The following is a 230686-nucleotide window of genomic DNA, read 5'->3' on the forward strand; positions in this document are numbered from 1 at the left end:
CTGTATTTGCCCAGGACACCGGCGCCGTGTACTTCACCATGGGGGTGCACAACACCGAAGGGTGTAATGAGCAGAACGGCAACTGCATCGCCACGCGTCTTCCCGGCGAGCCCTCCGATCCGTTCTTCCCGGCGTTCTGGATCAGCAACTGGACCATGTACCGGGTGATGCACAACTACGAAAAGAACCCGCCGCCCTACAGCAACCCACCTTCGACCCTGACGCCTGCGGACTACACCGTCTCTCGCGGAACCAGCTACTACGACACAACGTACATCCCGCCGGATGGCGACGGCTTCGGCGCGATGATGGAGCACTACGAGAAATACTGTTTGCCGATCTTCCCGATCAAGAACAACAACTACACCTGCTCGTTCGTGTCCCTGGGCAACAAGGCGTACTTCCTGACCTACCCGCAAGACCGCCCGAAAGACATGCCGGCCTGCTGCATGTTTTCCCCGATGAATCATCCGCCACGGCAGGACTTCATCGAACACCTTCCTTACAGCGCCGAGCGCAGTAAAAACCTCAACGGCAGCGTGCAGGCTTACGCCCTGGATCTCGATTCGCCGCAAGGTCCGATCCTGTTCGGCTATGCCTTCTACAAAAAAATGTCGGGACAACCGCCCTACCGGCCGCCGCAATCGTTCTTCTTTTCCGGCGATAGCAGCGTCGCCAACGCGCCGATCGTCAGCCAGAACTACACCGACTTTCACATCGCCAAACCGGACCCGGCAAAAACCTGGGCGCAGGTCGCCGCCATGTGCCCGTCGAACCCGCCGCCCTGCCAGTTGTTCGAGCCACCGGAATCGCAGAGCAATGGCCACAAAGCGCAGTGGAACAAACTCATGCAGCGTAAACCGTGATCAACGACGAAGGATCGCCATGAAAACCACATTCCGTTATTCCGTGATATTGCTGGGTCTGGCCAGCCTGCCGGTGCTGGCCAGGGAACAAGCCATGACATCGACGCAGGCCAGCCAGTTGAACTGCCAGCCGCCCAGTACTGCACCGGCCGCTACGGCTGGACAGGATCAATTCGATCAGTACAGCTGGCAGATGTTCATCGCCTTGAGCTGGCCGGCAAAGAACGGGCAGCGCGGCAATCCCGACTGCACCAAACAGCCCGGTGCGGCCGGCTACACCGTCTGGCAGACCTACAAGACCGTTGGTGAAATCTTTCTGCCGAACGCCCGCAATCCGGGGCCGTGGAATTCCCCGCAAATCGCAAAAAGCTTCAACATCATCAACATCGCCTCGTTGAAAAACAGCGCTCAGGTGAACGCCGTCGATCAGGCGGTCGGCGGCTGGTTGATCGATCAGGCCAAGAACCCGACCTACTACGACATCTCGGCCAACGAGACTTCGTACAACTACATCGTGGGCAACAACTTCTATAACGCCGACGTCGTCTCCAAAGCCAACAACATCCAATTTCCCTGGGGCGTCATCGAGATCAAATCGAGCTGGCGCATTCTCACGCCTCGTGACAACGCCCGCCGATACCTGACCATGATCGCGCGAGTGGCCAGGTTCAATGACCAAGGCGAGAAGATCGGGGTCAGCGAGGCGTTTCTGGGGCTGGTGGGTCTGCACATCATCACCAAGGCGAACGGTTATCCGCAGTGGATCTGGTCGACCTTCGAGCAAGTCGACAACGTACCGCCGAAGGTGCAGGTGAACGGTCAGTGGGTCGATCAGCCCGCGTCTGGCACGGCCTATTCTTACTTCAACGCCGCTGCGCCCGCCGCGACGCTCAACCAGTCGCCGTGCGACTGGCAGACTCAGGGCCCGCATCAGGTCTGCGTGCCCAAACCCGGCACCACGTTCCAGACCCCGAATCCGCTGAACCGGGTCACCCCGATCGCCGACATCACCAACCAGATCAACGCCAGTTACCAGGCCGACCCGGGGCTGCAAAAAAGCGTGTTGAAGTACTACCAGCTCATCACCACCCAACGCCCGCTGATGCCCGACAACCCCGGCAACCCGCTGGGTCAGCCGACGCCGGCACTCTCGGCCAACGTGACCATGGAAAGCTACATCCAGCCCAACAGCAGCTGCATGAACTGTCACTCCATGGCGACACCGGTCAAGAGTCCTTACAAGTCCGATTACTCCTATCTGTTCAAATTCGCCAATTCGCCACTCGGCAAAACCATCAAGGACGGGAAATAAATCATGAGCATCCTCAATGGCCCGCGACTGAATTTCTGGGGTGGTATCCGCACGGATGTCAGCCTGCCGAACAATTCACCCACCATTCCTTATAACGGCGATGACAACTGGCCGATCTTCGACCTGACCACCTCGACCCTCGCAGCGGGGGCCCAGTCTTACACCGACGATCAGTTGAACAACATGATCAATGCGCCCACGGGCGACTACTACACCGCCGGCGGCTGGAATCATTACGGGCAGCATGTCGTCGACATGCAAAACGCGCTGATCAGTTCCCAGGGCAGCCCCGGCAGCGTCAGTACCACCGGGGATATGGTGGGCCAGCCGGTCTATCTGCTGGGTTCTGTGGACCCGGTGACCGGACAAGGGCCGGTATCGGGCCCGATGATGGTGGATCTCGACCCCACCTCGACCACCACCACCCAGATATTTGTCGGTGGTCTGCAAATCGGTGGCAGTAACAACATCCAATTGCTGATTCGCGCCAATACGGTTTGCAGCAGTCTGGATCTCGGCATGCGGGTGCTGCAGCCACTGCCGAGTGAGATGGATTCACCCGGTTCTTGCCGTATCAGTGGCACCTTCCAGCTGACCTTTCCCCTGAGCAGTATTGTCAGCTGGAACCAAAACAGCAGCGGCTTGCGATCGATCATCCAGGCACCGGGTGCCACCGGTATCGTCCTGCGCTTCGTGATGTTCGAAATGTGCCCGACGATGACCACGCCCCAGTTGCAAGCCGATTATGCCGCCGGCAGAGACACCCCGAACCCGAGCATTGGCCGGGTCATCGGTACATTGGCTCCGGCGTTCGCCAATGAGCCGCTGAACTGTCAGGCGGGCCGTCAGATTGTCAATCAGGACACCGGCGGCACCGGCTACGCCGACCTGAGCAACGCGCAAATGCTGAGCGTCGACATGGTCAACATCATTCCGAAAGAGACGTTCAGAGTCGTCAGGGATGACATCACCAGCCCTATCGGACCTAACGGGAATTACGGCCCTGTCACTCTGGCAGCCGGCGATACCACCCTGACTACACTCGATCCGACCAGCAGTCCCCTGTTCGACTATTACGTGTATGGCGGCATTGTCGATGTGCCTCTCAATACAACTCAGCAGTCTGCGGTCAGATCCTCAGCGCTGGCCATCAACGCCCCCGGCACGGTCGCCGGGACTACGTTGCAGGCAACAGAGTCCGTCTATCGGATCTATGCCGATCAACGCAGTGTCTATACCGAGGACTACCCACAGGGCCTGTCGATTACGCTGCAGGTCCGGTATCTGGGTGCTGCGGTGACCAGGACAACTGAAATCGATCTCACCGCCGCGCCCTCGGGACCGTATTACACGCAACAGCGGTACTGCGACTTCCTTTATTTCCCCCCGGCGTTGACGGTGAGCCCCGGTCAATTGGCCGTCACTTTCTCCGTCAACGTAAAACCCGCAGCAGCTCCCTTCGCCGGTTTCGTCGCCCTGACCTACACCGTCAACGGTCAGGAAAGCGGCACGTATTTCACCAACTTCCGCAAATACGCCCAGACCGACTTCGGCATCCCCAGAGGCACCACCATCACCTGGCAACTGATGTATCCGAACGTCCTGCGCTTTCACTACCTGGCATTCCCGGCCATGTCTCGCTACATCCCGCTGAACCAGCCCGACGCGATCATGGGCGCGAAGAACCCGATCCTCGCCCGGACCTCGGATGCCTACAAAGGCACCACGCTGTTCATGCCGGTGGTGCGGTCGATGTCGCCCTGTCAGCGGGCACTGCTGCGAGCCTATCTCACGGGTGAACCGTGGCAACCGCCGCAGTAATCGCGTCCATCAGCCCATGGAGAGAAACCTATGACTGTTCATATTCCTGCGCGCCCCCGCGAGACCCTGCGCCCCAGCACGATCATTGCCGAGGGTCTGCTGAACCCACGCGGCGCCTGCGTGCAAGCCGATGGCAGCCTGCTGCTGATCGAAGCCGGTTCAGGCCTGCCGGACCAGACATTCAGCGGCCGCATCAGCCGACTGCGACCTGATCCACTCAAAATGGGCGCCTGGCTCGCCCGCGAAACACTGGCGCAAGGTTTCCGCGCCATGAACATGCAGGCCCGCATGCTGCGCGATGAAATCATGGGGCTGTCGGACATCGCCTGCGGTGACGGGCGCTGCCTGGTCAGCCAGACCGACTATGTCGAGGGCTCGAAACTGCTGGACCTGCAATACACCCCGCCCGAGCCGGTGTTTCACAGCCGGGGCAATCTGAATGCGCTGTGTTATCACCCGACTCGCCGCAGTTGGCTGGCCGTCAAACCCGATACCAATCAGTTGGTGGAGTTCAGCACCGGTGAGGATGAACAGGTGCTGGTTCAGTTGCCCGATCTGGACATGGGCCAGGAAGCCGTCCCCGTCACGCTGGTGCACGAACCGGCGACGGACGCCGTGCTGATCAGCCTGTTCTCCGGAGAGCTGCAAAGCGATCCGAGCCGCAAAGGCATCGACTTTGATGATCAGGCCGGCCAGGTGATCCGGGTCTGGCCCGACACCGGCCGGATCGAAGTGCTGATTCGCGGCCTGCAACTGCCTACCGGACTGGCACTGTGTCCGCAAGGAAACGTCTTGGTGCTGGAGCTTTGCAGTCGTCTTCAACAACCTTTGCCGCCTGACTGGAATGGCGAAACCCTGCATGGCGGCTTCACTCGATTCAGCGGGCGACTGTTGAGCTGCAACCTGCAAACGAGCGAAGTGACCGTGCTCGCCCGGGACCTGGATACCCCGTCCAACCTGTGCCTGGTGCAGGATGCGGTGCTGGTGAGCGAAGGCATGGGTTTGACGGGGCGCCCGCTGCCCACGCCGGATAACAAGGTGGTTGCGTTGAGCGGCAGGCTGCGTCGGGTGCAGCTCTGAAAACAGAAAAAAGGGCGCGGCCTCATTGAAGCCGCGCCCTCTGTTTACTGAGTCACCACTATCTTCCCGATCATCTGCGGATGCAGCACGCAGAAATACTCGAACTCGCCCGGCGTGTTGAACACCCAGGAAAAACTGTCATTGGTGTCCAGCGCCCCCGAGCGAAACACCTTGTGGGTCTCTGCCACCGTATGCGGGATCTGATCGTCATTCACCCACGTCACCTTGGTGCCCACGGCCACGGTCAGGTCCTTGGGGCCGAACATGAACTCCTTGATGTCGACCTTCACCTCCTGCGCCCACGCCGGCATCGACAGCATCAGGCACACCACCGCCAAAAATCGCGTTTTCATCTGGCTGCCCTCCCCTAGACCAGTGTCGAATCGATCAGCGCCAGCGGATGATCGCCTTGTGTCGCGCGCACATCGGTGATCCCCAGATAGTTGCGCAACTGATCGGCTGCCACGGTCATCGGCCCCGGAGACGGCGCCGCGCCCGGTGCCGGTTGTGGATACGCCGTGCCACGGGCGGTGTGGAAGGTGATGTTGCCTTCGACCTTCTGGATGACCTGATGGATGTGACCGTTCAACACCGTCACCGAGCCGTATTTGCGCAACATCGCAATCGCCTGATCGCCATCCTCGGTGCCCCAGCCCCATGGCTGATAGATCGTCCACAGCGGAATGTGGGTGAACACGACGACGGGCGTACTGGTCGAAACCGCGCGCAGATCATCAGCCAGCCAGGCCAGTTGATCGGCGCCGAGGGCGGCTTCATGGCCGGCCTGAAAGTTGAAGACATTGACCAGCGCGATGAAATGCACGCCATGGTCATCGAAGCTGTACCAGCCGTTGCCTTTGGTGCCCTTGCCGTAACGTTCCAGATAGAGCTTGCCGCCGCCCTCGTCGAGGGTGTCGTGTTCACCGGGGATGTAATGCACGGTAGACGGCAGGCCTTTGAGCACCTGCGCCGCCGTATCGAACTCCTCGGCCTTGGACAGGTGCGTGATGTCGCCGGTGTGCAGGATCAGCGACGGCCGTTTCGGCAGTGCAATGACCTTGTCGATCGCCACTTGCAGCGTTTTCACCGGCTCCGGATTGGCTTCCTTGTTGAAGCCGATGTGCGAATCGCTGATCTGCACGAAATGAAAGGTGCTGGCCAACGCCTTGGGGTCGGTGACGTTACCCGCCTCATCCATCGCAAACGCTCTGGGAATGCCGCCGCTCAATGCCCAGAGGACCCCGGCCCCGGCCCACGCCGAGCATTTGAGCAGCGTTCGCCGGTCAGGGTTGTGCAGCAGGCCGTCGGTGCGCAGTGGATGTTTTGCTTGATTGTCCATGGGGATGTCCTCGCTGGCGGACTACAGTGATGTAGCTGACACCAGGTAGAACCACGCGGGGCGAACGTTTATTCCACGCTGCAAAACAAATTCTTTTCAGGGAATAAAACACGACGCATCACGGTTATAGGGGTGTGACGGTGCGGAAACCACTATGAATCGATTTGAGGAACTGATTGCGCCGCACCTGGACGCGGCTTACAACCTCGCGCGCTGGATCACAGGCAACGACAGCGCTGCACGGGACGTCGTGCAGGAAAGCGCCCTGCGCGCCTTCAGGTTTTTGCAGCGTTTTGCCGATGGCAACGCCAAGGCCTGGTTCCTGACCATCGTGCGCAACGAAAGTTACACCTGGCTCAAAGCCTCGGCCGGACGCCACTGGGTCGCTATCGATGACGAAACGGGCGAGAGCGACGGCGCACTGAGCCACAGCCAGAGCCCGGAACTGCTGGCCATTCACACGGAAAACTCGGCGTTGCTCCAGCAGGCACTGAGCGCCTTGCCGCCAGCGTTTCGCGAGGTCATTGTGCTCAAGGAACTCGAAGACATGCCCTACAAGGACATCGCCTTGGTGGTCGATATTCCCATCGGCACCGTCATGTCGAGACTGGCCCGGGCGCGTGCCATGCTCAAGCTGGAACTACTGAAGTTGCACGATCATGAATGAACTCCACTGCACGGTTTGCCAGAAACAACTGCATGGCTACCTGGATCAGGAACTGGATCCGGCGATGGCTGCGGATGTCGCTGCGCACCTGGCCACGTGCGCCGACTGCGCGCGGCTGCATGATGAGGCCAAAAGGCTGAAGGCCAGTGTGAAGCGCCATGCGCCGTATTACTCCGCGCCGGCATCACTGGCGGCTAGTGTGTTTGCCGCAGTCGCTCCGGCATCGCCGAGCCCGTTCGAACGCTGGCGAAAATGGTTCGCCCCGGCATTTTCCGCAGCGGCCCTGGCCTTGGCGATGGTGCTTTATGTGGTAACACCGGGCAGCGAACAACCGTTGATGGACGAGGCCGTCTCCAGCCATGTGCGCTCGTTGATGGGCCAGCACCTGAACGATGTGGTGTCGTCCGACCGGCACACCGTAAAACCCTGGTTCACCGGCAAACTCGACTTCTCGCCGCCGGTCGTCGACTACTCGGCGCAAGGCTTTCCACTGCTCGGCGGACGGCTCGATTACCTGCAACACCAGACCACCGCTGCCCTGAGTTACGGCCGCGCCAAGCACATCATCAATGTGTTTATCCTGCCGACAACGGACGCCGACAAACCGTCGCAGAGCCAGACGATTCGCGGCTTCAACGTGATTTCCTGGCAGGCCGGTCACATGCGTTTCGTGCTGGTTTCCGATGTGGAGAAAGGTGAGTTGGAGGCGCTCGGTCAGTTGCTCAGGAACGGCGCTTGAAAGAATGTATCCCGTCCGTTAGCGGCACGATCGCTTCAATGTCTCACTCGGCAACTCATCGAACAGCACCCGATAACTGTTGGAAAACCGTCCAAGGTGCCAGAACGACCAGTTCATCGCCACTTCGGCCACCGTGGTGCCTGAAGCGGCGCCTCTGAGCAATTCCCGGCGCGCCCCGTTGAGCCGGCGCAGACGCAGCCATTGCGTCGGTGACATCCCCGTGTAGGCCTTGAAGGTCTGCTGCAATTGCCGCAGCGATACCCCGGCCACTTGGGACAATTCCAGCAGATTGAGGGTTTCCTCCGGCGAATCCGCCGCCCATTCCCCCACCCGTTTCATGGTCGTGCGCTCTTCCGCGCGGCGCTGCAGACCGCCGCTGTCGAGGCACACGCAAGCGTTGTCGAGGATGAACAGACAGTCCTCCAGCAACTGTTGGGTCAGTGCTTCTTTGCTTGGCTGATCAAGGGTTTGCGACAACTTCGTGAGGGTCGAGCTTAACCAGCGACTGAACAGCGCGTTCTGCGCGCCGTTGAGCGGCGCCATGAACAATCCTTCCAGCCGGGCCACGTCCAGGCCGTTGCGGCGCACGAACTCGGGGCCGAAAACCACGGCGATTTCCTGGTAGTTCTCCGGGGTGATCCAGATGTTGCGGCTCTCTTCGTTCAGCAGGTATAGCGCGTTGTCACTGCGATCGAAACAGAACGCCAGAGCCCCCGAGGGCGCACTGAAATTCTGCTCGACCCGGGTGTTCATCTGTTCTTCGTAGACCTCTACACCTTGCAAGTCCAGATAGCGGATTCGCCCGGCGAAATGCCCCGGCGACATCTGTTGGTAATGCTGGACCCAGCCCGGTGTGGCGCGAACCTGTTCGGCGACATCGGCGGTGTTGAAAGCTTGAACCTGTAGCGGATTACACGTTGTCATGGGAGACCTTGCGCACTCTTTTGGTGCGCTTTGGTGCTGCTTAAAGTGGATAGATGGAACGGCAAGGCCCGCCCAAGATAGTCGTCAACGCGCCACAGGGGAAGCCTGCGAAAGATGAAATCGCACTTCCCCCGCGTCAATAAAACCAACGACGAGGTCTTTATGAATGCCCCTTTCGATCAGCTGTTCACGTGGCTGAAAGATCACAAGATTACCGAAGTGGAATGCGTGGTCAGCGACCTGACCGGCATCGCCCGCGGCAAAATTGCACCGACCAACAAGTTCCTGCATGAGCGAGGCATGCGCCTGCCGGAAAGTGTGCTGCTGCAAACGGTAACCGGGGATTTTGTCGACGACGACATCTACTACGACCTGCTCGACCCGGCCGACATCGACATGGTCTGCAAACCGGTGAGCGACGCGGTGTACGTGGTGCCATGGGCCATCGAACCGACGGCCATCGTGATCCACGACACCTTCGACAAGTTCGGCAACCCGATCGAACTGTCGCCGCGCAACGTGCTGAAGAAAGTCTTGCAGCTGTACACCGACAAGGGCTGGAAGCCGATTGTCGCGCCGGAAATGGAGTTCTACCTGACCCAGCGTTGCGAAGACCCGGACTTGCCATTGAAGGCACCGCTGGGCCGTTCCGGTCGCGCTGAAAGCGGTCGTCAGTCGTTCTCGATCGATGCGGCCAACGAATTCGACCCGCTGTTCGAAGACGTCTACGACTGGTGTGAACTGCAAGGCCTGGATCTCGACACACTGATCCACGAAGACGGCCCGGCACAGATGGAAATCAACTTCCGTCACGGCGACGCACTGGACCTCGCCGACCAGATCACCGTGTTCAAGCGCACCCTGCGTGAAGCCGCGCTCAAGCACAACGTCACCGCGACGTTCATGGCCAAACCGATTGGCGATGAGCCTGGCAGCGCCATGCACCTGCACCAGAGCGTGGTGGAAATCGCCACCGGCAAGCCGATTTTTGCGAATGCCGACGGCACCATGAGCGATCTGTTCCGCCATCACATCGGCGGCCTGCAGAAATTCATCCCGAAAGTGCTGCCGATGTTTGCGCCCAACGTGAACTCGTTCCGTCGCTTCCTGCCGGATACCTCGGCACCGGTCAACGTCGAGTGGGGCGAAGAAAACCGCACTGTCGGCCTGCGGGTTCCGACCTCCGGCCCTGAAGCGATGCGCGTGGAAAACCGCCTGCCCGGCGCTGACGCCAACCCGTACCTGGCGATCGCCGCGAGCCTGCTGTGCGGTTACATCGGCATGGTCGAGGGCATCGAGCCAAGTGCCGCCGTCGAAGGCCGCGCCTATGAGCGCCGCAACCTGCGCCTGCCGATCACCATCGAAGAAGCCCTGACCCAGATGGAAGAGTGCGACACCGTCGCCGAGTATCTGGGCAGCAAGTTCGTGCGCGGCTACGTGGCGGTGAAACGTGCCGAGCATGAAAACTTCAAGCGCGTGATCAGCTCCTGGGAGCGTGAGTTCCTGTTGTTGAGCGTTTAAGCCTGCGACCTGATCGCTCCCGGACACTGTCCGGGAGCGATCCCTACCGACTTTACGAGCATAAAAAATCCAACTCGAAGAGGTGTCGATATGCGTCTGTTGAAATCCCTGATCCCCGCCGCTCTGGCCCTGGCGTGCAGCGCAGGTGCGCAAGCCCAACCCCAGGTCAGCGTCTACAACTGGACCGATTACATCGGCCCGACCACCCTCGCCGACTTCCAGGCCGGCAGTGGCATCAAGGTGATCTACGACGTCTTCGATTCCAACGAAACCCTCGAAGGCAAACTGCTCGCCGGTCGCACCGGTTACGACGTGGTGGTGCCGTCCAACCACTTCCTGGCCCGTCAGGTGAAGGCCGGGGCGTTCCTCAAGCTGGATCGTTCGCAACTGCCGAACTGGAAAAACCTCGATCCGAAACTGCTGGCCCTGCTCGAGAAAAACGATCCGGGCAACGAGCACTCGGTGCCGTACCTGTGGGGCACCAACGGCATCGGCTACAACGTCGACAAGGTCAAACAGGTGCTGGGTATCGACCACATCGATTCCTGGGCCGTACTGTTCGAACCGGAGAACCTGAAAAAACTCACCCAGTGCGGCGTGTCGATGATGGACTCGGCCGACGAAGTGTTCCCGGCGATCCTCAATTACATGGGCATGGACCCGCGCAGCGAAAACCCGGAAGACTTCAAGAAAGCCGAAGCCAAGCTGTTGAGCATCCGCCCGTACATCACTTACTTCCACTCCTCGAAGTACGTGTCGGACCTGGCCAACGGCGACATCTGCGTGGCCTTCGGTTACTCCGGCGACGTGTTCCAGGCCGCCAACCGCGCCAAGGAAGCAAACAACGGCGTGAACATCGCCTATGCGATTCCCAAGGAAGGCGCGAACCTGTGGTTCGACCTGCTGGCGATTCCCGCCGATGCCGGCAACACCAAGGAAGCCCACGCCTTCATCAATTACCTGCTCGATCCGCAAGTGATCGCCAAGGTCAGCGCCTCGGTCGGGTATGCCAACCCGAACCCGCCGGCCAAGCAATACATGGACGTGGCACTGGTCAGCAATCCTGAGGTTTATCCGCCTCAGGAGGTGCTCGACAAGCTCTACATTTCCACCACCCCGCCCCAGTCGATCATGCGTCTGATGACCCGTTCCTGGAGCAAAGTGAAGTCGAACAAATGAATCAGTACACCCAGGAACACGCCCGCTCCTACTACGCCGCATCGGCTCGGGCGAGCACACCCTATCCAACACTTGAAGCCGACCTGATCGCCGATGTCTGCGTGATCGGCGGCGGCTTCACTGGCGTCAACACCGCCATCGAGCTGGCCCAGCGCGGCCTCTCGGTGGTGCTGCTTGAAGGCCGGCGCATCGGTTGGGGCGCCAGCGGGCGCAACGGCGGCCAGTTGATCCGTGGCATCGGCCATGAAGTCGAGGGCTTCGCCCGCCATGTCGGCGCGGAAGGCGTGCGCTATCTGCAACAGGCCGGCGTCGACTCGGTGGAACTGGTGCGCCGACGCATCGGCGACAACGCCATCGAGTGCGATCTGCGCTGGGGCTTCTGCGAGCTGGCCAACACCACGGCGCAGTTCGAGGCGTTCAAGGCTGAACAGGAAAGCCTTGCGGTCTCGGGTTATGCCCATGAAACGCGTCTGGTCGGCCCCGAAGACATTCGACGGCAAGTGGTCAACGCCGGTGTCTACAAAGGTGGCCTGATCGACATGGGTTCGGGCCATCTGCACCCGCTCGATCTGGTCCAGGGCGAAGCGCGGCTGGCAGCTTCGCTCGGGGTGCGGATCTTCGAGCAAAGCCCGGTGCTGGAAATCAGCCACGGTGCGACGGTACAAGTGCGCTGCGCCTCGGGCACAGTGCGCGCCGGTAGCCTGGTGCTCGGTTGCAACGCCCACCTGGATGAACTCGAGCAACAACTCAGCGGTAAAGTCCTGCCCGCCGGCAGCTACATCATCGCCACCGAACCCTTGTCCAGGGAACGCGCCGCCGAACTGATCCCGCAGAATCTGGCGCTCTGCGACCAGAAGGTCGGCCTCGACTATTACCGGCTTTCGGCGGATCGGCGTCTGCTGTTTGGCGGTGCCTGCCATTACTCCGGGAAGGATCCGGCGGATATTGCCGCGTACATGCGACCGAAGATGCTCAAGGTGTTCCCGCAACTGGCGGATGTGCGCATCGACTATCAATGGGGCGGCAAGATCGGCATCACCGCCAACCGCTTCCCGCAGGTCGGGCGCCTCAAGCAGCACCCGAACGTGTTCTACGCACAGGGCTATTCCGGCCATGGCCTGAACGTCACGCACTGGTGCGCCAAATTGCTGGGCGAAGCGATTCACGCCGGCCACAGCCAGGGCATGGACGTGTTCAGCGGCGTGCCGCACATGACCTTCCCCGGCGGCCCGGCGCTGCGCTCGCCGTTGTTGGCATTGGGCATGTTCTGGTATCGCCTGCGGGAAATGCTCGGCTGAACCTCGCGGCTTGAAGCGACCTGCACATTTGCTCTATCGCAAAGCACTTCTATATTGATGAAGTGCTTTTGCGTTCCTGACGCTCAGTGCCCAACACACTCTGGAGGTCATGGATGGAGTCGTCAGCCGCCGATCAACCGCGAGCACCCGGCCAGGCACCGATCAAGACCCGGCGTTTCAGCATTTCGCTGGTGTGGATCGTGCCGATTGTCGCCGTGCTGGTGGGCATTTCGCTGGTGGTGCACAACCTGATGCAGGAAGGCCCGACGATCGTCGTCACCTTCAAGACCGGCAGCGGTCTGACCGCCAACAAGACCGAAGTCAAATACCGCAACGTGGTGGTCGGCCAGGTCTCGGATGTCGAACTGAGCGACGACCAGAAGAGCGTCAACGCCACGATCAAGCTGTCCAAACAGGCCGAAACTTTCACCCGCGAAGACTCGCAATTCTGGGTGGTACGCCCGCGTATCGGCGCGGGTGGCGTGTCGGGCATCGATACCCTGCTGTCTGGCGATTACATTGGTGCCGATATCGGCCAATCGAACGATCGCGCCAAGTACTTCAAAGGCCTGGAAAACCCGCCCCCGATCACCTATGGCGAACCGGGCAGGCGTTTCAACCTGCACGCTTCGGATCTGGGTTCGCTGGACATCGGCTCCCCGGTCTACTACCGCAAGATCCCGGTCGGCCAGGTGGTGGCCTATGCCCTGGACCCCGACGGCAAAGGGGTGAATATCGAAGTGTTCATTCACGCGCCGAACGATGCCTACGTCACGGAAAACACCCGGTTCTGGAACGCCAGCGGCATTGACGTCAATGTCGGTGCCAATGGTTTTGCGGTGAAAACCGAATCGTTGTCGACCTTGCTGGTCGGTGGCATTGCCTTCCGCGCACCCGATTACAGCCCCAACGATGTCGCCGCGGCGGATGAAAAGTCCTTCGATCTGTTCGAAGACCAGATGACCGCCCTCGCCCCGCCCAACGGCAAGCCGCAGTACCTGAGCCTGCGTTTCGATCAGGCGCTGCGCGGTCTCAAGGTCGATGCTCCGGTGGAATTCCTCGGTATGGAGATCGGCCGGGTGGTCAGCATCAACCTCGACTTCGACGAGAAAAAACGCAGCTTCCCGCTCAACGTCGGCATCGTGATCTACCCGCAACGTCTGGGACGGGCCCACGAAAAGATGCTCAAGGTGCTCAACCACAACCCGGACGACGAAGCCGCCGGCGTGCGTCTGATCGGCACCTTCATCGACAACGGCCTGCGCGCCCAGGCCCGCAGCGGCAACCTTCTCACGGGTCAGCTGTACATCGCTTTGGACTTCTTCCCCAAAGCCGAAAAAGTCGCGTTTGACCCCACCGCTCGCCCGATCAGCGTTCCGACCGTCCCCGGCAGCCTCGAACAGTTGCAGGAAAAACTCGAGGCCATGGTCGACAAACTCAACAAGCTGCCGGTGGAGCGCATCGCCGGCAATCTCGACAGCAATCTGGTGGAGCTGCGCAAAGGCCTGACCCAATTCAACGCCAAGACCCTGCCCGGTGTTCAGAGCACCCTGGCGGATGTGAGCAAGACCCTGCAATCGGCCAGCTCGACCTTGGCCGAAGACTCGCCGCAACGCGAGCAACTGACCCAGACCCTCGACGAACTCGGGCGCATGTCGCGCTCGTTGCGTGAACTGTCGGATTACCTGGGCCGTCATCCGGAATCGCTGATTCGCGGTCGCCCCGACAACGCCGCGCCGCTGGATCTCAAAGGACCGCCGCGCAATTGAGCACAGGAGCTGTCCCATGGCTTTACCGCTGAAGTTCACCGTGCTCGCTGCGTGCCTGCTGCTGGGTGCCTGTCGCAGCGACCCGATCAGCTTTCATACCCTGACCCCGGCACAACCGGCGGCCGGCAGATCGGGCTCGGACATCGCCATTGAAGGCATCAGCGTGCCGCCGCAGGTCGACCGGCCGCAGATCGTCATCCGCCAGGGCAACAGTGGCCTGGCGATTCTGGAAACCGAATGGTGGGGCGCCAGCCTGGCCGATGAACTGCGCAGTGCGCTGGTGGATCAACTGAGCAACGCCGGCGGGTCGCGCAAAGTCTCGGTGCGCATCGACGTGCAACGTTTCGATTCGCTTCCCGGGCAATACGCGCTGATCGACGCCAAATGGCGACTGCGCGCAACCGGTGAATCCGACAATGGGCTGCTCACCTGCCGTTCAGTCCTGCAAACGCCGTCCGGGCCGAGCATCAATGAACTGGTGATTGCACAACAGAACAACGTCAAGCGACTGGCTGCGCAGATCACTCAGGCGGCGGGCAATGGACGGGGCTGTCCGCCGGCGTCCTGAGCGGCAGGGCTCAACTTCACGCTGAAGCGGCAACCGTTGGACTCGCCCGTACTCAGGTTCACCTGCCATTGCTGCCGCTTGCAAATCCGCTGCACCAGCGACAACCCCAATCCAAGCCCCTCTCCCCGACCTTCGTCACCGCGCACGAAGGGCTGAAATACGGCCTGGCGCTGTTCTTCCGGAATGCCGATGCCACTGTCTTCCACGACAAAACCGTTTGCCGTCACGGTCAATCGGACAAAACCCCGATCGGTGTAATGCCAGGCATTGCGCAGCAGGTTACCCATCACCGATTGCAGAAACGTCAGGTTGAAACGTTCCATGCAGGGCTGATCCACATCGTAGTAAAACTCCAGCCCTTTTTCGCGAATCAGTCGGCCCCAGATCTCGCACTGAGCATCGGCAACTTCCTTGAGGGTGACGCAAATATCATTGCCGGCATCATCCTCGGCGCGAGCCAGCATCAGGAAGGTATCGACCAGTTGGCGCATCTCGTGGCTGGCCCGGGCGATACGATTGACCTGTGCGGTCGAACGGGGATCCAGCGACGGATTGGCGAGCAACAATTCGCAGGAGCCGCCCAGCACCATCAACGGCGTGCGCAGTTCATGGCTGACATCGCTGGTGAACAGTTTTTCGCGGCTCAGGGTTTCGCGCAAACGCCCCAGTGTCTGATCGAACGACAACGCCAGTTCCCCCACTTCATCCGCCGCATAGTCCGGGTGCAATGGGGGCGCCAGCACCAACAGCTGATCGCGGTGGCGAACCTGGCGAGCCAGACGAATGACCGGCGCCATCACCCGCCGCGCCAACAGCCGACCGAGCATGATCGCCAGCAGGATGCTCAGGAGAAAACCGACCGTGACCACGATGAACAGCAACCGCTCACGTTGTTCGAGGCTTTCCTGATCACGCAGCAGCACGTATTTGCGCCCGCCGACCACCTCGACCATCGCGAAAAAATCGTCGCCGTTGAACATGATTTCCTGGAATCCGGGTGACAGCGCGGCCAGTGACGGAATCAGTGCCATGGGCCCGGGCCCGCCTTCAAAGAAAAACAATTCACTCTTTTCCGGCTGATGACTCCACCGATTGATGTCATCCATCGCCAGCAAACGGTGCAGACCGCCACTCAGGGTGCTGGTGGCCAGTTTGTGTTCGACCACATGCACGGCGGCAACGATGCCCAGCGCAAACACCCCGGCGACCAGGGCGCTCATCAAAGCGAACACGATGACGATCCGTTTCGTCAGGCTTTGCTTGAGATCCATTCGGGTCGATGACTCCACTGCTGATTTCAGACTTCGCGGTCAAAAACAGGCGAGCGCCGCGACATTGACCGAACCTGCGCAGCTTCACCGCAAACATAAACATTTGTTAAGCCAGGCCGGTAAAAAAAGGGTATTTGAGTATGGTTATCAAACACCCGGTTAATTGCGCATTTTCAACTCTCGCAAATTTTTCACATGTTCTTCACTGCCCCCCAACGTGCACAAACGTAATGTTCAGCCAATATTCAAGTTCACAACTATAAAAGTTGGTTAAATCGCCGGCCAATCTCGCCTGCGACGTCAAGGGGCATGCCGTGGAGCGACAGATGCAATTAACAGCGACATATAAACAACGCCGGACGCTGCGACTTGGAAGACTGCTGACCATCATCGGTTCGTTGCTGGTCATTGCGCTGGTCAGCGGCTTCGTCTGGATGACCCGCTCGCCCATCGATCTGGGCCAGGCCGGCCATGCGGCCAAGGCTGATTTGACCAAGGCCTGGCAGGCCGGCGAAGTCGTTGCTCTGGTGCGTCATGCCGAACGTTGCGACCGTTCCGACAATCTTTGCCTGGGCCCGGCCGACGGCATCACCAAGGCCGGCAACGACTCTGCAGCGCTGGTGGGCAAAGGCTTCGTGGCACTGGGCATGCAACAGGCTCAGGTGTTCACCAGCCCGCTGACGCGTACCGTGCAAACAGCGCGTGCCATGTTCGGGCAGGATGCCACAGCCCAGATCTGGCTTGAGTCCTGTGGTTCTTCACTGCGCAACGACGTGGTGGCGCACAAGGTGGCGCAACGCAATCTGGTGCTGGTCACCCACAGCGGCTGCATCAGCGACTTTGAAAAACAGACCGGTTTCCCCCACGCAATCGCCGCCGATTACGGCAGCACCCTGTTCGTACGCATCGATGACAAGGGGCAACTTAAAGTGCTGGGCATCATGAATGCCGACGCTTGGTCCCAACTCAAAAATCATTAATGCTTTAGTTGGATCGGGTCGGCAAGGCTAAACTTTTTTTCAACTAACCAGCGCTGATTTCATTAATTTGTAATGAGACATGTATCTGCCCCCGATTTACTGGACAACTGTTTTTTTTAAGCTTGGCTTTATCGCGAGAACTTCGGCCTGGAGGTACGACAGTTCTCTGGATACAGGAAACGCCCGACACCTGCATTCATTCAACACGATGACACGCCCGCTCAGGAACGCGCCGGGCAGGTCATCGACACAAGAACTTCGTTCGGTACCAAGGCTCTGTCATGACGTCTGAAAACAACCCGCTGCGACACGCTGCCCGTCATTTTCCCCCAACTACGACTTTCGACCGCTTGGCCATCCCCGGCCTGATTCTGGCTTTCGTGGTGTTTTACCTGCTGCCGTTGATGACTCACGGCCTGTGGATCCCCGATGAAACCCGCTATGGCCAGATCAGCCAGGAAATGCTGCTCAGCGGCAACTGGGTGGCCCCGCACTTCATGGGCATCCGTTATTTCGAGAAGCCGATCGCCGGTTACTGGATGATTGCGATCGGTCAGGCGATCTTCGGTGACAACCTGTTCGGCGTGCGTATCGCTTCGGCGCTGAGTACCGGTGCCAGCGTCTGGCTGACTTACCTGATGGCCCGCCGGCTCTGGAACAACCCGCGCATCAGCGCCGCGAGCGCCCTGCTTTATATGAGTTTCGGGCTGATTGCCGGTCAGGCCGGTTATGCCAACCTCGATCCGCAGTTCACCTTGTGGGTCAACCTGAGCATGGTTGCCGTGTGGTTTGCCATCGACAGCCGCACGCCCCGCGCTCGCCTGGGTGGCTGGGCGCTGCTGGGTGTGGCGTGCGGCATGGGCCTGATGACCAAGGGCTTTCTGGCCTTGCTGCTGCCGGTACTGATCGCCCTGCCCTACATGATCTGGCAACGTCGCTTCGGCGAACTGGTGCGCTACGGACTGGTCGCCGTGGTGGTTTGCGTGCTGATCAGCCTGCCGTGGGTGTTGGCTGTTCATTACCGGGAACCTGACTTCTGGCGGTTCTTCTTCTGGCACGAACACATCCGTCGCTTTGCCGCCGGCGATGCCGCGCAACATGCTCGCCCGTGGTGGTTCTACCTGCCGTTGCTGTTTGCCTCCACCCTGCCGTGGGCCGTGCTGCTGCCTTCGACGCTCCTGCGCACCTGGCGTGAAAAGCGTGAGGCGAAAACCGCTTACCTGGCGCTGTGGTTCCTGCTGCCGCTGGCCTTTTTCAGCCTGAGCAGCGGCAAACTGCCGACCTACATCATGCCGTGCCTGCTTCCAATCGCACTCTTGATGGGGCAGACCGTGGTCAACTGGCTGGATCAGCACAGTGGCCGCGTCCTGCGCCTGAACGGCGTGATCAATACCGTCATCGCCAGCGCTGCGCTGGTGGCGCTGCTTTATCTGCAAGCGACCAAAGAAATCTACGAAAACACCGAGATGTTCAGCCTGTCGCTGGTGTACATCGTGCTGGTGGGCTGGATCATCGCCAACGCCTTGCAGGTGTTGCGACCACTGACGTTATGGGCGATGCCGGCGCTGGGCATCGGTCTGCTGGTGGCGCTGCTGCCTGCGGCCATGCCGGCACAGATCGTCAACAGCAAGATGCCTGACCAGTTCATTGCCGAGCATCAACAGGAACTGGGTGAAACCTCATCCTTGCTGAGCAACGACCTGGGCGCAGCCTCGGCGCTGTCGTGGCGTTTGAAGCGGCCGCAAGTGGATCTGTTCAACACGATAGGTGAACTCAAATACGGCCTCGAAGACCCGGCCATGGCGGCGCGTAAAGTCACCATGGAAAACGTCGGCCAATGGATGACCGATGCGCGGAAAAAAGGCGCGGTCGGTGTGGTCTTGCGCGTCAACAGTACCCAGGAAGAGCAGGAAGTCGAATTGCTGCCGGTGGACGGCAAGCACTACCGTCGCGGCAATCTGCAGATCTTCATCTTTGCGCAGAGCCAGCCATGACCTTGCGCAACAATGAACGGGGCGCCCTGCTGCTCCTGCTGGCCGCCAGCGCCCTGATGTTGCTGCTCGGCCTGGGCAGCCGCGAGCTCTGGGGCGCAGAAACCCGCTGGGCCAACATCGCGTTGCAGATGCTGCAAAGCGGCGATTACTTCGACCCGTACCTCAAGGGCGATCCCTACTACGACAAACCGTTGTTGTCGTATTGGCTGATCACCGCAACGGCCTGGCTGACCGGCGGCCTGGATCACTGGTCGTTGCGCCTGTCTTCGGTGGTGTCCGCGTGGTTGAGCGTCTGGCTGGTGTACCTGCTGGGCGAGCGCCTGTTTCGAAAAGGCACCGGCCTGATCGCCGGGTGGATGCTGGCGACCACGTTCTATTTCGTGTTCTGGGCGCGGGTCGCCACGGCCGACATCCTGACGGTGTGCGGTGTGCTGGCGGCAGTCTGGTGGTACTGGCGCGGGCCGGAAGACACCCGGTTTTCGCGCTACGTGGTGTTTTGCGGCTTGCTGGCCCTGACTTCGCTGTTCAAAGGCCTGATCGGCTTCATCCTGCCGGGGCTGGTGCTGTTGCCGCATCTATTGAATGAAGGCCGCTGGAAGCGCCATCTCAACCTGCGCCTGCTCGGGGCGCTGCTGGTGGCCGGGGCGTTCTATATGACGCCATTCCTGCTGTCCCATCTCTACGGCGCGCCGAACTACGGGGAAAGCGGCCTGGGATTGGTGCTGAGGGAAAACGTCGTGCGGTTCTTCCAGCCGTTCGACAACATCGGCCCGATCTACACCTATTTGTTGTACCTGCCGGTGTATACCCTGCCCTGGGCGCCGTGCTGGATCATCGCCCTGTGGGTTGCCGCGCGGAACTGGAAACACATCGAACCGGACACCCGCTGGCTGATTCAGGGCCTGGGGTTGTTGATGCTGTTCTTCACGGCCAGCGGCAGTCGGCGCAGTTACTACGTGCTGCCGCTGGTACCGTTCGCGCAACTGCTCGGGGCCTGGTGGATCACCCGGCGCATGGCTGCACGCAATGCCGAAAGCCCGTTCGGCGGGCGTGGCCTGAAAATCGGTTTCGGCGTGGCTACCGTCCTGCTGCTCGGTATTCTCGGCGTGCTTTACCCGTGGACCAACAGCGGCGGCGGCGCGATCCGTTTCGGCGAGACCGTGCGCCTGCAAGCCAGCCAAAAGGCGCCATTGAGTCAGTGGCACATGGTCATGGTCGAGGTGGACAACAAAGTGCCGATGTACCTGCAGACCGGCGGTGCACCGTTCTACTACGTGCCGGAAACCCGGGATTTCCCTCGCGATGGCGATGCCGCCGCGATGTTCGAGTGGCTGGAGCGCACCAGCGGCCGGCATTGGGATCCGCAACGGACCATCTTTGTCGCCCAGTACCGCACCGGCGATCCGGTGCCACTCGAGCAGCTCGGTCGCGACCATCAAGTCATCACCACCACCCCGACCCGCGGCGAACAAGTGTTCCACGGACGCGAAGATCAAAGCGTCGCCTACCTCCCCCAAGGCTCCTGAAAGACAACGCCGGGTTCGCCCGGCGTCCCCGCCAAGTGACTGCTAACCTGAATGGCAATGACATGTATTAACGGTTTGTTTGACGTTTTTTTCTCATTTGCCTCTCTACATTGCCAGCCAGCCAACATATGCAAATCATTCGCATTGAAATTTCCCCGCGAACGGTTGCCCATAACGTCTAAAAAACAGGAGCTGCCCCGTCATGAGTTCATCCATTCCGTCCTTTCTGAAGCACGCTGCTCTGGCGACGGCGCTGCTGGCTGCCGGCCAGGTGTTTGCCGCCGACTCGGTTGGTATCGTGGTCTACAACGCCCAGCATGAAACCCTGACCAAGGCGTGGGTCGCCGGCTTCACCGAAGAAACCGGGATCCCGGTCACGATCCGTAACGGCGACGACACGGAAATGGGCAACCAGATCGTGCAGGAAGGTGCGTCTTCTCCGGCAGACGTGTTCCTGACGGAAAACTCCCCAGCCATGGTGCTGGTGGACAACGCCAAGCTGTTCGCTCCGGTAGCACCGGCCACGCTTGAACAAGTGGGCGCGGCCTATCGTCCGGCGCACGGCCAGTGGGTCGGCATCGCCGCTCGCTCTACCGTGTTCGTCTATAACCCGGCGAAACTGGCGGAAAAAGACCTGCCAAAATCCCTGACGGACCTCGCCTCCCCTGCCTGGAAAGGCCGCTGGGCCGCCTCGCCTGCCGGCGCGGACTTCCAGGCCATCGTCGCCGCCGTGCTGGAACAGAAAGGCGAAGCCGCCACCCTTGAATGGCTCAAGGGCATGAAAGCCAACTTCACCGCCTACCGTGGCAACAGCTCCGTGCTCAAAGCGGTCAATGCCGGGCAGATCGACAGCGGTGTGATCTATCACTATTACTACTTCGTCGATCAGTCCAAGACCGGCGAAAACAGCAAGAACACCGCCCTGCACTACTTCAAGCATCAGGACCCGGGCGCGTTCGTGAGCATTTCCGGCGGTGGCGTGCTGGCGTCCAGCAAGCACAAGGACGAGGCTCAGAAATTCCTCCAGTACATCACCGGCAAGCAGGGCCAGGAAGTTCTGCGCACCGGCAACTCCTTTGAATACGCCGTGGGCAAGGACGCAGCATCCAACGCCAAACTGGTGCCGTTGAAGGATCTGGACGCGCCAAAAGTCGACGCATCGAAGCTCGACAGCAAGAAAGCCGTCGAACTGATGACCCAGGCAGGACTGCTGTAATTGATGCCTGAAACATTACCGGCGGGGATCGCTGCGGCGCCCCCCGCCAACCTTTCACGCAGGACCCGCGCCCTCAACGGTCGCGGGAGCCCTTGGGTGGTCGTGCTGGCGATCGGTGTGTCACTGCTGTCGTTACTGCCGATCGGTTTTGTCATCGGCGTGTCGTGGTACACCGGTTGGGCGACCATCGAAGCCTTGATCTTCCGCCCTCGAGTAGCCGAACTTCTGATCAACACCGTATTGCTGGTATTGATCACCCTGCCAATCTGCATTGTGCTGGGCACAACCCTCGCCTGGTTGACCGAACGCACCAATCTGCCGGGTCGGCGATTGTGGTCACTACTGGCGGTCGCGCCGCTGGCGGTGCCGGCGTTCGTGCACAGTTACGCGTGGGTCAGCCTGATTCCGTCGATCAATGGATTGCCGGCCGGCGTGCTGGTGTCGGTGATCGCCTATTTTCCGTTCCTTTATCTGCCGATCGCGGCGACATTACGTCGCCTCGACCCGGCGATTGAAGACGTTGCCGAATCCCTCGGCCTCAAGCCGTGGGCCGTGTTCTTCCGGGTGGTCTTGCCGCAATTGCGCCTGGCGATCTGTGGCGGCGCGCTGTTGGTGGGTCTGCACCTGCTGGCCGAGTACGGCCTGTACGCGATGATCCGCTTCGATACGTTCACCACCGCCATTTTCGATCAGTTCAAATCCACCTTTAACGGTCCGGCCGCCAATATGCTCGCCAGTGTCCTGGCGCTGTGCTGTCTGGCGATGCTGACCGTTGAATCCAGCGCCCGAGGCCAGGCCCGTTATGCCCGGGTCGGTTCCGGCAGCGCCCGCGAACAGCGGACCGTGCGCCTCAAACGTGGCACCGCCGCGCTGGGCCTGTGTCTGCAAGTCCTGACCTGCCTGCTGGCGCTCGGTGTCCCGATGCTGACGCTGGGCAAGTGGCTGATCGCGGGCGGCGCCGAGGTCTGGCAAGGCGAAGAGTTGTTGCCGGCGCTGCTTCAGACCCTGTCGTTCGGCGTGGCCGGGGCGTTGTTGACCAGCCTTGCCGCGATTCCGATTGCCTGGCTGTCGATCCGCGCGCCCGGCAAACTGCAGCGTCTGCTTGAAGGCTGTAACTACATCACCAGTTCTCTGCCGGGGATTGTCGTGGCACTGGCACTGGTCACCGTGACGATCCACTTCGCCCGGCCGATCTACCAGACCACCATCACCGTGCTGCTGGCGTACCTGCTGATGTTCCTGCCGCGAGCGCTGGTCAGCCTGCGTGCCGGTTTCGCCCAGGCGCCGGTGGAGCTGGAAAACATCGCGCAAAGCCTCGGTCGCTCGCCCTTGCGTGCCTTGTGGCTGATCACCCTGCGCCTGGCCGCGCCCGGTGCGGCAGCGGGTGCCGCGCTGGTGTTCCTGGCGATCACCAATGAATTGACCGCAACCCTGTTGCTCGCGCCCAATGGCACGCGCACCCTGGCCACCGGTTTCTGGGCCATGACCAGCGAAATCGACTACGCCGCCGCAGCGCCTTACGCGCTGCTGATGGTGGTGCTTTCGCTGCCGCTCACGGCCATCCTCTATCACCAATCCAGGCGCAGTGCCGGCCGATGAACGCTCTCGACATCATCAATCTCAGCAAATCCTTCGGCGCGCAAACGGCGCTGGACACCATCAACCTGTCCGTCCCGACGGGCAGCCGCACCGTGATCGTCGGCCCGTCAGGCTCCGGCAAGACCACGCTGCTGCGAATGATCGCCGGGTTCGAATTTCCCGATGCCGGCAGCCTGACGCTCAACGGCCAGACGCTGGTCGACAGCACCCACGCCGTGCCCGCCTACCAGCGGCAGATCGGCTATGTACCGCAGGATGGCGCGCTGTTTCCGCACATGACCGTGGCGGACAACATCGGTTTCGGGCTCAGCGAGACCGGCAGCGCCAGAACCGAGCGCATTCAGGCGCTGATGGACAGCGTGGCCCTGAACGCCAACATGGCCGCGCGCTGGCCTCATGAATTGTCCGGTGGTCAGCAGCAACGGGTGTCACTCGCCCGGGCACTGGCCCAGCAACCACGCCTGATGCTGTTGGATGAACCCTTTTCCGCCCTCGACACCGGCCTGCGCGGCGCCATGCGCAAAATGGTCGCCCGCCTGCTCGAAGAGGCCGGTGTGACCACGATTCTGGTCACCCACGACCAAAGCGAAGCGCTGTCGTTTGCCGACCAATTGGCCGTCATGCGTGACGGACGACTGGTGCAATCGGGGCATCCGATGGACCTCTACCGCTATCCGGACGACGAGCAGACCGCACGTTTTCTCGGCGAAGCGGTGGTCATGCCGGCGCGGATCGAGGCCGGCTGGGCTCATTGCGATCTGGGACGGATCGCGGTGAACAGCAACGGTTTCTCCGGCCCGGCGCAGATCATGCTGCGCCCGGAACAGCTTCAGCTGTCCGACCTTCCCGCCGACTCGGAGGGCTGCAATGCCGTCGTCACCGAACGCGACTTCGGCGGCAATACCTGCACCCTGACGGTCGAACTTTGCGCCACGACTAACGAAGAATCCGGCCGCTCGCTACTGGTTCGCAGCACGGGCATGCACGCGCCACCGGCCGGCAGCGCCGTGCAACTGTCGATACTTGGGGCCGCCCACGTCTTCGAAGCGTCCTGACGTTCAGCTACAGATCGAAACGATCCACGGCGCGGCGCCGCTCGTTGTCGTCGCGCACGTCGTAGTTGGCGGTCGTCTGGATATTGCTGTGGTGCGCCAGTTTCTGGGCAATCGACAAGTCGTGCTCCTCGATCACCCGGGTGATGAATGAACGGCGGAAATCGTGGGGCATGATCTTTACCCCGACCTGCGTGCCGCGCTGGCGGGCGATGTAATAGATCGCATGTTTGGTGATGCGCTCGCGGGTGATGTGGCTGCCACGGCGGATGCGGTTGAACAGAAACGCATCGTCGCTTTCACCTTCCTTGAGCTCGGAACGGCGAAATTCCAGCCAGGTATTGAGTTTGGCGAACGCCCAGGCCGGTGCGTACTTGATCAGTTGCTTGTTGCCCTTGGCGTTGACGCACAGACTGCGTTCAGTGAAATCCACCTGGTTCAAATCCAGGTCCACTGACTCGGATTTACGCATTCCGGTGCCGTACAACAGCGCAATCACGGCAGCGTCACGCAGCCCCTGCGGGCGCGGGTCGGCGGCGCAGACTTCCATCAGTTCGTGAATCAGCGTGCGCTTCAGATTGCGCCCCTGAGACAGTCGCGTGCCGGCGATGCCCTTGACCGAACGCATTTTCAAAAGATGATCCTGAGTGATCAGGCTCATGCGCCAGGCTTCGTTCATCACGCCGCGAATGGCATTTACATAAAGTGAAGAGGTGTTGGGGGCATAGTTGTCTGCACGCAATGCCGCGACTAACGCCACAACATCTTCGGGTTGTAAGGCGTGCCACGGAATGTCCTCGACATTCATGTCTTCAAAGCCGAGACGGTCGGCGGCGTCCTGCAAAACGTAACGCATGGTGAGTTGGCTGGAAGGTGCCAAACGCGCCAGATACAAGGACAAAGGGTTACTTCTGATGGATTCTGAAGGGGTAACGGATAAGCTGCTCAAACGAAAGGCCTTGAGTAAAAACAGTCCAGCACAACAACTAACAACTGCAATGAACTTGATGTAAAGAAGAGTCTTGTAGTAGGACTTTTCCGATAAAACCGCAGAAGTCTGAACAGCGGCTGTATGAATTCCAGATAAACGATTCACCGACCGGTTTTTCATATTCCTTTCACAAAATCGGGAATAACCTTAGGTGGATAGGTCCTCAGTCGGTACCGCCCAACCTGCCGGGCAACGCCTGAAAAGTCAACCAACCCCCGACGTCTTGCTGCTCCAGCAACTCGTTGATGCAAAACCCGTTTTTTGCGTCTACGCTGGGATTGGATCCGATGAACAGATGGATCTGTCCATTTTTATCGCAATGAGGTGTCCATGAGTCAGGCGTTTCTCCCCTTCTCCCGCCCGAGTATTGGCGATGAGGAAATTGCGGCCGTCGAACAGGTACTGCGTTCAGGCTGGATCACCACCGGGCCGAAAAACCAGGCACTTGAAGAACAGTTCGCGCAGTACGTGGGTTGCAAGCACGCCGTTGCACTGTCGTCTGCCACCGGCGGGATGCACATCACCCTGCTGGCCCTGGGCATTGGCCCTGGCGATGAAGTCATCACGCCTTCGCAGACCTGGGTCTCCACCGGCAACATGATTTCCCTGCTCGGTGCCACGCCGGTGTTCGTCGATGTCGACCGCGACACCCTGATGACCGACGCGGCCCGCATCGAAGCGGCCATCACGCCGCGCACCAAAGCCATCATTCCCGTGCATTACGCCGGCGCCGCGTTCGATCTCGATCCGCTGTATGCCCTGGCCGACAAGCACGGCATCGCAGTCATCGAAGACGCCGCCCACGCTGCCGGCACCCGCTACAAGGGCCGCCACGTCGGCTCCCACGGCACGGCGATCTTCTCGTTCCACGCGATCAAGAACATGACCTGCGCCGAAGGCGCGATGTTCGTCACCGACAATGAAGCCCTGGCCGCCCGTGTACGCATGCTCAAGTTCCACGGTCTGGGCGTCGATGCCTACGACCGCCTGACCGGTGGCCGCAAGCCGCAGGCCCAGGTCATGGAGCCCGGCTTCAAGTACAACCTGTCCGACATCAACGCCGCGATTGCCCTGGTGCAACTGCAGCGTCTGGACGCCATCAACGCCCGCCGTACTGAACTGGCCACCCAATACCTGCAAAAGCTCGAAGGTCTGCCGGTGCAACCGCTGGCCGTGCCGCAGTACGCCCAGCAGCACGCCTGGCACCTGTTCATCCTGCGCATCGACAGCGAGCGCTGCGGGATGGATCGCGAAGCCTTCATGAAAGGTTTGCAGGAGCAAGGCATCGGCACCGGTATCCATTTCATTGCCACCCACCTGCACACCTGGTACCGCCAGCGTGACCCTGATTTGTATCTGCCCAACACCGAATGGAACTCGGCGCGGCTGTGCTCGATTCCGCTGTTCCCCGACATGACCGACCAGGATCTGGATCGTGTTGTCGGTGCCATCGCCACCCTTATGGACAAACGCTCGTGAGACCTTACCCGATAAAATGCGTGTCGATCGTCATCCCGGTCTACAACGAAGAGGACAGTCTGCCTGAGCTGCTTCGGCGCACAGAGGCGGCCTGCGCCCAACTCAAACATGACTACGAAATCGTGCTGGTCGACGACGGCAGTCGCGATGAATCGGCCAACATGCTCGAGGAAGCCGCCGGGCGTGAAAACAGCCCGTTCGTAGCGGTCATCCTCAATCGCAACTACGGTCAGCACGCGGCGATCATGGCCGGTTTCGAACAGTGCAAGGGCGACGTGGTGATTACCCTTGACGCCGACCTGCAAAACCCGCCGGAAGAAATCCCGCGTCTGGTGGCCGAAGCCGAAAAAGGCTACGACGTGGTCGGCACCGTGCGCGGTAACCGTCAGGATTCAGCCCTGCGCCGCTATCCGTCGAAGCTGATCAACCTCGCCGTGCAACGCTCCACCGGCGTGGCCATGAGCGACTACGGCTGCATGCTGCGCGCCTATCGCCGCACCATCATCGACGCGATGCTCGCCTGCCGCGAACGCAGCACGTTCATTCCGATCCTGGCCAACAGTTTCGCCCGTCACACCACCGAAATCGTCGTGGCCCACGCCGAGCGCGAACACGGTGATTCGAAATACAGCCCGATGCGCCTGATCAACCTGATGTTCGATCTGGTGACCTGCATGACCACCACGCCGTTGCGTCTGTTGAGCATCGTCGGCTTCGCCATGGCCGGTCTGGGTGTGCTGTTCGCCGTTGCGCTGATCATCCTGCGCCTGGCGTTCGGCGCGGGCTGGGCCGGTGACGGCACTTTCGTACTGTTTGCGGTGCTGTTCGTGTTTACCGGTGGCCAGTTCATCGGTATGGGCCTGCTGGGTGAATACCTGGGGCGCATGTACAGCGACGTGCGAGCTCGCCCGCGTTTCTTCATTGAAAAGGTGTTGCGCAGTCAGCCGGCCTCCCCGGCACCTGCGGTCACCGTTGATGGTCTCTCTTCTACTTCCACTTCTTCCGATCAGGTTCTCTCATGAGTGCAAAAACCGTTGTCTTCGCTTACCACGATATTGGCTGCGCCGGCATTGAAGCCCTGTTGAACAGCGGCTACGACATTGCAGCAGTGTTCACTCACGCCGATGATCCGAAGGAAAACGCCTTCTACGCCTCGGTTGCGCAACTGTGCGCCAACAAGGGCATCCCGGTACACGCGCCGGAAGACGCCAACCACCCGCTGTGGATCGAGCGCATCGCCAAGCTCGACCCGGATTACATTTTCTCGTTCTACTACCGCAACCTGCTGAGCGAGCCGCTGCTGGCCCTCGCCAAAAAAGGTGCGTTCAACCTGCACGGCTCGCTGCTGCCACGCTACCGTGGTCGCGCACCGGCCAACTGGGTGCTGGTCAACGGCGAAACCGAAACCGGCGTTACCCTGCACCGCATGGTCAAACGCGCTGATGCCGGCGCCATCGTCGCCCAGCAACGCGTGGCCATCGAGCGCAGCGATACCGGTCTGAGCCTGCACGCCAAGCTGCGCACCGCTGCCAGCGACCTGCTGCGTGACACCTTGCCGAACATGCTGCAAGGCAAGATCACCGAAACCCCGCAAGACGAATCCAAGGCCACCGTGTTTGGTCGCCGTACCCCGGCTGACGGCAAGCTGGTCTGGGCAAAACCGGCCGAAGAGCTGTTCAACCTGGTTCGCGCCGTGACCCGTCCATACCCGGGCGCCTTCTGCGCCGTGGGCGAGCACAAGCTGATCGTCTGGAGCGCCGAAGTCGTCAAGGGCAACGACGGTCAGGCCCCTGGCCGCGTGATCAGCGTCGATCCGCTGCGCATTGCCTGCGGTGAAGACTCGCTGGTGATCAACGCCGGTCAGCGCAACGACAACGGCCTGTACCTGAGCGGCCCGCAACTGGCCAACGAGCTTGGTCTGGTAGACGGTTCGCTGCTGCGCGGCGCCGAGTCCGGTCGTGCACCACGCCGCACCCGCGTGCTGATCCTGGGCGTCAACGGCTTCATCGGCAACCACTTGTCCGAGCGCCTGCTGCGTGACGACCGCTACGAAGTCTATGGCCTGGACATCGGTTCCGACGCCATCTCCCGTCTGCGCGACCACCCGAACTTCCACTTCGTCGAAGGCGACATCAGCATTCACTCCGAGTGGATCGAGTACCACATCAAGAAGTGCGACGTGGTCCTGCCACTGGTGGCGATCGCCACGCCGATCGAATACACCCGCAACCCGCTGCGCGTGTTCGAACTGGACTTCGAAGAGAACCTGAAACTGGTTCGCTACTGCGTCAAGTACAACAAGCGCGTGATCTTCCCGTCGACCTCCGAAGTCTATGGCATGTGCCAGGACAAGAACTTCGACGAAGACAGCTCGAACCTGATCGTCGGCCCGATCAACAAGCAGCGCTGGATCTACTCGGTCTCCAAGCAACTGCTGGACCGCGTGATCTGGGCTTACGGCGCCAAAGGCCTGAACTTCACCCTGTTCCGTCCGTTCAACTGGATGGGCCCGCGCCTCGACCGTCTGGATTCGGCCCGTATCGGCAGCTCCCGCGCCATCACCCAGCTGATCCTGAACCTGGTGGAAGGCACGCCGATCCGCCTGTTCGACGGCGGCGAGCAAAAACGCTGCTTCACCGACATCGCTGACGGCGTTGAAGCGCTAGCCCGCATCATCGATAACGACAACGATGTCTGCAACGGTCAGATCATCAACATCGGCAACCCGGAAAACGAAGCCAGCATCCGTCAACTGGGCGAAGAACTGCTGCGTCAGTTCGAAGCTCACCCGCTGCGCTCCAACTTCCCTCCGTTTGCCGGTTTCCGCGACGTGGAAAGCAAGGCGTTCTACGGTGCCGGTTACCAGGACGTGGAACACCGCAAGCCAAGCATCGCCAACGCCAAGCGCCTGCTGAACTGGGAGCCGACCGTGGAAATGCGCGAGACCATCGGCAACACGCTCGACTTCTTCCTGCGTGAAGCCATGCTCGAAATCGCGGACAAGCGTTAATGCAGGCAGGTCTTCGTATCGATGTCGACACCTACCGAGGCACCCGTGAAGGGGTGCCCCGGCTGCTGGAAATCCTCGACGAAGCGCAGGTTAAGGCAACGTTTTTCTTCAGTGTCGGCCCGGACAACATGGGCCGACATCTGTGGCGCCTGATCCGCCCGCAATTCCTCTGGAAAATACTCCGTTCCAATGCCGCCGGCCTTTACGGCTGGGACATTCTGCTGGCCGGCACCGCCTGGCCCGGCAAGCCGATCGGTCGCGATCTCGGGCACCTGATGCGTCAGGCCCGGGACGCCGGTCATGAAGTCGGCCTGCACGCCTGGGATCACCATGGCTGGCAGGCCAATGCCGGCACCTGGAGCGACGCGCAACTGATCGAGCAGATCCGTCGCGGCGTCGACACCCTCAGCGACATCATCGGCGAGAAGATCCAGTGCTCGGCCGCCGCCGGCTGGCGTGCGGACGAACGCGTGATCGAAGCCAAGGAAACCTTCGGTTTTCGCTACAACAGCGACTGCCGCGGGCAACAGGTGTTTCGACCTCTGTTGGCCGATGGTTCGGTGGGTGCGCCGCAGATTCCGGTGGACATGCCAACCTTCGACGAAGTGGTCGGCCCGACCGTGGCGGCGAAGGACTTCAACACCTTCATCCTTGACCGGTTCCGCCCGGACAACCTCAACAACTACACCATTCATGCCGAAGTAGAAGGGATTCTGATGGCCGAAGAGTTTCGTCGATTGCTGGCCGATGCACGCCAGCGACACATCGAGTTCAAACCTTTGGGCGACCTGCTGCCCGAGTTTCTCAACACATTGCCTGTGGGCCGTGTGCAACGTGGCGCCCTCGAAGGCCGTGAAGGCTGGCTGGGAGTGCAAGGCGCATGAGCAAACGCTGGGCATTGCCGCTGCTGATCGGACTTTTTCTGCTGGCCTACCTGCTGCCGCTCGGCACGCATGGCTTGTGGATTCCCGATGAAACCCGTTACGCACAGATCAGCCAGGACATGCTGCTGAGCGGCAACTGGGTGTCCCCGCATTTCATGGGCCTGCGCTATTTCGAGAAACCGATTGCCGGTTACTGGATGATCGCGCTCGGCCAGGAACTGTTCGGGCAGAACCTGTTCGGTGTGCGTTTCGCCTCGGCCCTCAGCACCGGATTGAGTGTGCTGTTGTGCTTCCTGATCGCTCGCCGGTTGTGGAACGAGCCGCGCAAAAGCTTCATCTGCGCCCTCCTCTACATGAGCTTTACCGTCGTCGCCGGCCAGGCCGGTTATGCCAACCTCGATCCGCAGTTCACCTTCTGGGTCAACCTGAGCCTCGTGGCGCTGTGGTTTGCCGTCGACAGCCGCAGTACCGGGCAACGTCTGGCCAGTTGGGCGGTGTTGGGGCTGGCCTGTGGCATGGGGTTCATGACCAAGGGTTTTCTCGCTTGGCTGCTGCCGGTGCTGATCGCCCTGCCGTGGATGCTCTGGCAGAAGCGCTGGCGTGAACTGCTGATCTACGGTCCGGTGGCAATTGCCGTCGCGATCATCGTCAGCCTGCCATGGGTCCTCGCGGTTCATGCGCAGGAGCCGGACTACTGGCGGTTCTTCTTCTGGCACGAACACATCCGCCGCTTTGCCGGTGACGACGCTCAACACGATGCGCCGTGGTGGTTCTACCTGCCGTTGCTGGTCGCGTTCAGCCTGCCGTGGGTCGGCATGTTGCCGCCGGCCTTCAAGCAAGCCTGGCAGACCCGTGCTCAACCGGGCATTGCCTTCCTGCTGCTGTGGCTGGTGATGCCGCTGGCGTTTTTCAGCCTGGCCAACGGCAAGCTGCCGACCTACATCCTGCCGTGCCTGCTGCCGCTGGCTCTGTTGCTGGGCCATGCACTGGCCGACCGTCTGCGTCTGGAACAAGGTCGGGCACTGAGCGTCAATGGCCTGCTGAACCTGGTGCTGGGCGTCATCACGCTGATCGCACTGGTTTACCTGCAATTGAAAAAACCGGTGTACGACCACGAACTGCACAGCATGGTGTTGGTGTTCATTGCCCTGATCGGCTGGATCATCGCCAACCTGGCGCAGGCGTTTCTGCCGCTGCAATGCTGGGCGGCTCCGGCCCTCGGCAGCCTGCTGCTGATCGGTGTGCTGCCGGCCGCGTTGCCGAAGTCCGTGGTGGCCAACAAGACCCCGGACCAGTTCATCCTGCATCACCTCGACGAACTGTCCGGCACCACTCACCTGTTGAGTAACGATCTGGGGGCCGCCTCGGCACTGGCCTGGCGTCTGAAGCAACCCAAGGTGGCGTTGTACAACACCGTGGGCGAGCTGAAATATGGCCTGTCCTACCCTGAAGGCGCCGAACAACGGATCACCACCGATGAAGTCCAGCAGTGGGTGCGTGATGCCCGCCGCACCGGCTCGGTCGGCGTGGTCATGCGGGTCAAGGGCGACGACGAGCTCCACGAAGTCGACCTGCTGCCCAAGGACGGCACGCGTTATGAGCAGGGCAACCTGGTGATCATGGTCCTGCCCAAGGATCCGTCATGAGTTGGTTGCTGTTGCTGACCGCGTGTCTGCTGACGTGCCTGGGCCAGGTCGCGCAAAAGTATGCGGTGGAGAGCTGGCGCGGGGTCGACTCGTCCTGGGCCGACAAACTGCGTTCGCCGTGGCTGTGGCTGGCCCTGTTCGCACTGGGCTCGGGCCTGCTGGTCTGGCTGTTGGTGCTGCAACGCCTTGAAGTGGGCATCGCTTACCCGATGCTCAGCCTCAACTTTGTGCTGATTACGCTGATCGCGCGTTTCGTGTTTCGCGAACCGATCGATCGCCAGCACTGGATCGGTGTGGCACTGGTGATCGGCGGCGTGGCACTGCTGGGGCAACAGTCATGAACCAGGGACGCGGCATCGGCTTCGCCCTTGGCAGCGTGTTGCTGGTCAGCGGCGCCCAACTGGGCATGCGCTGGAGCATGACGCGCCTGCCGCAGCCTGAACAATGGTTGTCCGCGCTGACCACCGGCAACGTCGATCTGACGGCGCTGGCGGTGGTGTTCACGGCCATTCTCGCCTATGCGCTGTCGATGCTCTGCTGGCTCGCCGCCCTGCGCGACCTGCCGCTGGGCCGGGCCTATTCACTGCTGAGCATCAGCTACGCGCTGGTGTATCTGCTGGCGGCCAGTCTGCCGCTGTTCAACGAATCCTTCAGTTTTACCAAATCACTGGGCGTGGCACTGGTCATGCTCGGCGTCATCACTATCAACACTCGTCCGGCAAAAGCGCCCGATTTGAGGAGTGCTCCATGAAAATCACAGTATTTGGAAGCGGTTACGTCGGCCTGGTGCAAGCCGCGGTTCTGGCCGAGGTCGGCCATGATGTCGTGTGCATGGATATCGATCAGAAGAAGGTCGAACTGCTCAGCCAGGGTCACGTCAGCATTTTCGAACCGGGGCTGTCGAGCCTGGTGCGTGAAGGCCTGGACTCCAGCCGCCTGCACTTCACGTCCGATGAAAAGTTTGCCGTACAGCACGGTCGCGTAGCGTTCATTGCCGTCGGCACTCCGTCCAGCGAGGATGGCTCGGCCGATTTGAAATACGTCCTGTCGGTGGGCGATGCCGTCGCTCGTCATCGTGAGCAGCCGCTGATCCTGGTCGAGAAATCCACCGTACCGGTCGGCACCGGCGACACCTTGCGTGCGCATATTCAGGCCGCGCTGGACAAGGCCGGGCGTGCACTGCAGTTCGATATCGTCTCCAACCCGGAATTCCTCAAGGAAGGTTCGGCGGTCTCCGACTGCCGTCGTCCGGACCGCATCGTCATCGGCTGCGAAGGCGATGACGTGCGCGACGTGATGCGCGACCTGTACTCGCCGTTCAACCGCAACCATGACCGCATCATGTTCATGGACCTGCGCAGCGCCGAACTGACCAAATACGCCGCCAACTGCATGCTGGCGACCAAGATCAGCTTCATCAACCAGATCGCTGAACTGGCCGAACACCTGGGCGCGGACATCGAGTCGGTTCGCCAGGGCATCGGCGCCGACACGCGCATCGGTTACCACTTCATCTACCCGGGCTGCGGTTACGGTGGCTCGTGCTTCCCCAAAGACATGCGCGCGCTGATCCACAGTGCCGAACAGGCCCATTGCTCCAGCGACCTGCTGCAAGCGGTCGAAGCGATCAACGAGCGTCAGAAACACAAGCTGTTCGACCGCATCAATGCGTTCTACAAGGGTGATCTGCGCGGCAAGACCTTCGCCCTGTGGGGCCTGGCGTTCAAGCCGAACACCGACGACATGCGCGACGCGCCTAGCCGCGTGCTGCTCGATTCGCTGTTTGCCGCCGGCGCCAGCGTTCGCGCCTTCGACCCGGAAGCGATGCAGGAAACCCAGCATCTGTACCCGAACGAAGAAAAACTGATGCTGATGGGCACCCCGGAATCGGTACTGTCCGGTTCCGACGCGCTGATCATCTGCACCGAATGGCAGCAGTTCAAGGCCCCGGACTTCGACCTGATCCAGCAACGCCTCAAGGACCCGGTGATTTTCGACGGTCGTAACCTGTACGACGCCGATCGCCTGGCACGCAATGGCTTCAAGTACTTCCCGATCGGCCGTGGGGATTCGCGCAAATTGCCGATCCCGCTGCAACAATGGCCTAACACTGCGGACGTCGCTTGATCCCGTTGTCGCCTGCCATCCGCCAGCAGTCCCTGATCGCAGGGCTGCTGGCACTGTTGTTGTTTATCGCCGGGGTTTACGGACAGGCACCCATTGGCTTCGATTCACGTTTTGTACTGTTTGCCCAGGAGATGCTGAGACACGGGCCGACGGTATTCCCGACCACGTATGGCCAGCCGTACGCCGATTATTCGGCGGTTTCGACGCTGTTCATCTGGCTGTTGTCGCTGCCTTTCGGCGCAATCAATACGCTGACGGCGTGGCTGCCCAGCGCCATCGCCGGCGGGGTGATCGTGACGTTGATGTACCGCTTGCTGGCGGTGCATTCGCAACGCTGGGCGTTGATCAGCATTGCACTGCTGATGCTCACCAGCACCTTCGTTACGGAAGTCCGGGCGGTGTCGCAAGACCTGATGCTGGCTGCCGTGGCGCTGTCGGTGTTCTACCTGGGCTACGCTCACGACCATTTCGGCTCCGGCCGACGCTGGCCGTTGATCTTTGCCCTGTTGTTGCTGGGCTTCGGCATTCGCGGGCCGATCGGCCTTGTGGTGCCGACCGGCATGCTCTGCAGCTATTACCTGCTCAACCGCCAATGGGCACGGCTGTTCGTGTTCGGTGTACTGGCGTCGATCCTGCTCGCCGCCTGCGTCGGACTGTTGTTGTGGCTGGCCAAGCTCAGCGGTGGCGAGGCCTTTCTGCAAGACGTGATCCGCATGCAGTTCATGGGGCGCATGGATGGCAGTGAGGGCGTCAGCGGCTCGCTGTATTACTTCACCAGTTCGCTGGGCAACTACGCGCTGGCCTATCCACTGGCGCTGGTGGTCCTGGCGGCGGCATGGCTGAGCAAACCGCATCAGCGCGGGCCGGCGTTGCGGCTGGTGCAGTATTGCGCGGCGGCCGGGTTGATCGTGATGGTCGGCCTGTCGATTCCACAGGCGAAGAAGGCACGTTACCTGCTGCCGATGTTGCCGATGGCGGCGATCATCGCGGCGTACCCGTTTCAGGTGGCTCATGGTCGGGTGTTCGCGTGGTTGCGCGGGATCATTCAGGGGCTTTGGCTGCTGACGCCGGCGCTGCTGATGGTTGCGTTGCTGGTGGCGCAGCGCAGGTTTCCGGGCGTGCTGACCGGTGTCATGCCGGTGCTGATCGTGCTGGGCGTGCTGCAACTGCTGGCGTTGTCCCGACTGTGGAAATCGCGCTGGCGCGCTGAAGTGCTGGCCCTGAGCGCGGTGCTGGCGTTGTGGACGGTCTATGCGGCGGTGTTCGAGCCGGTAGAACGTGATCTCTACGACACCCGTGCCTTCAGTCGTGCTGCGTTCGCCCAGGTTCAACAGAACCCGGCGCCACTGGTGCTGCACGGCATGGGCAAGGACGCCAAGGCGATCAAGTTCATGGTCAACGTCGAACAGGACCTGCAACCGCAGTTCACCGAAACCGTTCAGCAACTGGAAGCGCTCAATGCCCCGGTCTGGCTGATCATGGACAGCAAGGACCTGCAATCGCTGCAAGGTACGCCGCTGGCCGGCCTGCAACCGGTATTGACCGGGCGTTTCGACAAGAACGATTACGTGCTGTTGTACCTGAAACCCTTGTAGACCTCGTTGAAGGCTGCGATCTTGCGGACTTTCCCAGGATCACAGCCTTCGGCAGTTAACGCATGACATTCACGCTTCGCCTCGCCCGGCCCGCCGACGCGGTCACCCTCCCCGCCATCGAACGCTCGGCCGCCGAGCTGTTCCGCCTCGACCCGACACTGGCCTGGCTCGCCGACAGCAATGTACCCGACGCCGCACAGCATTTGCAGGCCATCGAGCAGGGACATGTATGGGTCGCAGAAAATACTGTCGGACAACTTGCCGGTTTTTTAAGGGCCGTTGAAATCGACAACCAGTTGCACGTCGAAGAACTGTCCGTCAGCCAACACTTTCAGGGCCAAGGCATCGGTCGCAAGTTACTGTTGGGCGTGATTGAACACGCGCGACGGCAACAACTTGAGGCGATCACGTTGACCACTTTTCGCGACCTGCCGTGGAATGCGCCGTTCTATCAACGCATGGGTTTTGTGCCATTGAACGAAGTGGACGCCGGACCCCGTTTAATCGAGGTACTCAACGACGAAATCGCCCACGGCTTGCCCGGCGAGCGACGTTGCGCGATGCGATTGATGCTCGGCTGAATTACAGCGGCGCCTTCAGATCAACGCCCAACGCCTGAGCGAATGCCTTCACCAACGGACTGCGCACGGTGTTGTGACGCAGGATCAGATTGAACGGCGTGGCGATGTTGATTCGGTCCGGCAGCACCGCACGAAACTGCCCCGCCGCCACCAGCGTGGCCGCGTAATGCCGGGGCAGGAAGCCTACGAAGCGCCCGGTCTTGATCAGCAGCGCTACAGCTTCGACCTGGGTCGCCGAGGCAGAAAAACTGTCGTAGCGGGCAAAATTGAGTTTGTCGCGATGGATCGCGTAGCGGTGGTTGATGCACTCGTAATCCTGCAGCACTTCGCTGTTCATTTGTGCTTCAGGCATGTCGAACAACGGATGGCCGACAGCGCAGTAAACCTCCGAACGTTCTTCATATAACGGGTAATAATCAAACTCTTCGCGCTTTTGATAGACCGGCACTATTCCCGCCACTAATCGCCCTTCTACCACGCCTCTTTCCACCTCATCCAGCTGGGTGGCCTGAAGTTGAAACCTTACTTTCGGCGATTCTTCATTTATTCTTTTAAGTGCCATAACTAACGGTGAATTAAGGTCACTGATCGTATTGTCGATCACTCCCACCCCAAGATCGCCGATAAGTTCGTTCTGTGCCGAACTAAGCCGATCCCGAAAGTTGTCGACCGACGCGAACAGATCAATCGACGCCTGATACACCAGACGCCCTTCTTCGGTCAGGTGAAACCCCTCGCGACCCCGGGTACACAGGCGCATGCCGATGCGGATTTCCAGGTCGGAGATCTGCTTGCTGATGGCCGCAAGGCCCACGTTCAGCTCGTTTTGCGCGGCGCTGAAGCCTCCCGCCTCGACCACGGCCTTGAACACCTTGAGCAGTTTGAAGTCCAGTCCGCTGAGGGCCAGCGGTGCTCGGTGAGCCGTTTTCAGCGGCGGGTTTCCGGAATTGGAAAGTGGGGTTTCCATAATGCTGATTTACCTCTGGCGCAATGTTCAACAATCTGTGTCCAACAACAAAAACATCGCCGGCTAATAATAATGATCACAGAAAACAAGCCTTGGCAACCGCCAAAAAATCCCGAACATCAGTGCCAACTCACTGATCGCAAAACATTAAAAGCTGACACTTCGATCAGCTCTTGTCTCTTTGCAACTGCCCTCTTGAAAACTGCTTTGGCCTGACTCTGTTCTCTGAGTCTGTCTGCTCACTTTTCAGCGTGTTCGACAGGCCATGCACACCGATTTCAGTTCGCGTTACCGACGAGGAAAACAACAAATGTCTCAAACCACCGACCGTCTCTGGGGTGCCCGTTTCAAAAGCGGCCCGTCCGCAGCCCTGGCGGCCCTGTCCCGTTGCCCCGAGCGCTATTTCCGCCTGACGCCGTACGATCTGGCCGGCTCCAAGGCCCACGCCGGGGAACTGCAACGTGCCGGCCTGCTGGACGAGCAGGAAACCCGCACGATGATCGAAGCCCTGGACGGCATCGGTGCCGATTTTGCTGCCGGGCGCATTGCCCCGACGCTGGACGACGAAGACGTTCACACCTTCATCGAGCGCCTGCTGACCGAACGCCTCGGTGCACTGGGCGGCAAGCTGCGCGCCGGCCGTTCGCGCAACGACCAGACCGCCAACGACCTGCGCCTGTTCCTGCGGGATCACGTGCGCACCCTGGCTGTGGAAGTCCTGGCCCTGCAAACGGCGCTGGTGAATCAGGCCGAGCAGCACGTCGACAGCATCTGTCCGGGTTTCACCCACCTGCAGCAGGCGCAGCCAATCGTGTTTGCCCATCACTTGCTGGCCCACGCCCAATCGATGCTGCGTGACGTGCAGCGTCTGGTGGACTGGGACGCCCGCACTTCGCTGTCGCCCCTCGGTGCAGCAGCCATGGCCGGTTCCGCCATCGCTCGCCAGCCGCAGCAATCAGCGAAGGAAATGGGTTACGCCGGGGTCTGCGAAAACTCCATCGACGCCGTGGCCAGCCGCGATCACGTCGCCGAATTCCTGTTCATCGCCAGCATGCTCGGGATCAACATCTCGCGTCTGGCCGAAGAATTCTGCCTGTGGTCGTCGCGCCAGTTCCGCTGGGTCGATCTGGATGACGCCTATGCCACCGGCAGCTCGATCATGCCGCAGAAGAAGAACCCGGACATCGCCGAACTGGCGCGGGGCAAGGCAGGCCGTCTGATCGGCAACCTGACCGGCCTGCTGTCGACGCTCAAATCCTTGCCGCTGTCGTACAACCGCGACCTGAGCGAAGACAAGAACGGCGTGCTCGACAGCGTCGACACCCTGCTGCTGGTACTGCCGGCCATGGCCGGGATGGTTGCGACCATGACCGTCAACGTCGAGGAACTTCGACGTCAGGCGCCGCTGGGTTTCACCCTCGCCACCGAAGTCGCCGACTGGTTGGCGGTGCGCGGCGTGCCGTTCAAGGAAGCCCACGAAATCACCGGGGCGCTGGTTCAGGCCTGCGAGAAACACAGCCTCGAATTGTGGGAAGCCTCGCCGGCGCTGCTGGCCGAGATCGACCCGCGCCTGACGGCGGACGTGCGCGACAGCCTGACCCTGGAAGCCGCGATCGCTGCCCGCAGCGGTTGGGGCGGCACCGCGCCGCAGCAAGTGCGCGAGCAGATCGGCCGACTGAAAACCGCCCTCGCTGTGCAACAGCAGTGGACCGAAAACTACCAAGGCTTCCGCCTCTAAGCCGGATCCCCCTCCTACCGGGAGGGGGGTGATCTGAAAGTACAGTGTACGGAGAAACACCATGAGCCAGACTCAGGCAGAACGACTCCAGGCGGAGCGCAAACTGGCGGAAAACCAGTTCGACATCACCCAATACCAGCACGTGCCACGGCGCTATTACGGGCGGATCTTCTTCGCCACGCTGATTGTGATCGCGATCATCGGTCTGGTGCGGGCCTTCGCCGAAGGCAAGATCGAATGGTCGTACATCGGCCAGTTCCTGACTTCCGAAGCGATCATGTGGGGCCTGCTCAACACGATCATCATGGCCGTGCTGGCCATGGCGCTGGGCATCGTGTTCGGGGTGATCACCGCGATCATGCGCATGTCGGCCAACCCGATCCTGCGCTACGTGGCGCTGACCTACACCTGGCTGTTTCGCGGTACGCCGCTGATTCTGCAACTGCTGTTGTGGTTCAACCTGGCGCTGATTTTCCCCACCATCGGCATTCCCGGCCTGTTCGAGCTCGACACCGTGAGCCTGATGACGCCGTTCGTGGCCGCCCTGCTCGGCTTGAGCATCAACCAGGGCGCCTACACCGCCGAAGTGGTGCGTGCCGGCCTGCTGTCGGTGGACACCGGCCAGTACGAAGCGGCCAAGTCGATCGGCATGCCGCGCCTGCAAGCGCTGCGCCGGATCATCCTGCCGCAGGCCATGCGCATCATCATTCCGCCGGTCGGCAACGAGTTCATCGGCATGGTGAAAATGACCTCGCTGGCGAGCGTGATCCAGTACTCGGAACTGCTCTACAACGCCCAGAACATCTACTACGCCAACGCCCGGGTCATGGAGCTGCTGATCGTCGCCGGTATCTGGTACCTGGCCACCGTCACCGTCCTGTCCTTTGGTCAAAGCCGTCTGGAGCGTCGTTTCGCTCGCGGCGCCGGCAAGCGCTCGTAAGCCGCGCAGGAGAATCGAACATGAGAAGCATCGTCAAGGCTGTGGCCCTGAACAAATATTACGACCAGTACCACGCGCTCAAGGACATCAACATTGAGGTCGAGCAAGGCGAAGTGCTGTGCATCATCGGCCCGTCCGGCTCGGGCAAGAGCACCCTGCTGCGCTGCGTCAATCAGCTGGAAAAGATCGACAAGGGCGGCCTCTGGGTCGATGGCGAACTGGTGGGCTACCGCGTCGTCGGGCACAAGCTGCACGAACTCAACGAGTCGCAGATTGCCCGTCAGCGCCTGGCCACCGGCATGGTGTTTCAGCGCTTCAACCTGTTTCCGCACATGACTGTGCTGCAAAACATCATCGAAGGCCCGTGCCAGGTGCTCAAGCGTTCGCCCAAGGAGGCGCACGAAGAAGCCCTGGAGCTCTTGGCCCGGGTCGGCCTGGCCGACAAACGCGACAGCTACCCGATCGAGTTGTCGGGCGGTCAGCAGCAACGGGTGGCGATTGCCCGCGCCCTGGCCATGCGACCCAAGCTGATGCTGTTCGATGAACCCACTTCGGCACTCGACCCGGAACTGGTCGGTGAGGTGCTGTCGGTGATGCGCGATCTGGCGCAGACCGGCATGACCATGATCGTCGTCACCCATGAACTGGGCTTCGCCCGGGAGGTTTCCAACCGCATGGTGTTCATGGACGGCGGGCAGATCGTGGAGGCTGGAAGCCCCGAAGAAATACTAATAAGTCCGCAAAACCCGCGCACCCAAAGCTTCATTTCTGCCGTTCGAACCTGAGGCCCCTTTGGCCTTCACAACACTCATAAGAGAACGTCCATGAAGAACTTCGTTATCCCAGCAGTACTCGCAGGCCTGATGGCTTCCAGCGTCAGCTTCGCCGCCGAATTGCCGGCCGGCATCAAGGAAAAAGGCGAGATCGTCGTCGCGATCATGCCCAACTACCCGCCGATGGATTTCAAGGACCCGGCCACCAACAAGCTCACCGGTCTGGACTACGACCTGGGCAACGCCCTGGCCGAGCGCCTCGGGATCAAGATCAAGTGGCAGGAAACCGGCTTCGAGCAAATGATCAACGCCCTGACCACCGACCGCGTCGACATCGTGCTGTCGGGGATGACCGACACCGCCGAGCGTCAGGCCAGCGTGACCTTCGTCGACTACTTCACCAGCGGCCCGCAGTTCTACACCTTGCAGAAGAACACCGCGACCAACGAAATCACCGACCTGTGCGGCAAGAAAGTCGGCACCAGCCGCCGCACCACGTTCCCGGCGGAAATCGCCGCGTGGAGCAAGGAACACTGTGAAGCGGCAGGCAAACCGGCGATCAACGTGATCGGCACCGAAGGCTCGGCCGACGCCCGTGCCCAACTGCGTCAGAGCCGTATTGATGCGGCGATGCAGGGCAGCGAGACCCTGTCCTACCTCAAGACCCAGGAAAAGGACATGTACAAGACGGTCGGCCAGCCGATCTCCGTGCAGTTCACCGGGCTGGGTGTGAGCAAGAAGAAGCCTGAGCTGAGTGAGGCGGTGAAAGTGGCGTTGCAAAGCATGGTGGATGACGGCAGCTACAACGCGATTCTGAAGAAGTGGGATCTGGAGCTGGGTGCGATCAAGGACGTGACCATCAACGCCGGTAAGTAAACCGGTCAGCGCCGACCCGACCGGTCGGCGCCTTTTTCATGAACAGCTGGAGCGCCCTTGATGTCCTCCTTGCAACCCACCTGGCCCGACCAGCACAAAGCCTGCCTCGCCCTGGCCTTCGACCTCGACGGCCCGACCGGCGATGCGATGCTCAACGGCTCGATCTGGCACAAACCCGAATACTTCGGCTTCGGCGGCTACGGCCCCTACCGCGCCTTGCCGCGCCTGCTCGACCTGCTCGACACCTTCAAGATCCCGACCACCTTCTTCGTCCCCGCGTGGGTCGTGGAAAACTGGCCGAAACAGTGCCAGGCCATCGTCGAGCGCGGCCATGAAGTCGCCTACCACGGCTACAAGCACGAATCCTTCTACGCCCTGACGCTGGACCAGCAGCAGGCCGTGATGAACAAGTCCCGCGACGTCTTCTGGCAATACCTGCACATCCGCGCCGAGGGTTTTCGCACCCCGTCCGGCGACTGGCGCGCCGAGACCCCGGCGATGCTGGCCGACAACGGCGTCATCTATTCCAGCAGCATGCGCGGCGACGATCGCCCGTATCTGGTCAACGTCCCCGGCCACGACACCCCGCTGGTGGAGATCCCCGGCCGCTGGGAAATGGACGACTACGCCTCCCTCGCCTACACCCGCGCACCAAACTTCCCGTCCGGGCTCGACCGCACCGCCAGCTATGAGCTGACCCTCGACAACTGGCAACGCGAGTACGACGGCGCGATGGACGAGGGACTGTGCCTGACCACCCTGTTCCACCCGAAAATCACCGGCAAACCGGGGCGCATCCTGTTGCTGGAGAAACTCTTCGAACACATGCGCCAGCGTGATGACGTGTGGTTCGCCACCTGCCGCGACGTCGCGCGCTGGTGGCTGAAGGAGCATTACCATGGCTGACGCTAAAAAACTCTGGCCCGCTGGGAAACGCTGCGCGGTGGTGCTGACCGTCGATTACAACGACATCCACGGCATCCTCACCCAGGCCCCGGAAGTCGCCGGGCGCGACAAGACGCTATCGGTGTGGCGCTACGGCACGCAACGCGGCGTCGAGCGCCTGCTCGGTCTGTTCAGGGAACTCGGGGTGCGCAGTAGTTGGTTCGTGCCCGGCATCGTCGCCGAGAAAAATCCACAGCACATCGCCGCGATACAGGCTGACGGCCATGAAATCGCCTGCGCCGGTTACCGCCATCAGGATTACGACACGCTGGATCTGGCGGCGCAAAGCGCAGAAGTCGCCAAGGGTTGTGCAGCACTGGAAGCGTTGACTGGCGTGCGTCCGACCGGTTTCCGGATTCCTGCGGGTAACGGCGCGCCGGGCTTCATTGAGGCCTTGAAAGATCGCGGCATTCACTGGTCGTCATCTTGGCGTGGCGATGATTTGCCGTTCTTGCACCCGACTGCGCCCGAAGTGGTCGAGTTGCCGCTGCATTACGAACTGGAAGACGAACCCTATTTCGCCTTCAACCTGAGCCCGGCCGTGCCGCCGGCGCAATCGCGGATCGCCTCCTACAGCCATACCCTCGGCAACCTGCAAATGGACTTCGCCGGATTCCACCGCTTCGGCCTGTGCTACGTGCTGCGCCTGCACCCGGAAATCATCGCCACGCCGGGGCGTATCGGTGTGCTGCGGGAATTGCTGCAAGGCATTCAGCAGCACGACGACGTGTGGATCGCCACGGGCACCGAAGTCGCGCAATGGTGGGCGCAAACGGCGGCGCCGGTCGCGCAGGACCATCCGGCGTCGGTGTATGAGCGCCATTATCGGGACTACCTCGTATGACCCAACGCATGCAGCGGCTGGCGCAGTTTTGCGTCGAGACCCGGTTTGAAGATCTGCCCCCGGCATTGGTGGAACAGGCCCAGCGACACATTCTTGATACCTTCGGTGCCGCGCTGGCCGGGGCGGACAGTGCGGTCGCGCTTCAGGCTCGGCAGGTGTTCGGCGCCGAACCAGGCACCGCACTGGTCTGGGGTTCATCACTGCGTGTCGGCGCCGGGCATGCAGCATTGCTCAACGGCATCGCCGCCCATGCGCTGGAACTGGACGACACCGGCGGTTGCGATCATTCCGGCGCGGTGGTGCTGCCGGCGGTGATGGCGGCGCTGTCACTGGTGGATCGGCCGGTGGACGGTCGCGGGTTCATCACCGCCGTGGTGATCGGCTACGAAATCGGTCGGCGGGTGCTGGAAGCCTGCGGCAGTTATTCCGCGCACAACGGCGCCGGTTGGCACTCCACCGCCACCTGCGGCGTGTTCGGCGCGGCGGCGGCCTGTGCACGGATCTTTGCCCTGGATGCAGGGCAAACCGTGTCGGCGCTGGGCATCGCCGGCAGTTTCAGCGGCGGGTTGTGGGCGTTCATCCATGACGGTTCGCAAAGCAAGAAACTGCACAGTGGCCGTGCGGCCGAAGGTGGTCTGCTGGCGGCGCGTTTTGCTCGCGAAGGCGTCAGCGGGCCATCGGTGTTGTTCGATGATGTCTGGGGTGGATTTCTCAAGACCCTCGCGCCGGGTAGCGCGCAACCGGATGCACTGGATGCTGATTTGGGACAGGTCTGGAAACTCGCGCGCTGCTCGATCAAACCCTACGCCGCCTGCCGTGGCACCCACTCGGCGATCGATGCGCTCGGCTTGTTGCTGGAGCAATTGCAGGTCGACGCCGATCAGGTGGAAGACGTCCAGGTGAATCTGTGCAGTTTTCTGCTCGACATGTGCGGCGGTCGCGACACCCGCAGTCTGGCCGCTGCGCAGATGAGTCTGCCCTACGCCCTCGCCGCGCGACTGGTGCACGGGCACTGTCGGCTCGAGGCTTACGATGAACAGCCGCGCAACGATCCGCGCATTGCTCAATGGCTGACGCGCATTCGCCTTGAAGTGGATGAGCGTCTGTCGGAGGATGGCGAGCCGGTGGTTATTGTTCGAACCCGCGACGGGCGTCAGGCGAGCCTGTGTGTCGAGGTGCCGCTGGGCGCGCCGGGCAATCCGTTGAGCGAGCCGGCGCTGGAGGAGAAGTTTCTCAGTCTGGCGTTGCGCGTGAGTTCAGCAACCAAGGCTGAATGGCTGCTGGCGCAGTTGCGGCAACTGCAAACGCTGGATTCCGTGCGCGATCTCGAGCACCTGTTAACCGAATAAGGACATTTGATTTTCCGTGGCCACCTACTCGCTCGTTATCCGCCGCCTGATGATCGTTTCGCTGACGATTGTCGTCAGCCGCGCCATCACCAGCCCTTTGCTCACCTTGTTTTTGAGCAACAAGCTCGGCCTCAACCAACAGGACGTCGGGTTGCTGCTGGGCATCGCGGTGTTCATCGCCACCCTGCTTGCGCTGTACGGCGGCTACATCATCGACCGACTCGAGAAACGTCGGTTGCTGATTCTGGCGATGCTCTCCAGTGCAGTCGGCTTCGTGCTGCTGACCTTCGCCAAAGACCTGTACCTGACCACCGCGACCCTGGTCATCACCGAAACCGCCTCGGCGTTGTTCCTGATCGGTTCCAAGGCGATCCTCAGTGAAAACCTGCCCATGGGTCAGCGGGCCAAGGCGTTTTCCCTGCGCTACACCCTGACCAACATCGGCTACGCCACCGGCCCGATGCTCGGCGTGGTGATAGCCGGGGTGTACCCGATTGCGCCGTTTCTGATCGCCGCCGGCATCGCCTTCGGCAGCATCTTCCTGATGATCGGCATTCCCAAAGACGCCAGCCCGGTCGCCGCCATCGGCCAGCCGCAAAGCTTCCTGAAAACCCTGATTACCCTGAAAAACGACCGCACGCTGATCATGTTCACCTGCGGTTGCCTGCTCAGCACCGTGGTCCACGGGCGCTTCACCCTGTACCTGTCGCAATACCTGCTGGTGGTCGAAGACTCGCAGCGCGCCCTGCAAACCATGGCCGCCCTGCTCGCCTGCAACGCCATCGCGGTGATCCTGTTGCAGTACCAGATAGGCCGCTTTCTCAACCGGGAAAAACTGCGCTACTGGATTGCCGCCGGCACCAGTCTGTTCATTCTCGGCCTGATCGGTTTCAGCCTCGCCGACAGCCTGGTGAGCTGGTGCATCGCAATGTTCATCTTCACCCTCGGCGAGATGATCATTTATCCGTCGGAATTCCTGTTCGTCGACACCCTGGCCCCGGAAGAATTGCGCGGCAGTTATTACGGCGCGCAGAACCTCGCAGCATTGGGCGGTGCATTGAGTCCGGTGATCTGCGGTTTCCTGCTGATGCACACGCCGGCGCCGACCATGTTCTACGCGCTCAGCGCGCTGACCGCGATGGGCGGTTTCCTGTGCTTCATGAGCGGACGGCGAGTGGCTTTACTTCATAAATAATGCATTGAAGATGCATTTATATGAATTTGTCAGCATCGAGATTGCTTGGCACACTGTGCACGTTCCTCCCCCAATAGTTGGAACACTTCGAAGGACTTTCCGGATTGACGGACAAGTCCTTTTTTTTGCCTTCAGTTTCCCCAAGAGGATCGGTTCTTCATGCTCGCTCGCTGGTTGCCCGCCGCCATCAACACCCGTCCCACCGAATGGAGCCGCGCCGCCATCGGTATGGCGCTGGGCACGTTGTTCAGTGTGTGGGCGTGCAGTCAGGTGTTCGGCATCGAAGTCGCCTACCACCTGATCGGCCCGCTGGGCGCCTCGGCGGTGTTGCTGTTCGCCGTGTCCTCCGGCGCCCTCGCCCAGCCGTGGTCGATCATCGGCGGCTACCTGTGTGCGGGTGTCGTGGCATTGCTGGTGGCCCACGTCCTCGGCCGAACCTTGGGCAGCGCCTGCCTCGCGGCGGGTATGGCGCTGCTCCTGATGTGCTGGCTGCGCTGCCTGCACCCACCGGCCGGCGCGGTGGCATTGACGATGGTGCTGGCCGATCCGACGACCATTGCGATGGACTGGAAAGCCTTGGAACCGGTGATGCTCAGCGCCGCCAGCCTGCTGCTCAGCGCGCTGGCATTCAACAACCTGACCCGCATCCGCTACCCGAAACGCCCGGCCGAACCCGCGCCTGCCGTGGCGCCGATCGATACGCAGGCCATCACGGCTGAAGACCTGAAACTGGCGCTGGCGGACATGGAAGCGTTCATCGATGTCACGCCGGAGGATCTGGAGCGGTTGATTCATGCCAGTGAGTTGCATGCCAAGCGGCGGAGCATTGGTCAGGTGTTCACCTGAGCGCGACATATGGCGACAACGCCCCGCAAGCGATCAATCCGGCATCGACCGGATGATGTCCGTCAGATCCTCTTTGGTGATTTCATTGGCTTTGATAGCTGCGGCGATGTCTTTTTTCGAGAGAGGAAAACGTTGGAAAATGTCTTTCAACGCATCGGCATCGACGCTCGACAACCAACGGGGATCAATCAATGATCCCCCATACTCGGGTTTCATCGGCACAGGATCGCCGGCAATAATACCCTTGTGATTGAAAAAGACCATGTAACGACTAAAACCTTCGGGATAGCTTTTGTCGTAATAAAGCGTCGTGCTGACGGGCAGCACGTAATAGTGTTCATCATCGCCACGCCCCGCGATCAGCAAGGGTTCTTTGGTCCTGATCATCTCCATGCCATACACCCTGGAAAGCCCGCCACGCAGGACAAACGCCAACGCTGCGACATTGATAACCGTCAGCAGCAGTAGCAACACAACGATCAGTCTGCCTGTTGAATACCTTGTTATTGACATGGTGCGCCTCCATTGCGCGTTGAGCTCTGGTGAAAAAAAACGCCGTGTTTCTGTTGCAGATGCTGTTGAAGCGAAGGTCTGTTTGCAGGCTCGTCGCAACCGCCGCGCAGCCTAGCAGGCGCCGGCGCTCCAGCCACAATTTTTCATTTTGTGGTCAAGGCAAAAATGCAGACACCCCATGCACATATCCCCGTTGTACACGGCAAATTTGCACTGTTACGATCCGGTAACGCTCGCGCGCGAGCTTCTCGAATAAAGACAATAAAAGCAGGGAGTTAGTGATGACTGCTCAGGCTTCATCCCCGCGGACTTCGTCCATGGATGCCACGCCACACGAAGTGCTGGCCGAGGTTCGCAATCACATCGGTCATCTGACCCTCAATCGCCCCGCCGGCCTCAATGCCCTGACCCTCGATATGGTGCGCCAGCTCCAGCAACACCTGGACGCCTGGGCCGCTGATGCCGATATCCACGCGGTCGTGCTGCGCGGTGCCGGCGAGAAAGCCTTCTGTGCCGGTGGCGACATTCGTTCCCTGTACGACAGCCATAAAAGCGGTGACACGCTGCATGAAGATTTCTTCGTCGAGGAATACGCCCTCGACCTGACGATCCACCACTACCGCAAACCGGTGCTGGCGCTGATGGACGGCTTCGTCCTCGGTGGTGGCATGGGCCTGGTGCAAGGCGCCGATCTGCGGGTGGTCACCGAGAAGAGCCGACTGGCAATGCCGGAAGTGGCCATTGGGTATTTCCCGGATGTCGGCGGCAGTTATTTCCTGCCGCGCATTCCCGGCGAACTGGGCATTTACCTGGGCGTCAGCGGCGTGCAGATTCGCGCGGCAGATGCGCTGTATTGCGGCCTCGCCGACTGGTATCTGGACAGCAGCAAACTCGCCACCCTCGACGAGCAACTCGATCAGTTGCAATGGCACGACACGCCGTTGAAAGACCTGCAAAGCCTGTTGGCCCGCCACGCCGTGCAAACCCTGCCGGATGCGCCGCTTGAGCTCTTGCGCCCGGCCATCGACCACTTCTTCGCGTTGCCCGACGTGCCGAGCATCGTCGAGCAATTGCGCGCCGTGACCGTCGCCGACAGCCATGAATGGGCGACCACCACCGCCGACCTGCTGGAAACCCGCTCGCCGCTGGCCATGGGCGTGACCCTGGAAATGCTGCGTCGCGGCCGGCACCTGAGCCTGGAACACTGCTTCGCCCTCGAACTGCATCTGGATCGCCAGTGGTTCGAACGCGGCGACCTGATCGAAGGCGTGCGCGCCTTGCTGATCGACAAAGACAAATCACCACGCTGGAACCCGCCGACCCTTGCCGCGCTGCACGCCGAGCACATCGCGAGTTTCTTCCACGGTTTCGCTGAGAGCGGGAGCTGAGCCATGCACGATCTCGAATTGACTGAAGACCAGGTAATGATCCGCGACATGGCCCGGGACTTTGCCCGTGGCGAAATCGCCCCCCACGCCCAAGCCTGGGAAAAGGCCGGCTGGATCGATGACGGCCTGGTGGCGAAGATGGGCGAACTCGGCCTGCTGGGCATGGTGGTGCCGGAAGAATGGGGCGGCACCTATGTCGACTACGTGGCCTATGCGCTGGCGGTGGAAGAGATTTCCGCCGGTGACGGCGCTACCGGCGCGTTCATGAGCATTCACAACTCGGTGGGCTGCGGGCCGGTGCTCAACTACGGCAGCGAAGAACAGAAACAGACCTGGCTGGCGGATCTGGCCAGTGGCGCGGTGATCGGCTGTTTCTGCCTGACCGAGCCCCAGGCCGGCTCCGAAGCGCACAACCTGCGCACCCGCGCTGAACTGCGTGACGGGCAATGGGTGATCAACGGCGCCAAGCAATTTGTCAGCAACGGCAAGCGGGCGAAACTGGCGATCGTGTTTGCGGTGACCGATCCGGATCTGGGCAAGCGCGGTATCTCGGCGTTCCTCGTGCCGACCGACACACCGGGTTTCATCGTCGACCGCACCGAACACAAGATGGGCATCCGCGCTTCCGACACCTGCGCGGTGACGCTGAATAATTGCAGCATTCCCGAAGCGAATCTGTTGGGTGAACGCGGAAAAGGCCTGGCGATTGCCCTTTCCAACCTGGAAGGCGGACGCATCGGCATCGCGGCGCAAGCATTGGGCATCGCTCGTGCGGCGTTTGAAGCGGCGCTGGGTTACGCCCGTGATCGGGTGCAGTTCGGCAAGGCGATCATCGAGCACCAGAGCATCGCCAACCTGCTGGCGGACATGCAGATGCAGATCAACGCGGCACGCTTGATGATTCTGCATGCGGCGCGGCTGCGCACGGCGGGCAAACCGTGTCTGTCGGAGGCTTCGCAGGCCAAATTGTTTGCTTCGGAAATGGCTGAGAAGGTGTGCTCGTCAGCGATTCAGATTCATGGCGGGTATGGGTATCTGGAGGACTATCCGGTGGAGAAATACTACCGGGATGCGCGGATTACCCAGATTTATGAGGGGTCGAGCGAGATACAGCGGATGGTGATTGCTCGGGAGTTGAAGAACTACCAACTCTGATTGGGCGCCCCCACGCAATGCGTGGGGGCGAACTCCATTACTTGCCTTGGAACTCCGGCGACCGCTTGGCCACAAACGCCGCCATCCCTTCTTTCTGATCCTGCGTCGCAAACGCCGCATGGAACACCCGACGCTCGAAACGCACGCCTTCAGTCAGGTTCACTTCAAAGGCGCGGTTGACGCTTTCCTTGACCATCATCGCAATCGGCAACGACTTGCTGGCGATCACCGCCGCGACTTTCAGCGCTTCATCCAGCAGTTCATCACTCGGCACGATCCGCGCGACGATGCCGCAACGCTCGGCTTCAACCGCGTCGATCAAGCGTCCGCTCAGGCACATTTCCATGGCCTTGGCCTTGCCCACGGCGCGGGTCAGGCGCTGGGTGCCGCCCATGCCCGGCAGCACGCCAAGGTTGATTTCCGGCTGGCCGAATTTGGCGTTGTCGCCGGCCAGGATGAAGTCGCACATCAGCGCCAGTTCACAGCCGCCACCCAGGGCAAAACCGTTGACCGCTGCGATGATCGGCTTGCGCCGGTTGGCCACGCGGTCGCTGTCGCTGAACAGGTCGTCCATGTAGATCTGCGGGTAGGTCAGATCCGCCATTTCCTTGATGTCGGCGCCAGCGGCGAAGGCTTTTTTCGAACCGGTGATGACGATGCAGCCAATGTTCGCATCAGCTTCCAGGCCATCCAGGGCGCGGTTCACTTCGCTGACCAGTTGCGCGTTGAGGGCATTCAGCGCCTGCGGGCGGTTCAGGGTGATGACGCCGACGCGACCATGGGTTTCCAGCAAAATCGTTTCGTAACTCATGTGCAGATTCCTTCTCAAAGATTGCGCGAAATGACCATGCGCTGAATGTCGCTGGTGCCTTCGTAGATCTGGCAGACCCGCACGTCGCGGTAGATGCGCTCCAGCGGGAAGTCGTTGAGGTAACCGTAACCGCCCAGGGTTTGCAACGCCATGGAGCAGACCTTCTCGGCCATTTCCGAAGCGAACAGCTTGGCCATCGACGCTTCGACCAGCGCCGGTTGACCGCTGTCACGCAGGGCGGCGGCGTAATGCACCATCTGCCGCGCCACGGCGATCTGGGTCGCCATGTCCGCCAGACGGAACGCCACGGCCTGGTGCTCGATGATCGGCTTGCCGAAGGTGTCACGCTCGCGGGCGTAATCACGGGCCGCTTCGAACGCTGCACGGGCCATGCCCACCGATTGCGAAGCGATGCCGACGCGTCCGCCTTCGAGGTTGGCCAGGGCGATCTTGTAGCCCTCGCCCTCCTCGCCCAAACGGTTGGCCACTGGCACTTTCACGTCTTCGAACAGAATCTGACAGGTGTCTGAAGCGTGCTGGCCGAGTTTGTCTTCAATGCGGGCGACTTTGTAGCCCGGCGAGTCAGTCGGCACGATAAAGGCGCTGATCCCGCGTTTGCCAGCGCTCGGGTCGGTGACGGCAAACACGATCACGATCCCGGCGTTCTGCCCGGAGGTGATGAACTGTTTGCAGCCGTTGAGCACGTAGTGATCGCCTTCCAGTCGTGCACGGGTTTTCAGGCTACTGGCATCGGAACCGGCCTGCGGTTCGGTCAACGCGAAAGCACCGAGCATCGCGCCGCTGGCCAGCGGCTTGAGGAAGCGTTCGCGCTGGTCGTCGTTGCCGAACTTGAGGATCGGCACGCAGCCCACTGAGTTGTGCACGCTCATGATCGTCGAGCAGGCGCCGTCGCCAGCGGCGATTTCTTCCAGGGCCATGGCGTAGGCCAGGTAACCGGTGTCGCAACCGCCCCACTGCTCCGGCACCAGCATGCCGAAGAAGCCCAGTCCGGCCATTTCGCCGATGGCTTCTTTCGGGAAGCGGTGCTCGCGATCCCACTCGGCGGCGAACGGTTTCAGCCGTTCCTCGGCAAACTGCCGGGCCATGTCGCGGATTTGTTGTTGGTCGTCATTGGGAATCATGGCAAATCCTTAAATCGGTTCAGACGCACTCGACGGCCATCGCCGTGGCTTCGCCGCCGCCGATGCAGATCGCCGCGACGCCGCGTTTCAGGCCTTTCTGGCGCAGGGCCGAGAGCAAGGTCACCAGAATCCGCGCGCCGGACGCACCGATCGGATGACCGAGGGCGCAGGCACCGCCATGGATGTTGAGCTTGTCGTGGGGGATTTCCAGGTGGGTCATCGCCGCCATGCCGACCACGGCAAAGGCTTCGTTGACTTCGAACAGATCGACCTGATCCAGCGACCAGCCGGTTTTCTTCATCAGCTTCTTGATCGCGCCAATCGGTGCCACCGGGAACAGGCCCGGGGTGTCAGCGAATGCTGCGTGGCCGTGAATCACCGCCAGTGGTTTCAATCCTTGTTTCTGCGCTTGCGACTGGCGCATCAGCACCAGTGCCGCTGCGCCGTCGGAGATCGAACTGGAGTTGGCTGCGGTTACGGTGCCGCCTTCGCGGAACGCCGGTTTCAGCGAAGCGATCTTGTCCAGTTTGGCTTTTGGCGGTTGCTCGTCGTTGCTGATGACCACTTGTTCCTTGCCGACGGTCACGGTCAGCGGAACGATTTCGGCCTTGAAGCTGCCGTCCTTGATCGCCTGCTGGGCGCGGGTGGTCGAGGCGATGGCAAAGGCGTCCTGAGCCTCGCGGCTGAAGTCGTTGGTTTCGGCGCAATCCTCGGCGAAGGTGCCCATCAGGCGGCCCTTGTCGTAGGCGTCTTCAAGACCGTCGAGGAACATCGAATCCAGCACCCGGCCATGGCCCATGCGGTAACCGGCGCGGGCGCGATCCAGCAGGTACGGCGCGTTGGACATGCTTTCCATGCCGCCGGCGATCACCACATCGGCGCTGCCGGCCAGCAGCATGTCGTGGGCCAGGATGGTGGTTTCCATGCCTGAACCGCACATCTTGTTGACGGTGGTGCAGCGGGTGGATTTGTCCAGCCCGGCACCCAGTGCAGCCTGACGCGCAGGCGCCTGGCCGAGACCGGCTGGCAGTACGCAGCCGAACAACACTTCATCGACCGCATCGGCGGCGACACCGGCACGCTCAACCGCAGCCTTGATTGCAGCGGCGCCCAGTTGCGGCGCAGTCAGGCTTTTCAGTTCGCCTTGGAAGCCGCCCATCGGGGTACGAACGGCACTGACAATGACAATCGGATCGTTGGAGATAGTCATGAGAAATCCTCCTTATTTGGCGGCCATGCGCAAGGCACCGTCGAGACGGATCACCTCGCCGTTGAGCATGCTGTTTTCAATGATATGCCGCACCAGCGCGGCGTACTCGGCCGGTTTGCCCAGGCGTGGCGGGAACGGCACGCCAGCGGCCAGCGAGTCGCGCACTTCCGGGGTCATGCCGGCCATCATCGGGGTTTCGAAAATGCCCGGGGCGATGGTCATCACGCGGATGCCGAAGCGCGCCAGTTCACGGGCGGCAGGCAGGGTCAGGCTGGCGATGGCGCCTTTGGACGCGGAATACGCGGCCTGGCCAATCTGGCCGTCGAATGCAGCGACGGAGGCGGTGTTGATGATCACGCCGCGTTCGCCATCGGCGTTGGCTTCGCTTTCGGCAATCGCTGCCGCTGCGAGGCGCAGCATGTTGAAGCTACCGATCAGGTTGACGTTGATCACCTGCGCGAAGCTCGCCAGCGCATGCGGGCCGTTCTTGCCGAGGATCTTCTCGCCCCGGACGATACCGGCGCAGTTCACCAGACCATTCAGGCTACCGAAAGCTTTTACCGTAGCCTGTACGGCGGCTTCGGCGGCGGTTTCGTTGCTGATGTCGGCCACTACGCTTTGCGCACCGAGGCGTTGAGCCTGAGCGGCGACGGCTTCGGCGTTCATGTCCACCAGCATCACTTTGGCGCCGGCGGCAACCAACAGCTCAGCGGTGGCTGCACCCAGCCCGGACGCACCGCCGGTGACGATAAAAACCTTGTTCTCGATCTGCATGACTGTTTCCTTGGATTCAAGCTGAAACGTTGTGCGCCGCAGCCTCTTGAGCCTTGGCGATTTCCTGGTTGCGCAAGATAAAGCGCTGCAATTTGCCGCTCGGGGTTTTCGGCAACTCGCTGACAAATTCGATTTCACGGGGGTACGAATGCGCGGCCAGACGTTTGCGCACGTGCTGACGCAGTTCTTCAGCCAGCGCTGGTTCGGCGCGGTATTGCGGGTTGAGCACGACGAAGGCCTTCACCAATTCGGTGCGCTCCGGATCGGGTTTGCCGACCACCGCCGCTTCGACCACCGCCGGGTGCTCGATCAGTGCACTTTCCACGTCGAACGGGCCGACGCGATAGCCGGAAGTGGTGATCACGTCGTCACTGCGGCCGACGAAACTGATGCTGCCGTCCGGGTTCCACTCGACGGTGTCGCCGCTCAGGTAGTAATCGCCGACGAAGGCCTTGGTCGGTGCACCTTCGTAACCGGCGAACCAGCACATTGGCGATTGTGTGCGGTCAATGGCGAGAATGCCTGGCTGACCGACGCCGAGTTCGTTGTTCTGCTCGTCGAGCACCACGATGCGATGGCCCGGCGAAGCAAAACCGGCGGCGCCGAGGTGGATCGGGTGTTCGAGGCCATGGTGATTGCACAGCACCATGCCCAGTTCGGTCTGGCCGTAGTGGTCATGAATGACCACGCCGAGGTTGTCGGCGAACCAGCGGATCACTTCCGGGTTCAACGGTTCGCCGGCGCTGCTGACGATGCGCAGCTTGCCCTTGATCGATTTGGCGAACTCATCGCCACCGGCAATCAACAGGCGATAAGCCGTAGGCGACCCGGTGAGGTTGGTGATCCCGTACTTGTTGATGACCCGGCAGGTGCTTTCGAGGGTGAACGGGCCATCGTAGAAGGTGATTGGGTGGCCCATCGACAACGGGCCGGTTACGCCAAAATAAATGCCATAGGCCCAACCCGGATCAGCGACGTTCCAGAACGCATCTTCCGGTCGCAGATCCACGGCGTCGCGGGTGTAGCTCTGGAACGCGACGACAGCCTTGAGCGGCACCGACAGCGCTTTCGACGGGCCGGTGGTGCCCGAGGTGAACATCAGCAGGAACGGGTCTTCGCCGGTCAGCATCACCGGTTCGCAGACATTGGAATGGTTGGGCAGTTCGGCCCAGAAACTGAAATCGCCACGGACAATGCCCTGGCCTTTCGGGCCGCCGACGGTGACCAGCGTCGGGCAGTCGGCGACTTCACTGAGCTTCGGCCGGTTGACCGCATCGGTCACCACCACTTTTGCGCCGGAACTGTTCAGGCGATGTTCGAGGGCTTTCGGGCCGAACGCGGTGAACAGCGGTTGATACACCGCGCCGATGCGCCAGGTGGCGAACACGGTGATCAGCAATTCGATATTGCGCGGCAGCAGGCCGGCGACCTTGTCGCCTTTCTGCACGCCCTGGGCGAGAAGGAAATTGGCGAAGCGCGCGGCTTTGTCCTGCAGATCGCTGAAGGTGTAAGTCGCACTGGCGCCATCGCGGCCCTCCCAGAACAGCGCGATGCGCCCCGGCAAGGCGTGACGGTCACAACATTCGACGCAGGCGTTGAGCGCCTCGAGCGTGCCGCTGAGTGCGGCGTCCACGGTGTGCTGATAATCAAACTGCTGGGTGGCAGACAAGTAATCGCGCATTGCCAGAATCCCTCTGTGTTTTTATTAGGTTGGGGAACCGTAAACAACATAGGAATACTCGCGCCGCACGCCGGCGGCGGCAATGGTCAAAGCCCTCAAAGTGGATGACTGGTTTGGCCAAGGCTTGCGTCGAATCGAGGATCAGACCGCTTCGTTGAGGATCAGGCTGCGGTAATGCCCAGGATTGGTCCCCGACCACTTGCGAAACGCCTTGTAGAACGAGCTCGCGTCGGCAAACCCCAGGCGTGTGGCGATGTCGACAAAACTGATCGAAGGCTCCGCCAGCCAGATGATCGCCAGTTCCTTGCGTACGCTGTCCTTCAAACCCTGATAGGTCTGCCCTTCTTCGGCCAGACGCCGACGCAGGGTCGAGGCGGACATGCACAGCTGCTGGGCCAGGGCTTCGGTTTCCGGCCACTGTTCGGCGGGCAACTGACGCAGATCCTGCTTGATGCGGCTGGCGAGGCTTTCCGGGTCGCGGTACTTCACCAGAATGTTGGCCGGCGCATGGGCGAGGAAACGTTTCAACTCCTCGGCACTGCGCTTGATCGGCAGATCCAGCACCTCGGCGGCGAAGATCATCCGCGTGCGTGGCCGATCGAAGCGCAGATTCTCGGAGAACATCACCCGGTAGTCATCGCAGAAGTCCGGCGCCGGGCAGCGCAATTCAATGGCCAGGATCGGAATCCGCCGCCCCGCGAGCCAGCAGGCCACGCCGTGGACGATCATCCAATAGGTGAAATAGGTGAAGGCGCGGCGCGGTTCAGGATCGTCCTCCAGCAGGACGATCTCCGCCAGGCTTTGCTGGTGCACCAGTTGCGCCGGCATGCGCTCAAGCATCAGCGACAGGAAATTCAAACCGGCGCTCAAACCGGCAGCCAGATTCGGCTGGGCCATCGCGCTGCGGCAGAGGAATTCCAGGCTGCCGGACTTCAGCTTGCGCGGGTCCATGCCAAAGAACTCGTCATCGCCGCGCCGCGCCAGCAGTCGCCACAACCGTGCGTACTGGCTGGCCGGGACGCGGGCGTCATCGGTGGGCAGCAGCGCCGGATCGATGCCGACCTTGTTCAAGACTTCTTCCGTGGCCACGCCCGGGGCACAACTTTGCAGCAGTGCTTCGCGCACCAGTTGAATGGCGATGGTGTCTTTTTCCGACATGGATCGAGGCAAATCCTGTTGTTGTTCGGGTGGCAGGCATCTTAACGCAGCTGCTCTGGCACGGCTCGCTCCATCCGGGAATGTCCGTTGCGTATTTGAGAATGGTTGATCTTCAAGCTTGTTCAGCTACCGTTCAGGTAAATGTCAATGAGTGCCATGTGAGAATGACTTTCATTATGTTACAACTTGTAACCTCATTTCGTTACACAGTGGATGCCGAATGCTCGTTCCCTTTCTGATCATGCTGCGTGAAGGCATTGAAGCCGCGCTGATCGTTGGCATTATCGCCAGCTACCTGCAACAGACCGGCCGTGGCCAATGGATGCCGGCGGTGTGGATCGGCGTATTTCTCGCCGCTGCGCTGGCGCTGCTGGTGGGTGGTGGCCTGGAACTGGTCAGCGCCGAATTCCCGCAGAAACAGCAGGAACTGTTCGAAGGCGTGGTCGGCCTCATCGCCGTGGGCATTCTCAGCTCCATGGTGTTCTGGATGCGCAAGGTCGCGCGTTCGATCAAGCATTCGCTGCAAGCGTCCCTCGATCATGCGCTGACCGCTTCGAAACATCAGGTCATCGCGCTGATCGCCATGGTGTTTTTCGCCGTCGCCCGGGAAGGACTGGAAACCGTGTTCTTCCTGCTCGCCGTGTTCCAGCAGAGCGAAGGCCCGGGCGCGCCGATCGGTGCCCTGCTCGGCCTGATCCTGGCCATCGTCGTCGGTTACCTGATCTACAGCGGCAGCATGCGCCTGAATCTGTCGGCGTTCTTCCGCTGGACCGGGCTGTTCATCCTCGTGGTCGCCGCCGGGATCCTCTCCAACTCGGTGCAGGCACTGCATGAGGCCGGGGTGTGGAACCACCTGCAAACCGTGCTCTTCGATTTCAGCGCGACGTTGCCGATGGACGGCCCGCTGGGCTCGGTGCTGGCCGGCATGTTCGGTTATCAGGATGCCCCGACCGTCAGCACCCTCGGCGCCTACCTGATCTACCTGGTGGTGGCGCTGGTGATGTTCTTCTATCCGGCCTCCGCCCCTGCGCCCAAAGCCGCCGCTTCGAATTCCGCTTCCAGCCAATAAGGGCCTCCATGTCAAAGCCTAATATTCCTCAGGCCTCCCCTCCCCGCGCCTTGCGCTGGGCGGTGGCCGGTTCCGTGGTCGTGATGATCGCCGCCGGTGGCCTGTTCTACTACGCCTCGAAAATGGCTGCGGCCAAGCGTCAGCACAACCATGACGAAGTGGTGGTCAACATCCACCCCGGCAGTTGCGAGCCCAACGAGCTGAGCGTGCCGGCCGGTCGTGCCAGTTTCCGCATCGTCAACCGCTCCGATCGGGCAGTGGAATGGGAAATCCTCGACGGCGTGCTGGTGATCGAAGAGCGCGAAAACATCGCGCCGGGCCTGAGCCAGGTGATCAACGCCAACCTGCAACCCGGCGATTACGCCATCACCTGCGGCCTGCTGAGCAACCCGCGCGGCGTGCTGCATGTGACGCCGACCGCAGCCTCCGATGCCGCCGCCAAGGCCAAGCCGTCGATGGTCGCTTTCGTCGGGCCGCTGTCGGAGTTCCGCGTTTATCTGGCTACCCAGAGCAGCGCGCTGATCAGAGCCGTCACGGCGCTCAATCAAGCAATTACCAGCGGTGACCTGGCCCAGGCTCAAGCGGCGTACTTGCCGGCCCGCGCGGCGTATCAGCGTCTGGCCCCGGCTGCACAACGCCTGGCCGAGCTGGACAACAGCATCAACGCCCGCGCCGATTACTTCGAGAAACGCGAACAGGATCCGGCCTTCGTCGGCTTCCACCGCATCGAGTACGCGCTGTTCCAGCAACGCAGCCTCGACGGTCTGTCGCCGGTTGCCGAACGCCTGTTGGGCGACGTCACCACGCTGAAACAACAGTTGCTGGCCCAGTCGCTGCCACCGGAGCAACTGGTGGAAATCCTCGTGCGCAACCTCAACACCCTGGCCGACGTGCGCGCCGCCAGCGGTGAAGAGGAACGCTACAGCCACGGTGACCTCAACGGTTTTGCAGCGAATCTGGAGACCGCGCACAAAGTCGTCGAACTGTTGCGCCCGATGCTGAGCAAATCCGCCGTCGACCTGCTGCCGAAAATCGACAGCGCGCTGACTGATTTCGATACCACGCTGAACGGCTTCAAGGTCAAGGATGGCTACGCCAGTTACGACACCGTCAACGGTGAGCAACGCAAGCAGATCGCCGACAAGGCCAAGGCTCTGGCCGACGCCCTCGACGCCATTGATCCCGCCCTCGGCCTCTCCGGCCTGTAAGTAGAAGACGACTACCGATGAACGATTCCGAACACTTCAACCTGCAACGTCGCCGCGTACTGATGGGCATGGGCGCCGCCGGTGTCGCACTGGCCGGTACCGCCCTGAGCTGCCCGGCGATGGCCGCAGCGCCTGCGCAAGTCACCGAAGCGCCGAGCAGCGACAAGACCCAGGATCACCACGACTTTCATGGCGCGCACCAGACCGGCATCGTTACCCCGCGTCCGGCGTCCGGCATGCTGGTGTCGTTCGATGTGCTGGCCAGCGACCGCGAAGACCTCGAACGTCTGTTCCGCACCCTCAACGAGCGCATCGCGTTCCTGATGAAGGGCGGCCCGGTGGCGCAGATCGACCCGAAATTGCCGCCACCGGATTCCGGCATCCTCGGCCCGGTGGTCACACCGGACAACCTGACCATCACCGTGTCGGTGGGCGAATCGCTGTTCGACGAGCGTTTCGGCCTCGCCTCTGCCAAGCCCAAGCGCCTGATCCGCATGGTCGGCTTCCCCAACGACGCGCTGGAAGCCGATTGCTGCCACGGCGACCTGAGCCTGCAGTTCTGCTCCAACACCGCCGACACCAACATCCACGCCCTGCGCGACATCGTGAAGAACCTGCCGGACCTGCTGCTGGTGCGCTGGAAGCAAGAAGGCAGCGTACCGCCGCAAGCCCCGGCCAAACCCGGTGTGCCGGCGCAATCGGCGCGCAACTTCCTCGGTTTCCGTGACGGATCGGCGAACCCGGATTCCAACGACGGCAAAGCCATGGACCGCATCGTCTGGGTGCAACCGGGCAGCGACGAACCGGCCTGGGCCGTTCACGGCAGTTATCAGGCGGTGCGGATCATCCGCAACTTCGTCGAGCGCTGGGACCGCACGCCGTTGCAGGAGCAGGAAAGCATCATCGGCCGCGTGAAAACCACCGGCGCGCCGATGGGCGCCAGCCATGAGACCGAAGTCCCTGATTACAGCAAGGACCCGGAAGGCAAGCTGACCAAGCTCGACGCGCACATCCGCCTGGCCAACCCGCGCACCGCCGCGAGTCAGGCCAACCTGATCCTGCGCCGCCCCTTCAACTATTCCAACGGTGTGAACAAGAACGGCCAGCTCGATATGGGCCTGCTGTTCATCTGCTACCAGGCCGATCTGGAAAAAGGCTTCATCACCGTACAGACCCGCCTCAACGGCGAGCCGCTGGAGGAATACCTCAAGCCGGTCGGCGGCGGTTACTTCTTCACCCTGCCGGGTGTTACGGGCGACAAGGATTTCATCGGTCGCTCGCTGCTCAACGCTACCCAACCAAAAACAACTGCATAGCATTCAACAGGAGCCGCCCCCCATGAAAAAGACGCCCATCGCGTTATTGCTGACCCTCGGTCTACTCAACACCCCGCTGTCGGCGTTCGCGGCGACCGCGCCGCTGGATCTGGTCGGGCCGGTTTCGGACTACAAGATCTACGTCACCGAGCAACTGGACCAACTGGGCACCCACACCAAGCAATTCACCGATGCCGTGAAAAAGGGCGACCTGGCTACCGCGCAGAAGCTCTATGCACCGACCCGCGTCTACTACGAGTCGATCGAGCCGATTGCCGAGTTGTTCAGTGACCTCGATGCATCCATCGACTCCCGCGTCGACGACCACGAAAAAGGCGTGAAGGCTGAAGACTTCACCGGTTTCCACCGCCTCGAGTACTCGCTGTTCTCGGAGAAGAGCACCCAGGGTCTGAACGATCTGGCCGACAAACTGGATAAAGACGTCCAGGACCTGCAGACCCGCGTCGCCGGCCTGACCTTCCCGCCCGAGAAAGTCGTGGGCGGCGCTGCCGCCCTGCTGGAAGAAGTCGCTGCCACCAAGATCTCCGGTGAGGAAGACCGTTACAGCCACACCGACCTCTATGACTTCCAGGGCAACATCGACGGCGCGAAGAAAATCGTCGACCTGTTCCGTCCGCAGATCGAGAAACAGGACAAGGCCTTCGTGGCCAAAGTCGACAAGAACTTCGCCACCGTGGACAAGATCCTGGCCAAGTACAAGACCAAGGACGGCGGCTTCGAGACCTATGACAAAGTGAAGGAAAACGACCGCAAGGCGCTGGTGGGCCCGGTCAATACCCTGGCGGAAGACCTGTCGACGCTGCGTGGCAAGCTCGGTCTGAACTGAGTTCGGCGCATAAAAAAATCCCCCGGACGCGTCCTGCGTTCGGGGGATTTTCGTTTTCCGGTCTTACAGAATCCGGTACAGCAAACGCTCGACCCGTACCCGGCTCACGCGCTTGAGGAACTTGGCTACCCCGCTCGGGTAATCCGGCAAGGCTTCCAGATCCTGGAATCGTGCGATTCGCTGGGTGTGCTCAAAGATGTTTTCCAGCTCCAGACGCCGAGGCTCCAGCCACTCGCCTTTCGGGTCATCGATCAGCAGCGCGTTTTCCAGATCGAGACGGAACGCCCGCGGGTTGAGGTTGTTGCCGGTCAGCAGCGTGTAGCGCTGATCGATCCACATGCCCTTGAGGTGATAGCTGTTGTCGCCCTCACGCCACAGATGCAGGTTCAACTGACCGCTGTCGATGTTGCGCTGATGGCGCTTGGCGAAACGGCGCAGGCTGATCTCGTAGAGATACGGCAGCGCGGCGATCACCTTGAACGGCTCGGTCGGCGGAATATAGAAGTCGTTGGCCGTCTTGTCGCCGACCACGATGTCGATCTTCACGCCGCGAGCCAGCGCCCGGTTGATCTCGCGGATCACCCCCAGTGGCAGGTTGAAGTACGGCGTGCAGATGGTCAGTTGCTTCTGGGCGCTGGCGATCAGCTCCAGAATCACCCGGTTCAGCGGGTTGTTCTTGCCCACACCGAGCAACGGGCTGACGGACAGGCCGGTATGCGCCGTGCTGCCGGCGCTGGTGTCGTACGTCGCGTATTTGAGGCGGCTGCGCAGGTCGCCGATGTCGTTGCGCAGGCTGCGGGTGGTCGGCAGGTTTGGCAGGTCGAGGCGATGCACCGCTTTGGATTCGATCAGGCCGTGCTTGACCAGATGGTGCATCGAATCCGCCAGTTCCCGGCTCTGCAGCACGTGATAACGGTCGAAGCGGTACTTGTCGAACTTGTGCAGATAGACGTTGTTCAGGCTCGCACCGCTGTAGACCACGCAATCGTCGATCACGAAGCCTTTGAGGTGCAGCACGCCGAACAGCTCACGAGTCTGCACCGGCACGCCGTAGACCGGCACCACGCTCTGGTGGGTGCGAGTCATTTCCTGATACCAGGCCGAGTTACCTGGCTGCTTGCCGGCACCGATCAAGCCGCGCTGGGCGCGCAACCAGTCGACGACCACAACGATTTCAAGCTCGGGACGCTTGAGTTTGGCGGCGTGCAAGGCATCGAGGATTTCCTGACCGGCTTCGTCATTTTGCAGATAGAGCGCGACGAGGTAGATGCGCTGGGTCGCCTGGGCGATTTTCTCCAGCAGGCAACGACGGAACTCGGCGGCGCCGGACAGAATGGTCACGGCCTCGGCGGTCAGCGGAAAGCTGCGCAACTTGGGCAGCAGAGAGCGTTTGAAAAGCAACGGCATAGGGCTCGCAATGGGTCGAATCCGAAGAACCCGAGAGCTTACACCATCAACTCCTTCGGGTCTTCCCGCCTGATTGATCGTTCCCACGCTCTGCGTGGGAATGCAGCCCGGGACGCTCCGCGTCCCTTCCAGAGCTGGAACGCGGAGCGTCCCTTGAGGCATTCCCACGCAGAGCGTGGGAACGATAAATAAAAAACATTTGACCAAGGAGAACGATCGTTCTACTGTTCGCCACATGAACGAAATCACCAGCAACGACACGACCCGCGACATCATTCTGGATGTCACCGAAAAGTTGATCTACAAAAGTGGCATCGCCGCCACCGGGATGGATCTTCTGGTGAAAACCGCCGGTGTCTCCAGAAAGAGTATCTACCGCTACTTCGCCAACAAGGAGGAGCTGACCGTCGCCGCCCTGCAGCGCCGCGACGTGCGCTGGATGCACTGGTACAGAAGCGCCGTCGATCAGGCCGAAACCCCGGCCGATCGCCTGCTCAACCTGTTTACCGTGCTCAAGGGCTGGTTCGCCTCGGAAGGCTTCCGGGGCTGCGCCTTCATCAATACCAGTGGCGAAACCGGCGATCCGCAGGACCCGGTGCGCCAGGTCGCCAAAGACCACAAACAGAAGCTGCTCGACTACGTGTGCGAGCTGTGTACCGAACATGGTGCCGAGGACCCGCAACTGCTGGCCAAACAGTTGCTGATCCTGATTGACGGCGCCATTACCGTAGCGCTTGTGATGGGTGATCACAGTGCCGCCGATAATGCGCAATGCATGGCGCGAAAGTTATTGGACCTGTAAAGCCTCAATAAGCGACAAGTTGTTCAATCGTTAATTTGATCGGGAGACAAACATGTCTACTGCAGCCGAAGTGCGTCCGCCATTGCCACCCTTCAACCGTGAATCGGCCATTGAAAAAGTTCGTCTGGCCGAAGATGGCTGGAATTCCCGCGACCCGCACCGCGTATCGCTGGCTTATACCCTCGACACAAAATGGCGCAACCGCGCCGAATTCGCCAACAACCGCGAAGAAGCAAAAGGCTTCCTGACCCGCAAATGGGCCAAGGAACTGGATTACCGCCTGATCAAGGAGCTCTGGGCGTATTCCGACACCCGCATCGCCGTGCGCTACGCCTACGAATGGCACGACGACTCGGGCAACTGGTTCCGCTCCTACGGCAACGAAAACTGGGAGTTCGACGAGCACGGCCTGATGTTCCAGCGTTATGCCTGCATCAACGATATGCCGATCAAGGAAAGCGAGCGCAAGTTCCACTGGCCGCTGGGCCGGCGCCCGGATGATCATCCGGGGCTGTCCGACCTGGGTCTGTAATTAAGCCGTCGATCCTTCCTGCAGATTGTGCAGGAAGGGTCTTCAGGCCACTTCGGCGCTGTGCTTCAGCGTTGCTTTGGCTTCCAACTCCCGCACCAACGGCAACACTCGCTTGCCGAAATACTCCACCTCTTCCTGAAAGTGCAGGAACCCCGCCAATACCAGGTCCACTCCCACCGCTTTCAACGCCACGATCCGCTCGGCAATCTGCTGCGGCGTGCCGATCAGATTGGTCTTGAAGCCATCGTTGTACTGCACCAGATCTTCAAACGTCGATTTCGCCCAGTTGCCCTCGCCCTCCGGCGACGCCCTGCCCGCCTGTTTCGCCGCATCACCAAAGGCATTCACCGCTTCCGGATCCGCCTGATCGATGATCTGTGCCAACACCGCTTTGGCTTCTTCTTCGGTATCCCGGGCAATGACAAACGCGTTCACCCCGATTTTGACTGAATGATGGTTCGCTGCCGCTTTGGCGCGAATGTCATCGACCTGGGCCTTGATGCCTTCGACGCTGTTGCCGTTGGTGAAATACCAGTCCGACACCCGTGCCGCCATGTCCCGCGCCGCACGGGAGCTGCCGCCCTGAAAGATTTCCGGCCGGCCCAGCGGTTTCGGTTTGAGGCTGTAGTTGTCGAAACGATAGAAGTCGCCACGGAAGGTGAAGTTGTCCTGACTCCAGATCCCTCGCAATGAACGGATGAACTCTTCCGAGCGACGATAGCGCTCGTCGTGCTCCAGCCAGTGTTCGCCGATGGCCTGGAACTCGCCCTTGAACCAACCGCTGACGATGTTCACCGCGATCCGGCCGTTGGTGAGTTGATCGATGGTCGCCAACTGTTTGGCCGCCAGCGCCGGTTGCCACGGGCCGGGCAAAATGGCGGCGATGACTTTGAGCTTGCTGGTGGCGGCGAGCAGTGCATGACTGAACGCCACCGATTCATGCTGGAACTCGGCGCCGTAGCCGGCGGTGAAGCGGATTTGCGTCAGGGCATATTCGAAACCCGCCGCCTCGGCCAGTTGCGCCAGCTTGCGGTTGTAGTCGATGCCCCAGTCGGTACGTTGTTCGATCTTGCTGACCACCAGCCCACCGCTGACGTTCGGCACCCAGTAGGCAAATTTCACGGCTTGCTGACTCATTGGCGTGTCCTCGGGACAGTTGATGAAGGTGAGAGAGGTAGAGCAGCAAGCGTGCCAGCCTCGATAGCCCGGTTTTATTGAGGCTTCAGGTGATCGGAATGCATGACGGGAGGGTGATTTGTTGTGTGCGTGTTGGCTGGGCAACAGTTGAGCAGTCGGTGCCCGGGCCTTATGGGTCGCCGCAACACCCGGAAATGAGTAACATGACTGCCCTCCCCGCAGCCCAGCTCTGCAACCTGCCGAATAAGCCGATTCCATGCCTTTCGAACTCAGCGTTGACCTCACTACCTTGGCCGTTCTGGCCCTTGTCGCTTTCATTGCCGGATTCATCGACGCCATCGCCGGCGGTGGCGGCCTGTTGACCACACCTGCGTTGCTCACCGCCGGTCTGCCGCCACATCTGGTGCTGGGCACCAACAAGTTGAGTTCGACCTTCGGCTCGGCCACCGCCAGTTTCACCTTCTACCGGCGCAAGCTGTTTCACCCACGGCAGTGGATGCATGCCATCGTCGGCACGCTGGTCGGTGCGCTGACCGGCGCCATCGTCGCCCACTATCTGCCAGCCGAGTGGCTGAACAAGATGTTGCCGGTGATCGTCTTCGCCTGCGGCCTGTACCTGTTGTTTGGCGGTACGCCGAAAGCACCGCTGGACAGCGATGCACCGATCAAGAAAAAGTGGCAATCGACCCAGGGCTTCAGCCTCGGTTTCTACGACGGCGTGGCCGGCCCCGGCACTGGCGCCTTCTGGACCGTCAGCAGCCTGCTGCTGTACCCGATCGATCTGGTCAAGGCCAGCGGCGTGGCGCGCAGCATGAACTTCGTCAGCAACATTGCGGCGCTGTCGGTGTTCGTGTTTTCCGGGCAGGTGGACTGGATCATCGGCCTGAGCATGGGCCTGTCGGTGATGGTCGGCGCGTTCTTCGGGGCGCGCACCGCGATCAGCGGCGGCGCCAAGTTCATTCGTCCGGTGTTCATCACCGTGGTGCTGGGGTTGACCGTGCGTCTAGCCTGGCAACACTGGTTCAGCGTGGCCTAAGCGCCGCGCCACGTAGACGTCGATCAGGTAACGGGCAATCGATTTTGACGCCGGCAACGGCGGCAAATCGTGCACGTTGAACCACTGGGCGTCCTCGATCTCGTCTTCCTGACAGACAATTTCGCCGCCGGCGTATTCGGCATGGAAACCCAGCATCATCGAGTGCGGGAACGGCCAGCACTGGCTGCCCAGGTACTGGATGTTCTTCACTTCGATGCTGACTTCCTCTCGCACTTCGCGAATCAGGCAATCCTCGGCTGACTCCCCAGGCTCCGCAAACCCCGCCAGCGTGCTGTAGACCCCGGTGACGAAACGCGGCGAACGCGCCAGCAGCACTTCATCGCCACGAGTCACCAGCACGATCATGCTCGGCGAAATGCGCGGATAGCTGCGCAGGTCGCACGGCTGGCAATACATCGCCCGCTCCCGTGGCACTTGAGTCATGGCCTGACCGCAGTTGCCGCAGAAACGGTGTTCACGGGCCCACGTCCCGATCTGCGCCGCATAACCCAACACTTTGTAGATCGTGTGATCGCCGTCGAGCATGAACGCCCGCAAGCCTTTCCAGTTGCAGCCCGGCATCTCGCTGGCGCTGCGCAGTTCCAGCAGGTAGACCGGCTCGCCATCGAGATGGCCGATGCCATGCTCGGCAAGGATCGACAAGTCCTGACGCTTGAGCCATTCCCGGGGGAACAGCACGCCGTTGTCATCGAACAGAAAACCCTCGGGGCTGCGCGCGACGGCCCAGCCGCCCGGTTGATCGGTGTCCAGTACTGCGGTGGTCCAGCGAGATGTCATGGTTTCTCAATCCAGAAATTCGGGTTTCTGTTTGCTCATATGGGCGGCCATGGCCACGCGCAAGTCGGTGGATTGCAACATGGCGGCGTTCCAGGTGGCAACGTACTCCAGACCATCGTCGATACGATGGTCACGCATGTAGCTGATCATTTCCTTGGTGCCGGTGACCGCGATCGGCGACTTGCCGGCGATGTCCCGGGCAATGTCCAACACGCCTTCGATCAGGCTGTCCTTGTCGCTGTAAACGCGGTTGACCAGCCCGATGCTGCGCGCTTCGTCGGCGCCAAAGGTGCGACCGGTGTAAGCCAGCTCACGCAGCATGCCGTCACCGATGATCCGTGGCAACCGTTGCAAAGTGCCTACGTCAGCCGCCATACCGATATCGATTTCTTTAATAGAGAATTGCGCATCTTCGGCGGCGTAGCGCATGTCGCAGGCCGCGATCAGATCGATGGCACCGCCCAGGCAATAACCCTGAATCGCCGCGAGCACTGGTTTGCGGCAGTTGTCGACGGCATTGAACGAGGCTTGCAGGGTCAGTATCTTTTTGCGCAGCAGGCGCGCGTTGCGGCCGACGTCCTTGCCCAGCTCATTGGCCACGCCGGCCAGCATCATCAGGTCGATGCCCGAGGAAAAGTGTTTGCCGGCACCGCTGAGCACCACCACCCGCACTTCGTCGGTGTCGTCGATCCACTGGAACACCTCGACGATTTCGCTCCAGAACGCGGCGTTCATCGAGTTGATCTTTTCCGGACGGTTGATCTGCACATGGGCGATGTTGTCGGCCAGTTCGACGCTGAAGGCGGTGTATTGAGTCATGGCAGAAATCCTTTACCGGTCTGAAAATGAGGCCTGAACTATATCAAGGCCTCAGAACGACGGTTCGGCCAAATGCAGGACTCTAGCCGCCCTTCACCGCCACGAACGCGGCAGTCTCGTAAGGCACGGTCATCACATCCCTGCCCCGCAGCTCGGGATCGGACGCGACCAGCGCCCGCAGCTGCTCATCGATCCGTGCACGCTCGGCATCCGGCAGCGCCGCGATGAAACTGGTGGAACGCACCCGGTTGAAAATCACATCCTCCGGCGAGCCCGTATGACCATGGTGAAAATGCTGAGCCTGCAACGGCCCGAACGCCGGGTGCGGAAACACCTTGCGCCAGGCGCCGGTGTAGTAGCGCGGCGTGTCGCCTTCCTGAGCGTTGACGATGGCATCGAGCTTCGGTACCCAGCCGACCTTGGTGTCGCGCAGGTTCCAGATCAGCCCGAGCTTGCCGCCGGGCTTGAGCACCCGGGCGATTTCGTCCAGTGCCTCGGTGCTGGCGAACCAGTGAAAGGCCTGGGCGCAGACCACGGCGTCCACCGAGGCATCGGGCAATGGCAAATCGGTCGCCATGGCGCTGACGGCCAGCACGTCCGGCCAGTTGGCAGACAGTTTTTCCAGCATCTGCGCCACCGGCTCCACGGCAATCACCTGGGCACCGGTCGCCACCAGCCGTCCGGTGAACTTGCCGGTGCCGGCACCGAGGTCGATAACAGTCTTGTGGCCATCCAGGTCCAGTGTTGTCGTCAGCCATTCGGTGACCGCCGGCGGATAGTCCGGCCGGCCTTTGATGTACGTGTCGGCCGCGGTCTTGTAACCGGCGGCAGCCGAGTGGTGAACCTGATCTTTCATGGCGCGACTCCCAATGTGGAACGGCGGATCGACGACAGACGTCAGGAGCATAGCGCTCGGGTTTGCGCTTTCCTTGAATGGCACCTGACAAAGCAATGAATAAAACTTCACCTTGCGGTGTTCAACATCAGACATGACCCACTATGGAGCCTTGCCCATGACTTTCCGTTCCGTTATGTTCGCCGCCCCGTTGCTGATGGCCACGATGTTGTCCAGCCCTTTGGCCCTGGCCCACGGTGATGAAGACGAGCCAGTGCAGAAACCCAACTGCCCGAAAGGCCAGGTGCTCGACAGCAAGACGCAGAAATGCGTCAGACAGACCAGCAGCCTGGTGCCGGACGCCGACCGCACCGACTACGCCTATCGTCTGGCCAAGGACGGTCGCTATGAAGAAGCCCTCGCCTTGCTCGACACCCTGAAACAGCCGAACACCGCCAAGGCGCTCAACTATCGCGGTTATGCCACGCGCAAGCTGGGCCGAACCGACGAAGGCATCGGTTATTACCTGCAATCGGTCAAGCTTGATCCGCAGTACGCGCAAGTCCGCGAATACCTGGGCGAGGCCTATGTCATCAAGGGTCGCGTCGATCTGGCGCAGGAACAGTTGCAGCATATCCAGAAGATTTGCGGCACAACCTGCGAGGAATACCGGGACCTGGCCGAAGCCATCAACGATTCATCGAAAACCTGACACGACACGCGGAGGCGAACATTTTCAGCGATCAGGCATTCAGAGCCGAACTCGGACAACACCTGGCGCGCCTGTGGCGCTACGGCTTGCTGCTGTCGCGCAATCGGCACGTGGCCGAGGATCTGGTGCAAGCCACTTGCGTGCGGGCGCTTGAACGTTCAGGCCAGTACGTGGCCGGCACGCGCATGGATCGCTGGCTGCTGAGCATTCTGCATTCGATCTGGCTCAATGAAGTGCGCGCCCGCCGGGTGCGCCAGGGCCAGGGTGTGGTGGACGCCGACAGCCAACTGACGTTCGACGGCGAATACGCTGCGCAGACTCACGTGATGGCGGCGCAGGTGATCCGCCGCGTCGATGCGCTGCCGGAAACCCAGCGCGAAACGGTGTATCTCGCCTACGTCGAAGGCCTGTCCTATCGCGAAGTCGCCGAGATCCTGCAAGTGCCGATCGGCACGGTCATGAGTCGCCTCGCCACCGCACGCCTGAAACTGGCCGAATACCCGCCGCTGCAAGCGGTACCGAACACCCCCGCAGGAGACCGGCAATGAATACGCCTTCGGACGAGCAACTGGTGGCGTATCTGGACGATGAACTGGACCGCGAACAACGCAGCCAGCTCGACAGCCTCATCGCCGACGATCCGCTGCTTAATCTTCGGGTGCAGTGGCTGAGCCGCAGCAACCTGCCCTATCGCGACGCCTACGATGAACTGGCCCGACAGGCACCGCTTGATCGCCTGCAAGCGCGACTGGATGCCGCGCCCTCCCCGCAGCGGCCCGGTTTCAGCCGGCGCTGGTTTATCGGCGCGGCGGCAGCGGGCATGGTGCTCGCGGGTGTCGCGGCGGATCGTTTGTTCCTCGGCTGGCAAGCGCAACAATCGCACAACTGGCGCGAGCTGGTGGGCGATTATATGGCGCTGTACGTACCGCAAACCCTTGAGCATCTGGCCACCGACGAAGCCTCCGAGCTGGCGCAGTTGCGAACTGTCGATGCGCGGCTGGGCCTGAGTCTGTCGCCGGCGAAACTGAAACTGCCCGGTGCACAGTTCAAGCGTGCGCAACTACTCGAATACGACGGTGTGCCGATTGCACAGATGACCTGGCTCGACGCCACCCATGGCCCGCTGGCACTGTGCGTCACGCGCTCCAACAGCGGCAGCCAGCCGCTGGCCCATGAACGCCGGCACGGGATGAACGTGGTGTACTGGACCGAACGCGAACACGCGTGGATGCTGATCGGGCATAACCCGGCCACCGAGCTGGAAGGTCTGGCAAAAATGTTTAAAGAGCGGCTGAGCACATGAGCCAGCCAGTCACTATGCTTGGCGAGTGATTATCCAGGGAGGAACCCTTACATGGCGATTTCACCGCGTACTGCATTGCTGGTCATCGACGTCCAGAACGACTTCACTCCCGGCGGCCAACTGGCCGTGCCCGAGGGTGACCAGATCGTCCTGCTGATCAACCGTCTCGCCGAGCAGTTCAAGCAAGTGGTCATTGCTCAGGACTGGCACCCGGCGGGTCATGCTTCATTTGCGTCAAGCCATCCCGGCCGTCAGCCCTACGACGTGATCCAACTGCCGTACGGCGAACAGACCCTCTGGCCGGATCACTGCATTCAGGGCACACACGGTGCCGAGTTTCACTCGGGTCTCTACCTGCCCCACGCGCAACTGATCATCCGCAAGGGCTGCAACCCGGACATCGACAGTTATTCGGCGTTTCTGGAAGCGGACCGTGCCACCACTACAGGACTGGCGGGTTATCTCAAGGAACGCGGTGTCGACACGGTGTACATGGTCGGGCTGGCGCTGGATTTCTGCGTGATGTTCTCCGCGCTGGATGCGCGGGCGGCGGGGTTCAATACGTTTGTGGTGCTGGACGCCTGTCGGGCGATCGATATGAATGGATCACTGGCGTCGGCGATCGAGCGGATGCAAGTGGCCGGGGTCGGGTTGATTCAATCCACTGAATTGCTCTGATCACCGATCGCTCCCGCGCCATGCGCGGGAGCGATCGAATCAAACCGGGGTCGGCAACCAAAGCCTGAACCGCGCTCCGCCCAACGGCGAACCTTCCACGGTCAACGTCCCACCCTGCGCTTCCAGCGCCCGACGGCTGATCGCCAGTCCCAGGCCAAACCCGCCGGTCGCTCGGTCGCGGCTGCGATCCAGTCGATAGAACGGTTCGAAAATCCGCTCCCGCTCGTCTTCCGGGATACCGATGCCATCGTCATCCACCCAGATCTCACAGCCTTTCGGGCAGACCTGAACACCGATCTGAATACGTTTTTCGCAGTAACGCATGGCGTTGCGCAGCAGGTTCTGAATCGCGCGGGCGGTCAGGCGCGGGTCGAGGGAAAAGCGTTCCAGCTGGTTGTGCAGCAGCACATCGATGACGATTTCCGGGGACTCCAGCTCCTCGTCGACGCTGCCCAGAATACTGTCGATGAACTCGTCCAGCGCCACTTCGACCTGCTCCGGCAAACGCGCCGGATTCTGCAGGCGGCTGTAGGACAGCAACTCCAGCACCAACTCATCCAGTTCACGAATGTGCGCGACCAGTCCTTGCAAGCGTTCGCGACTGGTTTGCGGCAAATCATCGGACAGCGCCAGCGCCAGGCCGAAGTCCAGACGAGTCAGCGGCGTGCGCAGTTCATGGGACACCGCGTTGAGCAAATCACGCTGCTGGTTGAGCAGGTTTTCGATGTCGCCGGCCATGGTGTCGAACACCGTGGCCAGGCTACCGATGTTCGAACTCGAGCCGATTTGCGTACGCTCGCTCAAGTGGCCTTTACCGAAGCGTTCGGCAGTGCCCTTCAGGCGTTCGAGATCGCGCCAGTGCGGCCGCAGCCACAGCAACAGGCACGCCAGCAAACTCGCGCCGATCAGGACGTTGATGCTCCAGTACAGCAAGTTCACGTCCATCGGGTCCGGCGGCACCACCATTTGCACGGCCACCTGGTCGTTCAGCGGCGTCACCGCCAGCGTGCGCCAGCCCCAGTCGCCGATGCGCACCACGTTTTCGCCACGACGCAGGCGTTCTTGCTCAATCGGGGTGAAATCGGCGTTATCGATGCGGGCGAGGACGATGTGCAGCGGCTGGAAATCCTTGTCCATCGACGCCGCGACCGCCGGCCACTGATCCTGCGGCACCGCGCGAAACTGCTTGGTGATCAGCGATTGCAGGCCCCGGGAATAGTCGAGGTTGTAAGTGACGAACCGATCCCTGAACGCCATCACCACCAGATCCGGCACCAGATAGATCGCCGCGCTGTAGGAAACGATCGTCACCAGATAGAGGCGAAACAGGATTCTGAACATCGACTCAGCATTCCCACTCGGAACGACTGAACAGATAACCCTTGCCCCACACGGTCTTGATCTTGCGCGCTTCGCCCGCGTGGTCGTCGAACTTGCGTCGCAGTTTGGAAATCGCCACATCCACCGAGCGGTCGGTGCCGTTGAACTCTATGCCGCGCAGGCGTTGCAGGATCTGGTCGCGGCTCAGCACTTCACCGGCGTGACGGGCCAGCACCACCAGCAGGTTGTATTCGCCGCTGGACAGCTCGACCGGTTGTTCGCGCCAGGTCACAGTGCGCTCCGACAGGTCGATGCACAGGTTGCCCATCAGGATGCGGTCGTTGGCGGTCATCGGTTCGCCGAGGCTGCTGCGGCGCAGCAAGGTGCGTACCCGCGCCAGCAAAACCCTTGGCTCGCAGGGCTTGGTGACGTAATCGTCGGCGCCCATTTCCAGGCCCAGTACCTGATCGTGGCTGTCGTCGCGGGCGGTGAGCATCAGGATTGGAAGCGTTGCCGAGTCGGCGCGCAGCAATCGACAGACCTGCAAACCGTCGAGGCCCGGCAGCATCAGATCGAGAATCACCAGGTCCGGCGGATTGAGCCGCGCCCGTTCGCGCACATGGTCGCCACGACCGATCACGCTGACGGAGTAACCGTTGCGTTCCAGGTAGCTGGAAATCAGTTCGGCGAGGGCGGTGTCGTCTTCGACCAGGAGGATGTTGGGCATTGATGATCCAGAAAGTGCTGTGGCGACTGGCAGGGGCTCTTCGCGGGCTTGCCCGCGAAAGCTGCATATCTGTCGCAATAAATTTCAAGGCGTAAAGGATATACGCCCTCACTCGTCCCTGAGCAAAACCCTTACACAATTTCACACAGCACCTACAAAGCTTCACCGCTACCTTCGGTGCCTGGCCGTAGGATGCGCAGATCAATATTGGGGGTTGTACATGTCGAAGAATCTGCTGGCCGGGCTCGGTCTGATCGCATTGGCGCTGACGCTGAGTGCCTGTGGTAAATCCTCAAGCACTGAGGAACAGGCGCCACCGGCCACCGTGCGGGTCGAAACCCTTGAGGCACGCCCCCTGTCGATCAGCAGCGAACTGAGCGGGCGCATTGCCGCGCCGCGCATTGCCGAAGTCCGCGCCCGGGTGGCCGGTGTCGTGCTGCAACGCACCTACCGCGAAGGCAGCGACGTGAAAAAGGGCGACGTGCTGTTCCGCATCGATCCGGCGCCATTCAAGGCTGATCTGGACAGCGCCGAAGCCGCCCTGCGCAAAGCCGAGGCCAATGCGTTTCAGGCAAAACTGCAGGAGCAGCGTTACGCCCAGTTGATCGATGACAAGGCCATCAGCGCTCAGGACTACGACAACGCCCGCGCCAACGCCCGGCAGACTGCCGCCGACGTCGCCGCCAACAAGGCTGCCGTGGAACGAGCGAAGCTGAACCTCGGTTACGCCACCGTCACCGCGCCGATTTCCGGCCGCGTCGGCCGTGCGCTGGTGACCGAAGGCGCACTGGTCGGCCAGAACGAAACCACGCCCATGGCGCTGATCCAGCAACTGAATCCGATCCACGCCGACCTCACCCAGTCGACCCGTGAATTGAATGAGCTGCGCCGGGCCTTCCGTTCCGGCCAGTTGCAACAGGTCGGCCAGGATCAGGTCAAGGCCACGCTGATCCAGGACGACGGCAGCCTCTATCCGTTGCCGGGCAAGTTGCTGTTCAGCGATATCACGGTCGATCCGGGCACCGGTCAGATTATTTTGCGCAGCGAGTTTCCCAACCCGGATCTCGATCTGCTGCCCGGCAGCTACGTTCGCGTGCGTCTGGAGCAAGGCGTGATCCAGCATGGCCTGACCGTGCCACAACGCGCGGTACAGCGTGACAGCGCCGGTGTGGCGCAAGTGCTGACCGTCGACGATCAGATGCGCGTGGCCCAGCAGCCAGTGCAGCTCGGCGCGGTGCAGAACGACCGCTGGATCGTCACCGGCGGCCTCAAGCCTGGCGACCGCATTGTCATCGAAGGCCTGCAACACGCCCGTCCGGGTGAAGTGGTGCAGATCGACGACACCCCTCTTCCACTTGCCCAGACCTCTGGTCAGTAAGCAGGACGCTCTTCTATGCCGCAGTTCTTTATCGACCGCCCGGTGTTCGCCTGGGTCGTCGCGTTGTTCATCCTGTTGGCCGGTGCGCTGGCCATCCCGCAATTGCCGGTGGCGCAGTACCCCGACGTCGCGCCGCCGCAGATCGAAATCTATGCCGTGTACCCGGGTGCCTCGGCGCAGACCGTCGACGAGAGCGTGGTCAGCCTGATCGAGGAAGAGCTCAACGGCGCCGATCACCTGCTGTATTTCGAATCGCAAAGCAGCCTCGGCAGCGCCACGATCAAGGCCACTTTCCAGCCAGGCACCAACCCGGAACTGGCGCAGGTTGATGTGCAGAACCGCCTCAAGGTGGTCGAGTCGCGTCTGCCGCAAGCGGTCAACCAGCAAGGCTTGCAGGTGGAGAAAGTCTCCGCCGGTTTCCTGCTGCTGATCACCCTGACTTCCAGCGACGGCAAACTCGACGACGTGGCGCTCAGCGATTACCTGGCGCGCAACGTGATGAATGAGATCAAGCGCATCGACGGCGTCGGCAAGGCCCAGTTGTATGGCGCCGAACGGGCGATGCGGATCTGGGTTGATCCGCAGAAGCTGATCGGTTTCAACCTGACCCCGGCCGATGTCAACGCCGCCATCGTCGCGCAGAACGCTCAGGTGTCGGCGGGCAGCATTGGCGATCTGCCGAACCCGAGCACTCAGGAAATCACCGCGACGATTCTGGTCAAGGGACAACTGTCGACGCCGGAAGAGTTCGCCGACATCGTGCTCAAGGCCAATCCGGACGGCTCCACCGTGCGCATCAAGGATGTGGCGCGGGTCGAGATCGGCAGCCAGGAATACCAGTTCGGCACCCGTCTGAACGGCAAGCCGTCCACCGCCGTCGGTGTGCAACTGGCGCCGGGCGCCAACGCCCTCAGCACCGCCACTTTGATCCGGGCGAAGATGGATGAACTGTCGCGCTACTTCCCGGCGGGCGTGGAATACAAGATCCCCTACGACACTTCGCCGTTCGTGAAGGTCTCGATCACCAAAGTGGTCTACACCCTCGGCGAGGCCATGCTGCTGGTATTTGCGGTGATGTTCCTGTTCCTGCAGAACATCCGCTACACGTTGATCCCGACACTGGTGGTGCCGGTGGCGCTGATGGGCACCTTCGCGACGATGCTGGCGCTGGGTTTCTCGATCAACGTGCTGACCATGTTCGGCATGGTGTTGGCCATCGGCATTCTGGTGGACGACGCCATCGTGGTGGTGGAGAACGTCGAACGGATCATGGCCACCGAAGGCCTGTCACCGAAAGAGGCGACGCGCAAGGCGATGACCCAGATCACCGGGGCGATCATCGGCATCACGCTGGTGCTGGTGGCGGTGTTCATTCCGATGGCGTTCATGCAAGGTTCGGTGGGCGTTATCTATCGCCAGTTCTCGCTGTCGATGGCGACTTCGATCCTGTTCTCGGCATTCCTCGCCCTGACCTTGACCCCGGCGTTGTGCGCAACCTTGCTCAAGCCGATCGCCAAGGGTGAGCATCACGAGAAAACCGGGTTCTTCGGCTGGTTCAACCGCCGCTTCGAGCAACTGACCGATCGCTATCAGGGCTGGGTCGGTTACGCACTGAAACGCACCGGTCGTTATCTGCTGATCTACGTTGTGTTGCTGGTGGGTCTGGGCCTGTGCTTCGCGCGCCTGCCCTCCTCGTTCCTGCCGGTCGAGGATCAGGGTTACACCATCACCGACATTCAACTGCCACCCGGTGCGAGCAAGAACCGCACGGTGCAGGTGGTCGAGCAGATCGAAGCGCACAACGCCGGCGAACCGGGCGTGGGCGACAGCACCGTGATTCTCGGTTTCAGTTTCTCCGGCAGCGGGCAGAACGCCGCACTGGCGTTCACCACGCTCAAGGACTGGTCGCAGCGTGGTCACGACGACTCGGCGAGCTCGATTGCCGACCGCGCCAACATTGCCCTCAGCCAGATCAAGGACGCCGTGGCCTTCGCCGTGCTGCCACCGCCCGTGGATGGTCTGGGTACGTCCAGCGGTTTCGAGTTTCGCTTGCAGGATCGCGGTGGCCTTGGTCATGCGACCTTGATGGAGGCGCGCACCCAGCTGCTGGCCGCCGCCGAGAAAAGCCCGATCCTGATGAACGTGCGTGAAAGCGCGCTGGCCGAAGCACCGCAAGTGCAACTGGAAGTGGACCGCAAGCAGGCCAATGCCCTGGGAGTTTCGTTCGCTGACGTCGGCAACGTGCTGTCCACTGCCATCGGTTCCTCGTACGTCAACGACTTCCCCAATCAGGGGCGGATGCAACGCGTGGTCGTTCAGGCTGAAGGCGATCGCCGCAGTCAGGTCGATGACCTGCTGAGAATGCACGTGCGCAACGACGCCGGAAAAATGGTGCCGCTGTCGGCGTTCGTGAGAGCCACATGGACTCAAGGCCCCGCGCAGCTGACCCGCTACAACGGCTACCCGGCGATCTCGATTTCCGGCGAGCCGAAACCCGGTCACAGCACCGGCGAAGCCATGGCGGAAATCGAACGGCTGGTGGCCCAGGGGCCGAAAGGTCTGGGCCAGGAATGGACCGGTCTGTCGTTGCAGGAACGTTTGTCCGGCAGTCAGGCGCCGATCCTGCTCGGCCTGTCGCTGCTGATCGTGTTCCTGTGTCTGGCGGCGTTGTATGAGAGCTGGTCGATTCCGACTTCCGTGCTGCTGGTGGTACCGCTCGGTGTACTCGGTGCGGTGCTGGCGGTGACTCTGCGCGGGATGCCGAACGATGTGTTCTTCAAGGTCGGGCTGATCACCATCATCGGCCTGTCGGCGAAGAACGCGATCCTGATCATCGAGTTTGCCAAGAGTCTGTATGACGAAGGTCACGATCTGATTGACGCCACGCTGCAAGCGGCACGTCTGCGGTTGCGGCCGATTGTCATGACCTCGCTGGCGTTCATTCTGGGTGTGGTGCCGCTGGCGATTGCCACGGGCGCGAGTTCGGCAAGTCAGCAGGCGATTGGTACCGGGGTGATTGGCGGGATGATTACGGCCACTTTGGCGGTGATATTTGTGCCGGTGTTCTTTGTGGTCGTGGTTAAAGCGGTAGCCCGATGGGCCAGCAAGAAATGAAACTTCGCGATAAGCCGATCGGTTTTTACACCTGTCAAAGTTGACAGGTTCGCCAATGACTCCAAGCCCTTAGGCTAGCTCCTGTCACGTTTGACTTAGCGGTTTGACTTGAATCAGGAGCTACTCATGACGAATGTAAAGGGCAATGCAGATGGCACATTTACAGCCGACACAAGCGATCCCGAACTCCTAAAGTTTGTTGCAGAAGAAATGTTCTACTCAACGGGTAATGGACGCTCCGTGCAAGGGAGAGCCTCATTGCCGGACTGGCCGAATGAACACAGAAACATTTCCCTGACATTCGTGAATGAGGGCGACATCTACAACCAGACCTTCGATTTCGCCGATGCTGATCGCCAGGCGTCAGCCAGCTGGTGGAAAAGTACTTCAGGCTCTGGCGAAGCGCCTTTCTTTGCGCAAAGCGGTAAAGTCACCGTTACCGTGGGCGCCGCCACCGATGAAGCCAAGGCAACATTCAACTTTGTAGCCGTGTCGCAGAACGGAAAAGAGTACGTAACCGTTAAAGGGGAACTTGATCTGGTGCCCAACGACCAAGGGAGTGCCAAGCCATGAGTGCTGCACAACCAATGTCTGAAGGCACTTTGACCGCTGATGTCGATGGTCTGGAGCCGCCGGTAAAGGATAGCTACGCAGCAGAAACAGTCCACCTCACGGCGCAGTACGATGTTCTATTCAAACAACAGGCCTGGACGGCAAGGGGAGAATGGTGGATTGATGGCCCGAGTCGTCCTCGACGGAGTCTGAGTATTGTTCTGAATGTGGCGCAAACCGCCAGTTTGAATACCACCTACGACTTGAATACGGATGTCAGTCTGGTCAGAGCCGTTTTCGTGGAAAGGCTCGCAGTTGGTATCGATCCTTTTTACCCAGCGATTAAAGGGACAGTCACCTTTCTCAGCTTTCCTGCTGCCGGTTCGGAGAAGGGGCAAATTGAAGCCGAATTTGAGTTCTGCGGCCGGAACGGGGATGACCTTCCAAAAAACGTGACGATCTCCAAAGGCAAGGCTCGAATCCACAACTGATCCCGCTCCACACTTTTCCTTCTGAAACAAAAACCTTGAGCTTCTTGTCGATGCTGACAGAGTCTCAAGGTTTTTTGTTTGCAGTCCTCAGCGCCAGCCAGAACCCTCACCCATGCTATGGTTTGCTCGACGCCGTCAACAAAGAGCCGCCCATGCGCTTCCTCGCCCGAACCCACCCTCGCCTCTCCGCCGCCGCCCTGTTCGGCCTTGCCGTCGGCCTGCTGGTACCCGCCGATTCCGTCATCAGTAAAATCCTCATCGGCTGGAATGCCGGGGTCTGGACTTATCTGGCGCTGATGCTCTGGCTTACTGCCCGATCCAAGGCGCCGGACGTCAAGCAGATCGCCGTCATCGAAGACGAAAACGCCGGGCTGGTGCTGTTCGTGGTGTGTATCGCGGCGCTGGCCAGCCTGGCGGCCATCACGATTGAACTGGCCGGCAGCAAGGACCTGGAAACCACCCGCAAACTGCTGCACTACGGCTTTACCGCACTGACGGTCATCGGCTCATGGCTGCTGATCGGGGTGATTTTCTGCGTCCACTACGCCCGGCTGTTTTACACCTGGGACGGCAAGGAGCCGGCGCTGCGCTTTGCCGAGGGTCTGACGACGCCCAACTATTGGGACTTTCTGTACTTCTCGTTCACCATTGGCGTGGCGGTGCAGACCGCGGACGTTGGCGTGGCCACGCGGGAGATACGCAAGATCGTGCTGGCGCAGTCGCTGATCGGTTTCGTATTCAATACGGCGATTCTGGGCTTCTCGATCAACATCGCCGCGGGGCTCTTCGGCTGAGCGCACAAAAAAACGCCCCGGCATCGCTGCACGGGGCGTTTGTTGTTTCAGCACATCAGAAGAAGTAACTGACTCGCAGGCTGCCACTCCAGTCCTGGCTGACGGTGTTGCCCTTGCTGCCGCCAACCTGACCGGAAACCTGCCAGTTGCGCTGCGCCGGTGTCCACTTCAGACCTGCGCCATATTCGACCCCGCTGCTGGCGCGATCGTCATCGAAGCTGTCGTCGTTGATCTTGACCCGGTTGGTTTTGACGAACTCGTGGTTGGCACCCAACGACAGGCTCGGTTCCAGCAGACTGCCGTCATCGAGTGCAATGACACGCCCGCCCCTCACACCGGCGTTGCCCTGAACCGAGCGCATGGTGTCGGCCTTGACCTTGAGACCATTGTCCAGACGATAGCTTTCGCTCTGGGTCGCGCCGGTCGATACCCGGACCTGCGGCTCTACAAACCAGTTGTCCTTCAGACGAATGTGTTTGCCCACTGCTACCGAACCGCTTGCGCCCAGAGCCTTGTAATCACCCTTGGCCTGGGTGCCGTCGCTCATGGTGACCTTGGCCTTGTTGTCGAACTGGTTGACCTTGGCCATGAGGTTGACGAATACACCGCTTTCAACATCGTACGTGCTGCCGTAGACGCCTGCATTCAGACTGTCGACCGTCGCGCTGGAACCGTATTTGAGGTCCACGTTGGTGCGGCTGGCGCCCACGAAACCACCGATAACCCAGGCACGGCCAGCAATGTCCACCGTCGTATCGGCACCACCGGTGATGCCGTTCTGGTTTTGGGTGTAGCCGTCGCCGTAGGCATTTTTGACGTTGTATTGATTGCCATACGTACGCACCCAGACACTGTTGCTCAGTTTTGTGGTGTCACTGTCGTTGGCTGCACGAAGCGAAGCATCGGGTTGGAGGCTCAATCCACGATCACCGATCTGGTCGCTGAGCATGTTCATTTCCGCATTCAATACACTGCGGGCACTGCCGGCCAAAGCCAGGGCGGTGTTGGTCGAGGTGCTGACAGTTTCCTTGTCGGGGTTGAGGTACAGGCCCTGCCCGTCCTGCTTCAGTCGGTAAACGAATGTACCGGCATCCACCGTGTCTTTATTGGCCAGAGTAAAAGCAGCGGTGCCAGCGGCAATATTGCCGACTTTCACCGGTTCTGCGGTAACAGGCGTCGTTCCGGTGGCAGAGACCAGCAATTGATGCTGACCACTTGCAGAGCCGGTCACGTTCAGGAAGTCAGTACTGCCAGTCCCGAGATCGGTGCCCATCACGAAGGTGCCTTTACCTGTGAGATTGCCGATATTCAACTGCTGGAACTGCTCGTTGGTGCCCATTTGCACGACACCGTTATCCATGCCCAATTGCTGCACGGTGCTGTCACGAGTCATGACCCACCGCGCAGCATTGTTGATGGTCAGGTTACCCGAGTTGTTGATCTCGCCCGTGAGCACCGAACCGTTGTCCAGCAGCACGCTGCCGTTGGTATCGCTGGTGACGTTACCGGTCAGCGAGCTGCCATTGTTCAGCGAAAGGCTGGCGACATTATCGACGTTGCCGTTGATGACCGACCCGTTGTCCAGGCTGACAGTGGCCGCTGTTCCCGCGACGGCTTCTACGTTGCCGTTCAAGGTAGCGCCAGTGTCGAATCGGGACTGGGTGACGTTCTGCAGATTGCCGTCGAGCGTGGCGCCGTTCTGCATCAGCAGTGCAACCGTACTGCCGGTCTCGGCAATCACATCGCCGGTCAGGGTACTGCCATCGACATTGAAGTTGGCGGTGGAGCGGTTGATTGCCTTCAACAACGAGCCATTGCCGCCGACCAGTTCGGAATTGCCACTGACATTGATGTTGGCGACAGTTCCGGCGCTGCCGGAGGAGCCCAGCACGATGGCCGACCCTGTGCCGCCGGTCACGCGGGTATTGTTGAGTGTCACGGTGCTGGCATTGACGCCTACCGTGTCGGTCACGATTTGCAAACCGTCCTGTGCGCCGGTAATCGTGCTGCCCGTCGCTGCAAGCGTTGCGCCGCCCAGTTGCACACCGTAACTGGTGGCGCCTGTGCCGACGACAGTGGAGTCTGTAAGGTTCAGCACGGCAAAACCTACCGCTTGTACGCCGCCGATCAGGCCTGTGATGACGCTGTTACCCGTCACGGTGGCAGAAGAGGATGCAGGGGTGCTGATGTTACGTCCCAGCAGAAGCCCGAAACTGTTGGTGCTGGTGATCGTCGAGTTGTCGATCGTTGCGTTGCTGTCGATCAGCTGAATCGCGCCTCGGCCCGTCGCGCTGTTCACCGTAGCGCCGGCCATCTTCAACGAGGACGTATTGGCATCGATTCGCTGGCTCTGGCCACCGTTGAAAACGACATTGGCATTTTGTGAGCTGATGGTCAGCGCGATTGCGTTGTCGATGGTCAGTGTTCCCCCTTGTGACACTACCCAAAAATCCGGCGCTGGAGGATTGGTCACCACCGCACTATCACCTGCGGGAAGAACTCCACTGTACGCCTCGGGCGCGACGATCAAGGTCGCCGCCACCATCATTTTGATGGTCTTCGGGTGTTTGGAAAGAAAAAAAATGGACATGGGTCGTTCCTCAAACCTGCACGATTACAGAAGCTGTTTTTTGGCAGTGTTGAAAACTCCCACCCAAAAAACGTCCGACAGCCTAATGAGAAAACCGAATGTTTAATGTAGGAATAGTCCTTATATGCACGGCGATTTGTCCGTCCGGAGCGCAGGCATCTTCGATATCTCCCTCCTTGATAGTGGAAAAAAGTCGCGAGAGAGACAGTCGAGCCCCCCTCGCGACGCAAACAAGTTCAGCACATTGATATCAACCCTAGACTGGGGCTAGTGCCAGATCGCAATACTGGAAGCTGTTATTGATAGTATCCAAAGGTTTGATGACCGGAATTGATGATTGCAGGCCATTCTGGGCTGTAATCCAGTATTTACCCCATGCAACCGCCCCTCGCCTCGGTTGTGCTGCCTTGAAGTTAGCGGCAGTACCAACGCCTGCAACGTCAGGTATGTTGGGGGCCTGGATGGTGTAAGTTGCCGAGGCAGCCGTACCGGGAATCAACGCAGTACCCGTTGCATTTGAATGCGCTTCAAAGTGTGCCGTGATAACCGTAGCCGGCGGCAGTAGTGCGGTCTTCGCGATCTGCAGTCCCAGTACATAACCACTGGTAGGACTAGTCATCCCATAGCACTCGATATAGTCGCGCACCGCAGGATTACGAATTCTGATTGTAGGATCCGGCAGAACAATCGGAATTTGATTGACGATCACTGTCTTCGGCAAGGATTTATTGACGTTCTTGCCTAACCCGGTTATCTCGATAGTGTAGCGAGCCGTATCGCTAGGAGGTTTCAATTTGGCCATCTCGTTTGCCGGGATCGGAACAGAGAAACCCTGCACAGCCACGAGCGGACTATAGGTAGCAAAAGGAACTGTCGCGGCACCCAAGTAACACTTGACCTCATGCTCCGGCAAAATATCCGGATCGGTAAGAGCGTTCGTCACCGTGAATGTGCCTGGTTTGGTCCGATCATCAGCCGAAACAACGTCTGGAACATTGGAAGCCCCCGTTACAACCGGAAGTTGGAGATCCGGATTGTCCAGTTCCGGCGGGTTGACAGGAATTACACCAGCGATACGCGAGTCAAAAGTAACGGTGGCAGTCGGTGACTCTGCATCAGGCGAAAGTCCGGTACGCACTATTACGGATTTGATCTCGATGTCCACGGGGTTATCGGCATCAGCAAACAGCGGATAAAGATCTTTGAAACCAATATCAAAACTCAAATTAGCGTTAGCCCATGCTTGTTTGGCAGTCTCAAAAAAAACAGTCACATCGAGGGCTTTAGTGAACACCAAATAAACTTCATCCCCCGTCACCGCATTCAGGATACTTGAGTTTTCGACAATAGCCGCAAGCGGGATCGGGGCCGGAGGCGAAGCCGTGTTTAGAAAGTCCTCCCAATAAAGCGTAGTGGCGTAATTTGGATCGGTTTTTGGCACCAATGGGGCTTTAATGATCGATGGCGCTACGGGTAGTGCCAATGTCAGAAGGCCAACAGACGCAGACTTTTCACCTTCGTTACCGAGCCAGTCTTCCCACCGATAGACCACATTGACGCGACCATTCGGAAATTGAAGCAACTCAGTGCTATCAATATCCAATGCACCAGTAGCAGGGACTGCGGCATCCCATACCAACACTTCCAGCGCGCCGGAGATAAACCAGACCTTCAAAATATCATCGAGACGACGCCACAAGTAAGTGGTATTCACCGTGAGATTAATGTTCGAATTATTTTCGATCCAGGTTTTGTCAATAGTCCGCAGCGGAAGCGGAGTGCCATTGACAAAGACTGGAGCGGGTGTTGGCTTGATTTTTTTGACTGGATTTTTGGTATTGACCGGTGCAGTTTGGTCAGAAATGAACTCAATGGGTGGATCGGATGGATCCGCGTTACCGCCATCGGCTTTGTAAAGGTCAAGTCTGAACTCCCATACAGTCGGTCCAGGTGACGTAACTTTTTCCGCAAAAAGCTTTGCATCGAAAGGCAACGGGATAGTTGTAGGAGGACGGTTCGCAATCGGGCCAAGCTCAATTTTATCCGGATAATCAATCCAGGTCAGTTCGCCTTTTTCACGGTACTGAACTTCAATAGAATCTTTATCATCCTCATCATCTGTACGAGTGAAATTGAAATTTATGATGCCGGATTCCATCACAGACTTCGCAATAAAACCACCTGCCAGCGTATCAACTGTGACTTCTGAAAAAACCCCACCGCCTGATGAAGTAGAAGCTGGCCGTGGTGTTTTAGGTACAAATTTAATTCCCATTTCTTTATCTCCTTGCGCGTTCAGGCCGGAAGGGCCAGGTTTTCCAGGTGTTACTCGATCGATTTTCACCAATCCTTTTTCTGATTCAGCAATGAGTTTGCCGCCACGAAACACCTCACAGACGAAAACAGCTGAATCATCATCAATTAACGAACTTATATGGTTAATAAACGGCACTACATGATTAAAGCCATTTGTTATATCTGTATTGAAAAGCGGTTTTTCCCAGCGACCATAAGCTTCTGTTACCTCAGGACCACTTCCGTTGAGGCTCCGGTATCCCCTCCAGAAAATCACTGCGACATCTCCGGGCAAAGCGATGTTAATCAAGGAAGGAACTTTGAGAGTGCCGCCACTTGTTAATGGAGGGTTCGTATTGTTATTCCAATACCCCCAGAGTGTTGCGCCCACCGCCACAAGTTCCGGAAAGGTTAAAAGAGGCGTGTGGTCGATAGTTAGTTGTCGATCTGGCGAGTGATCGTCGTTACCGCCATCCCCTTTCCAGAGTACGTAATAGAGAAACATATTACCGTCGACTGCCAAATGAGTTGGCGTCAGGTCGAAGTACAACTCCTTAACCGTCAAGGGTGTCGGGTATTGAACGTTATAAATAGTTTCCTCTACACCATTCTGACGCTTGATCACCCACAGTCGATCATTAGGCAGTGGATCCAGCCAATACGGAATTACAATTCGAGTCCCGGTTTTCAAAATCTCGCGAGGAACATGACCGGCCAGATCGCTATCGTCGACCCCTTCAACTGAAAGCGGTTGCGCCAGTACACCTATAGGCGTCTTAGCGATTTGATTAGTGGGTGTTGAAGTCATTTTTCCATCACCGATTGATACGAGACTCTTGAAAAACCCAGGCACTTTCTTTCGCTGTTCTGTCGGGAAAATTAGGCGCTCCAACAGAGAGTTTTCCTACTGTCAGATCTGACAGGTATTGCTACCGTCTGTCGGACTTATCCGGCTCCTACCCCGCTACGCAAAACATCTTCACTTGACGCCACTAAAGAGTTTGGTGTCTCCTGAAACCGGTTTCAGACAATAAGAAGACCCAACCGTGAACGATTTCTCCGCCGCCCAGCGCAGCCGCGTCACCATGCTCGACGTCGCCGAACACGCTGGCGTGTCCAAGGCCAGCGTCTCGCGTTTTATCGGCGATGACCGCGCCCTGCTCTCCGATGCCATCGCCCAGCGCATCGAGCAGGCAATTGCCGAACTCGGCTATCGCCCCAATCAAATGGCCCGTGGCCTGAAACGTGGCCGCACTCGCCTGATCGGCATGCTGGTGGCCGATATCCGCAACCCTTATTCGATTGCCGTGATGCACGGGGTGGAAACCGCCTGCCGTCGGCACGGTTACAGCCTGGTGGTGTGCAACACCGATCGCGATGACGAGCAGGAACGTCAGCACCTGGCGCTGCTGCGCTCGTACAACATCGAAGGGCTGATCGTGAACACCCTCGGCCATCACCGGGATGAGCTGGATGAGTTGAAACGGGAAATGCCGCTGGTACTGGTGGATCGCAAGGTCGATGGACTGGACAGCGACATGGTCGGGTTGAACAACCCGCAAGCCATCGAAATGGCGCTGGAGCATCTTCAGCAGCGTGGCTATCGCGATGTGCTGCTGGTGACTGAACCCTATGACGGCACCAGTTCAAGGATCGAGCGGGTCAGCAGTTTTCAGCAGCAGATTGGCCAGCGCGAAGACATGCGTGGCACGGTGCTGGAAACAGGCCCAAGCCTGGCGAACGATCTTCAAACCTTTTTGAACACACCTGATAACGGCCCGAAAGCCCTGTTCTGCGCCAATGGCGTGGCGGCGCTGGCCTGCACCCTGGCCTTGCGGGAGATTGGCTGCCGGTTGTTCGAGGATGTCGGATTGATTGCGCTGGATGATCTGGATTGGTATCCGCTGGTAGGCAGCGGGATCACCGCCCTCGCCCAGCCAACTGCTGAAATGGGTGCTCAGGCATTTGAATGCCTGCTCAAGCGCTTGCGTGGAGAGGATGGGGCTGCGCGAACCCTGGATTTTGCACCGGTGCTGATTGAGCGCGGCTCGACGCGCGGAATAGCGGAATAAGGCCCTACGGGGCCACCAAATTTTTTTGAACAAAAATGAAACCGGTTTCAGAGGTAGATAACAATGAATAAACCTGACGTTTCCATCAGTCTTTCCAGCTACGGCGCTGATCTCGTCCGACGCCATGGCCAGGCTTCGTTCATCGAAGTGCTGGCCGCTGCGGGCGCCAATCGCATCGAATGGCGCGAAGAGCTGCTGACCAACGAAGTCCCCGAACAGCTCGCCGCCGCAACACAAGCCGAAGGCCTGCAAAGCATCTACTCCTCGCCCACCGAACTGTGGCTGGCCGGTCAGTCGCGGCCCAATCCCGAACTGATCACCGCGCTGCAAAACGCCGAAGCGTTCGGTTCGAAGTGGCTGAAAGTGTCGCTGGGCTTCTTCACCGACAACAACGATCTGCAGACGCTGGCGCAAATCCTTGCGCCAAGTCCGGTGCAACTGCTGGTGGAGAACGATCAGACCTTGCATGGCGGTCGCATCGAACCGTTCCAGCGCTTCTTCGCCGCCGTCGAGCAACACAACCTGCCGATCAAAATGACCTTCGATATCGGCAACTGGCAGTGGCAAGATCAGTCCGCCAGCAGCGCCGCACGCTTGCTGGGCCGTCACGTCGGCTATGTGCATTGCAAAGCCGTGGCCCGCCGTGCCGACGGCAAACTGGTAGCGGTGCCTCCGGCCGCCACTGACCTGCATCTGTGGGAACAACTGCTGCGGCACATGGCCCAAGGCGTTATGCGCGCCGCCGAATACCCGTTGCAGGGCGAAGACCTGGTGCAACTCACCACCGAACACGTGGCCGCCCTCGCCCGCCTCGGCCAATCCCGCCTGGAGCCTGCCCATGTCTGAGATCGATATCCTGTCGTTCGGCGAAACCATGGCCATGTTTGTCGCCGAACAGAACGGCGATCTGGCCTGCGTCGACCAGTTTCACAAACGGATTGCCGGGGCCGACAGCAATGTGGCCATCGGCTTGTCTCGACTGGGTTTCAACGTTGCGTGGCTGAGCCGGGTCGGTGCCGATTCGCTGGGTCGCTTCGTGGTCGAAACCCTGCACGGAGAGGGTCTGGATTGTAGCCACGTTGAAGTCGATCCAGCACACCCGACCGGTTTTCAGCTCAAGTCGCGCAACGATGACGGCAGCGATCCGACGGTCGAGTATTTCCGTCGCGGCTCGGCGGCCAGTCATCTGTCGCCGCAATCGATCACCTCGACTCTATTAAGTGCCCGGCATCTGCACGCCACCGGCATTCCGCCCGCGCTGTCCGTATCAGCCCGGGAAATGTCCCATGAACTGATGACCCGCATGCGCAACGCCGGGCGCAGCGTGTCGTTCGACCCGAACCTGCGCCCGAGCCTGTGGGCCAGCGAACGGGAGATGATCACCGAAATCAACCGCCTCGCCGCCCTCGCCCACTGGGTGTTGCCGGGGTTGAGCGAAGGCCGGTTGCTGACCGGGTTTGAGGACCCGGCGGACATTGCGGCGTTTTATCTCGATCAGGGTGCCGAAGCCGTGGCAATCAAGCTCGGGCCGCAGGGCGCGTATTACCGCACGCATCTGGATCAAGGGTTTGTCGCCGGGGTGCCGGTTGAAACTGTGGTCGATACGGTCGGTGCCGGCGATGGATTTGCGGTGGGGATGATCAGCGCCCTGCTGGAGCACCTGAGTTTTCCCGAAGCCGTCAGACGCGCCAACTGGATTGGCAGCCGGGCGGTGCAGAGCCGTGGCGACATGGAGGGTTTGCCGACGCGATCCGAACTCACCGCTGATCGTTCCCACGCTGCGGCGTGAGCACAGGCACCAACCAATCTATTGAACCTGCTGCGACAAAAACAACAAGCTCAGGAGCAAGACCATGAAAACCGCAACCCTCGCCACCCGCCGCTGGTGGTACATCATGCCGATCGTGTTCATCACCTACAGCCTGGCGTACCTCGACCGCGCCAATTACGGTTTCGCCGCCGCGTCCGGAATGGCTGCCGACCTGATGATCACCCCGGGCCTGTCCTCGCTGCTCGGCGCGCTGTTCTTCCTCGGTTACTTTTTCTTCCAGGTGCCCGGCGCGATCTACGCGCAAAAGCACAGCGTGAAGAAACTGATCTTCGTCAGCCTGATCCTCTGGGGCGGGCTCGCCACGCTGACCGGCGTGGTCTCCAACGCCTATTGGCTGATCGTCATCCGCTTCATGCTCGGCGTGGTCGAAGCGGCGGTGATGCCGGCGATGCTGGTGTACCTGTGCCACTGGTTCACCCGCGCCGAACGCTCGCGGGCCAACACGTTTCTGATCCTCGGCAACCCGGTGACCATGCTGTGGATGTCGGTGGTTTCAGGGTATCTGGTGCAGCATTTCAGCTGGCGCTGGATGTTCATCATCGAAGGGTTGCCGGCGGTGCTTTGGGCATTCATCTGGTGGAAGCTGGCCGATGATCGTCCGGCCCAGGCCAAGTGGCTCAGCGACCAGGAAAAGCACGATCTGGAAAGCGCTCTCGCCGCCGAACAGGTCGGGATCAAAGCCGTAAAAAATTACGCCGAAGCCTTCCGCTCGCCGAAGGTGATCATCCTGGCGCTGCAATTTTTCTGCTGGAGCATTGGCGTTTACGGCTTTGTGCTGTGGTTGCCTTCGATCCTCAAGGCCGGTGCGCAGATGGACATGATCGAGGCCGGCTGGCTGTCGGCGTTGCCCTATCTGGCGGCGGTAATCGGCATGCTGCTGGTGTCGTGGGGCTCGGACAAACTGCAAAAGCGCAAACGTTTCGTCTGGCCGCCGCTGCTGATTGCCTCGGTGGCGTTCTACGGCTCCTACGCCCTCGGTGCTGAGCATTTCTGGTGGTCGTACACGCTGCTGGTGATTGCCGGCGCCTGCATGTACGCGCCCTACGGGCCGTTCTTCGCCATCGTGCCGGAGATCCTGCCAGCCAACGTTGCCGGTGGTGCCATGGCGCTGATCAACAGCATGGGCGCCCTCGGCTCGTTTGGCGGCTCGTATCTGGTCGGCTACCTGAACAGCTCCACCGGTTCGCCAGGCGCCTCGTATCTGCTGATGAGCGGCGCGTTGATGCTCTCGGTGGTACTGACGATTTTCCTCAAGCCCGGCGCCAGCGACCGGGTGACGGCCAAGCGAGTCGCACCGCGCCCGCTGCCGGCCCATTCCTGAATTGACAGAGAGATGACTGCGATGAAAAAGCAGGTTGTGTTGTACAAGAAACTTTCGCCTTCTCTGATGGCGCAACTTCAGGAGCAAGTCGATGTAACGCTGATCGAAAGCCTCGACGCCGACGGCCTGATGAAACTGCGCGACGCCCTGCCCGCCGCCCACGGTCTGCTTGGCGCGAGCCTGAAACTGGACGCGGCCCTGCTCGATCTGGCGCCACAACTCGAAGCGATTTCCAGCGTTTCGGTGGGCGTCGACAACTACGACATCGACTACCTGACCCGCCGCAAGGTCATGCTGACAAACACCCCGGACGTGCTCACCGAAACCACCGCCGACACCGGTTTCGCGCTAGTCCTGGCCACCGCCCGGCGGGTGGTGGAACTGGCGAACATGGTGCGCGGTGGTCACTGGCATCGCAGCATCGGCCCGGCGCATTTCGGTACCGATGTGCACGGCAAGACGCTGGGCATCATCGGCATGGGCCGGATCGGCGAGGCGTTGGCGCAGCGTGGGCATTTCGGATTTGGCATGCCGGTGATCTATCACAGTCAGTCGCGCAAACCGGCGGTTGAAGCGCGGTTCGATGCGCAGTACCGCAGCCTGGAGGATCTGTTGCAGCAGGCGGACTTCATCTGCCTGACGTTGCCGCTGACTGCACAGACAGAAGGCTTGATCGGCGCCGAACAGTTCGCGTTGATGCGCCCGGAAAGCATCTTCATCAACATTTCCCGGGGCAAGGTGGTGGACGAAGCCGCGATGATCGAAGCGCTGCGGCATAACCGGATTCGCGCGGCGGGGCTGGATGTGTTTGAACGCGAGCCGCTAAATCACGATTCGCCGTTATTGCAGTTGAACAACGTCGTGGCAACGCCGCACATGGGCTCGGCAACCCACGAAACGCGCGAAGCCATGGCGCGGTGTGCGGTGGAGAATCTGTTGGCGGCGTTGGCGGGTGAAAGGCCCGCCAACCTGGTGAATCCCCCGCGCTGATCGAGGTCAGGCGCTGCGCACTTGCAAAAGTTGCGCAGCGCACAAGGCAATCCTTGAACACGCATCCGCCAGTTTCACCCGATCCACCACCAGCCCGATGCGAATATGCCCCGCCGCACTCGGCCCGAACGCCTCACCGGCCAGCACAGAAACCCCATACCCCTCCAGTAATTGCTCGGCAAAGTCCTGCGCGCCGATCCCGGTCTGGCGCACATCGACCATCACGAACATCCCGCCATCCGGCTTGATCGGGTACAACCCCGGACAGCCGCGCAACCGTTCGCACACCAGATCCCGGCGCAAACGGTATTCCTCGCGCATCTGCGTCACTTCCGGCAGATCTTTCTCCAGCGCCACTTGCGCCGCTTTCTGCACAAAGTCCGGCAGACCGAACAGCATGCTCAGCGACAGATTCACCAGATGTTCGGCCAAGGGTTTCGGTCCGATCATCCAGCCGATGCGCCACCCGGTCATCGCGTGGGATTTGGACAGGCTGTTGATGGTCGCGGTGCGCTCGGCCATGCCCGGCAGGCTCGCCGGGCTGACGTGTTCACCTTCGTATAACAATTCGCTGTAGACCTCATCGCTGATCAGCCACAGGTCATGACGAATGCACAGCGCCGCCAGCTCCTGCCAGATCAACAGCGACAGACTGGCGCCGGAAGGGTTGTTGGGACTGTTGAGCAGCATGGCTCGGGTCCTGGGGGTGATCCGCGCCGAGACATCCGCCGGGTCGACTCGAAAGCCGTTTTCCGGACGAACCGGCACTGGCACCACGGTCGCGCCGCAAGCGCCAAACACGCCTTCGTAGGTGACATACATGGGTTCGGCGACGATGACTTCATCGCCCGGATCGAGCAGACACTGCGCCACCGAATACACCGCGCATTGCGCGCCGGGCAGCACGATCACATGGTCGGCATCAACGTCCTGACCGCTGCTGCGCCGATGGCGCTCGGCGATTCGCTTGCGCAGCTCCAGCCGGCCGCGCACTTCGGAATAATGGGTATCGCCTGCCAACAGGCTGTCGATGGCGCCGTGGATGATCGGCAGCGGCGTATCGAAATCCGGATCACCCACAGACAGCAGCAAGACATCAATGCCCCCGGCGCGCAGCTCCAGCGCTCGGTCGTGAATCCGCCAGGCCGCTGCTCCCTCCCCGGCGATTCGTTGGGTCAAGGCTGAATAGCGCATGTACGTCTCCTGATTGCGCGGTCTCCAGCCTTCACCCTAGGTCAAATCACAAACCGCGCCACCATCGCATTCAAATCCACCGCCAGGCGCGACAGTTCGTGAGTCGCGGCGCTGGTCTGGTTGGCGCCGGCGGCCGATTGGGTGGCCAGGTCGCGGATGTTGACCAGGTTGCGGTCGACTTCACGGGACACCTGCGCCTGCTCTTCCGAGGCACTGGCGATCACCAGGTTGCGCTCGTTGATCTGATTGATCGACTGGGTGATCTGCTCCAGCGCGACGCCAGCGGCGCGGGCCATTTCAAGAGTGGACTGGGTGCGCTGGTTGCTTTGCTGCATCGACTCGACCGCTTCGCCGGTGCCGTTCTGGATGCCGGCGACCATTTTTTCGATTTCCTGGGTCGATTGCGCGGTGCGATGGGCCAGTGCGCGAACCTCGTCCGCCACCACGGCGAACCCGCGTCCGGCTTCACCGGCACGGGCTGCTTCGATGGCGGCGTTGAGCGCCAGCAGGTTGGTCTGTTCGGCGATGGCGCGGATCACGTCCAGCACCTTGCCGATGTCGCGGCCCTGAGCCGCCAGGCCTTCGATCATTTGCGCGGTGTTCTGCACGTCGTGGGTCATGGTCTGGATCGCGTCGACGGTTTTCACCACCTGGTCGCGACCTTCGCGGGCGGCGTGGGTCGACTGGTTCGACGCTTCGGAGGTCGACACCGCGTTGCGTGCGACCTCTTCCACCGCTGCGGTCATTTCGTTGACGGCGGTGGCGGCCTGTTCGATTTCGTCGTTCTGCTGTTGCAGGCCACGGGACGCTTCTTCGGTCACGGCGCTGAGTTCTTCGGCAGCGGCGCCCAGTTGCGTGGCGGAACCGGCAATCTGTTCGATGGTTTTACGCAGGTTGGCCTGCATCGCGGCCAGGGCTTCAAGCAGTCGTGCCGGTTCGTCCTTGCCGTCGATTTCGATGGCTTTGGTCAAGTTGCCACCGGCGATGGTTTGCGCGGCAGCGACGGCACGGTTCAACGGGGTGACGATGCTGCGGGTCAGCAGCCAGGCCAACAACACCGTGGCAAATGCCGCGAAGACCGCCACGATGACAATGCCGGTGATCGCGCTGTCGTAGTGTTCACCGGCCTGAATGGACGCGTCCTTGGCACCGGCGGCATTGATCGCAATCAGTTTGTTGAGCTGCTCGCCCATCTGGTCGGTGCCGTCCTTGATCTTCGTGTTGATCAGGGTGCGCATGTCCTCGACCTTGTCCTGACGCGACAAGTCCATCATCTGGTTCTGGGCTTGCAGGTAGTTGTCCAGGGTCGTCGCGAAAGCCTGGTATTGCGCGCGCTCTTCACTCTCGGCCGGCAATGCGGCGTAGGCGGCCTGAGCGCTGCGTACCTTGTCCACCAGCACGCCGATGCGAGTCTGTGCTTCTTGCAGGCCGGCAGCGTCACGGTTGACCAGAATGCGGAACGACAGGATCCGCAGGCGCAAGACGTTTTCCGTCACCACGCCAAGGTAAGTGACGCTGGGCAACTGATTGGTCTGCATTTCGACAGAGGCCTGGCGGATGACCGACATGCGGTTGACGGCGAACACGCCGAGCACGATCACCAGCAGGGCAATAAAGGCAAAACCGAGGAAGGCACGGGGCGCGATATTCAGATTACGCAAGGACATAGGAAGGCTCTCGGAAAGTCGAAGCTAAGAGCATCCATGCCGTAATCACTGGCCCGCGAGGGCGGGCTTCAGTCCGGCGTCACTGTTTGTGGAAGTCTTGTGTGCGCCTGATCTTTATATCGGCCACCCTTGAGGAATTTTGCAGGTAAAGAACAAATATTTTTCAAATTATTGCGAGTGTTTCGCTATTGAAACACCCGACGTTTTAGATGATGGGTGACAGGTCAGTCCGGAGTCGCCATGCGCCAGACGCGGGCAATGTCCGTAGCGCGCTCGCGCAGCAGACGCGGTGCTTCGGCGCAGGCTTGTTCCAGCGTCATCGGACCGCTGGTGACGGCGAATGCGGCGTCGATGCCGTGACCGTAGAGTTCTTGATAGCCCTCGCCGAGGGTGCCGGCAATGACGATCACGGGGACGCCGTGTTGCTTGGCGATCCGCGCGACGCCAAACGGGGTTTTGCCGCGCAAGGTCTGCGCGTCGAAGCGCCCTTCCCCGGTGATCACCAGATCTGCGCCTTTCACTGCATCGGCCAGCCCGACCAATTCGGCGACCACTTCAACCCCGGCCTGGAACCGCGCGCCGAGAAACGCTTTGGCTGCAAAACCCAGTCCGCCCGCTGCACCGCTGCCCGGCTCATCACGAACGTCTTTATCCAACGCTTGCGCGCAGAGTTCGGCGAAGTGGCCCAGCGCCTGATCCAGTTGCTGCACTTGTGCGGGTGATGCGCCTTTCTGCGGGCCGAAAATCGCCGAGGCGCCATGGGGGCCGCATAGGGGATTGTTGACGTCGGCGGCGATGTCGAAACGGACTTGTGCCAGACGCGGGTCCAGTTCGTTGAGGTCCAGCTTGGCGAGTTGCGCCAGCGCGAGGCCGCCCGGCACCAGTGATTGCCCTTGAGCGTCCAGCAACTTCACGCCCAGCGCCTGCATTGCACCAGCGCCGCCGTCATTGGTGGCGCTGCCGCCGATGGCGAGGATCACCCGTTGTGCGCCTGCATCCAGCGCTGCGCGGATCAATTCGCCCGTGCCGAAGGTACTGCTGATGCACGCATCGCGTTGCCCCGGCGGCACCAGTTGCAGACCACTGGCCTCGGCCATTTCGATGATCGCGGTGTGGTTATGCGGCAACCAGCCCCACGCCGCTTCGACCGCCGCACCCAACGGACCACGCACGCGGGTGCGGCGCAGTTCACCTTCACACGCGGCGAGAATCGACTCCACCGTGCCTTCGCCACCGTCGGCCATCGGGCATTTGACCAGCGTCGCCTGCGGCCAGACCTGCGCCAGACCCAGCGCAATGGCTTCTGCAACGCCTTGGGCACTCAGGCTGTCCTTGAACGAATCGGGGGCGATGACGATTTTCATGCGAATTCTCCAGTTCCAATGCCCCTCATGCTGCCAGTCGCTTTGCGCGTTGACGCCTGTCCGCTGCACAAGTTGGATAGGCGTTTATTGTTCATTTCGACAAATCGTCAGTCTGCGGCAGCAATTGCACCCCCAGATACAACGCCAGCATCCCGTCGAGCCTCAGCGGATCGACCCCGCTCAACTCGGCAATTCGCTCCATCCGATAGCGCAGGCTGTTGCGGTGAATCCCCAACGCATCCGCGCAAGCCTGGCTCTGCCCGTCGTGATCGCACCAACTGCGCAGGGTCGCGAGCAACTGGCCGTTGTTGTCCTTGGCGATGACCTTGCGCAACGGTTTGAGCAGTTCATCCAGCGCATCATCGTTGCGATGGCGCCAGAGCATGACCGGCAAGCGATAGCGATTGAGAGTCAGCAGCCGTGAACGGGGCAACACTTCGCGGCCATAGGCGAGCAAGTCGCCGACCCGTCGATAGCAACGGCGCAACCCGGCCAGCCCATCGGCCTGCCCACCGACAGCAATGCGCAGGATGTTCCAGCCCAGGCCATCGAGTTTTTCCAGCAAACGATCATGCTCGACGTTCTGACTCGCTGGCCGGCACCACAGCAGTGACGACTTCGCGGAACTCACGCACCAGCTGTCCGGATAGCGCGTCATCAACCAGGCACTCAGCGCCTCGACGGTCTGCCCCGGCCCATGCTCCAGACCTAATTCAAACAGATAGGGCACCCGCGTCAGTTGCGGTTTCAGCCCGAGTTGCTGAGCTTCATCCACCAAACGCGGCGAGTCCCCTGCTTCGCTCAACAGCAGCGCAAGCAAGTCATCGCAGCGTTGCCGCCGCCACTGCTGCTCGGATTGCTGATTGCGCTGGCCAACGAGCATTTCAGCCGTCATGCGCACCAGTTCGGCGTAAGTGCGCAATTGCTCCGGCTCACCGGTGATCCCGAGCACACCGATCAAACGCTGATCGAGCAGCAACGGCAGATTGATCCCCGGCTGCACGCCTTTCAGATGCACCGCCGTCTGCGCGTCAATCTCCACTACTCTCCCGTTGGCCAGCACCAGTTGCGCACCTTCGTGACGGGTGTTGATCCGCTCCGGCTCGCCACTGCCGAGGATCAGCCCCTGGCTGTCCATGACGTTGACGTTGTACGGCAAAATGGCCATGGCCCGGTCGACGATGTCCTGGGCGAGGTCGTGATCGAGTTCGAACATAAGGGCTGGAATCCTTGAAAACAGGCGCGGACGGTTGTTCACCCGCACAGGGTCTGGCGGCAAACCCTGTGCTCAGGCACAAAGACAATCCGGCCAAAGGTGGCCGAGACTCTCAGGGCGATCAACGTTACCCTTTGCATCGCAAAAAATCATAATAAAGAGAGAGCCGCCATGTCGCAGAGCGCCGCTGCCGCCCAGACCATCGATGACGATAAAAATGCCGTCTACAAACGCATCACCCTGCGTTTGATCCCCTTCATCTTCATCTGCTACCTGTTCAACTACCTCGACCGGGTCAACGTTGGATTCGCCAAACTGCAGATGCTTGACGCGCTGAAATTCAGCGAAACCGTGTACGGCCTTGATGCCGGCATCTTCTTCATCGGCTACGTGCTGTGCGGCGTACCGAGCAACCTGGCCCTGACCAAATTCGGCCCACGGCGCTGGATTGCCGTGATGATGATCACCTGGGGCACGCTGTCGACCTGCCTGCTGTTCGTCACCACGCCGACCGAGTTCTACACTTTGCGCCTGTTCACTGGCGCCGCCGAAGCCGGGTTCTTCCCGGGCGTGGTGCTCTATCTCTCGCAGTGGTTCCCGACCTTTCGCCGTGGCCGGATCATGGCGCTGTTCATGTCGGCGATCCCGGTGTCGGGCCTGCTCGGCAGCCCGTTTTCTGGCTGGATCTTGAATCACTTCGCTGCGGGCCAGGGCGGTTTGGCTGGCTGGCAGTGGATGTTCCTGCTGCAAGGTATTCCGACCGTGATACTGGGCGCACTCGCCTACTTCCTGCTCAGCGACAACTTCGCCAACGCCAAATGGCTGACCCCTCACGAGCGTTCGGTGCTGGAAGCGGATCAGGCGGAAGACCTGGCGAACAAACCGAAAACCACCTCCGATTCGCTGATCGCGGTGTTCAAGAATCCGGCCATCTGGGCGTTTGGCCTGATCTACTTCTGCATCCAGAGCGGCGTGTACGCGATCAACTTCTGGCTGCCGTCGATCATCAAGAACCTCGGTTTCAGCGACAACCTGGTGATTGGCTGGTTGAGTGCGATTCCGTATCTGCTGGCGGCGGTGTTCATGCTGGTGGTCGGGCGTTCGGCGGACTTGCGCAAAGAACGCCGCTGGCATTTGGTGGTGCCGATGTTGATGGGCGCTGTCGGCCTGCTGATCGCGGTGAACTTCGCGGCGAATCCGGCGATTGCGATTCTCGGCCTGACCATTGCGACCATGGGCGCGCTGACTGGGCTGCCGATGTTCTGGCCGGTGCCGACTGCCATGCTGAGCGCAGGGGCTGCGGCGGGTGGTCTGGCATTGATCAACTCCATGGGGCAGATGGCGGGGTTCTTGAGCCCTTACCTTGTGGGTTGGGTCAAGGACAGCACCGGGTCGACAGATGCGGCGCTTTACCTGCTGGCGGGGGTGATTGTTGGCGGGAGTCTGCTGGCGTTGCGGATGACGCGGACGTTGCGGGCCTGATTATTGGCAGACACACAAAAACGGCCCACTTCGGCCGTTTTTTATTGTTGCTCTACGATCGGTCAGGGCCGGGCTTCAGCCGCCGTGTCCAGATTATCCAGCACCCGATTTACCGCCAGTTCCGCCAGCATGATCAGTTGCCCGATACCCAGCAGGACGTGCCGCTGCGGCGCATCGATCATCCCGGCGAAATCGCTGGCCATGGTTTTGGCGGAGGTCAGGGTTTCGCAGGCGTCGGCCAACAGTTCTTCGCTTGGGATGCCGGGGGCGATGAGGTAGCGGGCGTTGGGTTTGAGCAGCGGTTTTCTGGGGTGGAACGGATTGAGGTAGTGATCGAGCGCGCGTTCGGCGGCTTCGTGGAATTTCTTGGAATCGAGGGTTTCGTAGGGTGAGGTGGTGTCGGCTTCGGGTGGATTGGGTGTTGGTTTGATCACGTTTGAATCTCCAAATCAGAAAAATGGAGCCATCAAACTTCGCTACCAAACGAAGAGGTGGTGGCCATACACGGGTTGGTAGACCGGTGACTTGGAGAACCGGCGCGCTCGAAAGCGCCCCACGCATGGCCACCATAAAAGCACGGACGGATAAGCGTCCGAATACGGTGAGTTGCGCAACAAGTCAGAACCGGGCTACCAAACCCCATCGCTGTTTTTCAGCGACGGGACAACGATAAAACCCGGCCCCCTAAGCGCACAAGCCGGCGGATTCTGGCTTAGTCGTAGGCAACGGCGCAAGGTTGTGTAGCCTGGGGTGCGTGTCTGAACATGTCCTTTAAACGCCACGATTAAACGCTCACAAGATCCCCGTTTTTGCATCCAGCTCCAGCACCAATCCCCCCGGCATCTGCACAAAAATCTGCCAAACCCCATCCTCCGGCACCTGCGCCACCTGATACGGCAACCCACTACCCTGCACCCGCTTCAAAACCACCGCCGCGTCTTCATCGGTACGAAACGCAATATGACTCAACGCCGCCTCATCCAGCACGGGCTGCTCAATCACATGCACCAACGCTTCCCCATCCTGATACAACCACCGCCCGGGAAACGGAAACGGCGGCCGCCGCCCCGGCGTCAGTCCCAGTAACGCACCAAAAGCATCCTGCAGCGCCTGACCGTCAGCGGTGTTGAAGGCCAGATGATCGAATGTCCACGTCATGTCTGTCTCCTGCGGTTATTCAGGATTCCAGTATCTGCGCTTGCCAATCCCGGAAAAATCCCGCAAAACGCCAAGGATCTTCAACGGATTTTTACTAATGAGCTCGATCCTCGATCTGGAAATCTTTGTCCGCACCGCCGACTCCGGCAGCATTTCCGCCGCCGCCCGGGCGCTGGAGTTGACCCCGGCCGCCGCCAGCATCGCGCTGAAACGCCTGGAAACCCGCCTCGGCATCCGCCTCTTCGCCCGCTCGACCCGCAGCATGCGTCTGACCGAAGAAGGCCGGCGCTATCTGGAAAGCGTGCGTCTGGCGCTGGCCACACTGGCCGAGGGCGAGCAGGCGCTGAAGCAGCAGACCGAAGGCCTGAGCGGTGTGCTGCAACTGGCGGCGCCGTCGGACTTCGGGCGCAACGTATTGCTGCCGTGGCTGGACGATTTCAAACGCGAGCATCCGCACATTCAACTGCAATTGCTGCTCAACGACCGGCATGCGGATCTGTTTCGCGAGACGGTGGACGTGGCGCTGCGCTTTGGCGTGCCGAGTGATTCGACGCTGGTGGCGTTGCCGATTCTGCCTGAGCATCGTCGCGTGGCCTGCGCCAGCCCTGCGTATCTGGAGCGTCACGGCACACCGCTAAACCCCGCCGAACTGAGCGAACACAGCGCCCTTCTCTACTTGCGCAATGGCCGGCCCTATAACACCTGGCGTTTCCATCGCGACGACGAAACGGTCGAGGTCGAAGTACGCGGCGACTACCTCAGCGACGACGGCGAAGTCGCCCGCCGCTGGGCACTCGTAGGCCATGGCATCGCCTACAAGGCCTGGCTCGATGTGGTCGAGGACGTGCGTGCCGGGCGGCTGGTGACCCTGTTCGATGATTGGCACGGCGAGAGCGTGCCGTTCAATCTGCTGTGCCCGCATCGAGTGCAGGTGTCGGAACGGGTCAAGGTGTTGCAGGCGTTTTTGCGCGAGCGCTGCGAGGCATTGCGTCGATAAATTCACTTTGCCCTGCCGGACGCTTCTGGTATTTGATTGAAGCTTTCCCACCGACAAAAGGATTTCGGCATGAGCTATCGCACACTGGGTCACTCGGGGTTGCAGGTGTCCACCCTCACCCTCGGCACGATGATGTTTGGCGAACAGACCAGCGCGGAAGATTCGCTGCGCATCATCGACAAGGCCTGGGATCAGGGCATCAACTTCATCGACACCGCGGACGTCTACACCAATGGCCGCTCGGAAGAGATCGTCGGCGAAGCCATCGCCCGTCATCGTCATGAGTGGGTGCTGGCGACCAAGGTCGGTTTCGGCCCGGTGGACGGCGTGCCGAACCGCAGCGGTCTGAGCCGCAAACACCTCTTCAATGGTCTTGAGGCCAGCCTGACCCGGCTCGGCACCGACTACCTCGACATCTATTACCTGCACCGCGAAGACCACAACACGCCGCTGGAAGTGACGATTTCGGCCATTGGCGATCTGATTCGCCAGGGCAAGATCCGTTATTGGGGCCTGTCGAACTATCGCGGCTGGCGGATTGCCGAGGTGATTCGCGTGGCGGACAAACTGGGCGTCGATCGTCCGGTGATCAGCCAGCCGCTGTACAACATCGTCAACCGTCAGGCCGAGACCGAACAGATCACCGCCGCCCAGACTTACGGCCTCGGCGTCGTGCCTTACAGCCCGCTGGCCCGTGGCGTGCTCAGCGGCAAGTACGCGCCGGACGTAACCCCGGACGCCAACAGCCGTGCCGGGCGCCAGGACAAGCGGATTCTGGAGACTGAATGGCGGGTGGAGTCGTTGCGCATTGCCCAGCAGATCCAGCAATACACCAAGGAGCGTGGAGTCGGGATTGTCGAGTTTGCGATTGCCTGGGTGCTGAACAACGGCGCGGTGACATCGGCAATTGTCGGACCGCGTACGGAAGAACAGTGGGATGCGTACACCAAGGCGCAGGCGGTGAAGATTACCGCGGAGGATGAGGCGTTTATCGATTCGCTGGTGACGCCGGGGCATGCGTCGACGCCGGGGTTCAATGATGTGAGCCATTTTGTGTCGGGGCGCAAACCGCGTCAGCCTTAAGCACCTATGCTTCGACACAGGTCCTGCTCTCACGGGATCTGTGTCGAATGTTGGAAATATCGATCACTCGGCCAATATTCAGCACAAAAACCACGTATCCTGCGCGCCCCGTTTGACCATCACCCCCGCGAGGACAGTTTGTCTAAAGGTATCGCTCTATCGGTAACAGCCTCGACGCTGTTTGCCGTCATGTATTACTACACCTCGTTGCTCACTCCGTTGAGCGGCGTGGAAATCTTCGGTTGGCGGATGCTGCTGACCGTGCCCTGCATGACCGTGTTCATGTTGCTGTCCGGCGAATGGCGGCGGGTGCTCGAGTTGCTGCGCCGGGTCCCAGCGCTGCCGAAGTTGATCGGTGGCCTGATCGTTTCGGCTGCGTTGCTGGGTGTGCAGTTGTGGCTGTTCATGTGGGCGCCGCTCAATGGCTACAGCCTCGATGTATCGCTGGGCTACTTCCTGCTGCCGCTGGCCATGGTGCTGACCGGGCGCATCGCTTATGGCGAAAGCCTGTCGTACCTGCAAAAAGTCGCGGTGTTTTTTGCCAGCCTCGGCGTGTTGAACGAGTTGTATCAGGTCGGCGGGTTTTCCTGGGCGACGCTGGTGGTCGTCGTCGGTTACCCGTTGTATTTCGTGCTGCGCAAATACCTCAAGACCGACAACCTCGGCGGCTTGTGGGTCGACATGACGCTGATGCTGCCGGTGGCGTACTGGTTTGTGCGCGGCGGCGAACAGGGTTTTGGCGTTTTCGATCAGTATCCGGCGCTGGCGTGGCTGATTCCGCTGCTCGGTCTGATCAGTGCGTCGGCGCTGGTGGTGTACATCATCGCCAGCCGCTTGCTGCCGTTCAGCCTGTTTGGTTTGTTGAGTTACGTGGAGCCAGTGCTGCTGCTCGGTGTGGCACTGCTGCTCGGCGAGAGCATCAAACCCGGTGAATGGCTGACCTACATCCCGATCTGGCTCGCGGTGGTGGTGCTGGTGTTTGAAGGGTTCAAGCATCTGATGCGCCAGCGGCGCCCGTAAGACGCGCAATAAAAAGCCCGGCCTGCAACATTGCAGGCCGGGCTTTTTTACATCCGCAGATTACTCGGTAGCGAGTACGCCACGACGCACCTGGTCACGCTCGATCGATTCGAACAGTGCCTTGAAGTTGCCTTCGCCGAAGCCATCGTCGCCTTTGCGCTGGATGAATTCGAAGAACACCGGGCCCATCAGGGTTTCCGAGAAGATTTGCAGCAGCAGACGCTTGTCTTCCTTATCCGACGCACCATCCAGCAGGATGCCGCGCGATTGCAGCTGATCGACCGGCTCGCCGTGGTTCGGCAGGCGGCCTTCGAGCATTTCGTAGTAGGTGTCCGGCGGCGCGGTCATGAAGCGCATGCCGATCTTCTTCAACTGATCCCAGGTCTTGACCAGGTCGTCGGTGAGGAACGCCACGTGCTGGATGCCTTCGCCGTTGAACTGCATCAGGAACTCTTCGATCTGCCCGGCGCCCTTCGACGATTCTTCGTTGAGCGGGATGCGGATCATGCCGTCCGGCGCGGTCATCGCTTTCGAGGTCAGGCCGGTGTATTCGCCCTTGATGTCGAAGTAACGGATTTCACGGAAATTGAACAGCTTCTCGTAGAAGTTCGCCCAGTAGGCCATGCGACCGCGATACACGTTGTGGGTCAGGTGATCGATGATCTTCAGGCCGGCACCGACCGGGTTGCGGTCAACACCTTCGATGAACACGAAGTCGATGTCATAGATCGAGCTGCCTTCGCCGAAACGGTCGATCAGGTACAGCGGCGCACCGCCAATGCCTTTGATCGCTGGCAGGTTCAACTCCATCGGACCGGTTTCGATGTGGATCGGCTGAGCGCCGAGTTCCAGAGCGCGTTTGTAGGCCTTCTGCGAATCCTTGACCCGGAACGCCATGCCACACACGGACGGGCCGTGTTCAGCCGCGAAGTACGAAGCAACGCTGTGGGGTTCGTTGTTGAGGATCAGGTTGATCGCGCCCTGGCGATACAGGTGCACGTTTTTGGAACGGTGGGTCGCGACCTTGGTGAAGCCCATGATCTCGAAGATCGGCTCCAGGGTGCCAGGAGTCGGCGATGCGAACTCGATGAACTCGAAGCCCATCAGGCCCATTGGGTTTTCGTATAAATCTGCCATGGTTGGCGCCTCATCATTCTTATCAATTAACCAAAGTTATTTGTCAGTAATGCTGAGACCGGTGGGTGGCGCACAGGAGATGCCACGCACACTGCGGGCGAGGAAGTCACCGTAGATCAGTTGAAACCCGAATATCTTCATTGTCGACCCAAGGCTCTTGCGGGCGAGGCTTCTGCTGCCAGAAGACGATTATTATTGTATGCGTAACCCGATTCTACACAGCGTAAATAGGGTTGTCTGCCCTCTCTATAAAATCCGCTTTTTTCGGCCCGGTGCAAGGGGTTTGTTGCACAGCCAGATGCCCGACAGAATCAGCACGCCGCCCAGGCACATGGGCAGCGTCAGTTGCTCGCCCAGCAGGATCGCACCGGCCATCACGGCGGTCAGCGGGTTGAGCGCAATGAACACGCCGGAGCGGGTCGCGCCAATTTTGCGGATGCCATCGTAGTAACCGATGTAGGCCAGCGCCGAGCCCAGGACCCCGAGATAGATCAGGCTCAGCCACTGCGTCATCCCCAGGTTGGCCACTGCCGCCCCGCTCACTTCGCCGCGAACGGCAGCCAGCGCCCAGAGCATCAGCGTGCCGAGCAAAACCGAAAAGGTCACCGTCTGCAACGGGCCGATGCTCTGGTTGAGGTGGCGGGAGAACAGTGAATAAACACCCCAGCTCAACACGCAGCCGAGAATCAGCAGATCGCCGATCCAGGCGTCTGGCGTAGCGGCGAGCAATTGCGGATTGCGACTGACGATCACCACACCCGCTCCACCGATGCAGACCAGGACTCCGATGACTTTCAATCGACTCAGGCGTTCCTTGAACAGCAGCCATGACGCCAGGCCAATCACCGCCGGATTCAACGCAACAATCAGCGAAGCCCGCGACGCATTGATGTATTGCAGGCCGTAAAAAAAGCACAGGTTGTAGAAGAAAATCCCGAAGAACCCCAGCAATGCCAGTTGCAGCCATTGCCCCGCCGTCGGCCGTGCGAAGGGAATCCGCGCCAGCCACAAAAATCCAAGCAGCGCGACGCTGGCCAGCAAGAACCGAAGACTGGCAGCGAAGATCGGACTCAGACTGCCGGCCAGAAACCGTCCGGCCACCCAGGTCCCGCCCCAGATCATGCTGACCATGGCGAGGTTCAGATAGACCGGCATGTCCGAGGCGACCGGACGAATGGATTCATGACTGTTCATAACACTCCCGACGATGAAACTGACGAATGACGTATCATTCGACTGATTCAACATCATCGTAAAATGAGTCTTTACTCATGACCCTGACCCAACTCGAGATCTTTTCGCTGGTGGCCGAGCTACGCGGCTTCACCCTCGCCGCTCATCGCCTGGGGATTTCACAGTCGGCGGTGTCCCACGCCTTGAAATCGCTGGAGCAGGAACTGGGCGTCGAATTGCTGCGCCGCCATCAATCGCACGTGGAGCTCAGCGACATTGGCGAACAATTGCTGTTGCGCGCACGAGCCATGCTCGGGCTGGCCAACACATTGCGTCAGGAAGCCGCCGATGCGCGGGGCATGAAACGCGGCACGTTGCGTATCGGCTCGTTCGGCCCGACGTCTTCGATCAGGTTGCTGCCGAACATTCTTCGGCATTACCGCGAGGCGCATCCGGGCATCGAGGTGCACATCGACGAAGGGCCGGATCGGCAAGTGGTCCAGTGGCTCGAGGAGCGGCGGATCGATATCGGTTTCGTGGTCCTGCCTGAAGATCGATTCGACACGTTTGCCCTGGTGGAAGATCAGATGGTCGCCCTGCTCCCTCTCGATCATCCGCTGGCGACTCGTGATGCGTTGACTCTGAAGGAGCTGTGCAACGACCCGTTCGTGCTGACCGAGGCGGGTTCCTCGGAGTTGGTGTCGCGGATGTTCAACGCAGCCAAGTTGAGCCCGAATATCCGCTACCGCTGCTCGCAGTTGCTGAGCACCCTCGACACCGTGGGCCGGGGCGATGCCATTACCGTCGTGGCCGAAGGTTCTCTGCCGGTTGAGGCGGATCCGCGCTACGTGAAGCGACCGCTGTCACCCATCGTGCAACGACAAGTCGGTCTGGCCGTGCTTGACCAACGTCAGGCTTCACCCGCCGCCCTGGCCTTTATCCAGCTGGCGACACGGCTGGATTACCGATGAGCGGCACAAGCGCCATCGGCCATCTATCATGGGCACAGAGCAAACGCTTTCCGGAAGGTGCTCCGTTGCCCCGTCTGCAATCGAGAATCCCATTTCATCGCGACAGGATGCGCCCATGCCGCTGACCGCCCGGCCCCGCCGCAAACGCAGCACCCGAATCATCGTGACACTGCTTTGTGGCGCGCTTCCGATCATCATCGGCAGCGTCATTCTCCACATGCAGGCCGAACGCACACTCCAGCAGAGCTCCCGGGAAACCGCCAACGAAGCCCTGCGCCAATTCGAACTGATGCTCGACAACACCGCCCAGGCCGCGCGTGATTTGCTGCCGCTGGCAGGCCAGACGTGCGAGAACGTCAAACTGGCCTTGCGCGAACAGGTGACCCGCCGCCCGTTCGTTCGCTCGACCAATCTGGTGTGGGACAACAACCTCTATTGCAGTTCGCTGTTCGGCGACTTCAAGGAAGCGGTCAATCCCGGCGATTATGCCCAGGGCAAGTTGTGGCTCATGAACGGCAACCCGGTCACGCCTGACACCGCGCTGCTGGTGTATCGGCTGAGCGACGGTCGTGGTGGCGCACTGACCACGCTGGACGGTTATCACTTGAGCAATATTCTGCGGCTGATCGGTCGGCAGACATTGCTGTTGCTGCAAGTGGGCAACACCTGGCTTTCCGCCGACGGCAAAGTGCACCAAGGCCCTCTGCCCGAGTTGCCGGTTGCGCAAAGTACCTTGAACTCATCGCACTACGCTTTCACGGTGTCGGCCGGTTTCCCTGAAGGTGAAACCTGGCGGTACATGAGCAACGAGTACCCGCCGTTGTTCAGCCTGCTGATGTTTTTTGGTGCGGTGTCCGGCGCGATCGGCTACAGCATGCAAAGACGCTCTACGTCGCCGAGTCACGAAATGCTTCGCGCACTGGAAGCGGGGGAATTCATTCCGTACTTTCAACCGGTAGTGCATGGCGACAGCAAACAATGGTCAGGCACTGAAGTGTTGATGCGCTGGAAGCATCCCAAAGAAGGCCTGGTGCGTCCGGACCTGTTCATACCGTTTGCCGAACACTCCGGGCTGATCGTGCCGATGACCCGTTCATTGATGCAACAGACCGCCGTTGCCCTCGGGCCGCTGTCGTCTTCCTTTGTGGCGCCCTTTCACATCGGCATCAACATTACGGCCAGTCACTGCCAGGATCTGGAGTTGCTGGAAGATTGCCGCGAGTTTCTGGCGGCATTCGCCCCCGGCAGCATCAGTCTGGTGCTGGAGTTGACCGAGCGCGAGTTGATCGAGCCCACCGACATCACCCATCAACTGTTTGCACAACTGCGCGCCATGGGCGTGAAAATCGCCATCGACGACTTCGGCACCGGTCATTCGAGCCTGGGTTACTTGAGAACATTCAATGTCGACTTCCTGAAGATCGACCAGACATTTGTCGCCATGATTGATAAGGACGCCCTGTCCCGCCACATTCTGGACAGCATCATCGAACTGTCCGCCAAACTGGACCTTGGCACGGTAGCCGAAGGCGTGGAAACACAGACCCAGGCAGATTACCTGACCGCGCACCACGTCAACTTTCTGCAAGGCTATCTGTTTGGCAAACCGATGCCGGCCGCAGACTTCATCGATGCATTAACTCACCATTAACTAAACGCGATAAAACCGGCGGGCTCAGAGCGATCGCACCAAATTGATACAAGACATCGCTGTTTTTACATAAAGAAAAAGTCATGATTTACTCTTGACGCATTAACTACTACAATTTTTCTTACCTGTTGCTAGATTGGCAGGTGAGCCACTATCACCGAGTCGCTTCAAGGCTCTTGGCTTATAGCTTTGTTTGCGGTTGGTATCAGCCAAACACACTATTGGAGTAAAGATATTGTCCAGACTCGCTGAATTTCGCGCAGCCGAAAAGGCCCTTCAAGAACAGCTCAAGCAGCTGGAGTCGCTGAAGAACGATGCCGGGCTCAAGAAAGAAATCGAATTCGAAGAAAAGCTCCAGGGGCTGATGAAAACCTACGGCAAAGGCCTGCGCGACATCATCGCCATCCTCGATCCGAATCCGGCAAAATCCGGCCTGCAACAGGCCGCGGCACCTAAAACCCGCCGCGCTCGCGTGGTCAAGGTCTATCAGAACCCGCACACCGGCGAGCTGATCGAGACCAAGGGCGGCAACCATCGCGGGCTGAAGGCCTGGAAGGAACAATACGGTGCAGCCACCGTTGATTCCTGGTTGCGCGGTTAATCCCTCGCAAACATAAAAGCCCTGCATTTGCAGGGTTTTTTTTTGGACGATATCTAACAAATGCAACAATTTCTTGTTGCGAAAGTTGAGAGCCAAACACCGTCTTGCACTGGAACTATGCTTCCGGATGTTGCGTCATTGCCGGGCGATCAACTTTGTATTTAATCACTTCAGGTATCTAACGCCCCACTGACCACCGAACAGATGACTAAAATTTCAAGCTGTTTCTCGCCGCCACTATTTCATCCGCACTGGCCTTGTAAACCTCGGCCTGCCCGGCATAGGAAAGTACATAGGCTTTGTCTGCCTCTACTGCGGCAACCAATGTTTGTGACAGCACATGACGGCCGTTTTCGGTGACGGTACAAGTGGTTTCAAGCGCCGCCAGTGAACCGAGCGTACTCGAATGAACCTTGTTGCAGACACTCTGATAGCCGCCCTGGAAAAAGTCTTTCTGTACCGACTTGCGCATCTCCAGCAACACGCCTTGCAAATTGACCTGATGACCCGTTTCCACACGCGTCATCGTCAACTCCATCACCATGACCTGATTGCCATCGGCATCAGTCTTCACCGCCCGCTGACGGGAAACCTCCGGTGCGGTTTCGGGCAGCGCTTCGACTTGCCAGCCGGCGGGCCAGGTAATGCTCGGCGCCTCAGCGCAGGCCGCAGCCGCGATGAGGGACAAGCCGAAGAAAACGAACAGCGATTTGAACGGTCGGATCATTACCAGAGGCACTCGCGGATTAAGCCGTAAAGTCTGAGGCCCGCCCGCCCACAGGGCAAGCCCGCGCTTTCGGTTTGGCGATGCCGCAAGGCATGCGTATCATTGCGCCCATTCACTCGCCCCAATTTGTTACGGAGGGCTCATGAGCCTGCAAGAACTGAACACTTTCCCTGGTGTGACCGCCACCCCGGACAGCGCAACCCGCAATTTCGTCTTCAACCACACCATGCTGCGCGTGAAGGACATCACCAAGTCGCTGGATTTCTACACCCGCGTACTGGGCTTCTCGCTGGTGGAAAAGCGTGACTTCCCGGAAGCGGAATTCAGCCTGTACTTCCTCGCGCTGGTCGAAAAATCGCAGATCCCGGCCGACGCCGCTGCGCGCACCGAGTGGATGAAGTCGATTCCCGGCATTCTGGAACTGACCCACAACCACGGCACCGAGAACGACGCGGACTTCGCTTATCACAACGGCAACACCGATCCGCGCGGTTTTGGCCACATCTGCATTTCGGTGCCGGACATCGTCGCCGCCTGCGCACGTTTCGAAGAACTGGGCTGCGACTTCCAGAAGCGCCTGACCGATGGCCGCATGAAAAGCCTGGCGTTCATCAAGGACCCGGATGGCTACTGGGTCGAGATCATTCAGCCGGCGCCGCTGTAAGCGCTGAAACCTCTCTTCCTTGGGGAGAGGACGTTGAAGAAATAAAAAACCCCATCATCGCTGATGGGGTTTTTCTTTTTCAGGCCCGGGATTTACGCCGGCGCTGAAGTGCGGATCAGGTGATCGAAGGCGCTGAGGGAAGCCTTGGCGCCCTCGCCTACCGCAATCACGATCTGCTTGTACGGCACGGTGGTCACGTCACCGGCAGCGAAGATGCCGGGGATCGAGGTTTCACCACGGTTGTCGACGATGATCTCGCCACGCGGCGACAGCTCGATGGTGCCTTTGAGCCAATCGGTGTTAGGCAGCAGACCGATCTGCACGAAGATCCCTTCCAGCTCGACAGTGCGCAGCTCGTCACTGTTGCGATCCTTGTAACGCAGGCCGTTGACCTTCTGCCCGTCGCCGGTGACTTCAGTGGTCAACGCACTGGTGATCACGGTGACGTTCGGCAGGCTGTGCAGCTTGCGTTGCAAGACCGCGTCGGCACGCAGTTGTACGTCGAACTCAAGCAAGGTTACGTGGGACACGATACCGGCCAGGTCGATGGCCGCCTCGACGCCGGAGTTACCGCCGCCAATCACCGCCACACGCTTGCCTTTGAACAGCGGACCGTCGCAGTGCGGGCAGTACGCCACGCCTTTGTTGCGGTATTCCTGCTCGCCCGGCACGTTCATTTCTCGCCACCGCGCACCGGTCGCCAGAATCACGCTCTTGGCTTTGAGGGTTGCGCCGCTGGCAAAGCGAACCTCGTGCAACTCGCCGCTCTTGCCCGGAATCAGCTTGTCGGCACGCTGCAGGTTCATGATGTCGACGTCGTACTGCTTGACGTGTTCTTCCAGCGCGGTCGCCAGTTTCGGGCCTTCGGTTTCCTGTACGGAAATGAAGTTCTCGATGGCCATGGTGTCCAGCACCTGACCGCCGAATCGCTCGGCCGCAACGCCAGTACGAATACCTTTACGTGCCGCATAGATTGCCGCCGAAGCACCGGCCGGGCCACCGCCGACGACCAACACATCAAAAGTCTGCTTGGCGCTGATTTTCTCGGCCTGACGCTCGATGGCGCCGGTGTCGAGTTTGGCGAGGATTTCTTCCAGGCCCATGCGGCCCTGGCCGAAGTTTTCGCCGTTCAGGTAAATGCTCGGCACGGCCATGATCTTGCGATCGTTGACTTCGTCCTGGAACAGCGCGCCGTCGATGGCGACGTGGCGGATGTTCGGGTTCAGCACGGCCATCAGGTTCAGCGCCTGAACCACGTCCGGGCAGTTCTGGCAGGACAGCGAGAAGTAGGTCTCGAAGTTGAACTCGCCCTTCAGCGAGCGGATCTGTTCGATCACTTCGACACTGGCCTTCGAAGGGTGGCCACCGACTTGCAGCAGGGCCAGCACCAGCGAAGTGAATTCATGGCCCATCGGGATGCCGGCGAAACGCAGGCTGATGTCGGCACCCGGGCGGTTGATCGAGAACGACGGTTTGCGTGCATCGTCGCCACTGTCGATCAAGGTAATCTGGTGCGAAAGACTGGCAACGTCTTTCAGCAGGTCGAGCATTTCACGGGATTTCGCACCGTCGTCGAGAGAAGCAACGATCTCGATCGGCTGGGTGACCCGTTCCAGGTACGATTTCAACTGGGCTTTAAGATTGGCGTCCAACATACGGGCGATCTCCTGACTTTATTTGAGGCGAAAAAAAGCCCGAGCGAATCTCGCCCGGGCTTTTCTATTGGGCGGTGCAGCTTACTTAGGTAGGTGCGGAGTTCCGCCCTGCGTTGCGTGTCACAGACTTAGATCTTGCCGACCAGGTCCAGGGACGGAGCCAGAGTGGCCTCGCCTTCTTTCCATTTGGCTGGGCAAACTTCGCCTGGGTGAGCAGCAACGTACTGAGCAGCCTTGATCTTGCGCAGCAGCTCGGAAGCGTCACGGCCAACGCCGCCATCGTTCAGTTCAACGATTTTGATCTGGCCTTCAGGGTTGATTACGAAGGTGCCACGGTCAGCCAGACCAGCTTCTTCGATCAGTACGTCGAAGTTGCGGGAGATGACGTGGGTCGGGTCGCCGATCATGGTGTATTCGATTTTGCCGATGGCTGGCGAAGTGTTGTGCCAGGCAGCGTGGGCAAAGTGGGTGTCGGTCGAAACGCTGTAGATTTCTACGCCCAGTTTCTGGAAGGCAGCGTAGTTGTCGGCCAGGTCTTCCAGCTCGGTTGGGCAAACGAAGGTGAAGTCGGCTGGGTAGAAGAACACTACGGACCATTTGCCTTTCAGGTCAGCGTCCGAGACTTGTACGAAGTCGCCGTTTTTGAACGCGGTAGCTTTGAACGGTTTTACTTGGCTGTTGATGATAGGCATTGATGACTCTCCGTCAGGGTTGTGAATTCGATGGGTGAATCCTACCCACTCACTCGACGGATGGCTCATTGGCAAACCTGATGCTGCTGATTTGTTTTCGCTATTAGCGGACTGTATTAATAGAAGAAAACGATATCTACGACGACAACGGCTTATCCGTAATCCGGGCCATCCCGTGAAAGGGGCTCGCTTCAACATAGCGCATGGCGGACTTCATATCCTTCCAGCCCACGTAACTCATCAACGACTTGAGATCCCAGCCGCTTTGATGGGCCCAGGTGGCAAAGCCGCGCCGCAACGAGTGGCTGGTGTAGCGCTCGGCGGAGATCCCGGCGCGCTCCAGGGCCTGTCGCAGCAGCGGAATCACGCTGTTGGCGTGCAAGCCCTCCTCGCTCAGGTTGCCCCAGCGATCGACAGCGCGAAACACCGGGCCGCGTACGAGCGCCGCTTCGGTGATCCAGTCGATGTAGGCCTGCACCGGGCACAGCTTCAGCAACGCAGGGGCCTGATAGGTCTGACCGAGGTTTTCCCGGTCGCCCTTGCTGCGCGGCAGGTACAGGGTGATACCGCTGCCGGCGTGGGCCTGCACATGCTCGATCTGCACCCGGCACAACTCGTCACTGCGAAAGCCCCGCCAGAACCCCAGAAGAATCAGCGCTCGATCCCTACAGGCTCTGAGTAGCAACGGCCGGTCCTGTTGTTCTCGGGCCTCTTTCATTTCCTGTTCAAGCCAGGCCACGGTCTGTTCAAGATCACGCAGTTGCAACGGCTCGGCCTGTTTTTCCTGCGCGGGATGCAGCGCACGGATGCCCTTGAAGACTTTGCGCACCACCGGCGTCTTGGTCGGATCGGCGAACCCCTGACTGTTGTGCCACTGCGCGAGTGCCGACAAGCGCAACTTCAGCGTATTGACCGACAGCACGCCTGCATGAGCCACCAGATACCGCGCGACGCTGTCAGCCGTCGCGGGCAGGAACCCGCCCCATACCGTTTCGAAATGCTCGACGGCCGCACGATAGCTGCGGCGGGTGTTGTCACGGGTGGCGGCTTGCAGATAGCGATCGATATCGCTCATGGGCTGATTTCTCGCAGATGTACTGATTTGAAGATTGAAAAGCGGATTCTGGCGCTTCACACGGGGTAATACCAGTATATCCCGCCCGTTCATCTTGAAACATTTAACTTTATTTTCAGCATGGTACACTGTGTACTTTAGTGGCATGTACCACAGTACGTAATCGTAGGAGCACATATGGCCCGTGGCGGCGTTAATAAAGCAGTAGTCCAGATCGCGCGCTCAGCGATCCTCGCCCGTGGCGAACACCCAAGCATCGACGCAGTACGCATCGAGCTGGGCAATACGGGTTCCAAAACCACGATTCATCGCTATCTGAAGGAGCTGGATGACGGCAGCGCACCGGCTGATCCTTCGGCAGAACCCATCGATGACGAGCTGCTGGCGCTCGTCACGCGCCTGGCGCAACGCCTGAAAGAACAGGCGCAGGAGCCGATTGACCAGGCTCGCGAACAGTACGAGCAGCAACGGCAGGCATTGGAAGCAGAGCTGAATCAGCTCCGTCAGAACCATGCGCAACTGGAGCAAAAGCACGACATCCAGGGCGCTGCATTGGCCAGGGAATCCGAAGCGTTGAGCGACACTCGCTCGATGCTGCAAACCGAACAGACACGCAATGCCGGCCTGAATCAGGCGCTGGCAGATTTCGAATTACGCTTGCAGGACAAGGACGAGCAGATCCGCTCGCTGGAAGAAAAGCACCTGCACGCTCGCGACGCGCTTGAGCATTACCGCAATGCCGTCAAGGAGCAGCGCGAACAGGAACAGAGCCGTCACGAAAGTCAGGTTCAGCAGTTGCAGATGGAGTTGCGTCAGGCGCAGCAAAGCGCACTGGTGCGCCAGGATGAAATCACTCAATTGCACCGCGACAACGAACGCTTGCTGACCGAGAACCGCGGCACGTTGCGTGAACTGAGCCTGCTGCAGGATCAGCTCAAACACAGCAATCAGCGTCAGGATCAACTGCTGGAGCAAGCGACGCGTGTCGACAGCGAACGCACCCTCCTCCAGGAACGCTTGCGCGTGGCATTGCTGGACAGCCAGACACTCAAGCAGAGCGTCGACGAGCACGCCCAGCTCAACCAGTCACTGGAAAAGCAACTGACCCAAGCTCAGGACAGTTTGCGCCTGGCCACTACCGTTGCGGCAGCGCCAGACGCAAAAGCTTCAAAGGACGATTAAGCGCCGACCGGCGTGCGCATGGTGACAAACTCTTCGGCCGCCGTCGGGTGCACCCCGATGGTGTCGTCGAAGTCACGCTTGGTGGCGCCAGCCTTCAGAGCAATCGCCAGGCCCTGCACGATCTCGCCGGCATCCGGCCCGACCATGTGACAGCCAAGCACCTTATCGGTTTTGCCATCGACCACCAGCTTCATCAGCGTGCGCTCTTGGCATTCGGTCAGGGTCAGTTTCATCGGGCGGAAACGGCTTTCGTAGATCACCACGTCGTGCCCCGCCTTCCGCGCCTCTTCTTCAGTCAAGCCGACGGTGCCGATATTCGGCAGGCTGAACACCGCTGTCGGGATCATCTTGTAATCCACCGGGCGGTATTGCTCTGGCTTGAACAGACGTCGCGCCACCGCCATGCCTTCAGCCAGCGCCACCGGCGTCAGTTGAACGCGACCGATGACATCGCCCAGCGCAAGAATTGACGGCTCGGTGGTCTGATATTGCTCGTCAACCTTGATGAAGCCCTTGTCGTCCAGCTGCACCTCGGTATTTTCCAGCCCGAGATTGTCCAGCATCGGACGCCGACCGGTGGCGTAGAACACGCAGTCCGCTTCCAGTACACGACCATCCTTGAGGGTCGCCTTCAGGCTGCCATCCGCTTGCTTGTCGATCCGCTCGATGTCGGCATTGAACTGCAGATTCATGCCGCGCTTGGTCAACTCTTCCTGCAGATGCTTGCGCACCGAGCCGTCGAAGCCGCGCAGGAACAGATCACCGCGATACAGCAACGTGGTCTCCGCACCCAGACCATGGAAGATTCCGGCAAATTCGACCGCAATGTAACCGCCGCCGACGACCAGGACACGCTTGGGCAGCTCTTTCAGGAAAAACGCCTGATTGGAGCTGATGGCATGCTCATGCCCCGGGATTTCCGGAATCTGCGGCCAGCCGCCCGTGGCGATCAGAATATTTTTCGCGGTGAAACGCTCACCATTGACCTCGACCTCATGCGGGCCAACGATCTTCGCGTGAGCTTCGTGCAGGGTCACGCCACTGTTGACCAGCAGATTGCGATAAATGCCGTTCAGGCGATTGATCTCGCGATCCTTGTTGGCGATCAGGGTCGCCCAATCGAAATTCGCCTCACCCAGGCTCCAGCCGAAACCGGACGACTGTTCAAAGTCTTCGGCGAAATGCGCGCCGTACACCAGCAGCTTTTTCGGCACACAGCCGACATTGACGCAGGTGCCCCCCAGATAACGGCTCTCGGCCACCGCCACTTTTGCACCGAAACCGGCAGCAAAACGCGCAGCCCGCACACCGCCGGAACCGGCACCAATCACATAAAGGTCAAAATCGTAGGCCATTTCTATCTCCTCGGCAGGCGATCAGCATACCCGGCGTCGTCCGCTGGGCAAGCACTCCTGCCGATATAGGGGCGAAAAATGAAAAAGCCACCCGAAGGTGGCTTTTTCGTACAGACAGATCAGGCGCTATCAGTAGGCCTTGCCAGTCTTGTAGAAGTTTTCGAAGCAGAAGTTGGTTGCCTCGATATAACCCTCGGCACCACCGCAATCGAAACGCTTGCCCTTGAACTTGTAGGCCATCACGCAGCCGTTCTGGGCTTGTTTCATCAGGGCGTCGGTGATCTGGATTTCACCACCCTTGCCTGGCTCGGTCTGTTCGATCAGGTCGAAGATGTCCGGGGTCAGGATGTAACGACCAATGATCGCCAGGTTGGACGGCGCGTCTTCCGGCTTTGGCTTCTCGACCATGCTGTGTACGCGGTAGATGTCGTCGCGGATCATCTCGCCGGCAATGACGCCATACTTGCTGGTTTCTGCCGGATCGACTTCCTGGATGGCGATGATCGAGCAGCGGAACTGCTTGTACAGCTTGACCATCTGGGTCAGTACGCCGTCGCCTTCGAGGTTGACGCACAGGTCGTCCGCCAGCACCACGGCAAACGGCTCATCGCCGATCAGCGGACGACCGGTCAGGATCGCATGACCCAGGCCTTTCATTTCAGTCTGACGGGTGTAGGAGAACGAGCACTCGTCCAACAGCTTGCGGATACCGACCAGGTATTTCTCTTTGTCGGTGCCCTTGATCTGGTTTTCCAGCTCATAGCTGATGTCGAAGTGGTCTTCCAGGGCACGCTTGCCACGGCCGGTCACGATGGAGATCTCTGTCAGACCAGCATCCAGAGCCTCTTCGACGCCGTACTGGATCAGTGGCTTGTTTACCACCGGCAGCATTTCTTTGGGCATGGCTTTAGTCGCTGGAAGGAAGCGAGTACCGTAACCGGCTGCTGGGAACAAGCATTTCTTGATCATATAAGTCCTTGAAAGGGCTGTGTGTACGAGTTTCGGCGCAGTCTAATCAGGCGGCGTGCACCTTACAATGCCCCGCACTGGCTAACCGATGTCAACATAGAGAAATATTCTGGCGGATAGTTCAATCCGCACGCAGAAGCTGCGCATTCAGCGTAGCCCAAAGATTCAGGAACACCGCATCGACCCGCGCCCGTTTGCCCGTTTCCCGTTATCATGACGCCTTTGAACCAGCCAACGAGGCCGCTAGATGTCCGCAGCAAAAATCATCAACGGGTACACCGTCGCCAAGGCAAAAGATGGCCAGTGGCATATCACCGCCGCCAACGGCGAAGATGTGTCCGGTCCATTGCCCACTGAAGCGATGGCGATTGAGGTAGCCGCGGTGCTTGATTACACGCCTCCTGCACCGAAGCGTCGCGGCAAGGATCAGGACTGATCAGCTGTAACGCATCCAGAGCCCTGCCATTGCGCGGGGCTTTTTTTGAACATGAAGATGTGGCCAATCGCTATAACCTTTTCATGCCGGCGCTGTCATAGCGTCTAGCCCTCTCCTTCCGAAGACGACATCGCCATGAACACCCGTACGCTGCACCGCATGCTGCCCCTGTTAGCACTTCTGGCCCTGGCCGGCTGCGCCAGCTCTCAACCCACTTACCTGGACAACGGCGAGCAAGGGTTGAGCATCGATTGCTCCGGCGAGGCCAATTCCTGGGCAACCTGTTATGAAAAGGCTGACGCCTCCTGCGCCGGCACCGGCTATCGCATCGTCGGAACCGATGGCACACCGGCGTCCAAGGAAAGCGACAAAACGCTGGGTATCGATGTCGGCAACTACAAGAACCGTAGTGTCGTGGTGGTCTGCAAGTAAGTTTTACATGTGAATTTCGGCGAACTTGATCCCCAACCCGCGAACGACCTCAATCAGGTCATCCAGACGGCCAAACGATTCGACTTCGTCGTTTTCATCCACCAGAAAATAACTGCGCCCGGCGCTCTTCTTGAAAAACACGATCCATTCACCCGAATTCGCCGGGTTCTGAATCACATGGGTGGCCGCGATCAGCCCCTCTTTATGGCGCTCGCGCACCTGTTCTCGCTTCATGCACATCTCCAGAAATGACAATGCCGCCCAGGCGTGACCTGGACGGCATCAATACCGATGACTGATAGTTTATCAGCCGGAAATGCACACCGTGGCGGCATTGCGCACATCCCTTGGACGTATCGGCACGTTGGACATGCGCTCGTGCAACTTGATGCTGCTGCCGCCGGAGCGGTCCTCAATGTCAAACACCGCTGCCGGGCCGGACGACAACTTCCCTGGCACGATCACCCGAACCCCGTCCTTGTGCGGCTCCATTTGCAGGGCCCCGCGGCTTTGCGCCAGCTTGTCGGCCAGACACTGTGCGTACTCGTGGGGTTTCTTGCCGGAAATGACGCTCATGGTCGGCAGTGTTTCATTGATTTCCGAAACACTTGCGCAACCACCCATCGCCAATGCCAACGGCACAAAGACCACACCCCACTTCATACAGAATCTCCTATAAAGACCCTCGGACAGCGTGAATGCCGTTTTTCTCCGAGGCTCATTGCATTTAACGCACATGAAATCGCGAATAACTGTTTTTAATTGTCAAAGCGGCGCCCGACGGCCGGATAATAACCTGTCCGGGCTGATAAACTGCGCCAATCGACCCTGCTATCGTTTTGATTTTGTAGAAAAAGCCCTTCTGGAGGCGCCCATGAAATTTATTCACCAGCGCGAGCACCTCAACGAAGACGACATCGTCGTCATCCAGTGCTCACAAACCTGCAACATCCGTCTGATGAACGACGCCAACTTCCGCAGCTTCAAGAACGGCGGCCGTCACACCTATCACGGCGGCGCGTTCGACACCTTTCCGGCCCGCATCACCGCGCCGAGCACCGGGTTCTGGAACATCACCATCGACACCGTCAACCGCCGTGCGATCAGCGTGACCCGCAAGCCGACCCTGACGCACTCGATCAAGATCATCCGTCGCTCCAGCTCGAAACTCAGCTGATCGGCTCCTTCAACGCAATCAGGTAAGCATGACCGTGGCCCAAACGACCAAATACGTCATCAAGTACAAACTGAACGGCGAGCGCCGCTTCGAATTCGCCCAGCTGGAAAACGGCACGCCGGAAGAAGCCAAGGCTGCGCTGGATGCCCTGCACGGCCAGAGCGAAGACGTGATCAGCGACATCAGCGTCAGCAAGGCGTTGTAAGACGCGGGTGACAATTCGACCGCAAGCGCCGGAGTGTTCCGGCCTGGCGGGCTGCCTAGACTGATCACCTGGACGCAAGCCAAGGAATCAGTATGCCGATGTCACCCGACTCTCCCCTCGACGCGCTCGACTGGGTCGCACTGGAACAACAGCTGGATCAGGACGGCTGCGCCATCATCCGTTCGCTGTTGCGCCCGCAAACCTGTGATCGCCTGAGTGCGCTGTACCCGCAAAGCGAACCGTTCCGCTCACAGGTGATCATGGCCCGCCACGGTTTCGGTCGCGGCGAATACAAGTATCTGCGCTACCCGTTGCCTCCATTGGTGGAGCGCCTGCGCAATGCGCTTTATCCGCGCCTTGTTCCCCTGGCCAATCGCTGGCATGAACGAATGGGCTTGCCGCAACGTTTTCCACCCCTGCACAGCGAGTTTCTTGCGCGCTGTCATGCCGCCGGTCAACTGCGGCCAACCCCGCTCTTGCTGCAATACGGCCCACAGGACTACAACTGTTTGCATCAGGACCTGTACGGCGAACACGTCTTCCCGCTGCAAGTCGCGATTCTTCTGTCAGAACCTGGCGAGGACTTCAGCGGCGGTGAGTTCGTCCTGACCGAACAACGCCCGAGAATGCAGTCTCGCCCACTGGTGATGGACCTGAAGAAAGGCGACGCGCTGATCTTTGCCGTCAACCAACGCCCGGTCAAAGGCGTGCGCGGCGACTATCGGGTCACCATGCGCCATGGCGTCAGCCGCCTGCACAGCGGAAAACGGCATACTCTGGGCATCATTTTTCACGACGCTACCTGACCATCATGCACACCCACTTCGATCTGTTCGCCGACACCGAATCCGAGCAGCCCCGACGCGCTGAGCAGATCGGCGAACAATCCTGGGTGCTGCGCGGCTTCGCCCTTCCCCGTATCGAACAATTATTGCCGGCTCTGAAATCGGTCATCGAACGCGCCCCGTTGCGACACATGATGACACCCGGCGGCTTCAGCATGTCAGTAGCCACCAGCAGTTGCGGAGCGCTTGGCTGGATCACCGACCGCAGCGGTTACCGTTACTCGGTCGATGACCCTCTCAGCCACCAGTCTTGGCCGGAGATGCCCGAAGTCTTTCGCGACCTGGCGCAGACAGCGGCGAAGCAAGTCGGATTTTCCGATTTCATACCGGACTCCTGCCTGATCAACCGTTATGTCCCCGGCGCGAAAATGTCTTTGCATCAGGACAAGGACGAACATTCCTACACTGCACCGATCGTTTCTCTGTCATTGGGTTTGCCCGCGATGTTCCTGTTCGGTGGTTTCGCCGGCAGCGACAGGAGCCAGCGCATTCCACTGCTGCACGGCGACATGGTGATCTGGGGTGGCGTTGATCGGCTGCGCTACCACGGCGTCCTGCCGGTCAAGTACGGCCGGCATCCGCAGTTGGGCGAACAGCGTTTCAACCTGACGTTTCGCACCGCCGGATAACCGCGCAAAGTTTGACCGCAAGGGCCGGAGTGTTACGGTTGGCGGCACTGGTTAACCTGAAATTCAACAGGTCAACGGACTCTCCATCATGAAAACGCTTTCGACCCCGCTGAACATTGAAGACGATCCACGCTGGTCCGCCGTCGTCGCCCGCGACCCACGGGCGGACGGTCAATTTGTCTACGCAGTGAAAACCACTGGCATCTATTGCCGTCCTAGCAGCCTGGCGCGTTTGCCTAAGCCGCAGAATGTCGAATTCTTCGACACCGCCGAAGAGGCCGAGGCAGCGGGTTATCGCCCCAGCAAACGGGCGAGCAAGGATCAAAGCGACGTGGCCGCGCAACATGCCGCAACGGTAGCCGCTGCGTGCCGACAGATCGAAACCGCCGAAACCCTGCCAGCGCTCAACGAACTGGCGGATGCCGCCGGCCTGAGCTCATTCCATTTCCATCGGGTATTCAAAGCCGCCACCGGCCTGACGCCCAAAGGGTACGCCGCCGCGCACCGCTCACGCAGAGTGCGGCAACGGTTGGCGGATGGCGACTCGGTAACCGACGCGTTGTACGACGCCGGCTTCAACTCCAACAGCCGTTTCTATGAAGCCGCCGACCAGTTGCTGGGCATGAAACCCGGCGACTTCCGGGCCGCCGGGCAAAACAACGACATTCGTTTTGCGGTCGGCCAATGCTCGCTCGGCGCCATTCTGGTGGCACAGAGTGATCGAGGAATTTGCGCGATTCTGTTGGGAGACGATCCCCATCAACTGGTCTGCGACCTGCAGGATCAATTTCGCCGGGCCAACCTGATCGGAGCCGACGCCGAGTTCGAACAACTGATCGCCCACGTCGTCGGCTTCATCGAAGCACCGGCCATCGGTCTCGATCTGCCACTGGATGTACGGGGCACCGCGTTTCAGGAACGGGTCTGGCAGGCGCTGCGCGAAATACCGGTTGGCAGCACCGCCAGTTATGCCGACATCGCCCAGCGCATCGGCTCGCCCAAAGCGGTTCGGGCCGTTGCCCAGGCCTGCGGCGCCAACAGCCTCGCGGTGGCGATCCCTTGCCATCGCGTGGTCCGCAGCGACGGCAACCTTTCGGGCTATCGCTGGGGCGTGGAGCGCAAGCGTGAGTTGTTGTCCCGGGAAACGCAGCCTTAGCGGATGCCGATGTAAATCGACACTGACTCGGGGCCGAAATAGGCCTCGAAGTCAGTGGCGTAACGTCGCTGAATCTGCGGATTGGCTTCGAAGTGTTTCCAGATCCGGCCCCAAGTGGCAATGACCGCATCGGGCAATGCGCCATGTCCCTGGAACACCAGATACTCACCGCTTTCGATCCGAATGGTTTCGAAATCCGTCTGCGGATTGACGACGGCAACACCCGCCGTCACATCGAATGCCCCCGAAGCATCCGATTCATAGGCCGAGTACACCCCGTAAATCGGCGACTCGGTCAACTTGCCGGGAATGACCTCCGCCAGGTTCTTGCCGAAGAATTGCCCCCACATCGGGCCGATTTTCGCGGTTTCGGCCTTGTGTTCTGCGGCGTTGGTGGTTCGAACGCGCAAGCCTGAGACCGTGAACGACTCAACGTGCTGTTGTTGTAGATCCATCGAAGTGCCACTCCCTTTTTTGAAGTGCGGCCCGGCAGGTCCGCGATGGCGCTTAATGTGTCAGCGATTAACATCCACGACAACCCGTCCGCGCAGCTGCCCGGCGAGCAACTTCGGGGCCGCTTCGATGGCTTCGCTGAGACCGATTTCGTGGCTGATCAGCGGCAACAGGGAAAAATCCAGATCCTTGGCCAGACGTTCCCAGGCCTCGATTCGACGCGCTTTGGGCTGGGTCACGCTGTTGATTCCGGCCAGCGTCACACCACGCAAGATGAAAGGCGCCACCGACGCCGGGAAATCCATGCCCTGAGCCAGACCGCACGCCGCGACAGTGCCCTCGGCGCGGGTGCTGGCGCAGGCGTTGGCCAATGTGTGGCTGCCGACCGAATCGATGACCGCCGCCCAACGCTCCTTCGCCAGTGGCTTGCCGGGCCCGGACAAGGTCGCACGATCAATGATTTCGCTGGCGCCCAATTGCTGCAGATACTCATGCTCCGACACCCGGCCGGTAGATGCCACCACGCGATAGCCAAGCTTGTGCAACAAGGCGATTGCAAAGCTGCCGACCCCACCATTGGCACCGGTAACCAATACTTCGCCCTGCTCCGGCGTCACGCCATTACGCTCCAGCGCCATGATGCACAGCATCGCCGTGTAGCCCGCCGTGCCAATGGCCATGGCTTGCGCGGCGGAAAACGCCTTGGGCAGTGGAATCAGCCAGTCGCCGTTGAGTCGGGCTTTCTGGGCCAGACCGCCCCAGTGATTTTCACCCACGCCCCAACCGTTGAGCAGCACCTGATCGCCAGTCTTATAGTCGGGATGCGAACTGACTTCGACCGTACCCGCCAGATCGATCCCCGGCACCATCGGAAATTTGCGCACCACCGGGCTGCTGCCGGTAATCGCCAGCCCGTCCTTGAAGTTGAGCGTGCTGTACGCGACTTGCACCGTCACATCGCCTTCAGGCAACTGCTGCTCGTCGATTTTCTGCAAGCTGGCGCGATAACCGCTGTCGTCTTTGTCGATCAGAATGCCGTTGAACATGATTGCCTCTCAGGAAATGAATTCAGGATCTCGTGGCATTCAAATAGCACAATGCAACATTTTGCCCCACTCGACCTTCCGCCAATCGCTGAAACCGCCGGATGATTCCGGATCGGCCGGCTATGCTCTTTCGACGGCTTCCACTTATCCCCGAGAAGCCCTTGTCGATGGAGCTGACAATGTCCCGCGCCCGCCCTTTTCTTGCCTGGCTGATGCTCTGTCTGTTGGCATTCAATACCGCTTGGGCGGCGCCTGCGGCCAAGACGGCAGACGCCACTGCCGTTGAGCCGACATGGCCGCAAGTCATCACCAGCGGCAAGTCAAAACTCACCGTGTATCAGCCACAGCTCGACAGCTGGGACGGCTACACCTTGCAGGCCCGCGCCGCCGTAGAAGCAACCGATGCTGCCGGCAAGTCGACTTATGGCATCGTCCAGTTCAGCGCTCACACGCTGGTCGACAAGACCACTCGCTGGGTCATGCTCGACCAGTACAAAATCATCAAGGCCGATTTCCCCGCAGACGCCAGCCAGGCAGAGATGTGGATCACGACACTGCAAAACGATGCGGCCAAGCGCAAGAAAACCATTTCACTCGATCAATTGGAGGCCGCCGTTGGCGTACTGACCGCCGAACAGAAAGCCGACACCGCGCCCCTGGAAAACACGCCACCGACCATCCTCAGCTCGGACGTGCCGGCCTTGCTTGTCTATATCGACGGTGAGGCTGCGTATCGCCAGGTCGACGGCACCGGATTGCAACGGGTGATCAACACCCGTCCTCTGCTGCTCAAGGACGCCCAGGGCAAACATTATCTGCATGTGTTCGATGGCTGGATGGTTGCCGATCAATTGACGGGGCCCTACGCCCTGCTCTCATCGCCTCCAGCGGATCTGGAGAAAGCCAAGAAAGCGGCGATCGAGAGCCGGCAGGTGGATCTGCTCACCGGGCAAAGCGATCCGAAGGACAAAGTGCCGAGCCTGGCCAAACCGCCGCAGCCAAAGATCTTCGTGGCCACGACCCCGACCGAACTGATCGTCACCGACGGTGCGCCACAGTGGCAGCCGATCCAGGGAACGCAATTGCTGTATGTCAGCAACACCACCGGGCACATCTTCAAGGAAATCGGCGACCAGAACAGTTATGTGCTGATCTCCGGCCGCTGGTTCCGCGCCGGTGACATGAACGGCCCGTGGACATTTACCCCGGCGGACAAACTGCCAGCAGACTTCGCCAACATCCCCGACGACAGTCCGAAAGAAAACGTCAAAGCCTCGGTCGCCGGGACGCCACAGGCCAAGGAAGCAGCCATTGCCGCCACCATTCCGCAGACGTCGGCAATCAAGAAAAGCGCGGTAAAAATGACGGCGCCACAATTTGACGGTGAGCCTCAACTCAAAGCCATCAGCGGGACCCCGCTTCAATATGTGATCAACAGCGCCACGCCGATCATCCGGGTCGACAACAACAGTTGGTACGCCGTGGAGAACGGCATCTGGTTCGTCGCCACGGCAGTGACCGGGCCATGGACCGTCGCCAGCTCAGTGCCAGCGGTGATTTATTCGATTCCGCCGAACTCGCCGATGCACTACCTCACTTACGTCAAAGTCTATGAGTCCAGTGGTGACACGGTCGTCGTCGGCTATACCCCGGGCTATCAGGGCTCGACGCTGGATCCGGCGACCGGCGTTGTGGTCTACGGCACCGGCTATCCGTACACGCCATGGGTTGGCAGCGTCTGGTATGGACCTCCGGTGACTTACGGCTTTGGCGTCGCCATTCGCTACACGCCGTGGACTGGCTGGACCTTCGGCTTCGGGTTCGGCTGGAGCTGGGGCGGCAGCACTGCCGCCATGGGCTGGGGCTGGGGCGCCTATCCATGGTGGGGCAATTACGGATGGGGTTACGCGTGGGGGCCGCACCTGTATCCGGCGCCATTGGCCTGGGGCGGCGCAGCCTACGGTTATCACGGTGGCGCCGTGGCCTGGGGCCCGGGCGGCTGGGCCGGTACTACCGGCAACATCTACCGGCAATGGGGTGATCGGGCGACCGTCAGCCGCTATGGCGCAGGCTACAACGCCTGGACCGGCAACCGCTGGGCTGGCCAGGTCGGTTCCTCCTACAACTCACGGACCGGGATTGCGACCGCTGGCCAGCGTGGGGCGGTACACAATGTCTACACCGGCAACTATGCAACTGGCCGCAGCGGTGAAGTGGTCGGGCCGAACGGCGGTGCGATTGCCGGGGGCCGGGTGACGGCAGGCAACGCTCGCAATGGCACTCAGGTAACGGCCAATCGTGGCGCCGTTTACAACCCGAACACCGGCAATACCACGCAATACGGCGGGATTCACGGACGCAACAGCGGCGCCGCGCGGGTTGGCGACAATGTTTACGCCGGGCATGACGGCAACGTCTACAAGAAAACCGATGACGGCTGGCAGTCGATGGTCAAGGGGGGCGCAACCCGCGCACCGGCCAACAACAATGCTCAGTTACAGAACCTCAATCGCGACTCCGCGGCGCGTAACGTTGGCAATCAGCGTCTGAACAACTTCCACAACTCTTCGCAGTTCATGAACCATTCATTCGGCGGAGGGGGCGGTGGACTTCATCGACGCTGACCCGAATCCCGCGAGGCTACAAATCTCGGCTGGCCCTGCACCCGGTTTTGCTGGTAAAAAAACCGGCTTCAGCTTCCCTGCCCTGCTTTGTCCTTCGGAGTCTTTTCCATGAACCAATGGCCAGATACGCGCATTCTTGACCTGCTCGGCATCGAATTGCCGATCATCCAGGGCCCGATGGCCGGTGCCACCAACTCGTCGATGGTCATTGCCGTGTGCAACGCGGGCGGTTTGGGATCAATGCCGGCAGCGATGTTGAGCATCGAGCAATTGCGCGAAGAACTGAAGGCCATCCGCCAGGGCACTGACAAACCTTTCAACGTCAACTTCTTCTGCCACCAGCCACCGGCCGCCGATGAACAGCGGGCGCGGGACTGGAAGAATCTGCTGGAGCCCTACTACCGCGAACTGGGTGCCGACTTCGATGCGCCGACGCCGGTATCCAACCGAGCGCCGTTTGATGTGGCGGCTTGCGAAGTGCTGGAAGAGTTTCGCCCTGAGGTGGTGAGTTTCCACTTCGGCCTGCCGGAAAAGTCCCTGCTGAACCGGGTCAAGGCCACCGGTGCGAAAATCCTGTCTTCGGCCACCAACGTCGATGAAGCCATCTGGCTGGAACAGAACGGTTGTGACGCGATCATCGCCATGGGCTACGAAGCCGGAGGCCATCGGGGCATGTTCCTCAGCGATGACCTGAGCAGCCAGGTCGGAACCTTTGCCCTCGTTCCGCAAATCGTCGACGCGGTCAAAGTGCCGGTGATTGCTGCCGGTGCGATCGCCGATGCACGAGGCGTTGCAGCGGCGTTCATGCTCGGTGCATCTGCTGCTCAGGTCGGAACGGCTTATCTGTTTACACCAGAGGCCAAAGTCAGTGCCTCTCATCACAAGGCGCTGCGCACGGCGAAAGACAGTGAGACCGCTATCACCAACCTGTTTACCGGGCGCCCGGCACGGGGAATTCTGAATCGAGTGATGCGTGAAGTGGGGCCGATGTCGGACAAAGCGCCGGCGTTTCCTTTGGCCGGCGGTGCCCTGATGCCATTGCGCGCCAAGGATGAGGCTGACTTCAGCAATCTCTGGGCCGGTCAGGCGTTTACGTTGGGCAAGGAGTTGAGCAGTGCTGAATTGACTCGGCAACTGGCCGAAGGAGCGCTCGCGAAACTGGCTCGGTAAAAAAGCACGGCAGACTGAGGGATTTCATGCCCTCACCTGCCTGCCTGAAACCAGCACTTTCCGTTTAGAGGTATTTCGCTATATATTCAGCTATATAGCGATTCACCCCCTCGCATCGGCGCAGTCTACCCCTCCAACAATAACTGCCCACTGCACTTGCCAACAACGGAGCTGTTACATGACCATTCGTGCCTCACGTTTTGCCCCTGCCCTGCTCGCGGTATTCGCCATCGGCGCCGCTCAGGCCGACGAAGTGCAAGTCGCCGTCGCGGCCAACTTCACTGCACCGATCCAGGCGATCGCCGCCGATTTCGAAAAAGACACCGGGCACAAACTGGTCGCGGCCTATGGCGCCACCGGGCAGTTCTACACCCAGATCAAGAACGGCGCGCCGTTCGAAGTGTTCCTCTCGGCTGACGACACCACCCCTGAGAAACTGGAAAAAGAAGGCGACACCGTCAAGGGCTCGCGCTTCACCTACGCCATCGGCACCCTGGCGCTATGGTCGGCCAAAGAAGGTTATGTCGACGCCAAAGGCGACGTTCTGAAGAAAAACGAATACCAACACCTTTCCATCGCCAACCCGAAAGCTGCGCCTTACGGCCTGGCTGCCACCCAGGTGCTGGAAAAGCTGAAATTGACTGATGCAACCAAAGCCAAAATCGTCGAAGGCCAGAACATCACTCAGGCTTATCAGTTCGTTTCCACCGGCAACGCTGAACTGGGCTTCGTTGCTCTCTCGCAGATCTACAAGGACGGCAAGGTCAGCAGCGGCTCGGCGTGGATCGTTCCGGCGAGCATGCACGACCCGATCAAACAGGACGCCGTCATCCTGAACAAAGGCAAGGACAACGCCGCTGCCAAGGCGCTGGTTGAATACCTCAAAGGCCCAAAAGCCGCTGCGGTGATCAAGTCCTACGGTTATCAGCTGTAAATGTCGCTGACGAGTGCCGATTTCGCGGCGATCTGGCTGACCCTGAAACTGGCGTCCCTGACCACCGCGATCCTGCTGGTCATCGGCACTCCGATTGCCCTGTGGCTGTCGCGCAGCCAGTCCTGGCTGCGCGGCCCCATCGGGGCGATTGTCGCCCTGCCCCTGGTGCTGCCGCCGACCGTCATCGGTTTTTATCTGTTGCTCGCACTCGGGCCTAATGGCTTTCTTGGGCATTTCACCCAGTGGCTGGGGCTCGGCACACTGACGTTCAGTTTCACCGGACTGGTCATCGGCTCGGTGCTCTATTCCATGCCCTTTGTGGTGCAGCCGTTGCAAAACGCTTTTTCCGCCATCGGCACTCGCCCCCTGGAAGTGGCGGCCACCTTGCGCGCCAATCCATGGGACACTTTTTTCAGCGTCATCCTGCCGCTCGCACGTCCCGGTTTCATTACGGCGGCGATCCTGGGTTTCGCCCATACCGTCGGCGAATTCGGCGTTGTACTGATGATCGGCGGCAATATTCCCGACAAGACCCGGGTGGTCTCGGTACAAATCTACGACCACGTCGAAGCCATGGAATACTCACAAGCACATTGGCTCGCCGGTGCGATGCTGGTGTTTTCGTTTCTGGTGTTGCTGGCGCTCTATTCCAGCCGCAAGTCGCGCGCAGGCTGGAGTTGATCGATGATTGAAGCACGCTTGAAACTCGCTTACTCCGGCTTCGGCCTGGATGTTGACCTGCACCTGCCCGGTCGTGGCGTGACCGCATTGTTCGGACAATCTGGCTCAGGCAAGACCACCTGCCTGCGTTGCATTGCCGGACTGGAACGGGCTTCGCACGCCTTTGTGCAAATCAACGACGAAATCTGGCAGGACAGCGAGAAAGGCATTTTCGTCCCGCCGCACAAACGTGCGCTCGGCTATGTCTTTCAGGAAGCGAGCCTGTTTCCGCACCTCTCGGTGCTGGCCAATCTGCAATTCGGCCTCAAGCGGATTGCCAGGAGTCAACGCCGGGTCGACATGGCACAGGCCACCGAACTGTTGGGAATCGGCCATTTACTGGAGCGTCATCCGCAGCATTTATCCGGTGGTGAACGTCAGCGTGTCGGCATCGCTCGGGCGCTCTTGACCAGTCCGAAACTGTTGCTGATGGACGAGCCGCTCGCGGCCCTCGACAGTCAGCGCAAAAGCGAAATCCTGCCTTACCTGCAACGGCTGCACGACGAACTCGATATCCCGGTTCTGTATGTCAGTCATGCCCAGGACGAAGTCGCGCGCCTGGCCGACCACCTGGTGCTGCTCGACAACGGCAAAGCGCTGGCCAGCGGTCCGATCGGCGAAACCCTCGCTCGCCTGGATCTGCCACTGGCAATGGGCGATGACGCCGGAGTGGTGATCGAGGGGCAGGTTATCTCCTACGATCACAACTACCAATTGCTCTGCCTGCAATTGCCCGACACGTTACTGAGCATTCGTGTGACCCACTCCCCCATGGAAGTCGGTCAGACGCTGCGCTGCAAAGTGCAGGCTCGCGATATCAGCCTGACCCTGCAAAACACTGAGCACAGCAGCATCCTCAATCGCCTGCCGGTCACGGTGGCCAGCGAAATGCCTGCCGACAATGCCGCTCATGTGCTGATCCGCCTTGATGCGGGCGGCACGCCTCTGCTGGCAAGAATCACCCGGTATTCGCGGGACCAGTTGGGCGTGCATGCGGGTCAACAATTGTGGGCACAGATCAAGGCTGTCGCGGTTCTGGCTTGAATCGGTCGGCACGACTGTCATGGCATGCGGTCAATCGCTGTAACAGCCTGATTGCCGCCAAGGATTCCCGCCATGCCCGATACCGCGCTGACCGATGTGTTGCCTTCGGACCTGCATTACGTCGATGACACCCAGCCCGGGCTCACCCGCAAAAAGCTGCGCGGCAAGTTCTGCTACTTCGACACAGCTGGTCAGCGCATCAGTGATCCTGACGAAATCAAACGCATCAACGCGCTGGCCGTGCCGCCGGCTTACACCGATGTCTGGATCTGCGCAGACCCTCGCGGCCACCTGCAAGCCACCGGTCGCGATGCTCGCGGGCGCAAACAGTACCGTTATCACCCGCGCTGGCGCGAGGTCCGTGATGCCGACAAATACTCGCGACTGCGCGAGTTCGGCATGGCGCTACCAAAACTCCGCAAACAGCTGGAAACACTGTTGGCGGCACCTAGGTTCAGTCGCGACAAAGTCATGGCCACGGTGATCACACTGCTCGATGCCACGCTGATCCGCGTCGGCAATACGCAATACGCACGGGACAACCGGTCGTACGGACTGACCACCCTGCGCAGCCGACATGTCGAGGTCAACGGCAGCGCGATCCTGTTCCAGTTTCGCGGCAAAAGCGGTGTCGAACATCAGATCACGGTAAAGGACCGACGCCTGGCGCGGATCATCAAGCGCTGCCTGGAAATCCCGGGGCAGAATCTGTTCCAGTATCTGGATGAACATGGCGAGCGGCACACCGTCAGCTCTTCAGACGTCAACACCTACCTGCAAACTCTGACCGGTGCGGACTTCACCGCCAAGGACTACCGGACCTGGGCCGGTAGCGCCCTCGCCCTGGCGGTGTTACGGGAGTTGCAATGGGAATCGGAAGCCGAAGCCAAGCGGCATGTGGTGGAGATGGTCAAGGGTGTGGCGCGACAACTGGGCAACACACCGGCGGTGTGCCGCAAATGTTATATCCATCCGGCCGTGGTGGAGCATTTCATGCTGGGCGCACTGGCCGAGCTGCCAAAACCACGGATCCGCAAAGGTCTGCGCAAAGAAGAAGTCGCCTTGGCGCTGTTCCTTGAACGCATGTCTGACATGGCTTGAAGCCGTCGGACGTCTCGACTAGGCTAACGAACTTCCCCACCAAAGGACGACCGCAGAAAGTGAACAACTAAGCCTTCAAAAATGTAATCGCGACACGCCTTCAAAGGCGCCTGTCAGTGTTCCCGACATTTTTTGGAGGTGCCGATGACTCACGTCTCGCGTACGCCTGCCCTCGTCTCCCTGAATCAGCTGGGTTTCCAGTTCGCCAACGGCGAGATGATTTTCGATGCACTCAATTTGAAGTTTGATCACACGCCGACCGCCATCGTTGGACGCAACGGTGTTGGCAAAAGCGTACTAGCGCGCCTGATCGCCGGACAATGGCAACCCACCACCGGCAGCGTGACGCGCGCCGTGACAACAACCTACGTGGCGCAAACCTGTGTTGCGGCGCCCGGCGAGACGGTCGCCGAGACCACCGGCAGCGCCTCCATTCTTCAGGCTCTGGAGCGAATGAACCGGGGCTGTGGATCAGTCGAGGATTTCGACCTCATTGGCGAACAATGGGATTTGGCGGAGCGCTTGCGGCGCTTGCTCGATGACGCCGGGCTGGCCGAGGTCGCATTCACTGACTTGACCGAACAACTCAGTGGCGGTCAGCAAGCACGAGTCGCACTGATCGGCGCGTTTTTGAGTCAAGCCCCGTTGCTGGTTCTTGATGAGCCGACTAACCATCTGGATTCATCGGGACGGCAATGGCTGATGAATTCACTGGAGCGCTGGCACACCGGGTTGATCGTCGTCAGCCATGATCGGCAATTGCTCGACCGGATGCAGCGGATCGTCGAGTTGGGCGCGTCTGGGGCTATCGAATTCGGCGGTAATTACTCGGCATTCCGCGAGCATCAGCGAATTCATCAAGCAGCGGCCCAAGCGCGCCTTGACCAAGCCAGAAGCGAACGTCAGCGCGAGCGCCTTCGATTACGGCGTGAACATGACACGATACAGCGCCACGCCGCCAACTCGAGACGCAACGCCGAAACCGCCAACATTGCCAGTTTCGAATACGTGGCGATAAAGGGCGCCGCCCGGGAAATCATGGGGCATGTCCGTCTGGGACATCAGGCCCGCAAGTCCGCACTCGATGCCCAGGTGCGGGAGGCTTACGCCAAGGTGCAACCCGAGGACAGCGTGCTTATCAACTTGCCGGGGAGCGCGGTGCCGAACAACCGTCAGATTTGCACGCTGATTGACGCTCGGCTGCCATGGTTGCCGAACGATGCACTGACGAGCCGGCTGAATCTCACGATCCACGGCCCGATGCGGATCGCTGTCAGCGGCCCCAACGGTTGCGGGAAAACAACCCTGCTGAAGGTGCTCGCCGGGCAGCTTGCGCCTGTCGACGGGGTCGCCGCGACTCACGTGCCATTCGCGTTTCTTGATCAGCAATTGGCCCTACTGGACGATCACCGTTCCATCACCGAACAGCTGATGATGCAGGGGGCTGCGCTGACCGAGAGCACCCTGCGCAGCTATCTCGCCCACTTGCAACTGGATGCGAGCCGCGCCACGGGATGTTGCGCCTCATTGAGCGGTGGCGAACGCCTGAAAGCCGCACTGGCGCTGGCATTGTGGAGAGCGGACCCCGCGCAACTGTTGTTGCTGGACGAGCCGACCAATCATCTGGATCTGCCCTCGGTGGAAGCTTTCGAACAGGCCTTGCAGACATTTCCGGGAGCTATAGTCGCGGTTTCACACGACCGGAATTTCCTCAAGGCATTGAATCCGACTCACCATCTGAACTGGCACCGCTCTGGCTGGGTACTTCAACCGACGAACTGACCTGCCTATTTTTTGCACGATTTGTCAGGCCTTCTATAGTTGATCTGACACGAATCAACTGCGGTGACGCCATGGAAGACATATTCGTCGTGAAGCGTTGCAACAAGATCATCATTCACGGTCGCCGCGCTGGAGAAAGTCTCCATGAACCCGCCGAAGCCACCGGTTGGTACCGCATCAGTGACACGCGTACCGGCGGCTTCATCGGGGATGGCTACGATCTGGAAGAGGACGCCCGGCGAGAATGCCTGCGACTCAACGCCGCCAGCTCGCGGGTGACTGTCAGTGAGTCTTCCGGCTGATAGCTGTCATTTACGGGTCTATACTCAAACCAGCTGAAGGAGCAGCGCCCCAACGGCAGAGAGCTCGCGCTTCGCGGGCTTTTTGCTGCCTCAGAGCGGTTTCCTGAACGGAGGTGTTCCATGTCCGAAAGAGAGTCCATCACCACTCTCCTCACCTTGCTCGATGCCCGGGAGGCGCGCCTCGCTGCGGCCTGCAAAGAGATCGCCGACTGGGTCGATCATCAAGGCGGGCACCCGACCGCCCTGCGCATTCGCGATCGTTTGAACGACATCGAAAAGGATGCTCCGCTGATTCGCAGCACCCTGTCGTCGCTCAAACCTGTCGACCGGCCGCTGCCACGCTTCAGGTGACCCGCTGATTGGCGCAATGCTGCAAAAAAGAACGTCCTTGGTGGTGAGAGGTCAAACCCTCTACACGTCACCAAGGAGGCGTCTCATGGTCATTCACTTCAAAGTCGACGGGCATCTGGCCTGTGGTCACAAGGGTAACAACCTCTCCTCCAGCAACGAACTCAACCGAGTGAAGTGCCGCAGCTGTCGCAATACCGACGCGTACAAGGATGCGCGCAAAGATCAGCGCAATGCAGCTCGGCGCGCCGCTCGTCACTCCAGCGCTGCGCATACGGCGTCCGACTGGCGCTCGGAGTGGATCGAGCGCTTGACCGCGATGGCCGGACTACAGCGCTTGCCTAGAGGGTTTACCGGGCAAGCATTCGTCTGAACAAAAAATGGGCCGATTGAATCGGCCCATTTTGCGGTTCGCTAAACGCCCTTGCGACCCAAGCCCCGACATGGAGCAACCCGGCTCACTTCGTTTCTTTCACCTGGCAAACCCCATTGGCCTTGTTCTTGCCGGTGTATGAAACATCAGGTGAGCCGTCGGGCATGATCGTCAACGAGATGGTCACCCCGCTGCCTTTGGCTTCAAAGGCGTTATCGTTGAATTTCTTCAATTTCCCCTCTTTACCGTTGATATAGATCGGGCCGCCCTTGTCAGCATGGACCTCGATATTTCCAGGGCATGTTGCATTCAGTAACGGGATGCCGGCTTGAGCAACGGCGTAAGGCATCAGCAAAACACTCAGCAGCAGTCGCTTCATCATCATTGTCCTGTGTAGGGTTGAGCCAGAAAGAAACACTAGCTCACTTCGTTCGCAATCACTGAATAGTACGTCTGGAATAGAAAGGAAAAAGTGTTGGCTGCGAGGGGAAAGGCTGAGAGGGATTTTTCCATTACGGAAAAACAAAAGAGCCTGCATGAGAAATCTCATGCAGGCTCTTGATATTCATGGTGCCCGAAGCCGGAATCGAACCGGCACGCCCTTACGAGCGGGGGATTTTAAGTACTACGTCATAATCTGGCGGGCTGCGGCTTTGAGACTGTTTTCCGGGGCGCAATTTCACCTGATTCACTCCCATTTGGGAGTCAGCGACGTTCTGCACCTGCCCTGTGTGCCTCGATCGATTTGGCGCGCAAGATGACTGCCAGACCTGCGCCGGAAAAGGTTTGGTGACAGAGCCGGCACCAGCGGGTCTACGCTGAAAGCTCATGCGAGGATCTGGCAATGTGCGGACGACTTTCCCAGTACAGCCAGTACAGCGGCATTCACCACTTCGTGGCAGCGCTCAGCATGCCGAACGCCCTGATCAACTCAACCGGCGGGCAGACTCTCGAGCGGTACAACGCCGCCCCGACCGCTCAGCTTGCCCTCTTCCATCAGGAAGGCCAAGTTCCTGCAGCCCGACATGGTTCGTTGGGGGTGGCGCCCGCATTGGGCCAGGCTCGGCACCCGGCAGAAACTTGACGAACTGATGGCCTGGAACGGCATCGAGGAGATGAGCGAGGTGGTGCAGAACCTGATTTGAACGCTCATGCGCTTGGACCGACGCTGTCGTTCCAAGCGATGGAAAGTCTGCGCCACAAAGTGCGGATAAGCGAAAAGGTGGCGCGGATATTTCGGAATGAGAGCTCGGCTGAGTTGAAGCGGGATCCGGGCGATGAAATTATCGGGCCGCTCAACTAACGCCTTCGCGCCCTCCCCGATCGAGTAATGCAACGGCGATGCTCGTCATGGTCAGATAATGCTTTACTTGTTGAATGTCTACTTGCTCCTTGTCGCCAATGACATTCCAGTCGCTTAATCGCAAGCAAATAGACCAAGCAAAGTCAGCCCCCACCTTCATTTCGGTCAACATGTAAACTTGACCAGGATCAAGATCTGTGATCTGAATTGAACGCAGTGCCTCAATATGCGGTGGCCACTTCATCTGCCATTGATTACCGAGATATGGATTGATGGTGTCCTCGCCGAAATCATGGACAGCGTTGAAAAGCGTGCTATGCAGCAGACGGAGTTGTTCTTGTTGATTTTTGGCGAGCAGAAGAAGAATTTGACGCAGTCTTTCACTGCGATTTCGATCTTTCTTGGCTTCATGAAAATATGGAAAGAAAGCAGCTCCAGCGATAGCCAATATCGAACCGATTGCCTGCATCCAAGCGGCAGCTGCCACACTTGCTGGAGTTGTTAAAACTCCCGATTTAGCGGCGGAACTCATAAGCAACCAGGACACCGGAACGCACAACAGAATCACCCACACCAGTCTGATTGCGAATGGTGCACTGTCGATCATCGCTTTGCGAATACTCATTGCCTTCCTATTTATCCAGCTAGATACCGGCTCCCGTAATACCCCAACCCAAACCAAATTGCCACCATCGGTCACGGAGGGCGACGCCTACCTGGAAGAGCTTTCGAAGCTACCCGATAGAAACGGTGATCCGCCGCGGCCCTTCTTTTTCTTGCGCTTTTTCACCGTCTTCGATCCTAAAGCTCTTTTCATCGCAGCCTTCACAACCTCTTCCGGCGTCAGCTCTATGCCGTCTGCCGCAGCTTGTGCCTTCGCCGTATCGAGACCATTGATGAACCGCTGGGTTCGTTTATCGAATGCCATTTTCACCCCCTGAACCGGCTCCATGCCGGGCCGAACACAAATACCCCACTTATACGAATCACGCCAGCCGGCGAGGCAACCAGCTGTCTGGAGCAATTATGAATCCCTACCTGATCACGGGCCCGGCCCAGATCGGCATCAGCGGTGGCCGCACCAGCGGGCACATGGTCTACAAAATCATCGAGGCGCATGGCGGAGTTCTGCCGCCGGACGTTCACCTGTTCTTCCAGAACACCGGCAAGGAGCGCGAGGAAACGCTGGTTTTCATCGATCAGATCGCCAAACGCTAGAACGTGAACATCGTCTGGATGGAGTGGTGCCGCGTGTACGGCCAGCCGGATGACGCGCCCTGATGCAAGCTGGTGGACTTCGAAACGGCCAGCCGAAGCGCTACCTCCGAATGATGGCCGCCAATGATCGCGGCGGCACCCGCTGGGACAACGTCTGCCCATCCTTCACGGCCGGCATCACCAAGGAGGATGTCAGTGCCTCCTGGGCGGACCAGCCGTTCGACCTCGGCATGGACTCAGACTTCGGCAACTGCGACCTGTGCAGGAAGAAGAACGAAGGCAAGTTGATCAAGACCATCATGGATGACCCGTCGCGGGTAATCTGGTGGTCAGGCACTGAAGAGCGGTTCGGCCAGGTGGTCCGACAGGATCGCGCCGATTACAAAACGATGGGCTGGTCTGCCGATCAACGATCACGGCAGACCGACTTCGATTTTGACTATCTTGCAGAAGATATTGATTGCTTCTGCGGCGATTGATGATTGTGCTGAGAAGTTTCAACTTCCAACAGTTGCCAGCCATGGTTTAGGATTGTAGTCAGCTCTAGAATTAGCTGTTTCACCTATATTTTCTAAAAGCCAACCTATGAACATACTAATCCCCACATCATAATCTTCGAACTTCATAAATTCTGGAAATTTTGGACTATACAATCCAACCCCATCGACGAAAACGATGTTTGAACTGCGCGATATATTTTTATCCGCCCGACACCTTTCGGCCAAAGTCGCCAACCTCGACTGAAAACCAAACAAACAGCAAACTGGATAGAACATCTTTCCGTTTTCGAGCTTGCCCGCTTGCGACATTTTCAAACCGACTCCATTCCCGGGATTCAAACTCCAAAGCAGTTCTGAAAATTGCTTCAGACCTCTATCATCAACAGTACTTTTTACTTCCAACACACGCAACACCGAATCAAAAGGATAAATGCCACGACCATCGATTTCCAAAATCGGTGGCATTGTTCGCTTATCGTATATTAAAATATCAACTTGCGGACTTTGTCGACCCCAGAGATCTATGATTACGCCAGATCCAACTCCAAATTGAACTGGCAAAAAAAGCTGTATTAACTCTTTTACGAACGTTTCTCGAAGACTCCCTTTTTCGCCGTTGTGATCCAACCCTCCAGTTGCTAGGAACATCGTCCGCAGCTCTTGCACCTTGGCTCGGAATAGTCTTTGGAACAGCGCCATATCACACCCACTTTCTGCTTGATTACTTTACTTCTTACCTACATCGATAAATCACGCCAGCCGGCGAGGATCCCCATATGGAGATCACTTGCGGCTCGGTCTGCCCCGGCAGCATAAAATCGAGCATGGGAGCCACAATCTGAACGAGCTCAACGGTTACAATTAATCATTTTTCGAGCCTCGATAATAGTCAGCCATAAGATTTGAGACATATCCATGGTGTTTAAGAAAGGAGAAATCCCATTCTCGAACAATCTCTCTTGTTTTACCTCCGCGAACGAAACACATGCTTGAAAATAGAATCCTCTCATTTGGCATCAACGTATCTCTAGCGATCTTCATATAACTACTTTTTAAATCATACGAGATGTTAGCGTCATGCACTAAGTGAACAACCCTTGCAGTTCGCAAGTAAAAACCGTTTCTAATATCACCTTTGATCAGAGTTCGAATGTGCGACTTTGTCTCCCTCAACTGAGCTCGCCATGCTAGATCGTCAAGACGCTTCCGCTGCGACTGAAGCAACTTTGCTAAAGCGGCAATTTTGGTAACCGCATCTGCCTTATCGGACTGCTTAACGCGAAAATGGTCTTCGCAGTATTTTTCTACTCGATCAAGCAACTGAAAAAAAGTATTTTCAAATTTTTCCACCTCCATAATGCTTTGCTGCGAGGCCATAAAAGTGGTCGTCTTTCTGGCTTCGACAGTTTGTATTAACGTCGTTCTAAGCAAAACCAATAGTGCCAAAAAACTTAGGACGGGATTGATCAGCCCTCCAAAAAAATCACCTATTTGACCTATATTATTCTCAAAATTAAGTTTCCTCCCATAAAGAATTACGAAAGACAACAATACGACCGCCGCTACTACTAAGGCCATCCAAACCATTAAAGCATTATTGATCGGAGGAATCTCCTCAGTCACACCCGGAACATTTCGCTCACAAACAAATTGATATATACTGTAAGCAGTTATAAGCAGAACAAACACCGCCACTACAATTAAAATATACTCCCTCACTTCACATCCTTTTTAATCAAATTATTATGACCTGCACTGAAATTTTCGCCTGAACGCCATTTTTTTGCCACTATAACTTTTTGATCTTGGGTTTAATGCTCTCGCCTCAAGGGCTGAACCTAAGAAGCGAGGTTCCCCATGTCCGCACAACAGTTCGACGAAAAGAAACTCGAGCGAGCGATTCGCAAGATCAAACACTGCCTGGCACTGGCGCAAAGCGAGAACGAGAACGAGAACGAGAACGAAGCTGCCACGGCGTTGCGCCAGCCTCAGGCATTGATGCGTGAGTATCAGCTGACAGATATGGACGTGAAGTTGAGCGACGTCGGCGAAGTTGAGTCGGACCTGTACCGCGCCAAACGGCGGCCATGGGATCAGCAGCTAAGCATCGCCGTAGCGGCTGCATTCAACTGCACGACCCTGCGCCGCAGAAAGTGGAGTTCTGTAAAGGGTCAGGTGATCGAGTGCGCGACGTTCGTCGGCGTTTCTCTTACTCAGAACATCGCCCTGTATGCGTATGAATCACTGCACACTAAGCTCACCTAGGCTCGCAAAGAGTAATGCTCTGCTGTCAGGTCTGGAGTACGCCGCAATGACTACTCGCCCGAAACCGCCGGCAACCATTTTGCATTGGCTTGGGCATGGGAGGTCCAGTCGAAGCTGGAAGCGCTTGTGCCTCAGACCGATGATGATCCGCTCGGCCAGCCCGCCACCGGACGAGACATCGTCTTGATTCCGGCGCAGGACAAGGCATTGATCAGCGAATGCTCACCACCAAAGACATCAAAGAGTCATGGAAAAGCAAGGGCGTCGAATTGGATATGAACGCCCAGATCGCCGGCATGCTCGCAGGAAGCAAGGTCGAACTACACGCCGGCATTGCACGCGGTGGCAAAGATACTCTCGCCCTATCAGCAAGCATCTGATCCATCCGACCCGCCCCTATGACGCTCAGGCGTAGTTAGGTGTCGAGTAGGTTGTGGTTGTTGATGTCGACCGGAGTGATCCAAGGGTTTTCTTCCCTTTCAATACGCATAGCCAAATATCCCCTGGTGCGGCCTACGTGAAATCGCTGGCCTAACTCCTTCATTTGATCAATCAACGCAGTTTGGACGCCATAACGACCGCACTTCGAACAGTCCCTTTCTACCAAAGTGCCACCGAAACCCAATGGTTTATCTTCCGAGCTGCAGATCAGACACGTCATTTTCAGCACTCCTTGTGAATGACCATTCAACTGTAGCTGATCCCTCGCCAACTTCCATCGCTCGGGCATTCCCCGGCATAGGACGCCTCGTGCCCACAGAAAACAAACCGTCCGATGAGCGCTCGACAGTCACGAAGCTGGTGATCACCGGCGCGCCGCGGCTTGACTCGATCACAGTGTTCCTCGAGGACTTCGGCCAGCGCGCTGTTCCTATGGACGCCCATCCGAACTACGAGCCCCCCCCAAGGGAAGATCACGATCAACTGCCGGGACAAAAGCTGGAGAGCCTACTGGGGCGGCATGGGACCGTGCAACGTGGCGGACTTTGTCGCCGACTGCGGCTGGGACTACGTCCTGAACTGCCTGGATCGTTGGATCAGCAGCACGCGGGAAAGCGGGAAAGCGGGAAAGCGCTCCATTAACTCGCGAAAAAGTGCATTGTCCAACGGCGCCGCCAACAGACCGGCCGTCACGACTGGGAGCTGGATGAGCTGGATGAGCTGAGCAAGGATGAGGCCCGTGAGCTTTGGCACGACATCAATGCTTTGCGCAGCGTCGAGTCACCGAACGAATGCTTGCATCACTGCAAGTTGCAGACCGAACTTTTCGATGATGAGTGGCACTACCCCGTCGGCGACAAGGCTGTCAAGGAAACCACGAATTCACATATCTGCGCCGCGTTGTCGAGGCGGTCCAGCAAGCGCTGCGTCAGGAAAAGTTAAACCTGATAGTAGTCGGCGAGCAAATATCCTCATAAATCTCACAGGCCCGACGAACGGTACAAGAAAAACACCAAATAGGGCCCTTTCGCGTCTCATTACATAAGTGTGTGGATCATTCCATTACTCAATGAACGTAAGAGAGGTGCTCTTTGATGATACGTAAATGCGTGTGTCGTTGCTGTAACGTCAAACCGGAAGAAGAAAGCAATCAGCTCATTTTCTCCGGCATAGTCTTCGCTTCAATCATTGCGGCTATCGCACACCATTTTGGTGTTTGGTCTTTCTGCTGAAGCGAAGTGACTCGTATAAACGTTTTACCGCAGGCGGCCTTCTGGCCGCCTGCGGCTTCCCCTCCCCCCTTCAAAGTCAGCCGCTATAGCGGCAAGGACCCCTTATGCTCGATGCAAAAATCCACCACTCACTGATCACACTCACTGCAAGCCAGATGGCGAAGCTGCTCGTCATGCGCAAGGGGCTTGAATTCGACTACTTCTACACGTTCACCGATGATGGGTAGGACAGAAATATCGACAATGCTTTTCTGTCCGCTGCACCAGGCGAAGTACTCGACACCCTGTTCGACGAAAACGAGCATGACGACGCCATCAACGAAGTGCGTTATGAGCCTGAGGAAGTTCGCGGCATCGCTTCTTGGTGCCACCACAGTTGGGGGCGCAACTACGAGGTCGATGTGAGGGCCTTCATCCTACCCGATGGCCGTGCTCTTGCCTTTTGTGAGATGAGCGGCGGCGGCAAACACGGCGAGCCAGATGCGTACCCCTGGGTTGAAGAGGCAAAATTCATCAAGGTCTCCGGGGTCGGAGAGCACGTCATTAAGACTTACAAGTTCGAGGATATTCCAGAAGCCTCAGAGGTGACGCCATGATTGCCCTCGCCTGGTTCACCTACGTCTACTGCTATAAAATCCGGCGTCCATGAGCCGCCCGGTCAACGTCCGCACCGAGGAACTGGCCGGCCCGGTGCTGGATTGGGCAATCAACGCGATCGAGGGTGAGCAGCAGCCCGGCGCGGCCCAACTGGATCTGTTCGCCGTGCCCGACGCAGAGCAACTGATCGAGAAGTACGGCGTCTGGGTCGATGTCGGCCACCGGAACTTGTGGCTGGCCGACGCAACGAACGATCCATTCAACCGCCAGCCCGGCGAAACCCGAACCATCGCAGTTTTCCGCGCCGTGGTCTTCGCCAAGCTCGGCGCCACGGTCAAAGTCCCCGCCGAACTCCTCTAATAGTTAATCACTACCGAATAACCACTTTCTGCCGCCGAGCGCGGCTAGGAAAGCTCATGAACATTCAATTTTTATCGCACGAAGAGGTTTGCGAGATGACCGGCGCGCGGACCAAGGCAGGGCAGATCCTGAACCTGAAGTAAAACGGAATCCGGCACTCAATCAAACGCAATGGCTGGCCAGCGGTGACAACTCTGGCAGTCACAACCGTCGGTAGCTACGAAGCTGAAAACCAGTATGGCCGCCAAGAAAGGCCAGTTGAGATGGGACGAAACCAAGCAAGCCAGGCTCCATAGCTCGGCTGAGAGAGCGCAAGAAGGCCAGCGGCCGCATCTACTATTACTACGACACCGGAGGAAAGGACCGCAAAGAGATCGCACTGGGCAGCGACTAAGGCCTGGCAATCATGGAATACGCCAAGCAGGAGCGTGACCGGACAGCCGCTGACCTGGTCGCCGAGGTCGTCACGTTCCGATACGTCGCAGAAAAGTACATGGTCGACGTAGTGCCCACCAAGGCGAAAAGCACCCAGAAAGACAATGCCCGCGAGCTGAAGAACTTGATGGCGCTCTTCGACGTTCCGCCGGATCCGCTGGAAACAATCCAGCCCCTGCGCGTGCGCCAGTACCTTACCTGGCGAAGATCCGCCCCCGTCTGCGCAAACCGTGAGAAAGCCCTGCTCAGTGCGATCTGGAATTACGCCCGGGACAAAGGCTATACCCCGCTTGCCAACCCTTGCTCAGGCATCAAGGGCAACAAAGAAGCTGGGCGAGCCACCTAAATCGAAGACGAACTGTTCAAACGCGTCTACGACAACGCTGACCCAGGGTTGCAAGATGCAATGGACCTGGGCTACCTGAGCGGCCAAAGGGTCACAGACACCGCGTGATGAACGAGCGGGACGTCCGGGATAGTCAGATCTGGGTTCTTCAGGGGAAAACGAAGGCCAAAAGGCGCATCGAGGTAATTGGTGAGCTGAAAGTTTTGATTGATCGAATCATGGCCAAGAAAGCTGGGCACAAGGTCCGCTCGACGCGGCTGATCGTGACAGAGGATGGCACGGAGGCGATGTTTCGGAGGCGGTTTGATGTGGCCCAGGAGGCCGCTGGAGTCGAAAAGGCCGAGTTCCAAATGCGTGACTTAAGCGCCAAGGCCGGTACCGACAAAGCGGAATCGAGTGGTGATATCATGCAGGCCAAGGATCAACTTGTGCATACTACTGTTGTGATGACCGAGCAGTACATTCGGAATCGCAAGGGCAAAAAGTCATGCCACGAAGTGAATTGCGGACCACTGTCAAAATTGCGACCCAGAAACAAACAAGGGTTTGCATCAGCTTTCGCCCGCAAACCCTTGATTCAAGATGGTGCCCGAAGCCGGAATCGAACCGGCACGCCCTTACGAGCGGGGGATTTTAAGTCCCATGCGTCTACCAGTTTCGCCATTCGGGCGGTAGCGCGGTACTGCGTTGCCCTGATGCCGGTTCACAATCCTGACAGATTGCTGCCCGTACAGCAGAGGGGGAAATATATACATCACTCCCCCGTGAAGCAAGTTGGCAAAGGCCGTTTTAAAGACTAAATCTTTCAGCACAATGCAATAAAAAAAAGCTCCGTAAATCATGGATCTACGGAGCTTATTTATAGTGGAGGCCGAGGTCGGAATCGAACCGGCGTAGGTGGATTTGCAATCCACTGCATAACCATTTTGCTACTCGGCCTCAAAAACATTTGCTGTCAGTAGCGCAACAACAAACGCTGTAAAACTTGGAGCGGGAAACGAGACTCGAACTCGCGACCCCGACCTTGGCAAGGTCGTGCTCTACCAACTGAGCTATTCCCGCTTGGTGTGGCGCATTCTATAGAAATCAGAAGCGCCGTCAACCCTTTGATTCAAAAAAGTTTTATTTCTTTTCAACATCGGTCTTCAGATGCGGCCAGGCAGCCCGAAGGTATTGAACCATCGACCACAAGGTCAGGCCTGCAGAAACCATCAGCAACGTGTAACCGATGAAAACCCAGAAGCTGAAAACCTTGGGATTGGCCAGAAGGATCACCAGTGCAAGCATTTGCGCAGCGGTTTTCCATTTGCCCAGGTTCGATACAGCCACATGAGCCCGCGCACCAAGTTCGGCCATCCACTCACGCAACGCCGAAACGACGATCTCGCGACCGATGATGACAGCCGCCGGCAACGTGAGCCACAGGTTGCCGTGTTCCTGCACCAGCAACACCAGTGCAACAGCAACCATCAGTTTGTCAGCGACAGGATCCAGAAACGCTCCAAACGGAGTGCTTTGCTCCAGGCGTCGCGCCAGATAACCATCCAGCCAGTCCGTTGCCGCTGCGAAGGCAAAGACCGAACTTGAGGCCAGATAACTCCACTGGTAAGGCAGATAGAACAGCAAAATGAAGATCGGGATGAGCAGGACACGGAGAACGGTAATCAGATTAGGGATATTCATCGGCACAACTGGCTACGAGGTGAATGGGCATTCTACTCACTATGCAGGTTTGCATAAATCGACTCTGCTAGCTTTTTGCTGATCCCCGGCGCTTTGGCGATCTCTTCGATGCTTGCACGAGACAGCTCCTGCAATCCACCAAAATGTTTCAACAAGTCCCTGCGCCGAGTCGGCCCCACGCCTGCCACGCCTTCCAGCGTCGACGTACGACGGGTTTTGCCACGGCGCGCACGGTGTCCAGTGATCGCAAAGCGGTGAGCTTCGTCACGAATCTGCTGAATCAGGTGCAACGCTGGAGAGTCGCCACGCAACGTGAATTCGTGCGCGGCATCATTCAGATACAAAGTCTCGAACCCAGCCTTGCGCGTCGCACCTTTCGCTACACCCAGCAGGATCAGGTCCGGCACGGCCAGTTCGTTGAGCACATCGCGCGCCATCGACAACTGCCCTTTGCCGCCGTCCACCAACAGAATGTCCGGCAACTTGCCCTCACCGTCCTTCAGCTTGCTGAAGCGCCGGGTCAACGCCTGGTGCATGGCGGCATAATCATCACCCGCCGTCACGCCTTCGATGTTGTATCGGCGGTAATCCGATTTGATCGGCCCTTCTGGCCCGAATACCACACAGGACGCAACGGTTGCCTCGCCGCTGGAGTGGCTGATGTCGTAGCACTCCAGGCGCTGCGGTGGCTCGTCCAGCTTCAGCACCTCGGCCAATGCCTCGAAACGGGCCGCAACGTGCTGACGGTTCGCGAGCCTCGCACCCAGCGCCTGTTCGGCATTGGTCACGGCCAGCTGTTGCCAGCGCGCCCTCGTACCGCGAACCCGATGACTGATGGACAGTTCGCGCCCGCGCAGCTCCTGGATCGCTTCGATCAATGTGGGAAAGTCTTCATGAACGACATTGACGATCAGTTCACTGGGCAAATCGCGCTCGGGGCTGCTGATGAAATACTGGCCAAGAAACGCAGCCATGACTTCGGCAACGTCTTCCTCGATCCCGACCTGCGGGAAAAAGTTCTTGCTGCCCAGAACCCGCCCTCCCCGCACGCTGATCAAATGCACGCAGGCGCCACCGGGGTTGACGAAAGCTGCGATCACATCGATATCGCCAGTCCCGCCTTCCATGCTCTGCTGATCCTGAACCCGACGCAGCAATGCAATCTGATCGCGCAGTTCGGCAGCGCGCTCGAACTCAAGGTTGATTGCAGCCTCTTCCATCGCCGTGGACAGTTCGTTGGTCAGCGCATGACTGCGCCCCTCGAGGAACATCACCGAGTGCCGCACGTCTTCGGCGTAAACCTCAGGCTCGACCAGCCCGACACAGGGAGCCTTGCAGCGTTTGATCTGGTACTGCAGGCACGGACGCGTCCGGTTCTTGTAGTAGCTGTCTTCGCACTGACGCACAAAGAATGTCTTCTGCAGAAGGCTGAGGCTTTCGCGAATTGCCCCGGCACTCGGATAAGGCCCGAAGTACTTGCCCTTGGCCTTCTTGGCACCGCGATGAATGCTCAGGCGAGGGAATTGTCCGTCAGACAGAAACACATACGGATAAGACTTGTCGTCGCGCAACAGGATGTTGTACGGCGGCCGCCACTCCTTGATCAGCGTTTGCTCAAGCAGCAGGGCTTCGGTTTCGTTGGCGGTAATGGTCGTTTCGACCTGGGCGATTCGCCCGACCAGCGCGGCGGTTTTGGGGGCCAGTCCGGTTTTTCGAAAGTAACTGGCCAGGCGCTTCTTCAGATTCTTGGCCTTGCCGACGTACAACAGACGCGCATCGCTGTCGAACATGCGGTAAACGCCGGGGCGCCCGCTGACAGTCGACAGGAAGGCGCCGGAATCGAATGTTTCAGTCATGGTCAGAGGCTGGCATCAACCATGCCGTGACGAACTGCCAGAAGCGTCAGCTCGACATCACTGCTGATCGAAAGCTTCTCGAAAATGCGATAACGGTAGGTGTTTACGGTTTTTGGCGACAGGCACAATTTGTCGGAAATGATCTGCACCTTCTGGCACCCGACAATCATCAAGGCAATCTGGATTTCCCGCTCCGACAAGGCATCGAACGGAGAATCGTTGGTTGGCTGGAAGGACTTGATCGCCAGTTGCTGGGCAATTTGCGGACTGATGTAGCGCTGACCGGCAAAGACCAGGCGGATAGCCTGTACCATTTCCGGCAATCCAGCACCCTTGGTCAGGTAACCCGCGGCTCCCGCCTGCAACAATCGGGTAGGGAACGGATCTTCCTCGCACACGGTGACTGCAACCACCTTGATGTCCGGATGGCTGCGCAACAGTTTGCGCGTGGCTTCCAGGCCGCCGATGCCAGGCATCTTGACGTCCATCAGCACCACGTCTGGCTTCAGCTCACGGGCCTTGATAAGGGATTCTTCCCCGGACTCGGCCTGGCCAACCACTTGCAGGCCATCGATATCGGCCAGCATCCGTGTAATGCCCGTACGAACGAGATCATGGTCATCGACCACTAGCACCCTAATCAAGCAGACACCTCGCGATATGGTCTTATTGGGATGCCGGACACCTTAGCAAAAAGTGCCAGACAGACCTAGCGGCAAGCAGCATATAAAAAGTTTCAATTCATCATTCAGGGCTTGCCGGCCGTGCGTTTCAGAGCACACGTGTACTGAATTCGAGATGCATCCTCAGGAAACACTCGTCCTCGCCCTGCACAACCATTCCCTTTCTGCGATACAGGTTTTGCGCCGGATTGTTCTTGAACACTGTCAGACGCAATGCCGGGCGACGTTCAAGGTGCGCAATTGCAACAACCTGATCGATCGCCCAGGAACCTGCACCTTGTCCCTGAAATCCCCCGCAGACCTGTAACTCGCGAATGTACAACGCGCGAGCATCACGACTGAGGCTGAAATAGCCTACAGGCCTGCCATCGCATTCGATCATCCAGTTTTCGCGCCCGGCCCAGGCGATATCGAAAGCTTCGTCCTGCCACAGCAGATCGTAGCTGATGTAATAGCGGAGCATGTTCTGGCAACTGATTTCTCGCGTAAACGACAGGTCATCGGGCGTCGCCGGTCGCAAATGAAACCTTGTTTGCACATCCACCACCGTCATGCCTTGCCCTCCCCTGATGCCAACCTCGACGCGACTCAACCTTGAACCGCTGAAAACGGCAGAGTGTGTCATAGCTTGCCGAAGGCTCAACCGATAGAGGACGTCTTGTACCTTCAATAGCATTTTCTGATTGCTGACGCGCATCAGGCTCTAGTAAGCTCGGCGCATTCATCGGAGACACATCATGTTCAACGCCCTTGCACAGCTTCTTGCCACTAGCGCCCAGCGCTCGGTTGCGGCTGCGCGCGTGAACAACATTTGCGCTCCAGCCAGCTTTTATTTTGGGTATTGGTTTAGCCACTGGCGCGCCTGATACCCACACGGCGCCCATATAGACGGGTCGCCTACCAGAGAATTCTCAACCCCCGGTCGGCCTCCCGACCGGGGGTTTTGTTTTTTCAGGCCCTGAACTTTCAGCGACACACCAGACATTTGAGGAATCACGACATGAACTACGCCACTTATTACCGCTACGACAGTTTTACCGCCTGGCGATTTAGCAGCCTCCGCTCGGGACAGCCTGCCGCCTCCGATCGGTCACCCACAGGTGGCAAGCCAACACATGTAGCCAATACGGCCAACTGTCGAACACCCCAATAGGGCCGAGTCGGCGGGAAAGACCCGCGACCAGCCCAGGAAGACCGAATATGAACTCGTCCGTTTCTGCTCTGCCACTGTCCACCCTGAACCCGGCCAACGAAGCATTGACCCTGCGTCTGCCCAGTTCGCTGCAACTCAAGCAGCAATTGCCCCTGAGCAATGCCTTGAACCAGCAGGTTGCCAATCACCGCCAGGCCATCCGCGCCATTCTCAACGGCGAAGACCACCGTTTGCTGGTCGTTGTCGGCCCTTGCTCCATTCACGATCCCGAATCAGCGCTCGAATACGCCGAAAAACTTGCCCGACTGGCCAACGACGTCAGTCAGGAAATGCTGCTCGTGATACGTGCCTACGTCGAAAAACCCCGCACCACCGTCGGCTGGAAGGGTCTCGCGTACGATCCCCATCTGGACGGCAGCGACGACATGGCCGCCGGCCTGACGTTGTCACGCGAACTGATGCTGGAAATGATCCGCCTCGGCCTACCTGTTGCCACCGAACTTCTGCAACCCATGGCTGCTGGCTACTTCGACGACCTGCTCAGTTGGGTTGCCATCGGTGCGCGAACAACCGAATCACAGATTCATCGCGAGATGGCCAGCGGACTGAGCATGCCGGTCGGCTTCAAGAACGGCACCGATGGCGGCGTATCCATTGCCGTCGACGCAATGCGCTCGGCGGCTCATCCACATCGCCATTTCGGCGTAGACAGCCAGGGCCATCCGGCAATCATTCCGACTTCGGGCAACCCGGACACGCACCTGGTCCTGCGCGGCGGCCATCAAGGGCCAAACTACGATCGCGCCAGCGTGTCCCGAATCCATACCGAACTGAGCCGACTGAAAATCCCGAGCCGGATCATGGTCGATTGCAGTCACGCCAACAGCGGTAAGGACCCTCTGCGTCAGCCGGAAGTATTCAACGATGTGCTGGAACAACGCCTGCAAGGCGACCGCTCACTGGTCGGCATGATGATCGAGTCGCACCTGTTCGAAGGATGCCAGCCTCTGAGCGAGTCGTTGCGTTACGGCGTGTCCGTGACCGATGGCTGCCTGGGCATCAGTGCCACGGAACACCTGCTGCTCAATGCAGCCGACCGCCTTCGGACACAACCTCTGCCTTGATTGCAAAAGCAGCCTTCCGTAGCAGATACGCGCGGAAGGCTGTTTGATCATTCCTGTACGTGCAACAAGACACCCTCGGAAACCTGGCTGACATCGTCCAGTCGCTCGACGGAATAAGACACACGCACGACCGTATTGATGTGTTCACGCCAGAATCGATGGGGAACGATAAAGACGAGCGGCTCAACTTCCATCCCGCTGCCGATTTCCCGATCATCACGATGAAAGAAGAACTCTCCATCGCACTTGAGATAAACCAGCTCTCCAACCTCCAGCTGCGCATTGCCGATCACCACACTGACGCCGTCAATGGTGTCCTTTACGTCGAGTATCCTGCCTTCCGCCTCCAACACTTGTGGCGCGGTCAGTTCGCCCCGCACCAGCGGAGCAATGTTGACTCGCGTAACCCCTGACTCACGAATCGCACCACTTTTCTGTTCTATGCAGTATTGAACCACCACCTCTCCACCCAGGTGCGGGGCGATGAATTGTGGGTCGACACCGAATACCAGCGGCTCTCCAACAGCAAAGGATTCGACGATCAGACAGTCCCGAAAGGACGCGTGCTCTACGGGACCTTGCCAGATCAACGCCACCCGGTCTCCCGCTGTCATTCCGGCGTAAGGCTGCAGGGTGACCGTAGTTCCATCGATGACGCGCGCAGGCTCAAGATTCCCTCCGACAGCATCGTCAATGATGGCCGGCAGCAGACTGTAACGAACATCTCCGACATCCAGTCGTTCTCGAGCGGAGGTCACCGGCATCGGCCTTGAAGCGCTGGTCAATGTCCAGAAGACCTCCAGTGAACCGCCGTCCAATGCCGCGATGTGAGAGCTTCTGACGACAAATACAATTTCCTTTCCCAACTGGGCTTCGCTGACGAATCGAACGCCTTCGTTTCGGTACGGCATGCCCTCGATATCAAGACCGTGCCAACTCAATACCACCCTGTCGCCGCAAGCCATATCGGGATAAGGCGCAATCCGCACAACGACCTTGTTCCGCGAAGGATCAAGAACCGCATCCTCCACAGCGTCGAGGGTGACAGCGGGCAGTGAGTCAACCGGCTCATGACTGCAAAACTGCCCGGATGACTCGATCACTGTTGCGACCAAAACGTTGCCTTGCGTCGCGTCCTGCACGTTCTGCGTATTCATTCGTAGCTCCACTCCCTGGAAATACCCTGCAGCTGGCTTGCTGCGTCGAAGAGCCTCTATTCAAGCCGCTTCATCAAAAATTTAATGTCGTCCATTCGCTGTGCAGAACGCGGGCAAGTGCATCACATGAAGTAGGCAACGGCAGGAAAAACACATGGGGCAACGCAGGAGATGTCCAAACATTCCGATCTGGACTTCAAACATCAGGGAAGTTTCGTTCAGGTGCTGATCCAGTTTCCGGTGCTGAACCGGGACTCTTCATACATCGTGAGCTCCACGACTGTTTTAGAGTGGCACCGTGCAAATATCGATGAACTTCTGCGATCAAGGATGAAAAATGCAACGAAATGCCACAACTCTTTATCCCATCCTGCTGGCGCACGGTCTGTTCGGATTCGAGCACATCGGCCCTTTTGAGCTGTTCCACGACGTCAAACAGGCGCTGAAGGCCGTCGGCGTGCAGGTGTTCGTGCCGCACCTGTCAGCCATTCATTACAATGAAGTACGAGGCAAACAACTGCTCGGGCAAATTGATTCTGTGCTCAGAGGCACAGGCGCGAGCAAAGTCAACCTGATCGGTCATAGTCAGGGCGCATTGGCGGCTCGCTATGCCGCAGCGGTTGCCCCACAAAGGGTTGCTTCCGTGACTTCGGTCAGTGGACCGAACCACGGCTCGGAGCTCGCGGACTTCTTGCGCAAGGCACTGATTCCCGGAAGGTTGCCAGAGAGCGTCGCGCAGAATGTGGCCACGCTGTTTTCCGACTTTCTATGCCTGCTCGGTGGAACCACAGCCCTGCCGAAAAATGCGCTGGCCGCATTGAATGCACTGACGACCGTAGGGGTCGGGGATTTCAATGACAAATATCCGCAAGCCCTGCCAGATAGCTGGGGCGCGCAGGGAGCCGAACGGGTCAATGGCGTCCGCTACTATTCCTGGAGTGGCGTCGTGCCGGAAATGAATCTGCAAACACTCGACCCGATTCAGGGCATCTGCCGGGCACTTTCGCAGTACTTCATTACCGAGCCTGGCCAGAACGACGGTTTTGTGGGCCGCTTCAGCTCTCATCTGGGCACCGTGATCCGTTCCGACTACCCATTTGATCACTTGCGTAGCTTGCGTCGGGCCTCCGGTGAGCCTGCCGGCTCAGCCGATTCAATCCAGTTGTACGTCGAGCATGCCTTGCGCCTGCAGGCAGCTAATCTCTGAGAGCCGGCCTCAGACAGCCGAACGGAACTTTGCCGAGAAATCGGCCACTGAATCCGGTAGGCTCCACCCTTTACTGATTTGATTGGAGATTTTTCCCATGGCTAAAGCCACCGCCCGCCACATCCTGGTTTCCAGCGAAGACAAGTGCAACGAACTCAAGGCCCAGATCGAAGCCGGCGCCGATTTCGCTGAAGTCGCCAAAGCCAACTCCACCTGCCCGTCCAGCCGTCAGGGCGGTGATCTGGGCTCGTTCGGCCCGGGCCAGATGGTCAAGGAATTCGATACCGTGGTTTTCAGCGCCCCGATCAATGTCGTCCAGGGGCCGGTCAAGACCCAGTTCGGTTATCACCTGCTGGAAGTCACCAGCCGTCAGGACTGATCCTTCGTCCGCTGAGCTGTGTAACGGCCCGCCAGATGGCGGGCCGTTGTGTTTTGGTTACACCACGCGACTGGCGAACAGCGCTGCGCTCGCGTACAAATTGCGCTTATCGATTACCCGGCTCTAAGGCTGACAATGCGACTGGCTTTCTCCACTTTGATGTTCACTGCCGTGGCTCTGCTGATGAGCGCCGCCGGTGTGAGCGCTGCACCGCAGCATGCATTGACCGTTTACGGCGAACCGGCAAAGTATCCGGCCAATTTCAGTCACTTCGACTACACCAATCCGCAGGCCCCCAAGGGCGGAACGATGCGCCGCTCGGCGATCGAAATCGGTCACTTCGACCATGTCCTGCCCTACATTGACAAAGGCATCGGCGTCACCCAGATCGATGGCCTGCTGTATTCCCCGCTGGCCCAGCGCTCGATGGACGAGCCCTACACCGTCTACGGACTGGTGGCACAAAAGATGGAGCGTTCCGAGGACGGTCTGTCCCTGCGCTTCTTCATCAACCCCAAGGCTCGCTTCGCCGACGGCAAACCGATCACCGCCGAAGACGTGCGCTACACCTACGATTTGCTGATGACCCAGGGCAGCCTGCGCTATCGCACCCAGTTCGCCGACGTCAAAGGCGTTGAAGTCGAGGCGCCGCTCACTGTGCGCTTCGATTTCAAAAGCAATGAAAACCGCACCCTGCCACTGGATATCGCGACCCTGCCGGTGTTTCCCGAGCACTGGTGGAAGACCCGGGATTTCGCTGGCGGTGGCGGCTATGAACCTCCGCTGGGCAGCGGCCCGTACCGAGTCGGAAAAGTCGACTCCGGACGCAGTATCACCTTCGAGCGCAATGGCGACTGGTGGGGTAAGGATTTGCCGGTCAGCCGCGGGCTCTACAATTTCGATCACTTCAGCATCGAGTACTTCGGCGACACCGATGTCGCCCGCCAGGTGTTGCGCGGCGGCGCCTACGACTACAACCGCGAATTTTCCGCTACCGGCTACTCGATCGGCTACGACAGCCCGGCCCTGAGCGACGGGCGCCTGCAGAAGGCTCACCTGGCAACCGAGGCACCGCAATCGGCCCAGGGCTTCGTGTTCAATCTGCAAAAACCGATGTTCCAGGACCGCCGCGTACGTCAGGCCCTGGCCATGCTCTGGGACTTCGAATGGAGCAACCGGCAGATGATGCGCAACATGTACATCCGCCAGCAGAGTTACTTTTCCAACAGCGCCCTTGCTGCCAGTGAACTGCCGGACGCTGCCGAACTGAAGATCCTTGAACCACTGCGCGGACAAATCCCCGACGAGGTATTCACGAAGGTCTTCGAGGCGCCGAAAACCGACGGCAGCGGACTGATCCGTGACAAGCAGCTTCAGGCACTCGAACTGCTTGAACAGGCGGGCTGGAAACCCGACGGCGACCAATTGGTCAACGCGCAGGGCGAGCCGCTGAGCTTCACCTTCCTGGTCAGCCAGAACGGCATGGACCGACTGCTGTTGCCCTACAAGCGCACGCTGAAACAGATCGGCATCAACCTCGACATCCGCCGCATCGACTCCTCGCAATACGTCAACCGACTGATGAGCCGCGACTACGACATGATTGTCACGGGCTACCCGGTCACCACATCGCCCGGTGGTGAGCTGCTCAACTACTTCGGGTCCGCCTCGGCCAACGATCCTGGCGCCAACAACTATATGGTGCTGAAAAACCCGGCAGTCGACACCTTGATCAACGGTCTGATCCGCGCCTCGACCCAGCCAGATATGCTGCATTACGCCCACGCGCTGGACCGGGTGCTGCAATGGAACTACTACTGGATCCCCAATTATTACCCGCCCGGCACCTCGACCGTTTGGTGGAACCGCTTCGGCATCCCGACCGTGCAGGCGAGCAATGACGAAGCGATCGAGAGCTGGTGGGAAATCAGCAGCACGCCGCTGACCAACCAGCAGATGACGGCCGAGAAGATCAGCCGTGGCAGACCCGGAGGGCCGCACTGATGTGGGCTTACATACTGCGGCGCCTGCTGCTGATCATCCCGACCCTGGTGATCATTCTGCTGGTCAATTTCGTGATCATCCAGGCCGCCCCGGGCGGTCCGGTGGAACAGGCCATCGCTCATTTGCAAGGCATCGGTGGCGCCAATGTCGGCGGTGGTGCAAGCGAAACCATGAGCAGCACCTCCCGCGCCAGCCGGGGCCTTGATCCGCAGCTGATCAAGGACATCGAAAAACAGTACGGCTTCGACAAACCGGCCCATGAACGCCTGTGGCTGATGCTCAAGAACTATGCGCAGCTGGATTTCGGCAAGAGCTTCTTCCGTGGCGCCACGGTTACCGACCTGATCCTGCAGAAAATGCCGGTGACCATTTCCCTCGGGTTGTGGGCGACGCTGATCACCTATCTGGTATCGATCCCGCTGGGCATTCGCAAAGCCGTGCACCACGGCAGTCATTTCGATATCTGGAGCAGTACGGCGATCATCATCGGTTACGCGATGCCGGCGTTTCTATTCGCGATGTTTCTGATCGTTGTGTTTGCCGGCGGTACGTCGCTGAACTGGTTTCCGGTGCGCGGGCTTGTTTCGGACAACTTTGAGTCGCTGTCGACGCTGGGCAAGGTTGCCGACTACTTCTGGCACCTTGTTCTGCCGGTCACTGCACTGGTGATTGGTGGCTTCGCGACCCTGACCATCCTCACCAAGAACTCGTTCCTCAATGAAATCACCCGTCAGTACGTGGTCACCGCTCGCGCCAAAGGCCTGAGCGAACGCCGGGTGCTGTATGGCCATGTGTTTCGCAACGCGATGTTGCTGGTGGTGTCGGGCATTCCCCAAGCCTTCATCAGCGTGTTCTTCGCTGGTTCGTTGCTGATCGAGGTGATCTTCTCCCTCGACGGCCTCGGGCGCATGAGCTACGAAGCGGCCGTGTCCCGCGACTATCCAGTGGTGTTTGGGTCGCTGTTCATCTTCACCCTGTTCGGCCTCCTGATAAAACTGATCGGCGACCTGTGCTACACGCTGGTCGATCCGCGCATCGACTTCGCCGCGAGGAATGCCTGATGTTCAAGCTCTCGCCTCTGGGCCGTCGCCGTTTCGAACGCTTCAAGAAAAACCGTCGGGGCTGGTGGTCGCTGTGGTTGTTCATTGGTCTGTTCGTGATCAGCCTCGGTGGCGAACTGATCGCCAACGACAAACCGCTGGTCGTCAGCTATCAGGGCCAGTGGTACTTCCCGGTGTTCAAGCGCCACACCGAACAGGAATTTGGCGGCCAGTTGCCGTTCCAGGCCGATTACCGCAGCGACTACGTCCAGAACCTGATTCGCAAGGACGGTGGCTGGTTGCTGTTTCCGCCGATCCCGTTCAGTGATGACACACCGAACTACGACCTCAACAAACCGGCGCCGAGCCCACCGACTTCGGTCAACTGGCTGGGCACCGACGATCAGGCGCGGGACGTGCTGGCACGGGTGATTTTCGGCGCGCGGGTGTCGATCCTGTTCGCGCTGATGCTGACCTTCGTCAGCGCCCTGATCGGCATCGCGGCCGGCGCCCTGCAAGGCTATTACGGCGGCTGGATCGACTTGCTCGGTCAGCGCCTGCTCGAAGTCTGGTCGGGGCTGCCGGTGCTGTACCTGCTGATCATTCTGTCGGGGTTTGTCGAGCCGAACTTCTGGTGGCTGCTGGGGATCATGGCACTGTTTTCATGGCTGGCGCTGGTGGATGTGGTGCGGGCCGAATTCCTGCGCGGGCGCAACCTCGAATACGTCAAGGCTGCGCGGGCGCTGGGCCTGACCGACCGCAAGGTGATCTTCCGGCACATCCTGCCCAATGCGATGAATGCCACGTTGAGCTACCTGCCGTTCATTCTGACCGGGGCGATTTCCACCCTGACCGCGCTGGATTTCCTGGGTTTCGGCATGCCCGCCGGCAGTGCGTCGCTGGGCGAGTTGATCGGCCAGGGCAAACAGAACCTGCAAGCACCGTGGCTGGGATTGACGGCGTTTTTCACCCTCGCGTTGATTCTGTCCTTGTTGGTATTCATCGGCGAAGCGTTGCGCGATGCCTTTGACCCGCGCTCATGAACGGATCCTTGAAATGACTGACAACCTGATCGAAATCCGTGACCTCAGCGTCGCCTTCAATGGCCAGACCGTGGTGCGCAATCTGTGCCTGGATATCCGCCCCGGCGAGTGTCTGGCACTGGTCGGCGAGTCGGGGTCGGGCAAATCGGTGACAGCCCACTCGATCCTGCAACTGCTCCCGGACAGCGAAGCCCAGACCACCGGCAGCATTCGCTATCGCGGCCAGGAGCTGGTGGGAGCTGATCCCAAGACCTTGCGCGACTTGCGGGGCAACCGCATCGCGATGATCTTCCAGGAGCCGATGACCTCGCTCAACCCGCTGCACACCATCGAAAAGCAGATTGGCGAAACCCTGCTGCTGCACCGTGGCCTGGGCGGCAAAGAGGCGCAGAAACGTATTCTCGAACTGCTCGAACTGGTCGGCATCCAGAAACCGAAAGAACGGTTGAAGGCTTACCCCCACCAATTGTCCGGCGGCCAGCGACAACGCGTCATGATCGCCATGGCTCTGGCCTGCGAACCGGAACTGTTGATCGCCGACGAGCCGACCACGGCCCTCGACGTCACCGTGCAGCGCAAGATCCTGGTGCTGCTCAAATCCCTGCAGCAACGGCTTGGCATGTCGCTGCTGCTGATCAGCCATGACCTCAATCTGGTGCGCAGCATCGCTCAACGGGTGTGCGTGATGAAGGCCGGGGAAATCGTCGAGCAGGCACCGTGCGAAACCCTGTTCACAGAGCCGAAACACCCTTACAGCTGCGTGTTGCTCAACGCCGAACCCGAGGGAGAAGCGCTTCCCCGGGACGAACGGGAAAACGTGCTGGAAGTCGATGACCTGCGGGTTGATTTCACGGTGGGCGGCGGGCTGTTCCAGCGCAAGCAATACCTGCGTGCCGTTGACGGTATCAGTCTGAACATCCAGCGTGGCAAAACGTTGGGCATCGTCGGTGAATCCGGCTCGGGCAAGTCAACGCTGGGTCAGGCAATCCTGCGCTTACTCGATTCCGAAGGCAGCATCCGCTTTCAGGGCCAGTCCCTCGATGACCTGAACCAGAAGCAAATGCGCCCATGGCGCCGGCAGATGCAGGTGGTGTTTCAGGACCCGTTCGGCAGCCTCAGCCCACGCATGTCGGTGGCACAGATCATCAGCGAAGGGCTGGAGGTACACTGCCAGTCCACCGCCGATGAGTGCGACGCCCAGGTGATTCGGGTGCTCAAGGAAGTCGGCCTCGACCCCGACAGCCGTCATCGCTACCCCCACGAATTTTCCGGTGGCCAGCGTCAGCGTATCGCCATTGCCCGGGCACTGGTGCTCAAACCGGCGCTGATCCTGCTCGACGAACCGACCTCCGCACTGGATCGCACCGTGCAGAAACAGGTGGTCGCCCTGCTCCGCCAGCTTCAGGAAAAACATGGCCTGACGTACCTGTTCATCAGCCACGATCTGGCAGTGGTACGCGCCCTCGCTCACGACATGATCGTGATCAAGGATGGCAAAGTGGTCGAACGCGGCGCCAGTCACGACGTGTTCGACTCGCCGCAGCATCCCTATACCAAAGAGCTGTTGGCGGCGGCGCATCCGGGATAGGCATAATCGCGCCACCTGACTTCCGCCAATGGACGCCGCCATGAACACCACCGAAAGCCTCAAGGATTACCAACGGGTCCGCACGCTGGCGATCCGTTCGTTGTTCGAGATCATCGAGCAATCGAGCGAAGGCACGGTGATTGTCGACCGCGATGCGAACATCGTCTGGATGAACGAGCGCTATGCCCGACGCTTCGGGCTGGACTCTGCGGCCGGGGCCATCGGCAAGCCCTGTGAAAGCGTGATTCCTGGCAGTCTGCTGCGTGAAGTGGTGCGCACCGGGCGACCGATTCTGCTGGACATGCAGGACACGCCGAAAGAACCGCTGGTGGTGATGCGCCTGCCGATCCATGACGATGCTGGATCGGTGATCGGCGCCATCGGCTTCGCCCTGTTCGATGAACTGCGCAGCCTGTCGCCGATGCTCAAGCGCTACCTGAGCATGCAGGAAGAGCTGGCCTCAACCCGTTCGTTGCTGCGCGCCCGCCAGACCAAATACAACTTCGCCCACTTCATCGGCACCAGCGCCGCGAGCCTGGAGGTAAAACGCCGTGCCCGTCGCAGCGCCAGTGCCGAGTCACCGGTTCTGCTGCTGGGTGAGACCGGCAGCGGCAAGGAGTTGCTGGCCCAGGCGATCCACGGCGCTTCGCCCCGGGCGCACAAGGCCTTCGTCAGCATCAACAGTGCGGCAATTCCTGAAGCGCTGCTCGAGGCCGAGTTCTTCGGCACCGCGCCCGGCGCCTTCACCGGAGCCGACCGCAAGGGCCGCACCGGCAAATTGCAGATTGCTCAGGGCGGGACGCTGTTTCTCGACGAAATCGGCGACATGCCGCTGCCACTGCAAAGCAAGTTGTTGCGGGTGCTTCAAGAAAAAGAATTCGAACCCGTAGGTTCCAACGACGTGATCCAGAGCGATGTGCGGGTGATTGCCGCGACCTCGACGGATCTGGAGGCGGCGATCAAGCGCGGCGAGTTCCGCGCCGACTTGTACTACCGGCTCAATGTGCTGCCGATTCAGGTGCCGCCACTGCGTGAACGGCTGGACGATTTGCCAGCCCTAAGTGAAGCGATTCTTGAAGAGCTGCGCAGCCAGCATGAACTCAATCGCGAAGCCCTGGAGCTGCTGGGGCAGCACGCCTGGCCGGGGAACATTCGCGAGTTGCGCAATGTGCTGGAACGAGCGGCGTTGCTCAGTGATGACTTGATGCTGACGGCGAGCGACATTCGCGCGGCGATTGGTACGTTTACACCGGTCGAGCGAGCATCGACGTCAGTGTCAGAGCCAACAGGCAACGAGACCTTCAGCCAGGCTCGGGAGCGTTTTGACCGGCAGTTGATTCAATCGACCCTCGCGCAATGCGGAGGCAAGGTGATTGAAGCGGCTGAGCGATTGGGGCTTGGGCGTTCGACGCTGTACAAGAAGATGATTGCGCTGGGGATTGCAGAGTCTCAATAAAGAGACACAAATCTCCATAAAGGGACAATATCGAAAACTTCGCGAGCAGGCCCACTCCCACAGGGAAAATGTCCAACTGTAAGAGAGGACTTGCCCGCGAAATCGTCCGCCCAGACATAAAAGTCTCAAAACAGAGACAAAACCTTCAAAATCGATAACCGAAATCAAATTAAATCCATATATTTCAACAGCTTAACCATCTGGCACAGTTCTCGCTAAAGCCCCTTCCCACACCCGTTTCACCCACAAAAATAACAATCGAAGGAGCACACCATGAGTGTGATCATCGCCTTGGCAGCCCTCGCGCTGCTGATGCTCGCGGCCTACCGTGGCTACAGCGTTATCCTTTTTGCCCCGATCGCCGCCCTCGGCGCCGTCCTGCTCACCGACCCGTCCGCCGTCGCCCCTGCCTTCACCGGGGTGTTCATGGAGAAAATGGTCGGCTTCATCAAACTCTACTTTCCCGTATTCCTGCTCGGCGCCGTGTTCGGCAAGCTGATCGAGCTCTCGGGTTTCTCCCGTTCGATTGTCGCGGCAGCCATTCGCTTGCTCGGCACCCGCCAGGCGATGCTCGTAATCGTGCTGGTCTGCGCCCTGCTCACCTACGGCGGCGTTTCGCTGTTCGTGGTGGTGTTTGCGGTCTATCCGTTCGCAGCGGAAATGTTCCGCCAGAGCAACATCCCCAAGCGCCTGATCCCGGCGACCATCGCCCTCGGCGCGTTCTCGTTCACCATGGACGCCCTGCCCGGCACACCACAGATCCAGAACATCATTCCCAGCACCTTCTTCAACACCACCGCGTGGGCGGCGCCCTGGTTGGGCCTGATCGGCACGATTTTCGTGTTCTGCGCCGGCATGCTGTTCTTGCAGCGTCAACGCAACAAGGCTCAGCGCGCCGGCGAAGGCTATGGCACCGAACTGCGCAATGAACCGGAAACTGCCGAAGATCTGAAGCTGCCGAACCCGTGGCTGGCGCTGTCGCCACTGCTCGCGGTGGGCATCATGAACCTGCTGTTCACCCAGTGGATTCCGCAGTGGTACGGCAAGACCCACAGCCTCGCGCTGCCGGGCATGGCCGCGCCGGTGACCACCGAAATCGCCAAACTCACGGCGATCTGGGCGGTGCAGGCAGCCTTGCTGGTGGGCATCCTGATGGTGCTGGCGTTCGGTTTTCAGGCGATTCGCAGCAAGCTTGCCGAAGGCAGCAAAAGCGCGGTCAGCGGTGCACTGCTGGCGGCAATGAACACCGCATCGGAATACGGTTTCGGTGCGGTCATCGCCTCGTTGCCGGGTTTTCTGGTGCTCGCCGACTGGCTCAAGAGCATTCCCAATCCGCTGGTCAACGAAGCGATCACCGTGACCCTGCTGGCCGGTATCACTGGCTCTGCCTCGGGCGGCATGAGCATCGCCCTGGCAGCGATGTCCGAACAGTTCATCAGCGCCGCCCACGCCGCCAACATTCCGCTCGAAGTGCTGCACCGCGTGGCCGCCATGGCCAGCGGTGGCATGGACACCCTGCCGCACAACGGCGCGGTGATCACGTTGCTGGCGGTCACCGGCCTGACCCACCGTGAAGCCTACAAAGACATTTTCTGTATTACGCTGATCAAGACCCTGGCGGTTTTTGTGGTAATCGGCACTTTCTACGCCACTGGCATTGTGTGAGGTATTCATGACGACTCTTTCTGGCAAGACCGCACTGGTCACCGGCTCCACCAGCGGCATCGGACTGGGCATTGCGCTGACGTTGGCCAAGGCCGGCGCCAACCTGATCCTCAACGGCTTTGGCGATGCTTCGAAGGTGATTGCCGAAGTCGAGCAGTTCGGCGGCAAGGTCGGCCATCACCCGGCAGACGTCAGCAGCCCTGAACAGATCGCCGACATGATCGCCTACGCCGAGCGCGAGTTCGGTGGCGTGGACATTCTGGTCAACAACGCCGGCATCCAGCACGTCGCGGCGGTTGAAGAGTTTCCGGTGGAGCGTTGGGACTCGATCATCGCCATCAACCTGTCGTCGGTGTTTCACAGCACCCGCCTGAGCCTGCCGGCCATGCGCGACAAGGGCTGGGGACGGATCGTCAACATTGCCTCGGTACACGGTCTGGTGGGCTCCACCGGCAAGGCCGCGTATGTAGCGGCCAAACATGGCGTGATCGGCCTGACCAAGGTTGTCGGTCTGGAAACCGCCGCCAGCAACGTCACCTGCAACGCCATCTGTCCGGGCTGGGTGCTGACACCGCTGGTGCAGAAGCAGATCGACGATCGCGCGGCGAAGGGTGTCGACCCGCAGCAGGCGCAGCACGATCTGCTCGCCGAGAAACAGCCGTCGCTGGAGTTCGTCACGCCTGCGCATCTGGGTGAACTGGTGCTGTTTTTGTGCAGCGAGGCCGGCAGTCAGGTGCGTGGTGCGGCGTGGAATATCGATGGCGGGTGGCTCGCGCAGTAAGCGTTCAACTGATCGCTCCCACGTTGCAGTGGGAGCTTTCTGACAAACAATAAGAGGCAAACCATGTCCGACATTCTCTGGCAGCCCGATGCCAAACGCATTGCCCGGTCCCGCATGGACGGCTTCCGGCGCTTTATCAATCAGCGCCATCATCTGCACCTCGACGACTACCCTGCCCTGCACCAATGGTCCATCGACCAGCGCGAAGCCTTCTGGCAGGCAATCGTCGATTTCTTCGGCATCATCTTTCACACCCAGCCCGATGCCGTTTTGCGTGAGGGCCTGCAGATGCCGGGCGCCGAATGGTTTCTCGGCGCCACCCTGAACTTCGCCGAACACCTGTTGAGTCGACGGGACGATGCCGTCGCCGTGATTGCCATTGCGGAAAACGGCCAGCGTGAATTGTTGACCTGGGCCGAACTGGCCCAGCAAGTCGCCGGGTTCCAGGCCAGCCTGCAAGCGGCCGGTGTCGTGCTCGGTGACCGGGTCGCGGCGTGCATGCCCAACACCTGGCAAACCCTGGTGGCGATGCTGGCGACCACCAGCCTCGGCGCGATCTGGTCATGTTCCTCACCGGACTTTGGCACCCACGGCGTCATCGACCGCTTTGGCCAGATCGAGCCGAAAGTGCTGATCACCTGCGCCGGCTACCGTTACGCCGGCAAAGAGATCGACCAGACCGTCAAGATCAACGAAATCCTCGAACAGCTGCCGACCTTGCAGCAGTTGATCATCGTGCCGTACGCACGCCCTCACGCCCATGCCACGGATTACCGGACGCCCGCCAACGTTACTTTGTGGGATGACTTCTATGAGCCGGGCGATGAACCGCAGTTCGTCCCGGTGCCGTTCGACCATCCGCTGTATGTGCTGTATTCCAGCGGTACTACCGGCGTGCCGAAGTGCATCGTCCACAGCACGGGCGGCGTACTGCTGCAACACGCCAAGGAGCACGGGTTGCATGTCGATCTGGGGCCCGGCGACCGTTTGTTCTACTACACCACCTGCGGCTGGATGATGTGGAACTGGCTGGTGTCCGCACTGGCGGTCGGCAGCGCAGTGGTGCTGTATGACGGCTCACCGTTTTATCCGGACAACCAGCGATTGCTGGAGCTGCTTGATGACGAACAAGTCAGCGTGTTCGGCACCAGCCCGAAATTCCTTGCGACCCTGGAAAGCAGTGGCATCAAGCCGCAAGAAAGTCATGACCTGAGTCACCTGAAAACCTTGCTCTGCACCGGTTCCGCGTTGTCGCCGCAGAGTTACGACTTCGTCTATCGCGACTTCAAACCCGACGTTTGCCTGTCCTCGATGTCCGGTGGTACGGACATCGTGTCCTGCTTCGTCAACGGCAACCCGATGTCCGCGGTACGCCGGGGCGAGATCATGGGTAAGAGCCTGGCCATGGCGGTCGAAGTGTGGAACGACGCCGGGCAACCGGTGATCGGCGAAAAAGGCGAGCTGGTGTGTACCCGGCCATTCCCGGCGATGCCGATTGGATTGTGGAATGACCCGGACGGCGAGAAGCTGCGCAAATCCTACTTCAGCCAGTTCCCCGGCGTCTGGGCCCAGGGGGACTACGCCGAACAGTTGCCTCACGGCGGGATGTTGATCCACGGCCGCTCCGATGCAGTGCTCAACCCCGGCGGCGTGCGCATCGGCACAGCGGAAATCTACCGGCAGGTGGAGAAAGTCCCTGAGGTACTGGACAGCGTTGCCATCGGCCAACAATGGCAGGACAACGTGCGCGTGGTGCTGTTCGTGCGCCTCAAGGAGGGCGTAACGCTGGATGAGGCGCTGCAACAGCAGATCCGCCAGGTGATTCGCGCCAACACCACACCGCGCCATGTACCGGCGAAGATCGTCGCGGTCACGGACATTCCACGCACCATCAGCGGCAAAGTGGTGGAACTGGCCGTGCGCAATGTGGTGCACGGTGAGCCGGTGAAAAACACCGATGCGCTGGCCAATCCTGAAGCGCTTGAGCAGTTTCGCAATCGGGTCGAACTTCGCGACTGACGCCTGTCAGTCCATCAGTCCCCACTCGCCAGTCGATGGTGGTGGGGACGGCATGGTGTCGGCGTGCAGTTTCAGACGCAGGCGCAGGTTGTTCACCGAGTCCGCGTTTTTCAGGGCCTCGTCTTCATCGATCACCCCTTCCGCCACCAGTGCAAACAACGCACCGTCAAAAGTCTGCATGCCCAGTTCCGCCGATTTTTCCATGATGGTTTTCAGCTCACCAAAGTCATTGCGCCGGATCAGGTCGGCAATCGTCGGCGTCCCGAGCATCACTTCTGCTGCCGCTCGCCGCTGCCCGTCCCGTGTTCGCACCAGACGCTGGGATACAAACACCTTCAGGTGATTGCCCAAGGCATGCAGCAATTGCGCGCGGCGCTCTTCGGGGAAGAAATTGATGATCCGGTCCAGCGCCTGATTGGCGTTGTTGGCATGCAACGTCGACAACACCAGATGCCCGGTTTCGGCGAATGCGAGCGCATGTTCCATGGTCTCGCGGTCACGGATTTCACCGATCAGCACCACGTCCGGTGCCTGACGCAGGGTGTTTTTCAGCGCCGCGTGAAAACTGCGGGTATCGACCCCGACTTCTCGCTGGTTGATGATCGATTTCTTGTGTCGATGGATGTATTCCACCGGGTCTTCAATGGTGATGATGTGCCCGCTGCTGTGGCGATTGCGATGATCGATCAGCGCTGCCAGCGAGGTGGACTTGCCCGAGTCGGTGGCGCCGACAAACAGGATAAGCCCCTGCTTGAGCATCACCGTTTCGAGCAGTACCGGCGGCAGCTTCAGGTCTTCGAATCGGGGGATGTCGAGTTTGACGTTACGGATCACGATCGACACGTCATTGCGCTGTTTAAAGATGTTGACCCGGAAACGACCGATCCCGGTTCGGGAAATCGCCAGGTTCATTTCCAGATCCCGGTCGAACTCCCGGCGCTGCTCGGCGTCCATCAGGGAGGCGGCGACAGTCGCCACTTCGCCGGGCTTGAACGGCTGCTCGCTCAACGGTGTCAGCACGCCATCGAACCGCGCACTGGGTGGCGCCCCCGTGGACAGGAACAGATCTGAACCGTGGCGGCTGGCCAGTTGTTTGAGCAGTGCGTCGATTTCCATGGCAAAAAGCACCTGCGAAGCTTTCAATGAACTTAAGACCGTGCGTCGTGACGCGACGGGCCTTACAGCGTCTACCGCACTAGGATAGTAGACGCCGCCTCACCGACCGACGCTCAGGACCCTTTGATGAACGCCGTACCGCACACCGATGACGCCCAGGCATTGATTGCCCGCACCGACTGGAACCGCAGCCCGCTCGGCAGCGCCGACAATTGGCCGCAGAGCCTGCGGACCGCGGTGGACATCGTGATTCATTCACCGATGCCGATGCTGTTGTTGTGGGGCCCGCAGCTCACCCAGATCTATAACAACGGCTTTGCGCTGCTGGCCGGCAGCAAGCATCCACACGCTTTCGGACAACCTGCGCACCAGATATGGCCGGAACTTCGAGACTTTACCGACCCGATTTACAGCGCCGTCCTACAAGGCCAGGTGCGAACCTACAGCGAACGGCGCTTTACCCTGCAACGGGACGGCCAGGATTCCGACTTCTGGCTGGACCTGACCTACAGCCCGATTCGTGACGAAAGCGCGCAAGTGGCCGGCATTCTGGTCACCGCCATCGAAACCAACGAACGCCGACGCATCGCCCTGGAACTGCAGCAACGTTCCGAAGACAGCCTCAAGGCCCAGCGCGAAAGCGAAGAGCGCCTGCAACTGGCGCTGGCGGCCACCGATGCGGTTGGCACCTGGGACTGGGACATTGGTGAAGATCGCTTTATCGCCGATGCCCATTTCGCCCAATTGCACGGTGTCGACCCGGTTCGGGCCAGTCAGTTGCCCATCAGTGAATACCTGCACGGCGTGCACCCGGAAGACCGCGCGCTGATCGCCCGCAGCATCAAGCACTGCATCACCCATGGCACCGAATACGCCGAGGAATATCGTCTGTTGCAGGCCAATGGCGAAGTGCGCTGGGTCTTCGCTCGCGGGCGTTGCTACAAGGATCACCACGGACGGCCGATGCGTTTTCTCGGCGCGGCGCTGGATCTGACCGAGCGCAAACATACCGAGCAGGCCCTGCGCCAAAGCCAGACCGAGCTGCAACTGATCATCAACGCGATGCCAATCCTGATCAGCTACGTCGACCGCGAAGAACGCTTTCGCCTGAACAACGCTGCGTACCTGGACTGGTACGGGTTGACGCCGCAAGAGCTGTACGGTCGCACAATCCGCGAAGTGATCGGCGAAGAATCCTACTTTCTGCGTGCCCCCTACATCGCCGAAGCACTGGCAGGCCGCCCTTGCTCGTTCAGCCTGTACACACCCCATCGCGATGGCAGCCAGCGCCACGCCTTGATGAACTACCTGCCTCGCCACGGCCCGGATGGTGCGGTGAACGGTTTCTACATTTTCGTGATCGACGAGACGGAACGTAAAAAGACCGAAGAAGCCTTGCGCAACCTCAATGAAACCCTAGAGGAACGCGTGAGTGCGCGCACCGAGCAACTGGCCCAGGCCAACCAGCGTTTGCAGAACGAAATGTTCGAACGCGAACGCGCCGAAGACGCCCTGCGCCACGCACAGAAAATGGAAGCGGTCGGCCAGCTCACCGGCGGCATCGCCCATGACTTCAACAACATGCTGACCGGTATCATCGGCAGCCTCGACCTGATGCAGCGCTATATCGCCAGTGGCCGTACTGATGAAATCGGTCGATTCACCGATGCCGCAGTGTCCTCGGCCAATCGCGCCGCGGCGTTAACCCACCGCTTGCTGGCGTTTTCGCGGCGCCAGTCGCTGGATCGCAAGACCTTGAACGTCAACGAGCTGATCCACTCCCTGGAAGACCTGATCCGCCGCACCAAGGGCGATCCGATCGAACTGACTCTGCGCCTGGCCGACAGTGTCTGGCCCGTCAGCACCGATGTCAGCCAATTGGAAAACGCCCTGCTCAATCTGGTGATCAACGCCCGCGACGCCATGCCGGACGGTGGCGAACTGCTGATCGAGACCGCCAACGTCTACCTCGACGGCAACGACATCACCACCCTCGAACCGGTCAAGGCCGGCGATTACCTGATGCTCGCGGTGAGTGACAACGGCACCGGCATGACACCGTCGGTGCGCTCGAAGGCGTTCGACCCGTTCTTCACCACCAAACCGATCGGCCAGGGCACGGGACTCGGGTTGTCGATGATTTACGGCTTTGCCCAGCAAACCGGCGGGCACGTCAGCCTCGACAGCCTGCCGGGCCAGGGCACCTGCGTGCGCCTGTACTTGCCGCGTTTGTACGCGCTGGAACCGGAGCGGCCGGTGATCGAAACGACGATCGAGGCCCCCGCCGCCGCCACCGGCGAAACCGTGGTGGTGGTCGAGGACGATCCGGCGGTGCGCATGCTGGTCATGGACCTGCTCAAGGAGTTGGGTTATCGCGCCCATGAGGCCGAAGACGCCAAGAGTGCCTTGCCGCTGCTGGAATCCGACCTGCGTGTTGATCTGCTGGTGACCGATGTCGGACTGCCGGGCATGAACGGCCGACAACTGGCGGAGATCGCCCGCCAGCATCGTCCGGGGCTCAAAGTGCTGTTCATGACCGGATACGCGCAGAAAGCCGCCGAGCGTCAGGGTTTTCTGGAGGACGGCATGGACATGGTGGCCAAGCCGTTTTCCATTGAGCTTCTGGCCGGCAAGATCCGCACGATGATCAGCCAAAACCCGTGACTTGAGGCATAATCCGCGCCCCGCCGTCACCCCGCTACAGGTATTGCACGATGAAAGCCCAAGCCCGCCACATTCTGGTGAAAACCGCCGAAGAGGCTGAAAAACTCAAACAACGCATCGCCAACGGTGAAGCGTTCGATGTACTGGCGAAGAAATTCTCGACCTGCCCGTCCGGCAAGCGCGGCGGCGATCTGGGTGAAGTGCGGCCGGGGCAGATGGTCGGCGTGATCGACGCAGTGATCTTCAAGAAGCCGCTGCGCACGGTGCACGGGCCGATCAAGAGCAAGTTCGGCTATCACCTGGTGCAGGTGTTTTTCCGCGATTGATCCGGCGCCCTGAAGGCGCGGCTGTCGGCAGCGCCTTCAGAGATCGGATTCATTCTTTGGGGATCAGTGCGCCAGGCACCTGAATCACCCGACTGGCCAACCGGTGCCCAGCCTCCGCCGCCTGCGCAGGGCTTGCGCCCGACAAGCGACTGGCCAGATACGCCGCACTGAACGAATCCCCCGCCGCCGTGGTGTCCACCACCTTCTCGACCTTCTGCGCCGGCACTTCGAACGCTTCCCCGTCACAACGAATCAGGCACGCCTCGGCGCCACGCTTGAGCACTACCTCCGGCGTACCGATCTGCGCGTACGCTTCAAACACCGCATCACAGTCCTCGAAATGGAACAGCGCCTGCTCGTCGTCCACCGTCAGCAACGCCAGATCAACATGGGGCAGCACGCTGCGATACGCCGCCCGCGCCTCTTCTACCGAGGCCCACAGCCGTGGCCGGTAATTGTTGTCGAAGACGATCCGTGCATCGCGCTGGCGGGCTTCGATCAAGGTCTGAATCAGCTTTTCCCGCCCCTGTGCGCCGAGCACCGCCAGCGTGATACCGCTGAAATACAGCACGTCGTAGTCCGGCAACGCCGCGAGAATCGGCGCGGCGGCCGGGGTCGTGAAACAGTCACGTACAGCGGCCTCGTTGCGCCAGTACAGAAAACGCCGTTCGCCGGCGGCATCAGTCTGGATGCAATACAGCCCCGGCAAACGACCGGGCAAGCGCTGGACCAGATCCAGACCAATGTTTTCAGCGGCCCAACTGCGGCACATGGCGTCACTGAAGCTGTCGTCACCCAGCGCCGTGACGTAATCGACCTGCGCCTTGTCGCCCATGGCTCGGGACAAATACACAGCGGTGTTCAGCGTATCGCCACCGAAGCTCTGTTGCAGGCTGCCATCGGCACGTTGTTGAAGCTCGATCATGCATTCGCCGATCAGGGCGATACGCGGGGTGTTCGGACCCAAGGGACTGAGCGTGTTCATCAGAAACAGGTTTCCATGGTTTCGATCACCGACAACTGCTCATCAACCAACAGGCCCACGCGCCATTTGTCGAAGGTCAGGCATGGGTGGGAAGTGCCGAAGGAAATGATGTCGCCGACGCGCAATTCCACGCCCGGCGCCACGGTCATGAACGCGTGCTGGTCCATCACCGCCGTCACCTTGCAGGCACCGACATCGTCGCCTACAGCCGGCACCACGCCAGCCTTGTAACGCAGCAATGGAACCGGCATCCCGGCATCAAACGCCACGTCACGCTTGCCCAGGGCAATCACCGCGAACCCCGGCTCCGGCATCGACTGCACGTGGGCCCAGACTTCCAGCGCCGGGCGCAGGCCTTCATGCAGGTCGCTGCGACGGTCGAGCACGCAGCACTGCGCCTCTTTATAAATGCCATGGTCGTGAGCCACGTAACTGCCGGGACGCAACACGCTGAGGAAACGCCCGCCGGCGTTCTGCGCTTCGAACGACTCGGCGATCAGGTCGTACCACGCCGAACCCGATGCGGTGATGATCGGCTTGGCGATGGCGAACGCGCCGCTGTCCTGCAATTGCACCGCCAGACGCACCAGCGAGGCGGCGAATTCACGGATGCCGGTGACGGCGTGATCACCGTGGATCACGCCTTCGTAACCCTCGATACCGGTCAGGGCCAACGCCGGTTGCGCGCCGATGGCCTTGGCCAGTTCGATGACTTCCTGTTCGCTGCGGCAACCGCAACGACCGCCGACCACGCCGTACTCGATCATCACGTTCAGACGCACGCCACGGGACGCAAAGTAAGCGCCCAGATCGGCGACGTTGTCCGGGTGATCGACCATGCAATAAAAATCAAAGCCCGAATCGGCCGCCAACAGATCGGCGATCAACGCCATGTTCGGCGTGCCGACCAGTTGGTTGGCCATCAGCACCCGGCGCACGCCGTGGGCGTACGCGGCGCGGGTCTGGGTGGCGCTGGCCAGCGTAATGCCCCAGGCGCCGGCGTCGAGCTGACGGCGAAACAGCGCCGGGGTCATGCTGGTCTTGCCATGGGGCGCGAGTTCGGCGCCGCTGTCGCTGACGAATGTCTGCATCCAGCGGATGTTGTGCTCCAGCGCCTCGCGGTGCAGCACCAGCGCCGGCAGGCTGATGTCACGCACCAGTTGCGCGCCGAGGGCGGCATCGCCTTTTTCCACGGCAGCAGTGTTGTTGGCAGTCGTCATGGTCGAACTCCTCACGGTCGCGTCCGCTGGCGGGCGCAGTTATTCGTTGATACGCCGGGCGAGGCTGTTGGCGCTCTCGATCAAGACCCGGCGATAGTCGTTGTAGTTGGTCTTGGCATCGGCGCGCGGGGCGACGATGCACAGGGTGCAGATGGCCACGCCTTGAGGGTCTTTGACCGGCACGGCGAAGCAATGGGTAAAGGTGTCGGCGACACTGTCGAACGAGAAGAAACCGTCGATGCCGGCCTGGCGGATTTCCTTGAGAAATGTCTCCATCGGCAGGCGTTCGCCACCGGGCAGGATGAAGTCGTCGGGGTCGATCAGGTCGCTGATCTGCTGGTCACTCAAGTGCGCCAGCAGCAAGCGTCCGGAGGCGGTCCACGGAATCGGCGCGTTTTCGCCGATATCGGAGGAAATGCGGAAATGCCGCTCGCCCTCCTTCATCAGCGCCACCGTGTATTTGCGCCCGTTGAGCAGGCACATCTGCGCGGTTTCCCGGGTCTGGCTGACGATCTCCTGCAACGCGTGATCGGCCTCGCGACTGAGGTCGAAATGCCGCAGATGCGCCTGGCCGAGGAAGTACAGCTGACGACCGAGATAGACATGACCGTCCTTGCCCACCGGTTCGAGAATCCGCCGTTCGAGCAACGAGGCCACCAGTTCGTAGACCGTGGATTTCGGGCTGCCGATGCCATTGGCGATGTCGTTCGGGCGCAGTGGCTGGCCGATTTCCTTGAGGAAATCGAGGATATCGAACGCCCGGTCCAGACCGCGTGCCCGGCGCTTGATGGTGTCTTCGGTCATTTCAGTGGTTCCCATTCAAAGTGCCGGGAGTTTATCGCGAAAAATCGTTCCCACGCTCTGCGCGGGAACGGTCAACACTCAAGCCTTTTTCTTGTACGCAATGCAGTCGATCTCGACCTTGCAGTCGACCATCATGCTCGCCTGCACACAGGCCCGGGCCGGTGCGTGTTCGGGCTTGAAGTATTCGCCGAAAACCTTGTTGAAACTGCTGAAATCCCGCGGATCGTCCAGCCACACCCCGACACGTACCACATCTTCCAGGCCATAACCGGCTTCTTCGAGAATCGCGATCAGGTTCTTCATGGTCTGGTGAGTCTGTTCGACGATGCCGCCCACGATGATCTCGCCATCCACCGCCGGCACCTGACCGGAAACGTGCAGCCAGCCATCGACCTCGACTGCGCGGGCAAATGGACGTGGCTGGCCGCCAGCGGCGGTGCTGCCGGTGCCGTAACGAGTAATGCTCATGGATGTGTCTCCTGATTGAAAAAGTGAAAAGTCAGAACCGCGTGCTTTTGAGAAACTCAGCCAGCCGCGGTGATTGCGGACGCTCGAACAGCTCCTTCGGAGGCCCCTGCTCTTCGATACGCCCCTGATTCATGAACACGATCTTGTCCGAGACCTCGAACGCAAAACGCATTTCGTGGGTCACCAGCAACATGGTCATGCCGTCCTCGGCCAGGCCCTTGATCACGTTCAGCACTTCGCCGACCAGTTCCGGGTCGAGGGCCGAGGTGACTTCGTCGAACAGCATCAGGCTAGGGTTCATCGCAATCGCCCGGGCAATCGCCACGCGCTGTTGCTGACCGCCGGACAACTGGCCGGGAAAGTGATTGCGCCGCTCCAGCAGGCCGACCCGCTCCAGCCATTTTTCGGCCAGCACCACGGCTTCGTCCTTGTGCATCTTTTTGACTTTGAGCAAGCCGAGGGTGACGTTCTGCAGCGCAGTGAGGTGCGGGAACAGGTTGAACTGCTGGAACGCCATGCCGGTCATCGCCCGATGGCGCGCGATGACTTTTTCCGGGTGGCGCACGCGTTTGCCATTGAGTTCGTCATAACCGATGGATTCGCCGTCGAGCAGGATCTGCCCGCCCTGGAACTCCTCCAGCATGTTCACGCAACGCAGCAGCGTGGTCTTGCCCGAGCCGCTGGAGCCGATCAGCGTCACCACGTTGCCGCGCTGCATGCTCAGGTCGACACCCTTGAGCACTTCGACCGCGCCGTATTGCTTGTGCAGGCCACGGATGTCCAGCAGCGGCTGGCCGTTCTGGACGTTGGAAACTTGAGCTTGAGTCATGGCAAGGCCACCCGCTTTTCAATGTGCCGGCCGAGTAATTCGATGCCGTAGTTGATGACGAAGAACAGAAAACCGGCGAACAGATAAAACTCCAGGGTCATGAACGTCCGGGCGATGATCTGCTGGGTGCTGAGCAACAGCTCCGCCACGCCGATCACCGACAGCAAGGTCGACGCCTTGACGATTTCCGTGGACGAGTTGACCCAGGTCGGCAGGATCTGCCGCAGCGCCTGAGGCAACAGCACGTAGCCAAGAGACTGATAGAACGTCAGGCCGATAGCCTTTCCTGCTTCCATCTGTCCACGCGGCAATGCTTGCAACGCACCGCGCACGATCTCGGCAACGTGGGAGCCGCAAAACAGCGTCAGACCCAAGGCACCCGCCTGAAACGCGCTGATCTGCCAACCGAGTGCCGGCGCCATGTAGAAGCAGGCCAGTACCAGCACAAACACCGGGGTGCCGCGAATCAGGTCGACATAAAAACGAAACGGCGCGCGCATCCAGAACTTGCCATAGGTCAGCACCAGCCCGGCGAATACACCGATGACCGTACCGAACAGAATGGCCAGCGCCGACACCTGCACGCTGGTCAGAAAGCCTTGCCACAAGGCTTCGCGGGCAATCCACAACTCATGCAACCAACTGGGGGATTCGTACATCGCAGCCTCCTATCGGCGGATCGCCAGACGCTGCTCGAGGTAACGCAGCAGCATGGCAATGAGGTAACAGGCCGCGACATACAACGCCGTGGTCACCAGCCAGGTTTCGATCACCCGGTAGCTCTCGACGTTGATCTTGCGCGCGTAGTAGGTCAGCTCCGGCACCGCAATCGCGGCGGCCAGCGAGGTGTCCTTGAACAGCGAAATGAAGTTGTTCGACAGCGCCGGCAGCACGTTGCGCAACATCACCGGCACGGTGACGTAGGCCTTCACCTGCCACTCGCCCAGACCGATGGCCAATCCCGCTTCACGCTGACCTTTGGGGATGCTCAACAAGCCGCCCCGGAACACTTCGGTCAGGTACGCCCCGGCATACAGCGACAGCGTGATGATGAACGACGGGATCTTGTCCAGCCGGATCCCCAGGCTCGGCAACGCAAAGTAGATCAACAGAATCAACACCAGAATCGGCGTGTTACGGATCACCGTCACATACACCGATGCCAGCACCCGCAAGGCGCGATGCTTCGACAGCAAGGCAAACGCCATCAGCAGGCCGATCACGCAGCCGATGGCGATCGACACCAGCGCCAGCTCAAGACCCAGACCGAGCCCCGCCAGCAAGGTGTCGAAATCGCGCCACACGGCGGCAAAGTTCAACTGATAGTTCATGGTTGGCAGTACCTTGAGCGGGGCGCATCAAGGCGCCCCACTCTCACGGGATCATTTGAATTCGACAGGGAAACCGATAGCGGGCGATGGCAGATCAACGCCGAACCATTGCTTGAACGATGCCGCGTAGGTCGGGAATTCAACGCCGGTCATGGCTTCATGCAAGGTGGTGTTGACGAAGTTCAGCCAGTCCTGATCGCCGCGTTTGACGGCGCAGGCGTAGGTCTGGGGGCTCCAGGCGTACGTCGGGCTGCGATAGCGGCCAGGGTTCTGCACCATCAGGTATTTGACCGAAGACTGGTCGGTGGCGGCGGCATCGGCACGGCCCGAGTTCACGGCCTGATACATCAGATCGACGCTGTCGTACTGATCGACCTTGGCCTTGGGCAGCGCCTGGTGCACCAATTCCTCGGCGTACACGTTCTGCAGCACGGCCACGGTCACGCTGTCGCCAGCGGCTTGCAGGTCTTCGATTTCCTTGTACTTGCTGTTGTTCGGCAGCAGCAGGCCGACGCCTTCGCGGTAATACGGCAGGGTGAACGCCACTTGCTGCGCACGGCTGGCGGTGACGGTGATGAACTGGCAGCTCATGTCGACCTTGTCGGTCAGCAGGTTGGGAATCCGCGCATCGGACGACTGCACCACGAACTCGACCTTGCTCGGATCATTGAACAGACCTTTGGCCACCATCCGGGCGATGTCGATATCAAAGCCCTGCAACTTGCCGTCCGCGCCCTGGAAGTGCCACGGCGCGTTGGTGCTGCCGGTCCCCACGATCAGTTTTCCACGGGCCAGGACGCTGTCGAGTTTGCTGTCGGCCGCCTGGGCCATACCCATGACAGCGGACGAAGCCGCAAGAACAAAAACACACGCTTTGAACAAGGAAAGTCGGCGATGCATGGCAAGCACTCCAGAGGATTGTTTATTCCGCTATACCGGAACATGGTTTGTTACTACGGAATGAACAGCAGAAAGTGTGCCACAGGATTCGAGGGGAATCCGCACCAGTTTTAAAATTCTCAGGAATCAAAGAGATACGTAAAAAGGAAAAAGAGAGAAACAGTGAGAGAGCGCAAGCGTGCGATACCGTTGGCTACAACAATGCGGGTAGCAGGTTCCCAATCGGTGCACGGTTGATCGATTCGAGGGCAGTATCCGTTGTTACCGTTAGAGAAGCCGGAAAAGACGCGGGCGATAGAGGTCAACGTTCCGTAGCAATTTTGTATACGTATCCGCCCTCCCTTTTACCAATGGCTATTACTGTCACGATCAGCACCTCGTCCTTGACTCGATAGACCAATCGATACCCCACATTCCGAAGCTTGATCTTGTAGGCGCCTCCGAGTCCTCTGAGCCGGTCGGCTGGAACATGCGGATTCTCAAGCCGCTCCTGAAGTTTCTTCTTCAACTGCTCTTTGAGATTCGCATCAAGTTTTTTCCATTCTTTCCAGGCTTTCTCCGAGAACTCCAGCTCATAGGTCATCTATCGAGACCTTTATGGTCGGATCTTTTTCCCGTTCCTTGCACAGAGCAATCAGCTCCAGATCCTCAAGGCGATTCATCAGCGCCTCATAGGCTTTTGCCGGGACGCAATAAAAGGCCGGCTCATTGCGGTTGAGAATTGCAACTGAATCACCGCCGCCTGCTGCGACAGTACCCATGGGATTTTTTTTCAGTTCGGAAATGCTCGCTACGACTTGGGAAAGGACTATATGTGTCATGAAGGGTCGCCTCGGAGTGCTTTTCAGAGTGCTGAAAATAGCACTCCAGGACGCATCTGACTTCAATCCTTTTGCTACGGAAACTGCTTTCAAACCTGCATCACTGCCCATCAGGAGCTCCTTTGATAAATGCCTGAAAAACGATACCAGCTGCTTGGCGTCCGCGGATCTGAGTCTTCTGAGGGAATGCTCTTGCAGCAAAGTAGGACGAAATCATCCTTTGCAGGACCTACCTGTAATTTCTGACAGTAGACCGCCGTTTTGCCCTGCTTTAACGTCAAAGGCCTTCCAGATTCATTGCTCAGGAGGCTCCAATGACGACGCCGACTCGATATTCAGCGTTGCCCCCGACGTACCGGAAGGTCTTGAAAGCCAGGCGCCTTGTCGTCCTGTACTTCTTCAACGAGCACTGCGGTGCCTGCGTGTTCTCCGGCCCCGTTTTTCTCGAAGTCGCCAAGCCCTTCCGGCCCTGGATGGATATCTTCATGCTCGATACCGCACAGTCGTGCCGACATCCTGATGTCACGGGTACTCCGACGGTGTTGTTCTACAAGGAAGGCGTACTGTTCAAAAAACTGAAAGGCATCGGAACGGATGAATCGCTTCTGCAAGACTTCACCCAGTTCCTCGGCAAAACCAGACACCACGCCGCGCCGCGCAAATCGCCCCATGACCTGAGCTGGCTTCGCCACACTCTGCGTACCCTCTGCACCATCCCCCGCGCAAAACGATGGAACTTTTCCTGAAAGTGCCACCTAAGAGCCATCAGATATGGCACTTTCGTTCCAATTGATCTGTAACAACTAGCCTCAAGGCCGGATTGGACAAGCTCCCATCCGGCTGCTTTTCTTTATTTCTCAGAAAGAGATAGGTGCTGCTGGCTATCCGGCCACGGCCTTGCTTCGTCCCAGGAGGGGTCAATGTCCTTTAACGTCATGATGGTTTTCGGTACTCGCCCGGAGGCCATCAAAATGGCCCCGCTGGCTCGGGTTCTGCGTCAGTGGCCCGACATCAAACTCAACATCTGCTCGACCGGCCAGCATCGGGAGATGCTCAAACAGGTACTCGACGCGTTCGAACTGACGGTCGATGAAGACCTGCAAGTGATGACCCAGGGCCAGACGCTCAACGTTCTGTCGCAACATCTGCTTGCTCAACTCGACCAGGCCTACGAACGGGTCAAACCGGACATCGTGCTGGTACACGGCGACACCACCACCAGCTTCATCGCCGCCCTCGCCGCGTTCAACCGGCAACTGCCCATCGGCCACGTCGAGGCCGGTTTGCGCACCGGCAACCTGCGCGCGCCCTGGCCTGAAGAAGCCAACCGACGTCTGACCGGCGTGATCGCCGACCTACACTTCCCGCCGACCGGCAAAGCCGAAGCGAATCTGCTGCGCGAAGGCGTGCCGCAGGACAACATCGAAATCACCGGCAATACCGTCATCGATGCGCTGCTGTGGATGCGCACGAACCAGCAACAGAGCAACTGGCGCCCGGCTGCCGATTCACCTCTGGCGGTGCTCGACGACAGCCGTCGCATGGTGTTGATCACGGGCCATCGCCGGGAAAACCTTGGCGACGGTTTCCAGAACATCTGCCAGGCCCTGGCCGATCTCGCCCTGCGTTACCCGGACGTGCAATTCGTCTACCCGGTTCACCTCAATCCGCAGGTGCAGAGCGCGGTGTACGGCATGCTCGCCGACAAACCCAACATCTATCTGGTCGCCCCTCAGGATTACCCGAACTTCGTCTGGCTGATGGGCCGTGCGCACTTCATCCTGACCGACTCCGGCGGCGTCCAGGAGGAAGCGCCAGCCATCGGCAAGCCGCTGCTGGTATTGCGTGACGTCACCGAACGCCCCTCCGTGCTTGAGGGCGGCACCGTGCTGCTGGTGGGCACCGACACCGCAAAGATCGTCAAGGAAGCCAGCCAGTTGCTCGATGACGAAGCGACCTACAAACGCATGAGCCGCGTCCACAGCCCATACGGTGACGGTCACGCCAGCGAACGTATCGCCAAACGCCTCCACGCCTGGCTGAGCGCACGCTCGACGGCGGGTAACGGGGTATGAGCCTGGGCTGGGTCGATTTTTTTGCGTTTGTGCTGTTTGGTCTGAAGTATGTGGCGATCCTCCTCGCCCTGCTGATGTTCATCCTCGGCCTCGATGACCTGTTCATCGATCTGGTGTACTGGAGCCGCAAGTTAATTCGGCGCTGGCGGATCTACGAGAAATTCAAGCGCGCTGACGAGGAACGCCTGTATTCGATTCCCGAGAAGCCGCTGGCGATCATGGTGCCGGCGTGGAACGAAGTCGGCGTGGTCGGCGAGATGGCGCGGCTGGCTGCCTCGACCATCGATTATGAGAACTATCAGATTTTCGTCGGCACCTACCCCAACGACGCCGAAACCCAGGCCGACGTCGATGCGGTCTGCCAGCACTACCCCAACGTGCACAAAGTGGTCTGCGCCCGACCGGGCCCCACCAGCAAGGCCGACTGTCTGAACAACATCATCGATGCGATCCTGCGTTTCGAGAGCGAGGCGAAGATCCAGTTCGCCGGTTTCATCCTGCACGATGCCGAAGACGTGATTTCGCCGATGGAGTTGCGCCTCTACAACTACCTGCTGCCGAACAAGGACTTGATCCAGATTCCGGTCTACCCCTACGCACCGGAATGGAAAGGCTTTACCGCCGGGCACTACGTCGATGAGTTCGCCGAGAACCACGGCAAGGACGTTATCGTCCGCGAAGCCCTCACCGGCCAGGTGCCCAGCGCCGGCGTCGGCACCTGCTTCAGCCGTAAGGCCATCAGCGCGCTGCTGGAGGACGGCGACGGTATTGCTTTCGATGTGCAGAGTCTCACCGAGGACTACGACATCGGTTTCCGCTTGAAGCAGAAAGGCATGAAATGCATCTTCGCCCGCTATTCGGTCAGCGATCCGAAACTGGCGCTGGAGCAACCGTGGGTGTTCGGGATGAATCGCGAATTTTCCCAGGTGATCTGCGTACGCGAGCACTTTCCCCGCGACTTGCAACACGCGATCCGGCAGAAATCACGCTGGATTGTCGGCATCGTGTTTCAGGGCACCAAGAACCTCGGCTGGAGCCGCAAAGGCCTGCTCAATTATTTCCTGTGGCGTGACCGTCGCGGACTGATCGCCTACCTGCTGAGCTTTCTGGTCAACCTGCTGTTCCTGGTGCTGCTGGCGATGTGGGCCATCACGGTGATTGCCCCAGAGTCATGGCGCTATCCCTCGATCCTCGCCGACAGCTCGTTGCTGTCGGTGCTGCTGTGGCTCAACGGTTTGATGCTGTTCAACCGCCTGTTCCAGCGTGGCTGGTTTGTCACTCGCTACTACGGGCTGGTCGAAGGTCTGTTGTCGGCGCCGCGCATGATGTGGAGTAACTTCGTCAACTTCTTCGCCAACCTGCGCGCCCTGCGTCAGGTCATGGAGATGGGCGACTCACGCCGAGTGGCCTGGGACAAGACCACCCACGAGTTCCCGGCGCTGACCAAGGCGCAACGTACCCCGCTCGGCCATCGGCTGGTGGAGAAAGGCTTGCTCACCGAAGAACAACTGGAAGCGGCGATCACCAGTCCGGTGCGCCGTCGTCTTGGTCGCGAACTGCTGCTGCGTGAGTACATCGACAGCACTCAGCTGGTTCAAACACTTGCCGAACAGCTTGACCTGGAGTGGGCGCCACTCAACCCGTTCAAGCTGGACAAGCGCCTGATCGATGCCGTGCCACGCCGGGTCGCATCGCACTACGGCGTACTGCCGGTGGCCGAAGAAGGCGACACCCTGATTCTGGCCTCCGAAGGCCCGGTCAGCCAGGTCTCGCTCGGCGCGATCAGCCGTCAATTGAAACGCCCGGTGCGTAGCCGTCTGGCACCCCAGGGCCGCGTTACGCTGGGGATTCGTTACTGGTACGCCAGCCCCCGCCAGAATGAGGAAGTGCGTCATATGCTCGAAGTACTTGAGCGCCATCAGGACGATGAAGCCTTGCTGGAGCGGGTCAGCCGCCATCAGGTGCTGCTGGGCAATCTGCTGCAGGTTCGCGGTATGGTGCCGCCAACCTTGTTCAATCAGGCGTTGATCGATTTCGATGCCGAAAACATGTCACTCGGGGAGCATCTGATTTCCCGCGGCATGATCACCCAGGAAGTCCTGGAACAAGCCCTCGCCGATCAGGCCAGCGAACAGCAAGCCGCCTACCGCATTGTCCGGGAGGTCGCATGAAGCCTGTGCATCGTCACACCCTGTTGATGGGCAGCCTGCTGCTGGGCCTGAGCACCGCGTATCCGCTACAGGCCGCGCCTCTTAGCGACTTCGAGCAATTTCGCAGCTATCCCTACATGGACCGAAGCTATCGCGAAGCGAAAAAGGGCAACTGGAAAGAAGTCGAACGACTGATGCGCCACTTGCTGGAAAAGGTCCCGAAAAACGACGAGGCCCGAGCGCTGCTGGTTGAGTCGCTGGCCAAACAACGCCGCTACAAGGACGCCATGCAGGCGCTGCCGGACAACAGCGACGCCCTCCTCGACCTGCGCCTGACCTGGATCGAACAGGATCCACCCACCAGCACTCAGGTTGAAAGCTGGATGGCCACCAGCAGCCTGAATGATCGCGTGCGTCTGTGGCAGGCCTACAGTCTGAGTCTCGCCAAGTTCGGCGGCGCGGCCAAGGCTCACGACTGGCTGGCACAGCTGTCGCCCAAGGGCGATGACAATATCCTGCGTCTGGCACGGGCCAACTGGTCGGAACAGCTGCGCGACTGGAGCGGCACCATCGATCAGCTCGCACCGCTCGCTGCCCGCAAACAGCTGGACGCCGAAGGCTGGCAACGTCTGGCCAATGCTTATGTACAGCGCCTCGACGAAAAACCGCTGCAACAACTGCTGCAACAGGCACCGACTCCGGAGGCTGCACGCAAGATCCGTCTGGCAATGGTCGACCGCGCCATTGCCATGGGCCACGAGCAACAGGCACAACGCTGGATTCAGTCGTTGCCGGACTCCGATCTGGCCGATCCCACGCAACGTCAGCGCCTGTGGGAGCTGGCACGCAAAACCGAAGACGTGCCGACCGTGCAGCGCTTGAGCAACGATCTGCAACGGCCATGCCTGGAGACCGCTGAATGGTTGTCACGCCAGGACCCGGAAGCAGCGCTCAAGCAATTTCGTGGTTGCACGCCTGACGACGACCCGCAAACCTGGCTGATACTCGCCCAACGCCTGCAAGCCACCGACCTGCTGCAGACCACCCGACTGCCGCAGCCGTGGGACAGTCGCCGTCAGGAGCAGTTGCTGGGTGTCTGGCAGGAACAGGGGCGCAGTGACAAGGTCGACGCCTGGCTGGCGGGTCAGACGCAGACCGCCGATGTGGTCAAGCGTCGGGCGGAATTGTCGCAACGCATGGGCCGAATGACCGAAGCACAAACCCTGTGGGAGCTGCATTACCGGCAGACCGGCAATCTGGCTTCGCTGAATCAAGCCACTTATCTGGCGGTGAACAGCGGCGATCGTGAGCATGCGCAGCAATTACTTGAAACGGCGTATGACCGCCATCAAGGGCGCTTGCCGGCCACTGCACTGCAACGTCTGGCCGGACTTTATGCGGCTTCGAAAACCACGACACCGGAACAGCAACGGCGAATGGCTTCATTGCTCACCCATGTGGATGGCGCCACCCGTGGTCAATTACTCGCGCAACTCGCGGAAAACGGTCAGTGCGACGCGGTTCAGCAAGCCATCGGCAACCGTCCGCAGGCTGCCGGTGACTACCGAGCACTGGGGCGTTGCGCGATGCCGGATCGGCCGGGCGAGGCTGTCGTCTATTACCAGCAAGCGGAAAAACTCGGCGACCGCGGCAGTCGTCTGCCGTTGGCGTACGCCCTGGAAGCCGCCGGTGATTCGGCTGGCGCACTGGCCATCTGGCGCAGCCTCCCGGCAGCGGAACTGAGCGACAACGCGCGCCTCACCGCGAGCCGCAGCGCGCTGAATACCGGTGACAGCCAGACAGCCGAACGCTACTGGCAGCAAAGCACCACCCGCGGCGCCAACGAATGGACCCTCGGCGCGGCAATCGCCGACGCCCGTGGCGATCATGTCCAGGCACTTGAACGTCAGCGTAAAGCCTTGCAACAAGCACCGGACGCCGGGCATTTCTACGCGGCGTCGGTCACCGCACAAAAGGCCGGGGATTTGCCGCAAAGTACCGCATGGCTGGCCGAGGCGGTACGCCGCGACCCGAACAACCCGCGTTACCGCGCCGACTACGGCATGCGGTTGGCCGGCGCCGAAACCCGCGAGGAACGCGCCACCGCAATCCCCTATCTGCAACAGGCCACCCGTGATTTCCCCGAGGACTATCGACTGGGTGAAACCCTGGCCTGGCGTTATGACGAAGCGGAAGACAGCGCCTCTGCCCGCAAGGAACTGCGTCGGGTGATTGATCTGGAACAGAACCCGGTGGCTGCCGACGACGAGGATGGCAGCATGGAAGCGCGGCGTTACCGTCAGCGCCGCGCCCATGAAACCCTCTCCCGCCGCGACAGCCGGACGATTGCCAGCACCTGGTCACCGGCGGGGGTATCGACGAATGACTTCGTGCGACCGGACGAGAGCAAAGGTTCGAACCGCCGCGCCGACTCGCAAAACGTACAACTGGCGATGTGGGATCACGCTCTGGGCGATGAACCGAGCCGCGCCGGCAGCACGCTGTCGGTGTATGGCCGGGTCCTGCTCGGTGGCCAGGGTCGCTCCAGTTACGCCGAATCCCTCGCTGCTGGTGTCGGCCTGCGCTACAAGCCGTGGGGCACGCAGAACATTAACTTCTACGGCGAAATCTACAAACAGAGCCAGTTCAACGATGACGACAACCACAGCCTGAGCCTCGGCCAGATGCTGGTGCCGGAAAAGTTGCTGGATCAGGTCAACGATCACCGCCAGGACGGCCACACCACCACCGACTACCTGCTGCGCGCGACTGCCTCGTTCCTCGATCAGGGCAAGTACCGCAACGACTGGCGCGTCGATGAAAACGATTGGGATGAGCGTTTCCTCTACCTCGACGCCGCCTGGTGGACCAAGGCCGGCGATCATCAATGGCTGTCGCGGTTCCAGCAGGGGCATGCCTGGAAGCTGCCAAAGAGCGGTGCTCAGACAATCATGCCTTACGGCTTCCTCGAATTTGCCAGTCAGGACCCGAGCAACGATTGGCGCCAGGATCTGCGTACTGGCGTGGGTCTGCGCTGGCAGTGGTGGTACGACGAAGATCGCTACAACGCCTACCGGTCGAAACTGACGGTACGCACCGAATATCAACAGTCCCTGGGCGGCAATCTGTATGAAGGCGGCAACGGTGTGCTGCTGGGCGTGGAGTGGAATTTCTGATGGCTCGATGGATGTTGTTTTTCTGCCTGCTGATGGGCGCCACGCTCGCACGGGCCGATGAGCGGGTGTTCTATCAGCCACTGAATGTCGACGCCGACCTGACGCAGGCGCAATGGCAGAAAGTCTGGCAGGACACCGCCAGACAAGGCACGCGAACGGTGATCGTGCAGTGGACCGCGTATGGCGACTCGGACTTCGGTGGTGCCAATGGCTGGCTTGCCAACAGCCTGAAACTTGCCGAACAACAAGGTCTGCAACTGGTGCTCGGGCTGTCGATGGACCCGGCGTATTACAAGCGCATCGACGAACTGGACAGCGCCGGCCTCGGTGCCTACTGGCAGGCGCAACTGGGTCAATCGCTGGCGCAACAACAGAAGTTGCGCCAGGAATGGAAACTGCCGGTCAGCGGTTGGTATCTACCGCTGGAGCTGGATGACTTGCACTTTCTGGCGGCCGATCGACGGGCAACGCTCCAGCGTCAGCTGAAGGATTTCGCGGCAAAACTGGATGCACCGCTGCATGTCAGCGCCTTCAGTGCCGGCAAGCTTGCTCCGACAGTCAACGCCCAATGGCTGGGGGATCTGACAGCGGCCGGTGCGCAAGTCTGGTGGCAGGACGGCGCAGGCACCGGGCGCCTGCCTGTGCTGGTGCGCAACGGTTATGCCAGTGCACTGCCCTGCTCCGTCGGAATCGTGCGTGAAGCGTTCCGCCAGGTCAGTCGCGAAGGCGAGTCGTTCCGCGCGGAGCCGGCAACCCCCGATGCCACCTCTACCGGCTGTCATCAAAGTGCAGTGTTTTCCCTGCGCTATCGACCGTGGGGACAGGTGATTCTCGACAACCAGCGCAAGCATCCGGGCAGCAATGTACAAAACCATTGAAGACGAAGTCCTGAAGCGAACCGCGCCCGCCGAGCTGTGGGACGAGTTCATCCAGCACGAGTTCGAGCGGCTGCACTCGTTCTGCCTGCTGATCTATCTGGCCAGCATGGGCATCTGGCTGGCCTTCGACCTGATCGTCAGTTTCCTCGGCGATCAGGGATTCACCTGGCGTTCGATGATCTTCATCGCCGCGTTTGCGGCGCTTGCCGTGGTGCTGATGTTCACGCGCAAGGCCCGCCACTTCGACTGGCTGAACCTGACCTTCGTGTTCGTCATCACCTTGGGCATACGTCTGGTGATCGACGGCCTGCCGCCGACGTTTCATGGCATCTGGCTGGTACTTGCCGCCGCCACCACGCTCTATAGCGCCTCCGTGCTGCCGCTGAGTCGCTGGTCGTTCTTCGGTGCGCAGGTCATCACCTGGCTGATACTCAACCCGTTCATGGGCACCGGTATCGGCCTGCTGGAACTCAAAGGGGTGATGACCATCTGCTACAGCGTGTTTCTCTGTGCGCTGACGATCTACACGTTCCTCAAACTGCGCGAGACCAAGCTCTACAACTACATCATGTCCAAGCTGTTGCTGGATCAGGCCTACAACGACACCCTGACTGAAATCCCCAACCGCCGCTCGTTCATGACCCGCGCCGAAAAAAGCCTGCAAGCGGTGCCCCGCGAAGACGACCATTACCTGGCGATGATCGACATCGACAACTTCAAGAAAGTGAATGATGTGTACGGCCACGACATCGGCGATGAAGTGCTCAAGCGGATCGCGGCAGACATCAAAGCGGTGATGGCACCGTTCGAGTACGCGCGACTGGGTGGCGAGGAGTTTGCGATTTATCTGGCCGGCGTACGCCGCGACGACGTCGAGGCATTGGCCGGTGAGTTGTGCCGGGTGGTGCGTGAGCAAACCACCCGGTACCCGGTGACCATCAGCATCGGCGTGGCCCGGGTCGAGGATGGTGACACCCTCAACCAGGCCCTGATCAAGGCTGATGAAGCGTTGTATGAGTCAAAGCACACCGGCAAAGACCGGTATACCTTTCATCAGTGAGGCCGTCAGGCCTCACGCACCAGCAACACCCGCGTCACCCGTCGCTCCTCGACCGCCATCACGGTCATGCCCCAACCGTCGTGTACCAGGCGATCCCCCTTCATCGGCAACCGATCCAGCAGACTCATCACCAACCCGGCAAGCGTCTGGTAATCCTCGGTTGGCTCGGCGGTGAAGCCGGTGCGCTGACGAATACGTGTCAGGTTCAAAGCGCCGTTCACCACAAACCCGCCCTGCTCCTCGACCACGTCCGGGCCAGCGATTTCGCTGGCGTCCGGCAACTCGCCGGCGATCGATTCGAGAATGTCGGTCATGGTCAGCACGCCGACAAAATCACCGAACTCGTTTACTACAAACGCAATATGGGTCGATGCTGCACGCATCTGCTCCAATGCATTGAGGATCGAATAGCTGTCGAGCAGGTTCAGCGTCTTGCGCGCCAGGTGTTCAAGGTTTGGCTCGTTGCCGGCCAGATACTCCTTCAGCAGTTCCTTCTTGTGAACGAAGCCCAAGGGTTCATCCACCGCACCGTTGCGAATCAGCGGCAGGCGCGAGTAGGAGGAATGCATCAATCGCGTGCGAATTGCCCCCGCGTCATCCGCGAGGTCAATGTGATCGACATCCGCGCGCACGGTCATCAGGGTGCGGATCGGCCGTTCAGCCAGTTGCAGCACGCCGCTGATCATCACTCGCTCACGTCGGTCGAACAGCTCTGCACTTGGCGCCTCGCCATTGTCCAGCAAGTCGGAGATCTCCTCGCCCACCTCTTCCACCGCCAGTTTTCGACCGCCCAACAAACGCATCACCGCGTGGGCCGTACGCTCACGCATCGGGCGCAAACCCTGCATCGAGCGCTTGCGACGAGCACGGGCGATCTGGTTGAACACCTCGATCAGGATCGAGAAACCAATCGCGGCGTACAGATAACCTTTCGGGATGTGGAAGCCCAGGCCTTCGGCGGTCAGGGCGAAACCGATCATCATCAGGAAGCCCAGACACAGCAAGATCACCGTCGGGTGAGCGTTGACGAAGCGGGTCAGCGGCTTGCTGGCAACGATCATCACACCGATGGACACGATCACAGCGATCATCATCACCGCCAGTTCATCGACCATGCCCACGGCAGTAATCACCGCATCGAGGGAGAACACCGCATCAAGTACGACAATCTGCGCCACGATCGGCCAGAACAACGCATAAGCCGTGTTGGTCGAACGCTCGCCGATATGGCCTTCCAGCCGTTCGTGCAACTCCATGGTCGCCTTGAACAACAGGAACACACCACCGAACAGCATGATCAGGTCGCGGCCGGAGAAACTCTTGCCGAACACTTCGAACAATGGTGCCGTGAGGGTGACCAGCCAGGAAATACTCGCCAGCAGGCCAAGACGCATGATCAGCGCCAGGCTCAAACCGATGATTCGCGCACGGTCGCGCTGATGCGGCGGCAGTTTGTCCGCCAGGATCGCGATGAACACCAGGTTGTCGATACCCAGCACCAGTTCCAGCACGATCAGTGTCAACAAGCCCAGCCATGCCGTGGGATCCGCTAACCATTCCATAATCTGTCTCTATCTCTCTTCAGTGAATTCAGGCGGCCGGACACGGCAAAGTGCGGCGCGAAAGCTCGAAGGCTGCGCCATCAACGATAGTCGGGAGTCGGAAGACTGGATGCTGCGAGTGCGTCAAGACCGCGCCATGGCGCGAAGGGAACGTGGTTCTTTGAGTCGAACTGGGAGGCTCCGAGAGGGTGTTCATGCAAATCCTGAATGAAAAAAGGCCTTGAAGCGTACAGGCTCAGATGACTTTTCCTACAGCTGGAAATCATTTCAAAATCTGTACGCCTTCGCCGTCGCTTCAGGATTCCGGATAGATCGAGGCCAGCACCCGTTCGGCATTCGCACCGCAGCTCATGCCTTCGGGCTTGGATTGAATGCTGTCGATCACCTCCAGCAGCCGCGCCTTGCTCTGGGCCAGATGCTGTTGCATGACTTCGATCTGCTCGACCTTGCGCGTCAGGCCTTCCACCAGTTCATCGTGCTTGAACTCACCGGTACCGGCGGCTGGCAGCAACTGCTTGAGTTCTTCAAGGGAAAACCCGGCCTGCTGAGCGCAGCGAATGATATTGAGGGTCTGCAGCACTTGCGGCGGGTAACGCCGATAGCCATTGCCCAGCCTTTCCACTTTGGGAATCAGGCCCTGGGCTTCGTAGAAACGAATGCTCGAAGCGCTCAGCCCGCTCTGTTGCGCCAATTCACCAATTTTCATTCCGACCTCGAATTGCCTGCTTGACATTAAAGTTAACTTTAAGCTTAGCCTCTCTCCATCACTGATGAGGAGTCAAGCAATGTCGCCCTTCCAGATTTTGAATCTGCCCAACGGCCAGACCGTCGGCAACCGTATCGCCAAAGCCGCCATGGAAGAAAATCTCGCGGATCGTGACCAGGCACCGTCCCGTGAATTGTTCCGCCTGTACCAGGCCTGGGCCGACGGCGGTGCCGGGCTGCTGCTGACCGGTAACGTGATGATCGACCGCCGCGCCATGACCGGCCCCGGCGGCGTGGTGCTGGAAGACGAACGGCATCTGGACCGTTTCCGCCAATGGGCCGAAATCGCCCGCAGTGGCGGCGCGCAGGTCTGGGTGCAGCTCAACCATCCCGGCCGTCAGACCTTCGCCAATATGGGCCAGCAAGCACTGGCGCCGTCAGCGGTGGCCCTGGACATGGGTTCGTTCTCGAAACTGTTCGCCGAGCCCAAACCGATGACCGAGGACGACATCGAGGATGTGATTCAACGTTTTGCCAAGAGCGCAGCACTCGCCGAAAAAGCCGGATTCACCGGCATACAGATCCACGCCGCCCACGGTTATCTGCTCAGCCAGTTTCTTTCGCCGCTGACCAATCGTCGTACCGATCGCTGGGGTGGTTCGCTGGAAAACCGTGCGCGCCTGCTGATGTCGGTGATCGAGGCTGTGCGTCAGGCGGTGTCGCCACAGTTTTGCGTGGCGGTGAAGCTCAATTCGGCGGACTTCCAGCGCGGCGGTTTCGACACGGAGGATGCCCGTCAGGTGATCGAATGGCTCAACGAACAGTCGATTGACCTGCTGGAACTGTCCGGTGGTAGCTACGAAGCGCCGGCGATGCAAGGCGAAGCCCGCGACGGGCGCACCCTGGCCCGTGAGGCATTCTTTCTGGAGATGGCCAGCGAACTGGCCAGCGTGGCGCGCATGCCGGTGATGGTCACCGGCGGTATCCGCCGCCTGCCCGTGGTCGAGCAGGTGCTCGACAGCGGCCTCGCCATGGCCGGCATCGCCACGGCGATGGCCATTGAGCCGAACCTGGTCAAACACTGGCGCGAAGGCCGCCACAGTCAGCCGCAACTACCGCCGATCCGCTGGAAACGCAAACCGCTGGCCGCGCTGGCGAACATGGCGGTCGTGCGCTTCCAGATGGTGCGCCTGAGCCGGGGTCGCCAGCCACATCCCGAAGTGTCAGCACTCTGGGCGCTGATCCGCGACCGCTTGTACCTCAGTCGCCGCACCCGGCAGTACCGCCAGGCGATGGATGTATAAGCGCTAGCGCCCGGCAAACCGCAGACGAGACAGCTGGCGCAAATCCCCTTCGACGTAATAGTCGTTGGTCCAGCTGTCATCCGCCGCCAGCGGCTGCACCTGCTTCAGCGCCAGTTTTTTCGCGAAATAGCGGAAGCGGTAATGCTCGTAGAACCGCAACAGTTCCAGGCCATAACGGTCCGCCAGTTCGGTGTCGCCACGAATGATCAGGAAATTCTCGTCGTTGCCGTTGCTGGCCGCTGCGCTGAGATTGTGGCTGCCGCTGATGATGGTCGGGTTGTCACTGGTGAAGTCGGTGACGATCGCTTTGGTGTGCACCAGCAGGTTGCCCTTCTGGCCTTTCATGTTCTCTTTCAGCCAGCCTTCCAGCCCGGTGTTGAGCAGCGCGGTGGCAGCGAACTCGGCAGTGCGGTCGGCGTGGAATCCGGTGATGCGACTCACGGTGTTCTGCAGGCCGTAACGCAGGATGTCGTCGTGGGGTTGGCCGAGCAGCGCGTTGAGAATCGCGTCGGGCAAGGTAAATGCCGTGACGAATAGCACGTCCTTCTTCGCCGCATTGATGATGTCGACGAACGCCCGCAGATCGGCTCCGCCACTGCGTGGCGAGAACCCGGCAAACAGCGGTTGCGCCGGGTTCATGGGGTTGTGCTGGGTGATCCAGTCGCGGGTGGCGCCGACATCCGCCGGCGTCGCCCAGACCTGCTCGAACGTCTGCAGATAGCTGGCTGCGATGGCCGTGTCGTCCAGCACATGCACCACGTTGGCCTGGCGATACACGCCGTTGGCGGTGAAATTGGTGCTGCCGCAGAGCACGGCCTGGGGCTGCCGCTCCCCACCGGCCATGTGGCTGAGAACGATGAACTTGTCATGGAAAATATCGTGGGTCACCCGGCCGCGCTTGCTGGTTTCCGGCAATTTGGCGAGGCTGGCCTCGTTCATCGTGGTGTCTTCGTCACCGGGCTTGGCGTGATACAGCACCCGCACCTGCACACCGCGATCGAATGCGGCGTTCACCGTGTCGATGATGGCTTGCAGTTGATATTCGTAGATCGCGATGTCCAACGCCCATTGCCCGTCGACGGCGCGCTCGATAAACCCTTGCAAGCGCCCGAGCAGGCCGTTTTCCAGCCATTGCCGTGCCGCATCGGGCCAGGCTTCGATAGGCATGTTCTTGTTGGCGCTGATCTGTGCGTCGAGATCGGGAAACTTGCGCTGGAATGCCTGGCTGGCGGCCACGGCGCGGTTGAAGATCACGCTCTGGTTGGCCGGGTGTCCGTCATCCGAGGTAATGCTCAGTTCCAGCGACTCCCCGAGCACCGGCGCATCGGCAGTGCCGTAGGCCAGGTGCACGCGGTAATGCAGGGTTGTACCGGGATAGACCGCGTAATCGGCCCAGCGAAATTTCTGCAGGGGCGCGATGTCACTCGGTGTGGCGTGAAACTGCGGGAAGGTGTGAGCCTTGCCGGGAAAGGTCAGGCTGTTGAACAGGAATTGCCAGGGTTTGTCGCCCTGCTGCTTCTCGATGGCAAACCCCAGCAGGCCTTTGCGCCGGGGTTCGGCGAGGTCCATCGCCAGCAGCACGCCGTTGGTGCCGGCGTAAGCCTTTACGCGAAAATCGTCCTGAGAATTGGCAACCAGTACGCGCATGATTCACTCCTTGTGAGATGGGCTGGTTGCAGCATAGACCTCAGATCGACAATAGATCGTCAATAGATCGTCAATAGATCGTCAATAGATCGTCAATATGACGGTAATCCGCTTCCAGTGCAGTCGCCAACTGCCTGGCCCGGCCCAACCGGATCGGCCCGCGTTCGATATCGATCAGCAGGCCCGGACAAGCCAGCACCGGCAACCCTGACCATTCTTTCAAGCGTCCATCGGTGAGCACCAACAGACGCTGTTGCTCGGCGGGGAATCGCTTGCGACGCACGGTCAGCCAGTGTTCAGCCTCAGTCAGCGCCGCCAGCAATGGCGTGCCACCGCCCGCGCCCAAATCCTCGAGCCACACACGCAATCCGCTGGAAGCTTTCAAACCCTGCACCTGCCATTTCGGCGCTGCGCCACTGGCGGTCAGCAAGGCGAGACGCGCCCGTTGTCGGTAAGCGTCATCGAACAATTGCGCGAGCACACCCTTGGCGTCGCTCAACGCTTGATGACGACGGGTCGAGGCCGAGGCGTCGACGATCACCAGCCACAGTTCATGAGGGGTGCGGGTGCGTAGTTGAAACAGCAGATCCGCGCGTACTTTCGGGCGGCCATTGAGCAATGTTCCCGGCCAGTTCACCGAACCACTGCGAGCGGCGTGACGTTTGCCCTGGCGACCGCTATCGAGGTGTCCGGCGCGGGGTCTGGCATTCGCCCCCTCGTCGGATCGGGGGCGAATGCCTAAGGCTTTTTTGGCCAGACAGGTACTTCGCGACGCGTGCCGGTGACAAGGGCCGGCGTCGGCATTTCGCCCCATTGCCCCTGCCCTTCACTCGGCGCCGTCTGGGTGCCGGACGGCGATTGCGCCGGTTGCTGCGCATGGGATGGCGACTGTTCGCGGCGGCGATGACGCAGTGCAAATTCAGCCACGGCATCGATGTCCTGCTCGGCGATGCCTTCGGCGCCACGCCACGCCGCATGAGCCCGCGCCGCACGCAGCCAGACCAGATCGGCACGCAGGCCATCGACACCGGCCGCAAAGCAACGCTCGGTAATCTGCGCCAACGCTTCATCATCGAGGGGAATATTCGCCAAGGCATTGCGGGCGTTTTCACAACGCTCACGCAGGGCTTGTTGCTCGGATTCCCACTGCCCGCAGAAGGCCTGCGGATCGCTGTCGAAATCCAGTCGCCGGCGAATGATCTGTCCGCGCTCGGCCGGTGCCGTTTGACCGCTCAGGGCGACGTTGAGACCAAAGCGATCGAGCAGTTGCGGGCGCAATTCGCCCTCTTCCGGGTTCATCGTGCCGATCAGCACGAACTTCGCCGAATGACGATGGGAAATGCCGTCGCGCTCGATCAGGTTGGTGCCACTGGCGGCCACATCGAGCAGCAGATCCACCAGATGATCCGGCAACAGGTTCACTTCATCGACATACAGTACGCCGCCGTCAGCCTTGGCCAACACACCGGGAGAAAACTGCGCGCGACCGTCGCTGAGTGCCGCATCCAGATCGAGGGTGCCGACCAGCCGTTCCTCAGTCGCACCCAATGGCAAGGTGACGAACTGACCGCTGGCCAGCAAATCCGCCAGACCCCGGGCCAGGGTCGACTTGGCCATGCCGCGTGGGCCTTCGATCAGCACGCCGCCGATCTTCGGGTCGATGGCGGTCAGGTACAGCGCCAGCTTCAGATCGTCGGCGCCGACCACCGCAGAGAGCGGAAAATGTGGGGTATCGGTCATGTTCAGCTCTCTTCTTCTATATCCAACAACAGGTTTTCCAGCGCTTCGCGGTACGCGCCCGGCTCCTGCCACATCCCGCGCTGCTGCGCTTCGAGCATGCGCTCGGTCATGTCGCGCAGCGCGTGGGGATTATGCTCGCGCACGAACTCGCGGGTCGCCGGGTCCAGCAGATAGGCGTCGGCCAGCAACGCGTACTGGTGATCGTCGATCAGTTGGGTGGTGGCATCGAAGGCAAACAGGTTGTCGATGGTTGCCGCCAGTTCGAATGCGCCTTTATAGCCGTGGCGTTTGACGCCGTCGATCCATTTCGGATTCGCCGCCCGGGAACGGATCACCCGGTTCAGCTCTTCTTTCAGAGTGCGGATCTTCGGCAAATCCGGCTGACTGTGATCGCCGTGATAACTGGCCGCCGCTTCGCCGCGCAGGGTTTCGACGGCCGCGAGCATGCCGCCCTGGAACTGGTAGTAGTCGTTGGAATCGAGCAAGTCATGCTCGCGGTTGTCCTGGTTTTGCAGCACGGCCTGCACCTGGCTCAGGCGCTGGACGAATTGCTCGCGGGCGGCGGTGCCTTCATCGGAACCGCCGTAAGCGTAGGCGCCCCAGTTCAGATAGACCTCGGCCAGATCCTCGCGGCTCTGCCACAGGCGACCGTCAATGGCGCCCTGCACGCCCGCGCCATAAGCGCCGGGTTTGGCACCGAAAATCCGCCATCCGGCCTGACGCCGGGCAGCCTCTTCGTCCAGCCCTGACTGCCGCAAGGCCTCACGTTCGGCACGCACTTTGGCGGCCAGCGGATTGAGGTCGTCCGGTTCGTCCAGCTCCGCCACGGCTTGCACGGCAGCATCGAACAGACGAATCAGATTGGCGAACGCATCGCGGAAAAATCCGGAGACTCGCAGCGTGACATCGACCCGAGGCCGGTCGAGCAGACTTAGCGGCAGAATCTCAAAGTCATCGACGCGCTGACTGCCTGTCGCCCATACCGGACGCACGCCCATCAGCGCCATGGCCTGGGCGATGTCGTCACCGCCGGTGCGCATGGTCGCCGTGCCCCAGACCGACAAACCGAGCTGGCGTAGATGGTCGCCGTGATCCTGCAGGTGTCGTTCGAGAATCAGGGTTGCGGACTGGAAACCGATCCGCCACGCGGTGGTGGTCGGCAGGTTGCGCACGTCCACCGAATAGAAATTGCGCCCGGTGGGCAATACATCGAGGCGACCGCGACTCGGTGCACCGCTTGGGCCGGCCGGGACAAAGCGACCGCTCAGAGCGTCGAGCAGACCGCGCATTTCGGCCGGGCCGCAGGCGTCCAGACGTGGGGCGATCACTTCGCGCAGGGCACTGACGATCGCCTGCACATCTGACCAGCCAGAAGCGTCCAGTTGCGCCACATCACCCGCCAGTGACTGCTCGATCAATTGCGCCGCGAACAGCTCAAGGCGTTCACGGGTATCCCCCGCCGTACGCCAGACTTCATCGCTGACCGACATTAGTTCCTTTGGACGCGGGCCAGCCCAGGGCTCAGCAAGCACGCAATCCAGCGGATCGAAACCCAGTTGAAACGCCTTGGCCAATGCCCGCAACAGGCTCGACTGAGCACCTTTGCCATCGCCACGGGGAATCCGCAGCAGCGCCAGCAAGGTGTCGATGCGCAGCCGTCCGCTCGGCGACTCACCGAAAATGTGCAGACCATCGCGGATCTGCGACTCCTTCAGATCACACAGATAAGTGTCCAGACGCGGCAGCCAGATCGCCGCGTCAGCGTCGCTGTCGAGGGCTTCGTCGAGTTGCAGTTCGCGATCGATCTGCGTGTCACGCACCAGTTGCAGAATGTCGCGCTGCAATTCACGGGCGCGGCGCGGATCGAGCAATTGCGCTTCGTAATATTCGTCGGCCAGCAATTCGAGATTGCGCAACGGGCCGTAAGTTTCGGCGCGGGTCAGCGGCGGCATCAAATGGTCGATGATCACGGCCTGGGTGCGACGCTTGGCCTGGGCGCCCTCTCCCGGGTCGTTGACGATGAACGGATAGACATTCGGCAGTGGCCCGAGCAGCGCGTCCGGCCAGCAGTTCTCCGACAGACCCACGCCTTTGCCGGGCAACCATTCGAGATTGCCGTGCTTGCCGACATGGATCACGCCGTGAGCGCCGTAGGTCTGGCGCAGCCAGAAATAGAACGCGAGGTACGCGTGCGGCGGCACCAGATCCGGATCGTGATACACCGCGCTCGGGTCGACCTGATATCCCCGCGCCGGTTGAATGCCGACGAAGGTCAGGCCAAACCGCAAGCCGGCGATCATCATCCGCCCGTCACGGCACATCGGATCGTGTTGCGGCGAACCCCAACGTTCCAGCACCGCCGCGCGATTGGCTTCGGGCAGTGCATTGAACATCGTCAGGTAATCGTTCATCGCCAGGCTTTGCTGGCACGGGCGCTGATCGAGCGTATCGAGGTCATTGCTGACGCCGCCGAGCAATTGCTGGATCAGCTCGGTGCCGCTGTCCGGCAGTTCGGCCGGCAGCGGATAACCTTCGGCCTGCAACGCCCGCAGGATATTCAGCGCGGCAGCCGGCGTGTCGAGGCCGACGCCGTTGCCGATGCGCCCGTCACGGGTCGGGTAGTTGGCAAGGATCAGGGCGATACGCTTTTCAGCGTTCGGCACCCGCGCCAGATCGACCCAGCGCCGCGCCAGTTCGGCCACAAAATCCATGCGCTCGGGTTGGGCCCGATAACACACGACATCGGACTGACTGCGCTCGCTGCGCCACGCCAGATCCTTGAAGCTGATCGGTCGGCTGATAATCCTACCGTCCAGCTCCGGCAATGCGATGTGCATCGCCAGATCCCGAGGGCCGAGGCCCTGCTCGCTGTCACGCCAACCTGGCTCGTTGTCCTGGGCGCAGATCGCCTGTATCACCGGAATGTTGCGACGGAACGGCCGCAGATGCGGCGCTTCCGGGCTGGACTGGGCGAAACCGGTGGTGTTCAGAATCACCGAGGCCTCGACCTCATCCAGCCAGTCCTCGACCACCGACAGGCAACCGGTCTCTTTCAAACTGGCCACGGCGATCGGCAGCGGATTGAGTCCGGCAGCCTGCAACCGTTGGCAGAACACGTCGATAAACGCCGTGTTGGCCGCTTGCAAATGCGAGCGGTAAAACAACACCGCCGCGACCGGTTGACCGGGCAGCCAATCGGCTTGCCAGTCGCTCAGTGCGGCGGTGTTTTTGTTTGGGTGGTAAATCGCCGTGCGCGGCAGCGTTTGCGGCTCGCCCCACACGTAATCCCGCGCCAGCCAGCGATTGGCCAGACAGCGGAAGAAGTCCAGCGCATTGCCCATGCCGCCCTGACGAAGAAACTGCCAGAGCCGGTCACGATCCTCGGCGACAACGGTGCTCAAGTCGCTGAGTTCCGGGTCGGGACGGTCATCGCCCGGCACCAGAATCACCTGCACACCGCGTTCGGACAACTCGACCAGCCGCTCGACGCCATAACGCCAATAAGCGATGCCGCCATGCAGCGAAATCAGAATGACCTTGGCATGACGCAGCACTTCATCGACGTACAGGTCGACCGACGCATGGTTCTGCACCTGCATCGGGTTGGCCAGCCGCACGCTCGGGTAATCTTCGGGCAGCTGCTGCGCGGCTTCGGCGAGCAGCGCAAGGCTGGAGTCGCCGCTGCACAGGATCACCAGCTCGGCGGGGGTTTGTCCTAGGTCGGCAATGTTGTCATCCGACACGAAACCGCCGGGCTGGGTCCTGAGCAGGTGCATGGCTTAAACGCTGAGCGCGGCGCGCAATTGCGCTTCGAGCTTGGCCGCGTCCAGTTCCTGGCCGATCAACACCAGACGCGTCACACGTGCCTCATCGGCGCCCCACTGACGGTCGAAGTGCTTGTCGAAACGCGTACCCACGCCCTGGATCAGCAGACGCATCGGCTTGTTCGGGATCGCCGCGAAGCCTTTGACCCGCAGGATGCCATGCTGAACCACCAGTTGCGTCAGCGCATCGAGCAACAAGCTTTCGTCGGCTTGCGGCAGTTCGATGGAGATCGAATCGAAAGCATCGTGATCGTGGTCGTCATGATCATCATCGCCTTCACCGTGGTGGTGATCGTGATGGCTGTGGCGGCTGTCGATGTGCTCTTCGGAACCGGCACCGAGACCGATCAGCACGTCCAGCGGCAGGCGACCGTTGCTGGCTTCGATGATTTTCACCGCTGGCGGCAGCTCTTCGGCGACTTCCAGGCGTACGCGAGCGAGGTCTTCAGGGCTGGTCTGGTCGGCCTTGTTGAGGATTACCAGGTCGGCGCTGGCCAGTTGGTCGGCGAACAGTTCGTGCAGCGGCGATTCGTGGTCCAGGTTCGGGTCGAGTTTGCGCTGGGCGTCAACCTGATCCGGGAACGCGGCGAAGGTGCCGGCGGCCACGGCCGGGCTGTCGACCACGGTGATCACCGCGTCAACGGTGCAGGCACTACGGATTTCCGGCCACTGGAAGGCTTGCACCAGCGGTTTTGGCAGAGCCAGGCCCGAAGTTTCGATCAGGATGTGGTCGAGGTCGCCGCGACGGGCCACCAGTTCGCGCATCACCGGGAAGAACTCTTCCTGAACCGTGCAGCACAGGCAGCCGTTGGCCAGTTCGTAGACGCGGCCGGTGGCTTCTTCTTCGGTGCAGCCGATGGTGCACTGCTTGAGGATTTCACCGTCGATGCCCAGCTCGCCAAACTCGTTGACGATCACCGCGATACGACGGCCCTGAGCGTTGTCGAGCATGTGCCGCAGCAAGGTGGTTTTACCCGAGCCGAGGAAACCGGTGACGATGGTGACGGGGAGTTTGGCCAGTGTTTTCATCGGATGCCCTTTGGCAAGGTGGCGGGCATACGGGACGAGACCGGCAACGCAAGTGCGTGCCTGGAGAGTTCGCCACCGGATCACCCCGCCCGGTTGAAAGTGAGAATCTGTGACGAGGCAGGTCTCCTGGCTGACGGTGTTCAGGCCTTGGGCCCGGTATTCGCTGCGCCTTCCCGCTGGCTCTGGATTGAGTTGGCAGTGGCGTGGCAGCGAACAGCACCGTTCACAGTTGCGGGGGCAGCCGCGGCTTGGACCGCGTTCCCTTCTTAGCTTCGGCGTGGGCCGAAGAACCTCGAAAGCGCAAGGCTACGCATCGTGTGTTGACCGGTCAATGTTTGGATTGGGGGCATATCCGTTGCTGCGGTTATGGCCACTTAGGGTTCCGCCCTTACGGCGGGTCACTTTTGACAAACGCCTCAAAAGTAACCAAAAAGTCTGCGCCCTGACGTACGGCCCTCGCTGTCGCTCGGGTTCCTTCGCTCCGGGATCGATCCGGGCGCATCGCCTACGGTTTGCTTCGCTGCACCTCCTCTCGATGTGTTTGGCTTCGCCAAACGGTCGCTGCGCTCCCACCCCCGGATCAATCCCTCCACTCAGCCTACCGACGGACCTTGCGATCAAAAGCGGTACTTGAGCTAACGCTCATCGTGGTGAGGGGCTTTTGATCTGGCTTTTGCTCTGGCTCTGGCTTTTGATTTTTTGCCCCTTCGGCAGGCCGAGCGGAGGTGTTCATCAGGGGGTAGGCGCGCAGCGCCGTGCGGCGAAGCCGCATACATCGAGAGGAGGTGCAGCGAAGCAAACCGGAGGCGATGCCCCCTGATGGACACCGTAGCGAGGGAACACTGAGCCTAAGCGAAGTGCCGTACGCCGGGGCCAAGACCTTTTGGTTACTTTTGGCTGGGCCGGCATTCCGGGCGTTTGTCAAAAGTGACTCGCTGTAAGAGCGAAACCGCCAGCGGCAGCACCCGAAGCAACGGATATGCCCCCCCTATCCAAACCCACCCCACCCATTCAATTGACTAAAAACCCCAGCCCATGGTCTCCTACACAACTTGTTACGGGTGCCCTGCAAAGGGTGAAACGGGAAACCGGTGAATCATGTGCTTTACTCTAAAGCCATGTCAGTCCGGTGCTGCCCCCGCAACGGTAAGCGAGCGAAGCGTCAGATCCACTGTGCCCCCAGGCATGGGAAGGTGACGCTTGCAGGTCGGCAGACAGCCACCCCTCGTGAGCCCGGAGACCGGCCCGCAACACACAGTACGCATCTTGCGTCACTGAACATAACAAACCCGCGGTGGGCGGGCGCTGTTCGAACCTCTGCGTGCCCGACTCGCAGGGGTTTTCATGCGCACCGTTCACCCGCTGACACTCCAGAGGGAAGCGCCATGTCGATCATCAGCAGCACCGGCAGCAACACGGACAAAATCTCCAGCACCACCACCCTGAGCCAACGCCTGACCGCTGCGATCTTCGCGTCGATCCTGGGTGCCAGCCTGGTCTATTTCGCCGGTTTCTCGCACATCGAAGCGGTTCACAACGCCGCTCACGATACCCGCCACAGCGCCGCGTTCCCGTGCCACTGAGACCCGACGACATGATCAAGCGTATTGCGCAGACCGCAGGTTTCACCGGCCTTCTGGCCGCCCTGCTCCTGACGTTGCTGCAAAGCTTCTGGGTGTCGCCGCTGATTCTTCAGGCAGAGACCTTCGAGAAAGCCGAGCCGGTTGCCGCCGTTCACGAACACGCCGCCGGCACCGCCGCCCATACCCACGATGCCGAAGCCTGGGAGCCGGAAGACGGCTGGCAGCGCGTTGTGTCCACTACCGGTGGCAATCTGGTCGTGGCCGTGGGTTTCGCCCTGATGCTGGCCGGTCTGTACACCCTGCGTGCGCCGACCAAGACATCGCAAGGCCTGCTCTGGGGTCTGGCCGGTTATGCGACTTTCGTACTCGCACCGACACTGGGCCTGCCGCCTGAGCTGCCGGGCACCGCCGCTGCAGACCTGGCGTCGCGCCAGATGTGGTGGATCGGCACCGCCGCGTCGACCGCTGTCGGCCTGGCGTTGATCGCGTTCGGTGGCAACTGGTTGCTCAAGATCCTCGGCGTGGCGATTCTCGCTGTGCCACACGTGATCGGCGCCCCGCAACCGGAAGTGCACTCGATGCTCGCGCCGGAAGCACTGGAAGCTCAATTTAAAATCGCTTCGCAGTTGACCAACGTGGCGTTCTGGCTGGCTCTGGGCCTGATCAGCGCCTGGTTGTTCCGCCGCAAAAGCGATGGTCAATACCACGCATGACCGATGACAGCGCAGTGCCGACCTTTGTGGTCGGCCTGGGCTGCCAGCGCGGCTGCCCGGCCAGTACGCTGCGCGCCTTGCTCGACCAGGCCCTGCAGGCGCATCGCATCGAACTCGAAGCGGTCAAGGCCCTGGCCAGTATCGACCTGAAACGCGACGAACCCGGCCTGCAGGAACTGGCGGCACAACTGGCGCTGCCGCTGCTGTATTTCAGCAGCGAAGAACTGGCCAGTTATCAGCAACGCCTGAGTCACCATTCGCAGATCGCTTTCGAACGCACCGGTTGCTACGGCGTGGCGGAAAGCGCCGCACTGGCGCTTGCCGAACAACTGATCCAGGCCCCGGCAAAACTGCTGATTTCCAGACAAAAATACGCCCAGGCAACCCTGGCATTGGCCGGCGCGGCGTAAATTCCCGATAATCCCCGCTTTCGATCATGAGCATTCTTCATCTGAACTGCTCTTGAAGCCTCGACCTGCCCTACTTTCACAGGATCCAACGATGACCGTTTACTTCATCGGCGCCGGCCCCGGCGACCCGGAATTGATCACTGTCAAAGGTCAGCGACTGATTCGCAGCTGCCCGGTGATCATCTATGCAGGTTCGCTGGTGCCGGCGGCGGTGCTGGACGGTCATTCGGCTGAAACCGTGGTCAACAGCGCCGAACTGCATCTGGAACAGATCATCGATCTGATCAAGACCGCCAACGCCAAGGGCCTGGACGTGGCGCGGGTGCATTCGGGCGATCCGAGCCTGTATGGCGCCATCGGCGAGCAGATCCGTTATCTGCGCGAGCTGGACATCCCGTTCGAGATTGTCCCCGGCGTAACCGCCACTGCTGCCTGCGCGGCGTTGTTGGGCGCCGAACTCACTTTGCCGGACATCTCGCAAAGCGTGATCCTGACCCGTTACGCGGACAAGACCGCGATGCCCGCCGGGGAAGAACTGGGTAACCTCGCGCAGCACGGGGCGACCATGGCGATTCATTTGGGGGTCAATCATCTGGAGAAAATCCTCGCCGAACTGCTGCCGCACTATGGTGCAGACTGCCCGATCGCGGTGATCCACCGGGCGACGTGGCCGGATCAGGACTGGGTGATCGGGACGCTGGAGGATATTGCCGCGAAAGTAGCCGCCAAGGGGTTTCGGCGTACGGCACTGATTCTGGTCGGGCGGGTGTTGGGCAGCGATCATTTCAGCGAATCGTCGCTGTATCGCGCGGGGCATGCGCATTTGTATCGACCATAAAAAAACGGCGCTCACGGGGCGCCGTTTTTTTTATGCCGCAGCGAACGCCTTAGTAGTAGGCGTTTTCTTTCTGCGTGTGGTCGGTCACGTCGCGAACGCCCTTGAGCTCCGGAATGCGCTCGAGCAAGGTGCGCTCGATGCCTTCCTTCAGGGTTACGTCCGCCTGGCCGCAGCCCTGGCAACCGCCGCCGAACTGCAGCACGGCAATGCCGTCTTCAACCACATCGATCAGGCTGACCTGACCGCCGTGGCTGGCCAGCCCCGGGTTGATTTCGGTTTGCAGGTAATAGTTGATGCGCTCGTTGACCGGGCTGTCGGCGTTGACCATCGGTACTTTGGCGTTCGGTGCCTTGATGGTCAGCTGGCCGCCCATGCGGTCGGTGGCGTAGTCGACGACAGCATCGTCGAGGAACGCTTCGCTGAACGAGTCGATGTAGGCGGTGAAGCTTTTCAGCCCCAGCGCTGTGTCTTCAGGTTTCTCTTCGCCCGGCTTGCAATAGGCAATGCAGGTTTCGGCGTACTGGGTGCCAGGCTGGGTGATGAAGACGCGGATGCCGATACCCGGGGTGTTCTGCTTGGAAAGCAGATCGGCCAGGTAATCATGGGCGGCGTCGGTAATGGTAATAGCGGTCATGGAAACTCCTCGCAGGCTTGAGGCGGAGTTTACGCCAATCGGCGCGCGGCACAAAGTCCTAGTATTTACGTAGGAATAGTTCGCAAATCGGCCAAGCGCCAGGTTCGCCGTCAATCCGGGCTTTAAGCCTCGGATAGCTGCGTTTCTCTACCCATTCGCAGCTCAGCCATGAAGCGTCTCCGATGGCCAGCGCACAGACAAATAACATCAAATACGGGTTGATCCCATAGCGTCGGGCCAGATAACCGCCTGCCCGACAGCACCAGCACGTACATCAGATACACCGACTCGAAGAAAATCTGCAACATCGATGGCGCTCCCGATCCCGTGCTACACAGGATTGGGACAGCTGCCATCGATCAAACCGATCAAAGATTCTCGTACCGGTTCATATCCAGCACGCCCTCTTCCACCGGGTCGGTTTCATGGATGTACTGGCTCAGATCGTGGAAGTAGAACCAGAACTGTGGATGGCTGCGGCGAATACCCCAACGTTCGACGATCTTCTCGAACTGCGGCGCATCCTTCGCGCTTTCCATGGCATCGACAAACGCCGGCACCTGATCCGCCGGGATGTTGAACATGAAGTTCGGGTAGCTGCTGAGCACGCCCGGATAAATGGTCAGGGTGTCGAGGCCCGGCTGATAGCGCAGTGACTCACCCAGCAGGAACGCCACGTTGCTGTGGGCGCGGTTGCGCAGCAGGCTGTAGACCTCGCGTTTGCCGCTGGCAGTTTCGATGCGCAGCATGGTCGCTTCCGGCAACTGATCGATCACTTTCAGCCCCGCCGCAGGACGCGCCGTCAGACGGCTCAGCGCCTGTTCGGCGTTTTGCAGCGCCGGGTCGATGTTCGGCCGCGAGCAGTAGGCATCCACGCAGCGATTGATCGGATCGGGCCGTGCGTTGAGGTCGCCGTAACGGGCGAGCAACTGCATGGCGAAGTCATGTTTCGGGTCTTTTCCGTCGAGTTTCAGTGCCGTTGGCTTGTCGTCGTCGATGGACTCGTAGTCCAGCCACATCTTGAACTGGCCGCTGCTCTGATACCAATCGTCGAGGTAGTCCTCGCGGGAATCGGCCGGCATCAGACGCAGAAAATTCTGCTCGGCGCCATTGCGGATCAGGTCGAAGTACAGTCGGGTCTGCGCCTGATGGGAGACGTTGCCGAACACATCGAAATTCACCGCCAACTGGTAATAGGTGCGCTCCAGCAACGGATAGTCGAACAGCCACATGGTCTGCGGCACTTCGCCGATCAGGCCTTTGGTCACCGACGCGCTGTCGAAGTGGCGGAAGATGCTCAACAGCGCATTGTCGTTGCCCGCCCACAGGGTCGACCAGCTCGGCGCCGGTTGGTCGGCGTAACTGTCACGGCGCAAGGCTTCGTACTTGTTTCGCTTGTTGCGATAGTCGTGCCACAGGCTCAGGACGCTGCCGACATCGTCGTTCTGCCCCGGCATGGCCAGCAACGGCGTGGCCTGGCCGCGATAGTTCGGATCGGTGATGTACAGGTCATGTTCCGGCGCCTGGAACAGCGCCCAGAAATTATCGCGAATCACGTCAGTTGCGATCTGGCCACGGCATACCGGGCCGCGAATGAACGTGCGCACGAAGTATTCGGCGTTATCGAGCATGAACTGATAACGCGCCTGCGCCGGAATCGCCTCGAAGGTCGCAAACGGGTTGGCCCGGCTCTGTGGCCCGTAACCCGGCAGCGCATGCACCTGCCAGTTGCCGTTGTAGAACAGGCTTTTGACCCGCGCCATCTTCGCCGCACTCAGCGGATAAGTGATGTGGGTCTTGTGCACGATCACGCCCTGCACCGGCCACAGGCGGTAATACACCTGGGTGCCCGGATCATCGTTCGGGCGACGGGTGGCAATCAGGTCGATCGGCTGGCCGGTCGGCGTGCGCGAACGCACCCACTGGAAGAAATGCCCCGGCTCGCCGTCCTTGAAATAGATGTGCGCCAGGAACCAGTGCTCATACAGCCAGCGCCCGACCAGACTCTCCCGCGCGCCAGGCTGGTTGAGCAGGTTTTCCCACTGCACGATCTGCAGCGCTTCCTTGGCGCTCGGCGCCAGGCCCTGCTCGTCGATTGGCGCGCCGGACGCCAGCCAGCGCTGCAACGTCTGATATTGCTGGTTGGTCAGGCCGGTGACCGCCAGCGGCATGCCCTCTTTCGGGTGGGCGCCGGCATAGCCGTCGAACTCGGCCGACATCGCGCACATGTTTTCCCGTTGCAGGCCGAGGACGATGTCCTCCGGCAATTTGGCGTTGGGTGTCAGTGGCGTTTTGTGCCCCAATTCCAGCATGCGCGCCATCAGTGCCGCCTGACTGCCCTGGGCGTCGAGTACCGAATAGAAGTCTTTCTGCTGCCAGGCACGTTTGCCAAAAGCGTCGTAGAACAGCCGCGTGGTCGGCGCTGCCTGAGTGCGTTCGCCGTCGTAGACCGGCATCTTGCTCGCGCCACGGGCCGCGCCTTCACCACTGCCCAGGTTCAACTGGCAGGCGGAGTCGTAGCACGCATGGCAGGCCACGCACTTCTCGGTGAAGATCGGCTGGATATCGCGGGTGTAAGAAATCGAAGGCGAGATCGCAGGACTTTGCGCCGCCGCGCCAAAGCTCAAAAACAGCAACACCATGCTGACGACGCGGTACGACATATCCTTGATCCTGATCCTGAATAAAAACGCCGCGATTCTACCGTTATGACGCCCGTGCCAACATGAGCGATATTCATGCAAAAGTGCCGCATGCTCTAAATCCGCACAGGTTTGTTATGATCCCGCTCCTTCGTCATGGTCTTTTTCGAGTAGTCCCAATGTCCGATCGCAGCGTCCGCCTTCAAGCTCTCAAGCAAGCCCTCAAAGAGCGCATCCTGATACTCGATGGCGGTATGGGCACGATGATCCAGAGCTACAAGCTCGAAGAGCAGGATTATCGCGGCAAGCGTTTCGCCGACTGGCCGAGCGACGTCAAGGGCAACAACGACCTGCTGGTCATTACCCGTCCCGACGTGATCGGCGGCATCGAGAAAGCCTACCTGGATGCCGGCGCCGACATCCTGGAAACCAACACCTTCAACGCCACCCGCATTTCCATGGCCGATTACGGCATGGAAGAACTGGCCTACGAACTCAACGTAGAAGGCGCACGACTGGCGCGCAAGGTCGCCGACGCCAAGACCGCCGAGAACCCGGACAAGCCGCGCTTCGTCGCCGGCGTGCTCGGCCCGACCAGCCGCACCTGCTCGCTGTCGCCGGACGTCAACAACCCGGGCTATCGCAACGTCACCTTCGATGAGCTGGTGGAAAACTACACCGAAGCCACCAAAGGCCTGATCGAGGGCGGCGCCGACCTGATCCTGATCGAAACCATCTTCGACACCCTCAACGCCAAGGCTGCGATCTTCGCCGTGCAAGGCGTGTTCGAAGAGTTGCACATCGAACTGCCGATCATGATTTCCGGCACCATCACCGACGCCTCCGGTCGTACCCTGTCGGGCCAGACCACCGAAGCATTCTGGAACTCCGTGGCCCACGCCAAGCCGATTTCGGTCGGTCTGAACTGCGCACTCGGCGCCCGTGAACTGCGTCCGTACCTGGAAGAGCTGTCGGACAAGGCCAGCACCCACGTTTCGGCGCACCCGAACGCCGGCCTGCCGAACGAATTCGGCGAGTACGACGAGTTGCCGGTGGACACCGCCAAAGTCATCGAAGAGTTCGCCCAGAGCGGTTTCCTCAACATCGTCGGCGGTTGCTGCGGCACCACCCCGGGGCACATCGAAGCCATCGCCAAAGCCGTCGCCGGTTACGCGCCACGGCAGATTCCGGACATTCCCAAGGCTTGCCGCCTGTCGGGTCTGGAGCCGTTCACCATCGATCGCAGCTCGCTGTTCGTCAACGTCGGCGAGCGGACCAACATCACCGGTTCCGCAAAATTCGCCCGTCTGATCCGTGAAGACAACTACACCGAAGCCCTGGAAGTCGCCCTGCAGCAGGTCGAGGCCGGCGCCCAGGTGATCGACATCAACATGGACGAAGGGATGCTCGATTCGAAGAAGGCCATGGTGACCTTCCTCAATCTGATTGCCGGCGAGCCGGACATCTCCCGCGTACCGATCATGATCGACTCCTCGAAATGGGACGTGATCGAAGCGGGCCTGAAGTGCATTCAGGGCAAGGGCATCGTAAACTCGATCAGCATGAAAGAAGGCGTCGAGCAGTTCATCCACCACGCCAAACTGTGCAAACGCTACGGCGCTGCCGTGGTGGTGATGGCGTTCGACGAAGCCGGCCAGGCCGACACCGAAGCGCGCAAGAAAGAAATCTGCAAACGCTCCTACGACATTCTGGTCAACGAAGTCGGCTTCCCGCCGGAAGACATCATCTTCGACCCGAACATCTTCGCCGTGGCCACCGGTATCGAAGAACACAACAACTACGCTGTGGACTTCATCAACGCCTGTGCCTACATCCGTGACGAACTGCCGTACGCACTGACTTCCGGCGGCGTGTCCAACGTATCGTTCTCGTTCCGTGGCAACAACCCGGTGCGCGAGGCGATTCACTCGGTGTTCCTGCTGTACGCGATCCGCGCCGGCCTGACCATGGGTATCGTCAACGCCGGTCAGCTGGAAATCTACGACCAGATCCCGCAGGAACTGCGTGACGCCGTTGAAGACGTGATCCTCAACCGCACACCGGAAGGCACCGACGCCCTCCTCGCGATCGCCGACAAGTACAAGGGCGACGGCAGCGTCAAGGAAGCCGAGACCGAAGAGTGGCGCAGCTGGGACGTCAACAAGCGTCTGGAACATGCACTGGTCAAGGGCATCACCACCCACATCGTCGAAGACACCGAAGAGTCCCGTCAGTCCTTCGCCCGTCCGATCGAAGTGATCGAAGGCCCGCTGATGTCCGGCATGAACATCGTCGGCGACCTGTTCGGCGCCGGCAAAATGTTCCTGCCGCAGGTGGTTAAGTCCGCCCGCGTGATGAAGCAGGCCGTGGCCCACCTGATCCCGTTCATCGAACTGGAAAAAGGCGACAAGCCGGAAGCCAAGGGCAAGATCCTCATGGCCACCGTAAAAGGTGACGTGCATGACATCGGCAAGAACATTGTCGGCGTGGTACTGGGTTGCAACGGCTACGACATCGTCGACCTCGGCGTGATGGTACCAGCCGAGAAGATCCTGCAAGTGGCCAAGGAACAGAAGTGCGACATCATCGGCCTGTCCGGCCTGATCACCCCGTCGCTGGATGAAATGGTCCACGTGGCCCGCGAGATGCAGCGCCAGGACTTCCACCTGCCGCTGATGATCGGCGGCGCGACCACCTCCAAGGCACATACGGCGGTGAAGATCGAGCCGAAGTACAGCAACGACGCGGTGGTCTACGTCACCGACGCCTCCCGCGCCGTGGGCGTGGCGACGCAGTTGCTGTCCAAGGAGCTGAAGGCCGGTTTCGTCGAGAAGACCCGCGAAGAGTACGTCGAAGTCCGCGAGCGCACCGCCAACCGCAGCGCCCGCACCGAACGCCTGAGCTACGCGGCCTCGATCGCGAAAAAACCGCAGTTCGACTGGGCCACTTACACCCCGGTCAAACCGACGTTCACCGGCAGCCGCGTGCTGGACAACATCGACCTCAACGTCCTGGCCGAGTACATCGACTGGACGCCGTTCTTCATCTCCTGGGATCTGGCCGGCAAGTTCCCGCGCATCCTCGAAGACGAAGTGGTCGGTGAGGCCGCGACCTCGCTGTACAAGGACGCCCGCGAAATGCTGACCAAGCTGATCGACGAGAAGCTGATCAGCGCCCGTGCGGTGTTCGGCTTCTGGCCGGCCAATCAGGTGCATGACGACGATATCGAGCTGTACGGCGATGACGGCAAGCCGATGGCGCGCCTGCATCACCTGCGCCAGCAGATCATCAAGACCGACGGCAAGCCGAACTTCTCGCTCGCCGACTTCGTCGCGCCGAAGGACAGCGAAGTGACCGACTACGTCGGTGGCTTCATCACCACCGCCGGGATCGGCGCCGAAGAAGTGGCCAAGGCCTATCAGGACGCTGGCGACGACTACAACTCGATCATGGTCAAGGCGTTGGCCGACCGTCTGGCCGAAGCCTGTGCCGAATGGCTGCACCAGCAGGTGCGTAAAGAGCACTGGGGTTATGCCAAGGATGAAGTTCTCGACAACGAGGCGTTGATCAAAGAGCAGTATTCCGGCATCCGCCCTGCCCCGGGCTACCCGGCGTGCCCGGATCACACCGAGAAGGCCACGCTGTTCGCCCTGCTCGACCCTGAGGCCCAGGAAATGCGCGCCGGCCGCAGCGGTGTGTTCCTCACCGAGCACTACGCGATGTTCCCGGCGGCAGCGGTCAGCGGCTGGTATTTCGCGCATCCGCAGGCGCAGTACTTCGCCGTGGGCAAGGTCGACAAGGATCAGGTGCAGAGCTACACCTCGCGCAAAGGCCAGGAACTGAGCCTGACCGAGCGTTGGCTGGCGCCGAACCTGGGTTACGACAACTAAGTTACGACAACCAATCCAGCTTCACCCGACACCCTGTGGGAGCCTATTGGCTCCCACAGGTATTTCTGCACCCCGGAAAGGGTTGGCTATGCTTGTCTGACACACACGGCAGACGAGGGATTTATGGACGATCCAGTCGACAACAAGCCACCGACCTTCTGGCAGATGCTGCAAAGCGTCATGGCGGCGGCGTTCGGGGTGCAGAGCGGCAAGAACCGGGCAAGGGACTTCACCCATGGAAAGCCCAGCCACTTCATCTTCCTGGGCATTGCGTTCACGGCGGTGTTCGCCCTGACGCTGTTTGGCATCGTGCAACTGGTGGTGCATCTGGCAGGCGCGTGACCGGCGTCAGTGCATCAGGGTTTGCAGGTTGAACGGATAGCGATACGAAACCGGACGGCCCTTCGCCGAGAGCTTGCGAAAATGCACGCCGTAGTCCGGCGAAGTGCCCATGGCCAGCATTCGGCGGGCATGATCTCTGTCGATCAGTTGCAACAATGGAATCTGCCGGTCACGACCGCCGTACTGATTCAGATCGACGCCTTGCGCGTGATCATGCAGTTCGACAAGCGCCCAGCCACCGAGGGTGAAATGCCCGCCGAGCAACGCGCTCAGGCGACCGTCAACCATGGCTTGCAAAGCTTCGGGCGAGGTATTGACCGCGCTGAACAACACGTCCTTGCCCGGTACTTTGCCGGCCTCTGAAACGGCGCGCATCGCACCGAAGGCCATTTCATCGTTGGCCGCCCACACCAATGACACTTTTGGATATCGGACCAACAATTGCTTCGCCTGCTCGTAGGCACGTTGTTGCGTCCAGCCGCCGTAGACCAGTTGCCGCAAACGTACCTGAGGATGCTCGGCCAGCGCCCGCTGCATGCCCTTTTCGCGCAGTTGCGCCGAGGGCGTGATCTTCAGGCCGGAAAACGCCAGCAGATCGATGTTTTCACCGGGGGCCACGGGTGGATGCAGGCGAATCAGCTCCTTCATCATCAGGTAACCACCCTCCTCATCGTTGGGCACCAGACTACCGATACGATCCGCGCGCTCTGCCACCAGCGCCTGCTGGTTGGGCGTCAGTGCCGAATTGACGATAAAGAGCTTCACGCCACTGTCATTGGCCATGCGCAGAATCTGCGGCGCGACGTACTGTTCATTGACGAACACCAGATAATCCGGGCGATCAGGCCCCTGCAACGCCAGTCGCGCCTGCGCCAGGGTCAGTTCGGGCTGGCGTTGGGCATAGAGGATGTGCAGGTCGATTCCAAGATCCCGAGCGGCGGCCTGCATGAATTGCGAGTAACTGACCCAGAACGCTTCCTGGGTCGAGCCCGGATTCAGAAACAGCACGGACTCCGCCCGCGCACTGGTCCCGAAGGCCATGCCCAGCAAAAGCAGACTGATGTGGAGAAACTTGAACATGAAGCATCCGGGCCCGGGGAAAAATGGCCGCGCATTATAGCCATTCAATCGCCGGCCATTAGCGCCTGATCCCGCTTTTTGTCCGACAATCGTCGGAAGCGGGCCCGGAGGGGTCGTTTTACTGATGACTGACCCAGAACACCGCTGTTCCAACGACCAGAATGATCAGGAACAGAATGGCCCACGCATCGACACTGCTATCGCTTTTCCTTGCCTTGGTTGGGTTGCTCATTGCATCGCCTCTTGTCGGTTTTATCGGTGATTGCAGAAAGACTCGACCACAGTTAAGACGATGATTGTCCGCACGACAAATGTGGGTTAGTTAACAGTGATTCTCGTTAGTCGTTTTGGTTCTTTCCATATACTCAAACATCACTTTTGCGCATAACTGCAAACGGGTATATTGCCCCGGCTCCATTAGGGAGTGCGCGGCCGTGCGCGCGTAATTGCAGAGGCACCATCGGACTCCAGCAAGCGAAAACGCAGCGTTTTCCGAGTAGCCCAAAGCCTGAGAACAGGACTTATATGTACGTATACGACGAGTACGATCAGCGGATCATCGAGGACCGCGTCAAGCAGTTCCGTGATCAGACCCGACGCTATCTGGCAGGTGAGCTGAGCGAAGAAGAATTCCGCCCCCTGCGCCTGCAGAATGGCCTGTACATCCAGCGTTTCGCGCCGATGTTGCGGGTGGCGGTGCCTTACGGCCAACTGACCTCGCGTCAGATGCGCATGATGGCGAAGATTGCCCGTGACTACGACAAGGGCTACGCCCACATCAGTACCCGCCAGAACGTACAGTTCAACTGGCCGGCACTCGAAGACATCCCGGACATCCTCGCCGAACTTGCCACCGTGCAGATGCATGCGATCCAGACCAGCGGCAACTGCCTGCGCAACGTCACCACCGACCAGTTCGCCGGTGTTGCGTTCGACGAGTTGATCGATCCGCGTCCGTGGTGCGAAATCGTTCGTCAGTGGACCACGTTCCACCCGGAATTCGCCTACCTGCCACGCAAATTCAAGATCGCCGTCAACGGTTCGACCTCCGACCGCGCGGCCATCGAAGTCCACGACATCGGCCTTGAGCCGGTCCACAACGCCGCTGGCGAACTCGGTTTCCGCGTGCTGGTCGGCGGCGGTCTGGGTCGTACTCCGGTGGTGGGTGCCTTCATCAACGAGTTCCTGCCGTGGCAGGACCTGTTGAGCTACCTCGACGCGATCCTGCGGGTCTACAACCGCTACGGCCGTCGCGACAACAAATACAAGGCGCGGATCAAGATCCTCGTCAAAGCGCTGACTCCAGAAGTCTTCGCCCAAAAAGTCGATGCCGAAATGGAACACCTGCGCGGCGGCCAGACAACGCTGACCGAAGCCGAACTGCATCGTGTCGCCAAACACTTCGTCGACCCGGACTACAAGGCGCTGAGCAATCAAGACGCCGAACTGGCCGCCCTCGACAAGGAACACCCGGGTTTCGCCCGCTGGCGCACCCGCAATACCCTGGCACACAAGAAGCCGGGCTATGTAGCCGTAACGCTGTCCCTGAAGCCGACCGGCGTTGCACCGGGCGACATCACCGACAAGCAGCTCGACGCCGTCGCCGATCTCGCCGACCGCTACAGCTTCGGTCAACTGCGCACCTCCCACGAGCAGAACATCATTCTGGCCGATGTCGAACAGAGCCAGTTGTTCACCCTGTGGGGCGAACTGCGTGAAGGTGGTTTCGCTACGCCGAACATCGGCCTGCTGACCGACATCATCTGCTGCCCTGGCGGTGATTTCTGCTCCCTGGCCAACGCCAAGTCGATCCCGATCGCCGAATCGATCCAGCGCCGTTTCGACGACCTGGACTACCTGTTCGACATCGGTGAGCTGGACCTGAACATCTCCGGCTGCATGAACGCCTGCGGTCACCACCACGTCGGCCACATCGGCATTCTTGGCGTGGACAAGAAAGGTGAAGAGTTCTACCAGGTCTCGCTCGGCGGCAGCGCCAGCCGTGACGCCAGCCTGGGCAAGATCCTCGGCCCGTCGTTTGCCCAGGACGACATGCCGGATGTGATCTCCAAGCTGATCGACGTTTACGTGGAGCAACGTACCGAAGACGAGCGCTTCATCGACACCTACCAGCGTATTGGCATCGACCTCTTCAAGGAACGCGTCTATGCAGCGAATCATTAAGAACAACGAGGTCGTCGACGAAACCTGGCACCTGCTGCCCAAGGATTTCAACATTGACGAGATCAGCAACTGCGACGACCTGATCGTCCCGCTGCAGCTGTGGCGTGAACACAGCCGCATGCTCAAGGCTCGCGATGGCGGTCTGGGTGTGTGGCTGGACGCCGACGAAGAAGCCGAGGAAATCGGTGACGACGTGAATGAGTTCCAGGTAATTGCCTTGAACTTCCCGGCCTTCACCGATGGCCGCAACTACTCCAACGCCCGTCTGCTGCGTGACCGCTACGGTTTCAAAGGCGAACTGCGGGCGATTGGCGACGTGCTGCGCGACCAGTTGTTCTACATGCGTCGTTGCGGTTTCGATGCCTTCGCCCTGCGCGCGGACAAAGACCCGTACGACGCCCTGGAAAGCCTCAAGGACTTCTCGGTGACCTACCAGGCCGCCACTGACGAACCGCTGCCGCTGTTCCGTCGCCGCTGACCGTGTACCCCAAGCCCGCCTGCGCGGGCTCGGGGGCTCTGCTTATCCCTCTCTCGTTCCTAACCTGTTGGGCCCCGGTGTAACCGGCAAAGTCAGCCCCGGATGCCTCGCCAGTGCCGCGCTGGTCAGTTGTTTTCGCAGTTCCAGGCTTTCATTTCTGAAGTTGTCGAAGATCGTCGTCATTTGCTGACTGGCGGCCTCACGAGACAACCCGACCTGTGCCTCCAATCGCGAAAACGCTTGCGCACTGCGATCGAAAACGCTGGTAAATGCATCCTGACGTGTCGTCAGCAAATACTCCGCCCAGAACTCCTGCCTGCTGACCGACTCAGTCAGTAGCACCGTCTGCTCGGCCCTGACGACCTCCAGATACGCGTGATCGATCTGCGCGTCAGTCATCTCGGTATCCAGAGGCATATTCAGCTCTGTGGGTTGTGCTGGCAACGCCAGGCGCTGTGCCAGTCTCACCCGGTAAATCAGGCTGACATCCAGCGCCTGACGTTGAGTGAAGGTCCCTGAGCGGGAACGCCGCGCAATATCGAGCAACGCTTGCTTTTCCACCTGCTGCAAACGGAACAATCCGCGCAACAGACGGACCAGGTCGCCTTCAAGTGTCTGTGTACCGGTACGGGCCGCTGCCGCTGCCCGATAACACAGAACCCTGACCTCCAGATCGCTGAACAGCCCCGCAACATTGGGGGCACTGACCCAACCTGACCGGGCCATGCGAAACAGCGCCCGACGCAACGAATCATTCTCGCAGGCTGCCTCCAGCACATTCCACACCCGCTGCCCGAGCTGTTCGCGGGTTCGGGAGTAATCGGCCGTTTCACGCAGTTGCATGAGCACTTCAAAAAAATCCCGGGAGTCCGGGGCAGCCGACAGCGATGACAGCACCTGCTTCGCCCGGCCGATCTCCACCGCCGGCAGGCCGTTGACCCACCCGGCCCCCTCACGATCACCCGCCAATCGTACGGTGTGGGTGTACTCGGTGATGAGCACGCCGAGGCTTATACCTTGTGACTGTTGGTACGCAGCGATGTCTTTGAGGCTTGCCGCCGACAGCGGGTTGCCATCGATCGTGGTGCCCCGGTTCAGTACCGCGCGGGAGGTGAACACGGACGACGGGATATCGACGATCTTGTTGTTGCGCAAATCGAGAGACTCCAGATGCGCGAGCCCATCGGTGTTCCCGGGCCATTCGCTGATGCCGGTGTCACGCAGGTTCAGATGGCGCAAACTGCGCATCGTACTGACATCAGGCGTCCGCCCCAAAGTCGAGTTGAACCCAAGGTCCAGCGTGCGCAAATGCTGCTTGCCACCCAGTTCCTGCATCGATCGCTCGGTCAGGCGAATGCGGTTATTGCTCAGATCCAGCCCGGTCAGCGCCGGCATATCGCCGATCGCAAGAGGAATGCGCGTCAACCCGTTCCCTGACAGATTCAGCACCCGCAATCCGGAAAAGTTACGCAAAAATGTGTTCAACCCCGCACTGGCGCCAACGCCACTCATCTCCAAAGCGGTGATGTGGGCAAAATCACCAACGAGGGTCGGCATTTCCCCCAGCGGCGCTGCATCGAATGTCAGACGGTAGGTCGGATGACCCGAGTGCACGGAGTGGCGGGTTTCCTTGCGCCAGGCGCGCAAAATGGCTTGCATTGCCCGAGCCTTGCTATGGGTAGGCACCTTGATTCTCGGCCCCTCCTCTTCCTGATAATACGTATCGCGGTGAATCCAGCGCTCCAGGGTTTCGACCATCGTCCGGTATTGCTCGCGCAGCCGCTCCAGCGATCTGATGACCAAGACTTCGTCGGTGCCCAGCGAGGTCAGGAAACGTTTGAGCTGCGCGGGGGATTGGGCCGGATACAGCTCCTGCGCCCGACGTATGAGCACGGGAGATGTTCCCGATGCAGAACTCGAAGGAGCCGACTGCTGGACGAAGGCTTGCTCGATCCGACGATCCGCCAGGCCCATGGGTGAACGGTAATCGGCGCTCACCGGTTCAATTCCCAACACCTTGGCGAATGCCTCGCGCCGCTGCAGTGCCGAAACAGTGATTTTCTGCCGCAAGCCAGTGCCGTCGATGTCCTTGTCGACCCCGATGGCCTTGCGACTGTGGGCCGGCAAGCTTTCCCACAACGTCTGGAAAAAATTCGCCCGGGTGCGCGTCGGCTGACTGGAGATGACCGTGTGACGCGTGTCCTGGCCCTGATAGCGCTCGGCGTAGGCTTCGATCAGCACTTTGTGCGCGGCGTCGCTCGGGCCGATGGTTGCCCGCTGATCGGCATACACACCCCAATCCAGAATTTCGACAAACACATCGCCAGGCCAGCCGGGCAAATGGGTCAACGTGTCGAGTATCAGCATGTCGGGATCGCGCCCGCAGGCCGCGTCCAGGTACAACCCCTCATAGGCCCGGTTCAGACGCTGGATCTGCTGATAGCGCCGCGCCTCTTCGGCCAGGCGCAGCGGTACAGTGTCGGATTCCAGCTGCTCCCACTCGCGCGCATCGGCATGTTGCACCAGTTCGTCGACAACACTGGCTGAAAGCCCCGGAAATGCCTTGACGATCGGCTCGTTTCTGGAAAGTTCGCAAATGTCGGCTCGCCGGAACAGCCGATCCATCATCGCCATGCGCATGCGCGGTGCCAGCGCGGCAATGTGACTGGCCAGTAGCGCCGTCTGGTTTTTCTGCTCCACGGTAACCGAACCCAGCAAACGCAAACGTTCACTGTCATTGAGCGCTGCCAACAGTGGTCTATGGAACAGTCCCTTGCTCAGCACGTCCTCACTGATTTTCACCTGACGGGCCGCATTGCCTGCGCCATAGCGCGCCACTTCGTCGCCGGTGACGTCCTCCACAATAATTGCCATGTCTCGTGGCCAACGACCTGCCCCCGTCAGCAAATACAACTGCAGATCGGCGTCTGCCATGGGGGCAGACGCCGGTAAAGCCATCTGCTCCATGAACAACCCGACGTCGGTATCTGCGCGAAAACGCCTTACAGAATCCGACAGCGCCGCCATCGGCTTGCCGCGCTCGACAAACAGCTGCCGCATAACCGCCTCATCGATGCCACTGGCCGCGATGATTTGCAGCGCACGAGTATCTGAAACCTTCTCTTCCCGGAACCCCAAACGACGGAACAGGGTCAACGAGCTCCATTCGTGAGGCAACTCGGAATCGTGACGCCAGGCGCCCGCACCGTTGGTCTCAAGTAAAGGAGAATAGCGTTCGGGCAACTGCGGGTCATGCACCTCCCACAAGCCGGTGCCGGTTACCGGACGCACCGCGTACGCATCGGGCCCCAGCGGCAAATAGCGCTTGTCTGCGCGCCAGACCAACCCTTGTGCGTCGGCAGCAAGGTTGCTCGGCAAGGATTCACGATGACGGTAAGCCGTCATGTCCGGATTCCAAAGTCGATGCGACATCGCGCCAACCGGGACGCGCCGCAACCCCTGCATGAAACTCGACGAGCGTACGAGTCTATAGGCCTCGCCGGTGGCCACACCGCCGGCGGCGAAGCTCGCCATGAGGATCAGGTTCTCAAGGGTGTCAAACAGACAATCGGCGGCACGCTCCTGATCGCCGTGAGCCCAGCTGTCGATGCCCTCGTAAATCTCGCCGAGCAATTGCAGCCCGGCAACGGCGCACAGGACTTCACCGAGCACCGGCACAAAGGAGACAAAAAACAACAGCGTATTCAGTCCGATGGCTTTGTAGGTGTCGAGCCTGGCCAGGCGGGTTTTCTCATCCTCATCGTCGGTGGGCACCACCAACAGACGAGTGTCGGCCCGCACCTGCGCCGCGCGGTGCTGGAAGATGGCCAGAAACAGATCCCGTTTTGCGTCACCTTCAAGATCGATGCCTGTCAGCGGCAGATAGGTCGAACTAATGGGAAACTGGTTCGGCCTGGCATTCAACAACCGCACACTCAGTCCGGTCAGGAAAAGCGAGCGATCTTGCATCGGAAGAAATCGCATGAAAAAACGTCGGAACTCGGAATTGCGTAAACGCCCGCTCAGCTCAAGCTCGAATTTCTGGAACGACGCATACTCTTTCAATGGATGATCAGGATCGCCCGGCATATAGATCACACAACGGTAATCGTCTTCCTCTGGCTCGTCGATCAGGCCGATGAACATGGCGCCTCGAAGTTGCACACCGAGCATTTCAAGACTTTGATAGCCGAGCGTGTTTTTGCCCAGTTTGATCGAGGACTCCGAGTTCTTGACCGACTTGAGCATCCGGTAAACATCGGCGCTTATGTGACCACGCATGTAGGCGATATGCCGATCAACATCGAATTGATCCCTGGAATAAGCGACAGATGTTTCCTGCAAACTGGCGAGTTGAGTGTCGCTACCAAAAAAACCTTCCACATGTTTCTGGTATTGCTTGCCAAGATCCAGGTATCGGCAAAGTCTGGCGAACTCATGGGGCTGTATCGGCAAAACCTGGTTGGACCGCCCCGTTACTTTCTGTGGAATGTAGAGCAAAGAGCTCTCGTGATAGCTGCTGGCCAGGGTTTCAGACAACTCGAAATTTTCACAGGCGGCCGTCAACAGATCGCGATCGATCGGCAACACCAGTTTCTTTCGCAGCCCCAACAGACTTGACGTTGAGCGTACATGCTGAAAAATCGCCCCATCGACTTCGAAGGGCTCGCCCATTTTCTCAGCCATGGCCTTGGCCAGAAGGGGTGTGCAAAAGCTCTGTGGGGATTTTAGCGTCCGCAGTTTTTCCAGCGCGGCATGGCGTGATTTGAAACTGGCCTTGAAACTTTCATAGAGATCATTGCGCGCGGCCTCTGATGATTCAAGCAGCCAGGTGGGCATCCGTTTTTTATACAACTCAAAGAAGACACCCTGTTGAGCTGGCGTCATGTCGGGCAAATTTGATCGATTCTTTTCAACATCCATGTTTAACAACTCTCATCCTGAAGTGAATATTCAGAATAAAGTTGAAACAACGCTCAATACAGCGCGATTAGTTGATGTATTTCCGACCAAAATAACAACATTATGCGACGATAAAATACCTATATACCGCGGTGTCTTACGATAAGTGTGTTTCACGCTCGCGAGGCTGAAACCTCACGAGCGTACGCAACACTTACCAGAATCGTTGCTGGGTCAGCCGGCTCCACCAGCTCAGCAGCACGCGATCCACCGAGCCGCTGGCCGCCATGCCAATACGCTCCTGCAGGCTTTTGCGTTCGGCGTAGTGCAGGTGATAGACCTCGGACTGTTTGGCCCGCTCGGCCAGGTATTCGTCACTGGTCTTGAGCTCATCCACCAATTGCTTTTCCAGCGCCGCGATGCCGAGCCAGACCTCGCCCGTGGCCACTTCGTCGATCGCCAGTTGCGGGCGATAACGGGCGACGAAGTTCTTGAACAGCTTATGGGTGATGTCCAGATCTTCCTGGAATTTCTCCCGGCCCTTCTCGGTGTTTTCGCCAAACACGGTGAGGGTGCGCTTGTATTCGCCAGCGGTCAGCACTTCGAAATCGATGTCATGCTTTTTCAACAGGCGATTGACGTTCGGCAGCTGCGCAACCACCCCGATCGAGCCAAGAATGGCAAACGGCGCGCTGATGATCTTCTCGCCGATGCAGGCCATCATGTAGCCGCCGCTCGCCGCGACCTTGTCGATGCACACGGTCAACGGCACGCCGGCTTCACGGATGCGCGCCAGTTGCGACGAGGCCAGGCCATAGCTGTGAACCATGCCGCCGCCACTCTCCAGACGCAGGACCACTTCATCCTTCGGTGTAGCCAGGGTCAGCAGTGCGGTGATTTCGTGGCGCAGGCTTTCGGTGGCCGACGCCTTGATGTCGCCATCGAAATCCAGCACGAATACCCGCGGCTTGGCGTCCGGGTTCTTCTTCTGTTTCTTCTCGGCCTTGGCCTCGCCCTTGCGCAAGGTCTTGAGCTGATCCTTGTCGAGCAGGGTCTGCTCCAGGCGCTCACGCAGGCCTTTATAGAAATCATTGAGCTTGTTGACCTGCAACTGGCCCGCAGACTTGCGTCGGCCCTTGCTGCGCAATGCAGCAAAACTGGCCAGCACCACCAGAATCGCGATGACCAGTGTCACGGTCTTGGCCAGGAAACTGGCGTATTCAGTCAAAAACTCCACAGTGACTCCTTCAAACGATGCGCAATTGCTTAACACGCGCGGGATACCCCCAGCATACCCATGCACTGCTGCGTCGGCCAGCCGTGAAACCTCTGGAAACAGGCCTGTAACGGGCATTTCAAACAAGCGTATGTTTTTTCATTGACAGCTCTCCGCCATCCCCATAACCTCGCCACAACCTTCAACGTACCGGGATGACGCGGACGTGGGCAGCATCTACTTGATTCGACATGGCCAGGCCTCCTTCGGTGCAGACGACTATGACGTCCTGTCGCCGACCGGTGTACGCCAGGCAGAGATCCTCGGCCGTCACCTCGCCGAGCTCGGCGTCAGCTTCGATCGCTGCCTGTCGGGCGATCTGCGCCGTCAGCAACACACGGCCAACAGCGCGCTGGAACAGTTCGCCGCCATCGGATTGCCGGTTCCGGCTCTGGAAATCGATTCGGCCTTCAACGAATTCGACGCCGACGCCGTGATCCGCGCCCTGCTCCCTGCCATGCTGCCCGAAGAACCCGAAGCGCTGGAGATCCTGCGCAACGCCGCACAGAACCGTGGCGAGTTCCAGCGCATCTTCGCCCTGATCATCGAACGCTGGCTGGCCGGCACCTACGACACGCCGGGGCTGGAAAGCTGGCTGGGCTTCGTCGAACGGGTCCAGGCCGGGCTGAACCGCCTACTCGATCAGGCCGACAACACCCAGAAAATCGCAGTGTTCACCTCGGGTGGCACCATCACCGCCCTGCTCCACCTGATTACGCACATGCCTGCACGGCAGGCCTTTGAACTGAACTGGCAAATCGTCAACACCTCGCTCAACCAGCTGAAGTTCCGCGGTCGCGAGGTGGCTCTGGCTTCCTTCAACAGTCATGCACACCTGCAACTGCTGAAGGCCCCGGAACTCATCACTTTTCGCTGAGTCCGGATTACTGTGACCCTGCTGCAATCAACCAAAAAGGATCGAACCATGACCTCCGTAGCTGATGCCGTAAAAGCAATGCAAGCCAAGTTCAACCCAGCCGCTGCTGCCGGTCTGGATCTGATCTTCGGTTTCAACATCACTGACGAAGACAAGCACTACGCCCTGATCGTCAAAGACGGCACTTGCGACATCCAGGAAGGCGAAAACGCCGACGCCAACTGCACGCTCGTGCTGGACAGCGAAACCCTGAAAGGCATCGTCAGCGGCGAAACCGACGGCATGCAAGCCTTCATGGGCGGCAAGCTGCGCGTTGAAGGCGACATGATGCTGTCGATGAAACTGTCCGAGCTGTTCCCGGCATAAGTCGGCAGCCAGACTGCAAACAAATCCCGCCCCTGTGGCGGGATTTGTCGTTTCAGGCGCTCGAACCGGCAAACGAAGCCGCCAGCAACTCCCTCGTATAAGGGTGTTTTGCCGAGCCGAACAACTCGCCCGTCTCCCCTCGCTCCACCACCTCGCCATCCTTCATCACGATCAGGTCGTGGGCCAGTGCCCGCACTACCGCCAGGTCATGACTGATGAACAGATACGTCAGACCGTGCTCCTCCTGTAACCGGCGCAACAGCGCGACGATCTGTTTCTGCACCGTGCGATCCAGCGCCGACGTCGGCTCGTCGAGCAGGATCAGATCCGGCTTGAGCACCAACACCCGGGCGATGGCGATGCGTTGCCGCTGCCCGCCGGAAAACTCGTGGGGATAGCGATGACGTGTCGCCGGATCGAGGCCCACCTCCCGCAAGACATCAATCACGGCCTGTTCACGTTCCCGCGCATTCATGTCGCTGTGCACCTGCAAACCCTCGGCGATGATCTGCTCCACGCACAAGCGCGGACTGAGGCTGCCGAACGGATCCTGAAACACCACTTGCAGGCGTTTGCGCAGCGGGCGTAGCTGCTTTCCGCTCAGGCCTTCCAGCGCCGTGCCTTCGAAACGGATGCTGCCGTCAGCCTCGATCAGCCGCAGGATCGCCTGGCCGAGGGTGGACTTGCCGGAGCCCGACTCACCGACAATCCCCAGGGTCCGCCCCCGTTGCAGGCTCAGATCGATACCGTTGACCGCGTGCAGATACGACTTTGGGCGCAGCCAGCCGCCACCGAGTCGAAAGCGCACGTTGAGATCGCGCACTTGCAACAATTCCTCCGCCTTGTCCCGACACAGCGCCATGCCGCCGGGTTCGGCGTTGAGCAATTCAATACTGTAGGGATGCTGCGGTGCCCGGAACAATTGCTCGCAAGTCGCCTGCTCGACGATCTCGCCGCCGCGCATCACCGCAACTCGCTGGGCGATGGTGCGTACCAGATTCAAATCGTGGCTGATGATCAGCAGCGCCATGCCCAGGCGTTGTTGCAGCTCTTGGAGCAATAGAAGAATCTTGCGCTGCACGGTGACATCGAGGGCGGTGGTCGGCTCATCGGCGATCAGCAATTGCGGCTCACATGCCAGTGCCATCGCGATCATCACTCGCTGCCGTTGCCCGCCTGAGAGCTGATGCGGGTAGGCCTTCAGACGCTCGCTCGGGCGTTGAATGCCCACCAGCTCCAACAACTCCAGAATCCGTTTGCGCGCCGCCGCGCCCGCCAGGCCTTTGTGCAGCGCCAGGCTTTCGCCGAGTTGCCGCTCGATGCTGTGCAACGGGTTGAGCGAACTCATCGGCTCCTGAAAAATCATCGCAATGCGGTTGCCGCGCAATTGCCGCAGATAGCGCTCGTGCACACCCAGCAACTCTTCGCCGCCATAACGAATGCTGCCGTCGATCTTCGTGATGTTCGGGTCCAGCAGTTGCAGAATGCTGTGGGCCGTCACCGACTTGCCGGAACCGGACTCCCCCACCAGCGCCAGGCATTCACCCGGACGGATATCGAGGTCGATGCCGTGGACCACTTCCTGGCCTTTGAAGGCAACCCGCAGGTCGCGTATTTCGATTAAATGTTCACGCATATCAAGTCCTGGGGTCGAAGGCATCACGGCACGCTTCGCCGATGAATACGAGCAATGAAAGAATCAGCGCGAGTGCAAAAAACGCTGTCAGGCCCAGCCACGGCGCTTGCAGATTGGTCTTGCCCTGACCGATCAATTCACCCAGCGACGCACTGCCCGCCGGCATGCCGAAGCCCAGAAAATCCAGCGCAGACAACGTTGCGATGGCTCCGGTGAGAATGAACGGCAGGTACGTCAGCGTCGCGCTCATGGCGTTGGGCAGAATGTGCCGCACGATCACCTGCGCATCGCCGACGCCCAGTGCCCGCGCCGCTTTCACGTACTCGAGCCCACGGCTGCGCAGAAACTCGGCGCGCACCACATCCACCAGGCTCAGCCAGGAAAACAGCGCCATGATGCCCAGCAACCACCAGAAATTCGGCTCGACGAACCCGGACAGAATGATCAGCAGATACAACACCGGCAGCCCCGACCAGACCTCCAGCAAACGCTGTCCGATCAAGTCGACCCAACCGCCGTAGTAGCCCTGCAACGCACCGGCGGCGATGCCGATCAACGCACTGGTCGCGGTCAGTGCCAAGGCAAACAGCAGTGACACCCGCGTACCGAAAATCACCCGCGCCAGCACATCCCGCGCCTGATCATCAGTGCCCAGCCAGTTCTCACCGGTGGGCGGGCTCGGTGCCGGTTCCGTGAGGTCGTAATTGACCGTGTCGAAACCGAAGGGGATCGGCGCAAACCACATCCGCCCGCCCTGCCCCTCGATCAGCTCGCGCACCTGGGCGCTGCGATAGTCGGGCTGAAACGGCAACTCGCCGCCGAAATCCTGTTCGGTGTAACGCTTGAACGCCGGAAAATACCAACCGCCCTGGTAGCTCACCAACAGCGGTTTGTCGTTGGCGACCAGTTCACCGCCAAGGCTCAATCCGAAGAGTGCGAGAAACAGCCACAACGACCACCAGCCGCGCCGATGAGCCTTGAACCGCGCCCAACGGCGCTGTCCGATGGGAGATAACGTCAGCATCGGGCGGTCCTCGCAGAGAAGTCGATACGCGGGTCGACCAGCGTGTAGCACAGGTCGCCCAGCAGTTTTATCAAGAGTCCGAACAGGGTGAAGATGAACAGCGAACCGAACACCACCGGGTAATCCCTCGACACCGCCGCCTCGTAACTCAGGCGCCCGAGACCATCGAGGGAAAAAATCACCTCGATCAGCAGCGAGCCGCCGAAGAACACGGTCACCAGCGCCTGAGGCAACCCGGCGACCACCAACAGCATCGCGTTGCGAAACACGTGTCCGTACAACACCTGACGCTCACTCAAACCCTTGGCCCGGGCCGTGACCACGTACAGCCGGGAGATCTCGTTGAGGAAGCTGTTCTTGGTCAGAATCGTCAGCGTTGCGAAACCACCGATCACCAACGCGCTGACCGGCAACACCAGATGCCAGAAGTAATCCGCCACCTTGCCCCACGGCGTCAGCTCGGCGAAGTTGTCCGAGACCAGCCCGCGCACCGGAAACCAGTCCAGCGCCGTGCCGCCGGCAAACACCACGATCAACAACAGGGCGAACAGAAAGCCCGGCATCGCGTAACCGATGATGATCGCCGCGCTGCTCCAGACATCGAACGCCGAACCGTTGTGCACGGCCTTGCGGATGCCCAGCGGGATCGACACCAGATAGGTGATCAACGTCGCCCACAGCCCCAGCGACAAGGTCACCGGCAATTTCTGCCAGATCAATTCCGTCACCGTCGCGCCACGAAAGAAGCTCTTGCCGAAATCCAGCTGTGCGTAGCTCTTGAGCATCAGCCACAAACGCTCGCTGGCGGGTTTGTCGAACCCGTACTGACGCTCGATATCGGCCACCAGTTTCGGGTCCAGGCCACGGGTCGCGCGGGACTCGCCGCCAATGGTTTCGACATGACTTGCACCCACTGCCCCACCGACACCGATCCCTTGCAAACGGGCGATGGCTTGCTCGACCGGACCACCGGGCGCAGCCTGCACGATCACGAAGTTCACCAAAAGAATAGCCAACAAGGTCGGCACGATCAGCAGCAGACGCCGCAGGCTATAACCCCACATGGGCCAACTCCTTTTGCTGTTTTAGCGCCTGAGTGGCGGTCAACGCCGTCGGACTGATTTCCCACCAGGTATCCAGGCCAGCGTCGTACAGCGGCGCAATCGCCGGCCGGCCGAAACGGTTCCACCACACCGTGGAAATACCCGGTGGGTAATAGTTGGGAATCCAGTAGTAGCCCCACTGCAACACCCGGTCCAGCGCACGGGCATGGCGCAACAGACTCGCGCGGCTGTCGGCCTGTACCACGCCTTCGAGCAGCGCATCCACCGCCGGATCACGCAGCACCATGTAGTTGTTGGAACCCGGATCATCGGCGCCGTCGGAGCCGAAGTAATTGAACATTTCGCGCCCTGGTGCCTGACTCACCGGATAACCGACGACGATCATGTCGTAGTCGCGATTGCGCACGCGGTTGGTGTATTGCGCGGTGTCGACCTGACGAATATCGAAGCCGATGCCGATCTGCGCCAGGTTGCGCTTGAACGGCAGCAACAAGCGCTCGAAACCTTTCTGGCCGTTGAGAAAAGTGAATTGCAGCGGCTCGCCGGCAGCGTTGACCAACTGATCACCACGGGGTTTCCAACCGGCAGCCTCCAGCAGTTTCAGCGCCTGCAACTGTTGCGCGCGGATGTTGCCGCTGCCGTCGGTGCGCGGCGCCTCGAACACCTGACTGAACACCTCATCGGGGATCTTGCCGCGCCAGGGTTCTAGGATTTTCAGTTCTCCGGCGTCCGGCAATTCAGTGGCTGACAGCTCGCTGTGGGAGAAGTAACTGCGCTGGCGCAGGTACATGCTGCGCATCATCTGCCGATTGCTCCATTCGAAATCCCAGAGCATGGCGATCGCTTGGCGCACCCGGCGATCCTGAAACATCGGTTTCTGCAGGTTGAACACGAAACCCTGAGCGCCTTGAGCAGCACCGGGAGCGAGGTGTTCACGCAGCAACTTGCCCTGCTCCAGCGCTGCGCCGGCATAACCGATGGTGTAACTGGTGGCGGAGAACTCGCGGTTGTAATCGAAGCCGCCGGCCTTGAGCACTTGCCGCGATACGTCGGTGTCGGCGAAGAACTCCACACTCAATTGATCGAAGTTGTAGAGCCCGCGACTGATTGGCAGATCCTTGCCCCACCAGTCCTGAACCCGCTGGAATTTCACACTGCGACCGGCATCCACGGCGCTGACCCGATAGGGGCCGCTGCCGGGCGGAATCTCGAAACCAGCGCCTTCGGCAAAGTCCCGGGTGCGCCACCAATGCTCGGGCAGCACGGGTAGCACCGCCAGATCCAGCGGCAACGTGCGGCTGTCGTTGTTCTTGAACACGAAGCGCACCTGGGTTGGCGACTCGACCTGCACTTCGGCGACATCCCGAAACTGCTGCCGATACTTCAGGCTGCCCTGGGTGGTGAACAGCTCGAAGGTGTAGCGCACGTCTTCTGCTGTGATCGAAGTGCCGTCATCGAAACGCGCCGCTGGATTGAGATAGAAGCGCACCCAGCGCCGATCCGTGTCCAGTTCCATGCGTTGCGCCACCAGGCCGTAAACGCTGTAGGGCTCATCCTTGCTGCGATAAGCCAGTGGCGCGTAGAGCCAGCCATCGATCTCTGCGACGCCGGTGCCTTTTTCGACGTAGGGAATCAGGTGATCGAACGGACCGCTTTCCAGCGAAGAACGCCGCAGGCTGCCGCCCTTGGGTGCGTCGGGGTTGGCGTAGGCCAGGTGCTGAAAGTCCGGGGCGTACTTCGGGGCCTCGTCGTAGACCGTGAGGGCATGTTGAGGCTGCGCAAATATCGCCGGGCTCAGCACAAGACATACGCCCAGCAAAGTGAGTCTGGAAAACATGGGCAGATCCTTTAACCGCGTACCTGCCTACCTTTGATGTGCAGCGGGCAGGCATTTTTTATAGGGCCAGTTTTAGAACGATCGGTTACTAAAACCGGCACCGACTGGTCACTCTCAGAACTTGTAGTTGACCCGCGTGAACAGCGTCCGCCCGAACGGATCGCCGTATTTCGGGTCGTAACCGCTCTGGAACGTGTAGGTCTGATTGCTGAATGGCGGCTCGCGGTCGAACAGGTTTTTCACCCCCAGCGTCACGGCCAGGGTCTTGCGCCAGGTGTAGGTGCCGGCCACGTCCCAGACGTTGTAGGAGCCAACGTAGTCGTGGGTCTCACGATCCGAGTCGTGATAACCGCTGGTGTAGCGGTTGGTCAGGCTCGCGCCGAACGGGCCGTAGTTCCAGCTGCCGGTCAGGCTGTGACGCCAGCGGGCCACGGCACCGGCCGAAGCAAAGTCGCCGCCGCGAAAATCGCCGAGTTTGTCGATGTAGTCGCCCTTGAGTTGCTGCTGATACTCGTAACGACTGACATAGGTCCCTTGCAGACCGATGCCGAAATCGCCGTAGGACGTGCTCGGCAGGCGATAGTCGAAGCTCACGTCAACGCCGTTGGTCTTGATCTTGCCCAGATTGGCAAGCCCCGTGACGACGTGATCGATGGAGCCATCAGGCTTGCGGATCAAACGATCCGGGTACAGTTCCGGGTTTTCGAAGACCGCCGACTCGGGAAACTCGGCGATCTGGTTGGCGATGTTGATCCACCAGAAATCCAGCCCGGTGGTCAGGCGATCGAACGGCTGATACACGAAGCCGAGGGTGACGTTGCGCGCCGTCTCCGGGCTCAGGTCCGTGTTGCCGCCCGTGGTCCGGTTGAACTGCTGGGCGCAGTCACGGTTGGCGATCCCGCCGTTGCTCGGATTACCCCCGGCGCACAGGCGCGGGTCGTTGTAGTTGGCGTTGGTGAAGGTGGTGAAGTTCGGGTTATAGAGCTCATACAGCGACGGCGCGCGGAAACCTTCGCTATACGCGCCGCGAACTACCAGCTCCTTGAACGGCTGGAAGCGGAACGAGTATTTCGGGTTGGTCGTGCTGCCGAAATCGCTGTATTTGTCGTGGCGCACGGCGGCGGACAGTTCCAGGCTGTCGAGCACCGGCACGTTGACCTCGGCGTACTGCGCCGAGACGCTGCGGTCCCCGGTGACGCTGGCATTGGGGTCAACGCCCAGGCTCTGCACATCGGCCGCGAACTGGGCGAAATCCTGATGGAAGTCTTCCTTTCGGTACTCGCCACCCAGTGCCAGCGCCGAAGGGCCTGCGCCAAACCAGTCACCGATCTCGCGGCTGACACGGCCATCAATGGCCTTCACCCGACCGACAGCTGTTCCGTAATCGCCGTCCACCGCGTTGGCCGCCAGCAATGCGGAACCTGCAGCCGTCTGCGGGCCGAACGGGTTGATCACGCCATTGGCAATGCCCTGGCTGACAGCCCGGTCGTTCACATAACCGCTACGGATGGTATTGACCACTTTGTTCTGGTTGTACGAGGCACCGACGTTGTAGTCCCAACCGACGAGCGTGCCGTCGAAGCTCAGCAGCAGGCGCTGACCCGTGTTGTCGTCCTCATGCTGGCGAGCACCGACAGCGGTTTCGCGCCAGTTCACGTCCACCGGCTGCGTTGGATCAAGGGCAAAACCGCTCGGCCCCGGGGTGATGCCGTTGCCCGGATAAAACGTAGTACCAGGATTGACCTGATTGCCCATCAACGTACCGGGGCCGATCTGGGTGCGGTTTTCGTTGCGCGCCCAGAAGTATTCGAGGCTGACGTTGTGATCGTCCGACAGCTTGCCCGTGGCTTTGGCGAAGGCCGACGTCTTTTCGGTTTCCGGCACCAGATCGAGGTAATTCCACAGGCTCTGGCGGCAGATACCGTTACGCGACAGCAGGCCCGGTGCATTGCAACCGGAACCGGCCAATGGGTTGGTGGCGTTGCTGCCCTGGCTCCAGTTGGCCGGCGACGCCGTGCCGGAGGTGTAATCCAGCCCTCGCCCCGGCTGGTAGTTGTAGGTGTAGGCGCGATCTTCGGCGGCCAGCCGTTGCTGCTTGTCGTAACTCACAACACCGAAGACGTTGAAGCGATCGTCCTGCAAATCTCCAAAACCCCAACTGCCGCTGAAGTTGCGGCTTTCACCGCCACCGGAATGGGTCGGCGTGTCGTAGTTTGTGCTGATCTGACCTTCGGTGAGGCTGGTCTTGGTGATGAAGTTGATCACCCCGCCGATGGCATCGGTGCCATACAACGCGGAGGCCCCGTCGCGCAGCACTTCAACCCGGTCGATGGCGGCGAACGGGATGGTATTGAGGTCCACACCGGAGCCGTTGATGGCGTTGGTCGCGTTGTTGCTCAAGCGTCGACCATTCAGCAACACCAGGGTCTTGTTCGGGCCAATGCCTCGCAGGTCAGCGTAAGACGCCCCGCCGCTGCTCGAACCCACCGAACGTCCGGAACCCACGGAAGACTGGTTGGCAGAAATGCGATTGACCAGCTCTTCTGTGGTCGTCACACCTTGCTTCTGCAATTCTTCGACCCGGAGGATGGTGACCGGCACCGCTGTTTCGGCATCGACCCGGCGGATCGCGGTACCAGTGACTTCAACCCGTTGCAGTTGGGTGGTCGGTTCTGTAGCACTGCTGTCGGCGGCAATCGCCGGCAATGTGTTGATCGCCAGCAGCAAGGCCAGGCTCAACGGGGATTTAACGGGTGAAAATCGAATCATGAACAGCCATCCCTGCGTTTTGGTTTATGCAGGGATGTGCGATGGCAGATGGCGATTTATAGGGCGCGATTTAGACCGTTGGGTGCTGAGGTTATGCAAAAAAAAGGCATGTGGATTGCTCAGGCCAGTTCTGCATCCCTCAGCAATCGTGTATCCAGCCCGAACCGCTCTTGCGAGACCATCCTGAATTGCCCTTCCGCCAAATCGCAGCTCACCAGCAAGTTCCACGAATGCCGGGTGGCTGCCGAGGGGATCAGTACGAACGGATGCTCGGCGAGCAATGCATCGGCAAAATCCTGCTGGTTAGGCGAAGACTGTGCCGGGCTCATCCAGTAAGGGTTGGGCAGCTCCTCGGGTTGCACGATTTTCACAAGTGCCTCACTGATCACCTCAAAGCACGTCAGCACATAGGGACTTTTATCCAGTGCGTTAAAACTCCCATGAGCTGCCACCTCCAGAATGGCGGTAGAGGGATCGATCGAGGCATAAACGACACGCCGGCCGGGCCGGTTCCATCGGCCACCCTGCAGTTCCGAACCAATACCGCTGTCCCAAGTGCATCGATAAACCTCAGGGTCCAGCCGCCACGCATACCAACGGTCGTCCCAAGGCAACGGGTTCATTGATAAACCCCGTATTTGATTCGGTGCAGATAAGCATCGACCGATTGATACCCCAAAGAGCTCTCAATCAATGCGACGGGTCTGTAACCGTTTAACCATTTGGTTGCCTTGTTCAACCATTCCTCGGCGCTCGACTGATCGTGGAACACCTCGATGGCGGACTCCAGAGCGTGCGCATACTGGAAGGCGATCATGCTCTGCTGGCGGCTCAGGCGCGTAGGCTCGTCGCTGTTAAGCAAGCGCCGTACGGTTCTGACGGACCTTCCGGTGATGAGCTGCACAAGTTCGCTTTCCCGGTACAGCTCAGACGTTGAAATCATGTTGACGACGTCGCGCAGATCAAAGCCTTCCAGCGCATAACGGATGATGTACATGGTGTCCCTGTCCCATATCCGGCCATGCAGCAACAACTCCACGGGTTTGCCCTCGACTCTCTTCAGCCCGGTGAGCCGGGGTGCTTTTGTCTGGGGCATGGGAGCACCCTCCGTAGGGCACCTGGCGTGATCGGCACGCCAGAAATCACGAGGGGAATAAGTAGAGTCTTCGTGCTCGAGATGTGCGGTTCGCATAATCCATCCAATGTCAGGGGCCCGAGCGTTCAGGCCGGTCAGTGACTTCATGTCACGACCGATGCTATAGACCCCGCTTCCGACGGCCAACCTTAAAAAGTCGTCGGAAATATCCCTGCTTTCACTCAAAATCCGGCAACTTCCGTAGGACGCTGTCGGACGTCTCCATTCTTAACTCCCGAAGTGATAACTCACATCCAGCCACCACTGACGACCATAAGGGTCGTAGTTGCCGGTCGGGTAATACGGCCAGCCTGCCGAGTCGTCATGCTTGACCTGATTGAGCACGTTGTTAACGGTCAGCCCGACGCTTGCCCGGTCGTTCAAGCGATAGCGCGCACTGGCATTGAACACCGTCCACGGCGACAGACGCCCGTCACCCGCGCCGTTGGTGACCGAGCCATAGCGAATGCCCATCAGCGTCGCCGTGGCCTTCTGATAATCCCAGGTCAGGCTGGCGTTGACCTTGCTGCGCCAGTCGTAGTTGGTGCGCGAAGTGCGCCAGTCCTGGGTCGGGGCTTCGTCCGATTCCTTGTAGAAGTGCGACAGCACCAGGGTGTAGCCCAGCACCGAACTGAACGCGCCGTACTGCCCGGCGCCCCAGCGAATGTTGCTCTTGAAATCGAGACCGCTGACCCGCTCGCTAGCCGCGTTGATCGCATTCACCCGCACCCGCTGCAACTGGTTGGGATCGATGGCGGCATTGCCGGGATTGCGGTCAACACGCGCGAGGGTCGACTGACAGTTGGCCGAGTTGATGTCCTGGGTGCCGTTGCGGCATTCGTTCTCCTGCTGCAACAGGCGGTTTTCGTCGACGGTGGTCAGCAGGTCATCGATTTCCACGCGCCAGAAGTCGGTGGAAAAATCGAAGTTGCGCGACGGCGACCAGACAAAACCGTAGGTCCACGACTTGCCGCGTTCGGATTCCAGATCCGCCGTGCCGCTTTGTGTGTAGTCGACCCGCCCACGATCACACGCGCCCGCCACGCCCTGGCTGCAACCGTAATAATCGATCTGCGCCGGGTAGTAACCGTTGCTGTCGGACTGGTAGATGTAGTTCAAGTCCGGAGCCCGGAAACTGGTGCCGTAGCTGCCGCGCAGCAACAGGCGGGTGACCGGTCGCCATTCGATACCGAGGTTGTAGGTTTTCTGCTGTTCGCTGCGCCCGCTGAATTTGTATTGGTCCCAGCGCCCCGCCGCTGTCGCCAGCACGGTGTCGGTGACCGGAATGCTGAACTCGCCGCCGGCCGCGTATCGCTTGCGCGAACCGCCGGAGCTTTGCGCCGGCGTCACGCCATAGAAACTGCCGTCGTTGAGGCTGTCGTCCGGGTCGATGCGGTATTCCTGTTTACCGGCTTCCAGTACGCCGGCAAATCCGACCGGGCCGGCCGGCAGGTCAAACAGATCGCCATTGACCGAGGCGTTGTAGCTGGTGGACACCGACTTGCTGCTCTGGGTCAGGTTGCCGCGAAACTGCTCCCACTCTTGAGGCGTCAATGGCCGGTCGAGGCGCGAGGCGTCCGGCGCGAACACCGGGTAGCCGCCGCGCGTGCCGAGCTGCGGGCCGAGATAGAAATCCTGGATCGACGACAGCGGCGTGTAGCGTGTGGTGCGCACGCTTTTATATTCCGAGCGATTGGCCGCCAGATCATAGTGCCAGCCGGTGTCGGCGATCTTGTCCGACAGCCCCAGCGTGCCGGTCCACGAGGTGTCGCGCCACTTGCTGTTGTTACTGGTGCGCCCGCCGATTTCTTCTTCACCGAAACGGCGATACCAACGTTCCAGATTGCCGCTGTTCTGGTTGATGAAGTCCGGCGAGGTGAAGGTCGGGCCACGGGTGTTGTTCTGAATGTGGTCGAGGCCATACATCAGATCAGCGAACACCTGGCCGCTATCGCTGAAATGCCAGGTGCCGCGGGTGTAGCCGTCATAGTTTTCCTTTTGCGTCTGGATCGTCCAGTAATCGTTGTACATCTGGTCGGTGCGGCAGCGCCCGCCGCTGTTGAACAGTTTGTTGTCGAACGTGCCTTGATAAGCGCCGCAGCCCGGTCCCAGATAACGGTTGTTGCTCAAGTCGCGGCGGTAACCGACATCCGCCAACGGCCCGCTCTGCATGAAACCTCGGTCATCGGCCCAGATCGGATCACGATTGGTCAGCTCAATCCCGAACAAACCATCGAAGTCGCCCCAGCTGCCGCCGCCGCTGATCTGCAACCGCTGATTGTCACCGCCGCCGCGCTCGCTGGTGCCGCCCTTGAGGTTGACGTCGACGCCATTCATTTTGTCCTTGAGGATGATGTTCACCACCCCGGCAATCGCATCCGAACCGTAGATCGCCGAGGCGCCGCTGCTGAGCACTTCGATGCGGTCGATGATCGCCGACGGAATGTTCGCAAGGTTGGTGAAGTTGACCTTGCCGTCGTACGGCGTCGGGTAATCGGCGACCCGCCGGCCATTGATCAGCACCAGCGTGTGGTTGGGCCCCAGGCCGCGCAGGTTGAGGGCGCTGGCGGCCGGTTGCCAGGTGTTGCCGTAGTCTTCGCCCTGGGTCATGCCGGTGTTTTGCGTCTGCGTGGCGAGGGCGTCGTAGACGTTCTTGTAGCCCCGCGCTTCCATTTCTTCGTGGGTGATGACGTTGACCGGCGTCGCGCCATCGGACTGCGCCCGGGCGATCCGCGAACCGGTGACCGTGACTTTTTCCATGCGGTAATCGGCGTTGCTGGCAGGTGCCACGACGGCAGCCTTGACCGGTGCGGCGCTCGGCGCATCGCCCTGGCGAATGCTCAGGCCCTGAGTGCCCTGCTCGACTTGCAGACCGCTGCCGAGCAACGCCTTCTCCACCGCCTGCCGGCCGCCCAACGCACCGCGCACGGCACCGCTGCGCTTGCCCTGAACCAGATTCTGACTGAAGGAAATCGGCACGCCGGTCTGACGCGAGATGTCCAGCAGCACCTCGTCGAGGGCTCCTGCGGCGATGTCGAAGGTAAAGACCTGAGTGGCGGCGTCTTGCGCCAATACGGCCGAAGGAACGATGCCCATCGCCAGCACGGCGGCCAGCGTCAGGCGGGGTAATTGTTGTTTGAATGAGAACATCGAGGGGCTTCCCTGTTGAAGGCGTCTGCAGGGAATGAGCAGCGGGCCGGCGCTTTTTATAGGGTCGCGGATAGACCAGGAAGTTATGGTTTTATAACCGTGCTTCGATACTGACCCAGTACGGGTTGTGCCAGGTGACACGGATCGGCAGCGAACGTTCGAGCAACTGCAAGGTGCGGTCGCTGTCGTCCAGCGGATAGAGGCCGCTGAGGCGCAGACCGGCGACGTCGGGGCTCAGATGCAGAATGCCGCGACGGTAACTGCGCAGGCTGTCGATGACTTCGCTCAGGGGGCGGTCGCGCACTTCGAGCCGCCCTTGTACCCAAGCGCTTTCCTGTCCTTTGCTGCGCTCCAGGGCGAGGATTTCCTGACCGTTGAACAGCAGGCTTTCGCCCGCCTCCACCGCTTGCCGCGCGCCGCTGGCGGTGACCACTTCGACCTGCGAATGCAGCATCACCAGCCGAGTCGAATCCTCACCGCGCTGCACCAGAAATCGCGTACCGAGCGCACGCATCCGCCCGTGCTCGGTTTCGACCACAAACGGCCGGGCCAGATTTTTCGCCACGTCGACCAGCAGTTCACCG

General features: G+C 60.0%; 206 protein-coding genes, 3 tRNA genes, 3 pseudogenes and 2 riboswitches (2 of these 214 running past the window's edge). Of the genes and pseudogenes, 125 read left to right on the plus strand and 87 right to left on the minus strand.

What is annotated here, in order from left to right:
- The 4 genes in view from IF199_RS15795 to IF199_RS15810 are tightly spaced (at most 30 nt apart) and all read left to right on the plus strand, a layout consistent with a single transcriptional unit that may run on beyond the window.
- Positions 1-866 carry the 3' portion of a hypothetical protein gene (locus tag IF199_RS15795; protein WP_096821436.1) on the plus strand. It extends 55 nt beyond the left edge of the window, so the window shows 866 of its 921 coding nt (coding positions 56-921); the start codon falls outside the window, past its left edge; its stop codon occupies positions 864-866.
- Positions 867-885: 19 nt separating this feature from the next.
- The gene (locus IF199_RS15800) at positions 886-2178 is read left to right on the plus strand and encodes a hypothetical protein (RefSeq protein WP_192558045.1); all 1293 of its coding nucleotides are present in this window, start codon (positions 886-888) and stop codon (positions 2176-2178) included.
- A 3-nt stretch (positions 2179-2181) separates the two neighbouring features.
- On the plus strand, positions 2182-3999 hold the full coding sequence (locus IF199_RS15805) for a hypothetical protein (protein ID WP_192558046.1): 1818 nt from the start codon (positions 2182-2184) through the stop codon (positions 3997-3999).
- 30 nt (positions 4000-4029) lie between these two features.
- Complete coding sequence (locus IF199_RS15810; RefSeq protein WP_192558047.1) at positions 4030-5079, plus strand: hypothetical protein; 1050 nt, start codon at positions 4030-4032, stop codon at positions 5077-5079.
- A 44-nt stretch (positions 5080-5123) separates the two neighbouring features.
- On the opposite strand, the gene IF199_RS15815 is transcribed toward IF199_RS15810, so the two are convergent.
- Positions 5124-5432 carry a cupredoxin domain-containing protein gene (locus tag IF199_RS15815; RefSeq protein WP_102620014.1) on the minus strand — a complete coding sequence of 103 codons (309 nt, stop codon included), beginning with the start codon at positions 5430-5432 and terminating at the stop codon, positions 5124-5126.
- Positions 5433-5446: 14 nt separating this feature from the next.
- Positions 5447-6418: a metallophosphoesterase family protein gene (locus IF199_RS15820; RefSeq protein ID WP_192558048.1), complete on the minus strand. Its 972-nt coding sequence runs from the start codon at positions 6416-6418 to the stop codon at positions 5447-5449.
- A gap of 154 nt (positions 6419-6572) precedes the next feature.
- Between IF199_RS15820 and IF199_RS15825 the strand changes: the two genes are divergently transcribed.
- Entirely contained in the window at positions 6573-7085 is a 513-nt protein-coding gene (locus IF199_RS15825) for a sigma-70 family RNA polymerase sigma factor (protein WP_192558049.1), read from the plus strand.
- The gene (locus IF199_RS15830) at positions 7078-7824 is read left to right on the plus strand and encodes an anti-sigma factor family protein (RefSeq protein WP_192558050.1); all 747 of its coding nucleotides are present in this window, start codon (positions 7078-7080) and stop codon (positions 7822-7824) included. Before IF199_RS15825 ends, IF199_RS15830 begins: the two co-directional genes overlap by 8 nt.
- An 18-nt stretch (positions 7825-7842) precedes the next feature.
- On the opposite strand, the gene IF199_RS15835 is transcribed toward IF199_RS15830, so the two are convergent.
- Positions 7843-8748: a helix-turn-helix domain-containing protein gene (locus IF199_RS15835; protein WP_192558051.1), complete on the minus strand. Its 906-nt coding sequence runs from the start codon at positions 8746-8748 to the stop codon at positions 7843-7845.
- 162 nt (positions 8749-8910) lie between these two features.
- On the opposite strand from IF199_RS15835, the gene IF199_RS15840 reads away from it, so the two are divergent.
- The 5 genes from IF199_RS15840 (at position 8911) to IF199_RS15860 (ending at position 15083) form a co-directional block, all read left to right on the plus strand.
- Entirely contained in the window at positions 8911-10269 is a 1359-nt protein-coding gene (locus IF199_RS15840) for a glutamine synthetase family protein (RefSeq protein WP_096821445.1), read from the plus strand.
- Between the two features lie 90 nt (positions 10270-10359).
- The gene (locus IF199_RS15845; protein ID WP_192558052.1) at positions 10360-11448 is read left to right on the plus strand and encodes a polyamine ABC transporter substrate-binding protein; all 1089 of its coding nucleotides are present in this window, start codon (positions 10360-10362) and stop codon (positions 11446-11448) included.
- Positions 11445-12746 (plus strand): NAD(P)/FAD-dependent oxidoreductase, encoded by a 1302-nt coding sequence (locus tag IF199_RS15850; RefSeq protein WP_192558053.1) that lies wholly within the window; start codon positions 11445-11447, stop codon positions 12744-12746. Before IF199_RS15845 ends, IF199_RS15850 begins: the two co-directional genes overlap by 4 nt.
- A gap of 113 nt (positions 12747-12859) precedes the next feature.
- On the plus strand, positions 12860-14515 hold the full coding sequence (locus IF199_RS15855) for a PqiB family protein (protein ID WP_096821448.1): 1656 nt from the start codon (positions 12860-12862) through the stop codon (positions 14513-14515).
- 16 nt (positions 14516-14531) lie between these two features.
- Positions 14532-15083 carry a PqiC family protein gene (locus IF199_RS15860; RefSeq protein ID WP_192558054.1) on the plus strand — a complete coding sequence of 184 codons (552 nt, stop codon included), beginning with the start codon at positions 14532-14534 and terminating at the stop codon, positions 15081-15083.
- On the opposite strand, the gene IF199_RS15865 is transcribed toward IF199_RS15860, so the two are convergent.
- Entirely contained in the window at positions 15041-16354 is a 1314-nt protein-coding gene (locus tag IF199_RS15865; protein WP_192558055.1) for a sensor histidine kinase, read from the minus strand. The two genes, IF199_RS15860 and IF199_RS15865, sit on opposite strands and share 43 nt — an antisense overlap.
- 326 nt (positions 16355-16680) lie before the next feature.
- On the opposite strand from IF199_RS15865, the gene pmrG reads away from it, so the two are divergent.
- From pmrG to IF199_RS15895, 6 genes are all read left to right on the plus strand, one after another.
- Positions 16681-17334, plus strand: a complete 654-nt coding sequence (gene pmrG / locus IF199_RS15870; RefSeq protein WP_096821451.1) for a lipopolysaccharide core heptose(II)-phosphate phosphatase PmrG — start codon at positions 16681-16683, stop codon at positions 17332-17334.
- A gap of 281 nt (positions 17335-17615) precedes the next feature.
- Positions 17616-19328 carry a lipid IV(A) 4-amino-4-deoxy-L-arabinosyltransferase gene (gene arnT / locus IF199_RS15875; RefSeq protein ID WP_192558056.1) on the plus strand — a complete coding sequence of 571 codons (1713 nt, stop codon included), beginning with the start codon at positions 17616-17618 and terminating at the stop codon, positions 19326-19328.
- Positions 19325-20854 (plus strand): ArnT family glycosyltransferase, encoded by a 1530-nt coding sequence (locus IF199_RS15880; protein WP_102620026.1) that lies wholly within the window; start codon positions 19325-19327, stop codon positions 20852-20854. Before arnT (IF199_RS15875) ends, IF199_RS15880 begins: the two co-directional genes overlap by 4 nt.
- Positions 20855-21056: 202 nt before the next feature.
- Complete coding sequence (locus IF199_RS15885) at positions 21057-22070, plus strand: iron ABC transporter substrate-binding protein (protein WP_096821454.1); 1014 nt, start codon at positions 21057-21059, stop codon at positions 22068-22070.
- 3 nt (positions 22071-22073) lie between these two features.
- Complete coding sequence (locus tag IF199_RS15890; protein ID WP_096821607.1) at positions 22074-23669, plus strand: ABC transporter permease; 1596 nt, start codon at positions 22074-22076, stop codon at positions 23667-23669.
- The gene (locus IF199_RS15895) at positions 23666-24724 is read left to right on the plus strand and encodes an ABC transporter ATP-binding protein (RefSeq protein WP_192558057.1); all 1059 of its coding nucleotides are present in this window, start codon (positions 23666-23668) and stop codon (positions 24722-24724) included. Before IF199_RS15890 ends, IF199_RS15895 begins: the two co-directional genes overlap by 4 nt.
- Before the next feature lie 7 nt (positions 24725-24731).
- Here the strand turns inward: IF199_RS15895 and IF199_RS15900 are convergent, their stop codons facing one another.
- Positions 24732-25670: a site-specific integrase gene (locus IF199_RS15900; protein ID WP_341807538.1), complete on the minus strand. Its 939-nt coding sequence runs from the start codon at positions 25668-25670 to the stop codon at positions 24732-24734.
- Between the two features lie 372 nt (positions 25671-26042).
- Between IF199_RS15900 and arnB the strand changes: the two genes are divergently transcribed.
- The 10 genes from arnB to IF199_RS15950 all read left to right on the plus strand — a co-directional run bounded on the left by arnB (position 26043) and on the right by IF199_RS15950 (position 37034).
- The gene (arnB, locus tag IF199_RS15905; RefSeq protein WP_192558058.1) at positions 26043-27191 is read left to right on the plus strand and encodes a UDP-4-amino-4-deoxy-L-arabinose aminotransferase; all 1149 of its coding nucleotides are present in this window, start codon (positions 26043-26045) and stop codon (positions 27189-27191) included.
- Positions 27188-28213, plus strand: coding sequence for an undecaprenyl-phosphate 4-deoxy-4-formamido-L-arabinose transferase (gene arnC, locus IF199_RS15910; protein ID WP_096821458.1), 1026 nt, complete (start codon positions 27188-27190; stop codon positions 28211-28213). The genes arnB and arnC overlap by 4 nt, the downstream gene beginning before the upstream one ends.
- The gene (arnA, locus tag IF199_RS15915; protein WP_096821459.1) at positions 28210-30201 is read left to right on the plus strand and encodes a bifunctional UDP-4-amino-4-deoxy-L-arabinose formyltransferase/UDP-glucuronic acid oxidase ArnA; all 1992 of its coding nucleotides are present in this window, start codon (positions 28210-28212) and stop codon (positions 30199-30201) included. Before arnC ends, arnA begins: the two co-directional genes overlap by 4 nt.
- Positions 30201-31085 carry a 4-deoxy-4-formamido-L-arabinose-phosphoundecaprenol deformylase gene (gene arnD / locus IF199_RS15920; RefSeq protein ID WP_192558059.1) on the plus strand — a complete coding sequence of 295 codons (885 nt, stop codon included), beginning with the start codon at positions 30201-30203 and terminating at the stop codon, positions 31083-31085. Before arnA ends, arnD begins: the two co-directional genes overlap by 1 nt.
- Positions 31082-32731 (plus strand): lipid IV(A) 4-amino-4-deoxy-L-arabinosyltransferase, encoded by a 1650-nt coding sequence (gene arnT / locus IF199_RS15925; RefSeq protein ID WP_096821461.1) that lies wholly within the window; start codon positions 31082-31084, stop codon positions 32729-32731. Before arnD ends, arnT (IF199_RS15925) begins: the two co-directional genes overlap by 4 nt.
- Entirely contained in the window at positions 32728-33072 is a 345-nt protein-coding gene (gene arnE, locus IF199_RS15930) for a 4-amino-4-deoxy-L-arabinose-phosphoundecaprenol flippase subunit ArnE (protein ID WP_065257283.1), read from the plus strand. Before arnT (IF199_RS15925) ends, arnE begins: the two co-directional genes overlap by 4 nt.
- Positions 33069-33482 carry a 4-amino-4-deoxy-L-arabinose-phosphoundecaprenol flippase subunit ArnF gene (gene arnF, locus IF199_RS15935; protein WP_192558060.1) on the plus strand — a complete coding sequence of 138 codons (414 nt, stop codon included), beginning with the start codon at positions 33069-33071 and terminating at the stop codon, positions 33480-33482. The genes arnE and arnF overlap by 4 nt, the downstream gene beginning before the upstream one ends.
- Positions 33479-34858, plus strand: a complete 1380-nt coding sequence (locus IF199_RS15940; RefSeq protein ID WP_096821463.1) for a UDP-glucose dehydrogenase family protein — start codon at positions 33479-33481, stop codon at positions 34856-34858. Before arnF ends, IF199_RS15940 begins: the two co-directional genes overlap by 4 nt.
- On the plus strand, positions 34855-36453 hold the full coding sequence (locus IF199_RS15945) for an ArnT family glycosyltransferase (protein ID WP_192558061.1): 1599 nt from the start codon (positions 34855-34857) through the stop codon (positions 36451-36453). Before IF199_RS15940 ends, IF199_RS15945 begins: the two co-directional genes overlap by 4 nt.
- 62 nt (positions 36454-36515) lie before the next feature.
- A complete protein-coding gene (locus IF199_RS15950; protein WP_192558062.1) occupies positions 36516-37034 on the plus strand; it encodes a GNAT family N-acetyltransferase in 519 nt (172 codons plus the stop codon).
- Between the two features lies 1 nt (position 37035).
- Here IF199_RS15950 and IF199_RS15955 read toward each other — a convergent pair whose 3' ends face one another.
- Positions 37036-38001: a LysR family transcriptional regulator gene (locus IF199_RS15955; RefSeq protein WP_192558063.1), complete on the minus strand. Its 966-nt coding sequence runs from the start codon at positions 37999-38001 to the stop codon at positions 37036-37038.
- 310 nt (positions 38002-38311) lie between these two features.
- Here IF199_RS15955 and argH point away from each other — a divergent pair, with 310 nt between their 5' ends.
- The 9 genes from argH (at position 38312) to IF199_RS16005 (ending at position 47507) form a co-directional block, all read left to right on the plus strand.
- Positions 38312-39739, plus strand: coding sequence for an argininosuccinate lyase (gene argH, locus IF199_RS15960; protein WP_192558064.1), 1428 nt, complete (start codon positions 38312-38314; stop codon positions 39737-39739).
- A 61-nt stretch (positions 39740-39800) separates the two neighbouring features.
- Positions 39801-40679, plus strand: coding sequence for an amino acid ABC transporter permease (locus tag IF199_RS15965; protein WP_096821468.1), 879 nt, complete (start codon positions 39801-39803; stop codon positions 40677-40679).
- Between the two features lie 20 nt (positions 40680-40699).
- On the plus strand, positions 40700-41464 hold the full coding sequence (locus tag IF199_RS15970) for an amino acid ABC transporter ATP-binding protein (RefSeq protein WP_096821469.1): 765 nt from the start codon (positions 40700-40702) through the stop codon (positions 41462-41464).
- 39 nt (positions 41465-41503) lie between these two features.
- Positions 41504-42328, plus strand: a complete 825-nt coding sequence (locus tag IF199_RS15975) for an ABC transporter substrate-binding protein (protein WP_096821470.1) — start codon at positions 41504-41506, stop codon at positions 42326-42328.
- 57 nt (positions 42329-42385) lie between these two features.
- Entirely contained in the window at positions 42386-43234 is an 849-nt protein-coding gene (locus IF199_RS15985) for a polysaccharide deacetylase family protein (protein ID WP_192558065.1), read from the plus strand.
- Complete coding sequence (locus IF199_RS15990) at positions 43227-44117, plus strand: polysaccharide deacetylase family protein (RefSeq protein WP_192558066.1); 891 nt, start codon at positions 43227-43229, stop codon at positions 44115-44117. Before IF199_RS15985 ends, IF199_RS15990 begins: the two co-directional genes overlap by 8 nt.
- Complete coding sequence (locus tag IF199_RS15995; RefSeq protein WP_192558067.1) at positions 44114-45466, plus strand: MmgE/PrpD family protein; 1353 nt, start codon at positions 44114-44116, stop codon at positions 45464-45466. Before IF199_RS15990 ends, IF199_RS15995 begins: the two co-directional genes overlap by 4 nt.
- 16 nt (positions 45467-45482) lie before the next feature.
- On the plus strand, positions 45483-46661 hold the full coding sequence (locus tag IF199_RS16000; protein WP_096821474.1) for an MFS transporter: 1179 nt from the start codon (positions 45483-45485) through the stop codon (positions 46659-46661).
- A gap of 159 nt (positions 46662-46820) precedes the next feature.
- The gene (locus tag IF199_RS16005; protein WP_192558068.1) at positions 46821-47507 is read left to right on the plus strand and encodes an HPP family protein; all 687 of its coding nucleotides are present in this window, start codon (positions 46821-46823) and stop codon (positions 47505-47507) included.
- 33 nt (positions 47508-47540) lie between these two features.
- Here the strand turns inward: IF199_RS16005 and IF199_RS16010 are convergent, their stop codons facing one another.
- A complete protein-coding gene (locus IF199_RS16010; protein ID WP_192558069.1) occupies positions 47541-48020 on the minus strand; it encodes a hypothetical protein in 480 nt (159 codons plus the stop codon).
- 281 nt (positions 48021-48301) lie between these two features.
- Here IF199_RS16010 and IF199_RS16015 point away from each other — a divergent pair, with 281 nt between their 5' ends.
- Together IF199_RS16015 and IF199_RS16020 are read left to right on the plus strand one after the other, a co-directional pair.
- On the plus strand, positions 48302-49408 hold the full coding sequence (locus IF199_RS16015) for an enoyl-CoA hydratase/isomerase family protein (protein WP_192558070.1): 1107 nt from the start codon (positions 48302-48304) through the stop codon (positions 49406-49408).
- A gap of 3 nt (positions 49409-49411) precedes the next feature.
- Positions 49412-50563 (plus strand): acyl-CoA dehydrogenase family protein, encoded by a 1152-nt coding sequence (locus IF199_RS16020; RefSeq protein ID WP_102620043.1) that lies wholly within the window; start codon positions 49412-49414, stop codon positions 50561-50563.
- A gap of 37 nt (positions 50564-50600) precedes the next feature.
- On the opposite strand, the gene IF199_RS16025 is transcribed toward IF199_RS16020, so the two are convergent.
- From IF199_RS16025 to IF199_RS16050, 6 genes are all read right to left on the minus strand, one after another.
- Positions 50601-51374, minus strand: coding sequence for an enoyl-CoA hydratase (locus tag IF199_RS16025; protein WP_085730850.1), 774 nt, complete (start codon positions 51372-51374; stop codon positions 50601-50603).
- A 14-nt stretch (positions 51375-51388) separates the two neighbouring features.
- A complete protein-coding gene (locus tag IF199_RS16030) occupies positions 51389-52516 on the minus strand; it encodes an acyl-CoA dehydrogenase (protein ID WP_096821480.1) in 1128 nt (375 codons plus the stop codon).
- Positions 52517-52535: 19 nt separating this feature from the next.
- Positions 52536-53726, minus strand: a complete 1191-nt coding sequence (locus tag IF199_RS16035; RefSeq protein WP_085745585.1) for an acetyl-CoA C-acyltransferase — start codon at positions 53724-53726, stop codon at positions 52536-52538.
- A 12-nt stretch (positions 53727-53738) separates the two neighbouring features.
- Positions 53739-54500 carry an SDR family NAD(P)-dependent oxidoreductase gene (locus tag IF199_RS16040; protein ID WP_096821481.1) on the minus strand — a complete coding sequence of 254 codons (762 nt, stop codon included), beginning with the start codon at positions 54498-54500 and terminating at the stop codon, positions 53739-53741.
- A gap of 16 nt (positions 54501-54516) precedes the next feature.
- Entirely contained in the window at positions 54517-56181 is a 1665-nt protein-coding gene (locus IF199_RS16045; protein WP_096821482.1) for an AMP-binding protein, read from the minus strand.
- 141 nt (positions 56182-56322) lie between these two features.
- Positions 56323-57339: an AraC family transcriptional regulator gene (locus tag IF199_RS16050; RefSeq protein ID WP_102620046.1), complete on the minus strand. Its 1017-nt coding sequence runs from the start codon at positions 57337-57339 to the stop codon at positions 56323-56325.
- A 220-nt stretch (positions 57340-57559) separates the two neighbouring features.
- On the opposite strand from IF199_RS16050, the gene efeU reads away from it, so the two are divergent.
- Genes efeU through efeO (IF199_RS16070) form a run of 4 tightly spaced genes read left to right on the plus strand, consistent with a single transcriptional unit; the run spans position 57560 to position 61779 of the window.
- Entirely contained in the window at positions 57560-58408 is an 849-nt protein-coding gene (gene efeU, locus IF199_RS16055; RefSeq protein ID WP_192558071.1) for an iron uptake transporter permease EfeU, read from the plus strand.
- A gap of 8 nt (positions 58409-58416) precedes the next feature.
- The gene (efeO, locus tag IF199_RS16060; protein ID WP_192558072.1) at positions 58417-59616 is read left to right on the plus strand and encodes an iron uptake system protein EfeO; all 1200 of its coding nucleotides are present in this window, start codon (positions 58417-58419) and stop codon (positions 59614-59616) included.
- Positions 59617-59633: 17 nt separating this feature from the next.
- Positions 59634-60932, plus strand: a complete 1299-nt coding sequence (gene efeB / locus IF199_RS16065) for an iron uptake transporter deferrochelatase/peroxidase subunit (RefSeq protein ID WP_192558073.1) — start codon at positions 59634-59636, stop codon at positions 60930-60932.
- Positions 60933-60954: 22 nt separating this feature from the next.
- Positions 60955-61779, plus strand: coding sequence for an iron uptake system protein EfeO (efeO, locus tag IF199_RS16070; protein WP_096821487.1), 825 nt, complete (start codon positions 60955-60957; stop codon positions 61777-61779).
- Between the two features lie 63 nt (positions 61780-61842).
- On the opposite strand, the gene pssA is transcribed toward efeO (IF199_RS16070), so the two are convergent.
- Positions 61843-63186, minus strand: a complete 1344-nt coding sequence (gene pssA, locus IF199_RS16075) for a CDP-diacylglycerol--serine O-phosphatidyltransferase (protein ID WP_096821488.1) — start codon at positions 63184-63186, stop codon at positions 61843-61845.
- Positions 63187-63421: 235 nt separating this feature from the next.
- Between pssA and IF199_RS16080 the strand changes: the two genes are divergently transcribed.
- Both IF199_RS16080 and IF199_RS16085 read left to right on the plus strand, forming a co-directional pair.
- The gene (locus IF199_RS16080) at positions 63422-63988 is read left to right on the plus strand and encodes a TetR/AcrR family transcriptional regulator (protein WP_192558074.1); all 567 of its coding nucleotides are present in this window, start codon (positions 63422-63424) and stop codon (positions 63986-63988) included.
- A gap of 52 nt (positions 63989-64040) precedes the next feature.
- On the plus strand, positions 64041-64520 hold the full coding sequence (locus IF199_RS16085; protein WP_192558075.1) for a nuclear transport factor 2 family protein: 480 nt from the start codon (positions 64041-64043) through the stop codon (positions 64518-64520).
- A gap of 42 nt (positions 64521-64562) precedes the next feature.
- Here IF199_RS16085 and sfnG read toward each other — a convergent pair whose 3' ends face one another.
- Positions 64563-65657 (minus strand): dimethylsulfone monooxygenase SfnG, encoded by a 1095-nt coding sequence (gene sfnG, locus IF199_RS16090; protein ID WP_192558076.1) that lies wholly within the window; start codon positions 65655-65657, stop codon positions 64563-64565.
- A 256-nt stretch (positions 65658-65913) separates the two neighbouring features.
- On the opposite strand from sfnG, the gene IF199_RS16095 reads away from it, so the two are divergent.
- Positions 65914-66693, plus strand: a complete 780-nt coding sequence (locus IF199_RS16095) for a TSUP family transporter (protein WP_027611974.1) — start codon at positions 65914-65916, stop codon at positions 66691-66693.
- On the opposite strand, the gene nudC is transcribed toward IF199_RS16095, so the two are convergent.
- From nudC to IF199_RS16110, 3 genes are all read right to left on the minus strand, one after another.
- Positions 66661-67491: an NAD(+) diphosphatase gene (gene nudC / locus IF199_RS16100; RefSeq protein ID WP_102622655.1), complete on the minus strand. Its 831-nt coding sequence runs from the start codon at positions 67489-67491 to the stop codon at positions 66661-66663. The two genes, IF199_RS16095 and nudC, sit on opposite strands and share 33 nt — an antisense overlap.
- 6 nt (positions 67492-67497) lie before the next feature.
- Entirely contained in the window at positions 67498-68310 is an 813-nt protein-coding gene (locus IF199_RS16105) for a crotonase/enoyl-CoA hydratase family protein (RefSeq protein WP_192558077.1), read from the minus strand.
- 82 nt (positions 68311-68392) lie between these two features.
- Positions 68393-69166: a class I SAM-dependent methyltransferase gene (locus tag IF199_RS16110; RefSeq protein ID WP_192558078.1), complete on the minus strand. Its 774-nt coding sequence runs from the start codon at positions 69164-69166 to the stop codon at positions 68393-68395.
- Positions 69167-69323: 157 nt separating this feature from the next.
- On the opposite strand from IF199_RS16110, the gene IF199_RS16115 reads away from it, so the two are divergent.
- The 4 genes from IF199_RS16115 (at position 69324) to pncA (ending at position 71838) form a co-directional block, all read left to right on the plus strand.
- On the plus strand, positions 69324-69857 hold the full coding sequence (locus IF199_RS16115) for a tetratricopeptide repeat protein (protein WP_192558079.1): 534 nt from the start codon (positions 69324-69326) through the stop codon (positions 69855-69857).
- 62 nt (positions 69858-69919) lie between these two features.
- Complete coding sequence (locus IF199_RS16120) at positions 69920-70405, plus strand: RNA polymerase sigma factor (RefSeq protein ID WP_141401792.1); 486 nt, start codon at positions 69920-69922, stop codon at positions 70403-70405.
- On the plus strand, positions 70402-71160 hold the full coding sequence (locus IF199_RS16125) for an anti-sigma factor family protein (RefSeq protein ID WP_102622656.1): 759 nt from the start codon (positions 70402-70404) through the stop codon (positions 71158-71160). The genes IF199_RS16120 and IF199_RS16125 overlap by 4 nt, the downstream gene beginning before the upstream one ends.
- 51 nt (positions 71161-71211) lie before the next feature.
- Positions 71212-71838 carry a bifunctional nicotinamidase/pyrazinamidase gene (gene pncA / locus IF199_RS16130; protein ID WP_192558080.1) on the plus strand — a complete coding sequence of 209 codons (627 nt, stop codon included), beginning with the start codon at positions 71212-71214 and terminating at the stop codon, positions 71836-71838.
- A 39-nt stretch (positions 71839-71877) separates the two neighbouring features.
- Here pncA and IF199_RS16135 read toward each other — a convergent pair whose 3' ends face one another.
- A complete protein-coding gene (locus tag IF199_RS16135) occupies positions 71878-73179 on the minus strand; it encodes an ATP-binding protein (RefSeq protein WP_192558081.1) in 1302 nt (433 codons plus the stop codon).
- A 4-nt stretch (positions 73180-73183) separates the two neighbouring features.
- Positions 73184-73885, minus strand: a complete 702-nt coding sequence (locus IF199_RS16140; RefSeq protein WP_007960391.1) for a response regulator — start codon at positions 73883-73885, stop codon at positions 73184-73186.
- A 220-nt stretch (positions 73886-74105) separates the two neighbouring features.
- Between IF199_RS16140 and IF199_RS16145 the strand changes: the two genes are divergently transcribed.
- From IF199_RS16145 to IF199_RS16165, 5 genes are all read left to right on the plus strand, one after another.
- Positions 74106-75263 (plus strand): efflux RND transporter periplasmic adaptor subunit, encoded by a 1158-nt coding sequence (locus IF199_RS16145; protein ID WP_096821498.1) that lies wholly within the window; start codon positions 74106-74108, stop codon positions 75261-75263.
- A gap of 15 nt (positions 75264-75278) precedes the next feature.
- Positions 75279-78377: an efflux RND transporter permease subunit gene (locus IF199_RS16150; RefSeq protein ID WP_192558082.1), complete on the plus strand. Its 3099-nt coding sequence runs from the start codon at positions 75279-75281 to the stop codon at positions 78375-78377.
- Between the two features lie 126 nt (positions 78378-78503).
- Positions 78504-78950, plus strand: coding sequence for a hypothetical protein (locus IF199_RS16155; protein ID WP_192558083.1), 447 nt, complete (start codon positions 78504-78506; stop codon positions 78948-78950).
- On the plus strand, positions 78947-79420 hold the full coding sequence (locus IF199_RS16160; protein WP_192558084.1) for a hypothetical protein: 474 nt from the start codon (positions 78947-78949) through the stop codon (positions 79418-79420). Before IF199_RS16155 ends, IF199_RS16160 begins: the two co-directional genes overlap by 4 nt.
- A 152-nt stretch (positions 79421-79572) precedes the next feature.
- A complete protein-coding gene (locus IF199_RS16165) occupies positions 79573-80214 on the plus strand; it encodes a DUF1345 domain-containing protein (protein WP_192558085.1) in 642 nt (213 codons plus the stop codon).
- A gap of 55 nt (positions 80215-80269) precedes the next feature.
- Here IF199_RS16165 and IF199_RS16170 read toward each other — a convergent pair whose 3' ends face one another.
- Together IF199_RS16170 and IF199_RS16175 are read right to left on the minus strand one after the other, a co-directional pair.
- The gene (locus IF199_RS16170; protein ID WP_244142392.1) at positions 80270-82804 is read right to left on the minus strand and encodes an autotransporter outer membrane beta-barrel domain-containing protein; all 2535 of its coding nucleotides are present in this window, start codon (positions 82802-82804) and stop codon (positions 80270-80272) included.
- Positions 82805-83060: 256 nt separating this feature from the next.
- Positions 83061-85991 (minus strand): hypothetical protein, encoded by a 2931-nt coding sequence (locus tag IF199_RS16175; protein WP_192558086.1) that lies wholly within the window; start codon positions 85989-85991, stop codon positions 83061-83063.
- A 154-nt stretch (positions 85992-86145) separates the two neighbouring features.
- Between IF199_RS16175 and IF199_RS16180 the strand changes: the two genes are divergently transcribed.
- The 5 genes from IF199_RS16180 to IF199_RS16200 all read left to right on the plus strand — a co-directional run bounded on the left by IF199_RS16180 (position 86146) and on the right by IF199_RS16200 (position 91313).
- The gene (locus IF199_RS16180) at positions 86146-87171 is read left to right on the plus strand and encodes a LacI family DNA-binding transcriptional regulator (RefSeq protein ID WP_192558087.1); all 1026 of its coding nucleotides are present in this window, start codon (positions 86146-86148) and stop codon (positions 87169-87171) included.
- Between the two features lie 63 nt (positions 87172-87234).
- Positions 87235-88017, plus strand: coding sequence for a sugar phosphate isomerase/epimerase family protein (locus IF199_RS16185; RefSeq protein ID WP_192558088.1), 783 nt, complete (start codon positions 87235-87237; stop codon positions 88015-88017).
- Positions 88010-88960 (plus strand): sugar kinase, encoded by a 951-nt coding sequence (locus IF199_RS16190; protein ID WP_192558089.1) that lies wholly within the window; start codon positions 88010-88012, stop codon positions 88958-88960. The genes IF199_RS16185 and IF199_RS16190 overlap by 8 nt, the downstream gene beginning before the upstream one ends.
- Before the next feature lie 64 nt (positions 88961-89024).
- Positions 89025-90323, plus strand: coding sequence for an MFS transporter (locus tag IF199_RS16195; protein WP_192558090.1), 1299 nt, complete (start codon positions 89025-89027; stop codon positions 90321-90323).
- Between the two features lie 21 nt (positions 90324-90344).
- The gene (locus IF199_RS16200; RefSeq protein WP_192558091.1) at positions 90345-91313 is read left to right on the plus strand and encodes a 2-hydroxyacid dehydrogenase; all 969 of its coding nucleotides are present in this window, start codon (positions 90345-90347) and stop codon (positions 91311-91313) included.
- A 6-nt stretch (positions 91314-91319) separates the two neighbouring features.
- Here IF199_RS16200 and IF199_RS16205 read toward each other — a convergent pair whose 3' ends face one another.
- The 4 genes from IF199_RS16205 to IF199_RS16220 form a co-directional block, all read right to left on the minus strand.
- A complete protein-coding gene (locus tag IF199_RS16205) occupies positions 91320-92507 on the minus strand; it encodes a pyridoxal phosphate-dependent aminotransferase (RefSeq protein WP_192558092.1) in 1188 nt (395 codons plus the stop codon).
- A 41-nt stretch (positions 92508-92548) separates the two neighbouring features.
- The gene (locus IF199_RS16210) at positions 92549-94174 is read right to left on the minus strand and encodes a methyl-accepting chemotaxis protein (RefSeq protein WP_192558093.1); all 1626 of its coding nucleotides are present in this window, start codon (positions 94172-94174) and stop codon (positions 92549-92551) included.
- A 224-nt stretch (positions 94175-94398) separates the two neighbouring features.
- Positions 94399-95538, minus strand: coding sequence for a glycerate kinase (locus IF199_RS16215; RefSeq protein ID WP_192558094.1), 1140 nt, complete (start codon positions 95536-95538; stop codon positions 94399-94401).
- 91 nt (positions 95539-95629) lie between these two features.
- Positions 95630-96754 carry a sugar diacid recognition domain-containing protein gene (locus IF199_RS16220; protein WP_096821508.1) on the minus strand — a complete coding sequence of 375 codons (1125 nt, stop codon included), beginning with the start codon at positions 96752-96754 and terminating at the stop codon, positions 95630-95632.
- Between the two features lie 171 nt (positions 96755-96925).
- On the opposite strand from IF199_RS16220, the gene IF199_RS16225 reads away from it, so the two are divergent.
- Entirely contained in the window at positions 96926-98236 is a 1311-nt protein-coding gene (locus IF199_RS16225; protein ID WP_192558095.1) for an MFS transporter, read from the plus strand.
- A 62-nt stretch (positions 98237-98298) separates the two neighbouring features.
- Here the strand turns inward: IF199_RS16225 and IF199_RS16230 are convergent, their stop codons facing one another.
- Together IF199_RS16230 and IF199_RS16235 are read right to left on the minus strand one after the other, a co-directional pair.
- Entirely contained in the window at positions 98299-98670 is a 372-nt protein-coding gene (locus IF199_RS16230; protein WP_192558096.1) for a DUF6124 family protein, read from the minus strand.
- Positions 98671-99028: 358 nt separating this feature from the next.
- On the minus strand, positions 99029-99394 hold the full coding sequence (locus IF199_RS16235) for a VOC family protein (RefSeq protein ID WP_192558097.1): 366 nt from the start codon (positions 99392-99394) through the stop codon (positions 99029-99031).
- A 97-nt stretch (positions 99395-99491) separates the two neighbouring features.
- Between IF199_RS16235 and IF199_RS16240 the strand changes: the two genes are divergently transcribed.
- From IF199_RS16240 to rarD, 3 genes are all read left to right on the plus strand, one after another.
- Entirely contained in the window at positions 99492-100391 is a 900-nt protein-coding gene (locus tag IF199_RS16240; protein ID WP_192558098.1) for a LysR family transcriptional regulator, read from the plus strand.
- A 69-nt stretch (positions 100392-100460) separates the two neighbouring features.
- Complete coding sequence (locus tag IF199_RS16245) at positions 100461-101474, plus strand: aldo/keto reductase (protein ID WP_192558099.1); 1014 nt, start codon at positions 100461-100463, stop codon at positions 101472-101474.
- Between the two features lie 138 nt (positions 101475-101612).
- Positions 101613-102494, plus strand: a complete 882-nt coding sequence (rarD, locus tag IF199_RS16250; RefSeq protein WP_192558100.1) for an EamA family transporter RarD — start codon at positions 101613-101615, stop codon at positions 102492-102494.
- Between the two features lie 60 nt (positions 102495-102554).
- Here the strand turns inward: rarD and hppD are convergent, their stop codons facing one another.
- Entirely contained in the window at positions 102555-103631 is a 1077-nt protein-coding gene (hppD, locus tag IF199_RS16255; protein ID WP_096821515.1) for a 4-hydroxyphenylpyruvate dioxygenase, read from the minus strand.
- Between the two features lie 246 nt (positions 103632-103877).
- A complete protein-coding gene (locus IF199_RS16260; protein ID WP_192558101.1) occupies positions 103878-104825 on the minus strand; it encodes a DMT family transporter in 948 nt (315 codons plus the stop codon).
- A gap of 77 nt (positions 104826-104902) precedes the next feature.
- Here IF199_RS16260 and IF199_RS16265 point away from each other — a divergent pair, with 77 nt between their 5' ends.
- The 3 genes from IF199_RS16265 (at position 104903) to IF199_RS16275 (ending at position 108027) form a co-directional block, all read left to right on the plus strand.
- Positions 104903-105775 (plus strand): LysR family transcriptional regulator, encoded by an 873-nt coding sequence (locus IF199_RS16265; RefSeq protein WP_192558102.1) that lies wholly within the window; start codon positions 104903-104905, stop codon positions 105773-105775.
- Between the two features lie 115 nt (positions 105776-105890).
- Positions 105891-107426: an EAL domain-containing protein gene (locus IF199_RS16270; RefSeq protein WP_192558103.1), complete on the plus strand. Its 1536-nt coding sequence runs from the start codon at positions 105891-105893 to the stop codon at positions 107424-107426.
- 235 nt (positions 107427-107661) lie between these two features.
- Entirely contained in the window at positions 107662-108027 is a 366-nt protein-coding gene (locus IF199_RS16275; RefSeq protein ID WP_096821522.1) for a histone-like nucleoid-structuring protein, MvaT/MvaU family, read from the plus strand.
- 208 nt (positions 108028-108235) lie between these two features.
- Here the strand turns inward: IF199_RS16275 and IF199_RS16280 are convergent, their stop codons facing one another.
- Positions 108236-108754 carry a DUF4946 domain-containing protein gene (locus tag IF199_RS16280; RefSeq protein WP_096821524.1) on the minus strand — a complete coding sequence of 173 codons (519 nt, stop codon included), beginning with the start codon at positions 108752-108754 and terminating at the stop codon, positions 108236-108238.
- A 142-nt stretch (positions 108755-108896) separates the two neighbouring features.
- On the opposite strand from IF199_RS16280, the gene gloA reads away from it, so the two are divergent.
- The gene (gene gloA, locus IF199_RS16285) at positions 108897-109418 is read left to right on the plus strand and encodes a lactoylglutathione lyase (RefSeq protein WP_192558104.1); all 522 of its coding nucleotides are present in this window, start codon (positions 108897-108899) and stop codon (positions 109416-109418) included.
- Between the two features lie 92 nt (positions 109419-109510).
- On the opposite strand, the gene ahpF is transcribed toward gloA, so the two are convergent.
- From ahpF to IF199_RS16300, 3 genes are all read right to left on the minus strand, one after another.
- Complete coding sequence (gene ahpF / locus IF199_RS16290; protein WP_192558105.1) at positions 109511-111073, minus strand: alkyl hydroperoxide reductase subunit F; 1563 nt, start codon at positions 111071-111073, stop codon at positions 109511-109513.
- A gap of 128 nt (positions 111074-111201) precedes the next feature.
- A complete protein-coding gene (gene ahpC / locus IF199_RS16295; RefSeq protein ID WP_003224621.1) occupies positions 111202-111765 on the minus strand; it encodes an alkyl hydroperoxide reductase subunit C in 564 nt (187 codons plus the stop codon).
- A gap of 136 nt (positions 111766-111901) precedes the next feature.
- The gene (locus IF199_RS16300) at positions 111902-112840 is read right to left on the minus strand and encodes a site-specific integrase (protein ID WP_192558106.1); all 939 of its coding nucleotides are present in this window, start codon (positions 112838-112840) and stop codon (positions 111902-111904) included.
- A gap of 177 nt (positions 112841-113017) precedes the next feature.
- Here IF199_RS16300 and IF199_RS16305 point away from each other — a divergent pair, with 177 nt between their 5' ends.
- Complete coding sequence (locus tag IF199_RS16305; RefSeq protein WP_192558107.1) at positions 113018-114022, plus strand: DNA-binding protein; 1005 nt, start codon at positions 113018-113020, stop codon at positions 114020-114022.
- Here IF199_RS16305 and gorA read toward each other — a convergent pair.
- Positions 114019-115377 carry a glutathione-disulfide reductase gene (gene gorA / locus IF199_RS16310; protein ID WP_192558108.1) on the minus strand — a complete coding sequence of 453 codons (1359 nt, stop codon included), beginning with the start codon at positions 115375-115377 and terminating at the stop codon, positions 114019-114021. The genes IF199_RS16305 and gorA overlap by 4 nt on opposite strands.
- 129 nt (positions 115378-115506) lie before the next feature.
- Positions 115507-116346, minus strand: coding sequence for a UTP--glucose-1-phosphate uridylyltransferase GalU (gene galU / locus IF199_RS16315; RefSeq protein ID WP_085710029.1), 840 nt, complete (start codon positions 116344-116346; stop codon positions 115507-115509).
- A gap of 247 nt (positions 116347-116593) precedes the next feature.
- Here galU and IF199_RS16320 point away from each other — a divergent pair, with 247 nt between their 5' ends.
- The gene (locus IF199_RS16320) at positions 116594-116782 is read left to right on the plus strand and encodes a hypothetical protein (RefSeq protein ID WP_096821531.1); all 189 of its coding nucleotides are present in this window, start codon (positions 116594-116596) and stop codon (positions 116780-116782) included.
- 150 nt (positions 116783-116932) lie between these two features.
- Entirely contained in the window at positions 116933-117214 is a 282-nt protein-coding gene (locus IF199_RS16325; protein WP_176504872.1) for a hypothetical protein, read from the plus strand.
- A gap of 3 nt (positions 117215-117217) precedes the next feature.
- Here the strand turns inward: IF199_RS16325 and IF199_RS16330 are convergent, their stop codons facing one another.
- Positions 117218-117448 carry a hypothetical protein gene (locus tag IF199_RS16330; RefSeq protein WP_096821535.1) on the minus strand — a complete coding sequence of 77 codons (231 nt, stop codon included), beginning with the start codon at positions 117446-117448 and terminating at the stop codon, positions 117218-117220.
- A gap of 72 nt (positions 117449-117520) precedes the next feature.
- On the minus strand, positions 117521-117877 hold the full coding sequence (locus IF199_RS16335) for a hypothetical protein (protein WP_096821537.1): 357 nt from the start codon (positions 117875-117877) through the stop codon (positions 117521-117523).
- A gap of 211 nt (positions 117878-118088) precedes the next feature.
- Here IF199_RS16335 and IF199_RS16340 point away from each other — a divergent pair, with 211 nt between their 5' ends.
- The 5 genes from IF199_RS16340 to ada all read left to right on the plus strand — a co-directional run bounded on the left by IF199_RS16340 (position 118089) and on the right by ada (position 121226).
- A complete protein-coding gene (locus IF199_RS16340; RefSeq protein ID WP_007958929.1) occupies positions 118089-118391 on the plus strand; it encodes a DUF1883 domain-containing protein in 303 nt (100 codons plus the stop codon).
- Positions 118392-118419: 28 nt separating this feature from the next.
- On the plus strand, positions 118420-118596 hold the full coding sequence (locus IF199_RS16345; RefSeq protein WP_169430549.1) for a hypothetical protein: 177 nt from the start codon (positions 118420-118422) through the stop codon (positions 118594-118596).
- A gap of 92 nt (positions 118597-118688) precedes the next feature.
- Entirely contained in the window at positions 118689-119402 is a 714-nt protein-coding gene (locus IF199_RS16350; RefSeq protein ID WP_425220322.1) for a 2OG-Fe(II) oxygenase, read from the plus strand.
- A gap of 5 nt (positions 119403-119407) precedes the next feature.
- Positions 119408-120070: a DNA oxidative demethylase AlkB gene (gene alkB, locus IF199_RS16355; RefSeq protein WP_192558109.1), complete on the plus strand. Its 663-nt coding sequence runs from the start codon at positions 119408-119410 to the stop codon at positions 120068-120070.
- An 88-nt stretch (positions 120071-120158) separates the two neighbouring features.
- On the plus strand, positions 120159-121226 hold the full coding sequence (ada, locus tag IF199_RS16360; RefSeq protein WP_096821541.1) for a bifunctional DNA-binding transcriptional regulator/O6-methylguanine-DNA methyltransferase Ada: 1068 nt from the start codon (positions 120159-120161) through the stop codon (positions 121224-121226).
- On the opposite strand, the gene IF199_RS16365 is transcribed toward ada, so the two are convergent.
- Both IF199_RS16365 and acuI read right to left on the minus strand, forming a co-directional pair.
- Entirely contained in the window at positions 121223-121681 is a 459-nt protein-coding gene (locus tag IF199_RS16365; RefSeq protein WP_192558110.1) for a GyrI-like domain-containing protein, read from the minus strand. The two genes, ada and IF199_RS16365, sit on opposite strands and share 4 nt — an antisense overlap.
- Before the next feature lie 60 nt (positions 121682-121741).
- Entirely contained in the window at positions 121742-122725 is a 984-nt protein-coding gene (gene acuI / locus IF199_RS16370; protein ID WP_192558111.1) for an acrylyl-CoA reductase (NADPH), read from the minus strand.
- Positions 122726-122904: 179 nt separating this feature from the next.
- Between acuI and IF199_RS16375 the strand changes: the two genes are divergently transcribed.
- The 10 genes from IF199_RS16375 to IF199_RS16420 all read left to right on the plus strand — a co-directional run bounded on the left by IF199_RS16375 (position 122905) and on the right by IF199_RS16420 (position 133123).
- The gene (locus IF199_RS16375) at positions 122905-125349 is read left to right on the plus strand and encodes an autotransporter (RefSeq protein WP_192558112.1); all 2445 of its coding nucleotides are present in this window, start codon (positions 122905-122907) and stop codon (positions 125347-125349) included.
- A gap of 108 nt (positions 125350-125457) precedes the next feature.
- On the plus strand, positions 125458-126519 hold the full coding sequence (locus tag IF199_RS16380) for an NAD(P)H-dependent flavin oxidoreductase (RefSeq protein WP_102622242.1): 1062 nt from the start codon (positions 125458-125460) through the stop codon (positions 126517-126519).
- 178 nt (positions 126520-126697) lie between these two features.
- Positions 126698-127453 carry a molybdate ABC transporter substrate-binding protein gene (gene modA / locus IF199_RS16385; protein WP_096821549.1) on the plus strand — a complete coding sequence of 252 codons (756 nt, stop codon included), beginning with the start codon at positions 126698-126700 and terminating at the stop codon, positions 127451-127453.
- The gene (gene modB, locus IF199_RS16390; protein WP_096821551.1) at positions 127454-128134 is read left to right on the plus strand and encodes a molybdate ABC transporter permease subunit; all 681 of its coding nucleotides are present in this window, start codon (positions 127454-127456) and stop codon (positions 128132-128134) included. It begins immediately after the preceding gene.
- 3 nt (positions 128135-128137) lie between these two features.
- Complete coding sequence (gene modC, locus IF199_RS16395; RefSeq protein WP_192558113.1) at positions 128138-129217, plus strand: molybdenum ABC transporter ATP-binding protein; 1080 nt, start codon at positions 128138-128140, stop codon at positions 129215-129217.
- Positions 129218-129289: 72 nt separating this feature from the next.
- Positions 129290-130318, plus strand: coding sequence for a DNA topoisomerase IB (locus IF199_RS16400; RefSeq protein ID WP_192558114.1), 1029 nt, complete (start codon positions 129290-129292; stop codon positions 130316-130318).
- A gap of 144 nt (positions 130319-130462) precedes the next feature.
- On the plus strand, positions 130463-132100 hold the full coding sequence (locus IF199_RS16405) for an ABC-F family ATP-binding cassette domain-containing protein (protein ID WP_192558115.1): 1638 nt from the start codon (positions 130463-130465) through the stop codon (positions 132098-132100).
- 71 nt (positions 132101-132171) lie between these two features.
- A complete protein-coding gene (locus IF199_RS16410; protein WP_096821557.1) occupies positions 132172-132402 on the plus strand; it encodes a hypothetical protein in 231 nt (76 codons plus the stop codon).
- Positions 132403-132522: 120 nt separating this feature from the next.
- Entirely contained in the window at positions 132523-132753 is a 231-nt protein-coding gene (locus tag IF199_RS16415; protein ID WP_085730787.1) for a hypothetical protein, read from the plus strand.
- Between the two features lie 85 nt (positions 132754-132838).
- On the plus strand, positions 132839-133123 hold the full coding sequence (locus tag IF199_RS16420; protein WP_192558116.1) for a hypothetical protein: 285 nt from the start codon (positions 132839-132841) through the stop codon (positions 133121-133123).
- An 85-nt stretch (positions 133124-133208) separates the two neighbouring features.
- Here IF199_RS16420 and IF199_RS16425 read toward each other — a convergent pair whose 3' ends face one another.
- Entirely contained in the window at positions 133209-133502 is a 294-nt protein-coding gene (locus tag IF199_RS16425) for a hypothetical protein (protein WP_192560960.1), read from the minus strand.
- A gap of 465 nt (positions 133503-133967) precedes the next feature.
- On the opposite strand from IF199_RS16425, the pseudogene IF199_RS16430 reads away from it, so the two are divergent.
- A pseudogene (locus IF199_RS16430) lies at positions 133968-134184 on the plus strand (SOS response-associated peptidase family protein); the annotation flags it as partial.
- Positions 134185-134418: 234 nt separating this feature from the next.
- Here the strand turns inward: IF199_RS16430 and IF199_RS16440 are convergent.
- Positions 134419-135051 carry a hypothetical protein gene (locus tag IF199_RS16440; RefSeq protein WP_192558117.1) on the minus strand — a complete coding sequence of 211 codons (633 nt, stop codon included), beginning with the start codon at positions 135049-135051 and terminating at the stop codon, positions 134419-134421.
- 87 nt (positions 135052-135138) lie between these two features.
- The gene (locus IF199_RS16445; protein WP_192558118.1) at positions 135139-135354 is read right to left on the minus strand and encodes a hypothetical protein; all 216 of its coding nucleotides are present in this window, start codon (positions 135352-135354) and stop codon (positions 135139-135141) included.
- Positions 135355-135452: 98 nt separating this feature from the next.
- On the opposite strand from IF199_RS16445, the gene IF199_RS30400 reads away from it, so the two are divergent.
- Together IF199_RS30400 and IF199_RS30405 are read left to right on the plus strand one after the other, a co-directional pair.
- The gene (locus IF199_RS30400; protein WP_244142393.1) at positions 135453-135644 is read left to right on the plus strand and encodes a hypothetical protein; all 192 of its coding nucleotides are present in this window, start codon (positions 135453-135455) and stop codon (positions 135642-135644) included.
- A gap of 62 nt (positions 135645-135706) precedes the next feature.
- On the plus strand, positions 135707-136123 hold the full coding sequence (locus IF199_RS30405) for a hypothetical protein (protein WP_244142394.1): 417 nt from the start codon (positions 135707-135709) through the stop codon (positions 136121-136123).
- Positions 136124-136141: 18 nt separating this feature from the next.
- Here IF199_RS30405 and IF199_RS16455 read toward each other — a convergent pair whose 3' ends face one another.
- Complete coding sequence (locus IF199_RS16455) at positions 136142-136843, minus strand: DUF6602 domain-containing protein (RefSeq protein ID WP_192558119.1); 702 nt, start codon at positions 136841-136843, stop codon at positions 136142-136144.
- A gap of 162 nt (positions 136844-137005) precedes the next feature.
- Entirely contained in the window at positions 137006-137863 is an 858-nt protein-coding gene (locus tag IF199_RS16460; RefSeq protein ID WP_192558120.1) for a hypothetical protein, read from the minus strand.
- Between the two features lie 138 nt (positions 137864-138001).
- On the opposite strand from IF199_RS16460, the gene IF199_RS30500 reads away from it, so the two are divergent.
- The gene (locus IF199_RS30500; RefSeq protein WP_341807549.1) at positions 138002-138409 is read left to right on the plus strand and encodes a DUF2786 domain-containing protein; all 408 of its coding nucleotides are present in this window, start codon (positions 138002-138004) and stop codon (positions 138407-138409) included.
- A 218-nt stretch (positions 138410-138627) separates the two neighbouring features.
- Complete coding sequence (locus IF199_RS30505; protein WP_341807550.1) at positions 138628-138789, plus strand: hypothetical protein; 162 nt, start codon at positions 138628-138630, stop codon at positions 138787-138789.
- Between the two features lie 35 nt (positions 138790-138824).
- On the opposite strand, the gene IF199_RS16470 is transcribed toward IF199_RS30505, so the two are convergent.
- A complete protein-coding gene (locus IF199_RS16470; RefSeq protein ID WP_192558121.1) occupies positions 138825-139070 on the minus strand; it encodes a hypothetical protein in 246 nt (81 codons plus the stop codon).
- A 162-nt stretch (positions 139071-139232) separates the two neighbouring features.
- On the opposite strand from IF199_RS16470, the gene IF199_RS30730 reads away from it, so the two are divergent.
- The 5 genes and pseudogenes from IF199_RS30730 to IF199_RS16485 form a co-directional block, all read left to right on the plus strand.
- The gene (locus IF199_RS30730; protein WP_482082702.1) at positions 139233-139574 is read left to right on the plus strand and encodes a phiTE_072 family protein; all 342 of its coding nucleotides are present in this window, start codon (positions 139233-139235) and stop codon (positions 139572-139574) included.
- Between the two features lie 612 nt (positions 139575-140186).
- Entirely contained in the window at positions 140187-140309 is a 123-nt protein-coding gene (locus IF199_RS30470) for a hypothetical protein (RefSeq protein ID WP_279612873.1), read from the plus strand.
- A gap of 96 nt (positions 140310-140405) precedes the next feature.
- The gene (locus tag IF199_RS16475; RefSeq protein ID WP_192558122.1) at positions 140406-140678 is read left to right on the plus strand and encodes a hypothetical protein; all 273 of its coding nucleotides are present in this window, start codon (positions 140406-140408) and stop codon (positions 140676-140678) included.
- A 49-nt stretch (positions 140679-140727) separates the two neighbouring features.
- Positions 140728-141039 (plus strand): hypothetical protein, encoded by a 312-nt coding sequence (locus IF199_RS16480; protein ID WP_192558123.1) that lies wholly within the window; start codon positions 140728-140730, stop codon positions 141037-141039.
- 292 nt (positions 141040-141331) lie between these two features.
- Positions 141332-142305 (plus strand): annotated as a pseudogene (locus tag IF199_RS16485) (tyrosine-type recombinase/integrase); the annotation flags it as partial.
- Positions 142306-142403: 98 nt separating this feature from the next.
- Here the strand turns inward: IF199_RS16485 and IF199_RS16490 are convergent.
- From IF199_RS16490 to IF199_RS16520, 7 genes are all read right to left on the minus strand, one after another.
- Positions 142404-142490 (minus strand) — tRNA-Leu (locus IF199_RS16490).
- Positions 142491-142685: 195 nt separating this feature from the next.
- A tRNA-Cys gene (locus tag IF199_RS16495) sits at positions 142686-142759 on the minus strand.
- A 47-nt stretch (positions 142760-142806) separates the two neighbouring features.
- A tRNA-Gly gene (locus tag IF199_RS16500) sits at positions 142807-142882 on the minus strand.
- 60 nt (positions 142883-142942) lie between these two features.
- Entirely contained in the window at positions 142943-143503 is a 561-nt protein-coding gene (pgsA, locus tag IF199_RS16505) for a CDP-diacylglycerol--glycerol-3-phosphate 3-phosphatidyltransferase (protein ID WP_085730785.1), read from the minus strand.
- A gap of 32 nt (positions 143504-143535) precedes the next feature.
- Positions 143536-145359 carry an excinuclease ABC subunit UvrC gene (uvrC, locus tag IF199_RS16510; protein WP_192558124.1) on the minus strand — a complete coding sequence of 608 codons (1824 nt, stop codon included), beginning with the start codon at positions 145357-145359 and terminating at the stop codon, positions 143536-143538.
- A gap of 2 nt (positions 145360-145361) precedes the next feature.
- Positions 145362-146003 (minus strand): response regulator transcription factor GacA, encoded by a 642-nt coding sequence (gacA, locus tag IF199_RS16515; RefSeq protein ID WP_032829778.1) that lies wholly within the window; start codon positions 146001-146003, stop codon positions 145362-145364.
- A gap of 127 nt (positions 146004-146130) precedes the next feature.
- Positions 146131-146595, minus strand: coding sequence for a GNAT family N-acetyltransferase (locus IF199_RS16520; protein WP_192560961.1), 465 nt, complete (start codon positions 146593-146595; stop codon positions 146131-146133).
- 647 nt (positions 146596-147242) lie between these two features.
- Between IF199_RS16520 and IF199_RS16525 the strand changes: the two genes are divergently transcribed.
- Positions 147243-148319: a 3-deoxy-7-phosphoheptulonate synthase gene (locus IF199_RS16525; RefSeq protein ID WP_192558125.1), complete on the plus strand. Its 1077-nt coding sequence runs from the start codon at positions 147243-147245 to the stop codon at positions 148317-148319.
- Positions 148320-148366: 47 nt separating this feature from the next.
- Here IF199_RS16525 and IF199_RS16530 read toward each other — a convergent pair whose 3' ends face one another.
- Entirely contained in the window at positions 148367-149476 is a 1110-nt protein-coding gene (locus tag IF199_RS16530; protein WP_244142395.1) for a hypothetical protein, read from the minus strand.
- 337 nt (positions 149477-149813) lie between these two features.
- Here IF199_RS16530 and IF199_RS16535 point away from each other — a divergent pair, with 337 nt between their 5' ends.
- The 10 genes from IF199_RS16535 (at position 149814) to IF199_RS16580 (ending at position 162658) form a co-directional block, all read left to right on the plus strand.
- Positions 149814-150683: an esterase/lipase family protein gene (locus tag IF199_RS16535; RefSeq protein WP_192558126.1), complete on the plus strand. Its 870-nt coding sequence runs from the start codon at positions 149814-149816 to the stop codon at positions 150681-150683.
- Between the two features lie 97 nt (positions 150684-150780).
- Positions 150781-151062, plus strand: a complete 282-nt coding sequence (locus tag IF199_RS16540) for a peptidylprolyl isomerase (protein WP_041478733.1) — start codon at positions 150781-150783, stop codon at positions 151060-151062.
- A 135-nt stretch (positions 151063-151197) separates the two neighbouring features.
- Complete coding sequence (locus tag IF199_RS16545) at positions 151198-153066, plus strand: extracellular solute-binding protein (RefSeq protein WP_096821568.1); 1869 nt, start codon at positions 151198-151200, stop codon at positions 153064-153066.
- Positions 153066-154127 carry a microcin C ABC transporter permease YejB gene (locus IF199_RS16550; RefSeq protein ID WP_096821570.1) on the plus strand — a complete coding sequence of 354 codons (1062 nt, stop codon included), beginning with the start codon at positions 153066-153068 and terminating at the stop codon, positions 154125-154127. The genes IF199_RS16545 and IF199_RS16550 overlap by 1 nt, the downstream gene beginning before the upstream one ends.
- The gene (locus tag IF199_RS16555; protein ID WP_102622254.1) at positions 154127-155149 is read left to right on the plus strand and encodes an ABC transporter permease; all 1023 of its coding nucleotides are present in this window, start codon (positions 154127-154129) and stop codon (positions 155147-155149) included. Before IF199_RS16550 ends, IF199_RS16555 begins: the two co-directional genes overlap by 1 nt.
- A gap of 13 nt (positions 155150-155162) precedes the next feature.
- Positions 155163-156737 (plus strand): ABC transporter ATP-binding protein, encoded by a 1575-nt coding sequence (locus IF199_RS16560; RefSeq protein WP_192558127.1) that lies wholly within the window; start codon positions 155163-155165, stop codon positions 156735-156737.
- A 40-nt stretch (positions 156738-156777) separates the two neighbouring features.
- Positions 156778-158193: a sigma-54 interaction domain-containing protein gene (locus IF199_RS16565; RefSeq protein ID WP_192558128.1), complete on the plus strand. Its 1416-nt coding sequence runs from the start codon at positions 156778-156780 to the stop codon at positions 158191-158193.
- 273 nt (positions 158194-158466) lie between these two features.
- Positions 158467-159858, plus strand: a complete 1392-nt coding sequence (locus IF199_RS16570; RefSeq protein ID WP_192558129.1) for a GntP family permease — start codon at positions 158467-158469, stop codon at positions 159856-159858.
- Between the two features lie 7 nt (positions 159859-159865).
- A complete protein-coding gene (gene hbdH, locus IF199_RS16575) occupies positions 159866-160639 on the plus strand; it encodes a 3-hydroxybutyrate dehydrogenase (RefSeq protein ID WP_192558130.1) in 774 nt (257 codons plus the stop codon).
- A gap of 63 nt (positions 160640-160702) precedes the next feature.
- A complete protein-coding gene (locus IF199_RS16580; RefSeq protein ID WP_192558131.1) occupies positions 160703-162658 on the plus strand; it encodes an acetoacetate--CoA ligase in 1956 nt (651 codons plus the stop codon).
- 6 nt (positions 162659-162664) lie between these two features.
- Here the strand turns inward: IF199_RS16580 and IF199_RS16585 are convergent, their stop codons facing one another.
- On the minus strand, positions 162665-163774 hold the full coding sequence (locus tag IF199_RS16585) for a PilT/PilU family type 4a pilus ATPase (protein WP_192558132.1): 1110 nt from the start codon (positions 163772-163774) through the stop codon (positions 162665-162667).
- A 126-nt stretch (positions 163775-163900) separates the two neighbouring features.
- Between IF199_RS16585 and IF199_RS16590 the strand changes: the two genes are divergently transcribed.
- Both IF199_RS16590 and IF199_RS16595 read left to right on the plus strand, forming a co-directional pair.
- Positions 163901-166438 carry a PAS domain-containing hybrid sensor histidine kinase/response regulator gene (locus tag IF199_RS16590; protein WP_192558133.1) on the plus strand — a complete coding sequence of 846 codons (2538 nt, stop codon included), beginning with the start codon at positions 163901-163903 and terminating at the stop codon, positions 166436-166438.
- Between the two features lie 50 nt (positions 166439-166488).
- Positions 166489-166764, plus strand: coding sequence for a peptidylprolyl isomerase (locus IF199_RS16595; RefSeq protein WP_096821583.1), 276 nt, complete (start codon positions 166489-166491; stop codon positions 166762-166764).
- A 49-nt stretch (positions 166765-166813) separates the two neighbouring features.
- On the opposite strand, the gene kdgK is transcribed toward IF199_RS16595, so the two are convergent.
- The 10 genes from kdgK to IF199_RS16645 all read right to left on the minus strand — a co-directional run bounded on the left by kdgK (position 166814) and on the right by IF199_RS16645 (position 174122).
- Complete coding sequence (gene kdgK / locus IF199_RS16600; protein WP_192558134.1) at positions 166814-167749, minus strand: 2-dehydro-3-deoxygluconokinase; 936 nt, start codon at positions 167747-167749, stop codon at positions 166814-166816.
- Positions 167749-168969, minus strand: coding sequence for an amino acid deaminase (locus IF199_RS16605; RefSeq protein ID WP_192558135.1), 1221 nt, complete (start codon positions 168967-168969; stop codon positions 167749-167751). Before IF199_RS16605 ends, kdgK begins: the two co-directional genes overlap by 1 nt.
- 39 nt (positions 168970-169008) lie before the next feature.
- Positions 169009-169773 carry an IclR family transcriptional regulator gene (locus IF199_RS16610; protein ID WP_192560963.1) on the minus strand — a complete coding sequence of 255 codons (765 nt, stop codon included), beginning with the start codon at positions 169771-169773 and terminating at the stop codon, positions 169009-169011.
- Between the two features lie 78 nt (positions 169774-169851).
- Positions 169852-170241, minus strand: a complete 390-nt coding sequence (locus IF199_RS16615; protein WP_192558136.1) for a RidA family protein — start codon at positions 170239-170241, stop codon at positions 169852-169854.
- 31 nt (positions 170242-170272) lie between these two features.
- Positions 170273-171070: an amino acid ABC transporter ATP-binding protein gene (locus IF199_RS16620; protein WP_007960239.1), complete on the minus strand. Its 798-nt coding sequence runs from the start codon at positions 171068-171070 to the stop codon at positions 170273-170275.
- The gene (locus IF199_RS16625; RefSeq protein ID WP_007960241.1) at positions 171067-171729 is read right to left on the minus strand and encodes an amino acid ABC transporter permease; all 663 of its coding nucleotides are present in this window, start codon (positions 171727-171729) and stop codon (positions 171067-171069) included. Before IF199_RS16625 ends, IF199_RS16620 begins: the two co-directional genes overlap by 4 nt.
- 9 nt (positions 171730-171738) lie before the next feature.
- Positions 171739-172401, minus strand: coding sequence for an amino acid ABC transporter permease (locus IF199_RS16630; RefSeq protein ID WP_059405928.1), 663 nt, complete (start codon positions 172399-172401; stop codon positions 171739-171741).
- Between the two features lie 51 nt (positions 172402-172452).
- Complete coding sequence (locus IF199_RS16635) at positions 172453-173301, minus strand: transporter substrate-binding domain-containing protein (protein WP_102622731.1); 849 nt, start codon at positions 173299-173301, stop codon at positions 172453-172455.
- Positions 173302-173602: 301 nt separating this feature from the next.
- On the minus strand, positions 173603-173884 hold the full coding sequence (locus IF199_RS16640; RefSeq protein WP_192558137.1) for a type II toxin-antitoxin system RelE family toxin: 282 nt from the start codon (positions 173882-173884) through the stop codon (positions 173603-173605).
- Entirely contained in the window at positions 173874-174122 is a 249-nt protein-coding gene (locus IF199_RS16645) for a type II toxin-antitoxin system Phd/YefM family antitoxin (RefSeq protein WP_192560964.1), read from the minus strand. Before IF199_RS16645 ends, IF199_RS16640 begins: the two co-directional genes overlap by 11 nt.
- A 314-nt stretch (positions 174123-174436) precedes the next feature.
- On the opposite strand from IF199_RS16645, the gene IF199_RS16650 reads away from it, so the two are divergent.
- From IF199_RS16650 to IF199_RS16675, 6 genes are all read left to right on the plus strand, one after another.
- The gene (locus IF199_RS16650; protein WP_192558138.1) at positions 174437-174868 is read left to right on the plus strand and encodes a thioredoxin family protein; all 432 of its coding nucleotides are present in this window, start codon (positions 174437-174439) and stop codon (positions 174866-174868) included.
- 174 nt (positions 174869-175042) lie between these two features.
- A complete protein-coding gene (gene wecB, locus IF199_RS16655; protein WP_192558139.1) occupies positions 175043-176197 on the plus strand; it encodes a non-hydrolyzing UDP-N-acetylglucosamine 2-epimerase in 1155 nt (384 codons plus the stop codon).
- Positions 176194-178368, plus strand: a complete 2175-nt coding sequence (nfrB, locus tag IF199_RS16660) for a cyclic di-3',5'-guanylate-activated glycosyltransferase NfrB (protein WP_192558140.1) — start codon at positions 176194-176196, stop codon at positions 178366-178368. The genes wecB and nfrB overlap by 4 nt, the downstream gene beginning before the upstream one ends.
- Entirely contained in the window at positions 178365-181523 is a 3159-nt protein-coding gene (locus IF199_RS16665) for an NfrA family protein (protein WP_192558141.1), read from the plus strand. The genes nfrB and IF199_RS16665 overlap by 4 nt, the downstream gene beginning before the upstream one ends.
- Positions 181523-182401 carry a DUF4434 family protein gene (locus IF199_RS16670; protein WP_192558142.1) on the plus strand — a complete coding sequence of 293 codons (879 nt, stop codon included), beginning with the start codon at positions 181523-181525 and terminating at the stop codon, positions 182399-182401. The genes IF199_RS16665 and IF199_RS16670 overlap by 1 nt, the downstream gene beginning before the upstream one ends.
- Complete coding sequence (locus IF199_RS16675) at positions 182385-183461, plus strand: GGDEF domain-containing protein (protein WP_192558143.1); 1077 nt, start codon at positions 182385-182387, stop codon at positions 183459-183461. Before IF199_RS16670 ends, IF199_RS16675 begins: the two co-directional genes overlap by 17 nt.
- A gap of 5 nt (positions 183462-183466) precedes the next feature.
- On the opposite strand, the gene IF199_RS16680 is transcribed toward IF199_RS16675, so the two are convergent.
- Both IF199_RS16680 and IF199_RS16685 read right to left on the minus strand, forming a co-directional pair.
- On the minus strand, positions 183467-185023 hold the full coding sequence (locus IF199_RS16680; RefSeq protein ID WP_192558144.1) for a TerC family protein: 1557 nt from the start codon (positions 185021-185023) through the stop codon (positions 183467-183469).
- Between the two features lie 295 nt (positions 185024-185318).
- Positions 185319-185729, minus strand: coding sequence for a MerR family transcriptional regulator (locus IF199_RS16685; RefSeq protein WP_096821598.1), 411 nt, complete (start codon positions 185727-185729; stop codon positions 185319-185321).
- Between the two features lie 79 nt (positions 185730-185808).
- Here IF199_RS16685 and IF199_RS16690 point away from each other — a divergent pair, with 79 nt between their 5' ends.
- On the plus strand, positions 185809-187032 hold the full coding sequence (locus IF199_RS16690; RefSeq protein ID WP_192558145.1) for an NADH:flavin oxidoreductase/NADH oxidase family protein: 1224 nt from the start codon (positions 185809-185811) through the stop codon (positions 187030-187032).
- A gap of 3 nt (positions 187033-187035) precedes the next feature.
- Here IF199_RS16690 and IF199_RS16695 read toward each other — a convergent pair whose 3' ends face one another.
- The 5 genes from IF199_RS16695 to cobW all read right to left on the minus strand — a co-directional run bounded on the left by IF199_RS16695 (position 187036) and on the right by cobW (position 195272).
- Positions 187036-188679 (minus strand): phospholipase D-like domain-containing protein, encoded by a 1644-nt coding sequence (locus IF199_RS16695; RefSeq protein ID WP_192558146.1) that lies wholly within the window; start codon positions 188677-188679, stop codon positions 187036-187038.
- Between the two features lie 70 nt (positions 188680-188749).
- On the minus strand, positions 188750-189493 hold the full coding sequence (locus IF199_RS16700) for a vWA domain-containing protein (protein ID WP_192558147.1): 744 nt from the start codon (positions 189491-189493) through the stop codon (positions 188750-188752).
- On the minus strand, positions 189418-190419 hold the full coding sequence (locus IF199_RS16705) for a magnesium chelatase ATPase subunit I (RefSeq protein WP_192558148.1): 1002 nt from the start codon (positions 190417-190419) through the stop codon (positions 189418-189420). The genes IF199_RS16700 and IF199_RS16705 overlap by 76 nt, the downstream gene beginning before the upstream one ends.
- Positions 190420-190421: 2 nt before the next feature.
- Positions 190422-194195 carry a cobaltochelatase subunit CobN gene (cobN, locus tag IF199_RS16710; RefSeq protein ID WP_192558149.1) on the minus strand — a complete coding sequence of 1258 codons (3774 nt, stop codon included), beginning with the start codon at positions 194193-194195 and terminating at the stop codon, positions 190422-190424.
- Positions 194196-194198: 3 nt separating this feature from the next.
- Positions 194199-195272, minus strand: coding sequence for a cobalamin biosynthesis protein CobW (gene cobW / locus IF199_RS16715; RefSeq protein WP_096821605.1), 1074 nt, complete (start codon positions 195270-195272; stop codon positions 194199-194201).
- 99 nt (positions 195273-195371) lie between these two features.
- A riboswitch (cobalamin riboswitch) is annotated at positions 195372-195582 on the minus strand.
- Positions 195583-196314: 732 nt separating this feature from the next.
- Positions 196315-196535, plus strand: a riboswitch (cobalamin riboswitch).
- Between the two features lie 122 nt (positions 196536-196657).
- On the opposite strand from cobW, the gene IF199_RS16720 reads away from it, so the two are divergent.
- The 4 genes from IF199_RS16720 to cobM all read left to right on the plus strand — a co-directional run bounded on the left by IF199_RS16720 (position 196658) and on the right by cobM (position 198816).
- On the plus strand, positions 196658-196855 hold the full coding sequence (locus IF199_RS16720; protein ID WP_016983301.1) for a CbtB domain-containing protein: 198 nt from the start codon (positions 196658-196660) through the stop codon (positions 196853-196855).
- An 11-nt stretch (positions 196856-196866) separates the two neighbouring features.
- Complete coding sequence (locus tag IF199_RS16725; RefSeq protein ID WP_192558150.1) at positions 196867-197568, plus strand: CbtA family protein; 702 nt, start codon at positions 196867-196869, stop codon at positions 197566-197568.
- Entirely contained in the window at positions 197565-197978 is a 414-nt protein-coding gene (locus IF199_RS16730) for a cobalamin biosynthesis protein (protein WP_102621761.1), read from the plus strand. The genes IF199_RS16725 and IF199_RS16730 overlap by 4 nt, the downstream gene beginning before the upstream one ends.
- Before the next feature lie 91 nt (positions 197979-198069).
- Positions 198070-198816, plus strand: coding sequence for a precorrin-4 C(11)-methyltransferase (cobM, locus tag IF199_RS16735; protein WP_192558151.1), 747 nt, complete (start codon positions 198070-198072; stop codon positions 198814-198816).
- 49 nt (positions 198817-198865) lie between these two features.
- On the opposite strand, the gene nfuA is transcribed toward cobM, so the two are convergent.
- The 3 genes and pseudogenes from nfuA to IF199_RS16745 form a co-directional block, all read right to left on the minus strand.
- Positions 198866-199450, minus strand: a complete 585-nt coding sequence (nfuA, locus tag IF199_RS16740; protein WP_003225494.1) for a Fe-S biogenesis protein NfuA — start codon at positions 199448-199450, stop codon at positions 198866-198868.
- A 58-nt stretch (positions 199451-199508) separates the two neighbouring features.
- Positions 199509-199737 (minus strand): annotated as a pseudogene (locus IF199_RS30510) (acyltransferase family protein); the annotation flags it as partial.
- Between the two features lie 81 nt (positions 199738-199818).
- The gene (locus tag IF199_RS16745; protein ID WP_192558152.1) at positions 199819-202113 is read right to left on the minus strand and encodes a fatty acid cis/trans isomerase; all 2295 of its coding nucleotides are present in this window, start codon (positions 202111-202113) and stop codon (positions 199819-199821) included.
- 158 nt (positions 202114-202271) lie between these two features.
- Here IF199_RS16745 and metH point away from each other — a divergent pair, with 158 nt between their 5' ends.
- On the plus strand, positions 202272-205982 hold the full coding sequence (gene metH, locus IF199_RS16750) for a methionine synthase (protein ID WP_096819960.1): 3711 nt from the start codon (positions 202272-202274) through the stop codon (positions 205980-205982).
- Between the two features lie 123 nt (positions 205983-206105).
- Positions 206106-206324, plus strand: a complete 219-nt coding sequence (locus tag IF199_RS16755) for a DUF2970 domain-containing protein (RefSeq protein WP_096819961.1) — start codon at positions 206106-206108, stop codon at positions 206322-206324.
- A gap of 6 nt (positions 206325-206330) precedes the next feature.
- Here IF199_RS16755 and IF199_RS16760 read toward each other — a convergent pair whose 3' ends face one another.
- The gene (locus tag IF199_RS16760) at positions 206331-207404 is read right to left on the minus strand and encodes an ABC transporter substrate-binding protein (protein ID WP_192558153.1); all 1074 of its coding nucleotides are present in this window, start codon (positions 207402-207404) and stop codon (positions 206331-206333) included.
- A 525-nt stretch (positions 207405-207929) separates the two neighbouring features.
- Between IF199_RS16760 and IF199_RS16765 the strand changes: the two genes are divergently transcribed.
- Positions 207930-209588, plus strand: a complete 1659-nt coding sequence (locus IF199_RS16765; RefSeq protein WP_096819963.1) for a nitrite/sulfite reductase — start codon at positions 207930-207932, stop codon at positions 209586-209588.
- Positions 209572-210066 (plus strand): DUF934 domain-containing protein, encoded by a 495-nt coding sequence (locus tag IF199_RS16770; protein ID WP_096819964.1) that lies wholly within the window; start codon positions 209572-209574, stop codon positions 210064-210066. Before IF199_RS16765 ends, IF199_RS16770 begins: the two co-directional genes overlap by 17 nt.
- 42 nt (positions 210067-210108) lie before the next feature.
- On the opposite strand, the gene IF199_RS16775 is transcribed toward IF199_RS16770, so the two are convergent.
- Entirely contained in the window at positions 210109-214989 is a 4881-nt protein-coding gene (locus IF199_RS16775) for a dermonecrotic toxin domain-containing protein (RefSeq protein ID WP_192558154.1), read from the minus strand.
- A 193-nt stretch (positions 214990-215182) separates the two neighbouring features.
- Positions 215183-216205, minus strand: coding sequence for a protease SohB (gene sohB, locus IF199_RS16780; RefSeq protein ID WP_102621767.1), 1023 nt, complete (start codon positions 216203-216205; stop codon positions 215183-215185).
- 205 nt (positions 216206-216410) lie between these two features.
- Between sohB and IF199_RS16785 the strand changes: the two genes are divergently transcribed.
- Positions 216411-217121 (plus strand): histidine phosphatase family protein, encoded by a 711-nt coding sequence (locus IF199_RS16785; protein ID WP_192558155.1) that lies wholly within the window; start codon positions 216411-216413, stop codon positions 217119-217121.
- 48 nt (positions 217122-217169) lie between these two features.
- Positions 217170-217487 (plus strand): SCP2 sterol-binding domain-containing protein, encoded by a 318-nt coding sequence (locus tag IF199_RS16790; RefSeq protein WP_085730743.1) that lies wholly within the window; start codon positions 217170-217172, stop codon positions 217485-217487.
- 52 nt (positions 217488-217539) lie between these two features.
- Here IF199_RS16790 and IF199_RS16795 read toward each other — a convergent pair whose 3' ends face one another.
- The 9 genes from IF199_RS16795 to IF199_RS16835 form a co-directional block, all read right to left on the minus strand.
- A complete protein-coding gene (locus tag IF199_RS16795; protein WP_192558156.1) occupies positions 217540-219123 on the minus strand; it encodes an ABC transporter ATP-binding protein in 1584 nt (527 codons plus the stop codon).
- A gap of 1 nt (position 219124) precedes the next feature.
- The gene (locus tag IF199_RS16800; RefSeq protein WP_102621770.1) at positions 219125-220147 is read right to left on the minus strand and encodes an ABC transporter permease; all 1023 of its coding nucleotides are present in this window, start codon (positions 220145-220147) and stop codon (positions 219125-219127) included.
- The gene (locus tag IF199_RS16805) at positions 220141-221211 is read right to left on the minus strand and encodes a microcin C ABC transporter permease YejB (protein ID WP_192558157.1); all 1071 of its coding nucleotides are present in this window, start codon (positions 221209-221211) and stop codon (positions 220141-220143) included. The genes IF199_RS16800 and IF199_RS16805 overlap by 7 nt, the downstream gene beginning before the upstream one ends.
- Positions 221198-223048 carry an extracellular solute-binding protein gene (locus IF199_RS16810; RefSeq protein ID WP_192558158.1) on the minus strand — a complete coding sequence of 617 codons (1851 nt, stop codon included), beginning with the start codon at positions 223046-223048 and terminating at the stop codon, positions 221198-221200. Before IF199_RS16810 ends, IF199_RS16805 begins: the two co-directional genes overlap by 14 nt.
- Positions 223049-223162: 114 nt before the next feature.
- Positions 223163-225817, minus strand: a complete 2655-nt coding sequence (locus tag IF199_RS16815) for a TonB-dependent receptor (protein ID WP_192558159.1) — start codon at positions 225815-225817, stop codon at positions 223163-223165.
- A 119-nt stretch (positions 225818-225936) separates the two neighbouring features.
- On the minus strand, positions 225937-226440 hold the full coding sequence (locus IF199_RS16820; RefSeq protein WP_192558160.1) for an RES family NAD+ phosphorylase: 504 nt from the start codon (positions 226438-226440) through the stop codon (positions 225937-225939).
- Positions 226437-226913 (minus strand): antitoxin Xre/MbcA/ParS toxin-binding domain-containing protein, encoded by a 477-nt coding sequence (locus tag IF199_RS16825; RefSeq protein WP_096819974.1) that lies wholly within the window; start codon positions 226911-226913, stop codon positions 226437-226439. Before IF199_RS16825 ends, IF199_RS16820 begins: the two co-directional genes overlap by 4 nt.
- A 267-nt stretch (positions 226914-227180) precedes the next feature.
- Positions 227181-230102, minus strand: a complete 2922-nt coding sequence (locus IF199_RS16830; RefSeq protein ID WP_192558161.1) for a TonB-dependent receptor — start codon at positions 230100-230102, stop codon at positions 227181-227183.
- Positions 230103-230193: 91 nt separating this feature from the next.
- On the minus strand, positions 230194-230686 hold the 3' portion of the coding sequence (locus IF199_RS16835; RefSeq protein WP_192558162.1) for a FecR domain-containing protein. 458 nt of this gene lie beyond the right edge of the window; the window shows 493 of its 951 coding nt (coding positions 459-951); the start codon falls outside the window, past its right edge; the stop codon is at positions 230194-230196.

Source organism: Pseudomonas allokribbensis (assembly GCF_014863605.1).
GTDB lineage: Bacteria > Pseudomonadota > Gammaproteobacteria > Pseudomonadales > Pseudomonadaceae > Aquipseudomonas > Aquipseudomonas allokribbensis.

Coding starts and splice junctions, on each gene's coding strand:
- IF199_RS15800 (WP_192558045.1), top strand. CDS start 886: ATGAAAACCACATTCCGTTATTCCGTGATATTGCTGGGTCTGGCCAGC.
- IF199_RS15805 (WP_192558046.1), top strand. CDS start 2,182: ATGAGCATCCTCAATGGCCCGCGACTGAATTTCTGGGGTGGTATCCGC.
- IF199_RS15810 (WP_192558047.1), top strand. CDS start 4,030: ATGACTGTTCATATTCCTGCGCGCCCCCGCGAGACCCTGCGCCCCAGC.
- IF199_RS15815 (WP_102620014.1), bottom strand. CDS start 5,432: ATGAAAACGCGATTTTTGGCGGTGGTGTGCCTGATGCTGTCGATGCCG.
- IF199_RS15820 (WP_192558048.1), bottom strand. CDS start 6,418: ATGGACAATCAAGCAAAACATCCACTGCGCACCGACGGCCTGCTGCAC.
- IF199_RS15825 (WP_192558049.1), top strand. CDS start 6,573: ATGAATCGATTTGAGGAACTGATTGCGCCGCACCTGGACGCGGCTTAC.
- IF199_RS15830 (WP_192558050.1), top strand. CDS start 7,078: ATGAATGAACTCCACTGCACGGTTTGCCAGAAACAACTGCATGGCTAC.
- IF199_RS15835 (WP_192558051.1), bottom strand. CDS start 8,748: ATGACAACGTGTAATCCGCTACAGGTTCAAGCTTTCAACACCGCCGAT.
- IF199_RS15840 (WP_096821445.1), top strand. CDS start 8,911: ATGAATGCCCCTTTCGATCAGCTGTTCACGTGGCTGAAAGATCACAAG.
- IF199_RS15845 (WP_192558052.1), top strand. CDS start 10,360: ATGCGTCTGTTGAAATCCCTGATCCCCGCCGCTCTGGCCCTGGCGTGC.
- IF199_RS15850 (WP_192558053.1), top strand. CDS start 11,445: ATGAATCAGTACACCCAGGAACACGCCCGCTCCTACTACGCCGCATCG.
- IF199_RS15855 (WP_096821448.1), top strand. CDS start 12,860: ATGGAGTCGTCAGCCGCCGATCAACCGCGAGCACCCGGCCAGGCACCG.
- IF199_RS15860 (WP_192558054.1), top strand. CDS start 14,532: ATGGCTTTACCGCTGAAGTTCACCGTGCTCGCTGCGTGCCTGCTGCTG.
- IF199_RS15865 (WP_192558055.1), bottom strand. CDS start 16,354: ATGGATCTCAAGCAAAGCCTGACGAAACGGATCGTCATCGTGTTCGCT.
- pmrG (WP_096821451.1), top strand. CDS start 16,681: ATGCAATTAACAGCGACATATAAACAACGCCGGACGCTGCGACTTGGA.
- arnT (WP_192558056.1), top strand. CDS start 17,616: ATGACGTCTGAAAACAACCCGCTGCGACACGCTGCCCGTCATTTTCCC.
- IF199_RS15880 (WP_102620026.1), top strand. CDS start 19,325: ATGACCTTGCGCAACAATGAACGGGGCGCCCTGCTGCTCCTGCTGGCC.
- IF199_RS15885 (WP_096821454.1), top strand. CDS start 21,057: ATGAGTTCATCCATTCCGTCCTTTCTGAAGCACGCTGCTCTGGCGACG.
- IF199_RS15890 (WP_096821607.1), top strand. CDS start 22,074: ATGCCTGAAACATTACCGGCGGGGATCGCTGCGGCGCCCCCCGCCAAC.
- IF199_RS15895 (WP_192558057.1), top strand. CDS start 23,666: ATGAACGCTCTCGACATCATCAATCTCAGCAAATCCTTCGGCGCGCAA.
- arnB (WP_192558058.1), top strand. CDS start 26,043: ATGAGTCAGGCGTTTCTCCCCTTCTCCCGCCCGAGTATTGGCGATGAG.
- arnA (WP_096821459.1), top strand. CDS start 28,210: ATGAGTGCAAAAACCGTTGTCTTCGCTTACCACGATATTGGCTGCGCC.
- arnD (WP_192558059.1), top strand. CDS start 30,201: ATGCAGGCAGGTCTTCGTATCGATGTCGACACCTACCGAGGCACCCGT.
- arnT (WP_096821461.1), top strand. CDS start 31,082: ATGAGCAAACGCTGGGCATTGCCGCTGCTGATCGGACTTTTTCTGCTG.
- arnE (WP_065257283.1), top strand. CDS start 32,728: ATGAGTTGGTTGCTGTTGCTGACCGCGTGTCTGCTGACGTGCCTGGGC.
- arnF (WP_192558060.1), top strand. CDS start 33,069: ATGAACCAGGGACGCGGCATCGGCTTCGCCCTTGGCAGCGTGTTGCTG.
- IF199_RS15940 (WP_096821463.1), top strand. CDS start 33,479: ATGAAAATCACAGTATTTGGAAGCGGTTACGTCGGCCTGGTGCAAGCC.
- IF199_RS15950 (WP_192558062.1), top strand. CDS start 36,516: ATGACATTCACGCTTCGCCTCGCCCGGCCCGCCGACGCGGTCACCCTC.
- IF199_RS15955 (WP_192558063.1), bottom strand. CDS start 38,001: ATGGAAACCCCACTTTCCAATTCCGGAAACCCGCCGCTGAAAACGGCT.
- argH (WP_192558064.1), top strand. CDS start 38,312: ATGTCTCAAACCACCGACCGTCTCTGGGGTGCCCGTTTCAAAAGCGGC.
- IF199_RS15965 (WP_096821468.1), top strand. CDS start 39,801: ATGAGCCAGACTCAGGCAGAACGACTCCAGGCGGAGCGCAAACTGGCG.
- IF199_RS15970 (WP_096821469.1), top strand. CDS start 40,700: ATGAGAAGCATCGTCAAGGCTGTGGCCCTGAACAAATATTACGACCAG.
- IF199_RS15975 (WP_096821470.1), top strand. CDS start 41,504: ATGAAGAACTTCGTTATCCCAGCAGTACTCGCAGGCCTGATGGCTTCC.
- IF199_RS15990 (WP_192558066.1), top strand. CDS start 43,227: ATGGCTGACGCTAAAAAACTCTGGCCCGCTGGGAAACGCTGCGCGGTG.
- IF199_RS15995 (WP_192558067.1), top strand. CDS start 44,114: ATGACCCAACGCATGCAGCGGCTGGCGCAGTTTTGCGTCGAGACCCGG.
- IF199_RS16005 (WP_192558068.1), top strand. CDS start 46,821: ATGCTCGCTCGCTGGTTGCCCGCCGCCATCAACACCCGTCCCACCGAA.
- IF199_RS16010 (WP_192558069.1), bottom strand. CDS start 48,020: ATGTCAATAACAAGGTATTCAACAGGCAGACTGATCGTTGTGTTGCTA.
- IF199_RS16015 (WP_192558070.1), top strand. CDS start 48,302: ATGACTGCTCAGGCTTCATCCCCGCGGACTTCGTCCATGGATGCCACG.
- IF199_RS16020 (WP_102620043.1), top strand. CDS start 49,412: ATGCACGATCTCGAATTGACTGAAGACCAGGTAATGATCCGCGACATG.
- IF199_RS16025 (WP_085730850.1), bottom strand. CDS start 51,374: ATGAGTTACGAAACGATTTTGCTGGAAACCCATGGTCGCGTCGGCGTC.
- IF199_RS16030 (WP_096821480.1), bottom strand. CDS start 52,516: ATGATTCCCAATGACGACCAACAACAAATCCGCGACATGGCCCGGCAG.
- IF199_RS16035 (WP_085745585.1), bottom strand. CDS start 53,726: ATGACTATCTCCAACGATCCGATTGTCATTGTCAGTGCCGTTCGTACC.
- IF199_RS16040 (WP_096821481.1), bottom strand. CDS start 54,500: ATGCAGATCGAGAACAAGGTTTTTATCGTCACCGGCGGTGCGTCCGGG.
- IF199_RS16045 (WP_096821482.1), bottom strand. CDS start 56,181: ATGCGCGATTACTTGTCTGCCACCCAGCAGTTTGATTATCAGCACACC.
- IF199_RS16050 (WP_102620046.1), bottom strand. CDS start 57,339: ATGTCGGAAAAAGACACCATCGCCATTCAACTGGTGCGCGAAGCACTG.
- efeU (WP_192558071.1), top strand. CDS start 57,560: ATGCTCGTTCCCTTTCTGATCATGCTGCGTGAAGGCATTGAAGCCGCG.
- efeO (WP_192558072.1), top strand. CDS start 58,417: ATGTCAAAGCCTAATATTCCTCAGGCCTCCCCTCCCCGCGCCTTGCGC.
- efeB (WP_192558073.1), top strand. CDS start 59,634: ATGAACGATTCCGAACACTTCAACCTGCAACGTCGCCGCGTACTGATG.
- efeO (WP_096821487.1), top strand. CDS start 60,955: ATGAAAAAGACGCCCATCGCGTTATTGCTGACCCTCGGTCTACTCAAC.
- pssA (WP_096821488.1), bottom strand. CDS start 63,186: ATGCCGTTGCTTTTCAAACGCTCTCTGCTGCCCAAGTTGCGCAGCTTT.
- IF199_RS16080 (WP_192558074.1), top strand. CDS start 63,422: ATGAACGAAATCACCAGCAACGACACGACCCGCGACATCATTCTGGAT.
- IF199_RS16085 (WP_192558075.1), top strand. CDS start 64,041: ATGTCTACTGCAGCCGAAGTGCGTCCGCCATTGCCACCCTTCAACCGT.
- sfnG (WP_192558076.1), bottom strand. CDS start 65,657: ATGAGTCAGCAAGCCGTGAAATTTGCCTACTGGGTGCCGAACGTCAGC.
- IF199_RS16095 (WP_027611974.1), top strand. CDS start 65,914: ATGCCTTTCGAACTCAGCGTTGACCTCACTACCTTGGCCGTTCTGGCC.
- nudC (WP_102622655.1), bottom strand. CDS start 67,491: ATGACATCTCGCTGGACCACCGCAGTACTGGACACCGATCAACCGGGC.
- IF199_RS16105 (WP_192558077.1), bottom strand. CDS start 68,310: ATGACTCAATACACCGCCTTCAGCGTCGAACTGGCCGACAACATCGCC.
- IF199_RS16110 (WP_192558078.1), bottom strand. CDS start 69,166: ATGAAAGATCAGGTTCACCACTCGGCTGCCGCCGGTTACAAGACCGCG.
- IF199_RS16115 (WP_192558079.1), top strand. CDS start 69,324: ATGACTTTCCGTTCCGTTATGTTCGCCGCCCCGTTGCTGATGGCCACG.
- IF199_RS16125 (WP_102622656.1), top strand. CDS start 70,402: ATGAATACGCCTTCGGACGAGCAACTGGTGGCGTATCTGGACGATGAA.
- pncA (WP_192558080.1), top strand. CDS start 71,212: ATGGCGATTTCACCGCGTACTGCATTGCTGGTCATCGACGTCCAGAAC.
- IF199_RS16135 (WP_192558081.1), bottom strand. CDS start 73,179: ATGTTCAGAATCCTGTTTCGCCTCTATCTGGTGACGATCGTTTCCTAC.
- IF199_RS16140 (WP_007960391.1), bottom strand. CDS start 73,885: ATGCCCAACATCCTCCTGGTCGAAGACGACACCGCCCTCGCCGAACTG.
- IF199_RS16145 (WP_096821498.1), top strand. CDS start 74,106: ATGTCGAAGAATCTGCTGGCCGGGCTCGGTCTGATCGCATTGGCGCTG.
- IF199_RS16150 (WP_192558082.1), top strand. CDS start 75,279: ATGCCGCAGTTCTTTATCGACCGCCCGGTGTTCGCCTGGGTCGTCGCG.
- IF199_RS16155 (WP_192558083.1), top strand. CDS start 78,504: ATGACGAATGTAAAGGGCAATGCAGATGGCACATTTACAGCCGACACA.
- IF199_RS16160 (WP_192558084.1), top strand. CDS start 78,947: ATGAGTGCTGCACAACCAATGTCTGAAGGCACTTTGACCGCTGATGTC.
- IF199_RS16165 (WP_192558085.1), top strand. CDS start 79,573: ATGCGCTTCCTCGCCCGAACCCACCCTCGCCTCTCCGCCGCCGCCCTG.
- IF199_RS16170 (WP_244142392.1), bottom strand. CDS start 82,804: ATGTCCATTTTTTTTCTTTCCAAACACCCGAAGACCATCAAAATGATG.
- IF199_RS16185 (WP_192558088.1), top strand. CDS start 87,235: ATGAATAAACCTGACGTTTCCATCAGTCTTTCCAGCTACGGCGCTGAT.
- IF199_RS16190 (WP_192558089.1), top strand. CDS start 88,010: ATGTCTGAGATCGATATCCTGTCGTTCGGCGAAACCATGGCCATGTTT.
- IF199_RS16195 (WP_192558090.1), top strand. CDS start 89,025: ATGAAAACCGCAACCCTCGCCACCCGCCGCTGGTGGTACATCATGCCG.
- IF199_RS16200 (WP_192558091.1), top strand. CDS start 90,345: ATGAAAAAGCAGGTTGTGTTGTACAAGAAACTTTCGCCTTCTCTGATG.
- IF199_RS16205 (WP_192558092.1), bottom strand. CDS start 92,507: ATGCGCTATTCAGCCTTGACCCAACGAATCGCCGGGGAGGGAGCAGCG.
- IF199_RS16210 (WP_192558093.1), bottom strand. CDS start 94,174: ATGTCCTTGCGTAATCTGAATATCGCGCCCCGTGCCTTCCTCGGTTTT.
- IF199_RS16215 (WP_192558094.1), bottom strand. CDS start 95,538: ATGAAAATCGTCATCGCCCCCGATTCGTTCAAGGACAGCCTGAGTGCC.
- IF199_RS16220 (WP_096821508.1), bottom strand. CDS start 96,754: ATGTTCGAACTCGATCACGACCTCGCCCAGGACATCGTCGACCGGGCC.
- IF199_RS16225 (WP_192558095.1), top strand. CDS start 96,926: ATGTCGCAGAGCGCCGCTGCCGCCCAGACCATCGATGACGATAAAAAT.
- IF199_RS16235 (WP_192558097.1), bottom strand. CDS start 99,394: ATGACGTGGACATTCGATCATCTGGCCTTCAACACCGCTGACGGTCAG.
- IF199_RS16240 (WP_192558098.1), top strand. CDS start 99,492: ATGAGCTCGATCCTCGATCTGGAAATCTTTGTCCGCACCGCCGACTCC.
- IF199_RS16245 (WP_192558099.1), top strand. CDS start 100,461: ATGAGCTATCGCACACTGGGTCACTCGGGGTTGCAGGTGTCCACCCTC.
- hppD (WP_096821515.1), bottom strand. CDS start 103,631: ATGGCAGATTTATACGAAAACCCAATGGGCCTGATGGGCTTCGAGTTC.
- IF199_RS16260 (WP_192558101.1), bottom strand. CDS start 104,825: ATGAACAGTCATGAATCCATTCGTCCGGTCGCCTCGGACATGCCGGTC.
- IF199_RS16265 (WP_192558102.1), top strand. CDS start 104,903: ATGACCCTGACCCAACTCGAGATCTTTTCGCTGGTGGCCGAGCTACGC.
- IF199_RS16270 (WP_192558103.1), top strand. CDS start 105,891: ATGCCGCTGACCGCCCGGCCCCGCCGCAAACGCAGCACCCGAATCATC.
- IF199_RS16280 (WP_096821524.1), bottom strand. CDS start 108,754: ATGATCCGACCGTTCAAATCGCTGTTCGTTTTCTTCGGCTTGTCCCTC.
- gloA (WP_192558104.1), top strand. CDS start 108,897: ATGAGCCTGCAAGAACTGAACACTTTCCCTGGTGTGACCGCCACCCCG.
- ahpF (WP_192558105.1), bottom strand. CDS start 111,073: ATGTTGGACGCCAATCTTAAAGCCCAGTTGAAATCGTACCTGGAACGG.
- ahpC (WP_003224621.1), bottom strand. CDS start 111,765: ATGCCTATCATCAACAGCCAAGTAAAACCGTTCAAAGCTACCGCGTTC.
- IF199_RS16300 (WP_192558106.1), bottom strand. CDS start 112,840: ATGAGCGATATCGATCGCTATCTGCAAGCCGCCACCCGTGACAACACC.
- IF199_RS16305 (WP_192558107.1), top strand. CDS start 113,018: ATGGCCCGTGGCGGCGTTAATAAAGCAGTAGTCCAGATCGCGCGCTCA.
- gorA (WP_192558108.1), bottom strand. CDS start 115,377: ATGGCCTACGATTTTGACCTTTATGTGATTGGTGCCGGTTCCGGCGGT.
- galU (WP_085710029.1), bottom strand. CDS start 116,346: ATGATCAAGAAATGCTTGTTCCCAGCAGCCGGTTACGGTACTCGCTTC.
- IF199_RS16320 (WP_096821531.1), top strand. CDS start 116,594: ATGTCCGCAGCAAAAATCATCAACGGGTACACCGTCGCCAAGGCAAAA.
- IF199_RS16330 (WP_096821535.1), bottom strand. CDS start 117,448: ATGAAGCGAGAACAGGTGCGCGAGCGCCATAAAGAGGGGCTGATCGCG.
- IF199_RS16335 (WP_096821537.1), bottom strand. CDS start 117,877: ATGAAGTGGGGTGTGGTCTTTGTGCCGTTGGCATTGGCGATGGGTGGT.
- IF199_RS16340 (WP_007958929.1), top strand. CDS start 118,089: ATGAAATTTATTCACCAGCGCGAGCACCTCAACGAAGACGACATCGTC.
- IF199_RS16345 (WP_169430549.1), top strand. CDS start 118,420: ATGACCGTGGCCCAAACGACCAAATACGTCATCAAGTACAAACTGAAC.
- IF199_RS16350 (WP_425220322.1), top strand. CDS start 118,689: ATGCCGATGTCACCCGACTCTCCCCTCGACGCGCTCGACTGGGTCGCA.
- alkB (WP_192558109.1), top strand. CDS start 119,408: ATGCACACCCACTTCGATCTGTTCGCCGACACCGAATCCGAGCAGCCC.
- ada (WP_096821541.1), top strand. CDS start 120,159: ATGAAAACGCTTTCGACCCCGCTGAACATTGAAGACGATCCACGCTGG.
- IF199_RS16365 (WP_192558110.1), bottom strand. CDS start 121,681: ATGGATCTACAACAACAGCACGTTGAGTCGTTCACGGTCTCAGGCTTG.
- acuI (WP_192558111.1), bottom strand. CDS start 122,725: ATGTTCAACGGCATTCTGATCGACAAAGACGACAGCGGTTATCGCGCC.
- IF199_RS16375 (WP_192558112.1), top strand. CDS start 122,905: ATGTCCCGCGCCCGCCCTTTTCTTGCCTGGCTGATGCTCTGTCTGTTG.
- IF199_RS16380 (WP_102622242.1), top strand. CDS start 125,458: ATGAACCAATGGCCAGATACGCGCATTCTTGACCTGCTCGGCATCGAA.
- modA (WP_096821549.1), top strand. CDS start 126,698: ATGACCATTCGTGCCTCACGTTTTGCCCCTGCCCTGCTCGCGGTATTC.
- modB (WP_096821551.1), top strand. CDS start 127,454: ATGTCGCTGACGAGTGCCGATTTCGCGGCGATCTGGCTGACCCTGAAA.
- modC (WP_192558113.1), top strand. CDS start 128,138: ATGATTGAAGCACGCTTGAAACTCGCTTACTCCGGCTTCGGCCTGGAT.
- IF199_RS16400 (WP_192558114.1), top strand. CDS start 129,290: ATGCCCGATACCGCGCTGACCGATGTGTTGCCTTCGGACCTGCATTAC.
- IF199_RS16405 (WP_192558115.1), top strand. CDS start 130,463: ATGACTCACGTCTCGCGTACGCCTGCCCTCGTCTCCCTGAATCAGCTG.
- IF199_RS16410 (WP_096821557.1), top strand. CDS start 132,172: ATGGAAGACATATTCGTCGTGAAGCGTTGCAACAAGATCATCATTCAC.
- IF199_RS16415 (WP_085730787.1), top strand. CDS start 132,523: ATGTCCGAAAGAGAGTCCATCACCACTCTCCTCACCTTGCTCGATGCC.
- IF199_RS16420 (WP_192558116.1), top strand. CDS start 132,839: ATGGTCATTCACTTCAAAGTCGACGGGCATCTGGCCTGTGGTCACAAG.
- IF199_RS16425 (WP_192560960.1), bottom strand. CDS start 133,502: ATGAAGCGACTGCTGCTGAGTGTTTTGCTGATGCCTTACGCCGTTGCT.
- IF199_RS16440 (WP_192558117.1), bottom strand. CDS start 135,051: ATGAGTATTCGCAAAGCGATGATCGACAGTGCACCATTCGCAATCAGA.
- IF199_RS16445 (WP_192558118.1), bottom strand. CDS start 135,354: ATGGCATTCGATAAACGAACCCAGCGGTTCATCAATGGTCTCGATACG.
- IF199_RS30400 (WP_244142393.1), top strand. CDS start 135,453: ATGAATCCCTACCTGATCACGGGCCCGGCCCAGATCGGCATCAGCGGT.
- IF199_RS30405 (WP_244142394.1), top strand. CDS start 135,707: ATGCAAGCTGGTGGACTTCGAAACGGCCAGCCGAAGCGCTACCTCCGA.
- IF199_RS16455 (WP_192558119.1), bottom strand. CDS start 136,843: ATGGCGCTGTTCCAAAGACTATTCCGAGCCAAGGTGCAAGAGCTGCGG.
- IF199_RS30500 (WP_341807549.1), top strand. CDS start 138,002: ATGTCCGCACAACAGTTCGACGAAAAGAAACTCGAGCGAGCGATTCGC.
- IF199_RS30505 (WP_341807550.1), top strand. CDS start 138,628: ATGCTCACCACCAAAGACATCAAAGAGTCATGGAAAAGCAAGGGCGTC.
- IF199_RS16470 (WP_192558121.1), bottom strand. CDS start 139,070: ATGACGTGTCTGATCTGCAGCTCGGAAGATAAACCATTGGGTTTCGGT.
- IF199_RS30470 (WP_279612873.1), top strand. CDS start 140,187: ATGCTCGATGCAAAAATCCACCACTCACTGATCACACTCACTGCAAGC.
- IF199_RS16480 (WP_192558123.1), top strand. CDS start 140,728: ATGAGCCGCCCGGTCAACGTCCGCACCGAGGAACTGGCCGGCCCGGTG.
- pgsA (WP_085730785.1), bottom strand. CDS start 143,503: ATGAATATCCCTAATCTGATTACCGTTCTCCGTGTCCTGCTCATCCCG.
- uvrC (WP_192558124.1), bottom strand. CDS start 145,359: ATGACTGAAACATTCGATTCCGGCGCCTTCCTGTCGACTGTCAGCGGG.
- IF199_RS16520 (WP_192560961.1), bottom strand. CDS start 146,595: ATGACGGTGGTGGATGTGCAAACAAGGTTTCATTTGCGACCGGCGACG.
- IF199_RS16525 (WP_192558125.1), top strand. CDS start 147,243: ATGAACTCGTCCGTTTCTGCTCTGCCACTGTCCACCCTGAACCCGGCC.
- IF199_RS16530 (WP_244142395.1), bottom strand. CDS start 149,476: ATGAATACGCAGAACGTGCAGGACGCGACGCAAGGCAACGTTTTGGTC.
- IF199_RS16535 (WP_192558126.1), top strand. CDS start 149,814: ATGCAACGAAATGCCACAACTCTTTATCCCATCCTGCTGGCGCACGGT.
- IF199_RS16540 (WP_041478733.1), top strand. CDS start 150,781: ATGGCTAAAGCCACCGCCCGCCACATCCTGGTTTCCAGCGAAGACAAG.
- IF199_RS16545 (WP_096821568.1), top strand. CDS start 151,198: ATGCGACTGGCTTTCTCCACTTTGATGTTCACTGCCGTGGCTCTGCTG.
- IF199_RS16550 (WP_096821570.1), top strand. CDS start 153,066: ATGTGGGCTTACATACTGCGGCGCCTGCTGCTGATCATCCCGACCCTG.
- IF199_RS16555 (WP_102622254.1), top strand. CDS start 154,127: ATGTTCAAGCTCTCGCCTCTGGGCCGTCGCCGTTTCGAACGCTTCAAG.
- IF199_RS16560 (WP_192558127.1), top strand. CDS start 155,163: ATGACTGACAACCTGATCGAAATCCGTGACCTCAGCGTCGCCTTCAAT.
- IF199_RS16565 (WP_192558128.1), top strand. CDS start 156,778: ATGAACACCACCGAAAGCCTCAAGGATTACCAACGGGTCCGCACGCTG.
- IF199_RS16570 (WP_192558129.1), top strand. CDS start 158,467: ATGAGTGTGATCATCGCCTTGGCAGCCCTCGCGCTGCTGATGCTCGCG.
- hbdH (WP_192558130.1), top strand. CDS start 159,866: ATGACGACTCTTTCTGGCAAGACCGCACTGGTCACCGGCTCCACCAGC.
- IF199_RS16580 (WP_192558131.1), top strand. CDS start 160,703: ATGTCCGACATTCTCTGGCAGCCCGATGCCAAACGCATTGCCCGGTCC.
- IF199_RS16585 (WP_192558132.1), bottom strand. CDS start 163,774: ATGGAAATCGACGCACTGCTCAAACAACTGGCCAGCCGCCACGGTTCA.
- IF199_RS16590 (WP_192558133.1), top strand. CDS start 163,901: ATGAACGCCGTACCGCACACCGATGACGCCCAGGCATTGATTGCCCGC.
- IF199_RS16595 (WP_096821583.1), top strand. CDS start 166,489: ATGAAAGCCCAAGCCCGCCACATTCTGGTGAAAACCGCCGAAGAGGCT.
- kdgK (WP_192558134.1), bottom strand. CDS start 167,749: ATGAACACGCTCAGTCCCTTGGGTCCGAACACCCCGCGTATCGCCCTG.
- IF199_RS16605 (WP_192558135.1), bottom strand. CDS start 168,969: ATGACGACTGCCAACAACACTGCTGCCGTGGAAAAAGGCGATGCCGCC.
- IF199_RS16610 (WP_192560963.1), bottom strand. CDS start 169,773: ATGACCGAAGACACCATCAAGCGCCGGGCACGCGGTCTGGACCGGGCG.
- IF199_RS16615 (WP_192558136.1), bottom strand. CDS start 170,241: ATGAGCATTACTCGTTACGGCACCGGCAGCACCGCCGCTGGCGGCCAG.
- IF199_RS16620 (WP_007960239.1), bottom strand. CDS start 171,070: ATGACTCAAGCTCAAGTTTCCAACGTCCAGAACGGCCAGCCGCTGCTG.
- IF199_RS16625 (WP_007960241.1), bottom strand. CDS start 171,729: ATGTACGAATCCCCCAGTTGGTTGCATGAGTTGTGGATTGCCCGCGAA.
- IF199_RS16630 (WP_059405928.1), bottom strand. CDS start 172,401: ATGAACTATCAGTTGAACTTTGCCGCCGTGTGGCGCGATTTCGACACC.
- IF199_RS16635 (WP_102622731.1), bottom strand. CDS start 173,301: ATGCATCGCCGACTTTCCTTGTTCAAAGCGTGTGTTTTTGTTCTTGCG.
- IF199_RS16640 (WP_192558137.1), bottom strand. CDS start 173,884: ATGACCTATGAGCTGGAGTTCTCGGAGAAAGCCTGGAAAGAATGGAAA.
- IF199_RS16645 (WP_192560964.1), bottom strand. CDS start 174,122: ATGACACATATAGTCCTTTCCCAAGTCGTAGCGAGCATTTCCGAACTG.
- IF199_RS16650 (WP_192558138.1), top strand. CDS start 174,437: ATGACGACGCCGACTCGATATTCAGCGTTGCCCCCGACGTACCGGAAG.
- wecB (WP_192558139.1), top strand. CDS start 175,043: ATGTCCTTTAACGTCATGATGGTTTTCGGTACTCGCCCGGAGGCCATC.
- nfrB (WP_192558140.1), top strand. CDS start 176,194: ATGAGCCTGGGCTGGGTCGATTTTTTTGCGTTTGTGCTGTTTGGTCTG.
- IF199_RS16665 (WP_192558141.1), top strand. CDS start 178,365: ATGAAGCCTGTGCATCGTCACACCCTGTTGATGGGCAGCCTGCTGCTG.
- IF199_RS16670 (WP_192558142.1), top strand. CDS start 181,523: ATGGCTCGATGGATGTTGTTTTTCTGCCTGCTGATGGGCGCCACGCTC.
- IF199_RS16675 (WP_192558143.1), top strand. CDS start 182,385: ATGTACAAAACCATTGAAGACGAAGTCCTGAAGCGAACCGCGCCCGCC.
- IF199_RS16680 (WP_192558144.1), bottom strand. CDS start 185,023: ATGGAATGGTTAGCGGATCCCACGGCATGGCTGGGCTTGTTGACACTG.
- IF199_RS16685 (WP_096821598.1), bottom strand. CDS start 185,729: ATGAAAATTGGTGAATTGGCGCAACAGAGCGGGCTGAGCGCTTCGAGC.
- IF199_RS16690 (WP_192558145.1), top strand. CDS start 185,809: ATGTCGCCCTTCCAGATTTTGAATCTGCCCAACGGCCAGACCGTCGGC.
- IF199_RS16695 (WP_192558146.1), bottom strand. CDS start 188,679: ATGCGCGTACTGGTTGCCAATTCTCAGGACGATTTTCGCGTAAAGGCT.
- IF199_RS16700 (WP_192558147.1), bottom strand. CDS start 189,493: ATGGGGCGAAATGCCGACGCCGGCCCTTGTCACCGGCACGCGTCGCGA.
- IF199_RS16705 (WP_192558148.1), bottom strand. CDS start 190,419: ATGACCGATACCCCACATTTTCCGCTCTCTGCGGTGGTCGGCGCCGAC.
- cobN (WP_192558149.1), bottom strand. CDS start 194,195: ATGCACCTGCTCAGGACCCAGCCCGGCGGTTTCGTGTCGGATGACAAC.
- cobW (WP_096821605.1), bottom strand. CDS start 195,272: ATGAAAACACTGGCCAAACTCCCCGTCACCATCGTCACCGGTTTCCTC.
- IF199_RS16720 (WP_016983301.1), top strand. CDS start 196,658: ATGTCGATCATCAGCAGCACCGGCAGCAACACGGACAAAATCTCCAGC.
- IF199_RS16725 (WP_192558150.1), top strand. CDS start 196,867: ATGATCAAGCGTATTGCGCAGACCGCAGGTTTCACCGGCCTTCTGGCC.
- IF199_RS16730 (WP_102621761.1), top strand. CDS start 197,565: ATGACCGATGACAGCGCAGTGCCGACCTTTGTGGTCGGCCTGGGCTGC.
- cobM (WP_192558151.1), top strand. CDS start 198,070: ATGACCGTTTACTTCATCGGCGCCGGCCCCGGCGACCCGGAATTGATC.
- nfuA (WP_003225494.1), bottom strand. CDS start 199,450: ATGACCGCTATTACCATTACCGACGCCGCCCATGATTACCTGGCCGAT.
- IF199_RS16745 (WP_192558152.1), bottom strand. CDS start 202,113: ATGTCGTACCGCGTCGTCAGCATGGTGTTGCTGTTTTTGAGCTTTGGC.
- metH (WP_096819960.1), top strand. CDS start 202,272: ATGTCCGATCGCAGCGTCCGCCTTCAAGCTCTCAAGCAAGCCCTCAAA.
- IF199_RS16755 (WP_096819961.1), top strand. CDS start 206,106: ATGGACGATCCAGTCGACAACAAGCCACCGACCTTCTGGCAGATGCTG.
- IF199_RS16760 (WP_192558153.1), bottom strand. CDS start 207,404: ATGTTCAAGTTTCTCCACATCAGTCTGCTTTTGCTGGGCATGGCCTTC.
- IF199_RS16765 (WP_096819963.1), top strand. CDS start 207,930: ATGTACGTATACGACGAGTACGATCAGCGGATCATCGAGGACCGCGTC.
- IF199_RS16770 (WP_096819964.1), top strand. CDS start 209,572: ATGCAGCGAATCATTAAGAACAACGAGGTCGTCGACGAAACCTGGCAC.
- IF199_RS16775 (WP_192558154.1), bottom strand. CDS start 214,989: ATGGATGTTGAAAAGAATCGATCAAATTTGCCCGACATGACGCCAGCT.
- IF199_RS16790 (WP_085730743.1), top strand. CDS start 217,170: ATGACCTCCGTAGCTGATGCCGTAAAAGCAATGCAAGCCAAGTTCAAC.
- IF199_RS16795 (WP_192558156.1), bottom strand. CDS start 219,123: ATGCGTGAACATTTAATCGAAATACGCGACCTGCGGGTTGCCTTCAAA.
- IF199_RS16800 (WP_102621770.1), bottom strand. CDS start 220,147: ATGCTGACGTTATCTCCCATCGGACAGCGCCGTTGGGCGCGGTTCAAG.
- IF199_RS16805 (WP_192558157.1), bottom strand. CDS start 221,211: ATGTGGGGTTATAGCCTGCGGCGTCTGCTGCTGATCGTGCCGACCTTG.
- IF199_RS16810 (WP_192558158.1), bottom strand. CDS start 223,048: ATGTTTTCCAGACTCACTTTGCTGGGCGTATGTCTTGTGCTGAGCCCG.
- IF199_RS16815 (WP_192558159.1), bottom strand. CDS start 225,817: ATGATTCGATTTTCACCCGTTAAATCCCCGTTGAGCCTGGCCTTGCTG.
- IF199_RS16820 (WP_192558160.1), bottom strand. CDS start 226,440: ATGAACCCGTTGCCTTGGGACGACCGTTGGTATGCGTGGCGGCTGGAC.
- IF199_RS16825 (WP_096819974.1), bottom strand. CDS start 226,913: ATGCCCCAGACAAAAGCACCCCGGCTCACCGGGCTGAAGAGAGTCGAG.
- IF199_RS16830 (WP_192558161.1), bottom strand. CDS start 230,102: ATGTTCTCATTCAAACAACAATTACCCCGCCTGACGCTGGCCGCCGTG.